The sequence below is a fragment of the Pseudomonas sp. C8002 genome (assembly GCF_013385765.1).
In the GTDB taxonomy this organism is placed as follows: Bacteria; Pseudomonadota; Gammaproteobacteria; order Pseudomonadales; family Pseudomonadaceae; genus Aquipseudomonas.
The window spans coordinates 57,672-288,357 of sequence record NZ_JACAPJ010000008.1; the positions used below are offsets into that span (position 1 = coordinate 57,672).

184 protein-coding genes, 2 tRNA genes and 1 riboswitch (1 of these 187 running past the window's edge) are annotated in these 230,686 nt (G+C 61.8%); of the genes, 100 read left to right on the forward strand and 86 right to left on the reverse strand.

Annotated elements, in window-relative coordinates; translation table 11 throughout:
* From aroK to hemE, 6 genes are all read left to right on the forward strand, one after another.
* Positions 1-442: the 3' portion of a shikimate kinase AroK gene (aroK, locus tag HX814_RS14080; RefSeq protein ID WP_003209345.1), read on the forward strand. It extends 77 nt beyond the left edge of the window; 442 of the gene's 519 nt are visible here — the last part of the coding sequence; the start codon falls outside the window, past its left edge; its stop codon occupies positions 440-442.
* Positions 443-589: 147 nt separating this feature from the next.
* Entirely contained in the window at positions 590-1,690 is a 1,101-nt protein-coding gene (gene aroB, locus HX814_RS14085) for a 3-dehydroquinate synthase (protein WP_003209346.1), read from the forward strand.
* 10 nt (positions 1,691-1,700) lie between these two features.
* A complete protein-coding gene (locus HX814_RS14090) occupies positions 1,701-3,260 on the forward strand; it encodes an SPOR domain-containing protein (RefSeq protein WP_003209350.1) in 1,560 nt (519 codons plus the stop codon).
* A 350-nt stretch (positions 3,261-3,610) separates the two neighbouring features.
* Positions 3,611-8,056 (forward strand): glutamate synthase large subunit, encoded by a 4,446-nt coding sequence (gltB, locus tag HX814_RS14095; RefSeq protein ID WP_003209351.1) that lies wholly within the window; start codon positions 3,611-3,613, stop codon positions 8,054-8,056.
* A 32-nt stretch (positions 8,057-8,088) separates the two neighbouring features.
* Positions 8,089-9,507 carry an FAD-dependent oxidoreductase gene (locus HX814_RS14100; RefSeq protein WP_003209353.1) on the forward strand — a complete coding sequence of 473 codons (1,419 nt, stop codon included), beginning with the start codon at positions 8,089-8,091 and terminating at the stop codon, positions 9,505-9,507.
* Between the two features lie 242 nt (positions 9,508-9,749).
* Entirely contained in the window at positions 9,750-10,817 is a 1,068-nt protein-coding gene (gene hemE, locus HX814_RS14105) for a uroporphyrinogen decarboxylase (RefSeq protein WP_087692524.1), read from the forward strand.
* 53 nt (positions 10,818-10,870) lie between these two features.
* On the opposite strand, the gene HX814_RS14110 is transcribed toward hemE, so the two are convergent.
* On the reverse strand, positions 10,871-12,088 hold the full coding sequence (locus HX814_RS14110; RefSeq protein ID WP_371132458.1) for an MFS transporter: 1,218 nt from the start codon (positions 12,086-12,088) through the stop codon (positions 10,871-10,873).
* 181 nt (positions 12,089-12,269) lie between these two features.
* On the opposite strand from HX814_RS14110, the gene HX814_RS14115 reads away from it, so the two are divergent.
* Positions 12,270-13,163 carry a LysR family transcriptional regulator gene (locus HX814_RS14115; RefSeq protein ID WP_003209358.1) on the forward strand — a complete coding sequence of 298 codons (894 nt, stop codon included), beginning with the start codon at positions 12,270-12,272 and terminating at the stop codon, positions 13,161-13,163.
* 161 nt (positions 13,164-13,324) lie between these two features.
* On the opposite strand, the gene HX814_RS14120 is transcribed toward HX814_RS14115, so the two are convergent.
* From HX814_RS14120 to HX814_RS14210, 19 genes are all read right to left on the reverse strand, one after another.
* Positions 13,325-13,765 carry a hypothetical protein gene (locus HX814_RS14120; RefSeq protein ID WP_003209360.1) on the reverse strand — a complete coding sequence of 147 codons (441 nt, stop codon included), beginning with the start codon at positions 13,763-13,765 and terminating at the stop codon, positions 13,325-13,327.
* 26 nt (positions 13,766-13,791) lie between these two features.
* Positions 13,792-15,018: a beta-ketoacyl-ACP synthase gene (locus HX814_RS14125; RefSeq protein ID WP_008439241.1), complete on the reverse strand. Its 1,227-nt coding sequence runs from the start codon at positions 15,016-15,018 to the stop codon at positions 13,792-13,794.
* Entirely contained in the window at positions 15,018-15,746 is a 729-nt protein-coding gene (gene fabG, locus HX814_RS14130; RefSeq protein WP_087692521.1) for a 3-oxoacyl-ACP reductase FabG, read from the reverse strand. Before fabG ends, HX814_RS14125 begins: the two co-directional genes overlap by 1 nt.
* Positions 15,743-16,204, reverse strand: coding sequence for a hotdog family protein (locus HX814_RS14135; RefSeq protein WP_177008291.1), 462 nt, complete (start codon positions 16,202-16,204; stop codon positions 15,743-15,745). The genes fabG and HX814_RS14135 overlap by 4 nt, the downstream gene beginning before the upstream one ends.
* Positions 16,201-17,367 carry a beta-ketoacyl-[acyl-carrier-protein] synthase family protein gene (locus HX814_RS14140; protein WP_134325613.1) on the reverse strand — a complete coding sequence of 389 codons (1,167 nt, stop codon included), beginning with the start codon at positions 17,365-17,367 and terminating at the stop codon, positions 16,201-16,203. Before HX814_RS14140 ends, HX814_RS14135 begins: the two co-directional genes overlap by 4 nt.
* The gene (locus tag HX814_RS14145; RefSeq protein WP_023659350.1) at positions 17,364-17,846 is read right to left on the reverse strand and encodes a hypothetical protein; all 483 of its coding nucleotides are present in this window, start codon (positions 17,844-17,846) and stop codon (positions 17,364-17,366) included. Before HX814_RS14145 ends, HX814_RS14140 begins: the two co-directional genes overlap by 4 nt.
* Positions 17,843-18,577, reverse strand: coding sequence for a class I SAM-dependent methyltransferase (locus HX814_RS14150; RefSeq protein ID WP_003209370.1), 735 nt, complete (start codon positions 18,575-18,577; stop codon positions 17,843-17,845). Before HX814_RS14150 ends, HX814_RS14145 begins: the two co-directional genes overlap by 4 nt.
* Positions 18,574-20,892, reverse strand: a complete 2,319-nt coding sequence (locus HX814_RS14155) for an MMPL family transporter (RefSeq protein ID WP_177008292.1) — start codon at positions 20,890-20,892, stop codon at positions 18,574-18,576. The genes HX814_RS14150 and HX814_RS14155 overlap by 4 nt, the downstream gene beginning before the upstream one ends.
* Entirely contained in the window at positions 20,882-21,607 is a 726-nt protein-coding gene (locus HX814_RS14160) for an outer membrane lipoprotein carrier protein LolA (RefSeq protein WP_177008293.1), read from the reverse strand. Before HX814_RS14160 ends, HX814_RS14155 begins: the two co-directional genes overlap by 11 nt.
* Positions 21,604-22,029, reverse strand: coding sequence for a thioesterase family protein (locus tag HX814_RS14165; protein WP_134325616.1), 426 nt, complete (start codon positions 22,027-22,029; stop codon positions 21,604-21,606). The genes HX814_RS14160 and HX814_RS14165 overlap by 4 nt, the downstream gene beginning before the upstream one ends.
* Positions 22,022-23,563 (reverse strand): histidine ammonia-lyase, encoded by a 1,542-nt coding sequence (hutH, locus tag HX814_RS14170; protein ID WP_177008294.1) that lies wholly within the window; start codon positions 23,561-23,563, stop codon positions 22,022-22,024. Before hutH ends, HX814_RS14165 begins: the two co-directional genes overlap by 8 nt.
* A complete protein-coding gene (locus HX814_RS14175) occupies positions 23,547-24,482 on the reverse strand; it encodes a glycosyl transferase (protein ID WP_003209381.1) in 936 nt (311 codons plus the stop codon). Before HX814_RS14175 ends, hutH begins: the two co-directional genes overlap by 17 nt.
* Positions 24,479-25,213: a glycosyltransferase family 2 protein gene (locus HX814_RS14180; RefSeq protein WP_177008295.1), complete on the reverse strand. Its 735-nt coding sequence runs from the start codon at positions 25,211-25,213 to the stop codon at positions 24,479-24,481. The genes HX814_RS14175 and HX814_RS14180 overlap by 4 nt, the downstream gene beginning before the upstream one ends.
* A 167-nt stretch (positions 25,214-25,380) precedes the next feature.
* Positions 25,381-27,051: an acyl-CoA synthetase family protein gene (locus HX814_RS14185; RefSeq protein ID WP_177008296.1), complete on the reverse strand. Its 1,671-nt coding sequence runs from the start codon at positions 27,049-27,051 to the stop codon at positions 25,381-25,383.
* Complete coding sequence (locus tag HX814_RS14190; protein ID WP_008439202.1) at positions 27,048-27,593, reverse strand: membrane protein; 546 nt, start codon at positions 27,591-27,593, stop codon at positions 27,048-27,050. The genes HX814_RS14185 and HX814_RS14190 overlap by 4 nt, the downstream gene beginning before the upstream one ends.
* A complete protein-coding gene (locus HX814_RS14195) occupies positions 27,590-27,844 on the reverse strand; it encodes an acyl carrier protein (protein ID WP_003209389.1) in 255 nt (84 codons plus the stop codon). The genes HX814_RS14190 and HX814_RS14195 overlap by 4 nt, the downstream gene beginning before the upstream one ends.
* 9 nt (positions 27,845-27,853) lie before the next feature.
* Positions 27,854-28,123: a phosphopantetheine-binding protein gene (locus tag HX814_RS14200; RefSeq protein WP_008439197.1), complete on the reverse strand. Its 270-nt coding sequence runs from the start codon at positions 28,121-28,123 to the stop codon at positions 27,854-27,856.
* The gene (locus HX814_RS14205; RefSeq protein WP_102367952.1) at positions 28,101-28,913 is read right to left on the reverse strand and encodes a 1-acyl-sn-glycerol-3-phosphate acyltransferase; all 813 of its coding nucleotides are present in this window, start codon (positions 28,911-28,913) and stop codon (positions 28,101-28,103) included. Before HX814_RS14205 ends, HX814_RS14200 begins: the two co-directional genes overlap by 23 nt.
* The gene (locus tag HX814_RS14210) at positions 28,889-29,611 is read right to left on the reverse strand and encodes a beta-ketoacyl synthase chain length factor (protein ID WP_087692510.1); all 723 of its coding nucleotides are present in this window, start codon (positions 29,609-29,611) and stop codon (positions 28,889-28,891) included. The genes HX814_RS14205 and HX814_RS14210 overlap by 25 nt, the downstream gene beginning before the upstream one ends.
* A 348-nt stretch (positions 29,612-29,959) precedes the next feature.
* On the opposite strand from HX814_RS14210, the gene HX814_RS14215 reads away from it, so the two are divergent.
* On the forward strand, positions 29,960-30,730 hold the full coding sequence (locus tag HX814_RS14215) for a ParA family protein (protein ID WP_003209397.1): 771 nt from the start codon (positions 29,960-29,962) through the stop codon (positions 30,728-30,730).
* A 441-nt stretch (positions 30,731-31,171) separates the two neighbouring features.
* Entirely contained in the window at positions 31,172-31,420 is a 249-nt protein-coding gene (locus HX814_RS14220; protein ID WP_177008297.1) for a DUF6124 family protein, read from the forward strand.
* On the opposite strand, the gene trxC is transcribed toward HX814_RS14220, so the two are convergent.
* Complete coding sequence (gene trxC, locus HX814_RS14225) at positions 31,408-31,842, reverse strand: thioredoxin TrxC (RefSeq protein ID WP_003209402.1); 435 nt, start codon at positions 31,840-31,842, stop codon at positions 31,408-31,410. The two genes, HX814_RS14220 and trxC, sit on opposite strands and share 13 nt — an antisense overlap.
* A gap of 235 nt (positions 31,843-32,077) precedes the next feature.
* Here trxC and HX814_RS14230 point away from each other — a divergent pair, with 235 nt between their 5' ends.
* Positions 32,078-32,374, forward strand: a complete 297-nt coding sequence (locus tag HX814_RS14230) for a type II toxin-antitoxin system HigB family toxin (RefSeq protein WP_093202502.1) — start codon at positions 32,078-32,080, stop codon at positions 32,372-32,374.
* A complete protein-coding gene (locus HX814_RS14235; protein ID WP_134325620.1) occupies positions 32,371-32,772 on the forward strand; it encodes a type II toxin-antitoxin system HigA family antitoxin in 402 nt (133 codons plus the stop codon). The genes HX814_RS14230 and HX814_RS14235 overlap by 4 nt, the downstream gene beginning before the upstream one ends.
* Positions 32,773-32,778: 6 nt before the next feature.
* Here the strand turns inward: HX814_RS14235 and selO are convergent, their stop codons facing one another.
* The 4 genes from selO to HX814_RS14255 form a co-directional block, all read right to left on the reverse strand.
* On the reverse strand, positions 32,779-34,242 hold the full coding sequence (gene selO, locus HX814_RS14240; RefSeq protein ID WP_177008298.1) for a protein adenylyltransferase SelO: 1,464 nt from the start codon (positions 34,240-34,242) through the stop codon (positions 32,779-32,781).
* A gap of 50 nt (positions 34,243-34,292) precedes the next feature.
* Positions 34,293-37,643, reverse strand: coding sequence for a mechanosensitive channel MscK (gene mscK / locus HX814_RS14245; RefSeq protein ID WP_008439184.1), 3,351 nt, complete (start codon positions 37,641-37,643; stop codon positions 34,293-34,295).
* A 70-nt stretch (positions 37,644-37,713) separates the two neighbouring features.
* A complete protein-coding gene (locus tag HX814_RS14250) occupies positions 37,714-39,456 on the reverse strand; it encodes a potassium/proton antiporter (RefSeq protein WP_008439183.1) in 1,743 nt (580 codons plus the stop codon).
* A 234-nt stretch (positions 39,457-39,690) separates the two neighbouring features.
* Positions 39,691-41,316 carry a methyl-accepting chemotaxis protein gene (locus HX814_RS14255; RefSeq protein ID WP_023659353.1) on the reverse strand — a complete coding sequence of 542 codons (1,626 nt, stop codon included), beginning with the start codon at positions 41,314-41,316 and terminating at the stop codon, positions 39,691-39,693.
* 276 nt (positions 41,317-41,592) lie between these two features.
* On the opposite strand from HX814_RS14255, the gene HX814_RS14260 reads away from it, so the two are divergent.
* Entirely contained in the window at positions 41,593-41,823 is a 231-nt protein-coding gene (locus HX814_RS14260) for a hypothetical protein (RefSeq protein WP_003209413.1), read from the forward strand.
* A complete protein-coding gene (locus tag HX814_RS14265; protein ID WP_177008299.1) occupies positions 41,820-42,113 on the forward strand; it encodes a cell division protein ZapA in 294 nt (97 codons plus the stop codon). Before HX814_RS14260 ends, HX814_RS14265 begins: the two co-directional genes overlap by 4 nt.
* On the opposite strand, the gene HX814_RS14270 is transcribed toward HX814_RS14265, so the two are convergent.
* Positions 42,110-43,912: an acyl-CoA dehydrogenase gene (locus HX814_RS14270; protein ID WP_177008300.1), complete on the reverse strand. Its 1,803-nt coding sequence runs from the start codon at positions 43,910-43,912 to the stop codon at positions 42,110-42,112. The two genes, HX814_RS14265 and HX814_RS14270, sit on opposite strands and share 4 nt — an antisense overlap.
* Positions 43,913-44,165: 253 nt before the next feature.
* Positions 44,166-48,119: a trifunctional transcriptional regulator/proline dehydrogenase/L-glutamate gamma-semialdehyde dehydrogenase gene (gene putA, locus HX814_RS14275; protein WP_177008301.1), complete on the reverse strand. Its 3,954-nt coding sequence runs from the start codon at positions 48,117-48,119 to the stop codon at positions 44,166-44,168.
* Positions 48,120-48,148: 29 nt separating this feature from the next.
* On the opposite strand from putA, the gene HX814_RS14280 reads away from it, so the two are divergent.
* Entirely contained in the window at positions 48,149-48,439 is a 291-nt protein-coding gene (locus HX814_RS14280) for a hypothetical protein (protein ID WP_157222894.1), read from the forward strand.
* Between the two features lie 138 nt (positions 48,440-48,577).
* On the forward strand, positions 48,578-50,062 hold the full coding sequence (putP, locus tag HX814_RS14285; protein ID WP_003209422.1) for a sodium/proline symporter PutP: 1,485 nt from the start codon (positions 48,578-48,580) through the stop codon (positions 50,060-50,062).
* A gap of 268 nt (positions 50,063-50,330) precedes the next feature.
* On the opposite strand, the gene HX814_RS14290 is transcribed toward putP, so the two are convergent.
* Positions 50,331-50,825: a DUF2165 family protein gene (locus HX814_RS14290; protein WP_008439179.1), complete on the reverse strand. Its 495-nt coding sequence runs from the start codon at positions 50,823-50,825 to the stop codon at positions 50,331-50,333.
* Between the two features lie 188 nt (positions 50,826-51,013).
* Between HX814_RS14290 and HX814_RS14295 the strand changes: the two genes are divergently transcribed.
* Positions 51,014-53,047 (forward strand): type VI secretion system tip protein VgrG, encoded by a 2,034-nt coding sequence (locus HX814_RS14295; RefSeq protein ID WP_177008302.1) that lies wholly within the window; start codon positions 51,014-51,016, stop codon positions 53,045-53,047.
* The gene (locus HX814_RS14300; RefSeq protein WP_177008303.1) at positions 53,044-53,757 is read left to right on the forward strand and encodes a DUF4123 domain-containing protein; all 714 of its coding nucleotides are present in this window, start codon (positions 53,044-53,046) and stop codon (positions 53,755-53,757) included. The genes HX814_RS14295 and HX814_RS14300 overlap by 4 nt, the downstream gene beginning before the upstream one ends.
* Here HX814_RS14300 and HX814_RS14305 read toward each other — a convergent pair.
* A complete protein-coding gene (locus HX814_RS14305; protein WP_008439168.1) occupies positions 53,743-55,020 on the reverse strand; it encodes an O-acetylhomoserine aminocarboxypropyltransferase/cysteine synthase family protein in 1,278 nt (425 codons plus the stop codon). The two genes, HX814_RS14300 and HX814_RS14305, sit on opposite strands and share 15 nt — an antisense overlap.
* Before the next feature lie 174 nt (positions 55,021-55,194).
* Between HX814_RS14305 and HX814_RS14310 the strand changes: the two genes are divergently transcribed.
* Entirely contained in the window at positions 55,195-56,031 is an 837-nt protein-coding gene (locus tag HX814_RS14310; protein WP_003209435.1) for a 23S rRNA (adenine(2030)-N(6))-methyltransferase RlmJ, read from the forward strand.
* 134 nt (positions 56,032-56,165) lie between these two features.
* On the opposite strand, the gene msrA is transcribed toward HX814_RS14310, so the two are convergent.
* The 4 genes from msrA to aceE all read right to left on the reverse strand — a co-directional run bounded on the left by msrA (position 56,166) and on the right by aceE (position 64,203).
* Entirely contained in the window at positions 56,166-56,813 is a 648-nt protein-coding gene (gene msrA / locus HX814_RS14315) for a peptide-methionine (S)-S-oxide reductase MsrA (protein ID WP_003209436.1), read from the reverse strand.
* A 74-nt stretch (positions 56,814-56,887) separates the two neighbouring features.
* Positions 56,888-59,578, reverse strand: a complete 2,691-nt coding sequence (locus HX814_RS14320; RefSeq protein ID WP_003209437.1) for a bifunctional diguanylate cyclase/phosphodiesterase — start codon at positions 59,576-59,578, stop codon at positions 56,888-56,890.
* A gap of 315 nt (positions 59,579-59,893) precedes the next feature.
* On the reverse strand, positions 59,894-61,546 hold the full coding sequence (gene aceF, locus HX814_RS14325) for a dihydrolipoyllysine-residue acetyltransferase (RefSeq protein ID WP_003209438.1): 1,653 nt from the start codon (positions 61,544-61,546) through the stop codon (positions 59,894-59,896).
* Between the two features lie 11 nt (positions 61,547-61,557).
* Positions 61,558-64,203: a pyruvate dehydrogenase (acetyl-transferring), homodimeric type gene (gene aceE / locus HX814_RS14330; protein WP_003209439.1), complete on the reverse strand. Its 2,646-nt coding sequence runs from the start codon at positions 64,201-64,203 to the stop codon at positions 61,558-61,560.
* A gap of 383 nt (positions 64,204-64,586) precedes the next feature.
* On the opposite strand from aceE, the gene glnE reads away from it, so the two are divergent.
* Genes glnE through HX814_RS14370 form a run of 8 tightly spaced genes read left to right on the forward strand, consistent with a single transcriptional unit; the run spans position 64,587 to position 74,528 of the window.
* A complete protein-coding gene (gene glnE, locus HX814_RS14335) occupies positions 64,587-67,526 on the forward strand; it encodes a bifunctional [glutamate--ammonia ligase]-adenylyl-L-tyrosine phosphorylase/[glutamate--ammonia-ligase] adenylyltransferase (RefSeq protein ID WP_177008304.1) in 2,940 nt (979 codons plus the stop codon).
* 55 nt (positions 67,527-67,581) lie between these two features.
* On the forward strand, positions 67,582-68,616 hold the full coding sequence (gene waaF / locus HX814_RS14340) for a lipopolysaccharide heptosyltransferase II (RefSeq protein ID WP_177008305.1): 1,035 nt from the start codon (positions 67,582-67,584) through the stop codon (positions 68,614-68,616).
* A 1-nt stretch (position 68,617) separates the two neighbouring features.
* Positions 68,618-69,676: a lipopolysaccharide heptosyltransferase I gene (gene waaC / locus HX814_RS14345; RefSeq protein WP_003209442.1), complete on the forward strand. Its 1,059-nt coding sequence runs from the start codon at positions 68,618-68,620 to the stop codon at positions 69,674-69,676.
* A complete protein-coding gene (locus tag HX814_RS14350) occupies positions 69,676-70,800 on the forward strand; it encodes a glycosyltransferase family 4 protein (RefSeq protein WP_008439159.1) in 1,125 nt (374 codons plus the stop codon). Before waaC ends, HX814_RS14350 begins: the two co-directional genes overlap by 1 nt.
* On the forward strand, positions 70,797-71,603 hold the full coding sequence (gene rfaP, locus HX814_RS14355) for a lipopolysaccharide core heptose(I) kinase RfaP (RefSeq protein WP_003209450.1): 807 nt from the start codon (positions 70,797-70,799) through the stop codon (positions 71,601-71,603). Before HX814_RS14350 ends, rfaP begins: the two co-directional genes overlap by 4 nt.
* Complete coding sequence (locus HX814_RS14360) at positions 71,603-72,337, forward strand: lipopolysaccharide kinase InaA family protein (RefSeq protein WP_003209451.1); 735 nt, start codon at positions 71,603-71,605, stop codon at positions 72,335-72,337. Before rfaP ends, HX814_RS14360 begins: the two co-directional genes overlap by 1 nt.
* Positions 72,334-73,086 (forward strand): lipopolysaccharide kinase InaA family protein, encoded by a 753-nt coding sequence (locus HX814_RS14365; protein ID WP_003209452.1) that lies wholly within the window; start codon positions 72,334-72,336, stop codon positions 73,084-73,086. Before HX814_RS14360 ends, HX814_RS14365 begins: the two co-directional genes overlap by 4 nt.
* Positions 73,086-74,528: a lipopolysaccharide kinase InaA family protein gene (locus tag HX814_RS14370; RefSeq protein ID WP_177008306.1), complete on the forward strand. Its 1,443-nt coding sequence runs from the start codon at positions 73,086-73,088 to the stop codon at positions 74,526-74,528. The genes HX814_RS14365 and HX814_RS14370 overlap by 1 nt, the downstream gene beginning before the upstream one ends.
* A gap of 66 nt (positions 74,529-74,594) precedes the next feature.
* On the opposite strand, the gene HX814_RS14375 is transcribed toward HX814_RS14370, so the two are convergent.
* Positions 74,595-76,685 (reverse strand): TonB-dependent receptor, encoded by a 2,091-nt coding sequence (locus HX814_RS14375; RefSeq protein WP_177008307.1) that lies wholly within the window; start codon positions 76,683-76,685, stop codon positions 74,595-74,597.
* Positions 76,686-76,842: 157 nt separating this feature from the next.
* Here HX814_RS14375 and HX814_RS14380 point away from each other — a divergent pair, with 157 nt between their 5' ends.
* The 7 genes from HX814_RS14380 (at position 76,843) to HX814_RS14410 (ending at position 83,909) form a co-directional block, all read left to right on the forward strand.
* Positions 76,843-77,175 carry a YceK/YidQ family lipoprotein gene (locus HX814_RS14380; RefSeq protein ID WP_010169294.1) on the forward strand — a complete coding sequence of 111 codons (333 nt, stop codon included), beginning with the start codon at positions 76,843-76,845 and terminating at the stop codon, positions 77,173-77,175.
* A 53-nt stretch (positions 77,176-77,228) separates the two neighbouring features.
* Positions 77,229-77,582: a YceK/YidQ family lipoprotein gene (locus tag HX814_RS14385; protein ID WP_008439144.1), complete on the forward strand. Its 354-nt coding sequence runs from the start codon at positions 77,229-77,231 to the stop codon at positions 77,580-77,582.
* A gap of 154 nt (positions 77,583-77,736) precedes the next feature.
* Positions 77,737-79,494, forward strand: a complete 1,758-nt coding sequence (locus HX814_RS14390) for a carbamoyltransferase (protein ID WP_008439143.1) — start codon at positions 77,737-77,739, stop codon at positions 79,492-79,494.
* On the forward strand, positions 79,495-80,391 hold the full coding sequence (locus HX814_RS14395; protein ID WP_008439141.1) for a GNAT family N-acetyltransferase: 897 nt from the start codon (positions 79,495-79,497) through the stop codon (positions 80,389-80,391).
* Positions 80,388-81,794: a PIG-L deacetylase family protein gene (locus tag HX814_RS14400; protein ID WP_177008308.1), complete on the forward strand. Its 1,407-nt coding sequence runs from the start codon at positions 80,388-80,390 to the stop codon at positions 81,792-81,794. The genes HX814_RS14395 and HX814_RS14400 overlap by 4 nt, the downstream gene beginning before the upstream one ends.
* An 85-nt stretch (positions 81,795-81,879) precedes the next feature.
* On the forward strand, positions 81,880-83,028 hold the full coding sequence (locus HX814_RS14405) for a glycosyltransferase family 4 protein (protein WP_177008309.1): 1,149 nt from the start codon (positions 81,880-81,882) through the stop codon (positions 83,026-83,028).
* Positions 83,025-83,909, forward strand: a complete 885-nt coding sequence (locus HX814_RS14410; protein WP_177008310.1) for a glycosyltransferase — start codon at positions 83,025-83,027, stop codon at positions 83,907-83,909. The genes HX814_RS14405 and HX814_RS14410 overlap by 4 nt, the downstream gene beginning before the upstream one ends.
* A 66-nt stretch (positions 83,910-83,975) precedes the next feature.
* On the opposite strand, the gene HX814_RS14415 is transcribed toward HX814_RS14410, so the two are convergent.
* Positions 83,976-85,853 carry an O-antigen ligase family protein gene (locus tag HX814_RS14415; protein ID WP_008439137.1) on the reverse strand — a complete coding sequence of 626 codons (1,878 nt, stop codon included), beginning with the start codon at positions 85,851-85,853 and terminating at the stop codon, positions 83,976-83,978.
* A gap of 159 nt (positions 85,854-86,012) precedes the next feature.
* On the opposite strand from HX814_RS14415, the gene msbA reads away from it, so the two are divergent.
* Together msbA and hldE are read left to right on the forward strand one after the other, a co-directional pair.
* On the forward strand, positions 86,013-87,818 hold the full coding sequence (gene msbA, locus HX814_RS14420) for a lipid A export permease/ATP-binding protein MsbA (protein ID WP_003209481.1): 1,806 nt from the start codon (positions 86,013-86,015) through the stop codon (positions 87,816-87,818).
* A 154-nt stretch (positions 87,819-87,972) separates the two neighbouring features.
* Positions 87,973-89,394, forward strand: a complete 1,422-nt coding sequence (gene hldE, locus HX814_RS14425) for a bifunctional D-glycero-beta-D-manno-heptose-7-phosphate kinase/D-glycero-beta-D-manno-heptose 1-phosphate adenylyltransferase HldE (protein ID WP_003209486.1) — start codon at positions 87,973-87,975, stop codon at positions 89,392-89,394.
* A gap of 149 nt (positions 89,395-89,543) precedes the next feature.
* Here the strand turns inward: hldE and HX814_RS14430 are convergent, their stop codons facing one another.
* The 4 genes from HX814_RS14430 to HX814_RS14445 all read right to left on the reverse strand — a co-directional run bounded on the left by HX814_RS14430 (position 89,544) and on the right by HX814_RS14445 (position 93,027).
* Positions 89,544-90,512 carry a hypothetical protein gene (locus HX814_RS14430; RefSeq protein ID WP_003209488.1) on the reverse strand — a complete coding sequence of 323 codons (969 nt, stop codon included), beginning with the start codon at positions 90,510-90,512 and terminating at the stop codon, positions 89,544-89,546.
* A 41-nt stretch (positions 90,513-90,553) separates the two neighbouring features.
* Positions 90,554-91,366 carry an aldo/keto reductase gene (locus HX814_RS14435; RefSeq protein ID WP_177008311.1) on the reverse strand — a complete coding sequence of 271 codons (813 nt, stop codon included), beginning with the start codon at positions 91,364-91,366 and terminating at the stop codon, positions 90,554-90,556.
* Positions 91,363-92,538: an FAD-binding oxidoreductase gene (locus tag HX814_RS14440; RefSeq protein ID WP_003209491.1), complete on the reverse strand. Its 1,176-nt coding sequence runs from the start codon at positions 92,536-92,538 to the stop codon at positions 91,363-91,365. Before HX814_RS14440 ends, HX814_RS14435 begins: the two co-directional genes overlap by 4 nt.
* 153 nt (positions 92,539-92,691) lie before the next feature.
* Complete coding sequence (locus HX814_RS14445) at positions 92,692-93,027, reverse strand: multidrug efflux SMR transporter (protein ID WP_003209492.1); 336 nt, start codon at positions 93,025-93,027, stop codon at positions 92,692-92,694.
* Between the two features lie 103 nt (positions 93,028-93,130).
* On the opposite strand from HX814_RS14445, the gene HX814_RS14450 reads away from it, so the two are divergent.
* Both HX814_RS14450 and waaA read left to right on the forward strand, forming a co-directional pair.
* Positions 93,131-94,021, forward strand: coding sequence for a LysR family transcriptional regulator (locus HX814_RS14450; protein WP_008439125.1), 891 nt, complete (start codon positions 93,131-93,133; stop codon positions 94,019-94,021).
* 23 nt (positions 94,022-94,044) lie between these two features.
* A complete protein-coding gene (gene waaA / locus HX814_RS14455) occupies positions 94,045-95,322 on the forward strand; it encodes a lipid IV(A) 3-deoxy-D-manno-octulosonic acid transferase (RefSeq protein ID WP_102367970.1) in 1,278 nt (425 codons plus the stop codon).
* Between the two features lie 122 nt (positions 95,323-95,444).
* Here the strand turns inward: waaA and HX814_RS14460 are convergent, their stop codons facing one another.
* Positions 95,445-96,884 carry a TolC family outer membrane protein gene (locus HX814_RS14460; protein WP_102604279.1) on the reverse strand — a complete coding sequence of 480 codons (1,440 nt, stop codon included), beginning with the start codon at positions 96,882-96,884 and terminating at the stop codon, positions 95,445-95,447.
* A 196-nt stretch (positions 96,885-97,080) separates the two neighbouring features.
* Positions 97,081-97,186, forward strand: a riboswitch (TPP riboswitch).
* 145 nt (positions 97,187-97,331) lie between these two features.
* Between HX814_RS14460 and thiC the strand changes: the two genes are divergently transcribed.
* Complete coding sequence (thiC, locus tag HX814_RS14465) at positions 97,332-99,236, forward strand: phosphomethylpyrimidine synthase ThiC (RefSeq protein ID WP_008439122.1); 1,905 nt, start codon at positions 97,332-97,334, stop codon at positions 99,234-99,236.
* Between the two features lie 189 nt (positions 99,237-99,425).
* A complete protein-coding gene (cytX, locus tag HX814_RS14470) occupies positions 99,426-100,715 on the forward strand; it encodes a putative hydroxymethylpyrimidine transporter CytX (RefSeq protein WP_177008312.1) in 1,290 nt (429 codons plus the stop codon).
* Here the strand turns inward: cytX and HX814_RS14475 are convergent.
* Positions 100,684-101,430 (reverse strand): RsiV family protein, encoded by a 747-nt coding sequence (locus HX814_RS14475; RefSeq protein ID WP_003209503.1) that lies wholly within the window; start codon positions 101,428-101,430, stop codon positions 100,684-100,686. The two genes, cytX and HX814_RS14475, sit on opposite strands and share 32 nt — an antisense overlap.
* 211 nt (positions 101,431-101,641) lie before the next feature.
* Here HX814_RS14475 and HX814_RS14480 point away from each other — a divergent pair, with 211 nt between their 5' ends.
* From HX814_RS14480 to HX814_RS14520, 9 genes are all read left to right on the forward strand, one after another.
* A complete protein-coding gene (locus HX814_RS14480; RefSeq protein WP_003209505.1) occupies positions 101,642-102,259 on the forward strand; it encodes an NUDIX domain-containing protein in 618 nt (205 codons plus the stop codon).
* Entirely contained in the window at positions 102,250-102,699 is a 450-nt protein-coding gene (locus tag HX814_RS14485; protein WP_003209507.1) for a DUF1249 domain-containing protein, read from the forward strand. The genes HX814_RS14480 and HX814_RS14485 overlap by 10 nt, the downstream gene beginning before the upstream one ends.
* A 99-nt stretch (positions 102,700-102,798) precedes the next feature.
* Positions 102,799-103,614, forward strand: coding sequence for a 3',5'-cyclic-AMP phosphodiesterase (gene cpdA, locus HX814_RS14490; RefSeq protein WP_008439120.1), 816 nt, complete (start codon positions 102,799-102,801; stop codon positions 103,612-103,614).
* A gap of 49 nt (positions 103,615-103,663) precedes the next feature.
* Entirely contained in the window at positions 103,664-104,272 is a 609-nt protein-coding gene (locus HX814_RS14495) for a YqiA/YcfP family alpha/beta fold hydrolase (protein ID WP_003209516.1), read from the forward strand.
* A gap of 44 nt (positions 104,273-104,316) precedes the next feature.
* Positions 104,317-106,221, forward strand: coding sequence for a DNA topoisomerase IV subunit B (parE, locus tag HX814_RS14500; protein ID WP_003209518.1), 1,905 nt, complete (start codon positions 104,317-104,319; stop codon positions 106,219-106,221).
* Entirely contained in the window at positions 106,221-107,225 is a 1,005-nt protein-coding gene (locus HX814_RS14505; protein ID WP_177008313.1) for an esterase-like activity of phytase family protein, read from the forward strand. The genes parE and HX814_RS14505 overlap by 1 nt, the downstream gene beginning before the upstream one ends.
* Positions 107,222-107,743 (forward strand): TIGR02281 family clan AA aspartic protease, encoded by a 522-nt coding sequence (locus HX814_RS14510; protein WP_008439113.1) that lies wholly within the window; start codon positions 107,222-107,224, stop codon positions 107,741-107,743. The genes HX814_RS14505 and HX814_RS14510 overlap by 4 nt, the downstream gene beginning before the upstream one ends.
* A gap of 10 nt (positions 107,744-107,753) precedes the next feature.
* Positions 107,754-110,018 carry a DNA topoisomerase IV subunit A gene (gene parC / locus HX814_RS14515; protein WP_003217539.1) on the forward strand — a complete coding sequence of 755 codons (2,265 nt, stop codon included), beginning with the start codon at positions 107,754-107,756 and terminating at the stop codon, positions 110,016-110,018.
* A 177-nt stretch (positions 110,019-110,195) separates the two neighbouring features.
* Positions 110,196-110,903, forward strand: coding sequence for a membrane integrity-associated transporter subunit PqiC (locus HX814_RS14520; protein ID WP_003217538.1), 708 nt, complete (start codon positions 110,196-110,198; stop codon positions 110,901-110,903).
* Positions 110,904-111,090: 187 nt separating this feature from the next.
* On the opposite strand, the gene HX814_RS14525 is transcribed toward HX814_RS14520, so the two are convergent.
* Complete coding sequence (locus tag HX814_RS14525) at positions 111,091-112,623, reverse strand: AhpA/YtjB family protein (RefSeq protein ID WP_008439111.1); 1,533 nt, start codon at positions 112,621-112,623, stop codon at positions 111,091-111,093.
* A 134-nt stretch (positions 112,624-112,757) separates the two neighbouring features.
* Here HX814_RS14525 and serB point away from each other — a divergent pair, with 134 nt between their 5' ends.
* Positions 112,758-113,972, forward strand: a complete 1,215-nt coding sequence (gene serB, locus HX814_RS14530) for a phosphoserine phosphatase SerB (RefSeq protein ID WP_003217536.1) — start codon at positions 112,758-112,760, stop codon at positions 113,970-113,972.
* 120 nt (positions 113,973-114,092) lie between these two features.
* Here the strand turns inward: serB and asd are convergent, their stop codons facing one another.
* Genes asd through HX814_RS14545 form a run of 3 tightly spaced genes read right to left on the reverse strand, consistent with a single transcriptional unit; the run spans position 114,093 to position 117,379 of the window.
* Complete coding sequence (asd, locus tag HX814_RS14535) at positions 114,093-114,953, reverse strand: archaetidylserine decarboxylase (protein ID WP_003217535.1); 861 nt, start codon at positions 114,951-114,953, stop codon at positions 114,093-114,095.
* 16 nt (positions 114,954-114,969) lie between these two features.
* Complete coding sequence (locus HX814_RS14540) at positions 114,970-115,785, reverse strand: rhodanese-like domain-containing protein (RefSeq protein WP_177008314.1); 816 nt, start codon at positions 115,783-115,785, stop codon at positions 114,970-114,972.
* Between the two features lie 58 nt (positions 115,786-115,843).
* Complete coding sequence (locus tag HX814_RS14545) at positions 115,844-117,379, reverse strand: HDOD domain-containing protein (protein ID WP_003217533.1); 1,536 nt, start codon at positions 117,377-117,379, stop codon at positions 115,844-115,846.
* Between the two features lie 166 nt (positions 117,380-117,545).
* On the opposite strand from HX814_RS14545, the gene motA reads away from it, so the two are divergent.
* Positions 117,546-118,397: a flagellar motor stator protein MotA gene (gene motA / locus HX814_RS14550; RefSeq protein WP_003217532.1), complete on the forward strand. Its 852-nt coding sequence runs from the start codon at positions 117,546-117,548 to the stop codon at positions 118,395-118,397.
* 3 nt (positions 118,398-118,400) lie between these two features.
* Positions 118,401-119,423 (forward strand): flagellar motor protein MotB, encoded by a 1,023-nt coding sequence (gene motB / locus HX814_RS14555; RefSeq protein ID WP_102367976.1) that lies wholly within the window; start codon positions 118,401-118,403, stop codon positions 119,421-119,423.
* Positions 119,424-119,498: 75 nt separating this feature from the next.
* Here motB and HX814_RS14560 read toward each other — a convergent pair whose 3' ends face one another.
* Positions 119,499-119,894 (reverse strand): type II toxin-antitoxin system PemK/MazF family toxin, encoded by a 396-nt coding sequence (locus tag HX814_RS14560; protein WP_102370214.1) that lies wholly within the window; start codon positions 119,892-119,894, stop codon positions 119,499-119,501.
* Positions 119,895-120,194: 300 nt separating this feature from the next.
* Positions 120,195-121,226, reverse strand: a complete 1,032-nt coding sequence (gene rsgA / locus HX814_RS14565; protein WP_003217530.1) for a small ribosomal subunit biogenesis GTPase RsgA — start codon at positions 121,224-121,226, stop codon at positions 120,195-120,197.
* Positions 121,227-121,332: 106 nt separating this feature from the next.
* Between rsgA and orn the strand changes: the two genes are divergently transcribed.
* Both orn and HX814_RS14575 read left to right on the forward strand, forming a co-directional pair.
* Positions 121,333-121,875 (forward strand): oligoribonuclease, encoded by a 543-nt coding sequence (gene orn, locus HX814_RS14570; RefSeq protein ID WP_003217529.1) that lies wholly within the window; start codon positions 121,333-121,335, stop codon positions 121,873-121,875.
* A 198-nt stretch (positions 121,876-122,073) separates the two neighbouring features.
* Complete coding sequence (locus HX814_RS14575; protein ID WP_172834585.1) at positions 122,074-122,691, forward strand: trimeric intracellular cation channel family protein; 618 nt, start codon at positions 122,074-122,076, stop codon at positions 122,689-122,691.
* Here the strand turns inward: HX814_RS14575 and queG are convergent.
* Complete coding sequence (gene queG / locus HX814_RS14580; RefSeq protein ID WP_003217527.1) at positions 122,670-123,752, reverse strand: tRNA epoxyqueuosine(34) reductase QueG; 1,083 nt, start codon at positions 123,750-123,752, stop codon at positions 122,670-122,672. The genes HX814_RS14575 and queG overlap by 22 nt on opposite strands.
* A 62-nt stretch (positions 123,753-123,814) precedes the next feature.
* Between queG and HX814_RS14585 the strand changes: the two genes are divergently transcribed.
* From HX814_RS14585 to HX814_RS14640, 12 genes are all read left to right on the forward strand, one after another.
* The gene (locus tag HX814_RS14585) at positions 123,815-124,675 is read left to right on the forward strand and encodes an NAD(P)H-hydrate dehydratase (protein ID WP_177008315.1); all 861 of its coding nucleotides are present in this window, start codon (positions 123,815-123,817) and stop codon (positions 124,673-124,675) included.
* Complete coding sequence (gene tsaE / locus HX814_RS14590) at positions 124,663-125,133, forward strand: tRNA (adenosine(37)-N6)-threonylcarbamoyltransferase complex ATPase subunit type 1 TsaE (RefSeq protein WP_003217524.1); 471 nt, start codon at positions 124,663-124,665, stop codon at positions 125,131-125,133. Before HX814_RS14585 ends, tsaE begins: the two co-directional genes overlap by 13 nt.
* A gap of 3 nt (positions 125,134-125,136) precedes the next feature.
* Positions 125,137-126,570 (forward strand): N-acetylmuramoyl-L-alanine amidase, encoded by a 1,434-nt coding sequence (locus HX814_RS14595; RefSeq protein ID WP_202948682.1) that lies wholly within the window; start codon positions 125,137-125,139, stop codon positions 126,568-126,570.
* A gap of 14 nt (positions 126,571-126,584) precedes the next feature.
* Positions 126,585-128,483 (forward strand): DNA mismatch repair endonuclease MutL, encoded by a 1,899-nt coding sequence (mutL, locus tag HX814_RS14600; RefSeq protein WP_177008354.1) that lies wholly within the window; start codon positions 126,585-126,587, stop codon positions 128,481-128,483.
* Positions 128,483-129,454 carry a tRNA (adenosine(37)-N6)-dimethylallyltransferase MiaA gene (gene miaA, locus HX814_RS14605; protein ID WP_003217518.1) on the forward strand — a complete coding sequence of 324 codons (972 nt, stop codon included), beginning with the start codon at positions 128,483-128,485 and terminating at the stop codon, positions 129,452-129,454. The genes mutL and miaA overlap by 1 nt, the downstream gene beginning before the upstream one ends.
* A 93-nt stretch (positions 129,455-129,547) precedes the next feature.
* The gene (gene hfq, locus HX814_RS14610) at positions 129,548-129,811 is read left to right on the forward strand and encodes an RNA chaperone Hfq (protein ID WP_003217515.1); all 264 of its coding nucleotides are present in this window, start codon (positions 129,548-129,550) and stop codon (positions 129,809-129,811) included.
* 12 nt (positions 129,812-129,823) lie between these two features.
* On the forward strand, positions 129,824-131,125 hold the full coding sequence (hflX, locus tag HX814_RS14615; protein WP_003217514.1) for a ribosome rescue GTPase HflX: 1,302 nt from the start codon (positions 129,824-129,826) through the stop codon (positions 131,123-131,125).
* 96 nt (positions 131,126-131,221) lie between these two features.
* Complete coding sequence (hflK, locus tag HX814_RS14620; protein WP_087692480.1) at positions 131,222-132,397, forward strand: FtsH protease activity modulator HflK; 1,176 nt, start codon at positions 131,222-131,224, stop codon at positions 132,395-132,397.
* Complete coding sequence (gene hflC / locus HX814_RS14625; RefSeq protein ID WP_003217510.1) at positions 132,397-133,263, forward strand: protease modulator HflC; 867 nt, start codon at positions 132,397-132,399, stop codon at positions 133,261-133,263. The genes hflK and hflC overlap by 1 nt, the downstream gene beginning before the upstream one ends.
* Before the next feature lie 301 nt (positions 133,264-133,564).
* Positions 133,565-134,752, forward strand: coding sequence for an ATP phosphoribosyltransferase regulatory subunit (locus HX814_RS14630; protein WP_177008316.1), 1,188 nt, complete (start codon positions 133,565-133,567; stop codon positions 134,750-134,752).
* A 54-nt stretch (positions 134,753-134,806) separates the two neighbouring features.
* Positions 134,807-136,096: an adenylosuccinate synthase gene (locus HX814_RS14635; RefSeq protein ID WP_010213605.1), complete on the forward strand. Its 1,290-nt coding sequence runs from the start codon at positions 134,807-134,809 to the stop codon at positions 136,094-136,096.
* A 139-nt stretch (positions 136,097-136,235) separates the two neighbouring features.
* Positions 136,236-138,170, forward strand: a complete 1,935-nt coding sequence (locus HX814_RS14640) for a methyl-accepting chemotaxis protein (protein ID WP_008439098.1) — start codon at positions 136,236-136,238, stop codon at positions 138,168-138,170.
* A 108-nt stretch (positions 138,171-138,278) separates the two neighbouring features.
* On the opposite strand, the gene HX814_RS14645 is transcribed toward HX814_RS14640, so the two are convergent.
* The 4 genes from HX814_RS14645 to HX814_RS14660 all read right to left on the reverse strand — a co-directional run bounded on the left by HX814_RS14645 (position 138,279) and on the right by HX814_RS14660 (position 141,361).
* Positions 138,279-139,844 carry an iron ABC transporter permease gene (locus HX814_RS14645; RefSeq protein ID WP_008439096.1) on the reverse strand — a complete coding sequence of 522 codons (1,566 nt, stop codon included), beginning with the start codon at positions 139,842-139,844 and terminating at the stop codon, positions 138,279-138,281.
* A complete protein-coding gene (locus HX814_RS14650; protein ID WP_008439094.1) occupies positions 139,844-140,869 on the reverse strand; it encodes an extracellular solute-binding protein in 1,026 nt (341 codons plus the stop codon). The genes HX814_RS14645 and HX814_RS14650 overlap by 1 nt, the downstream gene beginning before the upstream one ends.
* Positions 140,870-141,014: 145 nt before the next feature.
* Positions 141,015-141,101, reverse strand: a tRNA-Leu gene (locus tag HX814_RS14655).
* Between the two features lie 173 nt (positions 141,102-141,274).
* Positions 141,275-141,361: transfer RNA gene (locus HX814_RS14660), tRNA-Leu, on the reverse strand.
* A 224-nt stretch (positions 141,362-141,585) separates the two neighbouring features.
* Between HX814_RS14660 and rnr the strand changes: the two genes are divergently transcribed.
* The 14 genes from rnr (at position 141,586) to HX814_RS14730 (ending at position 160,384) form a co-directional block, all read left to right on the forward strand.
* On the forward strand, positions 141,586-144,219 hold the full coding sequence (rnr, locus tag HX814_RS14665; RefSeq protein WP_008439093.1) for a ribonuclease R: 2,634 nt from the start codon (positions 141,586-141,588) through the stop codon (positions 144,217-144,219).
* A complete protein-coding gene (rlmB, locus tag HX814_RS14670) occupies positions 144,216-144,971 on the forward strand; it encodes a 23S rRNA (guanosine(2251)-2'-O)-methyltransferase RlmB (RefSeq protein WP_003217493.1) in 756 nt (251 codons plus the stop codon). Before rnr ends, rlmB begins: the two co-directional genes overlap by 4 nt.
* Before the next feature lie 307 nt (positions 144,972-145,278).
* Positions 145,279-145,701, forward strand: a complete 423-nt coding sequence (gene rpsF, locus HX814_RS14675; protein ID WP_003217491.1) for a 30S ribosomal protein S6 — start codon at positions 145,279-145,281, stop codon at positions 145,699-145,701.
* Between the two features lie 28 nt (positions 145,702-145,729).
* Positions 145,730-145,960: a 30S ribosomal protein S18 gene (gene rpsR, locus HX814_RS14680; RefSeq protein ID WP_002551829.1), complete on the forward strand. Its 231-nt coding sequence runs from the start codon at positions 145,730-145,732 to the stop codon at positions 145,958-145,960.
* A 36-nt stretch (positions 145,961-145,996) separates the two neighbouring features.
* Complete coding sequence (locus HX814_RS14685) at positions 145,997-146,884, forward strand: hypothetical protein (RefSeq protein WP_003217488.1); 888 nt, start codon at positions 145,997-145,999, stop codon at positions 146,882-146,884.
* An 18-nt stretch (positions 146,885-146,902) separates the two neighbouring features.
* Positions 146,903-147,349: a 50S ribosomal protein L9 gene (gene rplI / locus HX814_RS14690; RefSeq protein ID WP_003171376.1), complete on the forward strand. Its 447-nt coding sequence runs from the start codon at positions 146,903-146,905 to the stop codon at positions 147,347-147,349.
* Between the two features lie 120 nt (positions 147,350-147,469).
* Positions 147,470-148,864 carry a replicative DNA helicase gene (gene dnaB / locus HX814_RS14695; protein WP_003217484.1) on the forward strand — a complete coding sequence of 465 codons (1,395 nt, stop codon included), beginning with the start codon at positions 147,470-147,472 and terminating at the stop codon, positions 148,862-148,864.
* Between the two features lie 99 nt (positions 148,865-148,963).
* Positions 148,964-151,267: a YgiQ family radical SAM protein gene (locus HX814_RS14700; protein WP_008439091.1), complete on the forward strand. Its 2,304-nt coding sequence runs from the start codon at positions 148,964-148,966 to the stop codon at positions 151,265-151,267.
* Positions 151,268-151,489: 222 nt separating this feature from the next.
* A complete protein-coding gene (locus HX814_RS14705; RefSeq protein ID WP_008439090.1) occupies positions 151,490-152,410 on the forward strand; it encodes a hypothetical protein in 921 nt (306 codons plus the stop codon).
* Positions 152,407-152,859 carry a hypothetical protein gene (locus HX814_RS14710; RefSeq protein WP_177008317.1) on the forward strand — a complete coding sequence of 151 codons (453 nt, stop codon included), beginning with the start codon at positions 152,407-152,409 and terminating at the stop codon, positions 152,857-152,859. The genes HX814_RS14705 and HX814_RS14710 overlap by 4 nt, the downstream gene beginning before the upstream one ends.
* Positions 152,860-152,904: 45 nt before the next feature.
* Positions 152,905-153,354, forward strand: coding sequence for a hypothetical protein (locus tag HX814_RS14715; protein WP_102367983.1), 450 nt, complete (start codon positions 152,905-152,907; stop codon positions 153,352-153,354).
* Positions 153,355-153,541: 187 nt separating this feature from the next.
* A complete protein-coding gene (locus HX814_RS14720; protein ID WP_177015422.1) occupies positions 153,542-156,832 on the forward strand; it encodes a transglutaminase family protein in 3,291 nt (1,096 codons plus the stop codon).
* A 175-nt stretch (positions 156,833-157,007) separates the two neighbouring features.
* Positions 157,008-159,494: a circularly permuted type 2 ATP-grasp protein gene (locus HX814_RS14725; protein ID WP_102604264.1), complete on the forward strand. Its 2,487-nt coding sequence runs from the start codon at positions 157,008-157,010 to the stop codon at positions 159,492-159,494.
* Positions 159,494-160,384 carry a transglutaminase family protein gene (locus HX814_RS14730; protein WP_003217471.1) on the forward strand — a complete coding sequence of 297 codons (891 nt, stop codon included), beginning with the start codon at positions 159,494-159,496 and terminating at the stop codon, positions 160,382-160,384. Before HX814_RS14725 ends, HX814_RS14730 begins: the two co-directional genes overlap by 1 nt.
* 130 nt (positions 160,385-160,514) lie before the next feature.
* On the opposite strand, the gene HX814_RS14735 is transcribed toward HX814_RS14730, so the two are convergent.
* Complete coding sequence (locus HX814_RS14735) at positions 160,515-160,694, reverse strand: hypothetical protein (protein WP_003217470.1); 180 nt, start codon at positions 160,692-160,694, stop codon at positions 160,515-160,517.
* A gap of 68 nt (positions 160,695-160,762) precedes the next feature.
* Entirely contained in the window at positions 160,763-161,350 is a 588-nt protein-coding gene (locus HX814_RS14740) for a TIGR00730 family Rossman fold protein (protein WP_003217468.1), read from the reverse strand.
* A gap of 337 nt (positions 161,351-161,687) precedes the next feature.
* Here HX814_RS14740 and azu point away from each other — a divergent pair, with 337 nt between their 5' ends.
* Positions 161,688-162,134, forward strand: coding sequence for an azurin (gene azu, locus HX814_RS14745; protein WP_008439083.1), 447 nt, complete (start codon positions 161,688-161,690; stop codon positions 162,132-162,134).
* A 288-nt stretch (positions 162,135-162,422) separates the two neighbouring features.
* Here the strand turns inward: azu and nadE are convergent, their stop codons facing one another.
* The 3 genes from nadE to HX814_RS14760 all read right to left on the reverse strand — a co-directional run bounded on the left by nadE (position 162,423) and on the right by HX814_RS14760 (position 165,590).
* Entirely contained in the window at positions 162,423-163,250 is an 828-nt protein-coding gene (gene nadE / locus HX814_RS14750) for an ammonia-dependent NAD(+) synthetase (protein ID WP_003217462.1), read from the reverse strand.
* A gap of 3 nt (positions 163,251-163,253) precedes the next feature.
* Positions 163,254-164,468 carry a nicotinate phosphoribosyltransferase gene (gene pncB / locus HX814_RS14755; protein ID WP_003217456.1) on the reverse strand — a complete coding sequence of 405 codons (1,215 nt, stop codon included), beginning with the start codon at positions 164,466-164,468 and terminating at the stop codon, positions 163,254-163,256.
* A 225-nt stretch (positions 164,469-164,693) separates the two neighbouring features.
* On the reverse strand, positions 164,694-165,590 hold the full coding sequence (locus HX814_RS14760) for a LysR family transcriptional regulator (protein ID WP_003217454.1): 897 nt from the start codon (positions 165,588-165,590) through the stop codon (positions 164,694-164,696).
* 154 nt (positions 165,591-165,744) lie between these two features.
* Between HX814_RS14760 and HX814_RS14765 the strand changes: the two genes are divergently transcribed.
* The 9 genes from HX814_RS14765 to HX814_RS14805 all read left to right on the forward strand — a co-directional run bounded on the left by HX814_RS14765 (position 165,745) and on the right by HX814_RS14805 (position 176,916).
* On the forward strand, positions 165,745-167,235 hold the full coding sequence (locus HX814_RS14765; protein ID WP_177008319.1) for an aldehyde dehydrogenase family protein: 1,491 nt from the start codon (positions 165,745-165,747) through the stop codon (positions 167,233-167,235).
* 170 nt (positions 167,236-167,405) lie between these two features.
* The gene (locus HX814_RS14770) at positions 167,406-168,689 is read left to right on the forward strand and encodes an FAD-binding oxidoreductase (RefSeq protein ID WP_177008320.1); all 1,284 of its coding nucleotides are present in this window, start codon (positions 167,406-167,408) and stop codon (positions 168,687-168,689) included.
* A 376-nt stretch (positions 168,690-169,065) separates the two neighbouring features.
* The gene (locus HX814_RS14775) at positions 169,066-170,202 is read left to right on the forward strand and encodes an ABC transporter substrate-binding protein (RefSeq protein ID WP_017478363.1); all 1,137 of its coding nucleotides are present in this window, start codon (positions 169,066-169,068) and stop codon (positions 170,200-170,202) included.
* Between the two features lie 213 nt (positions 170,203-170,415).
* Positions 170,416-171,330, forward strand: coding sequence for a branched-chain amino acid ABC transporter permease (locus HX814_RS14780; protein WP_003217447.1), 915 nt, complete (start codon positions 170,416-170,418; stop codon positions 171,328-171,330).
* Between the two features lie 2 nt (positions 171,331-171,332).
* Positions 171,333-172,610, forward strand: coding sequence for a high-affinity branched-chain amino acid ABC transporter permease LivM (gene livM / locus HX814_RS14785; RefSeq protein WP_003217445.1), 1,278 nt, complete (start codon positions 171,333-171,335; stop codon positions 172,608-172,610).
* A complete protein-coding gene (locus HX814_RS14790; protein ID WP_003217442.1) occupies positions 172,607-173,482 on the forward strand; it encodes an ABC transporter ATP-binding protein in 876 nt (291 codons plus the stop codon). Before livM ends, HX814_RS14790 begins: the two co-directional genes overlap by 4 nt.
* Positions 173,479-174,195 (forward strand): ABC transporter ATP-binding protein, encoded by a 717-nt coding sequence (locus tag HX814_RS14795; protein ID WP_003217439.1) that lies wholly within the window; start codon positions 173,479-173,481, stop codon positions 174,193-174,195. The genes HX814_RS14790 and HX814_RS14795 overlap by 4 nt, the downstream gene beginning before the upstream one ends.
* An 823-nt stretch (positions 174,196-175,018) precedes the next feature.
* Complete coding sequence (locus HX814_RS14800; protein WP_008439080.1) at positions 175,019-175,786, forward strand: SDR family oxidoreductase; 768 nt, start codon at positions 175,019-175,021, stop codon at positions 175,784-175,786.
* Positions 175,787-176,010: 224 nt separating this feature from the next.
* Positions 176,011-176,916 (forward strand): cation diffusion facilitator family transporter, encoded by a 906-nt coding sequence (locus tag HX814_RS14805; protein ID WP_008439079.1) that lies wholly within the window; start codon positions 176,011-176,013, stop codon positions 176,914-176,916.
* On the opposite strand, the gene HX814_RS14810 is transcribed toward HX814_RS14805, so the two are convergent.
* The 5 genes from HX814_RS14810 to ureE all read right to left on the reverse strand — a co-directional run bounded on the left by HX814_RS14810 (position 176,888) and on the right by ureE (position 180,607).
* Complete coding sequence (locus HX814_RS14810) at positions 176,888-178,018, reverse strand: AGE family epimerase/isomerase (protein ID WP_102367989.1); 1,131 nt, start codon at positions 178,016-178,018, stop codon at positions 176,888-176,890. The two genes, HX814_RS14805 and HX814_RS14810, sit on opposite strands and share 29 nt — an antisense overlap.
* A gap of 182 nt (positions 178,019-178,200) precedes the next feature.
* Positions 178,201-178,773 carry a HupE/UreJ family protein gene (locus HX814_RS14815; RefSeq protein WP_087692463.1) on the reverse strand — a complete coding sequence of 191 codons (573 nt, stop codon included), beginning with the start codon at positions 178,771-178,773 and terminating at the stop codon, positions 178,201-178,203.
* Between the two features lie 24 nt (positions 178,774-178,797).
* Positions 178,798-179,412, reverse strand: coding sequence for an urease accessory protein UreG (gene ureG, locus HX814_RS14820; protein WP_003217431.1), 615 nt, complete (start codon positions 179,410-179,412; stop codon positions 178,798-178,800).
* 23 nt (positions 179,413-179,435) lie between these two features.
* Positions 179,436-180,110 carry an urease accessory protein UreF gene (locus tag HX814_RS14825; protein WP_177008321.1) on the reverse strand — a complete coding sequence of 225 codons (675 nt, stop codon included), beginning with the start codon at positions 180,108-180,110 and terminating at the stop codon, positions 179,436-179,438.
* Positions 180,107-180,607, reverse strand: coding sequence for an urease accessory protein UreE (ureE, locus tag HX814_RS14830; protein WP_003217426.1), 501 nt, complete (start codon positions 180,605-180,607; stop codon positions 180,107-180,109). Before ureE ends, HX814_RS14825 begins: the two co-directional genes overlap by 4 nt.
* A 337-nt stretch (positions 180,608-180,944) precedes the next feature.
* Between ureE and HX814_RS14835 the strand changes: the two genes are divergently transcribed.
* Positions 180,945-181,433 (forward strand): C40 family peptidase, encoded by a 489-nt coding sequence (locus HX814_RS14835; protein ID WP_003217425.1) that lies wholly within the window; start codon positions 180,945-180,947, stop codon positions 181,431-181,433.
* Position 181,434: 1 nt separating this feature from the next.
* On the opposite strand, the gene HX814_RS14840 is transcribed toward HX814_RS14835, so the two are convergent.
* Both HX814_RS14840 and HX814_RS14845 read right to left on the reverse strand, forming a co-directional pair.
* The gene (locus HX814_RS14840; RefSeq protein WP_003217423.1) at positions 181,435-182,067 is read right to left on the reverse strand and encodes a TetR family transcriptional regulator; all 633 of its coding nucleotides are present in this window, start codon (positions 182,065-182,067) and stop codon (positions 181,435-181,437) included.
* Between the two features lie 151 nt (positions 182,068-182,218).
* Positions 182,219-182,668 (reverse strand): hypothetical protein, encoded by a 450-nt coding sequence (locus HX814_RS14845; protein WP_177008322.1) that lies wholly within the window; start codon positions 182,666-182,668, stop codon positions 182,219-182,221.
* A gap of 368 nt (positions 182,669-183,036) precedes the next feature.
* Here HX814_RS14845 and HX814_RS14850 point away from each other — a divergent pair, with 368 nt between their 5' ends.
* A complete protein-coding gene (locus HX814_RS14850; RefSeq protein ID WP_003217419.1) occupies positions 183,037-185,106 on the forward strand; it encodes an AsmA family protein in 2,070 nt (689 codons plus the stop codon).
* Positions 185,107-185,243: 137 nt separating this feature from the next.
* On the opposite strand, the gene HX814_RS14855 is transcribed toward HX814_RS14850, so the two are convergent.
* Entirely contained in the window at positions 185,244-185,774 is a 531-nt protein-coding gene (locus HX814_RS14855) for a bacterioferritin (protein ID WP_003217418.1), read from the reverse strand.
* Between the two features lie 98 nt (positions 185,775-185,872).
* Entirely contained in the window at positions 185,873-186,784 is a 912-nt protein-coding gene (locus HX814_RS14860) for a LysR substrate-binding domain-containing protein (protein ID WP_085984661.1), read from the reverse strand.
* Positions 186,785-186,908: 124 nt separating this feature from the next.
* Here HX814_RS14860 and HX814_RS14865 point away from each other — a divergent pair, with 124 nt between their 5' ends.
* Entirely contained in the window at positions 186,909-187,550 is a 642-nt protein-coding gene (locus HX814_RS14865; RefSeq protein ID WP_177008323.1) for an FMN-dependent NADH-azoreductase, read from the forward strand.
* 1 nt (position 187,551) lies between these two features.
* Positions 187,552-187,857 carry a multidrug efflux SMR transporter gene (locus HX814_RS14870; protein ID WP_003217412.1) on the forward strand — a complete coding sequence of 102 codons (306 nt, stop codon included), beginning with the start codon at positions 187,552-187,554 and terminating at the stop codon, positions 187,855-187,857.
* On the opposite strand, the gene HX814_RS14875 is transcribed toward HX814_RS14870, so the two are convergent.
* The gene (locus tag HX814_RS14875; RefSeq protein ID WP_134325654.1) at positions 187,850-188,746 is read right to left on the reverse strand and encodes a DMT family transporter; all 897 of its coding nucleotides are present in this window, start codon (positions 188,744-188,746) and stop codon (positions 187,850-187,852) included. The genes HX814_RS14870 and HX814_RS14875 overlap by 8 nt on opposite strands.
* 97 nt (positions 188,747-188,843) lie before the next feature.
* Between HX814_RS14875 and HX814_RS14880 the strand changes: the two genes are divergently transcribed.
* The 3 genes from HX814_RS14880 to HX814_RS14890 all read left to right on the forward strand — a co-directional run bounded on the left by HX814_RS14880 (position 188,844) and on the right by HX814_RS14890 (position 191,216).
* Entirely contained in the window at positions 188,844-189,638 is a 795-nt protein-coding gene (locus tag HX814_RS14880; RefSeq protein ID WP_003217407.1) for a helix-turn-helix transcriptional regulator, read from the forward strand.
* Between the two features lie 63 nt (positions 189,639-189,701).
* Positions 189,702-190,016, forward strand: coding sequence for a PsiF family protein (locus HX814_RS14885; protein WP_003217404.1), 315 nt, complete (start codon positions 189,702-189,704; stop codon positions 190,014-190,016).
* A 186-nt stretch (positions 190,017-190,202) separates the two neighbouring features.
* A complete protein-coding gene (locus HX814_RS14890; RefSeq protein WP_003217402.1) occupies positions 190,203-191,216 on the forward strand; it encodes an AI-2E family transporter in 1,014 nt (337 codons plus the stop codon).
* Positions 191,217-191,350: 134 nt separating this feature from the next.
* Here HX814_RS14890 and HX814_RS14895 read toward each other — a convergent pair whose 3' ends face one another.
* Complete coding sequence (locus tag HX814_RS14895; protein ID WP_003217400.1) at positions 191,351-192,619, reverse strand: Hsp70 family protein; 1,269 nt, start codon at positions 192,617-192,619, stop codon at positions 191,351-191,353.
* Positions 192,620-192,907: 288 nt separating this feature from the next.
* On the opposite strand from HX814_RS14895, the gene HX814_RS14900 reads away from it, so the two are divergent.
* Entirely contained in the window at positions 192,908-193,855 is a 948-nt protein-coding gene (locus HX814_RS14900) for a DnaJ C-terminal domain-containing protein (protein WP_008439071.1), read from the forward strand.
* A 2-nt stretch (positions 193,856-193,857) separates the two neighbouring features.
* Positions 193,858-194,166 (forward strand): chaperone modulator CbpM, encoded by a 309-nt coding sequence (locus HX814_RS14905; RefSeq protein ID WP_003217397.1) that lies wholly within the window; start codon positions 193,858-193,860, stop codon positions 194,164-194,166.
* Between the two features lie 5 nt (positions 194,167-194,171).
* Here the strand turns inward: HX814_RS14905 and HX814_RS14910 are convergent, their stop codons facing one another.
* Positions 194,172-200,087 carry an NEL-type E3 ubiquitin ligase domain-containing protein gene (locus HX814_RS14910; RefSeq protein WP_177008324.1) on the reverse strand — a complete coding sequence of 1,972 codons (5,916 nt, stop codon included), beginning with the start codon at positions 200,085-200,087 and terminating at the stop codon, positions 194,172-194,174.
* Between the two features lie 284 nt (positions 200,088-200,371).
* Between HX814_RS14910 and HX814_RS14915 the strand changes: the two genes are divergently transcribed.
* On the forward strand, positions 200,372-205,516 hold the full coding sequence (locus tag HX814_RS14915) for a dermonecrotic toxin domain-containing protein (protein ID WP_177008325.1): 5,145 nt from the start codon (positions 200,372-200,374) through the stop codon (positions 205,514-205,516).
* Here HX814_RS14915 and ureC read toward each other — a convergent pair.
* The 11 genes from ureC to urtA all read right to left on the reverse strand — a co-directional run bounded on the left by ureC (position 205,501) and on the right by urtA (position 215,720).
* The gene (gene ureC / locus HX814_RS14920; RefSeq protein WP_087693127.1) at positions 205,501-207,201 is read right to left on the reverse strand and encodes an urease subunit alpha; all 1,701 of its coding nucleotides are present in this window, start codon (positions 207,199-207,201) and stop codon (positions 205,501-205,503) included. The genes HX814_RS14915 and ureC overlap by 16 nt on opposite strands.
* 163 nt (positions 207,202-207,364) lie before the next feature.
* A complete protein-coding gene (locus tag HX814_RS14925; RefSeq protein WP_003217389.1) occupies positions 207,365-207,673 on the reverse strand; it encodes an urease subunit beta in 309 nt (102 codons plus the stop codon).
* Positions 207,670-208,200, reverse strand: coding sequence for an N-acetyltransferase (locus tag HX814_RS14930; RefSeq protein WP_063033356.1), 531 nt, complete (start codon positions 208,198-208,200; stop codon positions 207,670-207,672). Before HX814_RS14930 ends, HX814_RS14925 begins: the two co-directional genes overlap by 4 nt.
* A 5-nt stretch (positions 208,201-208,205) precedes the next feature.
* Complete coding sequence (locus tag HX814_RS14935; RefSeq protein ID WP_177008326.1) at positions 208,206-208,727, reverse strand: GNAT family N-acetyltransferase; 522 nt, start codon at positions 208,725-208,727, stop codon at positions 208,206-208,208.
* A 9-nt stretch (positions 208,728-208,736) separates the two neighbouring features.
* Complete coding sequence (gene ureA, locus HX814_RS14940; protein ID WP_003217383.1) at positions 208,737-209,039, reverse strand: urease subunit gamma; 303 nt, start codon at positions 209,037-209,039, stop codon at positions 208,737-208,739.
* Positions 209,040-209,187: 148 nt separating this feature from the next.
* Positions 209,188-210,027 (reverse strand): urease accessory protein UreD, encoded by an 840-nt coding sequence (locus HX814_RS14945; RefSeq protein WP_003217381.1) that lies wholly within the window; start codon positions 210,025-210,027, stop codon positions 209,188-209,190.
* A gap of 30 nt (positions 210,028-210,057) precedes the next feature.
* A complete protein-coding gene (gene urtE, locus HX814_RS14950) occupies positions 210,058-210,756 on the reverse strand; it encodes an urea ABC transporter ATP-binding subunit UrtE (protein ID WP_003217380.1) in 699 nt (232 codons plus the stop codon).
* Between the two features lie 127 nt (positions 210,757-210,883).
* Complete coding sequence (gene urtD, locus HX814_RS14955) at positions 210,884-211,744, reverse strand: urea ABC transporter ATP-binding protein UrtD (protein WP_003217378.1); 861 nt, start codon at positions 211,742-211,744, stop codon at positions 210,884-210,886.
* Positions 211,741-212,820, reverse strand: a complete 1,080-nt coding sequence (gene urtC, locus HX814_RS14960; protein ID WP_008439056.1) for an urea ABC transporter permease subunit UrtC — start codon at positions 212,818-212,820, stop codon at positions 211,741-211,743. Before urtC ends, urtD begins: the two co-directional genes overlap by 4 nt.
* Positions 212,820-214,322 carry an urea ABC transporter permease subunit UrtB gene (gene urtB, locus HX814_RS14965; protein WP_003217374.1) on the reverse strand — a complete coding sequence of 501 codons (1,503 nt, stop codon included), beginning with the start codon at positions 214,320-214,322 and terminating at the stop codon, positions 212,820-212,822. The genes urtC and urtB overlap by 1 nt, the downstream gene beginning before the upstream one ends.
* A 132-nt stretch (positions 214,323-214,454) precedes the next feature.
* Positions 214,455-215,720 carry an urea ABC transporter substrate-binding protein gene (gene urtA / locus HX814_RS14970; RefSeq protein WP_003217372.1) on the reverse strand — a complete coding sequence of 422 codons (1,266 nt, stop codon included), beginning with the start codon at positions 215,718-215,720 and terminating at the stop codon, positions 214,455-214,457.
* Positions 215,721-216,017: 297 nt separating this feature from the next.
* Between urtA and HX814_RS14975 the strand changes: the two genes are divergently transcribed.
* On the forward strand, positions 216,018-221,939 hold the full coding sequence (locus HX814_RS14975; protein WP_177008327.1) for a hypothetical protein: 5,922 nt from the start codon (positions 216,018-216,020) through the stop codon (positions 221,937-221,939).
* On the opposite strand, the gene HX814_RS14980 is transcribed toward HX814_RS14975, so the two are convergent.
* From HX814_RS14980 to HX814_RS15005, 6 genes are all read right to left on the reverse strand, one after another.
* Positions 221,936-222,946, reverse strand: a complete 1,011-nt coding sequence (locus tag HX814_RS14980) for an iron ABC transporter permease (protein WP_003217368.1) — start codon at positions 222,944-222,946, stop codon at positions 221,936-221,938. The two genes, HX814_RS14975 and HX814_RS14980, sit on opposite strands and share 4 nt — an antisense overlap.
* A complete protein-coding gene (locus tag HX814_RS14985; RefSeq protein WP_008439045.1) occupies positions 222,943-223,890 on the reverse strand; it encodes an ABC transporter substrate-binding protein in 948 nt (315 codons plus the stop codon). Before HX814_RS14985 ends, HX814_RS14980 begins: the two co-directional genes overlap by 4 nt.
* Positions 223,887-224,675 carry an ABC transporter ATP-binding protein gene (locus HX814_RS14990; protein WP_003217364.1) on the reverse strand — a complete coding sequence of 263 codons (789 nt, stop codon included), beginning with the start codon at positions 224,673-224,675 and terminating at the stop codon, positions 223,887-223,889. Before HX814_RS14990 ends, HX814_RS14985 begins: the two co-directional genes overlap by 4 nt.
* Positions 224,676-224,814: 139 nt before the next feature.
* The gene (locus HX814_RS14995) at positions 224,815-226,920 is read right to left on the reverse strand and encodes a TonB-dependent siderophore receptor (RefSeq protein ID WP_177008328.1); all 2,106 of its coding nucleotides are present in this window, start codon (positions 226,918-226,920) and stop codon (positions 224,815-224,817) included.
* Positions 226,921-227,072: 152 nt separating this feature from the next.
* On the reverse strand, positions 227,073-228,455 hold the full coding sequence (locus HX814_RS15000) for a PepSY domain-containing protein (RefSeq protein ID WP_177008329.1): 1,383 nt from the start codon (positions 228,453-228,455) through the stop codon (positions 227,073-227,075).
* Positions 228,456-228,571: 116 nt separating this feature from the next.
* Positions 228,572-230,644 carry a TonB-dependent copper receptor gene (locus HX814_RS15005; RefSeq protein ID WP_177008330.1) on the reverse strand — a complete coding sequence of 691 codons (2,073 nt, stop codon included), beginning with the start codon at positions 230,642-230,644 and terminating at the stop codon, positions 228,572-228,574.
* Positions 230,645-230,686 lie beyond the last annotated feature (42 nt).

The window sequence follows — 230,686 nt, forward strand, 5'->3', positions numbered from 1 at the left end:
CCTGCCATTCAAAGACTCCGATAAGGAAATTGAATTGCGCACGGGCGCCAATATCCCGTGGATCTTCGATAAGGAAGGCGAACTGGGCTTTCGCGACCGCGAGCAGGCGATGATTGCCGAACTGTGCGGCTGCGATGGCGTGGTATTGGCCACCGGCGGTGGCGCAGTGATGCGCGACGAGAACCGCCGGGCGCTGCACGCCGGCGGTCGCGTGGTTTATCTGCACGCGTCTGTCGAGCAGCAGGTGGGCCGCACCGCTCGCGACCGCAATCGCCCATTGCTGCGCACCGCCGACCCGGCAAAAACCCTGCGGGACCTGCTGACGCTGCGCGACCCGCTTTATCGGGAAATCGCCGATCTGGTGGTGGAAACCGATGAGCGGCCGCCACGAATGGTGGTTCTCGACATTCTCGAGCGCCTGGCACAGTTGCCACCCCGTTAAAGCCAGGGCCGAAATGCGCTATCCTCGGCGGCGCGTCATGACCGTCCGAGTTGTGGCGTAGAGCCATCAGGCAGCGTCAGATCCCGACGTTGCCGACAACGTTAATGTAGGGCAGGACGCCTGCTTTCATCTTCAACGCGGGGACACATGCAGACACTTAAGGTCGATCTTGGCGAGCGCAGCTACCCGATCCATATTGGCGAAGGTTTGTTGGACCAGCCCGAGTTGCTCGCACCGCATATTGCCGGGCGGCAAGTGGCGATCATCTCCAATGAAACGGTCGCGCCGCTGTATCTTGAGCGTCTGAGCCGCAGCCTGGCGGCGTACTCGGTGATCTCGGTGGTGCTGCCGGACGGCGAGGCCTTCAAGACCTGGGAAACCCTGCAACTGATCTTTGATGGCCTGCTGACGGCCCGTCATGACCGGCGCACCACGGTGGTGGCGCTGGGTGGCGGTGTGATCGGCGACATGGCTGGCTTTGCAGCCGCCTGCTATCAGCGCGGCGTGGACTTTATCCAGGTGCCGACCACCTTGCTGTCCCAGGTCGATTCGTCGGTGGGCGGCAAGACCGGCATCAACCACCCGCTGGGCAAGAACATGGTCGGCGCGTTCTATCAGCCGAATGTGGTGCTGATCGACACTGCCACCCTCAATACCCTGCCACCCCGCGAGCTGTCGGCGGGCCTGGCGGAAGTCATCAAGTACGGGCTGATCTGCGACGAGCCGTTCCTGACCTGGCTGGAAGAACACGTCGACGCCCTGCGCGCCCTCGACCAGGTGGCACTCACCGAAGCGATTTCCCGCTCCTGCGCCGCCAAGGCGCTGGTGGTGAATGCCGACGAGCGTGAGTCCGGCGTGCGCGCCACCTTGAACCTCGGCCACACCTTCGGCCATGCGATCGAGACCCACATGGGCTATGGTGTGTGGTTGCATGGAGAGGCCGTAGCGGCTGGCACAGTGATGGCATTGGAGATGTCGCAACGCCTGGGCTGGATCAGCGCCCAGGAGCGTGATCGCGGGATCCGCCTGTTCCAGCGCGCCGGGTTGCCGGTCATTCCTCCCGAGGAGATGACCGAGGCAGATTTTCTCGAACATATGGCAATAGACAAGAAAGTGATCGACGGTCGACTGCGACTGGTGCTGTTGCGCCGAATGGGCGAAGCGGTAGTGACCGACGATTATCCGAAAGAGATTTTACAGGCCACGCTGGGAGCGGATTACCGCGCCCTGGCCCAGCTTAAAGGTTAATAAGATCCCGATGACTAGTTTGCATGCCGACGAGGCGTTCCTCGGCCATTACCAGTTAAGCCACGACCCTTTTGCTCCTCGGGTGCCTGGTTTCAAGTTTTTCCCTGCGCAACGCAAGCCGGTGCTGGGACAACTGCACCACCTGGCGCGCTACAGCCAGTTGCTGCTGGTGGTCACCGGCCCATTGGGCAGCGGCAAGACCTTGCTGCGCCAGGCACTGGTGGCCAGCACCAACAAGCAATCGGTACAGAGCGTGGTGGTTTCCGCCCGTGGTGCCGGTGATGCGGCAGGCGTGTTGCGTCAAGTGGCCCAGGCCCTCGACGTGTCCACTGCCGAGCCGAATGCGATCCTCAAGCAAGTGGTGCAACTGGGCCTGACCGGCCAGGAAGTCTACCTGCTGGTGGATGACGCCGAGCAGCTCGACGAATCTGCCCTGGAAGCGTTGCTGGCCCTGGCGGCCGGTACGCCTGAAGGGCGCCCGCATGTGTTCCTGTTTGGCGAGTCTTCGCTGATTGCCGAGCTTGAACAGATCAGCGGCGAGCAGGAGCTGTTCCACGTCATCGAACTGCAGCCTTACGAAGAAGAAGAAACCCGCGAATACCTGGCCCAGCGGCTGGAAGGCGCAGGGCAGGGCATCGAACTTTTCTCCGCTTCGCAGATCTCTGATATTCACGAAAGCTCCGACGGCTGGCCTGGCACCATCAACCAGGTTGCCCGGGATGCCATGATCGAAGCCATGATTGCCAGCCGCTCAGCGGTAAAGCGTCCAAAGATGGGGTTTACTATGCCGAAGAAGCACGTATTGGCAATTTCTGCCGTTGTCGTGGTTGCCGTCGCTGCCGCCTGGTTGATTCCAGGTCGCAACAAGGCACCGACCACCGCTGGCGCGCCAACCGAACAGGCGCAGTTGCCACTGGGCAAGCCAACACCGAACGTTGAGTTTGCCAACTCCGGCCAACCCACCAACCTGCCAATGGTCGGCCAACCGGTGATGCGCGGCCCGCTCGCCGAAGAAGCTGGCGGCATCTCCGAAGGCGACGATGGGGTGCCCGTGGAAGGCTCCAGCGCCACGCCGCCGACCGTGACCACCACCGCGCCACCTGCGGGCGTGCCAGCCGGTCAGCCAGCGGCCAAGCCGACGCCAGCGCCAGCCCAGGTCGCCACTGCCAAGCCTGCGCCTGTTGCCAAGCCAGTCGCCCCGGCGCCTGCGGCCAAGCCGGCTCCAGCCGCCAAGCCTGCCGAAAAACCGGCCGTTGTGGCCAAGGCCGCGACTGGCGCTGCCGGCAGCAGCTGGTATGCCAGCCAGCCTACCGGTAACTTCGTGGTGCAGATCCTCGGCACCAGCTCCGAAGCCAACGCCCAGGCGTTCGTGAAAGAGCAGGGCGGCGAGTACCGTTATTTCAAGAAAGTGCTCAACGGCAAGCCTCTCTACGTGATCACTTACGGCAACTTCTCCAGCCGTACAGCAGCGGAATCCGCTATCAAGGCCTTGCCAGCGAAGGTTCAGGCTGGTAAACCTTGGCCTCGCACTGTCGCCAGCGTTCAACAAGAACTGGCAACAACTCGCTGAAGATCCGGCGGCCTTACCCAGGCCGCCCTCTCGGCACCTCAAAAAAAACAACACAGCGTGCAGCCCTGAAGGCCGCGCGCTTTGTGGTGTCTGCGTCACAGTGGCTTTTGAGTCGTAGCGGTCAAAATTAAAAAAGTTTTGACTAGCACAGCATATCGCTTTAAACCTTTCATAAATGCGACATAGATTTGCGACATTTCGTCGCTAAATTTGTGAGCGTCTGTGTCGGTGTGTACAATGACCTCCCTTTTGCCCCCGCTAAGCCGGCGTACGTTCGGCGTGGAAGGTAACCGGTTGAATTGAAAAGAAATTTGCCTCGGAATAAGAGGCAGCCTGGTGAGAAAGTGTCTATGAAAGCAGGTCTGTACCAACCCGATGAATTCAAGGATAACTGCGGTTTCGGCCTGATAGCCCACATGCAGGGCGAGCCCAGTCATACCCTTTTGCAAACGGCCATCGAGGCCCTGACCTGCATGACCCACCGCGGTGGGATCAACGCCGACGGCAAGACCGGTGACGGTTGCGGCTTGCTGATTCAAAAGCCCGACCAGTTCCTGCGCGCAGTCGCCAAGGAACATTTCGGCGCCGATTTGCCCAAGCAGTACGCTGTGGGCATGGTGTTCTTCAACCAGGACCCGGTAAAAGCCGAAGCTGCTCGCGAGAACATGAACCGCGAGATCCTGGCCGCTGGCCTGCAGCTCGTCGGCTGGCGCAAAGTGCCGATCGACACCAGCGTACTCGGCCGCCTGGCCCTGGAGCGCCTGCCGCAGATCGAACAAGTGTTCATCGCAGGCGACGGCCTGAGCGACCAGGACATGGCGATCAAGCTGTTCACCTCTCGTCGTCGCTCGTCCGTGGCCAATGCCGCCGACACCGACCACTACATCTGCAGCTTTTCCCACAAGACCATCATTTATAAAGGCCTGATGATGCCGGCGGACTTGACCGCCTTCTATCCAGACCTGAGCGATGAGCGCCTGCAAACCGCAATCTGCGTGTTCCACCAGCGCTTCTCCACCAACACCCTGCCGAAATGGCCGCTGGCCCAGCCATTCCGCTTCCTCGCCCACAACGGCGAGATCAACACCATCACCGGCAACCGCAACTGGGCCGTGGCCCGTCGCACCAAGTTCGCCAACGACCTGATGGACCTGGAAGAGCTCGGCCCGCTGGTCAACCGCGTGGGTTCCGACTCCTCCAGCATGGACAACATGCTCGAACTGATGGTCACCGGCGGCATCGACCTGTTCCGTGGCGTGCGCATGATCATTCCGCCAGCGTGGCAGAACGTCGAGACCATGGACCCCGACCTGCGGGCGTTCTATGAGTACAACTCGATGCACATGGAACCGTGGGACGGCCCGGCCGGCGTGGTAATGACCGACGGTCGCTACGCCGTGTGCCTGCTCGACCGTAACGGCCTGCGCCCGGCGCGCTGGGTGACCACCACCAACGGCTTTATCACCCTGGCGTCGGAAATCGGCGTGTGGAACTACAAGCCGGAAGACGTGATCGCCAAGGGCCGTGTTGGCCCGGGCCAGATCCTCGCCGTGGACACCGAGACCGGTCAGATTCTCGACACCGATGCCATCGACAACCGCTTGAAGTCCCGTCATCCGTACAAGCAATGGCTGCGCAAGAATGCCCTGCGCATCCAGGCAACCATGGAAGACAACGACCACGGTTCTGCCTTCTACGACGTCGACCAGCTCAAGCAGTACATGAAGATGTACCAGGTCACTTTCGAAGAACGTGACCAGGTGCTGCGCCCACTGGGCGAGCAGGGCTACGAAGCCGTCGGCTCCATGGGCGATGACACGCCAATGGCCGTGCTGTCCCAGCGCGTGCGCACGCCGTACGACTATTTCCGCCAGCAGTTCGCCCAGGTGACCAACCCGCCGATCGACCCGCTGCGCGAAGCCATCGTGATGTCCCTGGAAGTGTGCCTCGGTGCCGAGCGCAACATCTTCCAGGAATCGCCTGAGCACGCTTCCCGCGTGATCCTCAGCTCGCCGGTCATTTCCCCGGCCAAGTGGCGCTCGTTGATGACCCTGGATCGCCCGGGCTTCGACCGGCAGATCATCGACCTGAACTACGACGAGAGCCTCGGCCTGGAAGCCGCTGTGCGCAACGTCGCCGATCAGGCGGAAGAAGCCGTTCGCGCCGGCCGTACCCAAATCGTGCTGACCGACCGCCATATCGCCCCGGGCAAGCTGCCGATCCACGCTTCCCTGGCCACCGGCGCGGTACACCACCGCCTGACCGAAAAGGGCCTGCGTTGCGATTCCAACATCCTGGTTGAAACCGCCACCGCCCGCGACCCGCATCACTTTGCGGTGTTGATCGGCTTCGGCGCTTCGGCGGTGTATCCGTTCCTGGCTTACGAAGTACTCGGCGACCTGATCCGTACCGGCGAAGTGCTGGGCGACCTCTACGAGGTGTTCAAGAACTACCGTAAAGGCATCACCAAGGGCCTGCTGAAGATCCTGTCGAAGATGGGCATCTCCACCGTCACGTCCTACCGCGGCGCGCAATTGTTCGAAGCCATCGGCCTGTCGGAAGAAGTTTGCGAGATGAGCTTCCGTGGTGTGCCGAGCCGCATAAAGGGTGCGCGTTTCGTCGACATCGAAGCCGAGCAGAAAGCCCTGGCCGCCGAAGCCTGGAGCGCGCGCAAGCCGATCCAGCAAGGCGGCCTGCTGAAGTTCGTGCACGGTGGCGAATACCACGCCTACAACCCGGACGTGGTCAACACCCTGCAAGCCGCCGTGCAGCAAGGCGACTACGCCAAGTTCAAGGAATACACCGCGCTGGTGGATAACCGCCCGGTGTCGATGATCCGCGACCTGTTCAAGGTGAAAACCCTGGACACGCCGCTGGCCATCAGCGAGATCGAGCCACTGGAATCGATCCTCAAGCGTTTCGACTCCGCCGGTATTTCCCTGGGCGCCTTGTCGCCTGAGGCTCACGAAGCCCTGGCCGAAGCCATGAACCGCCTGGGTGCGCGTTCCAACTCCGGCGAAGGCGGTGAAGACCCGGCGCGCTACGGCACCATCAAGAGCTCGAAAATCAAGCAGGTCGCCACTGGCCGTTTTGGTGTAACCCCGGAATACCTGGTCAACGCCGAAGTGCTGCAGATCAAGGTTGCCCAGGGCGCCAAGCCGGGCGAAGGCGGGCAACTGCCAGGCGGCAAGGTCAACGGCCTGATCGCCAAGCTGCGTTATGCAGTGCCGGGCGTGACATTGATTTCGCCGCCGCCGCACCACGACATCTACTCGATCGAGGATTTGTCGCAGCTGATTTTCGACCTGAAACAAGTCAACCCGCAGGCCCTGGTCTCGGTGAAACTGGTCGCGGAAGCCGGCGTGGGCACCATCGCCGCCGGTGTGGCCAAGGCCTATGCCGACCTGATCACCATCTCCGGCTACGACGGCGGCACCGGCGCTTCGCCGCTGACCTCCATCAAGTACGCCGGTGCGCCGTGGGAACTGGGCCTGGCCGAGACTCACCAGACCCTGCGCGGCAACGACCTGCGCGGCAAGGTCCGGGTGCAGACCGACGGTGGCCTGAAAACCGGCCTCGACGTGATCAAGGCTGCAATCCTCGGCGCCGAAAGCTTCGGCTTCGGCACCGCGCCAATGATCGCCCTGGGCTGCAAATACCTGCGCATCTGCCACCTGAACAACTGCGCCACCGGCGTGGCCACTCAGAACGAGAAGCTGCGCAAGGACCACTACATCGGGACCGTCGACATGGTGGTGAATTTCTTCACCTACGTCGCCGAAGAAACCCGTGAGTGGCTGGCCAAGCTGGGCGTGCGTTCCCTGGAAGAGCTGATCGGCCGTACCGACCTGCTGGACATCCTCGAAGGCCAGACCGCCAAGCAACAGCACCTGGACCTGACGCCGCTGTTGGGCAGCGATCACATCCCGGCCGACAAGCCACAGTTCTGCCAGGTTGACCGCAACCCGCCGTTCGACAAGGGCCTGCTGGCCGAGAAGATGGTCGAGATGGCCACTTCGTCGATCAACGACGCAAGCGGCGGCGAATTCGCCCTGGATATCTGCAACTGCGACCGTTCCATCGGCGCACGCATCTCCGGCGAAATCGCGCGCAAGCACGGCAACCAGGGCATGGCCAAGGCGCCGATCACCTTCCGCTTCAAGGGCACCGCTGGCCAGAGCTTCGGCGTATGGAACGCCGGTGGCTTGAACATGTACCTCGAAGGCGACGCCAACGACTACGTGGGCAAGGGCATGACCGGCGGCAAGCTGGTGATCGTCCCGCCAGTGGGCAGCGTCTACAAGACTCAAGACAGTGCCATCATCGGCAACACCTGCCTGTACGGCGCAACCGGCGGCAAGCTGTTTGCCGCGGGCACGGCCGGTGAGCGTTTCGCAGTGCGTAACTCCGGTGCCCACACCGTGGTTGAAGGCACGGGCGATCACTGCTGCGAGTACATGACCGGTGGTTTTGTCGCGGTGCTGGGCAAGACCGGCTACAACTTCGGTTCGGGCATGACCGGCGGTTTCGCCTACGTGCTCGACCAGGACAACACCTTCGTCGACAAGGTGAACCACGAGTTGGTGGAGATCCAGCGGATCAGCGGCGAAGCGATGGAATCCTATCGCAACCACTTGCAGCATGTGCTGGACGAATATGTCGAGGAAACCAACAGCGAATGGGGTCGCAACCTCGCTGAAAACCTCGATGACTACCTGCGTCGTTTCTGGCTGGTCAAGCCCAAGGCTGCCAACCTGAAATCGTTGCTTTCCAGCATCCGTGCCAACCCGCAGTGATATGCGCCTGAAGAGTTTGATGAGGTTTTAACATGGCTGAACGTCTGAATAACGACTTCCAGTTCATCGATGTCGGGCGCAAAGATCCGAAGAAGAAACTGTTGCGTCAACGCAAGAAAGAGTTCGTGGAAATCTACGAGCCCTTCAAACCCCAGCACTCGGCCGACCAGGCCCACCGCTGCCTGGGTTGCGGTAACCCGTATTGCGAATGGAAGTGCCCGGTGCACAACTTCATTCCGAACTGGCTGAAGCTGGTGGCCGAGGGCAACATCCTCGCCGCCGCCGAGCTGTCTCACCAGACCAACACCCTGCCGGAAGTGTGCGGCCGGGTGTGCCCGCAGGACCGTCTGTGCGAGGGTGCGTGCACCCTCAACGACGGCTTCGGCGCGGTGACCATCGGTTCGGTGGAGAAGTACATCACCGACACCGCGTTCGCCATGGGCTGGCGCCCGGACATGTCCAAGGTCAAGCCGACCGGCAAGCGCGTCGCGATCATCGGCGCGGGCCCGGCGGGCCTGGGCTGTGCCGACGTGCTGGTACGTGGCGGCGTGACCCCGGTGGTGTTCGACAAGAACCCGGAAATCGGTGGCCTGCTGACCTTCGGCATCCCCGAGTTCAAGCTGGAAAAAACCGTTCTGAGCCATCGTCGCGAAGTCTTCACCGGCATGGGTATCGAGTTCCGCCTCAATACCGAAATCGGCAAGGACGTGACCATGGAGCAACTGCTCGAAGAATACGATGCCGTGTTCATGGGCATGGGCACCTACACCTACATGAAGGGCGGCTTTGCCGGTGAGGACCTGCCGGGCGTGTACGACGCTCTGGACTTCCTGATCGCCAACGTCAACCGCAACCTGGGCTTTGAAAAGTCGCCGGAAGATTTCGTCGACATGAAAGGCAAGAAGGTCGTGGTGCTGGGCGGTGGTGATACCGCGATGGACTGCAACCGCACTTCGATTCGCCAGGGCGCCAAGTCGGTGACCTGTGCCTACCGTCGTGACGAAGCCAACATGCCGGGTTCGCGCAAAGAGGTGAAGAACGCCAAGGAAGAAGGCGTGAAATTCCTCTACAACCGCCAGCCGATCGCTATCGTCGGTGAAGACCGTGTCGAAGGCGTGAAAGTGGTCGAGACCCGTCTCGGCGAACCGGATGCCCGTGGCCGTCGCAGCCCCGAGCCGATCCCGGGTTCCGAAGAGATCATCCCGGCAGACGCCGTGGTCATCGCCTTCGGTTTCCGCCCAAGCCCGGCGCCTTGGTTCGAGCAGTTCGAAATCCAGACCGATAGCCAGGGCCGCGTTGTAGCCCCGGAACAAGGCCAGTACAAACACCAGACCAGCAACCCGAAAATCTTCGCCGGTGGCGACATGGTTCGCGGGTCTGACCTGGTAGTGACGGCCATCTTCGAAGGCCGCAACGCCGCCGAAGGGATCCTGGATTACCTGCAGGTCTGACCCCGATCCCGGATTGAAATGGGATCAAAATGTGGGAGCGGGCTTGCTCGCGAATGCGGTATATCAGTCACCAAATGTGTTGGCTGACCCACCGCTTTCGCGAGCAAGCCCGCTCCCACATTTGTTTTGTGGCGCTTTCATATCCGCGACAAATTGACCCGATAGACAAAAGGCACGGCTCTTGCCGTGCCTTTTGCGTCGCGCTCTGAGAAAATGCCCGCACTTTTTTTGCGGATGCCGACATGACTGCCCTCAAGAACGACCGTTTCCTTCGTGCCCTGCTCAAGCAACCCGTGGACGTCACCCCTGTGTGGATGATGCGCCAGGCCGGTCGCTACCTGCCGGAATACCGCGCCAGTCGCGCCCACGCCGGCGACTTCATGAGCCTGTGCATGAACCCGGAGTTCGCCTGCGAAGTCACCATGCAACCGCTGGACCGCTATCCACAGCTGGATGCGGCCATCCTGTTCTCCGATATCCTGACCATCCCTGATGCCATGGGCCAGGGCCTGTACTTCGAAACCGGCGAAGGCCCGCGTTTCAAGAAAGTCGTCAGCACCCTGGCCGACATCGAAGCCCTGCCGATCCCCGATCCCCACAAGGACCTGGGCTACGTCATGGATGCGGTCAGCACCATCCGCCGCGAGCTGAACGGCCGCGTGCCGCTGATCGGCTTCTCCGGCAGCCCGTGGACCCTGGCCACCTACATGGTCGAAGGCGGCTCGTCGAAAGACTTCCGCAAGACCAAGGCCATGCTGTACGACAACCCGCAAGCCATGCACCTGCTGCTGGACAAGCTGGCGCAGTCGGTCACCTCCTACCTCAACGGCCAGATCATGGCCGGCGCTCAGGCGGTGCAGATCTTCGACACCTGGGGTGGCAACCTGTCGGCGGCGGCGTACCAGGAGTTCTCCCTGGCCTACATGCGCAAGATCGTCAGCGGCCTGATCCGCGAACACGAAGGCCGCAAGGTGCCGGTGATCATGTTCACCAAGGGCGGCGGCCTGTGGCTGGAAAGCATCGCCGACGCCGGCGCCGACGCGCTGGGCCTGGACTGGACCTGCGACCTCGGCGAAGCCCGTCGCCGCGTGGGCAACAAGGTTGCGCTGCAAGGCAACATGGACCCGACCGTGCTGTACGCCAAGCCGGAAGCCATCCGTACTGAAGTGGGCCGCATCCTCGCCAGCTACGGCAAAGGCAGTGGTCACGTGTTCAACCTTGGCCACGGCATTACTCCGGAAGTTGATCCGGAGCACGCAGGCGCGTTCCTGCGGGCGGTGCACGAGTTGTCGGCGCAGTATCACGAGTGATCGCGCGGCAATGAAAAAGCCCGGCAGATGCCGGGCTTTTTTGTAAGCGCTGGTTAAGCCTTGGCTTCCTGCAACGGCGGTAACTTCGCCAGCTTCAACGCCACCAGCAACGCGACGATCAACAGCGCGACGATAAACCCGCCAATCCCGTTCCACCCGGCGTAGTGCCAGAAGAAACCGCCCGCCGTCCCCGCAATACTCGACCCCACGTAGTAACTGAACAGGTACAGCGAAGACGCCTGGCCCTTGGCTTTCAGTGCGCGGCGGCCGATCCAGCTGCTGGCCACCGAGTGGGCGCCGAAGAAGCCGAAGGTGAAGATCAGCATGCCGGGCACTACCAGCCACAGCGGGGTAAACAGCGTCAGGGCGATGCCGCCGAGCATCAGCACGATGGTGCCCCACAGCACTCGGCGACGGCCCAGGCGGTCGGCCAGGGAGCCGATTTTCGCCGAGCTGTAGATACCCGAGAGGTAGACCAGCGACAGCAGGCCTACCACGGCCTGGCTCAAATCGTACGGGTCCGCCAGCAAGCGGTAGCCGATGTAGTTGAACATCGTCACAAAGGCGCCCATCAGCACGAAGGCTTCGAGGAACAGCCACGGCAGGCCGGCGTCCTTGAAGTGCATGGTGAAGCCGTCCACCAGGCTGCGCGGGTGCAGGGTGCTGGCGCGGAAGTTGCGCGATTCGGGGAGGATCTTCCAGAACACCGTGGCTGCGATCAGCGCCAGGGCGCCGATGATCAGCATCGCCGTGTGCCAACTGACGAAGTCGATCAGCACACCGATGATCAAGCGCCCGCTCATGCCGCCAATGGCGTTACCACCGATGTACAAACCCATGGCCAGCCCGATGTGTTGCGGGTGGATCTCTTCACTCAGGTAGGTCATGGCCACCGCTGCCAGGCCGCTGAGGGACAGGCCCACCAGTGCGCGCATCAGCAGGATGCCTTCCCAGCTTGGCATCAAGCCGCTGGCGATGGTGCACAGTGCGGCGCAGAACAGCGCGGCAACCATCACCGGCTTGCGCCCCAGGGTGTCGGAAATCGGCCCGGTGATCAGCAGGCCAATGGCAAGCATGCCGGTGGCCACCGAGAGAATCAGGCTGCTTTGCGCGGCATTGATGGAAAACTCGTGGGACAGCGCCGGCATCATCGGCTGTACGCAGTAGAGCAGGGCGAAAGTGGCGAAACCGCCGGAGAACAGCGCCAGCACCGTGCGCATGAACATCGGGGTGCCTTTTTCGATGTACTGCTCGTTGAGCTGTGCCACCACTTCATCGAGGGCGGTGGGCGGTACTTCTTGAGCAAGCGGAGCGACAGCAGATTTCACGCGGGACCTCGGGGAGGAAAGGCTGCCAGGGCTGGCAATGCAAAAAAGAATATAGCTCCCTATTGATTCTTTCCAATATATTGTTCGACCTGTTTAAGAGCTTTTACGACCTAATGAGGTTTTCATGGAACTGCGCCACCTGCGTTACTTCATCGCCGTGGCTGAAGAGCTGCATTTTGGCCGCGCCGCGCAGGTGCTGGGGATCTCCCAGCCGCCCCTGAGCCAGCAGATCCAGGCGCTGGAGCAGGAGATAGGTGCGCGGTTGTTTGAGCGTACCAATCGTCGGGTCGAGCTGAGCGAGGCCGGCAGGTTGTTCCTGCAAGAGGCGCGGTTGGTGCTGGCGCAGGTGGATAAAGCGGCGGACGTGGCGCGTCGGGCGCAGCTGGGGGAATTGGGGGAGTTGAAGATTGGCTTCACCTCTTCTGCGCCGTTCAACTCCAGCATCCCACAGGCGATCTTCGCGTTTCGCCAGGCATTCCCGGCGGTGCATTTGAATCTGCAGGAGATGAGCAGCACGGAGGTGGCCGAGTCGCTGGTGGATGAGTCGATTCAGGTGGGGTTGATGCGACCGTTGCCGTTGCCCGATTCCTTGAGCGTCGTGGAACTGATGCGCGAGCCCTTGGTGGCCGTGCTGAACGCCGGGCATCCGCTGGTGGAGGGCAGTGAGCGTGGTTTGCACCTGGCGCAATTGGCCGAAGAGCCGTTTGTGTTTTTCCCGCGGACTTACGGCAGCGGCCTGTATGCCCAATTGATGAGCCTGGCGCGTGATGCCGGCTTCAGCCCGCATTTCGCCCAGGAGGCCGGGGAGGCAATGACCATCATTGGCCTGGTGGCGGCGGGGTTGGGTGTCTCGGTGTTACCGGCGTCGTATCAGCGGATCCGCATTGATGGCGTGGTGTATCGCACGTTACTGGATCAGGAGGCGGTGACGGCGGTGTGGCTGGTGCAGCGCAAGGGCCAGCAGACGCCGATGGCCAAGGCGTTTGTCGAGTTGCTGACCCGTAAGGCATTGGTATGACCGACGCATAACCTGTGGCGAGGGAGCTTGCTCCCGCTGGGCTGCGCAGCAGCCCCGAAACCCGACGACTGAGTTTTACCAGGCAACCTTCAATCGCAGGTTTCAGGGGCGCTTCGCGCCCCAACGGGAGCAAGCTCCCTAGCCACAGGGAAGCGGGTGTTTCAGTTCTGCTTCGACGTCCCGGTCTGCTGGAGCAACTGCGCCGTGTCACTCACACCATTGGTGCGCAACGCCGCCAGGATGTCACGGTCCAGCATGCTCACCCAGCGGTTGTAGTTGCGGTGAATCTTGCCGTCCTTGTAGCCCAGGTCGCGGCTGTCGCGGTAGGTGATGGCGTAGCTGGTGGCGGTGTAGCGAATGTCGATTTCAGCGTGGAACTGGTTGCGCACGTTGATCTCGGCCTGCACCAGTTGCGGGCTCAGGCGCTGCACCACCCATTGGCGTTTGTTCAAGGCCGCGATAATGGTCTGCTTCATTTTTTCTTCGTTGACCTGCGGGTTCGCCGGCAAGTCATGCTGGGTGTTGAGCACCGGTTTGTTGGTGCAGCCAGCGGTGGTGAGCAGGGCCAAAGCGACCAGTGTTGCGCGTAGCAGGGAAGACATTCCATTTCTCCAGTCAGTAAAAAAACTTACACCCAGCGGCGGAAAATCAGCGAAGTGTTGACGCCGCCAAAGGCAAAATTGTTGTTCATCACGTAGTCGCTGTGCAGCTCGCGGAACTCACCTTGCAGGTAGTCCAGCTCGCCGCAGCGCGGGTCGACCTCGTCGAGGTTGAAGGTGTGCACGTATTGGTTGCGGTTCATCATCTCGATGCTGAACCACGACTCCAGCGCGCCGCATGCGCCCAGGGTGTGGCCGAGGAAACTCTTCTGCGAGCTGATGGGCATGCGGCTGCCGAACAGGCTGCTGGTGGCCAGGGTTTCGGCGATGTCGCCCTGGTCGGTGGCGGTGCCATGGCCGTTCACATAGCCGATCGCGTCGGGCGCAAGCCCCGCATCTTCCAATGCCAGTTCCATGGCGCGGCGCATGGTGGCCTGTTCCGGGCGGGTGGTGTGCTGGCCGTCGGCGTTGCTGCCGAAGCCGACGATTTCGGCGTGGATATGCGCGCCACGGGCCAGTGCATGTTCCAGTTCTTCGAGTACCAGGATGCCGCCGCCTTCGCCGATCACCAGGCCGTCGCGGCCACTGTCGTAGGGACGCGGGCTGGTTTGTGGTGCATCGTTTTTCAGGCTGGTGGCGTACAGCGCATCGAACACCATGGCTTCGGTAGGGCACAGCTCTTCGGCGCCACCTGCCAACATCAGCGGCAGGCGGCCGAACTTGATGGCTTCATAGGCGTAGCCGATGCCCTGGCTGCCGCTGGTGCACGCGCTGGACGTGGGGATCAGCCGGCCGGTGAGGCCGAAGAAGATGCTGATATTCGCCGCCGTGGTGTGGGGCATCATCCGCACGTAGGAGTTGGCGTTCAGCCCCTCGGCCACCGAGTTCAGCAGCATATTGCCGAAGGCCTTGATCTCGTCGGTGCTGCCGGTGGACGAGCCACAGGCCACGCCCATGCGCCCGTCCTTGATCGACTCGTCGCCCAGCAAGCCGGCGTCTTTGAGCGCCTGCTCCGCCGCCCATACCGCTAGCCGGGAAACCCGGCCCATGCTGCGCAGTTGCTTGCGGGTCCAGTGGGCGGGCACCACGAAATCATCGATCGGCCCGGCCAGCCGGGTGTTCAGTTCGGTGAAACGGTCCCACTCGTCCATGCGCCGGATGCCGCTGCGGTTGGCGCGGAAGTTGGCGGCGATGGTTGCCCAATCGCTGCCCAGGGACGTAACGCCGGCCATGCCGGTGACCACCACACGTTTCATCAGCACAGGCCTCCATTCACGGCCAGCACTTGGCGGGTGATGTAGCCGGCTTCTGCCGACATCAGGAAATTCACCGCCCCGGCGACTTCTTCCGGCGTGCCCATGCGCTGGGCGGGGATCATTTTCATCAGCTCTTCCACCGGTACGTTCTCATCGAGCATCGCGGTGTCGATCAGCCCGGGGGCCACGCAATTGACGGTGATCTTGCGCTTGCCCAGCTCGATGGCCAGGGCCTTGGCGGCGCCGATCAGGCCGGCCTTGGACGCGCTGTAGTTGACCTGGCCGCGGTTGCCGATCAGCCCGGATACCGAGGTGATGCACACGATCCGCCCGGCGGCGCGACGACGAATCATCGGCATCATCACCGGGTGCAGCACGTTGTAGAAACCGTCGAGGTTGGTGCGCATCACCACGTCCCAATCGTCTTCCGACAGCGCTGGAAACGCGCCGTCGCGCGTCAGGCCCGCATTGAGCACCACGCCGTAATACGCGCCATGGGCTTCCACGTCGGCTTCAAGGATCTCCTTGCAGCTGGCGCGGTCCGCCACATCGAATTGCAACACCCGGGCCTTGCGCCCCAGCGCTTCGATTTCGACCTGCACCGCATCCGCCTCGGCACGCCCGCTGCGGCAGTGCAGCACGATGTCGTGCCCGGCCTGGGCCAGGCGCACAGCGATAGCGCGGCCGATGCCACGGCTGGAGCCGGTCACCAATACGGATTCAGTCATGGCGTGGTGTCCTTCGATTCATCTAAATAGTTGGCCGCCTGGGGCGGTCGAAATACGTTCAAGCGCGCGCTGGCCTGGATGCCGTGACCGGTGAGGTGGCATTCGAACACACCCATGCCGTTGTCGTCTTCCAGGGAGCACAGGCCGTGGATGGTCAGCTCGGTGCCGGCGGGAAAGTGCTCGACGTTGCACTCGAACTTGCGCGTGCCCAGCAGGAAGCCCAACTCCACGGCTTCACCTTTCTGGCGCGCGCGGCAACCGGCGTAGGCCGCGACGCTTTGCGCCATCAACTCAATGCCGACCCACGCGGGCAGGCTGCCGTCAGCGCGGTTGAAAAGCCCGCCGGGCTTGACCGTCAGGCGGGTCTGGATCTGTTCTTCATCAAAGCTCAGGACCTGATCGATCAGGATCATGTCACCGGCGTGGGGCAGCAGTTCGGCGAGCGGCCAATCAGTCATGGGGCGTCTCCGATAATCAGGCTGACGTTGTTGCCGCCGAAGGCAAACGAGTTGCTCATCAGGCAGCGTTTTTCCAGGGCGTCGCCGGGCGACGCCCACTTCAGTACGGGCAGGTCGGGGTCCGCCTGGCCATCCCAGACATGCGGCGGCACTACGCCTTCTGCCAGGCTCAGCCAGCAGAACGCCGCTTCCAGCGCGCCGGCGGCGCCCAGGGTGTGGCCGGTCATGGGTTTGGTCGAGGAGCAGGCTACGCCGTCCGGGAACAGGGCCGCGACCGCCAGGCTTTCCATGGCATCGTTATGTTGGGTAGCGGTGCCGTGCAGGTTCAGGTAACCGATTTGTCCGGGCGCCAGTTGTGCGCTGGCCAGGGCCTTGCGCATCGCTTGCAACGCACCCTTGCCGGTAGGCTCGGGGGCGGAAATATGGTGGGCGTCGCAACTGGCACCACTGCCCAGCAGTGCGACCGGCGCCGGGGTTTTGCTCATCAGGAACAACACGGCGGCTTCGCCGATATTGATGCCGTTGCGGTTCAGCGAAAACGGATTGCAGCGCTCTGCCGAAACCGCCTCCAGCGACGAAAAACCATTGAGGGTCAGCTTGCACAGCGTGTCGACACCACCGCAGATCACCGCATCGCACACGCCCAGGTCCAACAGGCGTTGGGCACTCATCAGCGCTCGTGCGCTGGAGGTGCAGGCGGTGGAAATCACGTAGGCCGGGCCGCTCAGTTGCAGCCAGTCGGCGAGGAAATCGGCCGGGGCGCCAAGCGCCTGTTGCTGATAGTCGTAGTCGGCGGGGAACTGGTTTTCCCGCAGATAGTGGGCGATGCCACGGCTGGCTTCATCGATGCCCGAGGTGCTGGTGCCGAGCACGATGCCAATGCGCGACGCGCCGAACGTCTGGATCGCTTGCCGGATCTCGTCGTCAATCTGCAACGCGGCTTCCAGCAGCAACTGGTTATTGCGGCTGCGATGGGATTCCAGCCCGGGCGGTATCGCCGCCAGTTCACCGTGCACAGCGGCCACCGGCAACACACGCTCCGGCACCCAGCCGCTTTCGGCGCGCATGCCGGAGCAGTCGCCGGCAAACAGGCTGCGGCTGACTTCGCGCTTGTCGCGGCCCAGGGCGCAGATCACGCCGAGGGCATTGAGGTAGGCGCTCATCGGGCAGCCCCTAGCGGCGAGATGTGGTAGGTCAGGTGTTGCCCGATCACGTCCACGCGAAACACCAGGGAGGAGTGATAGGTGATCTTCCAGTGGGACGGCAGGGTGCGGATCAGGTCCATTTCCTGGGTGCCGGGGTACAGCCTGGAAACTTCATCCGCCGAGGTCAGGGCGAACAACAGCGCGGCAAACAGTTCACGCGCCTGGGGATTGGGCGGCAGCAGACCGTCGGCCTGCCAGGCGCCATTGATCAGCATCTGCCGAGCCTGGGGAATGCCCAGCGGGTCCATCATCGACCAGCGAATCCCGCCGCCTTCGCGCTGCATCACCAGCAACCAGTCCTGGCGTTGGCCATCCTGTTCGCGCTGCACATGCAGTTGCAACGGCAGGCTCAGCACCGGGTTTTTCGACGGCAACGGCGGCTGGCTGGCGCACGCGCCCAGCAGCAACAGGCAGCCGATCAACAGCATTCGGATCATGTTTCAGCGCTCGCCAGAGGTTTGCGGGCAACCACGTTGACCAGGGTTTCTTCGCGCTGGCCGGCCGGTTTTGGCTGGCGCAGGCCCCAGCGCTCAAGCAGGCCGAAGTCGGTGGCGCGGCTCCACCACAGGTACGGGTACGAGACGTTCTGCGGGCCGAACTCAAAGCCCTGCTCGCGAATCATCTCAAGGTACTCCTCGGCGCTTTTCTGCACATGCATCGGGTGACGAAACAGCCAGCGAATGACCCAGGTGTCGATATAGGCCTCGGTGGATTCGGCAAACAGCAGGTAGCCGCCCGGCTTGAGCACGCGATAGAACTCTTTCAGGGCGCGATGTTGTTCTACCAGATGATGGAAAGTCTGGTGACAGAACAGCACATCGACACTGGCGTCGGCCACGTCGAGGGTCGCGCAATCGCTGCCGATCAACTCGATGGCGATGCCCTGGCGCGCGGCTTCGGCGCGGCTCAGGTCGAGGCTGTGTGGGTCAGCATCCAGGCCGATCAGGCGCTCGGGGGCGAACACTTGCTGCAAATACTGGAACGACTTGCCCTGGCCGCAACCAGCGTCCAGCAGCACCGGGGCAACCGGCAGCGGGTCGCTGAACAGGCTGCGCAGGTCGTTGATGGCCACGCGCAGCACATGGTGCTGCCAGGTGTGGCTGCGCAGGAACCAGAAGCCGAATTTGGTTTCTTCGACGTAGTTTTTACTCAGGTATTGGCTGCTCATCTCATCTTCCTTGTCCCGGACGGGCTGGCCCACGGCGCCAGCATGAAGCTGAACGCCAGCCCCAGGCTCACCGACAGCCCAAAATTACTCACCGCCGGTGTGCTGGAAATAGCCAGCAGGCCGAACGATAGCCAAGTAGTCACGGCCGCCAACAGTGTTCCCAACAGGCTCACGGCGGCGCCGCCAATTTGTTCACGCATCAGGATCGCGTAGTCGACGCTGATGGCGGTCACCAGCAGCAGGCCGAACAGGCTGAACAACGTCAGCGGCTGCCCCAGCCAACCCAGGCTGGCCAGGCTGCACAGCGCCGCCAGCAACGGCAGGGCGACGATGCGCAAGGCGCCGCCGAAGCCGAACGGCAGGATCAGCAGCAGTACGATCAACACGCAGGACATCAATTTCAATTCCGCCGCGCTGATCTGTGTGGCGGCGAACACCTGGTTCAAGTCGCCGAGGCGATCCACCAACTGCACGCCGGGCAGATCCAGGGCCTGCACCCGCAGCAAGGCTGGGTTGTTCAAGCCTTGCAGGCTCACCATCGCCGCCACGCCACCGTCGACATTCCCCAGCCACAGCGTGCGCCACGGCTCGGCCAGCGGGCCGACCAGTGCTGCGTCGATGTCCTCGGTGGGCAAGGCCTGCAACTGGGTCAGCTCGGCTTGCAGCGCGCTGGCGGGTACGCCGAGGTCCAGCAATGGCTGCCAGTACTGCGGCAGCTGTTTCAGGGCCTCGCGCAGTTGCTGTTGCTCCGCCGGCGCGCTGACCAACTGGTTGAGCGCCAGGTAACCCTGGAGCTTGTCCATGTTCACCAACTGATCCAGGCGCTGGCTCAGCGCGGCCTGGCGTTCCAGCAACTGCTGCTGGTTGTCCGCCCGCACGAGGAAGAACTGGCTGGTGGGCTGGAACCCGGTAATCCGCGCAACGGCCTGGGCTTCCTGCAGCAACTGCGGTGGCGCACCGATCCACTGGCGGATATCGTTTTTGCTGTTCAGGTGCCACAGCCCACCGGCGCAAAACACCAACACCAGTATCAACAACACCGGGCTTGGCAGGCGCTTGAGCAGCGACTCGCGCACGCTCAGCAGGAACTCGGCAATGCGCAGCGGCCATTGCGCCGGGCGCAGCTCGACGCCTTTGAGCAAGGCCGGCAACAGGCACACGGCCGACAGGTAAGCGCCCACCAGACCGGCAGCGGAGAACACCGCGATTTGCGTCAGCGCCGGGAACGGCGTCCACGCCAGGGCCAGGTAACCGATGCAACTGGTGGCCAGGCTCAGGCTCAGGCCCGGCAAGGTCACGCGCAACGCTGGCCAACTGCGCCAAGGGCTCATGCTCCAGCTCTTGGACAGGTAATGCAGCGGGTAATCCACCGCCACGCCGATCAGGCTCGAGCCCAGCACCAGCGTGATCACATGCATATGCCCGAACAGCGCCACGCAGGCCACCGCACCAAACAGCATGCCCACCAGCACCGGCACGAACGCCAGCAACACCCGCCAGCGGCGGAACGCAAGCAGCAGCAATAACAGGATGCCTACCGTCGCGCCGCCGCCGACCCAAGTGATTTCCCGGGTGGCCTGCTGCTGACCATTGGCTGCATACAGCAGGCCGCTGGCGGCGAGCAATTGCGCGCCTTGCTGGTCGGCCTGCTCGCGGCTGGCCTTGAGCAGGTCAGCCACTTGCAGCGGCAGTTTCATGTCGAAGGCATTGCCGGTGGTGCGGGCCCGCAGCAGTACCCAGCTTTTGCCGTCGGCATCGGCGATCAGCGCGCCGCTGCCGATATCCAGCTGCACCGAACCGTGTTGCGGCTGGCTGTTCTGGATGCGCCCGGTGAGGCCCAGCCAATCGTCCTGGCTCGGCACCAGGCTGAAGCCGGTGAACGGGTCGAACAGCGCCTGAACCCGCTGCTGAATAAACGCCTGGGGCTCGTCGATCAGTTGCTCGCGATCCTTGGCCGAGAGCATCGCCAGCCGGCCTTGCAGCAACTGCTGACGCAGGGCCGGCAGGTCGGCTTGGAGGTTCCACTGGACCTTTTCAAACAGGCCGCTGGCTTGCCAGGCTTCGCCCAATTGCGTCGCCATGGCCACGGCTTTTTGTCGATCGGCATGCCCCACCAGCACCAGCATTTCGCGGTTCAGCGGTTCCTGCATGCGCTGTTCGGCCCGCAGCTCCAGCGCATCCGGCGCGGTGCCGGGCACCAGTTCCATCAGGTTCGCCGACAGCGGTGCGCCATGGCGCCATTGCCAGCCCGCCAGGGCCAACACGGCCACCAGCAGGATCAGGAACAGGCGCGGCAACCAGCGTTCACTCGGCAAAGTCGTGTTGCTCCGCGTCGCTCAAGGGCTGGCTGCTGGTGCTGTCCTGCATGCGCAGTACGGTGCTGTCGCCCTGGGTTTCCAGCAGCTCGATCTTCTGCACCAGTTCGCCGCCGTCGATATTGATTTGGGTGAACACCTGCTTGAGCAGCAGCGAGCGCGGGATCAACGTGAGTTTCCACTGCTGGGCTTCGCCTTGCAGTTGCAGCTCGAAGTCACGCTGCAAGCCACTGCTGTCGCCCTGCAACACTGCGAGGAACAAACGGTTCTGCTCGGCGCCGGCGCTCTTGTTCGGCAGCAATTGCCAGCCGTTGGCGTCACGCCGGGCGATGCCGTTGGCGCTGATGCGGTAGTCCTGTTGCAGCGGGGTTTTCAGCAGCCACAGCAGGCCGTGGTCCTTGGCCAGGACGAAGGTGCCTTTGCTGGTCAGCGGCTGCGGCAGCGCGCGCAGGTGTTTTTCCTGGATGAAGTTTCCGTGGATCACCGTTGGCTTTGCAAGCTGATCACTGAGTTGTTGCAGGTCGAAAGCATGGGCCAGGCCTGGAATGCTTAACAACAGAATGAAGGCGATTCCTGTGGGAGCGGCGGTGCGACGATTCGACTTGCTCGCGAAGAACCTGAGGGCGCCACGGGGTGTCAGGCGGCCTGCGTTATCGTTGACGATTTTCGCGAGCAAGTCGAATCGTCGCACCGCCGCTCCCACAGGGAATCTCATTTCAAGGCTCTCTCTATGGCGTCAGTGAATATTTTTGGCGACGCCAACTGCATTTCGCGGCTGGCAATTTCCACCGCCACTTGCACGGTGCTGGCGCGGGTCAGACGCTCACCGGTGGCCTTGTCGCTGATCAGGTAATTGACCTTCAAGCGGTTCTCCCACTCCACCAGGCTGGCGCGCACGTTGATGGTCTGGCCGAAGGTTGCACCGCGCACATAGCGCAGTTGCATATCGATCACCGGCCAGGCGTAACCCGCTTGCAGCATCGCTGTGTAGTTGTGGCCGAGCTTGTCCAGCAAGGCGCAGCGGGCGACTTCCAGGTACTTTACGTAGTGCCCGTGCCACACCACGTTCATGGTGTCGATGTCGAAAAACGGCACGAGGATTTCAGTGTCGCAGTGCAACACGCCGGGGCTACGCATGCAGCCTCCAGTGTTGCTCGGCAATGCGTTTCAGGCACAGGCGCAGTTCGCCTTCCAGGGCGCGGTCTTCGATGACCGGCGGGAAGTCTTTGGCCAGTTCGATGTGCATGGCAGCCAGCGCCGGGGGCAGCGGGCGCGCGTCTTCTGCCTGAGCCCGCAGCCATACGCCCTGATTAGCGGCGAGCAAGGTGGCGGCGGCGACTTGTTCGGTCAGTTCCAGCACACGAATCGCATCGCGGGCGGCGATGGTGCCCATGCTCACCTTGTCCTGGTTGTGGCACTCGGTGGAGCGCGAGAACACGCTGGCCGGCATGGTGTTTTTCAGCGCTTCGGCGGTCCAGGCGCTGGTGCCGATCTGCACAGCCTTGAAGCCGTGGTTGATCATCGCCCGCTCGGCTGGCGCACCCGACAAATTGCTCGGCAAGCCGTGGTTGTAACGCACGTCCACCAGCAGCGCGAGCTGGCGGTCCAGCAGGTCGGCGACGTTGGCCACCAGGGTCTTGAGGCTGTCCATGGCGAACGCGATGTGGCCGCCGTAGAAGTGGCCGCCGTGCAGCACGCGTTCTTCTTCGGCGTCGATGATCGGGTTGTCGTTGGCGCTGTTGAGTTCGATCTCGATGAACGAGCGCAACCAGTTCAGGCTGTCGGCCAGCACGCCCAGGACGTGGGGCGCGCAGCGCAGGGAGTAACGGTCTTGCAGGCGATGCAGCGGCGCGGTCGGCGCGTCAATCGCCAGATCCTTGCGCAGCCAGGCGGCGACTTGCATCTGCCCCGGGTGCGGCTTGGCGGCGAACAGGCGCTCGTCGAAATGCTCCGGATTGCCTTGCAGCGCCACCACGTTCAGCGCGGTGATGCGCGTGGCCAGTTGCAGCAGGTAGTCGGCGCGGGCGAAGGCCAGGCAGGCGAGGCCGGTCATCACGGCGGTGCCGTTCATCAGTGCCAGGGCCTCTTTCGGGCGCAGTACCAGCGGGTCCCAGCCCAGCTCGCGGTGCACCTCCGCCGCCTGGCGGCGTTCGCCACGGAACAGCACTTCGCGCTCGCCTGACAAGGTTGCGGCCACGTAGGACAGCGGCGTCAAGTCACCGCTGGCGCCTACCGAGCCTTCTTCCGGAATCAGCGGCAGCACGTCAAATTCCAGGAACGCGTGCAGGCGCTCCAGCAACTCCACGCGCACGCCCGACACGCCATGGCACAGCGACTGCAACCGCGCCGCCAGCACCGCGCGGGTGGCTTGCGCATCCAGCAACTTGCCCAGGCCGCAGCCGTGGAACGTGTAGAGGTGGCGGGGCAGTGCTTCGACGTGCTCCAGCGGCACGGCCACCACGCACGAGTCGCCGTAGCCGGTGGTCACGCCGTAGATCACGCCTTCCTTGTCCAGCAACGAATCCAGGAACTGCGCGCCCTTGGCGATGCGCTGGCGGTACTTGGCATCAGCTTGCAGTTGAGTCGGCGCCTGACGGTTGGCCAGGGCCAGCACGTCTTCGATGCGCAGGGGAATTTCGCCGAAGGTTACCGGCTCAAGATGCGTCGTCATCGGTCTTCCAGAAAGGGTAAAAGTTGAACCATTGTTGGGGCGCTTCCAGGCAGAACTGGCCCAGGCGCTCGGCGTAGCGGGCGGTCCATTGTGCGATCACCTGCTGGCGGTCGCTGCGTTTCCATTCGATCAACCGGGCAAACGGCTCGATGATCAGGCGATAACGGCCTTGATGCTTCAAGCACATCAGCAGGTTGACCGGGCATTTCAGCAAACCGGCCAACAGCCACGGGCCTTGGGGGAAGGCGGCGTCATGGCCGAGGAAATCCACGCGTACCGTGCGCCCGCCATGCAGCGGTACGCGGTCGCCGGCAATCGCCAGCCACTCGCCGTCGTCGAGGCGCTGGCTGAGCAGCATCATCACTGCCGGGTCAAGTTCGCTGACCTGGATCAGGCGCAGATTGGTCGCCCCGGCTTCGCCCAGAATCCGGTTGAAACGTTCAGCGTGCTTGGTGTGCACCAGCACGTTCATGGTGACCTTTTCGCCAAGCTCGGCGAGGGCGCGGCACACCTCAAGATTGCCCAGGTGCGCGCCCACCAGCATCTGCCCGCGTTCGCTACGCAGTTGGCCGCGCAGTTGGGCCGGGTCGATGATTTCGATCTGCTCCAGGCGCAGCTTGCCGTTCCATACGTCGAGCTTGTCCAGCAGGGCGTCGGCGAACGCCATGAACTGGCCGAAGACGCTTCTGTGGGTAGGGCGCAGGTCGTCGCGCCGGCTCCAGTCGGCCAGGCGCTGCTGGTATTGCCAGGCGCTTTGGCGGGCCGTGCGGCCGAACAGAAAGAAGTAGAAAACGATGCCGTAGAGCAGCGGGCTCAGCAGCCGGCGCCCGAGGACCTTGGCGGCGAAGGCGGTGAATTTCATCAGCCAGAAGCTGCCGCGCTCCTCGCGGTCGGCCCAGTGCTTGGTGTCCTGGCTCATGCCTGCCACCGGCGCCAGAGGATCATCGGCGCGCGCACCAACATGCCGAAGAACAGCCGGGTGTGCATCGAGGAAATCAGCGCGTTGTCGTGGAACAGGCGAAAGTGCGACAGGCCGTCGGCGGGGTAGTGCACCTTGGTCGGCAGCCAGCGCATCGGCTGGTTGCGCCAGGCGAGGCGCACCAGGATGTCGGAGTCGAAATCCATGCGTTTGCCGATGTTGGCCGAGTCCATCAAGGCCAGGGTCGGTGGCAGTGGGTACACGCGAAAGCCGCACATGGAATCGCGGATCTGCAGCGACAAGGTGTTGATCCACACCCAAACGTGGGTCAGGTAGCGCGCGTAAAGGCGGCCCTTGGGCACGCTGTCGTCGTATTCCGGGTAGCCGCAGATCACCGCATTCGGGTGGGCGCGGGAGGCGTCGAGGAAGGTACCGACTTCCCGCAGGTCGTGCTGGCCGTCGGCGTCCACTTGCAGGGCGTGGGTGAAACCCAGGCGTGCGGCTTCGCGAAAGCCGGCCATGACGGCGGCGCCTTTGCCCTGGTTGGCGGGCAGGGTCAGCAGTGACACGTTGTCGAGGGTTGCCAGTTGCGCCAGCACGGCGGCGCAGGCGGCGCTGCTGCCGTCGTCTACCAGCAGGCATGGCAGGCCGCTGTCCAGCACGGTGCGCACCACGGCGGGCACGGCGGCTTCGTGGTTATAGACCGGGATCAAGGCGCAGGGCTTATGCATAACAGGTACCCCATTGGCACAAGCGCTGTGCGTGGCGAGGGAGCTTGCTCCCGCTGGGCTGCGAAGCGGCCCCAACACAGGCGACACCGATTTGCCTGATAAACCACAGTGCCTGGGTTGGGAGTGCTGCGCACTCCATCGGGAGCAAGCTCCCTCGCCACAAAAGCTTAATCACTGACCCTCCCCAGCACGATCCGCCCACTGGAGCAGGCGGCCGCCTCATTGCGGTAGGCGAAGTACAACTTGCCGCGCTCCTGGTCGAACCGCAGGTGCAGTTCGATCCGGTCATCCGGGCGTACCAGTTGCTGGAACTTGAGCACCTCCATCCCGGCGAACGGCCCCGGCAGCTTGAGCAGTTGCTGGCCCAGGCTCAGCGCCCAATCCACTTGCACCACACCCGGCAGCACCGGGGTTTGCGGGAAGTGGCCGCTGAAGTAGGCGAGGTCCGGCGGGATCGCCAGTTGCAGGGTCCATTCACCGTTGGCTTCGACTTGTTCCAGTACTTCCGGGGCTTTCGGGCGCGGTGCCAGCAGCAGGGCTTCGACGTCGGCCTGGGGCAGCTTGCCTTGGGTGTTCAGCGGCAATTGGCGCAACAGGCGCCAGCGGCGGGGCAGCGCCAGGGCTTCGCAGTGTTGGCTCAAGTGCTGGCGCAGGGTTTGGGTGACGGTGCGCCGGCCCTGGTTACGCAGGGCATGCAAGCCGTCTGCGCTGAGCACCACGAGGGCGCCGAGGGAGGCGCGGTTTTCCTGCACCACGCCCAGGCGCGTTTCAGCGACCCAGGCATGGTCCATCAGCGCCTGTTCCAGCATCGGCAGGGAGATGCGTTTTTCTTCCAGCTTGACGATGCGGTCCAGGCGGCCGAGCAATTCGAAGCGGCCGTCGGCGTGGATGGTGGCGGCGTCGGCGGTCTGTTCGACATGGCCGGCGGGCAAGTATGGCGAGGCGATGCGCAAGGCGCCGTCGGCGTCCTGGCTCAGCTGCACGTCGGCAAACGGCTGCCACGGTTGTTCGCCCTGGCGCCAGGCGATGCCGCCGGTTTCCGAGCTGCCGAGGATTTCCGTCGGCCATTGCTGCAAACGCTGATGCAGGCTGCCGGCGGCTTCAAGGGGCAAGGCGCCGCCGGAGGAAAACACCCGTTTGACCGGTGTAAGCGCTGGCCAGTCGAGGTTGTCACCCATGCGCTTGAGGAGCGCCGGGCTGGCGACCCAGGCAAATTGCGCATGCTCCCGGCTGGCGCGCTGCAAGTCCTCGGGAAATGCCAACTGTTGGCGCACAAAGGTGCGCCCGGCACACAACGGCCACAGCACCCGGAACAGCAAGCCATAGATATGCTGGGTGGCGACGCTGCCGATGATGCAGGCCTCGCCGAGGTCGGCGCCCCACAGGGTTTCCAGCGCCTGGACTTCATTGGCCATCTGCCGCAGGGTTTTGTCGATGCGCTTGGGCTCGCCGCTGGAGCCGGAGGTGCACAGGCTCAGACAGCAGGCGTCCAGGTCCAGGGCCGCGGCGCTTGATGGCGCTTGATACAGCGCGTCCAGGTCGCCGGCCTCGGTCAGCCAGGCGTCGACGGCATCGTCCCAGCGCTGGCGCGTCTGTGGTTGCAGGTCGGCGGGCAACAACACGCTGACGCCTGCGCGCCACGCACCCAGCAGGGCGATCGCCAGCAAGCCGGCATCTTCCAGGTACACCGCCAGGCGCTGGATGCCCCGGGCTTGCAACCCGGCGGCCAGGCTCAGGGACTTCTCCCACAGGTGTGGGTGATCCAGGGCAGGTTCGGTGGTCACCAAACGCTGCTCCACAGGCTCAAGCAGCAAGTGCTCAAGATTCAACCAATTCATACGCGGCCTCGAACCCTTTGTCGTACCAGCCATTCCACTGCAAACAACAGCCCCATCAGCCCGTAGGCGATCATGCCGTTGTACAACGTCCACCAGCTCAGCGGCGCCCACAGGGTGAGCGCGGCGGCGAGCAGGCCGTTACACAGGAAAAATACACTCCACACCACGGTGACCTGGCGGGTATACACAATCGCTTCTTCGGGCAGTTGCGGCTCGCTCATGCGCGCCAGGCGCTCGACCATCGGCGGCCCGTATTTCAGGCTCAGGCCGAACAGTGCCAGCATGAAGGCGCTGACCAGGCTCGGGTACCAGCGCAGCATCTGCGGGTTGTCGAACCAGGCGAGCAGCAGGCAAAAGACAATGATCGCCGCCGCCATCCAGCGGCTGCCCGGGCGCCTGGCGCCGGTCAGGGCGCGCAACAGCCACAGGCTGCCCAGCAGCAGGCCAAATTGCCACGGGGCAAAATGCTCAGTGCCGTAATACACCGCAAAAGGGTACAGCAGCCCCGCCAGCAACAGGCCAAGGCCGATCAGCCGGCTCATGCGGCCGGTTGAACCAGACGGTAGACCGCCTCGACCACGTCATTCACGGTACGCACGGCCTTGAACTCTTCGGCGGCGATTTTCTTGCCGGTCTGGCGCTTGATGTGGTCGATCAGGTCCACTGCATCAATGCTGTCGATTTCCAGGTCCTGGTACAGGTTGGCGTCGAGCGTGACGCGTTCCGGTTCCAGTTCAAACAGTTCCACCAGGGCGTCGCGCAAGGTGTTGAAAATATCGTCACGAGTTTGCATGGTACGGTCTCAAGCTGCCTGTCGGGCCGTGACGAACGCCGCGAGGCTGGCCACGTTGGTGAAGTGATTGCGGGTGTCCTTGGCGTCGGCATCGATCTTGATGCCGTACTTTTTCTGGATCGCCAGGCCCAATTCCAGGGCGTCGACTGAATCCAGGCCAAGGCCTTCGCCGAACAGGGTTTGCTCGTTGCCGATGTCGCTCTCGCTGATGTCTTCCAGGCCCAGGGCCTCGATGATCAGCGTTTTTATGTCGTGCTCAAGGCGGTGTTGGTCGCTCATCTTCGGCGAGCTCCTTAATAAAATACTGGTGCAGGTAATCGTTGAGCTTGCGTGATGCCTGGGGCGCGGGCCCTTGTGCGGCAAACGCCTGTGGTTCTATATCGGCACCCACGCGCAAACTGAAGTGAAAGCGGCGATTCGGGATGCGATACCAGGGTTCGGCCTTGGTCAGTGTGGTGGGGCTGACCTTGATCACTACCGGAGTGATGATGCTTGCACCGCGCAGGGCAATGGCGGCGGCGCCGCGATGAAAGGTCGGTGCCTGGCCCGGTGAGGTGCGGGTGCCTTCCGGGAAAATGATCAGGGTCTGGCCGTCCCGCAGGGCATCGGCGGCGGCGTCGAGCATGTCGGCGCTGCCGTCGTTGCTGATGTAGCCGGCGTCGCGCACCGGGCCCCGGGTGAAGGGGTTCTGCCACAGGCTCTGCTTGACCACGCAGTTGGTCTGGCGCATCTGGGCGATCAGGAACACCACGTCCACCAGCGATGGGTGGTTGGCAATGATCATCTGGCCCGGGCGGCCGAGCTTTTCCGCGCCTTCGACGCTGTAGGTCAGGATGCCCAGGCGCGTCATCATGCGGATAAACAACCAGAACAGGCAGCTGATGGTGTGGCGGGCGCGTCGCTGATGCTGTTTGGCATCACCCGGCAGGCAACTGAGCAGCGGAAACACCAGGACACGCAGGCACAGGCCGCCGAGGCCAAACAGGGCGAAGGCGGTGGCAGTGGCGAACAGGCGCCAGTAGTAGGCCTTCCGGGGCTTTTCGGTCAGGACTTGCGTTGCCAGTTCCATACTCGGTTCTTCCAGGCATGTTGGCAGGCGCCCTGTTCGTTCAGCAGGGTGCGCAGCAGGTTCAGGGCGTGGGGCCACTGGGCTTTGGTGGTGGGTTGGACAGCGGCTGTATTCAGTTCCAGCTGCCACTCGTCGCCCGGTGTCAGCAGCAGGCCGAGGGCGTAGGGGAAGGGCACGTCCTCGATCCAGCGCGCATAGGCTTCGGGGGGCTGTTCCTCGGTAATGATCAGCAATACAGCCGGTGCGCCTTCATTGAGCAGGGCAGCGGCTTCGAGCATGCCGTGCTCCAGGCCATCGCCGGCGGCGGCGAGGGCGGTCATTTCACTGGTTTCATTGCGCAGGATCGACCACAGGCCAATCACCGCGTTATGCACCGACAGGCTGAACTGGGTCGGCGACAGGGGCTCGTCGTTGGCCAGGTCGCTGAGAATATCGAGGGTGCGTGGGGTTTCGCCGTGACGGGAAACAAACACCAATGGCAACTGTTGCAAGCCTTCGGCCAGGGGCCAGCCCACACTGAAGGCCATGCGCGCCAGGCGGCTCAGGCGCCGGCGCTGCATGGCCGGCAGGAAGGACACGTCGGGTGCCGCGTCGCTGCGGGCGAGCAACATCGGCTGCCGGCACCAGGTACGCCAGTCGTCCGCGCTTTCGAGCCCGGGAGCCCAGGCGCGCCATTGGGCGATGTTGAAATTGATCACTGAGAAGTTATCCCGCCCCTGCGGGCTTCCTTGTGCGGCCATTGGCCCCGAATACCGGGACAGGGTGCAATCGCCGAATGGCGCGCATTATCCCGGTGCTGCGGGGTTCTAGCAAACTTTGGTAAAGAATTGTTCACGGATGATTACAAATTCGCTGGAAAGAATTACCGATTGTCCATCATGCAGGTAGGGCAGCAGGTGTCAGGCAATTCCTGCTTTGTCGGACAGACGGGAAATTGTTATGCGAGATAGAGCCTCTGATGCTGTAGTACAGGAACAAACGAGGTAGCTAACGGGCGCTTTTGCCCTCTACACTCGGGTCATTCATTGATACACGGAGGTTTTTCCATGCGGCGCGTGGTGTTCAACCAAAAAGGCGGTGTTGGCAAGTCCAGCATTGCCTGCAACCTGGCGGCGGTCAGCGCCAGCGAAGGCTATCGAACCCTGTTGGTGGACCTCGATGCCCAGGCTAACTCTACCCAGTACCTCACCGGGCTGACCGGCGACGATATCCCCATGGGAATCGCCGACTTCTTCAAGCAAACCCTGTCTTCCGGGCCGTTTTCGAAGAAGAACCAGGTGGATATCTACGAAACCCCGTTCGACAACCTGCACGTCATCACCGCCACCGCGGAACTGGCAGACCTGCAGCCCAAGCTCGAGGCCAAGCACAAGATCAACAAGCTGCGAAAGCTGCTGGATGAATTGAGCGAGGACTACGACCGGATCTACCTGGATACGCCGCCGGCGCTGAACTTCTATGCCGTTTCAGCGCTGATTGCCGCTGATCGTGTGTTGATCCCCTTCGATTGCGACAGCTTCTCCCGCCAGGCGCTGTATGGCCTGTTGGCCGAGATCGAAGAATTGAAGGAAGACCACAACGAAGGGCTGGAAGTAGAAGGGATCGTGGTCAACCAGTTCCAGGCCCGGGCGAGCCTGCCGCAGCAGATGCTGGATGAATTGATTGCCGAAGGTTTGCCGGTACTGCCGGTGTACCTCACCAGTTCGGTGCGCATGCGTGAATCGCACCAGGCGAACATGCCGCTGATCCACCTGGACCCACGGCACAAGCTGACACAGCAGTTTGTGGAATTGCATAACTTGCTGGAAAACGCGTGATCCAGCAGGCAATACATCACCCATGTGGGAGCGGGCTTGCTCGCGAATGCGGTGGATCAGTCGAATTCTCTATTGACTGACTCACCGCATTCGCGAGCAAGCCCGCTCCCACATTTGGTCTTTGTTCCTACAGGGAAATCGTCGTCTTGCGCCGTTGCCTACAGTTACGCCAGAATCCGCCGGCTTGTGCGTCTGGATGGGCGTCTCTAAGGTTGCTCGGTCGCTGAATTCTCAGTGATCGGGTTTAGTAGCCCGAGTGTTTGTCGTTAAGTGCATAAGCTTCATCTTTCAGGCGCTGAGTCTGTGCTTGATGGTAGCTGTGCGTAGGGCGTCTTCGGGCGCGCCGGCTTCGACATTTCCCGGTCTACTAACCTGCGTACAGCTGCCACCCTAATTCGTTTAGTAGCGATCAGATGGCGGCTCCAATCAGGAATGTCGACCATGTTTAAAGCTACTCCAAATCACCCGTCGTACCTTTTTACAGTCAGCCCCGGCCAAGCCACCGAAACCCTGATCCTCAATACCTACGAAACCTTCTCCTCAGTCACCACCCTCTTGCTCGACCTTTCCGACGACCTCACCGGCAAGCAGCGCGATGTCGCGTTGGCCATTCATCAATTGAGCGAATTGGGCGTATTGCTGATGGGGCATGTGATGGACCGGGGCGTCCCGCTACCTCAAACGCCCTGACTGCGCAGCCAGCTCATCAACTGCGGTAACGGAAACGCACCGCTCTGACGCGCCACTTCCCGGCCATTCTTGAACAGGATCAGGCTGGGAATCGAGCGAATCCCCAACTGAGCGGATAACTGCTGATTGGCCTCGCTATCGAGCTTGGCCAATCGGCACTTCCCGGCCAACTGCCCGGCGGCCTGCTCAAACACCGGTGCAAACGACTTGCACGGCCCGCACCATTCGGCCCACACGTCCACCAGCAACGGCAGGTCGCCCTTGATCTGGCTGGCGTAATCGCCCTGTTTCAGCTCAAAGGGTTTGCTCAGCAGCACCGGTTGCTTGCAGCGCCCGCATTTAGGCGCATCGCCCAGGCGTTCATTGGGGATGCGGTTAAGACCGTTGCAGTGGGGGCAGGGGATTACTAGAGAGTCGGACATGCTGGGCTCCGTGAAAGTGGCCAATGGGTTCTATTTGGAGCCGGGAAGGGTGTTTATCAAGGTTCGACGCTAGTGACGTACGCGTTCACATTTTTGGTGGTGACTTCTATCGCGGCGTATCTAGGCTGTTGAAGGGTGCTTGGAATTGCGCCACTGGTCCGCCAAGGAATATCGCAGATTGCGATATTTTTTCGGCAAGACTAACCTTCATAGCAAGATGCGATAAGGATGTTGCATGCGAGTGATCAGCGAAAAAAGGATATGGGAAGCGAAAGAAAGATGGCCGCATTCAGCCACGGCACTGGATGAGTGGTATCGCAGAATGAAACGCAACAGTCCCGCCGACTTTGCGTCGATGAAAGGAATGTTCCCTGCAACAGACAAAGTCGGGCAGTTCCATGTGTTTGACATCGGGGGCAATAAGCTGAGGTTGATTGCCTTCGTGCATTACCAAGTACAACGAATTTATATCAAGTACCTGTTCGATCACCGTGAATATGAGCAAGGTAAATGGAAGGAGAAAATCAGATGAGCGCACTCATCAGGCAGGCTGCCGAACACTGGCAATTTGTTTCGTCATTGCTGCGCAAGCCAAGAAACGAGGCGGACTACGATACCTTGGTCAGCGCCCTCGACGAATTGCTGGACCTGATAGGCGAAGATGAATCCAGCCCGCTCATGAGCCTGGTGGATATCCTCAGTGACTGGATCGAGGCCTACGATCTCGAGCACCGGCCGATGCCCGTTGCCAGTGGCGTTGAAGTGCTACGTTCAATGATGCGAGAGCATGGCTTGACCCAAAGTGATCTCCCGGGCGTTGGTGCGCAGTCGGTTGTCTCTGAAGTACTTAGTGGCAAACGCCAGCTCAACCTGCGGCAGATTCGTTGGCTGGCGGAGCGCTTTGGGGTTTCAGTGGAGACCTTTATCTAGGTCGCGCTATGAAGAACAACTAATCTCCAAATGCTTCCCCCAATCCGGCGGCCGCTGAGCGTATTGCTCCATCCCCGGCTGCTCTTCAAACGGTTTGGTCAGCACTTCATGCAGCCGGCGCACTTCGCTGTAATCCCCAAGCTCCGCCGCCTGGATGGCGTTCTGCGCCAAATAGTTGCGCAGGATATAAAGCGGATTCACCCCATGCATCCGCTCACGTCGCTGTTCTTCTGTGCCGCTGGCGTCGCGCTCCACGCGCGCCTTGTACAGATCCGCCCACCCGTCAAACCCCTTGAGGTCGACAAAGTCGTCGCGCAACCGCGCCACGGCCAATGCGGCGGATTCATCCCCCAGCCGGCGGAAGAACAGGGTGTAGTCGACGCCGCTGTTCTGCATCAGTTGCAGCAGGCGCTCCACCAGTTTCTGATCGTCATCTTCGGCGGTGGTGAGGCCCAGTCGGCGGCGCATCAGGTCCAGGTAGTGGGCCTGGAACAACGGCAGATACAGCCCCAGCGTTTCCCGCAGCGCCTCGACGCTGATAAACGGCGTCAACGCCTGGGCCAGTGCGCTCAGGTTCCACTGCCCGATCGGCACCTGGTTGCTGAAGGAATAACGCCCTTCATGGTCGGAGTGGTTGCAGACGAACTGCGCGTCGAAATCGTCCAAAAATGCAAACGGCCCGAAGTCGAAGGTGATGCCGAGGATCGACATGTTGTCGGTGTTCATCACTCCATGGCAGAACCCATAGGCCTGCCACTTGGCGATCATCTCGGCATTACGCTCGACGATTTCGCGGAACATCGCCAGGTACGGCTCGGGCTGTTCCATGCATTCCGGGAAGTGCAGGGACAGCACGTGCTCCGCCAATTGCTTCTGCAATTCAGGCTTCTTGGTGTAGTAGAAATATTCGAAATGCCCAAAGCGCACATGGCTGTGGGCCAGGCGCAGCACCATGGCGGCGCGCTCCTGTTTCTCGCGCCACACCGGCGTGGTGGAACCGATCACACACAGCGCACGACTGCTGGGAATGCCCAGCGCATGCAGTGCTTCCGACGCCAGAAACTCCCGGATCGACGAGCGCAACACCGCACGACCATCGCCCATGCGCGAGTACGGGGTTTGCCCGGCACCCTTGAGGTGCAGGTCCCAATGCTCGCCGGCCTGGTTGTACACCTCGCCCAGCAACAATCCGCGGCCATCCCCCAGTTGCGGGTTGTACGAGCCAAACTGATGCCCGGAATAGATCATCGCCCGCGGCTCGGCCTCGGCCCACAGCTTGTGCCCGCCGAACAGCTCGGCAAATACCGGTGTTTCGGCCACGGCGGGGTCGAGATCCAGCAGCGCCATGGCTGCCTCGCTCGCCACCACTAAACGCGGTTCGTCGATGGGCTCGGGCAGCACATGGGTTGAGAAGCCGTCGCCCAGGCGGGCGAAGCGGTTGTCGAAGGTCAGTTCGTCGAGGGCTTTCAACGGCCATCTCCTGAGCAGAATGTCCGACCATTCTGCTGGGGAGAGCGCGTTTAGTCGAGTTTGGCGGGCGGCGGCTCGGGCAGGTCCTGGTCCTGGGCGGGCGGCAGGATGGTCCGGTTTTCTTCTTCCACCGGCACCAGCTTGTATTCCTGGCCATGCAGGTTCTTCAGGTAAACCTCCATCTGCCGGAACGAGATGTTGATGTGGTGGTTCTTGAACTCGCGGTTGATGAAGCGGTTGACCTCATCGATCACCGGGTTGCGGTCGCCCAGGTCCCGTACATGCATGCGCAGTTCGTGATCGAGGGTGCTTTCACCGAAGTTGAGGAAGTACACGTGGGGCGCCGGGTCCTTCAACACGCGTGGGTTTTCGGCGGCGGCCTTGAGCAGCAATTCCTTCACCAGGTCCAGGTCCGAGCCGTAGTCCACGCCCAGCTTCAGGGTGACCCGGGTGATGGTGTCGGTCAGCGACCAGTTGATCAGTTGCCCGGTGATGAACGTCTTGTTCGGGACAATGATGTCCTTGCGGTCGAAGTCGGTGATGGTGGTGGCACGGATGCGGATCTTGCTCACCGTGCCCGACAGGTTGCCGATGGTGATGGTGTCGCCGATCCGTACCGGCCGCTCGAACAGGATCATGATGCCGGAGATGAAGTTGGCGAAGATTTCCTGCATCCCGAAACCCAACCCCACCGACAGCGCGGCCACCAGCCATTGCAACTTGTCCCAGCTCACGCCGAGGGTCGACAGGGTGGAGACAAACCCTACGCCGGCAATCACATAGGACAGCAAGGTGGTGGTGGCGTAGGCGCTGCCCTGGGCCAGGTCGAGCTTGGACAGCACCAACACTTCCAGGAGGCCGGGCAGGTTGCGCGCCAGGGCGAAGGTGATGCCGATGATGATCAGGGCGCCGAGCAAGTCGCCGATGCTGATGGGCACCATGCTGATATTGGCGCCGGTGCCGCTGGTGTATTCGTAGAGGGTGACGTTGTCCAGGTAGGAAAACACCGAGATCAAGTCGGACCATACCCAGTACAACGCAGCGATAAAGCCGCCCAGCAGCGCCAGGCGAATCAGGCGCATCGACTGTTCGTTGACCTGTTCGATGTCCAGGGTCGGCTCTTCGATCACTGCTTCACCCTCACCGGCTTCCTTGGCGGCCTGGCGTTTGGCCAGGGCCCGCGCATAGGCCAGGCGCCGTGCCGCAACGCCCAGGCCACGTACGAAGGTGGCTTCGATCACCAGCCAGAACATCAGCAGGTACAAGGTGTTGATCAGCCGGTCGCTGAGCTTGAGGGCGGTGTAGTAGTAGCCAAAACATACGGCGATAAACAGCGCCACCGGCAGTGCCGTAAAAACCAGGCCCACGGCCTTGCGAAACAGCGAGGCTTTTTCATGAGTCGGGCTGTTGAGCAGCAGGCGCCCGAGCAGCCACGCCATCAGTGCGTAGCAGGTCAGTACCACGCCGATGCCCAGCACATCGTCGGCCAGCGCTGCCGGCTGATGCTCGGCGATGGCCACCACGGCCACCAACGCCAGTACCACGAGCCCGAGCTTGCGTACCCAGCCCTGGAGGAATTCGACCTGGGGTTTTTCCCAGCGGAAGTGCAATTCGGCGACGCCGCCGGGCGCGAGGATCCGATACGCGGTGTAGAACACCAGCCACGCCTGGGCGATCTGCAGCAGGGCGGCGCCGAGGTTGGCGTTTTGCCCGCGGGCGTCGATCTGCAACGCATAGCCGCAGAGTGCCAGGCCCAGGGCCACCGGCATCGCCAGCGCGATATTCACCAGGATCGCCACCGGCGTGTGCCACTGGCTGTCGCGTTTGAAGTGGCCGATGTCCATATGGATTTTTTTCAGCCGGGCATACAGGTAGCTGCGACGCCACAGCAGCGCGCCGATCAACAACAGCAGGGGCAGGAACAGCAGCGGGCGCTGGGTCAGGCCGTCATACAGCTCGCTGACGCTGGAGGCCCACGGCAGGGTATTGACCTGTTTGCTCAGGTGCGCCGGTACGGTTTCCAGCCATTCGGTATCCAGCGGCTTGTTGCTGGGAATCCAGAACATCTGTTCGTCGAGGGTCGCCCGCAAGGTGGTGGCGGTGCTCAGCAGTTGTTTCTGGTTCAGTTGCAGGGTGATGGATTCGTTGAGCAGTGCGCTCAGTTCCCGGCTCAAACGTTCCAGCAGGTCGCTGCGGGTGATCGCCAGTTCCAGCAGGGTGCGCCGCAGTTGTGGCGTCACCTGGTCGGCCGGCTGGTTGGCCAGCAAGCTGTCGACGTAGGTGCTCGGGGTGCTGATCAGTTCGCGCTGTTGATTGACCTCGAACTGGTACAGGCGAATGTTGGCGATGTCATCCGCCAGGTCGCGGTCCACGGTCAGGCGCGGGAGGGCCTGCTTCTGTTTGTAGAGGATCTTGGACAGTAGCAGGCTGCCCTTGAGCACGTTGATCTGCTCGTCCAGCGCCGAGTCGCTTTGGGTCACGCTGTCCAGTTGCTGCTTGGTTTGCAGGTTTTTCTGGGTCAGCTCGTTGAGCCGGTCAGTGCTTTTGAGCAGGTAGTCGGACAGTTTCAGGTTGGCCGCGCTTTCCGTGGCGAGCAGGCTGCTGCCACCGGCCTTCTGGGCTTCGATGGACTGCTGGGTCACGGTTTCCTGGGACTGGGCCAGGCGTTTCTGGTTGATCAGGGTTTGCAGGTCCTGGATTTCCTGCTCCAGGCGCGCGGTCTTTTCCAGCACCAGGTCGTGCTGGCTGTTGCCCAGGTCTTGCAGTTGGCTGTTGCCGGCCAGTTCCTGGCGGCGCAGGGGAATCAGGGCGTTGAGGGCGGCCAACTCGGCATTCAGCTGGTTGCGCTGGTCGCCGCTGAGGGTCTTGCCGTTGTCCTTGCCTGCCTTGAGAGTCGCGTTGATCTGCTGGATACGTGTCTGGCTGCTGCTGATTTCGGTCTGGGCGCGCTCGGGACGGGTTTGGGCCGCGATGGTCAGGCTGTTGGCGTCGGCCAGTTCCTTTTGCAGGTCGCCTTGCTGGGTGGTGCGCTGCACCAGCAGTTGTTCAAGTTGCGGCACCGGCAAGGTGGCGTAGCGCTGGGCGACCGGAATCACCTTGGTGGCCTTGAGGCGGGTCAGTTCGCGCTGGTTGTCGACGGTCTGGCGCGGCGCGTCTTCGAGCTGGCGCTTGAGGTCCACCAGGCGCTGCTGGTAGTCCTGCTGGTTGCCCAGGAAGGTGAGCGTTTGCTGCAGGATGCTTTGCAGCGCCTTCATGTCGGCGTCGGGCAGTTTGCGGTCCGGCAGCTTGTCCAGGGTTTGCTGGACGGAATCGATGCTGGGCGGGTCGGCCGCGTGTACGGTGCCGACGCAGAGAGTCAGGCCCAGCAGGGCAGTGGCGAGAAAAGTGCGCAGGGTTGTCATAGAGACCGGTCGAGCAAGGTGAAAAATAGGGGGCGTCCCGACATCGACTGGCGCGCCGTCGCCCCGCAGTTTAGAGGAAGAGTCCGGGGCCCGGGCGACTTCCTTCGGGGAATCTGACGCCGACTTTGCCGATCTTGTTCCCGTCCATGACCGCGACGGTCCAAATGGTGTTGTTCCATTCCACCTGGTCGCCGACCACGGGCGCACCGCCGACTTTCTGGGTGATGAAACGACTCAGTGGCATGTCCGGGTCGATGCCCTCGAGCTTGAGCCCGTACAGGGCCGAAACCGCGCCCAGCTGAGCGTCGCCTTCCAGGACGAAGTCACCGAAGAAGCGCAGGTCGAGGCCCCGTTGTGGTGCCTGGCTGAACAGTTTGCCGAGGGCCGGCAAGTTGTGTTCATGGCCGATTACGCATAGCAGATCGTCGACTTCGAGCACCGTACTACCCGACGGATGGAGCAGTTGCTGGCCACGAAACAGCGCGGCGATCCGCGTGCCTTCGGGCATTTTCAGCTCCCGCAGGGCGGCGCCGATGCACCATTTTTCGGCGCCCAGGCGGTAGACGAACAGCTCCCACTCGCTGGTGACGTGCACTTCCAGGGCCGCCCGGGAAATCGGCGCCGGCTCTGGCGGTACCGTCACTTTCAACAGTTTGGCGACCCACGGCAGGCTCGTACCCTGCACCAGCAACGACACCAGCACGATAAAGAACGCCAGGTTGAAGTACAGCTGCGCGTGGGGCAGGCCGGCCATCAGCGGGAACACCGCCAGAATGATCGGTACCGCACCGCGCAGGCCGACCCAGGCGATAAAGGCTTTCTCTCGGCCATGGAAGGCCTTGAACGGCAGCAGGCCGACAATCACCGACAGCGGCCGTGCGAAGAGAATCATCCACAGCGCCAGGCCCAGGGCCGGCAGCGCGATGGGCAGCAAATCATGGGGCGTGACCAGCAGGCCCAGCACCAGGAACATGCCGATCTGTGCCAGCCAGGCCATGCCGTCGAGCATATGCAAAATGCCGTGCCGGCTGCGCACCGGGCGGTTGCCGATCACCAGGCCGCACAGGTAAACGGCGAGGAAACCGCTGCCGTGCAAGGCGTTGGTCAGGGCGAACACCACCAGGCCGCCGGAAATCACCAGGATCGGGTACAGGCCGTTGGCCAGGTTGATCCGGTTGACCATCTGCAGCATCAACCAGCCGCCGCCCAGGCCGATGATGCCGCCGATGCCGAACTCGCGGATCAGGTGGCCCAACAGGCTCCAGTGCAGGCCGGTCTGGCCGCTGGCGAGCATGTCGATCAGGGTGACGGTGAGGAACACCGCCATCGGGTCGTTGCTGCCGGATTCGATTTCCAGGCTGGCGGTGACCCGTTCGTTCAGGCCTTTGCCGCCCAGCAGCGAGAACACCGCTGCGGCGTCCGTGGAGCCGACGATGGCGCCGATCAGCAGGCCTTGAATGATGTTGAGGTTGAACAGCCAGGCGGCTGCCATGCCGGTGAGGCCGGTGGTGATCAGCACCCCGACCGTCGCCAGGGACAACGCAGGCCAGAGGGCTACACGGAAACTGGCTACCCGCGTTCGCAGTCCGCCGTCGAGCAGGATCACGGCCAGGGCGAGGTTGCCCACGAGGTAGGCAGTCGGGTAGTTATCGAAGATGATGCCGCCGCCGTCGACGCCGGCGATCATGCCCACGGCCAGGATGATTACCAGGATCGGAATCCCCAGGCGGGACGAAAGAGAACTCACCAGAATGCTCGCACCTACCAGCAACGCGCCGATCAAGAACAGGCTGTTGATGGTCGTCGCATTCAAAGGCAGTACTCCATGAGCAGGAAAGACGAGGCGCAAACTGACCATGCAGTCTGCGTGCCAGCGATTCTAACCTGTTGAATTGCTGTGCTGTCAAAAAGGTTTTGAATGGCTGGCGCATATTCAATGTGGGAGCGGGCTTGCTCGCGAAAGCGGTGTGTCAGTCGCGTTATGCGTAGCTGATCCACCGCATTCGCGAGCAAGCCCGCTCCCACATTTTTAGCCCTGCGGTATCCGTTAAAGCCTGAACCGCCCCACCATCCCGTTCAAATCCACCGCCAACCGCGACAGCTCACTGCTCGCCGCACTGGTCTGGCTGGCGCCGGTTGCCGACTGCACCGACAAGTCACGAATATTCACCAGGTTACGATCCACTTCCCGCGCCACCTGCGCCTGCTCTTCGGCGGCACTGGCGATCACCAGGTTGCGCTCGTTGATTTCAACGATGGCAGTGTTGATGGTGTCCAGCGACATCCCCGCACCCTTGGCGATGTTCAACGTCGATTCCGCCCGCTCGGTGCTGTTGCGCATCGAATCCACTGCATGCTCGGTACCGGCCTGAATGCTGCCGATCATCCGCTCGATTTCGCTGGTGGACTGCTGGGTGCGATGGGCCAGGGCCCGCACCTCATCCGCCACCACCGCAAAACCACGCCCGGCTTCACCGGCACGCGCCGCTTCAATCGCGGCGTTCAGGGCCAGCAGGTTGGTCTGGTCAGCCAAGCCACGAATCACGTCCAGCACCTTGCCGATGTCCCGGGACTCTTCCGCCAGGTTGCCGATCAAGGTGGCAGTGGCTTGCACGTCGCTGCTCATGCGTTCAATGGCGCTGACGGTTTCCTGCACCAAATCACGTCCATCGCCCGCAGACGACGTGGCGTTCTTCGAGGCTTCGGAAGTGCTGACCGCGTTGCGGGCCACTTCTTCAACCGCGCTGGTCATCTCGTTCACCGCCGTGGCGGCCTGTTCGATTTCGTTGTTTTGCTGGGTCAGGCCACGGGCGCTTTCGTCGGTCACGGCATTCAGCTCTTCCGCGGCGGAGGCCAATTGGGTGGCCGAGCCGGAAATGCGCTGCAAGGTGTCCTTCAATTTGTCCTGCATCTTGGCCATTGCCAACAGTAGTCGGCCGGCTTCGTCGTTGCCTTCCACCTTGATCGGGCGCGTCAGGTTGCCTTCGGCGATTTCCTCGGCGGCATCCAGGGCCTGGGCGATCGGCAGGGTGATGCTGCGGGTCAGCAACCAGGCGAACAGCATGGTCAGCGCCGTGGCGAGGATCAGCAGGATCACCACTAGCTCAAACGCCATGTCGTACTGGTCGGCAGCTTGCTGGTTGGTGGCCAGCGCCATCTTGTTGTTGATGTCCAGCAGGCGGTTCAGTACGGCGTTCACCTGATCCGAGTTGTTCAGCAGCTCGGTATTCAGCAGCGTGCGCAGCTCTTCCACCTGATTGGCCCGTGACAGGCTCTTCATGCGCTCTTCAATCTGATGGTACTGGGCCAGCAGACGCACGTATTCATCGTAGGCAGCACGTTCTTCGCTGCTGTCGATCAACTTCTCGTAGACCGCCTGGGCCGTACGAATCTGCTGATTGCGCACGTCAAAAGACTCAAGGGTCTTTTGCTGGACGTCAGGCTCGCGGTTGGTCAGCAGGCGATACGACAGCACCCGCAGGCGCAGGGTCAGTTGAGTGAACTCGTCCAGGGCGCGAATGCTCGGCACGCTGCTAAGGGTGATGTCTTCCGTCGCCGCACGGATCTTGCTCATCTGGTTCAGGGCGAACACACCGAGAAACAACATCAGCGCGCCAATCAACGCGAAGCCGAGAAAGGCCCGCGGCGCGATATTCATATTACGAAGAGACATGTTGTGATCCTGGGGAGAAGCGCGATCCATGCGGGGTTTGAGCGGGGTGTCCATGACCTATCGGTCATACGACTAAAGTCTTGAGGGGGTGCGCGCTTTTGTCGCAGATCGGGGCGGGCCGACGGGATTCAGGAACCAGATGCCATAAATGCAGTCACTAAGGCTCGAAAGCGTGGCCTGCCCTGTAAAATCAAGGCCCCGCGCCAGGGATAACCCTGGCATCCGAGGTGAATTTTCTTTATCGTCACCGCCCTTTGAAAAGCCCGAGAAATCAAAATGTTAGAAGCATCCCTCAGCCAATTGGAACAACTGGTCAGCGACCTGGTACAGCAGAACCAGGATCTACTGGGCACCAACGAATCCCTCAAGGCCGAACTGGCTCGCGCCAAGGATGAAAACGACAGCTTGCAGCTGAACCTGATGGAACAGGAAGAAAAGCAGGGCGCCACCGCTGCCCGTATCCAGGCGTTGGTTGAGCGTGTGAGCGCAGGTCCTGTCAGCGCATGAATGAAGGGATAAAGGTCGTTTCGATTCTCGGTGAGGATTACTCGATCAAGGCACCGGAGGGGGAAGACAACACCCTGATGAGCGCCGTGACGATACTCAAGGCATCCCTGGCCACCACCAAGAAAAAGTACCCGACGTTGATCGGTGACAAGCTATTGGTGCTGGCGGCGCTGAACCTGTGCGCCGAGCAGATCGAAATGCAAAAGCACCATCAGCAGGAACTCGACCGTTACCAAGAGCAAGTCAGCGCCACGGTCGAGGTGATTTCCAAGGCAATCGGAACGCCTTAGAACCACTCATCCTGCATCCCCAGGCACGTGTCATCGCGTGCCTCGAGAATCGCCAGTTCATGATGGCAGCCCGGTATTTCCCACGTCAGGAAGTACCGGGCGGCCTGGAGCTTGCCCTTATAGAAGGCGACATCGGCAGCATTGCCCCTGGCCAGCCCTTCCTCGGCGCGAATTGCCTGTTCCAGCCAGCGCCAGCCAATCACCGTATGCCCGAACACCTTCAGGTACAGCGCCGAATTCGCCAGGCTGCTGTTGACCTTGCCCTGGGCGAGATCCGTCAGCAGGCCGAGGGTGACCTCTTGCAGGCGCGCCACCAGTTGTTCCAGCGGTTCCCGCAAGGCATTCAGCGACGGATACTCCTGTGCCCGTGCGCCGGTCTCGGCGATCAGGCGGATCAGTTGCTTCAAGCCCGCACCGCCGTTCTGCGCCAGTTTGCGCCCGAGCAAGTCCAGCGACTGAATGCCGTGGGTGCCTTCATGGATCGGGTTCAGGCGGTTGTCGCGGTAGTACTGCTCCACCGGGTATTCGCGGGTGTAGCCGTGGCCGCCGAGGATCTGGATCGCCAGTTCGTTGGCTTTAAGGCAAAACTCCGACGGCCAGGATTTGACGATCGGCGTCAGCAGGTCCAGCAGTTCGTGGGCCTGTTTGCGCTCGGCTTCGTTGGGCAGAGTAGTGGTGTCATCGAACAACCGTGCGGCGTACAAGCCAAGGTCGAAGGCACCTTCCACGTAGGCTTTTTGGGTCAACAGCATGCGTTTGATATCGGCGTGCTGGATGATCGACACCGGCGCGGTGTTGGGGTCCTTGCTGTCGGGCAAGCGGCCTTGCGGACGTTCACGGGCATATTCCAGGGAGTACAGGTAGCCGGCGTAACCCAGCATCACCGCGCCCATGCCCACGCCGATCCGCGCTTCGTTCATCATCTGGAACATGCAACTCAGGCCCTGGTGCGGCTGGCCCACCAGGTAGCCGACGCACTCGCCGTTATCGCCGAAATTCAACGCGGTCGAGGTGGTGCCACGCCAGCCCATCTTGTGAAACAGCCCGGCCAGCAGCACATCGTTGCGCTTGCCCAGGCTGCCGTCGTCGTTGACCAGGAACTTGGGCACGATAAACAGCGAAATGCCCTTCACCCCGGCAGGTGCGTCCGGCAGCTTGGCCAGCACCATGTGCACGATGTTCTCCGACAGCGGGTGATCGCCGCCGGAGATGAAGATCTTGTTGCCCTTGAGGCGATAGCTGCCGTCAGCCGCCGGCTCTGCGCGGGTACGAATATCCGACAGCGATGAGCCCGCATGGGGCTCGGTCAAGGCCATGGTGCCGAAGAAGCGGCCTTCGATCATTGGTTGCAGGAAGCGTTGTTTCTGCTCCTCGGTGCCGAAGCTCTCGATCAGGTTGGCGGCGCCCATGGTCAGGAACGGGTAGGACGTGGATGCGGCGTTGGCCGACTGGAAGTGGGCGAAACACGCCTGGGAGAGCAGGGTGGGCAGTTGCATGCCACCGGCTTCGAAGCTGCGGGCGGCGTTGAGAAAACCGGCTTCGAGGAAGGCATCTACCGCCGGTTTCACCTCGGGAATCAGAATCGCCTGACCGTTTTCGTAGCGGGGCTCGTTCTCGTCGCCCTTGCGGTTATGCGGGGCGAAGAACTTCTCGGCAATGCTGCGGGCGGTGCCGATGGCGGCGTCGAAGGTTTCACGGTTGTGTTCGGCAAACCGCTCGCGCTGGGTCAGGCCCTCGGCATCGAGGACTTCGTACAGCTCGAAAGCCAGATTGCGGGAACTGAGCAGCGTCTCGGACATGGCGGCTTACCTGTGTGGGAATGGGCCTGAGTCTAAGTGCGCAAATAGAGGCTGGATAGCAAGATTGATCTGGGTGATGGAGGGGCAAAACGCGGCTCGAAGGTGGAACGCGGTCAATGTGGGGGCTTTTGTGGGAGCCGGGCTTGCCCGCGATGCAGGCACCTCGATGTGTCAGATACACCGAGGTGATGCCATCGCAGGCAAGCCAGCTCCCACATAAGCCTGCTCCCACATTTTGACCGCGTTTCGTCAGTTAGCCGATAGTCATCAGGCTGGCGTTACCACCCGCAGCAGCAGTGTTGACGCTCAACGCCCGTTCGATCACCAGGCGCTCCAGGGCGATCCCGGTTTCGCCCGAAGACAAACCGTGAACCCCGACAATCGCCCCGCCACGCTTGGCCACTTGCTGGCAAACCCCGCGCAGTTGGTCGGAATCACCGTGATGCAGCACGGCATCAAACACGGTTTCATCCTTGGTCCAGTCAGCCACCAACTTGATCTTCGCCTGAAGCTCCTTCGGCAAACGTGCGAACACGGCCTTGGTCAATTCAGTTTCCGGCCATACCGCCGAGCCGCCGACTGCCAGCACGGCCGCCAGTTGCGTCAGCAGGTCGCCTTCCACTTCCGCCAGGCACAACACGTGCTCGCGGGGCAGGATGGCATAGCTGTTGCGCTCGCCGGTCGGGCCGGCCAGTTGGCGGGTGATACCGCTTTGGGATTGCGCGGCGAACTGCACGCACAGGGCGCTAAAGTCGCTGAGCTTGCTGCTGTCGGCCCAGGCTTTCAGGGCGGTCAGCGGCTTGCTCATGGCATCCCGCAGGCGAACATCCGGTGCGGCCAGTGCATCACCACGGACGAAGGATTGCTCGATGGCGTCCGTAGGACGGGTCGACAGCAAACGGTACAGATACAGCGGGCCGCCAGCTTTCGGGCCAGTGCCCGACAAGCCTTCGCCACCGAACGGCTGCACACCGACCACGGCGCCCACGATGTTGCGGTTAACGTAGACGTTACCGGCATGGACGTTGTCGATCACCTTGGCGATGGTCTCGTCGATGCGGGTGTGCACGCCCAGGGTCAGGCCATAGCCGGAGGCATTGATCTGGCCGATAAGCTGGTCGATCTCTTTGCGCTTGTAGCGCACCACGTGCAGCACCGGGCCGAAGATCTCCCGTTGCAGTTCGTCGAAGCTTTCCAGTTCGATCAGGGTTGGCATCACGAAGGTACCGCGCTTGATCTCTTCGCTATCGGCAATCGCGACCTGGTAAACGTTGCGGCCTTTGTCGCGCATGGCCTGGATATGTTTCTCGATGCCAGCCTTGGCTTCGGCGTCGATCACCGGGCCAATATCCACCGACAGGCGCTCCGGGTTGCCGAGGCGGCATTCAGCCATGGCACCTTTAAGCATTTCGATGACGCGGTCAGCGGAATCTTCCTGCAAGCACAGCACGCGCAGGGCCGAGCAACGTTGGCCGGCACTGTCGAAGGCCGAGGACACCACGTCGATCACCACTTGTTCGGTGAGCGCCGAGGAGTCGACGATCATTGCGTTCTGGCCACCGGTTTCGGCGATCAGCGGAATCGGACGACCCTGTGCATCCAGACGGCCGGCGACACTGCGTTGCAGCAAGCGCGCAACCTCGGTGGAACCGGTGAACATCACGCCCTTGACGCGATCATCACCCACCAGGCGCGCACCGACGGTTTCGCCCTGGCCCGGCAGCAGTTGCAGCACGCCTTCCGGAATCCCGGCTTCCAGCAGCAGGCGCACGGCTTGTGCGGCCACCAGCGGTGTTTGCTCGGCAGGCTTGGCCAGTACCGGGTTGCCGGCGGCCAGTGCAGCGGCGACCTGGCCACTGAAGATCGCCAGCGGGAAGTTCCACGGGCTGATGCACACCACCGGGCCCAGCGGGCGGTGAGCGTCGTTGGTGAAATCGTTGCGAGCCTGCACCGCGTAGTAACGCAGGAAGTCCACGGCTTCACGCACTTCGGCGATGGCGTTGGCGAAGGTCTTGCCGGCTTCGCGGGCCAGCAGGCCCATCAGCGGCTGGATCTCGCCTTCCATCAGGTCGGCGGCACGTTCCAGGATCGCGGCGCGTTCGGCGGGCGGGGTGGCCTGCCAGATTGGCGCAGCGTTCAGGGCGCACTGGATGGCGTTGTCGACGTCTTCGACAGTTGCTTCCTGTACGTGGCCGACGACGTCACGCAGATCCGACGGGTTCAACACCGGTGCAGCCGCTTCATTGCTGGAAGCGCAACCGAGCATCGGCGCGGCTTTCCAGTTGTTATGCGCGGTAGCCAGCAAGGCGCAGGACAGCGACGCCAGGCGGTGTTCGTTGGCCAGGTCGATACCGGCGGAGTTGGCGCGCTCGGCACCATACAGGTCACGCGGCAGCGGGATACGCGGGTGCGGCAGGCCGAAGCCGCCTTCCAGCGTCGCCATCTGCTCGATGCTGGCCACTGGATCGGCCACCAGCTCCTGGATCGAGATGGATTGGTCGGCAATACGGTTGACGAATGAGGTGTTGGCGCCGTTTTCCAGCAGGCGACGCACCAGGTAAGCCAGCAGTGTTTCGTGGGTGCCGACGGGTGCGTACACGCGGCACGGACGGTTCAGCTTGCCTTCGGAGACCTTGCCTACAACCTGCTCGTACAGCGGTTCGCCCATGCCGTGCAGGCATTGGAACTCGTACTGGCCGGGGTAATAGTTCTGACCGGCGATGTGGTAGATCGCCGACAGGGTGTGGGCGTTGTGGGTAGCGAACTGCGGGTAGATAACTTCCGGTACCGAAAGCAGTTTGCGTGCGCAGGCAATGTAGGAAACGTCGGTGTACACCTTGCGGGTGTACACCGGATAGCCTTCCAGGCCTTCGACCTGGGCGCGCTTGATTTCGCTGTCCCAGTACGCGCCTTTTACCAGGCGGATCATCAGGCGGTGGCGGCTGCGGCGTGCCAGGTCGATCACGTAGTCGATCACATACGGGCAACGCTTCTGGTAAGCCTGGATCACGAAACCGATGCCGTTCCAGCCGGTCAGTTGCGGCTCGAAGCACAGGCGTTCCAGCAGGTCGAGGGACAGCTCCAGGCGATCGGCTTCTTCGGCGTCGATGTTCAGGCCGATGTCGTACTGCTTGGCCAGCAGGGTCAGCGACAGCAGGCGCGGGTACAACTCGTCCATCACCCGCTCGTACTGCGCACGGCTGTAACGCGGGTGCAGCGCCGAGAGCTTGATGGAAATGCCCGGGCCTTCATAAATCCCGCGACCGTGGGACGCCTTGCCGATCGAGTGGATGGCTTGTTCGTACGAGGCCAGGTACTTCTGGGCGTCATGTTCGGTGAGTGCGGCTTCACCGAGCATGTCGTAGGAATAGCGGAAGCCCTTGGCTTCGAACTTGCTCGCATTGGCCAGGGCTTCGGCGATGGTTTCGCCGGTGACGAACTGCTCGCCCATCAGGCGCATGGCCATGTCGACGCCCTTGCGGATCATCGGCTCGCCGCTCTTGCCGATGATGCGGCTCAGGGATGAGGTCAGGCCGGCTTCGTTGTGGGTCGCGACCAGTTTGCCGGTCAGCAACAGGCCCCAGGTGGCGGCGTTGACGAACAGCGACGGGCTGTTGCCCAGGTGCGGGTGCCAGTTGCCGGTGCTGATCTTGTCGCGGATCAGTGCGTCGCGGGTGCCCTTGTCCGGGATGCGCAGCAGCGCTTCGGCGAGGCACATCAGCGCTACGCCTTCCTGGGACGACAGGGAGAATTCCTGCAGCAGGCCCTGGACGATGCCTGCACGGCCGCCGGCGCTTTTCTGATTGCGCAGTTTCTCGGCGATCGAAGAGGCGAGCTTGTTGGTGGCCTCGGCCATTGCCGCGGGCAGGCGAGCCTGCTCGATCAGCATCGGCACCACTTCCGGCTCCGGGCGACGGTAGGCGGCGGTGATCGAGGCGCGCAGTACGGATTGCGGCAGGATGCTTTCGGCAAATTCCAGGAAGCACTGGTGGGCGTGGTCGGTCTGGACCTCGCCGGCTTCTTCCGCGTCCTTGCTGCCCAGGCCGTTGAGCTCGGCCAGGGTTGCACCACCCTCGAGTTTCTCCAGGTAATTGAAAATCGCCTGCTTGATCAGCCAGTGCGGCGTGCGATCAATGGAGGTCGCGGCCGCCTTCAGGCGCTCGCGGGTCGGGTCGTCAAGTTTGACCCCAAGGGTGGTCGTAGCCATCTTTTTATCCTCATGGGTGCCACTACTGCGTGGCATCAGCTGGCGGCAAGATTAGCTTTGCGCCGAGAGAGGTGCAACCGGGTGCAACCCTTTTTATCCATGAATTTTTTGATGCTGATCGGGAAAAATTATCGCCGCAGCCGAATCGGCTGCGCCTTGGTGCATTTGCTTATGACTTTGGCTGCTCTTGCTCCGAAAAGGAGCAAAAACACGGTGTTTTCCACAAAAAACATCGAGGTGCAACTTATTCTCAAGAAACTGGTTGCACCTTATTTGCTTTGTTGAATAGCATTCGCGCCCAAGGTGCAACCTCTTACTGACGGTTCATCGGCTGATGGCTTTCCTGGGGAAACGTCAGTCATAAATGCGCGGCGCCAGGCTTCGTCTATCCACTAGCAAAGTGGATGGCCGTCCGGACAGACCGCCGCTACATAAAAACAAAGCCAGGGCGTAACTCAATGAGCGTAAGTAATCCTACCCTGATCACATTTGTGATCTATATCGCTGCCATGGTGCTGATCGGCTTTATGGCCTATCGCTCCACCAATAACCTTTCCGACTACATCCTCGGCGGTCGCAGCCTCGGCAGCGTGGTTACCGCGCTCTCGGCCGGTGCCTCGGACATGAGCGGCTGGTTGCTGATGGGCTTGCCCGGCGCGATCTACATGTCTGGCCTGTCGGAAAGCTGGATCGCCATCGGCCTGATCGTCGGTGCCTACCTGAACTGGCTGTTTGTAGCCGGCCGCCTGCGGGTGCAGACCGAGCACAACGGCGACGCCCTGACCCTGCCGGATTACTTCTCCAGCCGTTTCGAAGATAAAAGCGGCCTGCTGCGAATCATCTCTGCGGTGGTGATCCTGGTGTTCTTCACCATCTACTGCGCTTCCGGCATCGTGGCTGGCGCCCGTCTGTTTGAAAGCACCTTCGGCATGTCCTACGAGACCGCGCTGTGGGCCGGTGCTGCCGCAACCATTGCCTACACCTTCGTCGGTGGTTTCCTGGCCGTGAGCTGGACCGACACCGTGCAGGCCACGCTGATGATCTTCGCCTTGTTGCTGACCCCGATCATCGTGCTGCTGGCCACCGGTGGCGTCGACACCACCTTCCTGGCGATCGAAGCGCAGAACCCTGACAACTTCAACATGCTGAAAAACACCACCTTCATCGGCATCATTTCGCTGATGGGCTGGGGCCTGGGTTACTTCGGCCAGCCGCACATCCTCGCGCGTTTCATGGCGGCGGATTCGGTGAAATCGATTGCCAACGCACGTCGCATCTCCATGACCTGGATGATCCTGTGCCTGGGCGGCACCGTGGCGGTGGGCTTCTTCGGTATCGCCTACTTCTCGGCGCACCCGGAAGTCGCCGGTCCCGTGACCGAGAACCACGAGCGTGTGTTCATCGAACTGGCCAAGCTGCTATTCAACCCATGGATTGCCGGTGTGCTGCTGTCGGCCATCCTGGCTGCCGTGATGAGTACCCTGAGCTGCCAGTTGCTGGTGTGCTCCAGCGCCCTGACCGAAGACTTCTACAAAACCTTCCTGCGTAAAAACGCCTCCCAGGTTGAGCTGGTATGGGTCGGTCGTGCCATGGTGCTGTTGGTGGCGCTGATTGCCATCGCCATGGCCGCCAACCCGGAAAACCGCGTACTGGGCCTGGTGAGCTACGCCTGGGCCGGTTTCGGTGCTGCGTTCGGTCCTGTGGTACTGATCTCCGTACTGTGGAAAGGCATGACGCGTAATGGCGCATTGGCCGGCATCCTGGTGGGGGCGATCACCGTGATCGTGTGGAAGCACTTCAGCCTGTTTGGCCTGTACGAAATCATTCCGGGCTTCATCTTCGCCAGCCTGGCGATCTACTTTGTGAGCAAGCTGGGTGCTCCGACGGCTGGCATGCTTCAGCGGTTTGACGCAGCCGAGGCGGATTACAACCTCAACAAGTAATCGGCGGGGGCTTGAATGCCCGCTGAAGTGAAAACGGCCCGCATCTTTTGGATGACGGGCCGTTTTTTTGCCTTCCAGATCTCGCAGTGTTGTTTTCACAGATTCAGATGATCACTGAAGTAAACGGCCAATTTAAGGGCTCGCCTGGTGGCTGTGAGCGTTGAATGTGAGGCGGTTTTTATACTTTGGGAAAAGGGCTACAAACTACCGTCAGCTATCTGACAGTAGTTTGCGAAAGGGCATCCACCGATTTTGAATTCGTGGTTTTTCAGTCGTGGTCAGTGTCCGGCTGGTTGAGAAAAATCAGCACACCCAGGATCGCCATATAAAACTTGAACGCCGCTTCCTGGCCGTTCCACTGATGGGATTGCCACATCAGGAACCACTCGCCGCCGATCACCATAAAGCCGAAGAACCACACCACGAAACCCAGGGTCAGCCCGACGATTGCGCTTTTCTTGGCGCGATTGAAGTCGATACCTGTGGCACGACGAGCCCGCCACAAGGCCAGTGCTCCACGCGCCAGCAGCACGGCCGTCAGTGCTTCACCGGCGATGATCAGCCAATATGCACCGTGCCATAGCCATGGGGTGGTGATGGCGCGATACATCGCGGCGTTGCCGGGGAAGGTGGTGTCCATGCTCAGCACATGTTTGACGAAGGCAAAGTTGGAGCCGTAGTCGGTGATGTTGCTGAAGGCCACGAGTGTGGCGAAGGCTGCCAGGGCAAGGGTCAGGACGATTTTTGCGTAGCGGGTGGCCATGTTTTTTCCATTGTCATGGGGCGACGGGGGACGAATACGCTAGCACGCTGGTGGTAGGGCTTCGATGCCTGATACATGAAGATTAAAGCGCCTGCGATGTAGGGATTTACTGATTTGCCTGCAGCGCACTCAGCTCGGCAAACAGCTGGTGCAGAATCGGCCACCCACTACTCGCAGAGAAACACCGGATGTTCGCTCCTGCCAATCAAAGTGCCTTTAGCCTGACCCTCGACGGTGTGCCCAGTGATCTCAAGGTACGTGAGTTCACGGGCGATGAATTCATCAGCCTGCCCTATCGTTTTGACCTTGAACTGGTCAGCGAGCAACCCGACCTTGACCTGGAAAGCTTGATGCATCGCCAGGCGTTCCTGGGGTTTGATGCGCATGGCCATGGTATTCATGGCCAAGTTTATCGGGTGGCACAAGGCGACTCGGGCAAGCGCCTGACGCGTTATCAGATCACGCTGGTTCCGCGGTTGGCTTATCTTGAGCACAGCGCTCACCAGCGGATTTTCCAGAACCGGACGGTGCCGCAGATCATTGCACTGGTGCTGGAAGGGCAGGGTATCCAGGCGGATGCCTTCTCGTTTCAACTGAGCGGGGTGTACCCCGAGCGTGAGTACTGCGTTCAGTTTGGCGAAACCGATCTGGCGTTCATCCAGCGCTTGTGCGCCGAGTCGGGCATTCACTACCACTTCCAGCATCACCCCGAGCGCCACCTTTTGGTGTTCGGCGATGACCAGAGCGTGTTCGCCCAGCCTGAGCAAGCCACTCAATACGCGGCGGGTTCGGGGATGGTTGCCGACACGCCGGTGATCAAGCGTTTTACCCTGCGGTTGCAGACCCGTACCACCGATGTGAATCTGCGGGACTACGACTTCAGAAAGCCACGCCTGAGCTTGGAAAGCACGGTGTCCGGCGGCCAGCGTCCCATGCTGGAGGAACAGTGTTATCCCGGGAATTTTACGGATCGCGCTCATGGTAAATACCTGGCGCAACGTAGGTTGGAGCGCCATCGCGGTGACTTTCGCCAGGCCAGTGGCCATAGCGACCAGCCGTCCCTGGTCAGCGGGCAGTTCCTGAGGATGGAAGGGCATCCTCGCCAGGAATGGAATGATTTGTGGCTGGTCACCCAGGTGACGCATGCAGGGCGCCAGCCTCAGGTGCTGGAGGAGTCGGCCATCGACGCCTCAGGTGATGAATCGGCTCAGGGCTACAGTAATCACTTTGTCGTAACGCCATGGGAGGTGCCGTTTCGAACACCGCTGCTGGTATCGCGACCGCCGGTGTCTGGCTATCAAAACGCCGTGGTTACAGGGCCGGCAGGCAGCGAGATCCATTGTGACGAGTATGGCCGGGTCAAGGTGCAGATGGCCTGGGATCGCGCCGGGGAGCACGACGAACATTCCAGTTGCTGGCTGCGGGTGGCCAGTGGCTGGGCCCATGAGCACTACGGCTCGGTGTTGATCCCGCGGGTAGGCATGGAGGTGCTGGTGGGTTTCGTCGACGGCGACGCCGACACGCCGCTGGTGGTCGGTTGCCTGGCCAATGCCGCCACGCCGGTGCCGCTGGACCTGCCAGCCGACAAGACCCGCAGCATCTTCCGTAGCCAGACCAGCCCCGGCGGCGGTGGCTACAACGAGCTGCGCATCGAGGACCGCAAGGGTGCCGAGGAAATCTACCTGCGCGCCCAGCGCAACTGGACCCAGCATGTACTGCACGACCAGCACGTGCAGGTCGACAACCAGCGCGACGTGATCGTCAAAGGCCTTGATCGTCACGAGCTTCAGGGCGAAGAACAGCGCACCACCCACGGCAACCGCCTGACCGAACTCAAGCAGGACGATCACCTGATGGTCGCGGGCTCCCAGCAGGTACGTGCCGGGTTGACCATTCACATCGGTGCCGGGCAAAACGTCGTTATTGATGCGGGTGCCAGCGTGACCCTCCAGGCCGGTGGGCAGTGGATCAACGTTTCGGCGGGCGGGATTTTCAGCAGCACGCAAATTCAGCTTGGCGGCGCCCCGGCACCGGCGGGAGCGCCGCTGACGCCGGGGCTGCAGGAAAAGTTGCTGGCGGTAATGCCTGCACCGTTGAGTGCCGTCCAGGTGTTAAGCCTGAAGCGCAGCGCACCCTTTTGCGAAGAGTGCGAGCGCTGCAGGAATGGCGTGTGCAATACGCCCCTGCATCGCAATACATCACTGCCCGGTGGTGCGCCATGATTTCTCCCGGGCAGTGGCTTGAGGCTGCGCCGTTGCAGGCGGGCGAGCAGTTGTTTGCGGTGATGGGCAATGCCAGCGACTGCAAGCCGCTCGATGCGTGGCGGCGTACCGACGGACGTGCACTTAGCCCCATCTGGGCGGGCAGCGAGTATGCTGCGTGGGATGAGGTCATGCCCTACGTCGCGGTGGTCGCCGCGGACAGCGCTTTTCTGAAATGGGCCGCCGAATGCGAAGGTATCGACTGGGGTTGGCTGGCGGTGTCGTCCTGTTCCTTGCACACCGTCGTCGAGCATCTGCGCAGCCTGACCAAGGTACTGTTGCCGGAAGGGCCGGCGGTGTTCTTTCGCTTCTGGGACGGTGCTTATGTCCTGCCTGTGTTGCAGGCGCTGGGGCCACAGGCAAAGGAGTTGCTCCCGGTGTTCAGTCGCTACTGGATCAATGGTCGCCAGCATGAGGTAGCGGTTACGGCAGCGGGAGCGGCAAAGCCCGGCCCATGGTGGCAAGTGCCGCCGCATGTTCTCCAGCGCCTGGGTGAGCAATCGAGCGTTACGCAGGTGGACAACCTGTTGCAATGGCTGGAAGAACAGCGCCCGGACCTATACAGCGCCTTTGTGCCGGCGACCTTGAAGCACAAGGTCGCCTACTTCGTGCGCCGGCCGGATGTCAGCCATCAGGCGCTGGCCGCCTGGCTGGCCTCAGAGCTGGGTTGAGGCCAGCGACTGCTGCAAGTCTTCGATCAGGTCCTCAATCGCCTCAATGCCGACAGACAGGCGAATCATCTCCGGCTTCACCCCGGCCTTCGCCTGCTCCTGTTCATTCATCTGGCGATGGGTGGTGGACGCCGGGTGGCAGGCCAGGGACTTGGCATCGCCAATGTTCACCAGGCGCTTGAAGATCTGCAGCGAATCGTAGAAACGCACGCCCGCCTCATAACCACCCTTCAGGCCGAAGGACAGAATCGCCGACGGTTTGCCCTGCATGTATTTCTGCGCCAGGTGATGGTGGGGGTGATCCGGCAGGCCGGCGTAGCTGACCCACTCCACCAGTGCGTGGTCTTGCAGGAAGTGGGCAATCTTCAAGGCGTTTTCGGTGTGGCGCTCCATGCGCAGGGCCAGGGTTTCCAGGCCTTGCAGCAGCAGGAATGCATTCATCGGCGCCAGGGCCGCGCCGGTGTTGCGCAGCGGCACGGTACGGGCGCGGGCAATGAACGCCGCCGGGCCGAATTTTTCGGTGTAGACCACACCGTGATAGGCCGGCTCCGGCTGGTTGAGGCCGGGGAATTTCTCCGGGTACTGGGTCCAGGGAAAGGTGCCGCTGTCGACGATCACGCCACCCAGCGAGTTGCCGTGGCCGCCCACGTATTTGGTCACCGAATGCACGACGATGTCCGCGCCGAACTGGATCGGCTTGCACAGGATTGGCGTGGCCACGGTGTTGTCCACCATCAGCGGCACGCCACGGGCGTGGGCGACGTTGGCCAGGGCTTCGATATCGATGATATTGCCTGCCGGGTTGCCGATGCTCTCGCAGTACACCAGTTTGGTGTTGTCATCGATCAGCTCGGCGATGGCTTCGGCGCAGTCGTCACGGGCGAAGCGCACGTCAACGCCGAAGCTCGGCAGCAAGTGGGCGAACAGGGTGTAGGTGCCACCGTACAGCTGCGGGGTGGTGACGATGTTGTCACCGGCACGGGTCAGGGTCTGGATCGCGTAGTGGATCGCCGCGCTGCCGGCCGACACCGCCAGGGCCGCGATGCCGCCTTCCAGCGCCGCGATGCGTTGCTCCAGCACGTCGTTGGTGGGGTTCATGATGCGCGTGTAGATATTGCCGGGCACGTCGAGGTTGAACAGGTCGGCGCCGTGCTGGGCGTTATCGAATTCGAAAGCGACGTTCTGGTAGATCGGCACGGCGACGGCCTTGGTAGTCGGGTCCGACTTGAAGCCATGGTGCAAAGCGATGGTGGCGTCTTTCATGAGTTGTTATGACCTCCATGGATAATTGCTCGCCACAATAAATCCGCTTTCGCACCGCCAATTAGACTATTTTCGGCAGCGCCCCTGTGTTTGCGGCATAAGCGCCACCTGACGCGCAGCCCTGCACCTTTGCCTGCGTAAAAGGTAAACTTCGCCCCCTGCGCAGGAGCAACCATGAATTATCGTCACGCCTATCACGCCGGCAACCACGCCGATGTCTTCAAACACCTGACCTTGACCCGCCTCATCGCCCTGATGTCGCGCAAGGAGCAGCCGTTTGCCTATCTCGACACCCACGCCGGCATTGGTCTGTACGACCTGCAGGGCGACCAGGCGAACCGTACCGGTGAATACCTGGAAGGCATCGCCCGCCTGTGGGGCCAGGCCGACCTGCCGCCGCTGACCGCCGATTACATGCGTGTGCTGCACGAGATGAACCCGGATGGCGAATTGCGCTACTACCCGGGTTCGCCGGAGCTGGCGCGACGCCTGACTCGTCCTCAGGACCGCGTATTGCTCAACGAAAAGCACCCGGAAGACGGCCTGCTGCTCAAGGACAACATGAAGGGTGATCGTCGGGTGAAAGTCCACCTTGGCGAAGGTTGGCACGTGCCACGGGCATTGCTGCCGGTGCCGGAAAAGCGTGCGTTGATGTTGATAGACCCGCCGTTCGAGAAGCTCGACGAGATGCAGCGCTGCGCCGCGTCCCTCAAGGAAGCCGTGAGCCGGATGCGCCAGACAGTGGCTGCGATCTGGTACCCGGTGAAGGACCAGCGCATGCTGCGCCGCTTCTACCAGGACCTGGCCGGTACCGGTGCGCCGAAGTTGCTGCGGGTGGAATTGCTGGTGCATCCGCTGGACACGCCCAACACCCTGACCGGTTCGGGTCTGGCGATTGCCAATCCGCCGTGGGGGCTGGAGGAGGAGTTGCGTGAGCTGCTGCCGTGGTTGTCCAAGCAGCTTGGGCAAACCCAGGGTGGCTGGCAGATGGATTGGCTTATCGCCGAGTAAGCCAATCGCAAGGTATTGAAGACCCAATGTGGGAGCGGGCTTGCTCGCGAATGCGGTGTATCAGAAACACATTCAGTGACTGACACTCCGCTTTCGCGAGCAAGCCCGCTCCCACATTTTTATCGGTGTCGCTCTTAGATCGGGCAGGTCACGCCGGTGCCGCCGATTCCGCAGTAACCCTGCGGATTCTTCGCCAGGTACTGCTGGTGGTACGCCTCGGCGAAATACACCGTCGGCGCTTCTTCGATTTCGGTGGTGATGGTGCCCAGGCCGGCCTTGGTCAATTCCGCCTGATAAGCCTCTGCGCTGGCCTTCGCCGCCTCCAGGTGCTCCGGCTTGACCGCGTAGATCACCGAACGATACTGGCTGCCGATGTCATTGCCCTGGCGCATGCCCTGGGTCGGGTTGTGCAGTTCCCAGAACATTTTCAGCAGCTCTTCGTAGCTGATCTTGTCCTGGTCAAACACCACCAACACCACTTCGCTGTGGCCGGTCAGGCCCGAGCAGACTTCTTCATACGTCGGGTTCGGCGTGTAGCCGCCGGCATAGCCCACCACCGTGCTGACCACACCGTCGCGCTGCCAGAAACGACGCTCTGCACCCCAGAAGCAACCCAGGCCGAAGATCGCAAACTCTACGTTGTCGACAAAGGGGCCCAGCAGGGGGTTGCCGTTGACGAAGTGCGTCTCGGGCAGCGACATCGGGGTTTCACGGCCAGGCAAAGCTTGTTCTTGAGTGGGAAGCACGTTTTTATTCACCAGGATTTCCGAGCGCAAGACCATGATCAGTCCTCTCAGTCAGATTGAGTTACAAGTAAGAGTTCAGACTGCCAGTGTGCCCGAGTGTTACCGCGCTGTCAGGCGATTGGCCCGCGAGGGTAGCGTTTAAGCATCGTCATCAGCTCGGCCCCCGGGATTGGCCGGTCGAACAGGTAGCCCTGGCCGACGTCGCAACGGTGGCGGCGCAGGAACGCCAGCTGCTCGGCAGTCTCGATGCCTTCGGCCACCACCTTGAGCTTGAGGTTGTGGGCCATGGCGATCACCGCCGAGGTGATTTCCATGTCGTCCTGGTTGTCCGGGATTTCATGGATGAAGCTGCGATCAATCTTGATGATGTCGATCGGGAATTTTTTCAGGTAGCTCAGCGACGAGTAACCGGTACCGAAGTCATCCATCGCCAGGGTCAAGCCGAAGCTCTTCAGTTGGTCCAGTTGCAGGCGCGTGTCTTCGGTGGCTTCCAGCAGCAGGCCTTCGGTCAACTCCAGTTCCAGCAGGTTGGCCGGCAACTGTTCTTCCTTGAGGATCGTGGCAATCGAGGCCACCAGGTCCGGGTCGGAAAACTGCTTGGGCGACAGGTTGATCGCCACTTGCAGGTTGCCCATGCCGGCGGCTGTCAGTTGTCGGCTCATGCGGCAGGCCTGGCGGGCGATCCATTTGCCGATGGGGATGATCAACCCGGTCTCTTCAGCCACGCTGATGAACTGATCGGGGCGGATCATGCCCTTTTCCGGATGGTTCCAGCGTAACAACGCTTCCATCCCCAGCAGACGACCGCTGCGCAGGCACAGCTTGGGCTGGTAGAACACGTCCAGTTCGTTCTGGGTCAGGGCGCGGCGCAGATTGTTTTCCACGAACAGCTTGTAGCTGGCTTCGGCATTCAGCGCTTCGGTAAATACCTGCACCTGGTGTTTGCCGTTGGCCTTGGCCTTGTGCAGCGCCAGGCCGGCGTTGCGCATCAGGGTCTGCGGGTCGCGGCCATGCAGCGGCGCGCAGGCGAGGCCCACGGAGCCGGTGACGCTGATCAGCTGGTTGTCGACGAACATCGGCTTGTCGAGGGTGGCCAGCAACTGGCTGGCGACCTGCTGGCCGGTTTCAAGGTCGGTATCGTCCAGCAGCACGGCAAATTCGTTACTGGCAAACCGCGCCAGGCTGCCACTGGCGGTCAGGCTGTTGCGCAGGCGCCGGGCCAGGCTGATCAGCAGCTTGTCGCCGGTCTGGTGGCCGAGGCTGTCGTTGATCCGCTTGAAGTTGTCGATGTCCACCAGCAGCAGGCTGATGGGGCTGTCGCTGTCCCGGGCAAAGCGTTCGTCCAGGTTGCGGATGAACGCCGGGCGGTTGCCCAGGTTGGTCAGGTTGTCGGTGTAGGCCAGCCGCTCGATGCGCTGCTGGGCCAGCTTGGTCTGGGTGATGTCTTCGTAGATGCCGATGTAATGGGTCAACTCACGGTTGTCGCCATAAACCTTGGAGATCGACAACTGGCCCCAGTAGGGTTCGAGGTTCTTGCGCCGGCTCTTGAACTCGCCTTGCCAACTGTTGCTCTTGGCCAGGCTTGAAGGCGCGTCGAACAGTAGCTCGCTGAGGTTCTCCAGTGCCGGCAGTTCCGACAGCTGGTGGCCGTGGACTTCTTCGGTGCTGTACTGGGTGATCGCGGTAAAGCTGGGGTTGACGTATTCCACCACGCCGTCGCAATTGACCAGCAGGAACGCATTGGCGCTTTGCTCCACGGCTCGCTGGAACAAGTGCAGGGCACTGGTGGCGGTGCGGCGGTTGTGGTTGTTGATCACCTGGGCGAACTGGTCGGCCAGCTCGCCGGCAAAGGCGATCTCGTCGGACTGCCAGACGCGGGTGCTGCCACTTTGCTCCAGGCACAACACGCCGACCACGTTGCCATCGACGCGGATGCTGGCGTCGAGCATGGCGTGGATGTCCCGCGGGCGCAGGCTCTCGGCCATTTCACGCGTGCGTGGGTCGCGCATGGCGTTGGTGGCGTCGATCGCACGGCTGGTTTGCAGGGCTTCCAGGTAATCCGGGAAGCCACTGGCATCGATAGACTCTGGCAGGTGGTGCTGCTGATCGGCGCGGTGATAAGCGGAAATCGGCACCAGATGCTGGTTTTCGAGGTTCCAGATGCTCGCGCAGTCGATCTGGTAGATATCGCAGGCACTGCGGGTAATCAGCTCGGCGGCTTCCTGCAGCGAGTTGTTGGTGCTGTAGCGCTGGCGGGCCAGCAGCAGGATCAATTCCTGCTGGGCGCGTACCCGCTCAAGGTGTTGCAGTTGTTCCTGCTGGGCGCGCTGGTTGAGTTCCAGGGCAATCTGCAAGCGGCTGTTCTGGCTCTCCAGGTCTGCCGCAGGGGCCGGTGGGAGATCACTGAACAGGCCGTCGACCACCATCAGGTAGCCGCGCAGCAGGTGACGATTGTGTTGTTTGTAGGCTTCACCCAGTTCCAGCAGGCTCAACGGGCCGTCGTTGGTGTGCAGGGTGTAGCGCACCAGGTAATGCGGGCTGATGGTCAGCTGTTCCTGGATCGCATCATGCAGCTGATAGCGCGCCTGGGGCTCCATCAGGCTGGCGTAGGGCGAGCCGATCAGGGCGCACAGTTCCATCGCGGGCAGGCCGAACTGGCGTTCGCAATTGGGGTCGAGGTACAGCAGGGCCCAGCTAGCCTCATTAAGCCGCTCGAAACGCAGCATACCGAGGCGCGAAGGCACCGGTAATTGCGTCACTACCTCGGCCGCCGTACGGGCGACATCGGGTTGGCTTTTCATGGGGAAACTCGCTTGGAAAAATGCGCATCGCGCCGGGCTCACGCCCTCTTTACTGTTGCCTGCGGCAAGGTTGCATCATGCAGCACAGGCTGACAAGAGAGGATGAAGGCTAAGTGCTATAAGTGGGTTATCGGCCAGCGAGCGGTTTTCTGCAACCGGGGTGATGGGCGGTGTACAACCTCGATTTCCGTGTCCAGGTTTTCCCTGGAAAGCAGGCAAAAAAAGCCCCGCCAATTGGCGGGGTTGAGGTACGAGCGTGGCGCTCGGAAATCGTTGAAGCCAGGTCTTCTGCATGGGCAGAAGACCTGTTGTGGCTTAAAGCAGGATGGTGCGGATGTCGTTCAGCAACTGGCTCAGGCGCTGGGTGAAGCGTGCGGCAGCCGCGCCGTTGATCACACGGTGATCGTAGGACAGCGACAGTGGCAGCATCAGCTTCGGCTGGAACGCTTTACCGTCCCACACAGGCTGGATAGTGGCCTTGGAAACACCCAGGATCGCCACTTCCGGCGCGTTGACGATTGGCGTGAAGCCAGTGCCGCCAATGTGCCCGAGGCTGGAGATGGTGAAGCACGCGCCCTGCATGTCGTCCGGGGTGAGCTTCTTGTCGCGGGCCTTGGCAGCCAGTGCAGCAGCCTCAGCGGCAAGCTGCAGCAGGCTCTTCTGGTCGACGTTCTTGATGACCGGTACCAGCAGGCCATCCGGAGTGTCAACGGCAAAGCCGATGTGCACGTACTTCTTGCGAATGATCGCCTTGCCGCTTGGCGCCAGCGAACTGTTGAAGTCCGGCAGTTCCTTGAGCAAATGTGCGCAAGCCTTGAGCAGCAGGGGCAGCACGGTCAGCTTCACGCCGGCCTTCTCGGCCACGGCTTTCTGCGCAACGCGGAATGCTTCCAGGTCGGTGATGTCGGCCTGGTCGAACTGGGTCACGTGCGGGATGTTCAGCCAGCTGGCGTGCAGGCCGGCCGCGCCGATTTGCATCAGGCGGGTCATCGGCACTTCTTCGATTTCGCCGAAGCGGCTGAAGTCGACGGTGCGGATCGGCGGAATGCCCGAGCCACCGGTAGCAGCGCCGGCAGCCGGAGCTTCCTTGGCCTTCTGCATCATGGATTTGACGTAAACCTGCACGTCTTCCTTGAGCACGCGACCGTGAGGACCGCTGGCGGTTACCGCGCTCAACTCGACGCCGAATTCACGGGCCAGTTGGCGCACGGCAGGGCCGGCATGAACCTTGGCACCGCTTGGCGCAGGTGCAGCCGCCGGAGCCGGTGCGGCCTCGGCTTTTGCAGCAGGCGCAGGTGCAGGCGCGGCGGCAGCCGGTGCGGCTTCAGCCTTGGCGGCCGGAGCAGCGGCGGCCGGAGCGGCAGCAGCAGGAGCCGAAGCGCCCGCTACTTTCAGCTTGAGGATGAAGTCACCAGTGCCGACTTCGTCTTCCAGCTTCACGGCAATGCTTTCCACCACACCGGCAGCCGGCGAAGGGATTTCCATGGAGGCCTTGTCGGACTCCAGGGTGATCAGCGATTGATCGGCTTCGACGGTGTCGCCGACTTTAACCAGCAGCTCGATGATCTTGGCCTTGCCCGACGAACCGATGTCCGGAACATGAATGTCCTGGACTGTTTCGGCGGCAGGTGCAGCCGCCGGAGCCGCAGGGGCCTCGGCAGCAGCGGCAGGCTTCTCGGCGGCAGGAGCCGGGGCAGCAGCAGGAGCGGCCGCCGCAGGGGCCGCATCAGCGGCACCTTCGATTTCCAGCTCAAGCAGTTCGTCGCCTTCTTTCAGGCGGTCGCCCAGCTTCACTTTCAGGCTTTTGACCACGCCGGCCTTGGGAGCAGGGATTTCCATGCTCGCCTTGTCCGATTCCAGGGTCAGGATGCTCTGGTCGGCTTCGACGGTGTCGCCGACCTTCACAAACAGTTCAATTACTTCACCTTCACCGCTGCCGATGTCAGGTACGCGAATGAGTTCGCTCACAGAAAGTCTCCTCAGCAGTCCAGTGGGTTGCGTTTTTCCGGGTTGATCCCGAACTTGACGATAGCGTCTGCTACCACCTTGGGTTCGATTTCACCACGGTCAGCCAAGGCTTCCAGGGCTGCCAACACCACGAAGTGACGGTCGACTTCGAAGAAGTGACGCAGCTTCTTGCGGCTGTCACTACGGCCGAAACCGTCGGTGCCCAGGACTTTGAATTCCTTGGACGGTACCCACTGACGAATTTGTTCAGCAAACAGCTTCATGTAGTCGGTAGAGGCGATAACCGGACCCTTACGGCCAGCCAGGCACTCTTCGACGTAGGTGCGCGCAGGCTTCTGGCCCGGGTGCAGGCGGTTGCTGCGCTCTACGGCCAGGCCGTCGCGACGCAGTTCGTTGAAGCTGGTAACGCTCCATACGTCAGCACCGACGTTGAACTCTTCACGCAGGATTTTTGCAGCTTCACGCACTTCGCGCAGGATGGTGCCGGAGCCCATCAGTTGCACGTGGTGAGCGGCTTCCTTGGTGTCTTCTTCGAGCAGGTACATGCCCTTGATGATGCCTTCCTCGACACCGGCCGGCATGGCTGGCTGCTGGTAGGACTCGTTCATCACGGTGATGTAGTAGAAAACGTCCTGCTGCTCTTCGGTCATCTTCTTCATGCCGTCCTGGATGATCACCGCCAGCTCATAGCCGTAGGTTGGATCAAAGGTGCGGCAGTTCGGGATGGTGCCCGCCAGGATGTGGCTGTGACCGTCTTCGTGTTGCAGGCCTTCGCCGTTCAGCGTGGTCCGCCCGGCAGTACCGCCGATCAGGAAGCCACGGGTACGGCTGTCGCCTGCTGCCCAAGCCAGGTCGCCAATACGCTGGAAACCGAACATCGAGTAGAAGATGTAGAACGGCAGCATCGGCTGGTTGTGGCTGGAGTACGAAGTACCGGCAGCGATGAAGGAGCTCATGGCGCCCGCTTCGTTGATGCCTTCTTCGAGGATCTGGCCCTTCTTGTCTTCCTTGTAGAACATCACCTGGTCTTTATCGACTGGCTCGTAGAGCTGGCCGACGGAGGAGTAGATGCCCAACTGACGGAACATGCCTTCCATACCGAAGGTACGGGCTTCGTCCGGGATAATCGGCACGATACGCGAGCCGATTTCCTTGTCCTTGACCAACTGCGCGAGGATCCGCACGAAGGCCATGGTGGTGGAGATTTCACGGTCGCCCGAGCCGTCCAGGATCGCCTTGAGGGTATCCAGTGGCGGAGTCGGGATGTTGAAGCTCTTGGCGCGGCGCTGTGGCACGAAACCGCCCAGTGCAGTGCGACGCTCGCTGAGGTAGCGGGCTTCGGCGCTGTTTGGCTCCGGCTTGAAGAACGGCAGGTTCTCCAGCTCTTCGTCCTTGACCGGGATGTCGAAGCGGTCGCGGAACAACTTCAGGCTGTCGACATCGACTTTCTTGGTGTTGTGCGCAGTGTTCTTCGCTTCGCCGGCACCGGTGCCATAACCCTTGATGGTCTTGGCCAGGATGACGGTCGGTTGTTCTTTGTGGTTGACCGCTTCGTGGTACGCCGCGTAGACCTTGTACGGGTCGTGGCCGCCACGGTTGAGTTTCCAGATCTCGTCGTCGGACAGGTCTGCAACCATTGCCTTGAGTTCAGGCGTGTTGAAGAAGTGTTCACGTACGAACGCGCCGTCTTTGGCTTTGTAGTTCTGGTACTCGCCGTCGATGACTTCGTCCATGCGGCGTTGCAGGATGCCGTCGACGTCCTTGGCCAGCAGTGGGTCCCAGAAACGGCCCCAGATGACTTTGGTCACGTTCCACTGAGCACCACGGAACACGCCTTCGAGTTCCTGGATGATCTTGCCGTTGCCGCGAACCGGGCCGTCGAGGCGCTGCAGGTTGCAGTTGATGACGAAGATCAGGTTGTCCAGCTTCTCGCGGCCGGCCAGGGAGATGGCGCCCAGGGATTCCGGCTCGTCACACTCGCCGTCGCCCAGGAAGCACCAGACTTTCTGCTTGCCTTCAGGGATGAAGCCACGGGCTTCCAGGTACTTCATGAAGCGTGCCTGGTAGATCGCCTGGATCGGGCCCAGGCCCATGGATACCGTCGGGAACTGCCAGAAATCAGGCATCAGCCAAGGGTGCGGATAGGACGAGAGGCCCTGGCCGTCGACTTCCTGGCGGAAGTTGTTCATTTGTTCTTCGGTGATGCGGCCTTCCATGAACGCACGGGCGTAGACGCCTGGCGAGGTGTGGCCCTGGAAGTAGATCAGGTCGCCGCCATGTTCTTCGGTCGGGGCCTGGAAGAAGTAGTTGAAGCCGATGTCATACAGGGTTGCGCTGGAAGCGAAGCTGGAGATGTGACCGCCCAGGTCAGAATCTTTCAAGTTCGTGCGCATTACCATCGCCATGGCGTTCCAGCGTACCAGCGAGCGAATGCGGCGTTCCATGAACAGGTCGCCAGGCATGCGTGCTTCGTGGGTTACCGGGATGGTGTTGCGATACGGCGTGGTGATGGCGTAGGGCAGTTGCGAGCCGCTGCGGGTCGCGAGTTCGCCCATACGGGTCATCAGGTAGTGAGCACGGTCTTCGCCTTCTTTGTCGAGAACCGATTCCAGGGCGTCCAGCCATTCCTGGGTTTCGACGGGATCGAGGTCTTGCATGGCTTGCTCCAGGGCGGAAAGGCTACCAGAATCGGTTGCCTGAAGTTTGCGACTGGCCTTGTGGGCAGACGACATAAATTCTTGGATGGCCGAAGGTTGCTTCGGCGTCCTGTAGTTTTACTACAAATCGTCGGCCATTTCAGCCTTTCGAATGTATATACGAGTAGTAAAACTACACAAGACTGAGCGGATTGCTCGGTCTAGCTGGCGAGCATAATCGTTATTGTTGATCTTTTGCGAACAAGAAAGGGTAGAGATTTGATGTTGACTGCCAAAAAAGAAAAATTTTCAGCTATTTCTAACCTTTGTTCGACAGTCCTTCACCGAGCGTGGTTCTTGCGTTCACAGCTACAAGCCCTTTACGCGCCGATCAAGGATAGACCATGAGCCTTCCAATGCAGGCCGAACTCCCGGCCATCCTGCTTCCATTTGCCAAGCGGGCCGAGCAGTCATTTCGTGACGCCGTGGCCGGATTGGACGGCGATAATGGCCTTTCTGAGTGGACGCCGCAACGTTGGGCTGACTTCGCCCGTGTGTGCGCCGCCAGTGATTTCGTCATTGAACAGAGTGTTCGTGACCCTTTGATGTTGCTCGAGCTGGTGGCCTGGGGCGAACTGGACCGCAGCTTTGCCCCCGGCGAGCTGTGCGGACAGATTGCGACGGCCGTGCAACAAGCCGAGACAGAAGACGAACTGGGCCGGGTTCTGCGCCGCCAGCGCACCCGCCAGCAGGTGCGGATCATCTGGCGCGACCTGACCCGACAGGCGGACCTGGTGCAAACCTGCCGTGATCTATCGGACATGGCCGACGCCAGCATCGACCAGGCCTATCAGTGGTTGTACCAGCGCCACTGCGTATTGTTCGGCACACCCACGGGCCGTCGCAGCGGCGAACCGCAGCACATGGTCATCCTCGGCATGGGCAAGCTCGGCGCAGTGGAGCTGAACCTGTCGTCCGACATCGACCTGATCTTCGCCTACCCCGAAGGCGGCGACACGGTTGGCGTGAAGCGCTCGCTGGACAACCAGGAGTTCTTCATCCGCCTTGGTCAAAAACTGATCAAGGCCCTGGACCCGATGACCGTCGACGGCTTTGTGTTCCGGGTCGACATGCGCCTGCGACCTTACGGCTCAGCCGGGGCGCTGGTGCTCAGTTTCAACGCGCTGGAGCAGTACTACCAGGACCAGGGCCGCGACTGGGAACGCTACGCCATGATCAAGGCGCGGGTAGTGGCCGGTGACCAGGTGGCCGGTGCGCAACTGCTCGACATGTTGCGACCGTTTGTCTACCGGCGTTACCTGGACTTTTCCGCCATCGAAGCGCTGCGCACCATGAAGCAGCTGATCCAGCAGGAAGTGCGGCGCAAGGGCATGGCCGAGAACATCAAGCTCGGCTCGGGCGGCATCCGTGAAGTCGAATTTATCGCCCAGGCGTTCCAGCTGATCCACGGTGGCCGTGACCTGAGCCTGCAGCAGCGCCCACTGTTAAAAGTGCTGGGTACCCTGGAAGGCCAGGGTTACCTGCCGCCGGCGGTGGTCGCCGAGCTGCGCGATGGCTATGAATTCCTGCGCTACACCGAGCACGCGATTCAGGCGATCGCCGATCGCCAGACGCAGATGCTCCCGGATGGCACCGAAGACCAGGCGCGGATTGCCTTCATGCTGGGCTTTCCGGACTGGACCGCGTTTCATGAGCGCCTGATGTACTGGCGTGGCCGGGTGGACTGGCATTTCCGCCAGGTGATTGCCGATCCGGATGAAGAAGAGGGCGAAGAGAGCGAGTTGATGGTGGGCGGTGAGTGGTTGCCGTTGTGGGAAGAGTCCCAGGACGAGGAAGCCGCCTGCCGTCAGTTGCAGGAAGGCGGTTTTACCGACGCGCCCAAAGCCTTGAAAACCCTGGCCGGCCTGCGCAGCAGTCCGCAATTGCGTGCCATGCAGCGCCTGGGTCGCGAGCGTCTGGATGCATTTATCCCGCGCTTGCTGGCCCAGGCCGTCGAACATGCCAACCCGGACCTGGTACTGGAGCGCGTCCTGCCCTTGGTCGAAGCCGTCGCCCGGCGTTCCGCTTATCTGGTGTTGCTGACGGAAAACCCCGACGCCCTGCGTCGCCTTCTGACCCTGTGCGCCGCCAGCCCGTGGATTGCCGAGCAGATCACTCGCTTCCCGCTGCTGCTGGACGAACTACTCAACGAAGGCCGCCTGTTCAAGCCGCCGCTGGCGCCGGAACTGGCCGCCGAATTGCGCGAGCGCCTGACGCGCATCCCCGAAGATGACCTTGAGCAGCAGATGGAGGCCCTACGGCACTTCAAGCTGGCCCACCGCCTGCGGGTGGCCGCCTCGGAAATCGCCGGCAGCCTGCCGCTGATGAAAGTCAGCGACTACCTGACCTGGCTCGCCGAAGCCATCCTCGAACAAGTGCTGGCCCTGGCCTGGCGCCAGACGGTTGCCCGCTACGGCTCGCCGCAACGGGTGGACGGCACCTTGTGCGATCCTGGCTTCATCATTGTCGGTTATGGGAAAGTCGGCGGCATCGAATTGGGGCATGGTTCGGACCTGGACCTGGTGTTTATCCATGACGGTGACCCCCAGGCCGAAACCGACGGTGCCAAGCCGATCGACGGCGCGCAGTTCTTTACCCGGCTGGGGCAGCGAATCATTCACCTGCTGACCACCCAGACCAACTCGGGCCAGTTGTATGAAGTGGACATGCGCCTGCGGCCTTCGGGCGCATCCGGTTTGCTGGTGAGTTCCCTGGGCGCATTTGCGCGTTATCAGGAAAACGAAGCCTGGACCTGGGAGCACCAGGCGCTGGTGCGGGCGCGAGTGCTGGTAGGCAGTCAGGATGTGGGCCGTGCTTTCGAGCAGGTACGGGCGCAAGTGCTGGGCCGCGCGCAGGACCTGGACAAGCTGCGCCAGGAGGTCAGCGAGATGCGCGCCAAGATGCGCGACAACCTCGGCACCAAGTCCACGGCGGCGGGAACGGCGGCGAATGCCTTCGAACCCACGGTGGCGTTCGACCTCAAGCAGGACGCCGGAGGTATCGTCGATATTGAATTTATGGTGCAATACGCGGCTTTGGCGTGGTCTGCGCAACATCCAACGTTGCTGCGCTACACCGACAATATCCGCATTCTGGAAGGCCTGGAGCAGGTCGGGCTGATGCCCGCCGCCGATGCCCATTTGCTGCGCGAGGTGTATAAAGCCTACCGTTCCGCCGCTCACCGCCAGGCCCTGCAGAACGAGGCCGGTACGGTGGCCGGGGACCAGTTCGCTGACGAACGGCGCCAGGTGCAGCGAATCTGGCATGAACTGGGGTTAAGCTGAAACACTATATAAGGCGGGGAGGCATGAGCCTCCCCGTATCGTTTGTGGAAACTACATGAATATTCTGATCGTTGGGCCCAGTTGGGTCGGTGACATGGTGATGGCGCAGACACTGTTCCAGTGCCTCAAGCAACGTCATCCCGACTGCCAAATCGACGTGCTCGCCCCCGAGTGGAGCCGGCCGATCCTTGAGCGCATGCCCGAGGTGCGTCAGGCCTTGAGCTTCCCGCTCGGCCACGGCGCGCTGGAGCTGGCGACCCGTCGACGCATCGGCAAGTCCCTGGCTGGCCAGTACGATCAGGCGATCCTGTTGCCCAACTCGATGAAGTCGGCACTGGTGCCGTTCTTCGCCGGTATTCCCAAGCGCACCGGCTGGCGTGGCGAGTTTCGCTATGGCCTGCTCAACGACGTACGCAAGCTCGACAAGGCCCGTTACTCGCTGATGATCGAGCGCTTCATGGCCCTGGCCTACGCGCCGGGAGCCGAGTTGCCGACGCCTTATCCGCGCCCGAGCCTGCAAATCGACCCGGTCACCCGCGACGCCGCCCTGGCCAAGTTCGGCCTGGAGCTGGACCGTCCGGTGCTGGCGCTGTGCCCTGGCGCCGAGTTTGGCGAGTCCAAGCGCTGGCCTTCGGAGCATTACGCCAAGGTTGCGGAGATGAAGATTCGCGAGGGCTGGCAGGTCTGGTTGTTCGGCTCGAAAAACGATCATTCGGTGGGCGAGGATATTCGCCAGCGCTTGATCCCGGGGCTGCGCGAAGAGGCGGTCAACCTGAGCGGCGACACGTCCCTGGCCGAGGCCATCGACCTGCTGTCCTGTGCCGACTCGGTGGTGTCCAACGACTCCGGCCTGATGCACGTGGCCGCGGCGCTGAACCGCCCGCTGGTGGCAGTGTATGGCTCGACGTCTCCCGGCTTTACCCCACCGCTGGCCGACAAGGTCGAAGTGGTGCGCCTGGGCCTGGATTGCAGCCCGTGTTTTGATCGCACCTGCCGCTTCGGCCACTACAACTGCCTGCGCCAGTTGCTGCCGCAACCTGTCAGCGACGCGTTGCAGCGGTTGCAGGGCACTGTGGTCGAGGTTCGTTAAGTTGCGGGTTCTGGTAATCAAGACCTCATCCCTGGGCGATGTGATTCATGCCTTGCCGGCGTTGACCGACGCGGCGCGGGCGATCCCGGGCATCCGGTTTGACTGGGTGGTGGAAGAAGGCTTCGCCGAGATTCCCACCTGGCACCCGGCGGTGGACAAGGTGATCCCGGTGGCGATCCGCCGCTGGCGCAAGAACCTCTGGCAGACCTTCAAGAGTGGCGAATGGCGGCGCTTCAAGAAGAGCGTGCAGTCGACCAAATACGACCTGGTGATCGACGCCCAGGGCCTGCTGAAAAGTGCCTGGCTGACCCGCTACGTACGTGCCCCGGTGGCCGGTTTCGACAAACAGTCGGCTCGCGAGCCATTGGCGGCGCACTTCTATTCCCGGCGCCTGGCCGTGGCCCGTGGGCAGCACGCGGTGGAGCGCTTGCGCCAGCTGTTTGCCGTCGCCCTCGGTTATGACCTGCCAAAAGGCCTGGGCGACTACGGCCTCAGTGTCGACAAGCTGCTGGGCCTGCCGCCGAAAAAACCGTTTGTACTGCTGCTGCACGGCACCACCTGGGACACCAAGCACTGGCCGGAAGCCTACTGGCGCGACCTGGCCGAGCGCATGGACCGCTTTGGCGTGGACGTGAAGTTGCCGTGGGGCAATGCCGCCGAAAAAGCCCGGGCTGAGCGCCTGGCCCAGGGCCTGAAAAACGCCGAAGTGCTGCCCAGGCTGAACCTCGCGGGCGTGGCCCGGGTGCTGGCGGGTGCGAAGGCGTGTGTCGCGGTCGACACCGGCCTTGGCCACTTGGCCGCAGCGCTGGATGTGCCAACGATTTCCCTGTTCGGCCCTACCAATCCTGGCCTGACCGGGGCTTATGGCAAGGCGCAGATTCACCTGGCCAGCGACTTCCCGTGTGCGCCTTGCCTGCAAAAGAAATGCACTTATCAACCGACCGCCGAAGACCAGCGTCGGTTCGATCTCAAGCGCGAGTGGCCCCTGTGCTTCACTCGCCTGAACCCTGAGCGTGTCGCAACTCGTTTAAGCACGTTGTTACTGGCTGAGGAACACTGATGCAACTGGCTTTTGTCCTCTACAAATACTTCCCCTTTGGTGGCCTGCAGCGCGACTTCATGCGCATTGCCCTGGAGTGCCAGCAGCGCGGGCATCAGATTCGCGTCTATACGCTGATCTGGGAGGGTGACGTGCCGCCGGGCTTTGAAGTACTGGTGGCGCCGGTCAAGGCGCTGGTCAACCATCGGCGCAATGAAAAGCTCTACGCCTGGATCCAGGCCGACCTGGCCAAGCGCCCGGTCGACCGCGTGGTGGGCTTCAACAAGATGCCGGGGCTGGACCTGTACTTCGCCGCCGACGGCGTGTTCGAAGACAAGGCGCAGAACCTGCGCAACCCGATGTATCGCTGGTTCGGCCGGTACAAGCACTTTGCCGAATACGAGCGTGCAGTGTTCGACAAAGACGCCAAGACGCAGATCATGGTGCTGTCCGAACACCAGCAGCAGCTGTTCACCCAGTATTACGGGACCCAGGCCGAGCGTTTTCACTTGTTGCCGCCGGGCATCGCCCGCGACCGCCGCGCGCCGCCCAATGCTGCCGAGATCCGCGCCGAGTTTCGTCGCGAATTCGGCCTGGCCGACGATGATTTGCTGCTGGTGCAGATCGGCTCGGGCTTCAAGACCAAGGGCGTCGATCGCAGCCTCAAGGCCGTGGCCGCGCTGCCGTCGAGCCTGAAGAAACGCACCCGGCTATTTGTAATCGGCCAGGACGACCCCAAAGTATTCCAATTGCAGAGTGCTGCGCTGGGCCTGGGCGACCAGGTGCAGTTCTTCAAGGGCCGCAGCGATATCCCGCGCTTTCTGCTGGGCGCGGACCTGTTGATCCACCCCGCGTACAACGAGGCGGCCGGCATGGTGCTGATCGAAGCGGTGGTCGCCGGCCTCCCGGTACTGGTGAGCAAGGTCTGCGGTTACGCGTTCTACATCGACAAGGCCCAGAATGGCCGGGTGTTGGACGAACCGTTCGAGCAGGCCCAACTCAACCAGTACCTGGTCGACATGCTCGACGATCCACAAGCGCGCGCGGCCTGGAGCCGCAATGGTCTGGCCTTCGCTGAGACGGCCGACCTCTATAGCATGCCGCAGTACGCTGCGGACCTGATTCTGGCGGAGCCAAACCGATGAAGTTGATTCTTGCCGAACCGTTCAAGACCCTGTGGGCCGGACGCGATGCGTTCGCCGAAGTCGAGAAGCTGGACGGCCAGGTGTTTCGTGAGCTGGCCGCGCGCCGTACCCTGCGTACGGAAGTGGAAGGCCGCCATTATTTTGTAAAGATCCACCGGGGAATTGGCTGGGGTGAAATCCTCAAGAACCTGATCACGGCCAAGTTGCCTGTCTTGGGCGCGGGCCAGGAGTGGGACGCGATCCAGCGTCTGCGGGAACTCGGCGTGCCCACCATGACCGGCGTGGCCTTTGGTGAAAAGGGCAGCAACCCGGCCGACCAGCACTCGTTCATCGTCACTGAAGAGCTGGCGCCTATCGTCAGCCTTGAAGACCTGACCATGGACTGGGTCAAACAGCCGCCCGTGCCGGCGATTCGGCATGCCTTGACCGTTGAGCTTGCGCGCACCCTGGGCACGATGCACCGGGGGGGCGTGAACCATCGTGATTGCTACCTGTGCCACTTCCTGTTGCACACCGACCAGCCGGTTACCGTGCACAACATCAAGCTCTCGGTGATCGACCTGCACCGTGCCCAGGTGCGTTCGAAGATTCCCCGGCGCTGGCGTGACAAGGATCTGGCGGGGCTTTACTACTCCGCCCTGGAGATCGGTTTGACCCGGCGCGACAAACTGCGGTTTCTCAAGGCGTACTTCCAGCAACCTTTGCGCCAGATCCTGGGCGAGCAAAGCGCGCTGCTGTCGGCGTTGGAACGCATGGCCGCCAAGCTTTACGCACGCAAGCAACGATACGGGGATGCGCTCTGATGGCGGGTTGGAACCTGGAACCCGCTTACGCCGCCCTGGCGGATGACTTTGGTAGCCTGGAAGCCGTGTTCGCCCTGCAAGGCGAGCGGCTGACCCGCGATCCGTTGTCCGAAGTGATTCGCGTGGAGCGCGGCGGGGTCAACTATTACGTCAAGCGCTACGTCGGTGCAGGCAAGGGGTTGCGCCGCTATCTGGGCAAGCCACGAGTCAAGTCCGAATGGCAGAACCTCAAGCGCTTCGCCAAGTGGGGCATACCCACCGCCGATGTGATCGCCTGGGGTCTGGAGCGTAAAGGCCTGGCGTATCACCGCGGGGCGATGATCACGCGCGAGCTGCCGAAGACTGAAGACTTGTCGGCATTGGCCGAGCGCAATGACCCGCAACTGTCAGACCCGGTGTGGGTCAACAAGATCAGTCGCCAGCTCGCTGAATACACGCGGACCATGCACGACCACCGGTTTACCCACAACGATTTGAAGTGGCGCAACTTGTTGGTGGACGACCAGCAAACCCTGTACCTGATTGATTGCCCCAATGGCGATTTCTGGCGCGGGTTCTGGCTCAAGTACCGCATCACCAAGGACCTGGCCTGCCTGGACAAGGTCGCCAAGTATCACTTGTCGGCTACCCAGCGCCTGCGCTTCTACATGCAATACCGTCAGCGCAAACACTTGAGTGCGGCGGACAAACAGCGAATTCGCCACGTGGTGAAGTTTTTCGAGGGGCGAGAATGAGTGATTTCCTGGCGGCCGAAGATCGAGCATTGCTTGAGCGCAACGGCCTCGGCACTTTCGACGCGCTGTGGGCCAAGCAACTGGATGCGGTGGACGAGCCCAATACCAGCCGCGGCGGCTGGAGCAGCGTGTTTCGCCTCGAACTCGAAGGCCAGGGCTACTACCTCAAGCGCCAGAGCAACTACCTGACGCGCACCTTGCACCGCCCGTTTGGCGAGCCGAGTTTTGCCCGCGAGTTTCGTAACATCAGCCGCTATCGGCAGTTGGGTATTCCGGCATTGCAGGCGGCGTTTTTCGGTGAGCGCAAAGTGGCTGGAGAGCATCGGGCGATGTTGCTGACCCGGGCGCTGGATGGTTGGAATGACCTGGATTCATTGCTGGAGCAATGGGCTGAGTTGAGCGACGTGCAGCAGCGGGCAATCCTGCTGGCCTGCGGTCAGCTTGCTCGTCAGTTGCACAGCGTGGGCCAGGTGCATGGCTGTTTTTATCCCAAGCATATTTTCCTGCAGGCCACCGGCGACGGGTACGCGGCGCAGTTGATCGACCTGGAGAAAACCCGCCCGCTGCTGTTCGGCTGGCGTGACCGGGTCAAGGACCTGGAACCGCTGTTGCGCCGTGCGCCGCAGTGGTCGGACGATCAGGTTCGCCAGCTGTTGGCGGCCTACCTGGACCAGCCGCAGGACAGCGCATTGGTTGCCACCTGGCACCAGCGCCTGGCGGCCCGGCGCAGTCACAAGGAGAACCGCTGATGCGTTTGTCCGAACTGAAAAATGCCGGCCGCACGCCAAGCTTGCCCCTGAGCATCGAACTGGCAGACGCTGCCGGGCCTGGGCAGTTGCAACTGCTGAGCCTGCTGCGAGTATTGCCGGGCCAGCGTTATGTCGGCGCAGCTGTGTGGCGCGGGCGCCCGGTGCTGGCCAAATTGTTGGTGGGCAGCAAGGCGGCGCGGCATTTTCAGCGTGAACTCAAGGGCGTGCGGCTGTTGGCCGAGCAAGGCCTGACCACGCCGCTGTTGCTGGCCGATGGTCTGCAAGAGGGTGAGGGCGGTTGGCTGCTGTTCGAGTTTCTTGAAGGCGCCGACAGCCTGGCTGATGCGTGGCAGGCTGTTGAACACCTGCCGCCGCTGGCTGACCAGCAGCAAGCGGTGCTCGCCGAAGCGCTGGGTGCGATTGCGCAGATGCACGCCAAGGGCCTGTGGCAGGAAGACCTGCACCTGGACAACCTGCTGCGTCAGGACGGCAAACTGTATTTGATCGACGGCGCCGGGATCTGTGTCGAAGAAGCGGGCAAACCGCTGTCGCGCAACCGGGTCCTGGAAAACCTTGGGGTGTTTTTCGCGCAGTTGCCGAAAAACCTCGAGCCGTTTACCGAAGAGTTGCTGGTGTATTACCTGCTGAGCAATGGCGAACACGCGTTGCCGCTCGAAGCGTTGCAGAAGCAGGTACGCAAGGTCAGCGTCTGGCGCTTGAAGGACTTCCTGAGCAAGGTTGGCCGGGAGTGCACGCTGTTCAGCGTCGTGCGCGGGCCGTTCGCCCTGCGCGCGACTCGTCGTGAGGAAGAAGCGGCGATGCTGCCGGTGCTGGCGCAGGCCGATGCGCTGCTGGATCAGGGCCACCTGTATAAAACCGGCGGGGCGGCCAGTGTCGCCAAGGTCGAGGTGGCCGGTCGACCACTCGTGATCAAGCGCTACAACATCAAGGGTTTTGCCCATTGGCTCAAGCGCTTCTGGCGCCCGAGCCGGGCCTGGCATTCGTGGCGCGAAGGCAATCGCCTGGCGTTCCTCGGCATCGCCACGCCCAAGCCGCTGGCGTTGCTGGAAAAGCGCTTCCTGTGGCTGCGCAGCCGCGCGTATCTGGTGACCGAGTACCTGCCGGGGCCGGACATTATCGAGCGGTTCGCGCCGTATGTTGAGAGTGGCGAGGCACCCGAGGCCGAATTGCAGGCCCTGGATAATTTGTTCGCAGAGTTGATCCGCGAGCGCATCAGCCATGGGGATTTCAAGGGGCATAACCTGTTCTGGCACACGGATCGCTGGGCGCTGATCGACCTGGATTCGATGTGTCAGCACACGTCCTTGAGCAGCTTCGCTCCGGCATATGCCAGGGATCGGGCAAGGTTTATGCGTAACTGGCCTGAGAGCAGTGCGTTGTATCGGGTGATTGATCAGCGGTTGCCAAAGGCAGTGGGCTAGGGGTTTAGGGCCGCTGCGCGGCCCAACGGGAGCAAGCTCCCTCGCCACAAGTTCGATGGTCAGTTTCTAAAATGTGTACTCGGCGCCGGCGCCTGCATACCACGAGCGTCCCGGCGCTGCTTCGTAATAGCGGCCGTTGCCGTCTCCGACAATCACCGACCCCACATATTGGCGATCCAGCAAGTTATCCAGGCGCAGGGTCTGGTGGAACGTCCAGTGCTCCACCTTCTGCTCAAAGCGTGCACGCCAGTTGAACACGCTGTAGCCCGGTGCCGCGTGTTGCTGGTTGGTGTCTTCGACGTAGACCTTGCTGCGGTACATGCCTTCCACGGCGGTGCTGACCCAGTCCCGGGGTTTCCAGTTGAGCTCTGCGAATAGTGTGGTTTGTGGCACACCGGGGAGGTAGTTGCCTTTGTCCACCGGTTTGCCGCCGCCAATGAAGTCGCTGTCGTAGGTGGCTTGCAGGCGGGTGTAGGCGATGTTGGTGCTCCACTGCTCGCTGAGCTGGCTTTCGATGCCCAGTTCGAAGCCGCGGCGCAGGGTGCGGCCGGCGTTCTGGTAGCTGGTGCGGCCGCCGATCGATTGGTCCACCACCAGCTCGTCCTCGGTGGTGATCTGGAAAACAGCGGCGTTGACCCGGGTGTCGTTCAACTGTGCCTTCAAGCCCACTTCATACTGCGTGCTTTCCGACGGCTTCAGGCCGAAGTTGAACCCTTCGATGTTGCCCGGCGCGTACGCCAGTTCCGCCTGGGTTGGCGTCTCGAACCCCTTGCCGGCACTGACGTAGCCGTGCAGGTCGGGCGTGAAGGCATACATCACGCTCACGGACGGTGTGTTCTTCTGATAGGTCTTGTTGCCGCTGGAGTCGCCGTTGCTCAGGAACTGGTCGTCGACATCCAGTTCCATGGTGCTGTGGCGTACCCCGGCTTGCAGGGTCCAGCGATTGATGGCCCAGTTGGCCTGGATGTAGGGGTCGAGGCTGCGGGCGGTGTCGATTTCATCCCGGCGCAACTGGCCTTTTACGCCAAGGGTGTTGCCGCTGTAATTCTGGTAGCCGTGGCGGCTGTCTTCGCTCTGGTCGAAATCCAGGCCGGTGATGATCATCAGCTCGCCCGGCACGCTGTCGACCGGTTGCATCCAGCGCACGGAGCCGCCGTAGAACTTGCGGTCGAACTGCACCACGCCGCCGCCGCGTTCGTTGGCGGGCGTTCCCTTGGGAATCGACAGGTACTGAATCACGCTCCGTCGCCCGGTATAGGCATTCACCTGCAGTGTGGCGTCACCGAAATACCGCTCGTAATTCATCCCCAGTTGCTGGTGGTCGATGCTTTTGCGGGTGTTGTACAGCTCGGCGGCGCTGCTGACCGAGCGCGGGTCGGCCTTGTACGCATCCCACGCCTGCCCCAGCGGATCCTGCGTGCCGTTCTGTTCCAGGCTGCTGTAGATCAGCGCCAGTTTGCTGTCTTCATCGGGCTCGAAATTGAGCTTGGCAAAGGTCTGGTCGCGGCGGGCGCTGCTGTGGTCGCGATAACCGTCGGTGTCCATGCGCGAGGCGTCCAGCACGAAGCCTGCGCCGTCTGCCGCGCCTTCGGCGGTGAGGTGGTTCTTGCTCAGGCCGTCACTGCCCACCAGCGTCTCGGCACCGATGCGCGGCGGGCCTTCGCCGTTGCGGGAGAACATCTGGATCACGCCGCCGGCATTGCTGCCATACAGCGTGGCGGCCGGGCCGCGCAGGACTTCGATGCGCTCGGCGGTGTCGAGGTTGAACGTCGCCGCCTGGCCCTGACCGTCCGGGGTGCTGGCGGGTATGCCGTCGGCGATCAGCTTGATACCGCGCGCACCAAATGCCGAGCGGGCACCGAAGCCACGGGAGGAAATCTGCAAGTCCTGGGCGTAGTTCTGGCGATTTTGAACCACCAGGCCGGGCACGCGGGACAGTGCCTCTGAAGCATTGATGCCCAGTTGGCCATCGCTGATTTGCTCGCGGCTGATGCTGTCCACCGAATACGGCAGGTCAAACGACGGGCTGGCACTGCGCGAACCGGTGACCACGCTGGGGTCGAGGACCAGCGGAGCCTCGTCGGCCTGGGCGCCGTTACACAGGCCCAGAAGGCCGGGAAGCAACAGGGCGAAGCGTTTGGGGGCAACAACTTTCATGAGTAAACCAGCATCCATGACGCACAAAAGTGCGCGAGTTTAACGATTCAGCCAGCTTTTACCATTTCGGAATCCTCCTACATGGCGCGGCGGTGCACGGGGTCTGGGGCACGAACAGGGCCGATGTTAGCGTTGCTGACCATTCAGAGGGCTGGCCATGACGCTAAAAATGACTGCTGCGCTAAGCATTGGAATCCTTGTGTTGAGCGGCTGCGGAACGGCCAATACGCTGTTGCGCGAAGACGCGGCGGCGGCACGTGAACTCAGGAAGCAAAAAACCTACTGCCAGTCGATTCCCCGTGTCTACAGCGGGGTTGCCTTTGATTTCTGCCTGCTGCACGCCGCGCCGGACCTCACTGGCGTGCTGATGCCATTCGTTCTATTGGATATAACGGTTTCGGGCATTGTTGATACAGTGGTCCTGCCCTATACGGTCTACAAGCAAGGTACCGATGGCAACATCAGTATCTATTGGCGCCCGGGTTCATAAACGGATCCGGCAAGGTTGTATGGGGCAGGGATGAATGCCCACACTTATGCCAAATGGAGTTGTCCGTGAGTCTTGCAACCAGAGTCCTTCTCGCCGCTGTACTGGTATCCACCACCGGTTGCGGCACCATCAACACGGTGTTTCGCCCGGACGCCGTTGCCAGCCAGAACCTCAAGGAATCGCGCAGTTATTGTGAAAACGTGCCGCGTATCTACAGTGGGGTGATCTACGGTTTCTGCACCTTGAACGGCGCGCCCGACACCACCAAAGAGCACACGCGCGATGCCTCCGGCTCCCTGCCGATCTTCGCCGCCGAGCTCGTGGCCTCCGGCTTGCTCGACACCCTCGTGCTGCCCTACACGGTCTACCGCCAGAACAGGGACGGCAGCATCGAGATTTTCCGCTAGGCCTGCAGTGACAACCGGTCGCCACAATCCCTAGATCATCCCGCGCCGTGTTTACGCTATAATCCCGCCCTTTAGCTGTTTCTCGCCCAGGCGGGGAGCACACTTTTTTCAGGCGTGACGCGCCTGCATGCAGACTAAAAGAGGCTAGACCCCTGTGGCATTGACGATTCTTGGCCTGTCCGGCGCCCTTAGCCATGATCCTTCCGCAGCCTTGTACATCGACGGCAAGCTGATCGCGGCCGCCGAAGAAGAGCGCTTCGTGCGCGACAAACATGCAAAGAACCGCATGCCCTACGAATCGGCGAAGTTCTGCCTGGAACAAGCCGGTATCAAGCCTTCCGACGTTGATGTGGTGGCGATTCCGTTCGCCCCCATCAGCCTGTTCGGCGAGGCCCGCTGGCACTATGCCAAGCGTTACTGGTACGCCCCGGACCGCGCCCTCGACGCGATCCTGATGGGCAACCGTCGCTACAAGCGCTATCGCAACAAGATCGTCTGGTGCCTGGAGCAACTGGGCTTCGATCCGAAGAAAATCAAGATCGAACCGGTTGAACACCACCTGGCCCACGCCTCCAGTGCCTACCATTGCTCGGGCTTCCAGGAGAAGACCGCGATCCTCGGGATCGACGGCAAGGGCGAGTACGCCACCACCTTCTTCGGCTACGGCGAAAACGGCAAGATCCACAAGATCAAGGAATTCTACGATCCGGACTCCCTCGGCGGCCTGTATGGCGCGATCACCGAGTTCCTCGGTTTCGAGATGCTCGACGGTGAGTTCAAGGTCATGGGCATGGCGCCGTATGGCGATGCCAGCAAGTACGATTTCTCGCGCCTGGCCTCCTTTGAAAACGGCGAGCTGGTGATCAACACCGACTACGCCAACGTCATCGGCCTGCGCCGCTACAAAGAGAAGGGCAAGGGTTTCTACTTCTCGCCAAAACTGATCGAGTGGCTGGGTCCGAAGCGCGAAGGCGATATCGCCGACGAGCCGTACATCCACTACGCGGCCAGCATGCAGGCGCTGTTCGAGAAGCTGGCGTTGCAGATGATCGACCATTACCTGGGCGACATCCTCAAAGACACCGGCAAGCTGGCGTTCGCCGGCGGCTGTGCGCTGAACGTCAAGCTGAACCAGAAGATCATTGCCCGTGACGACGTCAAGGAGCTGTTCGTGCAGCCGGCGTCCGGCGATGCCGGTACTGCGGTGGGTGCGGCGGCCTACGTGTCTCACGCCCGTGGCGTACCGGTTGAGAAGATGGAACACGTCTATCTCGGCCCGTCCTACAGCAACGAAGACGTGATCGCGGCGTGCGCCAAGCACGAGAGCAAGCCGGTTTGGCGCAAGATTGAAAACATGCCCAAGCGCATCGCCAGGATCATGGTCGACGGCAACCCGGTGGCCTGGTTCCAGGGCCGCATGGAGTTTGGCCCGCGTGCCCTGGGCGGTCGTTCGATCATCGGTTGCCCAAGCGCCACCGGCGTGGCTGACCGGATCAACCACCAGATCAAGTTCCGCGAACGCTGGAGGCCTTTCTGCCCGTCGATGCTCGACACCGTTGCGCCACAGATGATCAAGGTCGATCACCCGGCGCCGTTCATGACCTTCACCTTTGAAGTGTCGGAAGAGTGGAAAACCCGCGTGCCGGAAGTGGTCCATGAAGATGGTACCTCCCGTGCCCAGGTGCTCAAGCGCGAATACAACCCGCGCTACTACGACATGATGAAAGAACTGGAAGTACTGACCGGCAATGGTGTGTCGCTGAACACCTCGCTCAACCGTCGTGGCGAAGCGATGATCTGCTCGCCGACCGACGCGCTGAACATGTTCTTCGGTTCCGACCTGCAGTACCTGATCATGGAAGACATCCTCGTGGTCAAGGACGGCGTGGACCCTTATGACGCCGTGGTCTAAATGCTGAACCGCTTCCAGGGCTGGCGTGAACGTGGCTGGACGCCTGTCGAGGCTGAGGTTTACGCCCAGGCCTGGCAGCGTTTTGGCGGCAGCGTGGCGACTCATCCGCAGATCGTCGAGCGGCTGGCGCACCTGGCGCAGATTCCGGTGCGCTACCTGGGCTGGGAGCAGGACGGTGAGCTGAAGGGCGCAATTGCTACCTGGGGGCGCGACCTGGCCCTGTCCAAGGACGTGCTCAAGCGCAAAGGCAAAAAAGGCCTGTTTGATCTGGGTAATGCCGAGATCATTCTGCCGATTGCCGCCGATGCGCAGGTGCCATTGCGCCATCGCGCGCGTTATCTCTCTGCACTGAATGAGGGGCGCGTAAGCACCCTCAAGCCCCAGGCCGAGCAGTTGGCCATGGCGCGCACACCGGAAGAGTTGTCGAAGAAGTTTCGCTACAACCAGCGCCGTGAATTGCGTTTGCTGGAAGAGGCCGGCGGCGTGGTGCGGGCGGTCGGCGAGTTTTCCAGCAGCGAACTGGCGGCGATTTACTGCGACCTGTTCCAGCGGCGCTGGGGTTTCCCGGCGGCGGGTGCCGAGCGCTTGGCCGAGGTGCTGGAGTTGCTCAAGGAATTCCTGTTCGGCTCGGTGCTGTTTCTCAATGACGCTGCGATTGCCGTGCAACTGGTGTATCAGGTGCAGGCGCCGCAGTGGGTCAGCGCCGAATACGTCAACGGCGGTGTCGACCCTGAAACCAAGGCGTTCAGCCCCGGCAGCGTGCTGAGTTTCCTCAATACCCAAAGTGCCTGGGAGCAAGCGCGGGCGAGCGACAAGCCGCTGCGTTTCTCCTTCGGGCGTTCCGACCGTGAATACAAGGAGCGCTGGTGCAACCCGGTGCCGGTGTTCAGCGTATGAGTCGCAAACAGCAATTGCTCAAGCAGCACCGGCGCAACAAGCGTATTGCGCTGTTGGTGGGCCTGTTGCTATTGGTGGCTGTCGGTGTGCTGGTGGCCTGGTGGTTGCCGCTGCTGCTGGCGGTGGTGCTGTGGGCCGCGCATGAAGCCTGGTTTGCCGACCATCTGTTCTACTCGCCTAAAGACGACTATGAGTACGCGTTTCCTGAAGGGAGCGAGTGCGCGGGTCTGCGTCTTGAAGCAGGGCGCCTGCTGTTGGACACGCCCTTGGTGGGCGATGAAACCCTGATCGTAGGGGTTGAGCTCAAAAGCTCGTGGCTGGGGCGTTTTCTCGACCCGGCGGTGGAAGTGTTGGGCCTGGATGCGCCAGACCGGCAAGTCTTCGAGCGTGGTCTTTCAGGCCGGCGTTACCTCAACCTGACGGGCATGGGCGAAGCACTCGCCGGCGGTAAGCTGCGCTTGCGCGGGCGCTTCTGCCGGATCAAGGGGCAGCCGACGCTCTGGTTGTTCCGCCAACCGGACTACCGTCGCCAACGGGTGATGGTCATCGCGCCCCATGCCGACGATGCCGAATTGGCCGCTTTCAGCCTGTACAGCCAAGCCGACGAGAGCTGGATCGTCACCCTGACGGCGGGCGAAATCGAAGCCGATCACTATCAGCAGATGGGCATGCCCAAGGCCGATGCCGCACGACTCAAAGGCCGCCTGCGTGCCTGGGACAGCGTCACCGTGCCGCGTTGGGCGGGCGTTCCCGAAGCGCAGTGCGTGCAGTTGGGGTACTTCTGCATGCAGCTTGCAGCGATGCAGGCCGCACCGGATCGGCCCCAGGTTTCCCGGGAAGCCCAGTTGGACGATACGCGGCTGTTTCGCCAGTTCAATGCCCTGGCCTTGCCCGGGGATGTGGACGGCGCCCCGACCTGGAATAACCTGATTGCCGACCTGCGGGCATTGCTGCTCAAGGCGCGCCCGCAGGTGATCGTGTTGCCGACGCCGCTGCTGGATCCGCACCCGGATCACATCTGCGCCCACGCTGCGATTCTCGAAGCCTTGCAAGGCCTGGAGTGGCAACCGGGCACGTTGCTCGGCTACGCCAACCACCTGCATGATAACGATCGTTGGCCCATGGGGGATTCGGGCGCTGGCGTGGCCTTGCCGCCGCGTTTTGATGCCTCCCGTGAACTTGTGCCTTGCAGTTTGCCGCTGACGCTGAGCCAGCAGCAGGACAAGGCCATGGCCCTGGGCATGATGCACGACTTGCAGCCGCGGGCGCCGTTCAAGCGCCGCGTGCGCAGGTGGTTGCAGCAATTACTGGCGGGCCGTAGTCCATCGCCTTACGGAGAGAATGAGTTCTTCCGCAAGGCGGTGCGCCGTCATGAGTTGCTCTGGGTGTTGAAGCAGGATTGAGACCTTATTGAAGGCAGGCTTGCAGCGCCTGCCGCCCCTTTTCGCCGGGCTGCGCGCCCGCAGCCAGATTGCAGCATGGAGAGTTATGAAACCTCGTTTCAAGGTTTTGCAGTTACAGCCGGACTACAACGTCAAGACCCACGACTTCGCCGACCTCGGCGAGCAGATCGTCAAGGCCTTGCCGGCTGAACGTTTCGAGGTCACATCCGGGTTCCTCAGCGGCCGCCCGCTGCCCGGCCAGCCCCTGAGCGTGGCTGAGCACTCCCATTATTTCGAGTTGCCGGAAAAGTCCCTCAAGGGCATTCGTTTCGGCGCGATGTGGCAGATCTACAAATATTGCCGCGAGCAGAAATTCGACGTGGTCATCTGTAACCGCTTCAAGTCGGTGAACATGATGCTGTCGCTCAACCGCTGGTTGAAGATCCCCCTGTGCATCGGCATCTCCCACGGTTTTGGCGAGTACGCCCGGGGCTACCGTCGGCGCCAGACGCAGAAGTGGGTCAGCCCGGCGTGGCGATTCGTCGGGGTGTCGGCAGCGGTCAGGGATTACCTGGTGGACCTCAACTGCGGGTTCACCCGCGAAAACACCACCTTTGTCACCAATGCCATCGACATCCCCCAGGCCGAAGCCTTGCAGTTGCCACGGGATGAAGCGCGCAAGGCCCTGGACCTGCCGCTGGATGCACGGATGATTGGCGCCCTGGGCCGCCTGGTGCCGATCAAGGGTCACACCCATTTGTTGCAAGCGTTCGCCACCCTCAAGGACAAATACCCTGAGGCCCAGGTGGGGATCATCGGCTCCGGCCGCGCCGAAGCAGACCTGCGCGCCGATATCGAGCGCCTGGGCCTGACCGGCCGTGCGCACCTGCTGGGCTTTCGCGAAGATGGCATGAAGTATGTGCGCGGTTTCGACATCTGGACCATGCCGTCGTTGTTCGAAGGCCTGGGCCTGGCGCTGCTGGAAGGCATGAGCGGCCATCTGCCGGTCATCGCCTCCAATGGCCCGGCGATGCTGCCGTTGGTGCAAGGTGCCGGCGGCCTCTCCCATGATCCGGGCAATGTCGAGCAGTTGGCGGCAGCACTGGACACTTACCTGGCGCTGAGCGACGAAGAGCTGCGTGCCAAGGGTGAGCAAGTGTTCCGCTACCTGGAAGAAAACCACACCTTGGACGAGTTCCGGCACAAGTATTTGAACCTGATCGAAACCGGTCTGCGTGAAGTAGGTAAAGCATGAGTCTGCAGCAACCCCTGGTCACTGTGATCATCGCCTCCTACAACCACGGGCCGTACATCGAGCAGAGCATTCTCAGTGTGCTCGGCCAGACCTACCCCAACATCGAGTTGCTGGTGGTAGACGATGGCTCCAGGGATGACAGCGTGGAGCGCATCCAGCGCTTGCAGGCCGAACACGGGTTTGATTTCCAAGTGCAGCAGAACCAGGGCCTGACCAATACCCTGAACGGTGCCATCGCTCGCACCAAAGGCAGCCTGATCGCGCCATTCGGCTCCGATGACATCATGCTGCCCGAGCGCATCGCCACCCAGGTTGCCTACATGGAAGGCAAGCCGAAGGTGGGTATTTGCGCCGGCAATATCGAGTTGATTGATGGGGACGGCAAGCCATACCCGGAGAAGAAGCAGCGCCGCGACTTGCCGTTTCGCAGCCTGGATTTCGATGACCTGTTCCTCGATCGCAAGCCCTTTCCGCCGGCACCGACGCTGATGATCCGTCGGCAGGCGCTGGAAGAGGTCGGAGGGTTCGATCCGCTGATTCCGCTGGAAGACTTGCTGATCGAATTGAAGATCACCCACGCCGGGTACACCATCGACGTGTTGAACGTGGTGATGGCGCGCTATCGCCAGCACGCGACCAACACCTACAAGAATCACCGCTACATGATCCAGAACATCCTCAAGACCTACGGGTTGTTCAGCGATCATCCAGCCTACGATCAGGTTCGCTACAACTTCCTGAACTCGATGTTCCTCAAGACCGCCGACCGTGACCGCCCACTGGCGCGGGAGATCCTCAAGCAGATTCCGTTGAAGTTCTGGGGTCGCAAGACCTTGCGTGGGTTGGTGCGGCTGTACCTGGCGCCGCAGCGCAGCTCATAGGGCTTCGGCCGGGCCATTGCGTTCACCGCAATGGCCCGAGGCCTGCAACCCCGGCGCTTCAAGCCATCACTTGGCCGGGTTCGCTACCTGCGCAACCGGACGATTGAGCCTGGACACCTGGTCACGGATCTTCGCCGTGGCGCTTGGCGATGCAGCCGAAGCGTAGCCAGCGGCGAGTTGTTCAAAGTGGGTTTCGAACAACCAGTTGCGGTCCTGGGGATAACGCTGCATGTGCCGCAGGTTGCGCTGGCGCAGGGCGTTACGCAGCGGCGATGGGTAGATGCGCATGTCTGCCACGTCAATCAGGCCGAACTCGCCATCATCCATCAAAAGTACGTTGCCCAGGTGCAGGGAGCGGAAGTACACGCCGCGCTCGTGGAGCTGGGCCATGAACCGGCCGAAACGTTCGATCAGCGATTCCCGCAGGCTGCTGTCCAGGCTTTGAAGGGCCTGGCGCAGGGTCAGGCCGGGCAGCGGCTGATAACGTACGGCGCTGCTCGCATCCTTTAACTGATAGAGATTGAGGATGACCGGTGATGGAATCCCCAATGCACGCAGTTGCTCGCTGTTGCTGGCAAAGCGCTCTGAATAGGGATTGAAGCTGCCTGAGGTGTACCAGCGACGAGGGCGGAACAGCTTGAGGAAGCTGCCATCCTCCAGGCGCAGGACCTTGGGCCCCAGGCCATCGGCTTCGATCACGTGGGCGTTGGCGCACAGCTGTTCGAAGTCTTGCGATTTCAGGCGTTGAACCGGCATGCGCAGCAGGCTGCGGCGACGCTGGGCGATGCTCAGGCCGGCGATCAGTGCCAGCGGGATCCACAGCAGGAACCAGTGCTCTTTTGGTCGCGAGAGAATGCCGCCGCCTTCGGTCAGGCCGGCACCGATGCCATAGGCCAGCAGGGAGGAGGCCAGGATGAACAATGGCTGCGCACGTTCCTTGAGGCTTTTGTACAGGCCCCAGCCGAGCATGAATATCCACGGGATGAAGCCGATGATGCCGACGTAATAGAGCACGCCGAGGGCAAAGCTGTGGGGTTCGCGCAGTTGATTGCCGTCGGCGAGTGTCAGGTACAACTCTGAGTCGTAGCTGTGGCCGATCCAGGGGTGTTCGGCAATACGCTCAAGCGACATGCTCCAGAGTTCGAAGCGGGACGAGCTGCCACGATTGGTGATCAGTTCGGGATAGAGCAGCAGCAGCGCCGCGGCCCCCAGCGCCATACAGGCGATCAGCAGGGCCGAGCGCCGATTGCGAGTGATGAAACTTAGCCAGAGCACGGCAAGGAGCAGGGCAACCAGCGGCGTTCTCGAGCCGGTGGCCATCACTGCAGCGCCCATGATTGCCAGTGCCGGAACGCTGAACCAGAGTACGTGCGCACGCTTGGTGGTCATGCATACGTACAGCCAGTAAATGCAGAAGAATCCGAATACGTGAGAGCTCAGCAGCGGATTATCAAGAGCGCCACGCCCGCCGATCATTCGCGAGCCATCCGATAGGTGGGGAGCAAAAGCCACCAGGCTGCAGGCGCTCGATATCAGCGCAATCAGCGCGGCACAGAAGAAGATCGGCTTGAACAGTTCGCTGCGGTAATGCAGCAACAGTCCTAAGCCGACAAACAACGTGAAGGTATTCGGTGGCCGCTTGAACAGGTCGGAGTCTGTCGTGGCCTCAGGGCTCCAGAGCAGGCTGGTGAGCGCCCAGCCCGAGAAAACCAGGAAGGCAATCGCCAGCGGCTCGCGCAATACCTGCTTGAATTCCGTCGGGCGCAGGCACAGCAGCAACAGTGTCGGCGCTGCGAACAGCAGGTAGTAGAACCTGTGCAGCACGTTTCGATTGGTGACGAAGAACAGCGAACTCAGGAGCAACAACAAGCCGATGGGCAGAATCCACAAACAGAGGAAGTCGAAAACGCGATTTGAGCCATAGGTAAGGCGCTTGGAGTGCATACAGAAAAGCCGTTCCAGAATAAAGAAAGCCGACCATACTAAAGTAGTGGCTATATAATGTCGTCCGTTGGATCCAACGGGGCTGCGGTTGTGCCGCGTGCAAGTACAACAGAGAAGCTGTGCTAAAGTCAGCCTCCTTTTTCAAAACCGCCGCGTGATATGACCGACTCCAGTCCGAGCGCAAGCCCTTCGAGCTTGAAAATATACTTCCGCCTGCTCAGCTACGTTAAGCCCTATGCCGGCTTGTTCGCGCTGAGTATCGTCGGCTTTCTGATTTTCGCTTCGACCCAGCCGATGCTGGGCTACATCCTCAAGTACTTTGTCGATGGCCTGTCCAACCCTGAAGCGGTGTTGTTCCCCACGGTGCCTTTCCTGCGTGACCTGCAACTGCTGCAGGCCGTGCCGTTGCTGATCATCCTGATCGCCGCGTGGCAGGGCCTCGGTTCGTTCCTGGGCAACTACCTGCTGGCCAAGGTTTCCCTGGGCCTGGTCCACGACCTGCGGGTGCAGTTGTTCAACAACCTGCTGACCCTGCCGAACCGCTATTTCGACAATCACAACTCCGGGCACCTGATCTCCCGCATCACCTTCAACGTGACCATGGTCACCGGTGCTGCGACCGATGCCATCAAGGTGGTGATTCGCGAAGGCATGACGGTGATCTTCCTGTTCGCCTCGCTGCTGTTCATGAACTGGCGGCTGACCCTGGTGATGATCGCCATCCTGCCGTTGATTGCCGTGATGGTCAGCACCGCAAGCAAGAAATTCCGCAAGCAGAGCAAGAAGATCCAGGTTGCGATGGGCGATGTGACCCACGTTGCCTCGGAAACCATCCAGGGCTACCGCGTGGTGCGCAGCTTCGGCGGTGAGGTGTATGAGCAGAAGCGCTTCCTCAAGGCCAGCCTGAGCAACACCAACAAGCAACTGCGCATGACCCGCACCGGCGCGATCTATACGCCGGCGCTGCAACTGGTGATCTACAGCGCCATGGCAGTGTTGATGTTCCTGGTCCTGTACCTTCGCGGTGATGCGTCGGCGGGTGACATGGTCGCCTACATCACGTTGGCCGGCCTGTTGCCCAAGCCAATCCGCCAGCTGTCCGAAGTCAGCTCGACCATCCAGAAAGGCGTGGCCGGTGCCGAAAGTATTTTCGAGCAGTTGGACGAAGACGTGGAAATCGATCGCGGCACCATCGAGCGCGACAAGGTCAGCGGCCGCCTGGAAGTGCGCAACCTGAACTTCACCTACCCGGGCACCGAGCGCCATGTGCTCAAGGACATCACCTTTACCGCAGAGCCCGGGCAGATGGTTGCCCTGGTGGGGCGTTCGGGTAGCGGCAAGTCGACACTGGCCAGCCTGATCCCGCGTTTCTACCACCATGAGAGCGGTGAGATCCTGCTCGACGGCGTGGAAATCGAAGACTATCGCCTGCTCAACCTGCGTCGGCACATCGCCCAGGTGACCCAGCACGTGACCCTGTTCAGCGACACGGTGACCAACAACATCGCCTACGGTGACCTGGCCGGCGCACCGCGGGCCGATGTCGAGGCGGCAGCGGCCGATGCCTATGCCAAGGACTTCATCGACCAGTTGCCCAAGGGCTTCGACACCCAGGTCGGCGAAAACGGCGTGCTGCTGTCCGGCGGCCAGCGCCAGCGCCTGGCAATCGCCCGGGCCTTGCTCAAGAACGCGCCATTGCTGATCCTCGACGAGGCCACCTCGGCGCTGGACACCGAATCGGAGCGCCATATCCAGGCCGCCCTGGACAAGGTCATGCAAGGCCGCACGACCCTGGTGATCGCTCACCGCCTGTCGACCATCGAGAAAGCCGACCTGATCCTGGTGATGGACGATGGCCGGATAGTCGAGCGCGGTACCCACGGCGAATTGCTGGCGCAAAACGGTTACTACGCCCGACTGCATGCCATGGGCCTGGACGCGCCGATCCCGGCCGACATCACCTGATCTGCAGGAGCCGGCTTGTCGGCGATGGCCACCGCGGTTGCACTGAAAAACCGCGGTGGCCGCATCGCCGGCAAGCCGGCTCCTACATTGCACAAGCCTTTGACAACCCTGTGGTAATATCGCGCCCCTGTTCATTTTGTATGTGGGTTGCTCCATGAAGTTGTCCATGCCGCGATTCGATCAAGCCCCTGTCTTGGTGGTCGGCGATGTCATGCTCGACCGTTACTGGCATGGCGGTACCTCACGGATTTCCCCTGAGGCACCGGTACCGGTAGTCAAGGTCGAGCAAATCGAAGACCGTCCAGGTGGCGCTGCCAACGTTGCCCTCAATATTGCCGCCCTCGGCGCCCCGGCATCCCTCGTGGGTGTGACCGGCGACGACGAGGCTGCCGACAGCCTGGCCAACAGCCTGAAGGGTGCGGGTGTGCGTGCGCTGTTCCAGCGCATTCCCCACCAGCCGACCATCGTCAAGCTGCGGGTGATGAGCCGGCACCAGCAATTGCTGCGTATCGATTTTGAAGAACCCTTCGCCACCGACGCCCTGGTGCTCAGCGCCCAGGTCGACGAGATGCTCGAAGGCATCAAGGTGCTGGTGCTGTCCGACTACGGGAAAGGCGCCTTGAAAAACCATCAGGTACTGATCCAGGCCGCCAAGGCCCGGGGCATTCCGGTGCTGGCAGATCCCAAGGGCAAGGACTTCTCGATTTATCGGGGCGCCAGCCTGATCACGCCGAACCTCAGCGAATTTGAAACCATCGTCGGCGGTTGCGTCGATGAGCACGAGCTGGTGACCAAGGGCGCCCAACTCATGGCCGACCTCGACCTGGGTGCCTTGCTGGTGACCCGTGGCGAACACGGCATGACCTTGCTGCGTCCTGATCACCCGGCCATGCACCTGCCGGCGCGGGCCCGTGAAGTGTTCGACGTGACCGGTGCCGGTGATACCGTGATTTCCACCCTGGCCGCGGCAATTGCGGCGGGCGAGGAACTTCCCCATGCGGTGGCCCTGGCCAACCTGGCAGCAGGTATCGTGGTCGGCAAGCTCGGTACGGCGGCCATCAGTGCCCCTGAGCTGCGCCGCGCCATCCAGCGATCCGAAGGCTCGGAGCGCGGCGTGTTGAGCCTTGAGCAACTGTTGCTGGCGATTGACGATGCCCGTGCCCATAACGAGAGCATTGTCTTCACCAACGGTTGCTTCGACATCCTCCACGCCGGTCACGTGACCTACCTGGAGCAGGCGCGGGCCCAGGGCGATCGCTTGATCGTGGCAGTCAACGATGATGCGTCGGTCAGCCGCCTCAAGGGGCCAGGCCGGCCGATCAACAGTGTCGACCGTCGCATGGCGGTGCTGGCAGGTTTGGGTGCGGTGGACTGGGTGATCAGCTTTGCCGAGGCGACCCCGGAAAACCTGCTGGCCCAGGTCAAGCCGGACGTGCTGGTCAAGGGCGGTGATTATTCCGTCGACCAGGTGGTGGGTGCCGATATCGTCAGTGCCTACGGTGGCAAGGTCAAAGTGCTGGGGTTGGTGGAAAACAGCTCGACCACGGCGATTGTCGAGAAGATCCGCAATAACTGATGGTGGGAGCGGGCTCGTGTGGGAGCGGGCTTGCTCGCGAAAGCGGTGGATCAGCTGGCAGATGCGGTGACTGACACACCGCCTTCGCGAGCAAGCCCGCTCCCACACAAGCCCGCTCCCACATTTGGCCGCCGCGACCTGATGTCCGGTTACGGGTTGGCTTTTTTCTTCGGCACGATCTTGCGCAAGATCTGCCGCGCCTTACCCGTCAAGCGCTTCAATTTCGATTCTTTCTCCGGTGCACTCAGCCCTTGCTGGCGCAGCCAGTCCTTCCAGCGGATCCGCTCATCCCGCACGATCCAGCCTTCCTGCTGGGCAAAGCTTTCAGCCAGATACAACCCTCGCGTACTCGCCGGATACAGCTGATCCTTCTTCAAGGTATACAGCTCCGCACACGGCTGCCCGTCCTTCAGCGGCATCAGGTACAGGTCCGGGCGCTGGCGGTCCAGGCGGGCCACCAATTGGTCGCCCTCCAGGCGCTCGTCCACATGAAACAGGCTCAGGGACTTCGCCTCCTTGGGCACTTCCAGGCGCAAGTCATAAATCAACTGCAACGAAGCCGTGGGCAGGTGCACGTAGGCGCGTGGTCGTTCAATCAATTGCATGGTGGCGCAGCGCACCGGGCGCGCGGCCCCGGACAGCGGTGAGAGGCGGAACGGCAACGCTTCGCGGTAGTGCAGGGCCGACGAGTAGGGCGCCGGCAGCCAGGTGTCATTGAAACGACCGCCCAGCCAGCCTTCCGGGGTTTCCAGCAGGCATTCCTCGGCGATTTCCTGGATGGCGGTGTGCAGTGGCAGGTTCAGTTCGTGGGCGGGCACATAGCCGGAGATCAGCTTGAGCACGACGTCGCCACGGTCTTGTCGGCGCTGGCGCACCAGCACCCAGTAATCGCGGTTCTGCCAGTGCAGCGTCAGGCGCACCGAGACCCCAAGGTTGGCCAGCTCCAGCACGAAACGCTCGGTGTCTTTCACCTCCACCGGCTTGCGCCGTTGCAGGGTCTGGGCGAAGTTGAGCGGCATGCCGACGCTCTGGTAGCTCAAGCCTTCGGGGGTTGCTTCGACGTGCAGCGGCAGTGTCTTGAAGTTGCTGGGGTTCTTTCTTATGAGCGTTCGCGGCATGTCGGCTCCTTCTTGCGTCGGGGTCGGCCGCGTCGGCGGCATCAGAGTTGGCGAATGACCTTGGCAGCGGTCGCCACGTTGTGGGCGAGGTGCAGCGGATTAATGGTCCCGACAATAGCACTGGCAACGCCAGTTTGCGCAAACAACAGCATGAAACTGGCGTGAATTGGATCCATTCCGGATTCCAGGCAGACATGGCCACTGGCTAGTGCCTTTTTCACCAGGATGCCCTTGCCGTGTGCGGCGGCATAATCAATGACGGCTTTCTCGGCCTGTTCGTTCAAATTGTAGGTGACCATGGCGCAATCACCTTGTTCCAGAGCCTTTACACCGCCCTCGACGGTTTTGCCGGAGAAGCCGAAACCACGGATCTTGCCCTCGCGCTTGAGGTCTTCCAGGGTCTGGTAAACCTCGCAATCATTGAGAATATGCAGGTCGTTGCCGTCGGAGTGCACCAGCACCAGGTCGATAAAATCCGTTTCCAGTCGTTTCAGGCTGCGCTCCACCGAAAGCCGGGTGTGGGCTGCGCTGAAGTCGTGATGGGATACGCCTTCGGCAAATTCTTCGCCCACCTTGCTGACAATTACCCATTCCTGGCGCTGGCCGCGCAATAGCGGGCCCAGGCGTTCTTCGCTGCGGCCATAGGCGGGCGCAGTGTCGATCAGGTTGATGCCCAATTGCCGGGCCTGGCGTAACAGCATCCGCGCCGCATCGTCATCGGGAATCTGGAAGCCACTGGGGTATTTCACGCCTTGGTCGCGGCCCAGCTTGACGGTGCCCAGGCCCAGCGGCGAGACCAGCAGGCCGGTGCTGCCCAGCGGGCGGTGGAGGTCGTGCAGAGTCGGCAGGGTCATGGCAGCAGTTGCTCCCAGGCAGGTTGGGCGATGGCGGGTTTCGGCAGCTCGGGCAGTTTTTCGGTAGTTCCGGGCTTGATGCCGTCACGTTCCAGTGCGTTGATCACTCGATCGGCGAAATCCGGTGCCAATGCCAGCTTGGTCGGCCAGCCCACCAACAGGCGATCCTGTTCGGCGAGGAACGCGTTGTCCGGGCGGGTCAGGCCTGACTGCAATGGTTCGGCGCGGTCGACGCGCAAGGTGGCCCATTGGGTCTGGCTCATGTCGATCCAGGGCAGCAACTGCCCCAGCTCTTTTTGGGCGGTGGCGATCTGTTGCTCCGGGGTACGGGCCACACCTTCGGCTTCGGCGATATCGCCGCCCAGGTACCACACCCAATTGCCGTCGGCGGCGGGATGCGTGGTCACGGTGATGCGCGGCTTGGTTCCGCCCCCCAGGCAGTGGGCGTACAGCGGCTTCAGGCCGGGGCCCTTGGCGATGATCATGTGCAGAGGTCGGCGTTGCATGGCGGGCTGGCTCAGGCCCAGGGCGCCGAGAAGGTCAGCGGTGCCGCCGCCGGCGCTGATGACGATACGCTGGGCGCGGATCTCACGGCCATCGACCTTCAGGCCGACCAGTGTGCCTTGTTCCAGCAAGGGTTCGATCTGTTTGCCCGCGAGCAAGCCGTCACCGGCCAATTGCGCCAGGCGTTCGATAAGGCTTGGGACGTCGATCACCAGTTCGGCCAGGCGATAGACCTTGCCCTTGAAGCGGCGATCTTGCAGGGCCGGTGGCAGGTCATCGCCCTTCACTTGATCCACGCGGCCACGCACGGCCTTGCTCGCGAAGAAACTGGTGAGGTTGCCGGCGATGGTGCCCGGCGACCACAAGTAGTGGGCTTCGGACAGCAGGCGCACACCGGAGAGATCCAGTTCACCGTTGCCCGCCAGGGCTTCGCGCCAGCGGCGGGGCATGTCGGCGATGGCTTCGGAGGCACCGGTCAGGGCGCCGTGCAGTGCATATTTGGCGCCGCCGTGGATGATCCCCTGGGACTTCACGCTTTGCCCGCCACCGAGGGTGGCGCTTTCCACCAATACCGTGGAAAAGCCCTGGCGGCGCAGGCGCGCATTGAGCCAGAGGCCGGCAACCCCGGCGCCGACAATCAGAACGTCGGTGGAAATAACGGATGGCATGCAGCGACCTCAGTGTTCAAGACAGGCTGCGCAGTATACAGGCTCATGAAGTGAATCTTCGCCCCAACGCTCCCTGATGACAGACGCACCGCAGGAGCTGTCGAGTGGAACGAGGCTGCGAGTTTCGGCCTCAATTGAATCTCACGTGAACGCTCAGTGCCCGGCCGTTTTCGAGAACAACTGAATCACCACCACGCCCAGCACAATCAGGCCCATGCCCAGCATCGCCGGGATATCCAGTTTCTGCCCGTAGATAAACAGCGCGGCGATGCTGACCATCACGATGCCCATCCCGGCCCACACTGCATACGCGACACCCACCGGCACGGTGCGCACCACCAGCGTGAGCATCCAGAAGGCCACGCCGTAGCCGACGATCACCAGCAACAACGGGATTGGCGTGCTGAAACCCTTGATCGCTTTCATGGAAACGGTGGCGATCACTTCCGAGCAGATGGCAATGGCCAGGTAATAGTAGGCGGCGTTCATGGGGTAAATCCTCGGTACAGGGTCGCTTGATAAGGTTGGCATTTTAGAGACTTGTCAGATGCGGTAAAGTCATTACCTATCCGAATTGAAGATGGGTTGAGCCATGAGCGTGCAGTGGAGTCTTGAGCAAATGCGCCTGTTTGTCAGCGTCGCCGAGCAGCGTTCATTTTCGGCGGTGGCGCGGGACCAGCGTCGGGCACAATCGGCAGTCAGCAATGGGATTGCCCTGTTGGAGGCGGACCTGGGCGTATCCCTGTTTGATCGCAGCAGCGGCCGCCAGCCCCGCTTGACCGAGGCGGGCACGGCACTGCTCGAGGAGGCGCGGGAAGTCTTGCGCCAGTGCGAGCGCCTGAATGGCCGTGCCTTGTCATTGATGCGCGGTGAAGAGGCGCGCCTGCGCCTGGCCCAGGATGAAGCCATGCTCTATCAGCCGGTGCTCGATAGCCTCGAAGCGCTGGCGGGAAAATTTCCCAGCCTGGAAGTGCAGTTGTCCAGCGCCGCCCAAGGCGATGTCGCGCGCAAGCTGGTGGAGCGCAAGGCGGATCTGGGCCTGCTGTTCTATCACGATCAGATCCCCGAAGCGTTGGAGCGCCGCGTGCTGGGCAGTGTGGAGATGGTGACCGTGTGCGGTATCGGGCATCCCATGGCCAAGGAACAGTTCGTGGATTGCCAGCGCCTGGCGCAGTTTCGCCAATTGCTGATGGCGACCCAGACCAGCGTGTATCCCGGCAGCGAGGCCGCCAGCCCGCAAGTGTGGCGGGCTGACAGTTTCTACGTGCTGGCCGAATGGCTTGCGCGCGGCCTGGGTTGGGCCTGGTTGCCGCGGCATGTGGTGCAGTATCCGGCCTATCAGAACCAGATGGTCGAACTGAACAGCGAATGGACCCCGCCGGCGCTGGTGGTGGAGCTGGTCTGGCGCCGCGACGAGCCCCTCGGCCCGGCCGCGCGTTTCCTCGCCGAACGTTTTGCCGAGTGCTTGCAGGCGATCGACTGAAAAAGCCGATAAACTCCGCCGCCATGAATAGAACTCTCTACAGCTGTCTGTTTTACCTGGCGCTGCCGTTGGTAGCTTTACGTCTGTGGCTGCGAGCCCGCAAAGCGCCTGCTTACGCGAAGCGCGTGGGAGAACGCTTCTCCTGGGGCTTGCCGGTGATGCAACCCGGCGGGATTTGGGTGCATGCGGTGTCGGTGGGCGAAAGCATCGCCGCTGCGCCGATGATTCGCGGGCTACTGGAACGTTATCCACAGCTGCCGATCACCGTCACCTGCATGACGCCCACCGGTTCCGAGCGCATCCAGGCGTTGTTCGCCAACGAGCCGCGCATCCAGCACTGCTACCTGCCGTACGATTTGCCCTGTGCGGCCAAGCGTTTTCTCGATCGCGTGCAGCCGAAACTGGCGGTGATCATGGAGACCGAACTGTGGCCCAACCATATTCACCAGTGCGCCAAACGCGGGATTCCCGTGGCATTGGCCAACGCGCGGCTGTCGGCTCGCTCGGCCAAGGGCTACGGGCGTTTCGCCAGGCTGACCGCGCCGATGCTGGCGGAAATGAGCCTGTTCGCCGTCCAGACCGAAACCGAGGCCGAGCGTTTTCGCAGCCTGGGTGCACGGCCCGAGACTGTCGAAGTCACCGGCTCGATCAAGTTCGACCTGGCCATCGACCCGCAACTGCTGGCGCTCGCCGCCGCGTTGCGTGAACAGTGGCACGCCAGTGAACGCCCGGTGTGGATCGCCGCCAGCACCCACGAAGGCGAAGACGAAGTGGTGCTCGCCGCCCATCGCCAGTTGCTTGCCAGTTATCCCAATGCGTTGCTGATCCTGGTGCCGCGCCATCAGGAGCGCTTCAACCCGATGTTCGAGCTGTGCCAGCAGCAGGGTTTCGCCACGGTGCGTCGCTCCAGCGGCGAGGCGGTGACGGCGCAAACCTCGGTGTTGCTGGGCGACACCATGGGCGAGTTGCTGTTTCTGTATGCCCTGGCCGACAGCGCTTTTGTCGGCGGTAGCCTGGTTGCCACGGGCGGGCATAACCCGTTGGAGCCGGCGGCCTTGGCCAAGCCGGTGATCTGCGGGCCCCACGTGTTCAACTTCCTGGAAATCAGCGCAATGATGCGCGACGCCGGCGCGTTGCAGGAAGTGGACGATGCCGAGGGTTTGGCGGTGGCGGTGCAGCGTTTGTTCGAACTGCCGCAGGACGCGCAGAAGATGGGGCAGGCGGGGCTGGCGGTGATGCGCGCCAATCAGGGGGCGTTGAAGCGTTTGCTGGACGGGTTGGGCAGACTGCTTAACGTCTAACAACACAAATCAAATGTGGGAGCGGGCTTGCTCGCGAATGCGCAGTGTCAGTCAGCGAATAAGTCGACTGATACACCGCTTTCGCGAGCAAGCCCGCTCCCACATTGGGTTAACGGGCGGTCTTAGTAACCCGGGTTAGCCTTCAGCTGCGCCGCGGCGGCCTTGGCCAGGTCCGGCGGCAGGAAGTCCTTGTCCGGGTTGTAGTCGGCCTTCAGGTAACGCGCCAGATCCTGCAAGTCCCCCGGGTTCAACGTGCCCGCCGCCTGCTTCAAGCGCAGGTTGTCGAGGATGTAGTCGTAGCGGCTGTTGTTGTAGTTGCGCACCGAGGTGTACAGCTGGCGCTGGGCGTCCAGCACATCGACGATATTGCGCGTGCCCACCTGGTAACCGATTTCCGTGGCTTCCACCGCGCTCTGGTTGGAGATGATCGACTGGCGGCGCGCCTGTACCTGCTCCACATCGGTGTTCACCGCGCGGTGCAGGTTGCGGGTGTTTTCCACCACCTGGCGACGCAGGCCTTCGCGCTGCTGCTCGGTCTGCCCCAGGCGGGAATAGGATTCGCGCACTTGCGAGCTGGTCAGGCCGCCGCTGTACAGCGGGATGCTCAACTGCAAGCCTACGGTGCGTTGCGAAACGTCACCGTGATACGGCTGGCCAAAGGCGCTCGGGTTGCTGAAGCCCAGGGCGTCGTTGTCACCTTTTTCATATTGCGCCACGGCATCCAGCGTCGGCGCGTGGCCGGCCTTGCGTTGCTTGAGGGTTTCTTCGGCGGCGGTGACGGCATAGTTGCTGGCCAGCAGGTTCAGGTTCTGGCGGCCGGCGGTTTCGACCCAGGCCTTGGCGTCGTTCGGCGCCGGCGGCAGCACCGGCAGCGTGTGGACGATGCCCTGGATCGAGTTGTACTGGCGGTTGGTCAGGGTGATCAGCGCTTCGAAGGCGTCGTCCACCTGACGCTGGGCCAGGATGCGGTTGGCCCGTGCGGTGTCGTAGCTGGCCTGGGATTGCAGCACGTCGGTCTTGTCCGACAGGCCGACGTCAAAGCGTTCGTTGGACTGGTCCAGCTGGCGCTTGAACGCGGCTTCTTCGGCCTTGGTGGACGCCAGGTTGTCCTGGGCCCGCAGCACGGCAAAGTAGTTTTCGGCGCTTTGCAGGATCAGGTTCTGTTCGGTGGCCGAGAGTTGCAGCGCGGCCTGCTCGTTGACGGCTTCAGCGGCTTGCAGCTGGAACCAGCGATCAGCGCGGAACAGCGGCTGGCTCAAGGTCGCGCGCCAGGAATGGGCGTCGCGGTTGACCGTGGCGGCGGGCTGGTCCAGCTGGGTGCGCACATTATTGATGTCGGCACCGGCCGACAGGTTCGGCAGCAACCCGGCGCGGGCCTGGGGCACCACTTCTTTCTGCGCGCCGTATTGGGCTCTGGCGGCGGCCAGGTCGGCGTTGTTGTCCACCGCTTCCTGGTAGACGCTGACCAGGTCGGTTTTGGTCGTCAGGGGCGCTTCAGCTGCCCAGACCAGTCCGTTGGTCGCACAAGACACGGCAAGAGCCAGTGAAAGTTTGCGCAGCATGAGGCGATCCCTAGAATAAATATTACAGCGATAATTTGGAGCCCAAGGCTAAGGCGGCCCATTCCTGGCGTCAAGACCTCAGGCAGTCACCGAGTGTAGTGGCGCTATCACGGCACAACAATCCTGTAATTACGCCATTCATCACGATGAATGCACCGCCGTTGGCAATTTGCCTGCTCCATGGTCTAGACTGGCCGCGTTCTTGTCGGGGTGCCTTGTTGGAAGGCTGAGATCGGTAAATACCGGATCCCGTTGAACCTGATCAGGTTAGCGCCTGCGTAGGGAACAAGATTTCTCGTCACCCGGCGAGTCCTCTTGTGCTTCGTCCGGGATGTTGTTCGACAATCGAACAGCCCGTGCGCCAAGCACAGCACTGTCACAGTGCGTCCATCCGTCACAGGTTCACTCCGACAAAAATCCACCGCCTGGATAGTTGGAGAGCCCGTGATGAGCATCGAATTAAAAAGCCAAAAATCAAAAAACACCGTGCACTTGAGTGAATCGGCCAAGGTCGACTCCGGTTCCGTGCAGCCGTTTACCCGCTCGCAAAAAATCTACGTTCAGGGCACCCGTCCGGATATCCGCGTGCCGATGCGCGAAGTCAGTCTCGACGTGACCCCCACCGACTTCGGCGGCGAAATCAATGCGCCCGTAGTGGTCTACGACACCTCAGGCCCCTACACCGACCCGAACGTGATCATCGACGTGCGCAAAGGCCTGGGCGATGTGCGCTCGCCGTGGATCGAATCCCGCGGCGACACTGAGCGCCTGTCGGGCTTGAGCTCGCACTTCGGCCAACAGCGCCTGAGCGATGCCGAGCTGACCGCGCTGCGTTTTGCCCACGTGAAAAACCCGCGCCGTGCCAAGGCCGGGGCCAACGTCACCCAGATGCACTACGCCCGCAAAGGCATCATCACCGCCGAGATGGAATACGTCGCCATCCGCGAAAACATGAAGCTGGAAGAGGCCCGCGCCGCCGGCCTGCTGGACCAGCAACACGCCGGCCACAGCTTCGGCGCCAGCGTGCCGAAAATCATCACCCCGGAATTTGTCCGCGAAGAAATCGCCCGTGGCCGCGCGATCATCCCGGCCAACATCAACCACACCGAACTGGAACCGATGATCATCGGCCGTAACTTCCTGGTGAAGATCAACGGCAACATCGGCAACAGCGCCCTGGGTTCGTCCATCGAAGAAGAAGTGGCGAAACTGACGTGGGGCATTCGCTGGGGGTCGGACACGGTGATGGACCTGTCCACCGGCAAGCACATCCATGAAACCCGCGAGTGGATCATCCGCAACTCGCCGGTGCCGATCGGTACCGTGCCAATCTACCAGGCCCTGGAAAAAGTCGGCGGCGCCGCTGAAGACCTGACCTGGGAGCTGTTCCGCGACACCCTGATCGAACAGGCCGAGCAGGGCGTCGACTACTTCACCATCCACGCCGGCGTATTGCTGCGCTATGTACCGCTGACCGCCAAGCGCGTCACCGGCATCGTGTCCCGTGGTGGTTCGATCATGGCCAAGTGGTGCCTGGCGCACCACAAAGAGAACTTCACCTACACCCATTTCGACGAAATCTGCGAAATCATGAAGGCCTACGACGTCAGCTTCTCCCTGGGAGACGGCCTGCGCCCGGGCTCGATTGCCGACGCCAACGACGCCGCGCAATTCGGCGAGCTGGAAACCCTCGGCGAGTTGACCAAGATTGCCTGGAAGCACGACGTGCAAACCATGATCGAAGGCCCGGGCCACGTGCCGATGCAGTTGATCAAGGAGAACATGGACAAGCAGCTGGAGTGCTGCGACGAAGCGCCGTTCTACACCCTCGGTCCGCTGACCACCGACATCGCCCCGGGTTATGACCACATCACCTCGGGCATCGGGGCGGCGATGATCGGCTGGTTCGGTTGCGCGATGCTCTGCTACGTCACGCCGAAGGAGCATTTGGGCCTGCCGAACAAGGACGATGTGAAGACCGGGATCATCACCTACAAGATCGCGGCCCATGCGGCGGACTTGGCCAAGGGGCATCCGGGGGCGCAGATTCGTGACAACGCGTTGAGCAAGGCGCGCTTTGAATTCCGTTGGGAGGACCAGTTCAACCTGGGCCTGGACCCGGACACGGCGCGTTCTTACCACGATGAAACCTTGCCGAAGGACTCGGCCAAGGTCGCGCATTTCTGCTCGATGTGCGGGCCGAAATTCTGCTCGATGAAGATCACCCAGGAAGTGCGTGAGTACGCGGCCAACCAGCGCATTGAAGCGGTGGATGTGGACGTGGCCAAGGGACTGGCGGAGCAGGCGGAGCGGTTCAAGCAGGAAGGTAGCCAGCTGTACAAAAAGGTCTGAATCAGAACCTGTGGCGAGGGAGCTTGCTCCCGCTGGAGTGCGCAGCGCTCCCGGAATCTGGATCGGTGTCTTGACTGACACTCATCGGTTGCAGGTTTTGGGGCGGCTTCGCCGCCCAGCGGGAGCAAGCTCCCTCGCCACAGGGGACTTTGCTGATTCAAATAATAGTGTCCCTCTGAGATAGCACCCTTGAGCATTCAACCCAGCACCTATTCCCCAGACATCGCAGTCCCCTTGGACAAACGCGTCTTCGGCGCCCGCGATCTCTTTTCCCTGTGGTTCTCCCTGGGCATCGGCCTGATGGTCCTGCAAACCGGTGCACTGTTGGCGCCGGGCCTGGGCCTCTCCGGTTCCTTACTGGCAATTTTCCTCGGCACGTTGGTCGGTGTGCTGTTGCTGGCCGCCGTCGGCGTGATCGGCAGCGATACCGGCCTGTCATCCATGGCCGCCCTGAAACTCAGCCTCGGCACCAAAGGCGCAAGCCTGCCGGCGCTGCTGAACCTGCTGCAGCTGATCGGCTGGGGCTCATTCGAAATCATCGTGATGCGCGACGCCGCCAGCCTGTTGGGCGCCCGCGCGTTCAGCGAAGGCAGCCTGCTGACCAGCCCATTGTTCTGGACCCTGGTATTCGGCGCCCTCGCGACCTTGCTTGCCGTCAGCGGTCCGCTGACCTTCGTGCGGCAGATCCTGCGCAAGTGGGGCATCTGGCTGCTGCTGGCCGCCTGCCTGTGGCTGACCTGGAACCTGTTTGCCAAGGCCGACCTGGCCACTCTCTGGGCCCAGGCTGGTGACGGTTCGATGCCGTTTGCCGTTGGCTTCGATATCGCGATTGCCATGCCGCTGTCCTGGCTGCCACTGATTGCCGACTACTCACGTTTCGGCAAACGCGCGAAAAACGTGTTCGGCGGCACGGCACTGGGTTTCTTCATCGGTAACTTCTGGCTGATGAGCCTTGGCGTGGCCTACACCCTGGCGTTTGCGCCGAGCGGTGAAGTGAATGCGTTGCTGCTGGCATTGGCCGGAGCCGGCCTGGGGATTCCTCTGCTGCTGATCCTGTTGGATGAATCAGAAAACGCGTTCGCCGATATTCACTCGGCGGCGGTGTCCAGCGGGATTCTGTTGCGCTTGAAAGTCGAGCACCTGGCATTGGCCATTGGCGTTATCTGCACGCTGATCGCCTGCTTTGCACCGTTGGCGCAGTACCAGAACTTCCTGCTGCTGATCGGCTCGGTGTTCGCGCCGCTGTTCGGCGTGGTGCTGGTGGATCACTTCATCCTGCGCCGTCGTGGCCATGGTGTTGCCGCCAACCTGCGCTGGCCGGCACTGCTGGCGTGGCTTGGAGGGATCAGCACCTATCACCTGTTGGCGAATCTGTACCCGGATGTCGGCGCGACCCTGCCGGCGCTGGTGCTGGCAGGGCTGTTGCACTTTATCCTGGGCCGGGCCTTCAGTGGCGTGCGGGCACCAGCTCAGGCTTGATCACGCCGGTGAGGCGCGCATAGGGGATGGTCATTTCGATCAGCCCCAATGCGTACGGCGCGATGGTGGTCACGTTGTACTTGAGCACCACGCCATTGCTGGTCAGCGCCACATTCGGGGTTTTCTGGAACGGCCAGTTCTTCACGAACTCCGGGTCACGGTCCATCTGCGAGTTGATCAGCCAGTTGTTGTGGGCGACTTTCGCGGTCTTCCAGAATGCATCTTCCTGGCCCGGCAACAGCATGTCGGTCAGGCTCAGCTCTTTGTGCAGCAGGCGTGAATAGTTGATGAAGCCGCGGCCCGGCTCGCCGTGGGCGGTGCCGGTGTCCAGGTAGCTGGACACTTCGATGATCACCAGTCCGTCATGCTGCTCACGTACCTTGGCCTGCAAGTACATGCTGTTGCGGTCCGGGGACTCACGCAAGAACTTGTCGCGGTAGGCGTTCAGGGTGGCGGGCATGGCCTGGCCAGGTGAAGTGCGGGCCATCTGCAGCAGGCGCTGTTCGATGATCTGGTCCAGTTGCGGCTCGGACGGGAAGTGCACGGTGTCGATGTTTACCAGCGGGCAATCCGGACTGCTGCAGCCGGGTTTGATCTGCTCGGAGGCGTCGGCGGTGGTGTCCAGCGGCTTCAGGTAGCTCGGCTGGAACAGGCTCTGGCAAGCACCCAGGGTCAAGGCGATACAGGCCACGGAGGCGATTTTTAAAAGCGACATGTGTGTCCTTCATAAATCGAGGAAAGGTGAAAATGTGGAGCTTCGACTCCCGACAAGGCAGTCAGTTCGCCACTAAGCTGATTAGAGTGAGTTTGACGCCCGCCGTCTATCCCGGCAACCGGAAAGGGGCTGCATCAAGGGGCGCGAGCGCGTTAGGATGGCGCGATGTCGAGGCCGCCTCGATACCGCAAGGCAATAAACGAGGGTTGATATGACGGACACAGCGAAATCGACGCCGAGCAAGGTCGAGATTGTTCAGCGCGACAATGCCTACAAGGGCTTCTACAAACTGGATCGGCTGAAACTGCGGCACGAGAAGTTTGATGGCGGCATGAGCCGTGAGCTCAATCGCGAAGTCTTTGTGCGTCATGACGCCGTGTGTGTACTGCCCTACGACCCGCAGCGCGATGAAGTGGTGCTGATCGAGCAGTTTCGCGTCGGCGCCATGGGCCGTACCGACAACCCGTGGCTGATCGAAATGGTCGCTGGCCTGATCGACAAGGATGAGCAACCGGAGGAGGTTGCACACCGCGAAGCCGAGGAGGAAGCTGGCCTTACCTTCTCCGCACTCTGGCCGATCACCAAGTACTTTCCGTCGCCGGGTGGCAGCACCGAATTTGTCCACTTGTTCCTGGGCCGTTGCGAAAGCGCCGGGGCCGGTGGCGTCCATGGACTGGAAGAGGAAGCCGAAGATATCCGCGTCACTGTCTGGGCCTTTGAAGACGCCCTGCAGGCGGTACGTGACGGTAAAATTTCCAACGCAGCGAGCATTATTGCCCTGCAATGGCTTGCGCTTAATCGCGCGGAAGTGAGGGGGTTATGGCAGTAAAGGCACGGGAGCGATATCGGGTTGACCTGATCGGGCTGCAAGCAGCCTGCGAGGCCAACTATGCACGGCTGATGCGGCTGCTGCCGGACATGCGCCACACCCCCGAGGCGCGGCGCATTGCCGTGACCCACGGCGACCAGATGCTCGGCGTGCTGACCCTGGAAGTGATCGTGAACTGCCCGTACACCACCACTTTGCGGGTGCGTCAGGAGCACAGCCTGCCGTGGCTGCCGGTGCCGCAGCTGGAAGTGCAGGTGTACCACGACGCACGCATGGCCGAAGTGATCAGCGCCGAACATGCACGACGCTTTCGCAGCATCTATCCTTACCCCAACGTGTTCATGCACCAACCCGATGAGAAAGCACAGCTCAATGTGTTCCTCGGTGAATGGTTGAGTCACTGCCTGGCCCTGGGCCACGAGTTCGAAGTCGTTCGATAGATGTGAACTGCGTCCGCTTCACGGGTTTCCTCTTTGTGTCCTGCCCCAGCATAATCGCCTCAAATGTCCATTCCTGTGATCACGCCCTGGGAGAACGCCTTGCCGAGCGTATCCGCCATGAACCCTGACGCTTCGGCGTTGCTGGTGCAGTTGTCCGACAGTCACCTGTTTGCCGAGGCGGACGGCGGCCTGCTGGGCATGAATACCCGCGAGAGCCTGCAACGGGTGATCGACACGGTGTTGGTGCAGCAGCCGCAGATTGATCTGGTGCTGGCCACCGGGGATTTGTCCCAGGACGGTACGCTGGAGTCGTATCAGGCGTTTCGTGACATGACGCGGCAGATTCAGGCGCCGGCGCGCTGGATCCCGGGGAATCACGATGAGCCGCAGGTGATGCTGCAAGCGGCGATCAACAGTGCGTTGCTGGAACCGGTGGTGGATGTGGGTAACTGGCGGATTACCCTGCTGGACTCGGCGGTGCCGGGCTCGGTGCCGGGGTATTTGCAGGACCAGCAACTGCAACTGTTGGCGCAATCGTTGAGTGAGGCGCCGACTCGGCATCATCTGGTGTGTTTTCACCATCATCCGGTGTCGATTGGGTGCGCTTGGATGGAGCCCATCGGTTTGCGCAATCCTGAGGCGTTGTTTGCGGTGCTGGATCGGTTTCCGCAGGTGCGGGCGGTGCTTTGGGGGCATGTGCATCAGGAAATTGACCGGGAGCGCAATGGGGTGCGTTTGTTGGCTTCGCCTTCTACCTGTATTCAGTTCGCTCCCGGGAGTGAGGATTTCAGCGTGAGTGAGCAGGCACCCGGGTATCGCTGGCTGCGGTTGCATGCCGACGGGCGGTTGGAAACCGGTGTGGAGCGGGTGCAGGGCTTCGCGTTTCAGGTGGATTACGGTAGCAACGGCTACTGAGATTTCCCTGTAAACTGCGCCTCTTTGGCAGACCCACAGAGGACCCGGAATGTCCGCATCGATCTTGTATATCCACGGTTTCAACAGCGCACCAGCCTCCAACAAGGCGAGCCAGTTGATCACCGTGATGGACAGCCTCGGTCTGGCCGACCAGCTGCGCGTGCCGGCCCTGCATCACCACCCCCGCCAGGCGATCCCCCAGTTGGAGGCGGCTATCCGTGACCTCGGAAGGCCACTGCTGGTAGGCAGCTCACTCGGCGGCTACTATGCAACCCATCTTGCCGAACGCCATGGCCTCAACGCCTTGCTGGTCAACCCGGCAGTCAGCCCTCATCGGATGTTCGACGGTTACCTGGGCACCCAGAAGAACCTCTACACCGATGAGACCTGGGAGCTGACCCACGACCACGTCGCGGCCCTGGCCGAGCTGGAAGTGCCGGCGCCCCAGGACGCCCAGCGTTATCAGGTGTGGTTGCAGACCGGCGATGAAACACTGGATTATCGCCTCGCCCAGCAGTATTACCGGGCCTGTGCCTTGCGCATCCAGGCCGGTGGCGATCACGGTTACCAGGGCTTCGCCCAACAGTTACCGGCGCTGTTGAGTTTTGCCGGCATAGGCTCCGATCAGTACCAATCCTTCGATTTCACCGCATTGTGAAACCGCAGGTTACTTTTTAATCGAACGACTCACGACGAGACCCCATGGCCACTCCCAGCGCTAGCTCTTATAACGCCGACGCCATCGAAGTCCTCTCGGGCCTCGACCCGGTGCGCAAACGCCCCGGCATGTACACCGACACCAGTCGGCCGAACCACCTTGCCCAGGAAGTCATCGACAACAGCGTCGACGAAGCCTTGGCCGGGCACGCCAAGTCGGTACAAGTCATCCTTCACGCCGACCATTCCCTGGAAGTGTCCGACGACGGTCGTGGCATGCCGGTGGACATTCACCCGGAAGAGGGTGTGTCGGGCGTCGAGCTGATCCTCACCAAGCTGCACGCCGGCGGCAAGTTCTCCAACAAGAACTACCAGTTCTCCGGTGGCTTGCACGGTGTGGGTATTTCCGTGGTCAACGCCCTGTCGAACCACGTACGGGTCAAGGTCAAGCGCGACGGCAACGAGTATCAGATGACTTTCGCCGATGGCTACAAGGCCACCGACCTGGAAGTGATCGGCACCGTCGGCAAGCGCAACACCGGCACCAGCGTGTACTTCGCGCCGGACCCGAAATACTTCGATTCACCCAAATTCTCCATCAGCCGCCTCAAGCATGTGCTCAAGGCCAAGGCTGTGCTGTGCCCGGGCCTGCTGGTCAGCTTTGAAGACAAAGGCACCGGCGAAAAGGTCGAGTGGCATTACGAAGACGGCCTGCGTTCCTACCTGGAAGACTCTGTCAGCGAATTCGAGCGCCTGCCGAACGAGCCGTTCTGCGGCAGCCTGGCGGGTAATAAAGAAGCCGTGGACTGGGCCTTGTTGTGGCTGCCGGAAGGTGGCGACAGCGTCCAGGAAAGCTACGTCAACCTGATCCCGACGGCCCAGGGCGGTACCCACGTCAACGGTTTGCGCCAGGGCTTGCTGGATGCCATGCGCGAATTCTGCGAATACCGCAGCCTGCTGCCGCGCGGCGTGAAGCTGGCGCCGGAAGACGTCTGGGAGCGGATCGCGTTCGTCCTGTCGATGAAAATGCAGGAGCCGCAATTCTCCGGCCAGACCAAGGAGCGCCTGTCGTCCCGTGAGGCAGCGGCGTTCGTCTCCGGGGTGGTCAAGGATGCCTTCAGCCTGTGGCTCAACGAACACCCTGAATTGGGCCTGGCCCTGGCGGAGCTGGCGATCAACAACGCCGGCCGTCGCCTGAAGGCCAGCAAGAAAGTCGAACGCAAGCGCATTACCCAGGGGCCGGCACTGCCTGGCAAGCTGGCGGACTGCGCCGGGCAAGACCCGATGCGCTCCGAGCTGTTCCTGGTGGAAGGTGATTCTGCCGGCGGTTCCGCCAAGCAAGCGCGGGACAAGGAATTCCAGGCGATCCTGCCCCTGCGCGGCAAGATTCTAAACACCTGGGAAGTCGATGGCAGCGAAGTACTGGCCAGCCAGGAAGTGCACAACATTGCCGTGGCCATCGGTGTCGACCCGGGCGCGGCGGACATGAGTCAGCTGCGCTACGGCAAGATCTGCATCCTCGCCGACGCCGACTCCGACGGCTTGCACATTGCGACCTTGCTCTGTGCACTGTTCGTCCAGCACTTCCGCCCATTGGTGGATGCCGGTCACGTCTATGTCGCCATGCCGCCGCTGTACCGCATCGACCTGGGCAAAGAGATTTTCTACGCCCTGGACGAAGCCGAGCGCGATGGCATTCTCGACCGCCTGGTGGCCGAGAAGAAACGCGGCAAGCCGCAGGTCACCCGATTCAAGGGCCTGGGTGAGATGAACCCGCCGCAGCTGCGGGAAACCACCATGGACCCGAACACTCGGCGCCTGGTGCAGTTGACCCTGGAAGATTTCGCCGCCACCTCGGAAATGATGGACATGTTGCTGGCGAAGAAACGCGCGCCGGATCGCAAGAACTGGCTGGAGTCCAAGGGCAACCTGGCCGAGGTTCTGGGCTGATGCGCAGCGGTTTCGCCCTGGCGATTCTGTTGTTGAGCGGGTTGGCGACCACCTCGGTGGTCGCGGCGCCCGTGGCTGAGCTGAAGCTGTTGGCGGAACACCCGGTGGAAGGCATGCGCGGCGGTAACCTGTCGGGCCTGGCCTTATGCGGTAGCGAATTGTGGACAGTCTCCGATCGCGATGACGACCAGATCTACCGGCTCGATACCGCCGGTGACGTCTGGAAAGCAGAGACATACGGGATTGATGTGCCGCCGGTGCCGGCGTCGGGTTTGCCCTTTGGCCTGCGCTCACGCACCAAGGCGGCTTCGTTGATTCGCGGTGGTGATCTGGATTTTGAAGGCATCAGCTGCGATGCGGCGGGTAACCGTTACATTGTCAGCGAAGCCCACGCGGCGGTTCTCAGGGTGCCTTTCTCCTCAGAACACGGTGAAACGGAGTGGCTGAAGATCGCCCCGGGCATGGTTCGCGAAGCTCGGGCCAGTGGCATGTTGCTGCACTTCAACGCGCTGTTTGAAGGCATCGTGGTGAACCCGGAAGGCAATCAAATCTGGCTCGCAGCAGAGCGTGAGCGGCGCGGGTTGATCTCCATCAAGCGCCCGCAAACCCTCTGGGATTGTGACGGCCCTTGTGTATTGCTGAGCGAGGCCGGCCAGGAGATGCAGCCGGCGCAGTTTCCGGGCGCCAAGGCGGTGTCCAAGGACTTTGCCGACCTGGCGCTGTTCAATGGCAAGCTGTTTACCCTGGAGCGCAATGCGTTTCAGGTGTGTCGCCGGGATGCGGTCACGGCCCAGGTGGAGTTGTGCTGGTCGTTTGCCGATGAAGCGCTGACGCCGAATCGGCGTTATGCCCAGGCCTATGGATTGGCCGAAGCCTTGGTGGTGGACGCTGACGGTGCCTGGATCGGCATCGACAACAACTTCGGTGCCCGCGCCGATGGCGAAAAGCGGCCGGTGGTCTATCGTTTCGCCGCCCCTGCGGGTGGCTGGAGCGCCAAGCCATGAGTGCGCAACCACCCGGCAAGCGCGCCGGGCGTGTGTTGATGTTCGTCGCGTGGGGCGCCGGCCTGTTTTTGGCGACACGATTTTTTGGGCAGTGGGAGGCGCGACAGGAAAACCCCAATGCCGTGGTGACCTCGGAGCAGCACGAGGGTTATATCGAAGTAAAACTGCTGGGCAACGGCCAAGGGCATTTTGTCGCCACTGGCCAGATCAACGGCAAGCCGGTGCAGTTCATGCTCGACACCGGGGCCACCGACGTGGCGGTTCCGGCTGAATTGGCCGACCGTCTCGGGCTTGAACGCGGCATGCCGGTTGGCGTGAGTACGGCCAACGGACGAACCCAGGGCTTTCGGACCGAGTTGGGCCGTCTGCAACTGGGCGATATCGTCCTTCGGGACGTGCGCGCCATCGTGGTACCGGGTTTGGGCGATGAACAGGTATTGCTGGGCATGAGTGCATTGAAACAACTTGAATTTACCCAGCGCAGCGGCACTTTGCTGCTGCGCCAGACCAAACAATGATGAGGCCCGCATGAGTGACATCCTTGCAGACAGCTTAGATGGCGTTGAACGCCGGTCGCTGGCTGACTTCACCGAAAATGCCTACCTCAACTACTCCATGTACGTGATCATGGACCGTGCCTTGCCGCATATCGGCGACGGCCTGAAGCCCGTACAGCGGCGCATTATCTATGCGATGAGTGAGTTGGGCCTGGACGCTGACTCCAAGCACAAGAAGTCGGCGCGTACCGTCGGTGACGTGCTCGGTAAATTCCACCCTCACGGCGACTCGGCGTGCTACGAAGCCATGGTGCTGATGGCCCAGCCGTTCAGCTACCGCTACACGCTGGTGGACGGCCAGGGTAACTGGGGTGCGCCGGATGATCCGAAGTCCTTCGCCGCCATGCGTTACACCGAAGCGCGTCTGTCGCGGTATTCGGAAGTGCTGCTCAGCGAACTGGGCCAGGGCACGGCCAACTGGGGCCCGAACTTTGACGGCACCCTCGACGAGCCGCTGGTGTTGCCGGCACGTTTGCCGAATATCCTGCTCAATGGCACCACGGGCATCGCCGTGGGCATGGCCACTGACGTACCGCCCCACAACCTGCGGGAAGTGGCCAGCGCCTGCGTGCGCCTGCTGGATGAGCCGAAGGCTACCGTCGAACAGCTCTGCGAGCATATCCAGGGCCCGGATTACCCGACCGAAGCAGAAATCATCACGCCTCGCGCCGACCTGCTGAAAATCTACCAGACCGGTAAAGGTTCGGTGCGCATGCGCGCCGTGTACCACATCGAAGACGGCGACATCATCGTCACCGCGCTGCCGCATCAGGTATCCGGGGCCAAGGTGCTGGAGCAGATTGCCGCGCTGATGCAGGCCAAGCCGTCGAAGCTGCCGCAAGTCGCCGACCTACGTGACGAGTCCGACCACGAAAACCCGTGCCGCATCGTGATCATCCCGACCAACAGCCGGGTCGACCATGAAGTGCTGATGCAGCATCTGTTCGCCAGCACCGAGCTGGAGTCCAGCTATCGGGTCAACATCAACATCATTGGCCTGGACGGCAAGCCGCAGTTGAAGAACCTGCGGGCTTTGCTGGTGGAATGGCTGGAATTCCGGGTGCAGACCGTGCGTCGCCGCCTGCAATTCCGCCTGGACAAGGTCGAACGCCGCCTGCACCTGTTGGACGGCTTGCTGATCGCTTACCTCAACCTGGATGAAGTGATCCATATCATCCGTACCGCCGAGCACCCGAAGGCCGAGCTGATCGCGCGCTTCGAACTCAGCGAAATCCAGGCCGACTACATCCTCGACACCCGTCTGCGTCAGTTGGCGCGACTGGAAGAGATGAAGCTGCGGGACGAACAGGACGCGCTGCTCAAGGAACAAGCCAAGCTCCAGGCCCTGCTGGGCAGCGAGGCCAAGCTGAAGAAGCTGGTGCGCACCGAGCTGATCAAGGACGCCGAAACCTATGGCGACGACCGCCGCTCGCCGATTGTCGAGCGCGCCGAAGCCAAGGCCCTGACCGAAACCGAGCTGCTGCCCAACGAGAAAATTACCGTCGTTCTGTCGGAAAAGGGTTGGGTTCGCTCAGCCAAAGGGCATGATATTGACGCCACCGGCCTGTCTTACAAGGCTGGCGACGGTTTCAAAACCGCGGCGGCGGGGCGTTCCAACCAGTTTGCGGTGTTTATCGACTCCACCGGTCGCAGTTACTCGGTGCCGGCGCACACCTTGCCATCGGCGCGGGGGCAGGGCGAGCCATTGACCGGACGCCTGACACCGCCGCCGGGTGCGAATTTTGAGTGCGTGCTGCTGCCGGACGATGACTCGTTGTACGTCATCGCTTCCGATGCGGGCTATGGGTTCGTGGTCAAGGGTGAAGACCTGCAGGCCAAGAACAAGGCGGGCAAGGCGTTGTTGAGCCTGCCGAACAACGCCAAGGTGATCCTGCCGCGTCCGGTGGAAGACCGTGAAGGCAACTGGCTGGCGTCGGTGACGACCGAAGGGCGCCTGCTGGTGTTCAAGATCAGCGATTTGCCGCAGTTGGGCAAAGGCAAGGGCAACAAGATCATTGGTATTCCCGGGGAGCGGGTGGCCAGTCGCGAAGAGTACGTGACCGACATCGCCGTGATCCCGGAAGGCTCGACCCTGGTGTTGCAGGCCGGCAAGCGCACGTTGTCACTGCGCCCTGACGACCTCGAGCACTACAAGGGTGAGCGGGGTCGTCGTGGCAATAAACTGCCGCGCGGCTTCCAGCGAGTGGACGCTTTACTGGTGGAAACGCCCGTTTAAGGCGATATAGAGCGCCCGATCTACGATTTAACCCGTAGATCGACGCTTTCGCGCTGGAGTCATGGCGCATATTCACGGATGATATGGCCTTTCCAGCGCCGGCGTGGCTGAGCGCGTACAGGTTATTTTTGAGTATTACATTGTGGTTCGCCTTGTGGCAGCCACCTGGATGGGATGATGACTGCTCCGCGCCTTCCTTTATTTTTGTTGCTCGCTGGCCTTTTGGGCCTGGCGGGTTGCAGCACACACCAACCGGTGTCGCTGTATCAGCTGGACAGTGGAAGTCCGGCTCAGCCTGCACAAAGTGCCGGCATGGCTGTATTGCTTGGCCCTGTTGTAGTGGCCGACTATCTGCAACGTGAAACCCTGCTGCAACGTCAGAACGACGGCAGCCTGCAAGGTTCCACCGATGGCCGCTGGGCCGGTAGCCTTTCGTCCGACATCAATCAGTTGATGTTGCGCCAGGTGGCTGGCCACCTGGACAGCCAGCGTGTGGTATTGGCGCCGGCGCCGTTGGGTTTTGCCCCGGACGTACAGGTGTTGCTGACCATTACGCGACTGGACTCGGGTGTTTCGCAGCCCGCTATCCTCGACGCGCAATGGCGCCTGATTGACCGTCGTGGCCAGGTGCGGGATAACCGCATCGTGCACTTGCAGGAAGAGCACAGCGGCAGCACCGCGTCCCAGGTCCAGGCCCAGGGTGTGTTGCTGCAACGTTTGGCTGACCAGCTGTCGGTGGCCCTCAAACCATTGGCCAATCAGCCAGCGGTGGCAGAAGCGCCACGCAAACAAGCCCCGGCGCAGCCCAAGGCTGCGGCACCGGAGAAGCCGAAGATGCCGATGGCCGTGCCGATTCGCACCGATATGGAAGTGTTCAGGTTCTGACCTGAATACAGACCAACAAAAAGGCCCGCTGATGAGCGGGCCTTTTGTTTGTGCGGGATTTGAGCGGTACGCAGATCTAATGTGGGAGCGGGCTTGCTCGCGAAGGCGGCGGATCAGTCGATACATAGGCTGACTGACAGGCCGCTTTCGCGAGCAAGCCCGCTCCCACATTGATTTGCGTTGTTCTTTAGTTCTTCGCCCGCGTCTCATGCATCCGCGCCAGCTGGCGCTCAAGCATCGACGGGTAAGGCTCCATCAACCGCTCCACACAGCACGCACCTTCAGGGCTGGCAATCGGGCGGATCCGCGCACGCTGGCGAATCAGCACGTCGTCACTGATCTTGCGTTCCACCAGCAGCAGGTTGCGGCTGTGTTGCGACAAGGCCAGCGCATCCTGGGCAATCTCGGTCAGGAGCAGATCGATCTGGCTCATGCCATACAGATCGTCGCCCACCGTCAGGCCCAATTGCAGTTGCAGGGTGATGCCGCTGTCGGCCACTTCGATTTGCAGCGCATGGCCCAGGGCCCGCAGCAGTTCACCGCAGCAGATGGCGTTGGTCAGGTAGTCTTCGCCGCTGTCTTCGCTGTGGAACAGCATCAAGGTGCTGCCGTCGTTCAGGGTGTGCAGTTCGCTCTGATACAGCGAGGCCGCCTGGTCGAGGCAGTCACGATAACGTTCCAGCAGCTCGGTCAGGCGTGCCCGCGGCAAGCGACGCAGTTGATCCTGTGCGCCCAGTTGCACGGCCAATACGGCGCTGTGCTGGGGCTGGGTGCTGCGCACCGGAGCAGGCTGCACAGCAGGAGCGGTTGGCACTGAAGTATCGCGAAGATCGGCGAACGGGTCTTCTTCGTCCAGTTCGTCTTCTTCTGCCTTGATCACATGACGGGTCGCCGGCTTTTGGGCCGCCACCGGCGCAGACTCGTCGAAGCTCGGGTCCCGCAGGTTGCGCACTTCAAACTCGGGCTCGTCGTCTTCGTAGTCGGTGTCGTCGAACTCGGGCTCGGGTTCAACCTCGGGCACTACGGGCTCCGGCGCGAAGCTGGTGTGCAGTTGGCGGGCGAGGTCGCCGATTTCGTCCTGGCGGTCGGTGGCCGGGGTGTGTTCATCGATATCCCGCAGCCAGATGCGCAGTTGCATCAGTGGCGTGGAGATATGCCGGCCCAGGCGCAGGCTCAAGGCCAGGGACAGTGCCAGCAGGATCGCACTCAAGATACCCATGCTTTGCAGGCTGATGGTCATCGGCTGCTGGAACTGTTGCATGTCCAGGCTGATGCGCAGTTGGCCGGCCTTCACGTCCTGAAACGTGATATTGCTCTGGTACAGGCCTTCGGCTTCACCCAGCAGGCCGTTTTTCGGGCGTTGCCCGGCTTCGGCCATGATCCGGTTGTCCACGCTATAGATAGCGGCGTGGGCCACCAGCGGGTTCTTGGTCAGGTTGTTGAGCAGCACGTTGAGGCTGAGGATGTCGTTGGACACCAACAACTCAGTCGCCGAGGTGGCGGTCTGGGTGGTCAGGCTCTCGCCCAAAGCGTCGGCTTGCTCGTGCATGGCCTGCTTGAACTGCAAACCCATCACGCAGGCGTAGATGACCAGGGCCAGGGCGACCAGGATCACGTTATGGCTGGCGATGCGTAATGCGATCGGTACACGGCGGTGGCGCAGTGCCCGGAAGATCAGCAGGAAGAAGTTATCGGTTTTTACTGGCGTGGGCCGGTTCACTTAAGCTCGGCTCTTTAGTCCGTGAAGTTGACGCGCAGTATAGCGACAGGCCCAAGACCGGCAAAGCGCTGGCTGTGCCCGATGGTCACTGAAAGTGGGTAGAATGCGGTTTTTTTCCAGCTCGGGGGTGCGCTTTGCGCGAAATTGTCCTGATTAACATCACAGGTGAGGACCGTCCGGGTCTCACTGCAGCCATTACCGGTGTTCTGGCCCAGGGTGGTGTGAACATTCTCGACATCGGCCAGGCGGTGATTCACGACACGCTGTCGTTCGGCATCCTGGTGGAAATTCCCAGCACCGAGCAGGCCTCGTCCGTGCTCAAGGACATACTGTTTACGGCGTATAAGCTCGATCAGCAGGTGCGTTTCACCCCGGTGTCCGAAGAGGATTACCAGAGCTGGGTGGCCGGCCAGGGCAAAAAACGCCACATCGTGACGCTGTTGACTCGCAAGGTGACGGCCGAGCAATTGCAGCGTGTCAGTTCGATCACGGCTCAGTACGGTTTGAATATCGACCATATTGACCGTCTGTCGGGTCGTATGCCGTTGGACACGCCAGCAGACAAGGGCAAGGGCTGCATCGAGTTCTCCGTACGCGGTGAGCCGGCAGATCCTCAGGCCCTGCGTGCCGAATTCCTGAGCGTTGCCCAGGAGCTGAATGTCGATATCGCCTTCCAGGAAGACTCGCTGTTCCGCCGCAATCGCCGCCTGGCGGTGTTCGACATGGACTCGACGCTGATCGAAGCCGAAGTCATCGACGAATTGGCCAAGGCTGCCGGTGTAGGCGAGCAGGTTTCGGAAATTACCGAGCGTGCGATGGCTGGTGAGCTGGATTTCCGAGCCAGCTTCAAGGAGCGCCTGGCGCTGCTCAAAGGCCTCGACGTCAGCGTGCTGGACTCCATCGGCGCCTCGCTGCGCCTGACCGAAGGCGCCGAAACCCTGTTCGCCGAACTCAAGCGCCTGGGCTACAAGACCGCGATCCTGTCGGGCGGTTTCACCTACTTCGCCAAGCAATTGCAGGCCAAGCTGGGTATCGACTATGTGTTCGCCAACGAGCTGGAAGTGGTGGACGGCAAGGTGACGGGTGTGGCCGTGGAGCCGATTGTCGACGCACAGCGTAAGGCTGACCTGTTGCGGGAATTGGCACACAAGGAAGGGTTGCGTCTGGAGCAGACCATTGCGGTCGGCGACGGGGCAAATGACTTGCCGATGCTGGCGATTGCCGGGTTGGGTGTGGCGTTCCGGGCCAAGCCGCTGGTCAAGCAATCGGCCAAGCAGGCGATTTCGACTTTAGGGCTGGATGGCGTGTTGTACCTGTTGGGCTTTCGCGATCGCGACGGTCAGCTCTGAAGATCGTTCCCACGCTCTGCGTGGGAACGCCGCCCTGGACGCTCCGCGTCCGATTTTGAGGTTGGGACGCGGAGCGTCCCGGGATGCATTCCCACGCGGAGTGTGGGAATGATCGCTAGGTCAGGCTTTCGGCAAACCCATGCCCTGGCCCATCTGCACCGGCGTCCCCGCCTGCAGTGCTTCCGACCATTGAACCTGGTCCGGCCCAAACAGCACGATTGCCGTCGAACCCAGTTTGAAGCGCCCCAGTTCCGCACCTTTTTCCAGGTGGATCGGCCCACGGGCAGCTTCGTCATAACGGAAGGTTTTCAGCTCGCGTTTTGGCGGCGTTACCAAGCCTGCCCAAACCGTTTCAATCGACGCCACGATCATCGCGCCAACCAGCACCACGGCCATCGGGCCGCGTTCGGTGTCGAAGATGCAGGCAACACGCTCGTTACGCGCAAACAGTTCCGGCACATTTTCGGCCGTGGTCTGGTTCACCGAGAAGATTCGGCCAGGGATATAAACCATTTCCCGCAGGGTGCCGGCCAATGGCATATGCACCCGGTGGTAGTCCTTCGGCGACAGGTAAACAGTGGCGAAATCGCCGCCCATGAACGGCGCAGCCACCGCCGCATCGCCGCCCAGCAATTCCAGCACGCTGAAGCTGTGGCCCTTGGCCTGGAACACCCGGCCATGTTCAATCGGGCCCAACTGGCTGACCGCGCCATCGGCCGGGCTCAACACCGCGCCTGGGGTCTGATCCAGCGGGCGTGCACCGTCTTTCAGTGCGCGGGTGAAGAAGGCGTTGAAGTGCTCGTAAGCGGTCACGTCTTCAACCAGGGCCTGGGACATGTCCACTTGATAACGCTTGGCAAACCAGCTGGTGAACGCATTCTTGAACCAGCGCACGCGGCATTCGGCAATGCAACCGGCCAGACGCGACAGCAGGTGGTGGGGCAGCAAGTACTGGCTGAGGATGAACAACTGCTTTTTCATTAACTGTCCTTAAACCTTAAATCTCAACGGGGGTGTCGGGGTGGTTGCCCCATTCGCCCCAGGAACCGGCATAACCTTTGACTCGCGGATAACCGAGCGCCTTGGCCACCAGGTAGGTGAAGCCAGAACGGTGGTGAGTCTGGCAGTGGGTGATGATTTCTTTGTCGCGGGTCAGCCCGAGGTCTTCGAGGATCTGCGGCATGTCGCGGCGGATGCGCAGTTGGCGTGCCTTGTCCATGCCGGCGGTCCATTCGAAGTTCACCGCGCCCGGGATGTGTCCACCCTTGGCCGCGAGGACTTTCTCGCCGGAGTATTCCAGCGGGCCACGGGCGTCCCAGATGCCGAGGTCGGCAGCGCCGAGACGGCTTTGCAGGTATTCGCGGGTGGCGGTGGGTTCTTCATGCAACGTCAGGTTGACCGGGCCGCCGGCGCTGGCCGGTACCTCGGTGGACACTGGGTGTTTCTCTTCCAGCCACGCCAGCAGGCCGCCGTCGAGGTAGTGGTATTTCTTGTGGCCGATGACGTCGAGCATCCAGATGAATCGCCCGGCCCAGCCACCGCCTTCGTCGTCATACACCACGTAGGTGGCATCAGGGGTGTGGCCCAGTTCGCCGAACAGCTTTTCAAGATCGGCCTTGCCCGGCAGCAGGCCCGGCGCTGGTGGCTGGCCCAGTTGAGTGCGTTTTGGATCAACGAAGCGTGCGCCGGGGATATGCCCTTCGGCGTAACGCGCAGCGCTGGTGAGGTCCACCAGGATCAGGTGTTCGGCATCGAGGCGACCGAGCAGGTCACTGGCCTCGATGACCAGCGGCAAGCCAGAGAAGTCAGGCATGTGAGGTCTCCTGGGCATAAAAATTGGGCGCTAAGGGAGGGCGATTGTAGCGCAAGCGTCAGGCACTGCGGTTGGTAAAGCTGTGCAGGGCCTTTTCGATGCATTGGGCGGTTTTGCCGAAGGCCTGCACGGTGGTTTCCGAGAACGGCCCGCCGCCCTGGTCGGCCACCATCAGCATCACCACCCGGCCATTGCAGCTCAGGGAGCGCAGCAGCAGGTGTTCGCCCTTGAACAGGCGGCGCAGCTCCGGCGGCAGCAGTGCCGAGAACTGGGCGTGGTTGTCGGGGTTGAGGCGCACCTGGGCGGACTTGGCCAGCAGGCGTTGCAGCAGGGTGCTTTGCGCCACGTCGAGGCTCATGTGGTCGGCGTCCTTCGGCAGGCCGTCGACTTGATGCACACGTAGCGTGCTCAAGGTTTTGTCCGCCATCAGCAGCATCACCCGTTGCATGCCGCAGGCCACGAGGGCTTCCTTGGCGCAGGTGGTCAGGTGCATGGCGTTGGCAAAGCGGCTCGGCTCTACGAGCAATTCGGTGCAGCGCTTGCGCCAGATCGCCAGGGACTCGGCGGTGGGCGGGGGGGCCGGCAGCAAGCCGTGGTGAACGCGCTGCACATCCCATGGCCAGATCAACGACAGCGCCGGGTGCCACAGGTCGCGCATCAGGGTGCTGCGGGCGCTGATCGCCGCGTGTTGGTGGGACTGTTGCTGCACTTCGGCCAACGGTTGCTGCAGGTAAAGCGCAGTGAGGTATTGCCAGCGCTGGGTGTGCGGGCAGGTCCAGGACTCCTGCGCCGCCAGCGCCAGGCCGTTGGCCAACAGCACAGTGTTGGCCGGCTGGTTCAGCCAGCGGCGCAGGTTCGGGTCGGCATCCAGCAACTGCTGTTGGCGCAACGGCTCGTCTTCACGGGCAATGCTCAGCGCCTTGACCAGCAAGCGTTGTTCCGTCAGCAGTAACGTATAACCCTGGGATACCCAGATCGGCAGGCGCCAGGTGTTGGTCAACCCGAGGCACAGGTCCAGCAGGCGTACGCCGAACAGCTCCTGTTCGACTGTGCGTGCCGATTCGCCCTTGTGAATCACCCGCAGCTCCCATTCTTCCAGCAGCTTGGGATAGGCAATCGCCATCGGCCACAGCGGCGAAAGGAACAGCAGGCTGCCCCAGTGAATGTCTTGCCACAACCGCGCCAGGCGGCTGGCGAACAGGCCGCTGGCTTGTTGCGAAGCGTGCTGGCTGATCATCTGCAGCTGGCGCAGGGCCACGGGGATCTCATTCAGCGGCACGGAAGGCAGGCGCCGCAGCAACTCCTCGGTGCGCTTGAGGCCGAGGCGATTGATCGCCACTTCGAGGTTTTCTGCCGGCTCCGCGAGGCTGCCGTGGGCCTGGTTGTTGGCCTCGCGCATCACGCTCAGCACCAGCGCCGGGCTGTTCTGCATCAGCTCTGCAATATCCCGCAACGAACTGCGGTTGTCGCCGATGGCCTTGCAAACCCGGTCGTGGCTCGCCTGTGGAACAGGCAACAGCACATCGTCCAGGCGCTTTATCCAAGCGGCGAGGGTGGCGGGTTTTTGAGTTGGGACTGTCGTTTCATTTGCCATGATTGGGGCGCGATCATCACTTGCGGTCAACACGCCCGGGACGGGCCGAACTGGTTTTTCGCCATAACGGGCTATAGTCTGGCGCAGATTTGCCGATAAGTAGAACAAGAGTTTTCAACTCTTGCGAATATGACCCTGAACCCGACGGCGCAAGTACTCATCCCCTATGGCTAAAATTATCGGCATCATCGTCGTCATCGCGAGCGTGCTCGGCGGATACGTCCTTTCCCACGGCAAGATTGCGGCGCTGATCCAGCCTTTCGAAGTGCTGATTATCGGCGGTGCGGCGTTCGGCGCATTCCTGCAGGCCAACCCCGGCTACATGACGATGCACGTGATCAAGAAGTCGCTGGGCATGTTCAGCTCGCGCTTCTCCCACACCTTCTACCTGGAAGTGCTGGGGCTGATCTACGAGATCCTCAACAAGAGCCGCCGCGAAGGCATGATGGCCATCGAAGGCGACATTGAGGACGCCGCGGCGAGCCCGATTTTCGCCAAGTACCCGGCCGTGCTCAAAGACGAGCGCATGACCGCCTACATCTGTGATTACCTGCGCATCATGTCGTCCGGCAACATGGCGCCCCATGAGCTGGAAGGCCTGTTCGACATGGAACTGTTCAGCCTCAAGGAAGAGCTGGAGCACCCATCCCACGCCGTGACCGGCATCGCCGACGGCATGCCCGGTTTCGGTATTGTTGCCGCGGTGCTTGGGATCGTGGTGACCATGGCCTCCCTCGGTGAAGGCGACCAGAAAGCCATCGGCATGCACGTAGGTGCGGCACTGGTAGGTACCTTCTTCGGTATTCTCGCGGCCTACGGTTTCTTCGGCCCGCTGGCCACGTCCCTGGCCCACGATGCCAAGGAAGAAGTGAATCTGTACGAAGCCATCAAGGCCTGCCTGGTGGCTTCGGCTTCCGGCATGCCGCCATCGTTGGCAGTGGAGTTCGGGCGCAAGGTTCTGTATCCGAAGCACCGTCCAAGCTTCGCTGAGCTGGAACAAGCGGTTCGCGGTCGCTAAGCCATGGAAAACAACCAGCCGATCATCATCAAGCGCGTCAAGCGCTTCGCTGCGGGGCACCATGGCGGCGCCTGGAAAATCGCCTTCGCCGACTTTGCGACGGCGATGATGGCGTTCTTCCTGGTGCTGTGGCTGATGTCCACTGCCACGCCGGAACAGAAGATCGCCATCGCCGGTTACTTCAAGGACCCCATCGGTTTCTCCGAGAGCGGTACGCCTTTTGTGATCGACCTCGGTGGTTCGCCGCAACTGGCGCCCGAGCGCACCATCAACCCGGAAATCAAGACCGACTCGCCCCAGGAAAAGATCCCGATCGAGCGCGACACCGTCGAGAGCATGGCCGAACAGGTCGAGCAGGAACGCCTGGAATTGCTGCTGCAGGAACTGCAAACCAAGGTTGAGGAAAACCCGCAACTGCTGAAGTTCAAGGACCAGATTTCCTTCGAGATCACCCCGGATGGCTTGCGCATCCAGATCACGGACGCCGCCAACCGGCCGATGTTCGATTCCGGCAGTGCACGCTTGAAGCCGTACTTTGAAGACATCCTGCTGGCCATGGCCGACACCATCAAGGCGGTGCCGAACAAGATCAGCATCAGCGGCCACACCGACGCCAAGCCGTATGCAGGCCAGGGCGACTTCGGCAACTGGGAGCTCTCGGCCAACCGGGCCAATGCCGCGCGTCGTGCACTGGTGGCCGGCAGCTATCCGGATCCGCAAGTGGCACGGGTGGTGGGGTTTGCTTCCTCGCAGCTGTTTGATCCCAAGGATCCGTTCAATCCGATCAACCGACGCATCGATATCGTCGTGCTGACCAAAAAGGCCCAGCGTGCAATTGAAGGTGACCCGCCTGCGACGCCACCGGTACCGACCCAGGGTGAAGGCGCGCCGGGCGAGGTGCCGGCAGACCCGAACGCACTGCCGCCGGAGCAGGAGCCGTTGCCGGCCCATGAGCTGCGGCAGAAGCTGAACCTGTTTGACGATGGCGGGATGAAAGACCCGACTCTGCCCGCCACGGGTTCATGAGGCCGTCAGACTCAATCGATTGCTTCGACGATTAAAAAAGCCCCGGGTTCTCGGGGCTTTTTTCTGTCGGTTGTATCAGAGCGGGAGGTAGGCCTTCACACCGTCAATCACGCCTCGCATATCTTCCGCGCCCAAGCGCGGCACGAAATACTCTCGCCCAGTGGTCCTGGTCTTTCTGTGCAGTTTGTCCAGTCGTTCGAAACTGACCGTGTAGATCATGTCGCATTTCACCCACAGCGCTTTATAGCCATCGGTATGCAGTGGATTGGTTCGCAATAAATGGTGCCAGTCGTGCTGGATGTCAGGCGCTGTGGAGGAAATCGGGACCACTGTGCACAGTTTTCGGCTGTGGGTGACAGTCGGCGAGATCACAACGACTTTGCGGATCTTCAGCATTTCGGGCGCTACAAAGCCCCGAGTGAAGTCGCACAGAAGAACATCGCCTTGTTTGGGATGGTAGTAGAGAGGCAATCGTTGATTCCCCGGAAAAAGCAAAGCCGCCCGAAGGCGGCTTCATTCGACACGCAGTGGAGCTTGCTTCGCCCCTTCTGCGCCGCTGGATCAACCCCGAAAAGGATCCAGACTCCTGCCAGCTTGCGCTGGTGACGGAGCGAGTATGAGCATTGGGAAAATCGAATTCAAGCTGGCTTGCGTCATGGGCCGCCCAGTTGCAGCGGATTCTTGATGGCTGACTCGATTTAATCAATGGGGTCGGGGGTTCCGTGCCGTGCCTTATGTGTATCAAGGCATGGCACGGCACCGGTTTGCTGCTTAGTAACTGGTCTCGGGCAAGCTGGCGATGATCGAGCGATAGCTGTTCATTCGCTGCTGCTGCACGCGGCCGTCTTCCAGTGCCTTGAGCAGGGCGCAACCCGGCTCGCGGTCATGTTTGCAGTCGCGGAAGCGGCAGGTGCCGATCAAGTCGTTGAACTCGATAAAGCCCGCTTCAACATCGGCACGGCTCACATGGCCCAGGCCGAATTCACGAATGCCTGGGGAGTCGATCAGTTCACCGCCGCCCGGGAAGTGGAACAATCGCGCGGTGGTGGTGGTGTGGGTGCCCTGGCCGGACAGCTCCGACAGCGGGCCAACACGGGTTTCGACTTCCGGCAACAGGCTGTTGACCAGGGACGACTTGCCCACGCCCGACTGGCCGACGAACACGCTGATGCGCCCGTCCAGTTCAGTCTGTAACTGTTCCATGCCATTGCCGTGATGCGCCGAGACTTCCAGCACCGGGTAGCCGAGGGTGCGGTACACCGCCAGCAACGCGTTGAGCGCCGGGGCGTTCTGTTCGTCGATCAGGTCGAATTTGTTCAGCAGCAACAGCGGGCGAATGCCGGCGTGTTCGGCGGCTACCAGGTAGCGGTCGATCAGGTTGGCATGGGGTTCGGGCAGTGGCGCGAAGACAATGACGATCATGTCGACGTTGGCCGCTACCGGCTTGAGCTGGCCACGGCTGTCGGGGCGACGCAGTTCGGTGGTGCGCGGCAACTGGGCGACGATCACGCCGATGCCCTGGTTGCCGGCACGCCATACCACCTTGTCGCCGGTCACCAGCGCAGGCAGGTTGGCGCGCAGATGGCAACGGAACACCTGGCCGGCGTGATCGCCTTCGGTGGCCTCGACTTCGACCTGCACACCGAAGTGCGCGATCACCAGGCCCGTTTGCTCGGGGCCCAGGTCGCCGCCCTCAAGCGCTTCCACGGCGGAGGATTCACGTTTGGCGGCGCGGGCAGCGCGTTCGCCCTGAATCTTTTCGATGCGCCAGTTTTGGCGACGGTTGAGCTGGCGTTTGGCCATTGGTGTTCCGTGTCGATAATGCAAAGGTTAGGTGAAACGGTCGCGAGTCTAGCACGCCCTGCCTGCTAAACTGCGCAGCTACGCCAAGGTGCCAAGGAACCACGACATGCAAAACCCACAGAACCTGATTTGGATCGATCTGGAAATGACCGGTCTGAACCCTGACACCGACGTCATCATCGAGATGGCGACCATTGTCACCGACAGCAACCTCAACACCTTGGCCGAAGGTCCGGTGATCGCCATTCACCACAGCGACGCGGTGCTGGCCACCATGGACGAGTGGAACACCCGCACCCACGGCAACTCGGGCCTGACCCAGCGTGTGCGCGACAGCCGCGTGAGCATGGCCGAGGCTGAAGCCGAAACCATCGCCTTCCTGGAAAAGTGGGTGCCCAAGGGCAAGTCGCCAATCTGCGGCAACAGCATTTGCCAGGACCGCCGCTTTCTCTATACCCACATGAAGGCGCTGGAAAGCTACTTCCACTACCGCAACCTGGACGTGTCGACCTTGAAGGAGCTGGCCGCGCGCTGGGCGCCGGAAGTCAAAGACAGCTTCCACAAGGGCAGCACCCACCTGGCGCTGGACGATATTCGCGAGTCGATTGCCGAGCTGCAGCATTACCGCAAGCATTTCATCAAGTTCTAAAGCGGTAATACCTGAGCCCAGCGGGCTTTTGTGGCGAGGGGCTTGTCTGTGGCGAGGGGGCTTGTCCCCCGTTGGGCTGCGAAGCGGCCCTAAAATCTGACATCCCGATCTACCTGAAAACTCTATTGCCTTTAAAAGGGGCTGCTTCGCACCCCAACGGGGGACAAGCCCCCTCGCCACAACTTTGCAAGGATCGCCATCATGCTGCTGATGCTCTACCTCATCGCCATCACCGCCGAAGCCATGACGGGTGCCTTGTCCGCCGGGCGGCGCGGGATGGACTGGTTCGGTGTGGTGCTGATCGCCTGCGTGACGGCGCTGGGCGGCGGTTCGGTGCGTGACGTGTTGCTCGGCCACTACCCGCTGACCTGGGTCAAACACCCGGAGTACCTGGTGCTGACCTCCGTCGCGGCCCTGGTGACCATCTTCATCGCTCCATTGATGCGCCACCTGCGGTCGCTGTTCCTCGCGTTGGACGCCGTGGGCCTGGTGGCCTTCACCCTGATCGGCAGCATGACCGCCCTGGAAATGGGCCACGGCATGCTGGTGGCGTCAGTCAGCGGTGTGATCACCGGGGTATTCGGCGGCATCCTGCGGGATATCTTCTGCAACGACATTCCGTTGATCTTCCGCCGCGAGCTGTACGCCAGCGTGTCGTTCCTGGCCGCCTGGTTCTACATGCTGTGCATCTACCTTGAGCTGCCAAGTGAGCAATCGATCCTGCTGACGCTGTTCAGCGGCTTTCTATTGCGCCTGCTGGCGATCCGTTTTCACTGGGAAATGCCCAAGTTCGTCTACAACGACGACGTGCACTGACGTTCGGCGTGCTGGTTCAGCGCCCATTCCACATGTTCGCGCACCAGTTCCGAGGGGTATTCCCGACGCGCCTTCAGCGCTTCCAGCACCGGAATGCTTGATGGCGCATTGCCCAGGCCCACCGCCAGGTTGCGCAGCCAGCGCTCATAGCCGGCGCGGCGCAGGGGAGAACCTTCGGTGCTACTGAGGAATTTGTCCTCGTCCCACATAAACAACTCGGCGAGCTCTGCGTTATCCAGGTTGTGCCGTGGCTTGAAATCGCCTTCGTCGGTAGGCCGCGCGAAACGATTCCACGGGCAAACGATCTGACAGTCATCGCAGCCGAATACCCGATTGCCGATCAGTGGGCGCAGTTCTTCGGGGATCGCGCTTTTCAGCTCGATGGTCAGGTAGGAAATGCAGCGCCGGGCGTCCAGCACGTAGGGCCCGACGAAGGCATTGGTAGGGCAGATATCCAGGCAGGCGGTGCAGCGGCCACAATGTTCGGTGGCGTGGGGTGGGTCGACCGGCAACGGCAGGTCGACAAACAGCTCGCTCAGGAAGAAGTAACTGCCCGCCTTGCGATTGAGTACCAGGGTGTTCTTGCCGATCCAGCCCAGCCCGGCCTGCTCGGCGATGGCTTTTTCCAGCACGGGGGCGCTGTCGACAAAGGCGCGGAAGCCGAACGGGCCGATTTGCGCCTGGATGCGGTCGGCCAGTTGCTGCACGCGCTTGCGGATCAGCTTGTGGTAGTCGCGGCCCAGGGCGTAGCGGGAGATGTAGGCTTTTTCGGGTTTGGCCAGCAGTTGGGCCATTTGGGTGTCGCCCGGCAAGTAGTCCATGCGCAGTGAGACCACGCGCAAGGTGCCGGGTACCAGCTCCTCCGGGTGTGAGCGCTTGCTGCCGTGGGCGCCCATGTAGTCCATTTCGCCGTGGTAGCCGGCGTCGAGCCAGCGTTGCAGGTGCTGTTCATGCTCGGCGAGGTCGAGGCCGCTGATGCCCACTTGTTGAAAGCCCAGCTCGCGGCCCCAGTCTTTGATCGATTGGGCGAGGGCGGGCAGGTCGTAGGTAATAGCAGGCATGAACAAGAGAAACCGCAGGTTAGATGCGTATAATTCTGCCAGACATCGGAGCTTGAAGACGCATGCCGCAGACAAAACACGAAATACCCGACGTTCAGCACCTGTTGCCCGGCCAATTGCCGCAACTCGCTGCGCGTTCCCCGGACGCCCATAAAGGCCAGTTCGGCCATGTATTGCTGATCGGCGGCGACCGGGGTTTTGGCGGCGCCGCCTTGCTCAGTGCTGAAAGTGCCCTGCGCAGTGGTGCCGGCATGGTTTCCCTGGCGACCCGTAGCGAACACGTCGGTGCGGCGCTGGCGCGGTTGCCGGAAGTGATGACGGTGGGCGTGCACTCGGCCAATCAATTGATGGGCCTGCTGGAAAAGATTTCCGTGATCGTCATCGGCCCGGGCCTGGGCGAGGCCTCCTGGGGCAAAAGCCTGCTGTCGGTAGCGGCCAATGCCAGGCAGCCGCAAGTCTGGGACGCCGATGCCTTGAACCTGCTGGCGGCGGGCAGCGTCAGCCTGCCGGCCAATTGCGTGATCACTCCGCATCCTGGCGAAGCGGCCCGCTTGATGGGTATTTCGACAGCCGAGGTTCAGGCCGACCGCCTTAACGTGGCGCGCGCCTTGAGTCAGAAATTCAATGCGGTGGCCATCCTCAAGGGCGCCGGCAGCTTGATCGCCAGCCCGGACGGTCGGGTTGCCCGCTGCGATCAGGGCCATCCTGCAATGGCAACCGCTGGCCTTGGCGATGTGTTGGCCGGCCTGGTCGGTGCTTTACTGGCGCAAGGCATGCCGGCATTTGATGCCGCCTGCCTGGCGGTCTGGCTGCATGCCACTGCCGGAGATCGCCAGGGTACCTACGGTCGCGGGCTGGCCGCCAGTGACCTGATTCCAGCCATTCGTCAGTTGCTGGAGGAGCAATCGCCGTGTCTGAAGTAGTTCTTTTCCTGCCTGATGAAGACGCCATGGTCGCCTTGGGCAACCGTATTGCCCGGGTCACTCAAGGCTCAGGGCTGATCTTTCTGGAAGGCGATCTCGGCGCCGGAAAAACCACCTTGTCCCGGGGCATCATTCGCGGGTTGGGGCACGCGGGTGCTGTGAAAAGCCCTACGTTCACCTTGGTAGAACCCTACGAAATCGGTGACGTACGAGCGTTCCACTTCGACCTGTATCGCCTGGTGGACCCGGAAGAACTGGAATACATGGGCATTCGTGATTACTTCGATGAGGACGCCTTGTGCCTGATCGAGTGGCCAGATAAAGGCACAGGCTTTTTGCCAAAGCCGGACCTGACCATTACCATTACCCCGCATAAGCAAGGACGTCAGCTGAAGTTGTTGTCCCAGAGCGCGCGCGGCGAGTCGTGGTGCGCCGCTTTGGCATTGGAATTCAAATAATTGATGGGGTTAGGTATGCGCTTTCGCGCGTTGGTTACTGTCGTAGGGGTGTTGCTTGCGGCAATGACTTTCAATGCACTGGCGGCCTCACAGGTGAAAAGTGTTCGCCTGTGGCGGGCACCGGATAACACGCGACTGGTATTCGACCTGTCTGGCCCGGTTCAGCACAGCGTCTTCACCCTCACGGCGCCTGATCGCCTGGTGATTGATATCAACGGTGCGACCCTGGCCGCGCCGTTGAAAGTCGCCATGGCCAATACCCCGATTACCGCGATGCGCTCGGCCCAGCGTACGCCGACCGACCTGCGGGTGGTTATCGACCTGAAAAAGGCCGTGACCCCGAAAAGCTTCGTGCTGGCGCCCAACGCGCAGTATGGCAACCGGCTGGTGGTCGACCTGTTCGACAACGCCGCCGATGCCGCGCCGCCGCCTGCGCCAACTCCAAGCGTCGCGACGATACCTGCGGTGCCGGTCAACCAGTCGCAACCCCAGGTCAAATTGCCGCCGCTGCCACCGGCTCCGGCGGGCAAACGTGACATTATCGTGGTCATCGATGCCGGTCACGGCGGCGAAGACCCGGGTGCCTCGGGCTCGCGCGGCCAGCATGAAAAAGACGTAGTACTGGCCATCGCCCGCGAACTGCAGCGCCAGATCAATGGCATGAAAGGCTACCGCGCCGAGCTGACCCGGACCGGCGACTACTTTATTCCGCTGCGTGGCCGTACCGAAATCGCCCGCAAGAAGGGCGCCGACCTGTTCGTCTCGATCCACGCCGACGCCGCACCTTCGGCCGCGGCGTTTGGTGCCTCGGTGTTTGCCCTGTCTGATCGCGGCGCTACGTCCGAGACCGCCCGCTGGCTGGCGGACAGTGAAAACCGTTCCGACTTGATCGGCGGGGCTGGCAACGTATCCCTCGACGACAAGGACAAGATGCTCGCTGGCGTATTGCTCGATCTGTCGATGACTGCCTCGCTGACCTCCAGCCTGAACGTGGGGCAGAAAGTCCTGAGCAACATTGGTCGCGTCACCTCGCTGCACAAACAGCGCGTGGAACAGGCCGGGTTCATGGTGCTCAAGTCGCCGGATATTCCGTCGATCCTGGTGGAAACCGGGTTTATCTCCAACTCAAACGAAGCCTCGAAACTGGCCTCGGCCAGCCACCAGCAGGCGTTGGCGCGCTCCATCAGCGCCGGTGTTCGCCAGTTCTTCCAGCAGAACCCGCCGCCGGGCACTTATATAGCCTGGCTGCGTGACTCCGGGAAAATCGCCCAGGGCCCGCGTGACCATCGCGTGCAGCCGGGCGACACCCTGGCGATGCTGGCGGTGCGCTTCCAGGTGTCAGCGGCAACCTTGCGCAGTGCCAACAACCTCAAGACCGATGAATTGAAGGTCGGCCAGGTGTTGACCATCCCGGGCACTGAACTGGCGGCGCAATAATGAGCGAAACAGTCTTGAGCAATACCTCGCGCATCGAGCTGCTAAGCCCGCGTCTCGCCAACCAGATCGCGGCGGGTGAGGTGGTCGAGCGGCCAGCGTCGGTGATCAAGGAGTTGCTGGAAAACAGTATCGACTCCGGCGCCAGGCGCATTGATGTCGATGTTGAGCAAGGCGGCGTCAAGCTGCTGCGAGTGCGCGACGACGGCAGCGGGATTTCCTCCGATGACCTGCCGCTGGCCCTGGCCCGTCACGCCACCAGCAAGATTCGTGACCTGGAAGACCTGGAGCGGGTGATGAGCCTCGGGTTTCGTGGTGAGGCCCTGGCCTCCATCAGCTCCGTGGCTCGCCTGACCCTGACTTCCCGCACCCGCGACGCCGACCAGGCCTGGCAGGTTGAAACCGAAGGCCGCGACATGGCGCCCCGGGTCCAGCCGGCGGCACATCCGGTGGGCACCTCGGTGGAAGTACGCGACCTGTTCTTCAATACCCCGGCCCGGCGTAAATTCCTCAAGGCCGAAAAAACCGAATTCGATCACCTGCAGGAAGTCATCAAGCGCCTGGCCCTGGCGCGGTTTGATGTGGCTTTCCACCTGCGCCACAACGGCAAGACCATCCTCAGCCTGCACGAGGCCCATGATGATGCGGCCCGTGCGCGGCGCGTCTCGGCCATCTGCGGCGCGGGGTTCCTGGAGCAGGCGCTGCCGATCGAGATCGAGCGCAATGGCCTGCGGCTGTGGGGTTGGGTGGGTTTGCCGACTTTCTCCCGTAGCCAGGCGGACATGCAGTATTTCTTCGTGAATGGCCGGGCGGTGCGCGACAAGCTGGTGGCCCACGCGGTGCGCCAGGCGTATCGCGACGTGCTGTTCAACGGGCGGCATCCGACGTTTGTGCTGTTTTTCGAGGTCGACCCGTCGGTGGTCGACGTCAACGTGCACCCGACCAAGCACGAAGTGCGCTTCCGTGACGGTCGCATGGTCCACGACTTTCTTTACGGCACCCTGCACCGCGCCTTGGGCGATGTGCGGCCGGATGATCACCTGGCGGCGCCGATTGTCACGGCTGTTGTCCGTCCTTCAGGGCCGGAAGCCGGCGAGTTCGGGCCCCAGGGCGAAATGAGCCTGGCGGCCAACCTGCTGCAATCGCCGCAAGCTCAGCCGAGCTATACCGCACCAGGCTCAGGCGCCGGCGCCGGTTATCAATACCAGTACACCCCGCGTCCGCAATCGGCGGTGCCGGTGGCCGAGGCCCAGGCGGCCTATCGCGAGTTTTTCGCGCCGCTGCCCGGCGCCGAGCCAGGTGCTGCCGCGTTGCCGGAAGGCCAGGGCGACGTGCCGCCGTTGGGTTACGCGCTGGCACAGCTCAAGGGTATTTATATTCTTGCGGAAAACGCCCATGGCCTGGTGTTGGTGGACATGCACGCCGCCCACGAGCGGATCATGTACGAGCGCCTGAAGATCGCCATGGCCAGCGAAGGCCTGAGCGGCCAGCCGCTGCTGGTGCCGGAATCCCTGGCGGTCAGCCAGCGGGAAGCGGATTGCGCCGAAGAGCACATCAGCGTGTTCCAGAAGCTGGGCTTTGAGCTGCAACGCCTGGGGCCGGAAACCCTGGCTATCCGCCAGATTCCGGCTTTGCTCAAGCAGGCAGAGGCCAACCGGCTGGTGGCCGACGTACTGGCAGACCTGATGGAATACGGCACCAGTGACCGGATCCAGGCCCACATCAATGAACTGCTCGGCACCATGGCCTGTCACGGCGCCATCCGCGCCAACCGCCGGCTGGCCTTGCCGGAAATGAACGGCCTGCTGCGGGACATGGAAAACACCGAGCGCAGCGGCCAGTGCAACCATGGCCGCCCGACCTGGACCCAGATGGGCCTGGACGACCTGGACAAACTGTTCTTGCGCGGCCGTTGATGAGTGCCTTGCCCCCCGCCATCTTCCTGATGGGCCCGACGGCCGCCGGCAAGACCGACCTGGCCATCGAGCTGACCAAGGTCTTGCCGTGCGAGTTGATCAGTGTCGACTCTGCACTGGTTTACCGGGACATGGACATCGGCACTGCCAAACCTTCAAAAGAGCTGCTGGCCCAGTATCCGCACCGGTTGATCGACATTATTGATCCCAGCGAGAGCTATTCGGCGGCGGATTTTCGCATCGATGCGCTGGCCGCCATGGCCGATATCACCGCGCGGGGCAAGATTCCGCTGCTGGTCGGCGGCACGATGCTCTACTACAAGGCCTTGCAGGAAGGTCTGGCTGATATGCCGCCAGCTGATCCACAGGTGCGCGCCGAACTTGAAGAAGAGGCTGCGCGCCTTGGCTGGCAGGCCTTGCACGATCAGTTGGCCATTGTGGATCCGGTTTCCGCCGCGCGAATTCATCCCAATGACCCCCAGCGCCTGACGCGAGCGTTGGAAGTCTGGCGGGTCAGTGGCCAGACCATGACTGAACACAGGCTGAAACAAACTGCGCAAAGTGCTGAAGCAGGCGCCTCGGGACACTCACAATTGCCCTATACTGTGGCGAATCTGGCCATCGCTCCGACGGATCGCCAGGTGCTGCATGAACGAATTGCACAAAGATTCACAATTATGTTGGAACAGGGGTTTGTGGAGGAGGTCGTAGCACTGCGTTCAAGAGGTGACCTGCATCCAGGGCTGCCTTCGATACGTGCTGTAGGCTACCGCCAAGTCTGGGATCATCTGGATGGCAAGCTGACGTCAGCCGAAATGCAGGAGCGCGGCATCATTGCCACGCGCCAATTGGCGAAGCGTCAGTTCACCTGGTTGCGCAGTTGGAGCGATTTGCACTGGCTGGACAGCCTGGACAGCGACAATCTGTCACGCGCCTTGAAATACTTGGGAACGGTCTCCATATTGAGCTGAGTCCTTGCAATTGCCGTCTATCCTTGGGGGTGTGACGGCCATGAGCTATCTATTTTCCGATTTTTATTATTGATCCTTAAAGGAGTGCGGCACATGTCAAAAGGGCATTCGCTACAAGACCCTTACTTGAATACTTTACGTAAAGAGAAAGTTGGGGTTTCCATCTATCTGGTCAACGGTATCAAGCTGCAAGGTACGATCGAGTCGTTCGACCAGTTCGTGATCCTGCTGAAAAACACCGTAAGCCAAATGGTTTACAAGCACGCTATCTCGACCGTAGTGCCGGTTCGTCCAATTCGTCTGCCTAGCGCAACCGAAGAACAGGGTGACGCCGAGCCTGCACCAGGTAACGCCTGATAGGAGTCTCCTTTGTTCTTTGAGCGCCACGGTGGTGGTGAGCGAGTAATCCTCGTTCACTTGGATGGACAGGACCCTGAGGCGCGCGAAGATCCGCAGGAGTTTCAGGAGTTGGCAAATTCGGCCGGCGCCGAGACCGTCGCGTTTTTTAACGTGCCGCGTCATCGGCCAACCGCCAAATTCCTGATCGGCAGCGGCAAGGTCGAGGAACTGCGCGACCTGGTCCACGCCGAAAAGGCCGATCTGGTGATTTTCAATCACATCCTCACGCCCAGTCAGGAACGTAACCTCGAACGAGTTTTCGAGTGTCGCGTGATCGACCGCACGGGTCTGATTCTCGATATTTTCGCTCAACGCGCCCGTACCCATGAAGGCAAGCTCCAGGTAGAACTGGCCCAGCTTGACCACATGAGCACCCGGCTGGTTCGTGGCTGGACTCACCTTGAGCGCCAGGGTGGCGGCATCGGCATGCGCGGCCCGGGTGAAACCCAGCTGGAAACCGACCGGCGTCTGCTGCGGGTGCGCCTGCGGCAGATCAAGGGCCGCCTGGAGAAGGTGCGCAGCCAGCGCGAACAATCGCGACGTGGCCGTATGCGTGCGGATATCCCGACCGTTTCCCTGGTGGGCTATACCAACGCCGGCAAATCCACACTCTTCAACAACGTGACGAAATCGGACGTGTACGCGGCCGACCAACTGTTCGCGACCCTCGACCCGACCTTGCGCCGTCTGGAACTGGACGACCTGGGGCCGATTGTCCTGGCCGATACCGTGGGTTTCATTCGTCACTTGCCCCACAAGCTGGTCGAGGCATTTCGGTCTACGCTCGAAGAGTCGAGCAATTCCGACCTGCTGTTGCACGTGATCGATGCGGCCGAACCGGATCGCATGTTGCAGATTGAACAGGTCATGGTGGTGCTGGGCGAGATTGGTGCCCAGGACTTGCCGATCCTCGAGGTCTATAACAAACTCGATTTGCTTGAAGGCGTTGAGCCACAAATCCAGCGCGACGAAAACGGCAAGCCCCAGCGGGTCTGGCTGTCGGCGCGTGATGGCAGTGGCCTGGAATTGCTTGAACAAGCCATTGCCGAGCTGTTGGGCAGCGATTTGTTCGTCGGCACCTTGCGCTTGCCGCAGCGTTTTGCTCGACTGCGTGCACAGTTTTTCGAGCTGGGCGCGGTACAGAAAGAAGAACACGACGAAGAAGGTGTCAGCTTGCTGGCCGTTCGATTGCCGCGCTCGGAGCTGAATCGGCTGGTCAGCCGTGAAGGCGTTGTGCCGACAGAGTTCATCGAACAACACACTTTGCAATAAAAGCCTGAGAAAGCGGTTGTGCCGCTGTGACAGGCATTCTGTAGCATTGGTCGGCGCGCCGTGGGTGCGTCTTTGCTTTATCAGATGGAGAGCGCTATGGCTTGGAATGAGCCGGGTGGCAACTCGAATAATCAGGATCCTTGGGGTGGTAAACGCCGCAATAATGGCGACCGCAAGGGGCCACCAGATCTCGACGAGGCCTTCCGAAAGCTGCAGGAAAGCCTGAATGGGTTGTTCGGTGGTGGAAAAAAACGTGGTGGTGACGAAGGCGGTCGTACGAGCAAGGGCGGTGGTTACGGCCTGCTCGGCATCGGCCTCGTCGTGCTGGCGGCCGTCTGGCTGTACAGCGCCGTCTATGTGGTGGACGAGCAGGAGCAAGCCGTGGTGCTGCGCTTCGGCAAGTACTACGAGACTGTCGGCCCTGGCCTGAACATCTACTTCCCGCCGATCGACAAGAAGTACATGGAAAACGTCACGCGTGAGCGTGCCTACACCAAGCAGGGCCAGATGCTGACCGAAGACGAGAACATCGTCGAAGTGCCGCTGACCGTGCAGTACAAGATCAGCAACCTGCAGGACTTCGTGCTGAACGTCGACCAGCCGGAGATCAGCCTGCAACATGCGACCGAAAGCGCCCTGCGCCACGTGGTGGGTTCCACCGCAATGGACCAGGTGCTGACTGAAGGCCGTGAATTGATGGCCAGCGAAATCAAGGAGCGCCTGCAACGGTTCCTCGACACGTACCGCACCGGTATCACCGTGACCCAGGTCAACGTACAGAGCGCAGCGGCACCGCGTGAAGTGCAGGAAGCCTTCGATGACGTGATCCGTGCCCGTGAAGACGAGCAGCGTTCGCGCAACCAGGCTGAAACCTACGCCAACGGCGTTGTGCCGGAAGCCCGTGGCCAGGCCCAGCGCATCCTTGAGGATGCCAACGGTTACCGCGACGAAGTGGTCTCCCGCGCCAAGGGTGAGGCAGATCGTTTCACCAAGCTGGTGGCCGAGTACCGCAAGGCACCGGAAGTCACCCGTGAGCGTCTGTACCTGGACACCATGCAGGAAGTCTTCAGCAACACCAGCAAGGTTCTCGTGACCGGCAGCAAGGGCGGGCAGAACAATCTGCTGTACCTGCCGCTGGACAAGATGATCGAAGGTGGTCGTAGCAGCACCAGCGCACCGGCTACCGGTTCCAATGCTGCTGCCAACGAAGCGAGCGCCCGTGCGGCCGCTGACTTGCTGCAACAGCAAACACGTACCAGGGAGAGTCGTTGATGAGCAATAAATCGCTGACCGCCCTGATTGTGGGCGTCGTCGTGGTCATCGCTGCCTGGAACTGCTTCTATATCGTGTCTCAGACCGAGCGCGCGGTGTTGCTGCAATTCGGTCGCGTGGTCCAGGCGGATGTCCAGCCGGGCCTGCATGTGAAAGTCCCCTACGTCAACCAGGTGCGCAAGTTCGACGGCCGCCTGATGACCCTGGATGCACCGACACAACGCTTCCTGACCCTGGAAAAGAAAGCTGTGATGGTTGACGCCTACGCCAAGTGGCGCGTCAAGGATGCCGAGCGCTTCTACACCGCGACCTCCGGCCTCAAGCAGATTGCCGACGAGCGTTTGTCGCGCCGTCTGGAATCGGGCCTGCGTGACCAGTTTGGTAAGCGCACCCTGCACGAGGTGGTATCCGGTGAACGTGACGCGCTGATGGCGGACATCACGCGTTCGTTGAATGCGATGGCGGAAAAAGAGCTGGGCATCGAGGTGATCGATGTTCGGGTCAAGGCCATCGACCTTCCGAAGGAAGTGAACCGCAGCGTGTTCGAACGTATGAGCACCGAGCGTGAGCGCGAGGCTCGTGAGCACCGCGCCAAGGGTAACGAACTGGCAGAAGGGATCCGCGCGGATGCCGACCGTCAGCGTCGCGTACTGTTGGCTGAAGCCTATCGCGAGTCTGAAGAGGCCCGTGGTGATGGTGATGCTCAAGCCGCTTCGATCTACGCCAAGGCCTATGGCCAGGACCAGGAGTTCTACGCGTTCTACCGTAGCCTGCGCGCCTACCGTGAAAGCTTTGCGAACAAAACCGACGTCATGGTGCTGGACCCAAGTAGCGATTTCTTCCGCTACCTGGAAAAGTCCAAGTAACCCGCATGTAGTCTGAGAATCGCTCCGTCGGGCGGCTAAAATGCCGGGCGGGGTGATCCTTTCAGAAAACGGGTGTATGATGCGGCAGCCGGGAAATTCCCGGCTTTTTTGCGTCTGCATGTTTGATTGTGGTTTTGCTCCGCAGGCGCCACAGGTTTTTCGAGGAAAGTGCCCGACGAGGCCGATTGTTGGTCGTTCGTCACGTCGCTCTTGCGCGTGGTTTATGCAGGGGCCGGGTATTTTCTGCTTCACTCAAGGCTCGCCCGAGGGCTGGCCGCCCGGATCATAGGGGAATGGCGTAATGGCAACGGTAGACCGCTGGCTGCTGCCAGATGGCATCGAAGAAGTACTGCCACCAGAAGCTGCGCGCATTGAAATCGCGCGCCGCCAGGTGTTGGATCTGTTCCAGAGCTGGGGTTACGAGTTTGTCGTGACTCCGCATATCGAGTACCTGGAATCCCTGCTGACCGGCGCGGGCCAGGACCTGGATCTGCGCACCTTCAAGGTCATCGACCCGCAATCGGGCCGGCAAATGGGCTTTCGTGCCGACATCACGCCGCAAGTAGCGCGCATTGATGCGCACACCCTGCGTCGCGAAGGGCCAAGCCGCCTGTGCTACGCCGGCAGCGTGCTGCATGCGCAACCGCGTGCGTTGTCGTCGTCCCGCAGCCCGATCCAGTTGGGCGCCGAGTTGTACGGTGATGCCAGCCCGAGCAGCGACGTGGAAGTCATCAGCCTGATGCTGGCCATGTTGCAGCTGGCCGATGTGCCGGATGTGCACATGGACCTTGGGCATGTCGGTATCTACCGCGGCCTGGCCCGTGCGGCCGGCTTGTCGGGTGAAGTGGAACAACAGTTGTTCGATGCCTTGCAGCGCAAGGCCATCGATGAAGTGATTGCCCTGACGGCGGGCGTGCCTGCCGACCTGGCCGGCATGCTGCGTGCGCTGGTGGATCTGTGTGGCGGCCGTGAAGTACTGACCGCCGCCCGTGATCGCCTGGCGAATGCGCCGGCTGATGTATTGGCGGCCCTGGACGATGTGCTGGCGATTGCCGAGCAGTTGTCTGCGCGCTTCCCGCAGTTGCCGCTGTATTTTGATTTGGGTGAGTTGCGCGGCTACCACTACCACACCGGTGTGGTGTTCGCGGTGTTTGTCCCGGGTGTTGGCCAGGCCATCGCCCAGGGCGGTCGTTACGACGATATCGGCGCCGACTTCGGTCGCGCTCGTCCGGCGACCGGTTTTTCCACCGATTTGAAAACCCTGGTGACCCTGGGGCGTGCTGAGGTCGTGCTGCCGTCTGGCGGTATCTGGATGCCCGACAGTACGGACGCAGCACTCTGGCAGCAGGTTTGCCAGTTGCGCAGTGAGGGTCAGCGTGTGGTCCAGGCCCTGCCTGGGCAGCCATTGGCCGCCGCCCGTGAAGCGGACTGCGACCGGCAATTGATTCAGCAGAACGGGCTTTGGCAAGTATCGCCACTGGCTTCTTGAGTTTTCCTGCCGGCCACTGCCGGCACCAAGTTTGCGCGAATGAGGACAAGTGTTATGGGTAAGAATGTCGTAGTCCTGGGCACCCAATGGGGTGATGAGGGCAAAGGCAAGATCGTTGATCTGCTGACCGAACATGCTGCCGCCGTAGTGCGCTACCAAGGTGGCCACAACGCTGGCCACACCCTGGTCATCGATGGCGAAAAAACCGTCTTGCACCTGATCCCGTCGGGTGTACTGCGCGAAGGCGTGCAGTGCCTGATCGGCAACGGCGTGGTGGTTGCACCTGACGCCCTGCTGCGCGAGATCACCAAGCTGGAAGAGAAAGGCGTGCCAGTGCGCGAGCGCCTGCGTATCAGCCCTTCCTGCCCGCTGATCCTGTCCTTTCACGTTGCGCTGGACCAGGCCCGTGAAAAGGCCCGTGGCGAGCTGAAGATCGGCACGACCGGTCGCGGCATCGGCCCGGCCTACGAAGACAAGGTTGCACGTCGTGGCCTGCGTGTGGGCGACCTGCTCAACATGCCGCGCTTTGAAGACAAGCTGCGTGAACTGGTGGATTACCACAACTTCATGCTGGTGGGTTACTACAAAGAGCCGGCCATCGAGTTTGAAAAGACCCTGGCCGAGTGCAAGGAATACGCCGAGCTGCTCAAGCCGCTGATGCTGGACGTGACTGCCGAGCTGCACGACCTGCGTCGCGCCGGCAAAGACATCATGTTCGAAGGCGCCCAGGGCTCGTTGCTGGACATCGACCACGGCACCTACCCGTACGTCACCAGTTCCAACACCACCGCTGGCGGCGTTGCGACGGGTTCGGGCGTTGGCCCGATGTTCCTGGACTACATCCTCGGCATCACCAAGGCATACACCACGCGTGTAGGTTCGGGTCCATTCCCGACTGAACTGTTCGACGAAGTCGGCGCGCACCTGGCCAAACAAGGCCACGAGTTCGGCGCGACGACCGGCCGTGCCCGCCGTTGTGGCTGGTTCGACGCCGTTATCCTGCGTCGCGCTATCGATGTGAACAGCATCTCGGGCATCTGCCTGACCAAGCTGGACGTACTCGACGGCCTGGAAACCATCAACATCTGCATCGGCTACAAGGATGCGGAAGGCAAGGACGTTGCCCCGACTGACGCGGACAGCTACGTAGGCCTGCAGCCTGTGTACGAAGAAGTGCCAGGCTGGACCGAATCGACCGTGGGCGCCAAGACCCTGGAAGAACTGCCAGCCAACGCCCGCGCTTACATCAAGCGCGTCGAAGAGCTGATCGGTGCGCCGATCGACATTATTTCGACGGGCCCGGACCGCAACGAGACCATCGTTCTGCGTCACCCGTTCGCTTAATAAGCTGTTGATGTAAAAAGCAAAGGGCTCCTTCGGGAGCCCTTTGTCGTTTCCGCCTGGTAAACGGCACGACCCTTGCTATGGTTCTTTCTTTCGCGGTGCTATCAAATTAATGGCACCCGTGGTGGAGGGATTCCCAGTGTCTGCCGTTCTCTCATTGTTACAAAGCCGGCTGTTGCGGCCGGTGTTCGTTACCCTAGGTATCGCTCTTTTGGTGCAGGTACTGGTGGCCGTCGCCCTGACGCGAAGCACCGTCACTGCATTGGAAGCTGATTTGGGCAATCGCCTGGGCGTCGACAGCCAGAAACTGTCCGGCGAGTTGGCGCAAGCCGGCAAGGAAGTGACATCCAGCCTGGACAGTCTGTCTTCCAGCACGCGCCAGCGTCTGACGGCGGGGCTTTCCACGCGCCTGCAGGAAGAGCAGAAGCAACTGCGTGCGACCCTAGAAAAAGACCTGCAGGACTCTGCCAATGACATGGCGCAACTGCTCGCCTCGGTGGCGCCGCGCGCCATGTGGGACAGCGACGTGCCGACGCTGTCTGAGTTTGCCCGCAGAGCCCAGCGCAATCCCAACGTGTTGTTTGTGGTGTATGACGACGCGGCTGGTGAGCACCTGACCCGTTACCTCAATCGTGAAAACCCGATCAACCAGGCGCTGCTGGAAAAGGGCAAGGGCGAACGTGCCCTGGATAAAGTGCTGGATGCGGCGAAGAATGATCCCTCGGTGTTCTACGTCGAAGCGTCCATCAGCCCCAATGGCGTAGAGATCGGCAAGGTCCGCATGGGGGTTTCGACTGCCTCGGTCGAGGCTGACCTGGCCGCGCTGGACAAGCGTTTTGCTGCACTGATTGCCAGCGGTGACCAGTTGGTGGGCGACAGCCTCAAGGGTGCCGCGGCTGACAGCGCGGCGGCCATGGGCGCGCGTTTGCAGTCGGCGCAAGCCACCGCCACCCAGATGACCGCCAATACCACCAGCGCCGTGCAAGAGGCGGCGGGCACCTTGCGCTGGCGCATCGGCATGGGCCTGGCGGTGGTAGGTTTTGGTGTATTGCTGTTGATTGCTGTAGTGCTCGGCCGTCGGGTGGTCAATCGCCTGAAGCTGCTGATTGCAGCGATGGACGATCTGGCGGCAGGCGAGGGCGACCTGACCAAGCGTGTGCAGATCAACAGCCGGGACGAAATCGGCGACATGGCCTCGGCGGTCAATCGCTTTGTGGATAAGTTGCAGCCGATCGTGCGTGAAGCCGGTGATGTGGCCCAGCGTACCGGTGTGGAAATCGGCGCGATGACCCTGCGCAATGCGGGTGCCGATGCGGCCGCCGGCTTGCAGCGTGATGAGGTTGCCGAAAGCCTGCGGGCGCTGTCGCAAATGGCGGATGAGGCCCAGGCGGAAAGCCATGCGATGCAGGCGGCCTTGCAGCAGGTGGTGGATATTCGCCAGGCGACTGATGAAAATTCCCGCACTTCAGCCGAAGTCGGCAGCTTGATCGAGGCGTTGGCGGGGCAGGTGCAGGCCGGTTCCAAGGTGATCGAGCGGCTGGCGCAGCAGAGCGAGCAGATCGAGGTGGTGTTGACGGTGATCCACGGGATTGCCGAGCAAACCAACCTGCTGGCGCTCAACGCGGCTATTGAGGCGGCGCGAGCCGGTGAGACCGGGCGCGGCTTTGCGGTGGTGGCGGACGAGGTTCGCGCCCTGGCCAGTAAAACCCAGAGTTCTACCGGCGACATCCAGGCCCACATCGTGGCCTTGCAGCAAGGCGCCCGTGAGGCCGTGGAAACCATCGGCAAGGCCGGGCGCCAGGCCAGCGAAGGTTTGTTGGTATTACGCGACAGTGTACGCCTGCAGCAGTCGGTACAGGCCTCGGTGGAGCAGGTGCATGCAGCGATTGGCCTGGCGACGCGGGCGGCTGAGCATCAGGCGCAGGGTGCGCATGCGGTGCGTGGGCGGGTGGAAATCATCCATGCCCAGGCAGAGCGGGCCGCTCAGGCGGTGGTAGAGACTACAGCCAGTGGCAAAGTGCTGGATGGGTTGGCGGCGCAGTTGAAGGCGAGCCTGGGGCAGTTCCGGGCTTGATATCGCCTGGTGCGGCCCTTTCGCGAGCAAGCCCGCTCCCACATTCGACCGAGTTCCACTTCTGGAATGCGAGCAAATGTGGGAGCGGGCTTGCTCGCGAAAGCTATTTCAGCGGCTCAGATACATCCGCGTCGTAAGCAGATACACCGGCAGCCCCGACACTAGAATCAACAATGCCGCATAGGGCGCCGCTGCCGCGAATTCCACATTCGAGGTGTGCGCCCACACGGCAGTTGCCAAGGTGTTCAGCCCGGTCGGACTAAGCAGCAACGTCGCCGTCAATTCCTTCATCGCATCCAGGAATACCAGCGCAAACGCCGCCCCCAATGCCGGGAAAATAATCGGCAGCGTCACCCGGCAAAACGCACTGAACGACGACGCGCCCAGCGTTCTCGCCGCCTCTTCCAGCTGGGGTGCTGCCTTGTTCAGCGCCGTGCGGATCGGCGCCTGGGCCAGGGGCAAAAACAGCAGCGCATAAGCGATCAGCAGCAATGCCGACGTTTGATACAGCGCCGGTACGTAATGCAGGGCGAAATACACCAGTGTCAGCGCAATCACCAGGCCGGGCAGGGCGTGCAGCAGGTACGGCAGGCGTTCGGCCCACAGTGCGAGCTGGCCCTTGTAGCGCACCACCAGCAAGCCCACCGGCACGGCAAACAACAGGCAAAGCGCGGCGCCACCCAGGGACAGCGCCAGCGAAGAAAGCAGCGCCTCGCTGATCTCGGCTATCGGAAATGCCGCCGAACTGCCCACTGCCAGCCAATAACCGAGCATGCCCAGTGGAATGCCGCTGCCGATGATCGCCAGGAGCAGGCAATACAGCTGCCCCAGCGCCGCCCATTTGCCGAGTCGAACCTGTTCGGCATGCCGCGCCGCGCCCTGGCCGGTACGCACGTGCCGGCCCTTGCCGCGCACCCGCAGCTCCAGCCAGAGCAGCGTCAGGCACATCACCAGCAGCACCGCCGAAAGCATCGCCGCATTGGCGTTGCTGAACTCCAGCTCGAATTGCTGGTAGATCGCGGTGGTAAACGTCTGCAAGCCAATGATCGACAAGGCGCCGAACTCCACCAGCATATGCAGGGCAATCAACAGTGCCCCGGCCAGCAGTGACGGCCACAGTAAAGGCAAGGTGATGCGAAAGAACACGCCCCAGCGATTCAGGCCAAGGGTGCGGGCCGATTCTTCCAGGGATGGATCAAGATTGCGCAGGGTTGCCGCCACCGGCAGAAACACCAGTGGGTATTTGGACAGGGTCATCACCAGGATCGCTCCGCCCAACCCTTCAAAGTTGGCGCTTAACGAAACCCAGGTAAAGCTGCTGACAAACGCCGGCACCGCGAACGGCAGGCACAGGATCACTCCCCAGATCCGCCGTCCCGGCAGGTTGCTGCGTTCCAGCAGCCAGGCCAGGGACAAGCCGATCACGCCGCAGGCCACGGTGACGCCGACCATCAGCGCCAGGGTGTTGCGCAGCAACCCGAATACATAGGGCCGCCACAGCAAATGCACCGCCTCGGCCCATCCTGCCTGCCAGGCCTTGAGGCCGACATACGCCAGCGGCAACAGGCTCAGGCCTACCAGCAGCAGGACTGGTAGCAGCAACCAGATCGAAGGGCGTTTGCGTCTCGGCGTAAAACCCCCGCGCAAGGCGAGGGCGGGGAGCGATGGGTTCATCAGTTCAAGCCAACGTCACGTTCCAGTTCCAGGGCTTCTTCGGCGTTGCCCAGGTCGGCAGGGGTGACTTTCGGCGGTTGCAGCTCGCTGAAAGGCTTGAGGCCGCGGTTGGATTCCATGCCCTTGCGCAGCGGGTATTCGGCGGAAGTGTTGGTGATCACCCGCTGGCCTTCTTCGCTGGCCATGAATGCCAGCAGTTGCTGGGCTTCCTTTGGATGCTTGCTGGATTTCAGTGCAGCCGCGGCAGACACGGTGATCAGGCCACCGGCATCGCCGTTGGTGAAGTAGTGCAGCTGCGAATCCAGGTTGGTTTTTTCTTTCTTCAGGGCGAACCAGTAGTAGTTGTTCACCAAGACAGTGGCGACTTCGCCATTTTCCACGGCCTTGAGCGCAACCATGTTGTTGCTGTAGACCTTGCCGAAAGCGCGCAGGCCGGTCAGCCACTCTTCAGCCGCTTCGCGACCGTGCAGCTTGATGATCGCTACGGCTTGTTCCTGGAACGCGCCGCTGGTGGGCACGAAACCGACCTTGCCTTGCCACTCGGGCCCGGCGAAATCCAGTACCGACTTGGGCAGGTCTTTCTCGGCGATCAGCTTCGGGTTGAAGGCCACGACGCGGGTGCGTGCGGTTACGCCCATCCAGGCGCCGTTGGCGGCCACGTATTCCTTCGGCAGGACGTCGAGGGTGCTGGCGTCGATGGTTGCCAGCAGGCCTTGCTCGCCGAGTTTATTCAGCGGCGGCGATTCTTCGGTGTAGATCACGTCGGCAGGGGAGCGGTCACCTTCTTCGACGACCTGGCTGGCCAGCTGGTTGCTGCTGCCCTTGCGCACATTGACGTGGATGCCGGTCTTGGCTTCGAAGGCCTTGGCAAGTTCATCGCCGACCTCCTTGTGTTGGCCGTTGTACAAGGTCAGTGCAACCTTGTCGGCAGAATAGGCAGCGGGCGAGAGCAGGGTCAGGCCGAGCAGAGTGATGGTCAGGCCACGCAGAAGGGATGTCTTGAGACGGGTATCGCGGATCATCATCCGGGGTTTTCCTCACTTGAGTGCAACAAATCCTTACAAGGATAAACGATAAAACTTCTCAAGTGCGGACGAGGGGGGGAATCACCGGTCAGTTTTTCAAACCCCGGAAACGAAAAAACCCGCTTTCGCGGGTTTGATCTGAATTTGGTGCCCAGGAGAAGACTCGAACTTCCACGACCTTGCGATCACCAGCACCTGAAGCTGGCGTGTCTACCAATTTCACCACCTGGGCATTATCAACGCTTGCGCTGTTGATGGAGCGAACTATACGGAGGGCTTTTTGATCTGTAAACCCCTGATTCAAAAATATAAATCAAGATTCTTGTTAAAAATCAAAGGCCTGAAACGCAAAAACCCGCTTTCGCGGGTTTTTGGAGACTCAAGGCATAACCTTGAGTTTGAAATTGGTGCCCAGGAGAAGACTCGAACTTCCACGACCTTGCGATCACCAGCACCTGAAGCTGGCGTGTCTACCAATTTCACCACCTGGGCAGCATCAACAACGTTGCCGTCGTCGATGGCGCGCACTATACGGAGGCTATTTTGAGCTGTAAAGCCCTGCCATGAAAAAAGTCTGGAATATTTCGCCGACGGTCGCGCAAGGTGCATTCCAAGGGCTACAAAGTGCTTTTACGGGCTTGTCGACACCTGAAATTTCCCGTTTCAATACGCGTATGCCAAACTAACCCGCATATAGACAAGGTGAAAACTCTCTAATGGCCGATTGGCAGTCCCTCGATCCCGAGGCCGCTCGTGAAGCGGAAAAATATGAAAACCCTATTCCTAGCCGCGAACTGATCCTGGCGCATCTCGCCGATCGGGGTTCGCCTGCTAGCCGCGAGCAGCTGGTTGAAGAGTTCGGTCTGACCACCGAAGACCAACTCGAGGCCCTGCGTCGCCGCCTGCGCGCCATGGAGCGCGATGCCCAGTTGATCTACACCCGCCGAGGCACCTATGCGCCGGTGGATAAGCTCGACCTGATCCTCGGTCGCATTGCCGGCCACCGTGACGGTTTCGGCTTCCTGATCCCGGACGACGGCAGCGATGACCTGTTCATGAGCCCGGCGCAAATGCGCCTGGTGTTCGATGGCGACCGTGCCCTGGCGCGCGTTTCCGGCCTCGACCGTCGCGGTCGCCGCGAAGGCGTGATCGTCGAAGTGGTGTCCCGTGCCCACGAGTCCATTGTTGGTCGCTACTTCGAAGAAGGCGGCATCGGTTTTGTCGTGCCGGATAACCCGAAGGTCCAGCAGGAAGTGCTGATCACCCCGGGCCGCAATGGCGCTGCCAAGGTCGGCCAGTTCGTCGAGGTGAAAATCACCCACTGGCCAACTGCGCGCTTCCAGCCACAGGGCGATATCGTTGAAGTGGTCGGCAACTACATGGCGCCGGGCATGGAAATCGATGTTGCGCTGCGCACCTACGATATCCCTCACGTCTGGCCTGAGGCTGTGCTCAAAGAAGCTGCCAAGCTCAAGCCGGAAGTCGAAGAAAAAGACAAAGAGAAGCGCATCGACCTGCGTCATCTGCCGTTCGTCACCATTGACGGCGAAGATGCCCGCGACTTCGACGATGCGGTCTACTGCGAAGCCAAGCCTGGCAAACTGCGCCTGTTCTCCGGCGGCTGGAAGTTGTTCGTCGCGATTGCCGACGTGTCCAGCTACGTGAAGATCGGTTCGGCCCTGGACAACGAAGCCCAGGTGCGCGGCAACTCGGTGTACTTCCCCGAGCGCGTCATCCCGATGCTGCCTGAGCAGCTGTCCAACGGCCTGTGCTCCCTGAACCCGAAAGTCGACCGTTTGGCCATGGTGTGCGAGATGACCATCTCGAAAACCGGCGAAATGACCGACTACCAGTTCTACGAAGCGGTGATTCACTCCCAGGCGCGCCTGACCTACAACAAGGTCAGCACCATCCTGGAACAGCCGAAAACCAGCGAGGCCAAGGCCCTGCGCGGTGAGTACGGGCATGTCGTGCCGCACCTCAAGCAGCTCTACGCGCTGTACAAGGTGCTGTTGGGCGCTCGTCACGTGCGTGGCGCGATCGACTTTGAAACTCAGGAAACCCGGATTGTCTTCGGTTCCGAGCGCAAGATCGCCGCAATCACCCCGACCACGCGCAACGATGCTCACAAGCTGATCGAGGAATGCATGCTGGCGGCCAACGTGGCCACCGCAGAGTTCCTCAAAAAGCACGAGATTCCTGCGTTGTACCGGGTGCACGACGGCCCGCCGCCGGAGCGTCTGGAGAAGCTGCGCGCGTTCCTCGGTGAGCTCGGCCTGTCCCTGCACAAAGGCAAGGACGGACCGACGCCGAAGGACTACCAGGCTCTGCTCGCGAGCATCAAGGACCGTCCGGATTACCACGTGATCCAGACCGTCATGCTGCGCTCCCTGAGCCAGGCGGTGTACAGCGCCGATAACCAGGGCCACTTCGGCCTGAATTACGAAGCGTACACCCACTTCACCTCGCCGATTCGTCGTTACCCGGACTTGCTCACGCACCGGGCGATCCGCAGCGTGATCCATTCCAAGCAGAACACCCCGCACGTCAAGCGTGCTGGTGCCATGACCATTCCGAAGGCACGGATCTATCCGTACGACGAAGCGGCCCTGGAACAGTTGGGCGAGCAGTGCTCCATGAGCGAGCGCCGTGCCGACGAAGCCACCCGCGACGTAGTGAACTGGCTCAAGTGCGAGTTCATGAAAGACCGCGTGGGCGAGTCGTTCCCGGGCGTGATCACTGCCGTGACCGGTTTTGGTTTGTTCGTCGAGCTGACCGACATCTACGTCGAGGGCCTGGTGCATGTCACCGCCTTGCCGGGCGACTACTACCACTTCGACCCTGTGCATCACCGCCTGGCGGGCGAGCGCACCGGTCGCAGCTTCCGTCTGGGCGATACCGTGGAAGTGCAGGTCATGCGCGTCGACCTCGACGAGCGCAAGATCGATTTCGGTATGCCTGACAAGCCGGCTGAACCGACTGGCCGTAAAAAACGTGGCGGCGAAACTGCAGCCCCGGCTAGCAAAGGCAAAGGCGCTCCTGCGAAAGCAGCGGTCGCCGAGCCTGCGCCAGCCAAGCCTGCGCGTCGTTCGTCTGCCAAGGACAAGGCCCCCGAAGCCTACCGCCCTAGCGATGCCGCGGCGAAAAACGCCGAGCTGCGCAAGAGCCGCGAGTTGAAGCAGCAGTTGCTCAACGAAGCCAAAAGCGGTGGTAAAGCGGCGTCTGGGGGAAAGTCCCGCGAGGCGGAAAAGCCGTCGAGCAAGCCGAGTAAACACCGTAAAGGCCCGCCAAAAGCGGGTTCGGCCCCCGCGAAAAGCGGCGGGTCGCGCAAACCTAAGGCCAAGTCATGAGTCTGGAAAAAATCTACGGCGTACACGCCGTAGAAGCATTGCTGCGTCACCACCCGAAACGCGTCAAGCAGGTGTGGTTGGCAGAAGGCCGCAGTGAGCCGCGTGTTCAAGCGCTGGTCGAACTGGCCAATCAGAACAAAGTTGCCATCGGCCAGGCCGAGCGGCGCGAGATGGACGTCTGGGTCGAAGGCGTTCACCAGGGCGTGGTAGCCGACGTCAGTCCAAGCCAGGTCTGGGGCGAAGCGATGCTCGACGAGCTGCTCGACCGCACCGAAGGCGCACCGCTGTTGCTGGTGCTCGACGGCGTGACCGATCCGCACAACCTCGGCGCCTGCCTGCGTTCGGCGGATGCTGCCGGTGCGTTGGCGGTGATCGTGCCTAAAGACAAGTCGGCAACCTTGACGCCTGTAGTGCGTAAAGTCGCCTGCGGTGCGGCGGAAGTGATTCCGCTGGTGGCCGTGACCAACCTGGCGCGCACCCTCGAGAAACTCCAGCAGCGCGGCCTGTGGGTCGTGGGTACGGCGGGGGAGGCTGAGGTCAGCATTTATGACCAGGACCTCACCGGCCCGACCATCCTGATCATGGGGGCCGAAGGCAAGGGCATGCGCCGCCTGACCCGCGAGCATTGCGATTACCTGGTGCACCTGCCTATGGCCGGTAGCGTCAGCAGCCTCAACGTTTCAGTCGCAACGGGCGTCTGCCTGTTCGAAGCCCAGCGCCAGCGCGGCGCCAAGGCTAAAGCCAAGAAATAACCAAGTCTGGCGCAGGTCAAAATGTGGGAGGGGGCTTGCTCCCGAATACGGTGTATCAGTCAGTGCATTTGGTGACTGGCACATCGCTTTCGGGAGCAAGCCCCCTCCCACATTTGTTTTTGTGGTGTATGGGGGCTGTTCAAATAATCACCAATCACCTTGCACCCTTTCTCCCCCTTCTCTACAATTGCGCCCCTTGCCTTCATGGCAGGCACGCATGTGCCTCCCTTCGGCAAGATCCATAAGTGTCATTCACTCCTTGTCTGACCGTTTTTGAGCGGCAGGCTACAACCCGTAAGGAGCATTCATGCGTCATTACGAAATCATCTTTTTGGTCCACCCGGATCAAAGCGAGCAAGTCGGCGGCATGGTAGAGCGTTACACCAAGCTGATCGAAGAAGACGGCGGCAAAATCCACCGTCTGGAAGATTGGGGCCGTCGTCAACTGGCCTACGCAATCAACAATGTTCACAAGGCTCACTACGTGATGCTGAACGTTGAGTGCACTGGCAAGGCCCTGGCCGAGCTGGAAGACAACTTCCGCTACAACGATGCAGTGATCCGTAACCTGGTCATCCGTCGCGAAGAAGCCGTTACCGGCCAATCCGAGATGCTCAAGGCTGAAGAAAACCGCAGTGAGCGCCGTGAGCGTCGCGACCGTCCTGAGCACGAAGGCGCTGAAAGCGCTGATAGTGATGACAGCGACAACAGCGATAACGCTGACGAGTAATCCACGGACCTTTTAAGGAGCCTATCAAATGGCACGTTTCTTCCGTCGTCGTAAATTCTGCCGCTTCACCGCTGAAGACGTGAAGGAGATCGATTACAAAGATCTCAACACTCTGAAAGCCTACGTATCCGAGACCGGCAAAATTGTTCCAAGCCGCATCACCGGTACCAAAGCTCGTTATCAGCGTCAGCTGGCCACCGCTATCAAGCGCGCCCGCTTCCTGGCCCTGCTGGCCTACACCGACAGCCACGGCCGCTGAGACCGGGCAGTCGACAAGTAGTAAGGGATTGAATGCATGCGCGCCTTAGCTGAGTTCATCATGCGCGGTCGTGTGCAGGCCACTCTGGTAGTGGCTGGATGTGCAGCATTGCCGTTGTTGTATTGGTTGGGTGCTGCCGCGGGTTGCCTTGTGCTTCTGCGGCGCGGTTTGAAGGACGCCCTTGGCGTTCTTGCCCTGGGAATACTGCCGGCCTTGGTCTGGTGGTTGAAATTCGATGATCCACGGGTACTTCTGGTACTGCTCGGTTCATCGACCCTTGCGTTGGTTTTGCGCGCAAGTGAGTCCTGGGTCCGTACGCTGCTGGTCAGCGTGGCATTGGGGTTGGTGTATTCACTGGCGCTTGGCGCGGCTTTCCGCCCGCAAATCGAGGCGCTGGCGCAGGAGATCATCAAGATCCTGCCGCTGGCCCTCGGGGATCTCTACCAGCAGTTATCGGTAGAGGAGCGAGCGCGCTTTGCGTCAGTGGTTGCACCGATGCTTACCGGCCTGATAGCGGCACTGTTGCAGATTGTCAGCTTGCTGAGCCTGATTCTTGGGCGTTACTGGCAGGCGTTGTTGTATAACCCGGGTGGTTTTGGTCGCGAGTTTCGCAGTATCAGAATCCCCGCTGGACCGGCGATGTTGCTGCTGGCGTTCATGGTGGTCGGGCCGACTTTTGGCCTGGCGCTGTTGGTGCCGTTGTGCAGCGTACCGCTGGTATTCGCCGGCCTGTCCCTGATTCATGGGCTGGTGGCGCAAAAGCGACTGGGCAGATTCTGGCTGGTGGGGTTGTACGTGACGCTGTTGCTGTTCATGCAGCTGATCTATCCGTTACTCGTGGTCTTGGCCATTGTCGACGGCCTGATTGATTTTCGCGGTCGTCTGGCGCCGAAAGACGCCGATAACGCGAACGGTGAAGGTTAAAAGTTAGAGGATTTTCACATGCAACTGATCCTTCTGGAAAAAGTCGCCAACCTGGGCAACCTGGGCGACAAAGTGAACGTTAAGGCCGGCTACGGTCGTAACTACCTGCTGCCATACGGCAAAGCCACCGCTGCAACCGCTGCCAACCTGGCTGCGTTTGAAGAGCGTCGTGCCGAGCTGGAAAAAGCAGCAGCAGACAAAAAAGCTTCGGCCGAAACTCGCGCTGCCCAACTGGCTGAGCTGGAAGTGACTATCACTGCCACCGCCGGTGACGAAGGCAAGCTGTTCGGTTCGATCGGCACCCACGACATCGCTGATGCACTGACCGCCTCCGGCGTTGAAGTGCAGAAGAGCGAAGTTCGTCTGCCGAACGGCACCATCCGCAACGTTGGCGAATTCGATGTAGCCGTGCACCTGCACGCTGAAGTCGAAGCAACCGTACGCGTTGTTGTGGTAGCAGCTTAAGCAACACCTAACTGACTGGCACCTCGCGTGCCAGGCAGTTAACATCGGGCACGATCCTGTTCACAGGTCGTGCCTTTTGTTTTTCTGTAGCCCCAGATTCTCCAACTATTCCAAGTGGCCATGAACGATATCTCCGCTCCTGAGCAATATGACCTGCAAACCGCTGCCCTGAAGGTGCCGCCGCATTCCATCGAGGCCGAACAGGCCGTGCTCGGTGGCTTGATGCTGGACAACAACGCCTGGGAACGCGTGCTGGATCAAGTCTCGGACGGCGATTTCTACCGTCATGACCACCGCCTGATCTTCCGCGCCATTGCCAAGCTGGCCGACCAGAACTCACCGATCGACGTGGTGACCCTGGCCGAGCAATTGGACAAGGAAGGCCAGACGTCCCAGGTGGGCGGCCTGGGTTACCTGGGCGAGCTGGCGAAAAACACGCCATCGGTCGCCAACATCAAGGCGTATGCGCAGATCGTCCGTGCGCGGGCCACGTTGCGCCAGTTGATCGGCATCGCCACCGAGATCGCCGACAGCGCGTTCAACCCGGAAGGCCGCACTGCCGAAGAGATTCTCGACGAAGCCGAACGGCAGATCTTCCAGATCGCCGAGGCCCGGCCGAAAACCGGCGGCCCGGTCAGCGTCAACGACTTGCTGACCAAGGCCATCGACCGTATCGACACCTTGTTCAACACCGACAACGCCATCACCGGCCTGTCCACCGGCTACACCGACCTCGACGGCATGACCAGCGGCCTGCAGCCAGCCGACTTGATCATCGTCGCCGGCCGTCCGTCCATGGGTAAAACCACCTTCGCCATGAACCTGGTGGAAAACGCCGTGTTGCGCAGCGACAAGGCCGTACTGGTTTACTCCCTGGAGATGCCAGGCGAATCGCTGATCATGCGTATGTTGTCGTCCCTGGGCCGCATCGACCAGACCAAGGTGCGTGCCGGCCGCCTGGAAGACGACGACTGGCCGCGGCTGACCTCGGCGGTCAACCTGCTCAACGATCGCAAGCTGTTTATCGATGACACCGCGGGCATCAGCCCGTCGGAAATGCGCGCGCGTACCCGACGCCTGGTGCGTGAGCACGGCGACATCGCCCTGATCATGATCGACTACCTGCAGTTGATGCAGATCCCGGGCTCCAGCGGTGACAGCCGGACCAACGAGATTTCCGAGATTTCCCGCTCGTTGAAAGCCCTGGCCAAGGAATTCAACTGCCCGGTGGTTGCCCTGTCGCAGCTCAACCGGTCCCTGGAGCAACGCCCGAACAAACGCCCGATCAACTCCGACTTGCGGGAATCCGGAGCGATCGAGCAGGATGCTGACGTGATCATGTTCGTATACCGGGACGAGGTGTATCACCCGGAGACCGAGCATAAAGGCATCGCTGAAATCATTATCGGTAAACAGCGTAACGGGCCAATCGGCACCACGCGCCTGGCCTTCATCGGTAAATACACCCGCTTCGAGAACCTGGCGCCGGGCAGCTATAACTTCGAAGACGAGTAAAAGCGCTGCCCGCCAATTCCGACTGCAAAGGTCGGAATTGGTCAAATTTTGTGCTATATTCCGCGCCCGCGATTTTTCATCTCAACACCGGTCACCGTCATGCAAACAGCCAAGCCGTTATTTGACTATCCCAAGTACTGGGCCGAATGTTTCGGTCCTGCGCCATTCCTGCCGATGAGCAGGGAGGAGATGGATCAGCTTGGCTGGGATTCATGCGACATCATCATCGTCACCGGTGACGCGTACGTGGACCATCCGTCGTTCGGCATGGCAATCATCGGCCGGCTGCTGGAGTCCCAGGGCTTTCGCGTCGGGATCATTGCCCAGCCCAACTGGCAGTCCAAAGACGACTTCATGAAGCTCGGCGAGCCGAACCTGTTCTTCGGCGTCGCGGCCGGCAACATGGACTCGATGATCAACCGCTACACCGCCGACAAGAAAATCCGCTCCGATGACGCCTACACCCCAGGCGGCATGGCCGGCAAACGTCCGGACCGCGCGAGCCTGGTCTACAGCCAGCGCTGCAAGGAAGCCTACAAGCACGTGCCGATCGTGCTCGGCGGCATCGAAGCCTCCCTGCGCCGCATCGCCCACTACGACTACTGGCAGGACCGTGTACGCAACTCGATCCTGATCGACGCCTGCGCCGATATCCTGCTGTACGGCAACGCCGAGCGGGCCATCGTCGAAGTCGCCCAGCGCCTGTCGTGGGGCCACAAGATCGAAGACATCACCGACGTGCGCGGCACTGCGTTCATTCGCCGTGACACGCCTGAAGGCTGGTACGAGGTGGACTCCACCCGTATCGACCGTCCGGGCAAGATCGACAAGATCATCAACCCGTACGTGAACACCCAGGACACCCAGGCCTGCGCCATCGAGCAGGAAAAGGGCCCGGTGGAAGACCCGGAAGAGGCCAAGGTGGTACAGATCCTGGCCAGCCCGCGCATGACCCGTGACAAGACCGTGATCCGTCTGCCGTCCGTGGAGAAAGTCCGTGGCGACTCGGTGCTGTATGCCCACGCCAACCGCGTGCTCCACCTGGAAACCAACCCGGGCAACGCCCGCGCGCTGGTACAGAAGCACGGCGAAGTGGACGTGTGGTTCAACCCGCCGCCGATTCCCATGACTACCGAAGAAATGGACTACGTGTTCGGCATGCCTTACGCCCGTGTTCCACACCCGGCGTACGGCAAGGAAAAGATCCCGGCCTACGACATGATCCGCTTCTCGGTGAACATCATGCGTGGCTGCTTCGGCGGCTGCACCTTCTGCTCGATCACCGAGCACGAAGGCCGGATCATCCAGAACCGTTCCGAAGAGTCGATCATTCGCGAAATCGAAGAGATCCGCGACAAGGTGCCAGGCTTCACCGGCGTCATTTCCGACCTCGGCGGCCCGACCGCTAACATGTACCGCATTGCCTGCAAGAGCCCGGAAATCGAATCCGCGTGCCGCAAGCCATCCTGCGTGTTCCCGGGCATCTGCCCGAACCTGAACACCGACCACTCGTCGTTGATCCAGCTGTACCGCAGCGCCCGTGCGTTGCCGGGTGTGAAGAAGATCCTGATCGCTTCCGGCCTGCGCTACGACCTCGCGGTCGAGTCGCCGGAGTATGTGAAGGAGCTGGTGACCCACCACGTCGGTGGTTACCTGAAGATCGCCCCGGAACACACCGAGGAAGGTCCGCTCAACCAGATGATGAAACCGGGCATCGGCAGCTATGACAAGTTCAAGCGCATGTTCGAGAAGTACACCAAGGAAGCGGGCAAGGAGCAGTACCTGATTCCTTACTTCATCGCCGCCCACCCGGGCACCACCGATGAAGACATGATGAACCTGGCCCTGTGGCTCAAGGGCAACGGCTTCCGCGCCGACCAGGTGCAGGCGTTCTACCCGTCGCCAATGGCCACCGCCACGGCGATGTACCACTCGGGCAAGAACCCGCTGCGCAAGGTCACCTACAAGAGCGACGCGGTGACCATCGTCAAGAGCGAAGAACAGCGCCGCCTGCACAAGGCCTTCCTGCGCTACCACGACCCGAAGGGCTGGCCGATGCTGCGTGAAGCATTGACTCGCATGGGCCGTGCCGACCTGATCGGGCCGGGCAAGGAGCAACTGATCCCGTTGCACCAACCGTCCACCGACAGCTACCAGAGCGCCCGTCGCAAAAACTCGACGCCGGCTGGCAGCCACAAGGTTGCGAAGGAAACCACCACCAGGATCCTCACCCAGCACACCGGCCTGCCGCCGCGAGGCAGTGATGGCAGCAACCCGTGGGACAAGCGCGAGCAAGCCAAGGCCGCAGCCATGGCGCGCAACAAGCAGGCCGCCAAGGAGCGCACCGACGCCGCCAAGGGCAAAGGCAAGAAGCCAGCCCGCAAGCCGGTGGTGCCGCGTTGATCGCCGCCTGAAACGCAAAAACGCCAGCCTCGTGCTGGCGTTTTGCTTTCTAGCGGGTGGGTAGCCTGTTTGTTAAGGTGGCGCCCATTCGAGCGCCATCGCAGGCAAGCCAGCTCCCACATGTGACCGGGTTTCAGCATGAGAATGCGGTCGAATGTGGGAGCTGGCTTGCTCGCGAAAGCGCCAGTTCAGACACCACCCATTTCAAGGAAGAACACCCCCATGAGCAGCCCCCTGCTTGGCATCGGCATGGACTCCAACCGCTCCCAGTTCATGGCCCGCCAGCGCATCGAAAGCCAGATCAACCTGCCACGCCTGTTTGCCGCCATCGACGCCGACCCCGGCATTGTGGGGGCGGGTGTGGTGTATATCGATGCCGACTTCAACATCGTGACCCTGCGTGAATTCAAACCCCTCTGCAGCATTAAGCCCAAGCGCGTGATTCTGCGGGAGGCGCAGAAGTACATTGCCCCCACGCAATTTGCTGAACATGTTGTGAGTAATCCGCGCGAATCCCGCCTGATTGGTGAGGCCGTGAATACCGGCATTTCTTGTTTTGGCGCCGTCATCAGTTGGGCGGCTATTGCCAGCGGAACCATTTTGGTTCCATTCAGCGCCGGCGCGAGTTCGGTCATCGTCGTGGTCGGATACGCGGCTGCTGGTGCAAGCGCACTCCAGTGTTTCAATGGCATTACTCGAACGGTACTCGAGGTGGCAAGGCCAGAGGGAAATGATTGGCTCGACAGCGAGGCGTGGTATCAGAACACCTCAACGGTTTTGGACGCAGTATCGTTAGCTGGAGTGGGTGCCTCCGCCCTGACGACAATAAAACTTGTCAATGTCGCGAAGGCGGCCACAGGCAAGACGTTGCGCGAAGTGCTTCGTGGCTTGAATCGACAAGAAAGAGCGAAGCTCACAAAAGAACTGCTGACCATCAATGACCCTCGCCTCACATCGAAGATGCTCAAGCTCAAGCAGTTGTCGGGCGAACTGCCCAAGCGTTTTACCCCGACCCAACTTAAACACAGTACCAAAACCCAGATTAAAGACGCCTTAGGCGCAACGGCGGGCCTTATAGGGAGTGCTTACACGGGCAACGTAAAAACCATCGCATTGGGGTTGTATGAGGAGGTCGGAGAATGAGCGAGCTGATGACGCTTCGTGATTTTTTCAGGCATTACTTCCTTACTTTTATCGGTGGTGTATTTGCGGCCTATTTTTCTTTGGGCTTCGCTACAGCGCTTTCCTTTGCGACCTATTTTCGTGATTCGCCTCTCGCTGGCGGCTTGGGCTTTTCGATCATGCTCATAGGAGCATTGCTGATCCTGTTAACGGTCCATAGCAATTTCATGATTTTGCGCGGGCGCCCGTCGTGGGTGTGGGTAATGGTGGGTATTTACTTCGCCTGCTTTCTGTTTGTGCTTCCCATGATTCAGTACGCGCCGCACGCCGTTCTTTATGGCCTGGCGTTGGTTTTTCCGCTGTTTGGCCTCTTGATACTCAACAGCTCTGTTCAGCGAGATATGCGCATTAAACTCGTGGGAATTCGCCACATTCGGCAGTCTTTGAAGACCAAGAGCCGAGCCCGATAGGTATCAGGACATCACTCCTGTCGATTTTTATCAGGGAATCGAGCAATGAACCAAGCACCGAGCATTCGCGGTTTTCTATCTCGGTATTTTCCTGTTTTCATGGGGGCGATATTGGCATCGGTATTTTCCCTGGCCTTTGCGGTGCCATTGTTTTTTGAAAGCTATTTCCGGGATCTTTCTGTGGCCGATACCGCTAAGTACTCCTTTATCGGCGGAATCGCTTTAACGATGGTCATCGTGCACTGCAACTTCATGATTGCGCGCGGGCACCCGCAATGGGTCTGGCCACTGGTGGTGTTACTGGGGCTTTGTTTCGCGTGTGTGCTGCCCACTATCGTGTATCAGCCGCATGCGTTCATTTATGGCGTGAGCGTGCTTTTACCCTTGCTTGCACTGCTATTGCTTAACAGCAAGCGCCACCGCGAAATGCGCCAGAAACTGGTCGAAGTTCGCCACCTGCGTGAAGCCGTGATCGCCAGGCACAAAGCCCGTTGACTGGGTAGATTCACCACCCACCCTCACACTCCCGCCACAAATATGTGCAACCCTCGCACCACGACGGCAGCCATCGCGCCGTTTTGGTGCTGTACTGCACCGGGTCCCACGATAAAGCGCAATGACCACTGCTCTGGCATAAGTCTTGCGCGCTTTGTTTCCATGCCCTGGCTCGCAGGAGGCCGCCGTGTCGATTCATGTCGCGTTGCACCACGTTACGCATTACCGCTACGACCGCGCGGTCGAACTCGGCCCACAGATTGTTCGTCTGCGTCCGGCGGCCCATAGCCGCACGCGGATTCTTTCCTACGCGCTGAAGGTGCTGCCGGAACGGCACTTCATCAATTGGCAACAAGATCCCCAGGGCAATTACCTGGCGCGTCTGGTGTTCCCGGAAAAAACTGACGAGCTGCGCATCGAAGTCGACCTGGTCGCGGAGATGGCGGTATTCAATCCGTTCGATTTCTTCCTGGAACCCTACGCCGAAAAAATCCCGTTCAGCTACGCCGCCGATGAGCAGCGCGAGCTGGCGCCGTACCTCGAAACATTGCCGCTGACCCCGAGATTCGCCGCGTATCTGGCGGGTATCGACCGCACGCCGTTGCCGGCGGTGGATTTCCTGGTGGGCCTGAATCAGCGTCTGGCCGCCGACATCGGCTACCTGATCCGCATGGAGCCGGGCGTACAAACACCGGAATTCACCCTGGAAAACGCCTCCGGTTCCTGCCGGGATTCGGCGTGGTTGCTGGTGCAACTGCTGCGCAACCTAGGGTTGGCGGCACGGTTTGTGTCGGGCTACCTGATCCAGCTGACCGCCGACGTCAAAGCCCTCGACGGCCCGTCCGGCACCGAGGTGGATTTCACCGACCTGCACGCCTGGTGCGAAGTGTATTTGCCCGGCGCCGGCTGGATCGGCCTCGATGCCACCTCCGGTTTGTTCGCCGGTGAAGGTCATATCCCGTTGGCCTGTAGTCCTGATCCTTCTTCCGCAGCGCCCATCAGTGGCCTGGTGGAACCCTGCGAGTGCGAATTTACCCACGAGATGTCCGTGGAGCGGATTTGGGAAGCCCCCAGGGTTACCAAGCCCTACACCGAAGAGCAGTGGCTGGCGATCCAGGCCCTGGGCCGGCAGATCGACGGTGACCTGCACAAGGACGACGTACGCCTGACCATGGGCGGCGAACCCACCTTCGTTTCCATCGACGACCCCGACGGCGCCGAATGGAACACCGCCGCCCTGGGCCCGGACAAACGCCGGCTGTCCGCCGAGCTGTTCCAGCGCATGCGCAAGCACTACGCGCCCAAGGGCCTGGTGCACTTTGGCCAGGGCAAGTGGTACCCCGGCGAGCAACTGCCGCGCTGGTCCCTCAACTGCTACTGGCGCCGCGACGGCGTGCCGATCTGGCACAACAGCGCGCTGATCGCCGATGAGCAGGAAAGCTATGGCGCCGACGGCGTGATGGCCGGGCGTTTTCTGGCCAGCGTTGCCGAGCGCCTGAAACTGCCCGCGCAGTTTGTATTCCCGGCCTACGAAGACAATTTCTATTACCTGTGGCGCGAAGGCGCCTTGCCGCAAAACGTCAGCGCCGAAGATCCGCGCCTGGAGGACAAGCTTGAGCGCGAGCGCCTGCGCAAGGTCTTCAGCCAGGGCCTGGATAAAGTCATCGGCCAGGTGCTGCCGCTGGCGCGCACGGCGGCCAATGACTGCTGGCAGAGCGGGCGCTGGTACCTGCGGGACAACCATTGCCGCCTGGTGCCGGGCGATTCACCGTTGGGTTATCGCCTGCCACTGGCCTCGCAACCGTGGGTAACGGCGGCGGACTATCCGTTCGTGCACCCCACCGATCCCAATCAGGACCTGGCAGACCTGCCGACCACCTCACAACTGCAAAGCCATGGCGAGGCAGCTGCCAGCCAAGACCGTATCCCGAAGATCGACGAGTCTGCCGACTGGCTGACCCGCACCGCCCTGTGCGCCGAGGCACGGGACGGCCGCTTGTACCTGTTCATGCCGCCGCTGGAACGGGTCGAGGATTACCTGGAACTGGTGGCCGCCATCGAAGCCACCGCCGAAGAACTGCATTGCCCGGTGTTGCTGGAAGGTTATGAGCCGCCGAGCGACCCACGCCTGAGCAACTTCCGGGTGACGCCGGATCCGGGTGTGATCGAGGTCAACGTGCAGCCGTCCGCCACCTGGGACGAGTTGGTGGAACGCACCGAGTTTCTCTACGAAGAAGCCCGGCAAACCCGCCTCACCACAGAAAAATTCATGATCGACGGGCGCCACACCGGCACCGGCGGCGGTAACCACTTTGTGCTCGGTGGCGCTACGCCCAAGGATTCGCCGTTCCTGCGGCGTCCCGATCTGCTGCGCAGCCTGATCAGCTATTGGCATAACCATCCGTCATTGTCCTACCTGTTTTCCGGCCTGTTCATCGGCCCGACTTCCCAGGCACCACGGGTCGACGAAGCGCGCAACGATGCGCTGTATGAGCTGGAAATCGCCTTCGCGCAGATGCCCGAAGCGGGCGAAGAATGCCCGCCATGGTTGGTGGACCGCCTGCTGCGCAACCTGCTGATCGACGTCACTGGCAATACCCACCGCGCCGAGTTCTGCATCGACAAGCTCTACTCGCCGGACGGTGCCACCGGCCGCCTGGGCCTGCTGGAATTGCGTGCCTTTGAAATGCCGCCCCACGCCCGCATGAGCCTGACCCAACAGTTGTTGCTGCGGGCACTGGTCGCGCGGTTCTGGCGTGAACCCTATGCGCCGCCGAAGCTGGCGCGCTGGGGCACAGAGCTGCATGACCGCTTCCTGCTGCCGCACTTTATCGAGCAGGATTTTGCCGACGTGATCGTCGAGCTGAACGCTGCCGGTTATCCGCTGCGGGCCGAATGGTTTGCCGCGCACCTGGAGTTCCGTTTTCCCAAGGTCGGTGACTACGCCGTCAGCGGCATCGAACTGGAATTGCGCCAGGCCCTTGAGCCCTGGCATGTGCTGGGCGAAGAGGGTGCGGTGGGCGGTACGGTGCGTTACGTGGATTCGTCCCTGGAGCGCCTGCAGGTCAAGTTGAGTGGCCTGCCGCCCCAGCGTTACCTGCTGACCTGCAATGGCATCCCGGTGCCGCTGCAACCCACCGGGCGCGTCGGCGAGTTTGTGGCTGGCGTGCGTTATCGCGCCTGGCAACCGGCCAACTGCCTGCAGCCAACGATCCCGGTGCATGCGCCACTGGTGTTCGATCTTTTGGATACGTGGATGCAGCGCTCGCTGGGCGGTTGCCAGTACCATGTCGCCCACCCGGGCGGGCGCAATTACGACAGCCTGCCGGTGAATGCCAATGAAGCTGAAAGCCGGCGGATGGCGCGGTTTTTCCGCTTGGGACACAGCCCCGGGAAATTGCCGGTGCCGAGTGTGGTGATCAATGATGAATTGCCGATGACCCTGGATTTGCGGCGCTTCTCCAATAAGAATGACTAAACGCGATTCAAAATGTGGGAGCGGGCTTGCTCGCGAATACGGTGTCTCAGAAACACATTAAGTGACTGACACTCCGCTTTCGCGAGCAAGCCCGCTCCCACACAAGCCCGCTCCCACAGTTGGATCGCGTGGTTTGTGAGTTAATTCGACTTCCCTTGCCTCTGCCGAGCGTTCCATGCCCGACTTGCTCGACCGTTACCCGCTGACCGCGGGCACTTATCACGAACTGCTGGACGACAGCGGCGCGGTTCGCGCCCATTGGCAGCGGCTGCTCGATCACTTGCAACGCAGCACCCCGGCGCAACTGGCCCAGCGCCAAGCCTTGCTGACTCGGCAGATCCAGGAAAACGGCGTGACCTACAACGTCTACGCCGACCCCAAGGGCGCCGATCGCCCCTGGGAGCTGGACCTGCTGCCCCACGTGCTGGCCGCCGATGAATGGAAGCAACTCTCCGCCGGCATCGCCCAGCGTGCGCGCCTGCTGAATGCAGTACTGGCCGACCTCTACGGCCCGCAACGCCTGATCGCCGAAGGCTTGCTGCCGGCAGAACTGGTGTTCGGCCATAACAATTTCCTGTGGCCGTGCCAGGGCATCCAGCCGCCCGACGGCGCGTTCCTGCACCTGTACGCCGTGGACCTGGCGCGTACGCCGGATGGCCGCTGGTGGGTCACCGCCGACCGGACCCAGGCCCCGTCCGGCGCCGGTTATGCTTTGGAAAACCGCACCATCGTGTCCCGCGCCTTCCCGGACCTGTACCGCGACTTGCAGGTGCAGCACCTCACCGGGTTCTTCCGCACCCTGCAGGAAACCCTGGCCCGCCAGGCGCCGAGCGACGACCAGCCACCGCTGATCGTGCTGCTGACCCCGGGCCGTTTCAACGAAAGCTATTTCGAGCATCTGTACCTCGCCCGCCAGCTTGGCTACCCGCTGGTGGAAGGCGGCGACCTGACCGTGCGCGACGCCACGGTGTACCTCAAGACCCTCAGCGGCCTGCGCCGGGTGCACGCGATCATGCGCCGCCTGGACGACGATTTCTGCGACCCGCTGGAACTGCGCACCGACTCGGCCCTCGGCGTGCCCGGCCTGCTGGATGCCGTGCGCCAGGGCAATGTGCTGGTGGCCAACGCCCTGGGCAGTGGCGTGCTGGAATCCCCTGGCCTGTTGGGATTTCTGCCGAAGATCAATCAATTCCTGTTTGGCGAAGAGCTGATCCTGCCGTCCATCGCGACCTGGTGGTGCGGTGAGCCGCCGGTGCTGGCCGAAGCCCTGGAGAAACTGCCGGAGCTGCTGATCAAGCCGGCGTTTCCGTCGCAAAGCTTTACCCCGGTATTTGGCCGCGACTTGAACGACGAACAACGCGAGGCCCTGGCTGAGCGCATGCGCGCGCGGCCTTACGCCTATGTCGCTCAGGAACTTGCGCAGTTGTCCCAGGCGCCGGTCTGGCACACCGTTGACGATCACCTTCAGCACCGCGCCATCGGCATGCGTGTGTACGCCGTAGCCAGCGCCGACGGTTATCGGGTACTGCCCGGTGGCCTGACCCGTGTGGCCGCCGATGCCGATGCCGAAGTGGTGTCGATGCAGCGCGGCGGTGCGAGCAAGGACACCTGGGTGCTCGGCGAACGTGCCCATGGCACCGAGCAATGGCGCGCCCAACGGGCCATCGGCGCCCATGACCTGGTGCGGCGTGATCCGTACCTGCCGTCGCGGGTGGTGGAAAACCTGTTCTGGTTTGGCCGTTATTGCGAGCGCTGTGATGACAGTGCGCGCTGGTTGCGGATCGTCCTCGCCCGCTATGTCGACGGAGACGACCCGCTGGCGCTGCAGGCGGCGGTTGAACTGGGTGAGAACCTGCGACTGTTGCCGGAGGAGGGCGAGTTGCCTGAGCGGCTTCAGGCGGCGTTGCTCGGTGACGACTGGCCGTCGAGCCTGCGGGCCAACTTGCAGCGCTTGCAGTGGGCGGCGTCCCAGGTGCGCGGCAAGCTGTCCCGGGAAAACTGGCAGGCGCTGGTGGAGTTGCAGCGCGAAGCCCTGGAACTGGAAAGCGAAGAGCCGGACTTCGGCGAACTGCTGGATTTCCTCAACCGCCTGGTGATGTCCCTGGCCGCGCTGTCGGGCTTTGCCCTTGACGACATGACCCGCGACGAGGGCTGGCGCTTCCTGATGATGGGCCGGCGCATCGAGCGCCTGCAGTTTCTCAGCAGCAGCCTGGCGGCGTTCCTGCGCGGCGTGGCGGTGTTCGATCAGGCCGGGCTGGAGTGGTTGCTGGAACTGGGCAACAGCAGCATCACCTATCGTTCGCGCTACCTCGCGGTACCGCAGCTGATTCCGGTGCTGGACCTGTTGCTGCTGGATGAGCAAAACCCCCACGCAGTGCTGTTCCAGCTGAAACTGGTGAGCCGCACCTTGCGCCGCTTGAATGACGATTTCGGCGTGCCCCGGGAAACCGGGTTGGCGCCATTGGTGGAGCGCCTGGCGCGCTTTGACCTGGGCTGCCTGGAGAACCCGCTGTTCGGCGAGTCCAGTGTGCGTGCCGCGCTGGATGGCCTGGCCGACCTGCTGCAAGCGGTGGCCGATGAAAGTGGGCAAGTCTCCGACCGCCTGGCCTTGCGCCATTTTGCCCATGTGGACGATGTCAGCCAGCAAACGGTGTCTGTGTGATGAGTGCCCGCTACCAGATTTTCCACGATACCCACTACCACTACGACAGCCCGGTGTCCCTGGCCCAGCAGCTGGCGCACCTGTGGCCGCGGCCTTGCGCCTGGCAGCGCTGCAGCTCGCAGCAACTGGAGATCAGCCCAGAACCGACCTCGCGCCGGGATGAACTGGATGTGTTCGGCAACCCGATCACTCGGCTGGCATTCGAGCGGCCCCATGATGAACTGCTGGTGAACGCCGGGCTGACAGTGGAGGTGTTGGCGCGGCCGCTGCTGGATTTCAGCCTGTCGCCGGCCTGGGACCAGACCCGCAACGGCCTGACCTACAGCAGCCAGCCGCTGTCGGCCGAAGTGATCGAGGCGTGCCGCTATCGGTTCGAATCGCCCTATGTGCATTTGAAGAAAAGCTTCGTCGAGTTCTCCGAAGACTGTTTCCCGGCCGGTCGTCCGTTGCTGTTGGGTGTGCAGGCGCTGATGCAGAAGATCTTCAGCGAATTTACTTTCGATGCCGAAGCCACTCAGGTCGCCACGCCGTTGGTGGAAGTGCTGGAGCGCCGGCGCGGCGTGTGCCAGGACTTCGCCCACCTGATGCTCGCGTGCCTGCGTTCCCGGGGCCTGGCGGCGCGGTATATCAGTGGTTACCTGCTGACCCAGCCACCGCCCGGCCAACCACGGTTGATCGGCGCGGATGCGTCCCACGCGTGGGTGTCGGTGTTTTGCCCGGTGTCGGGTTGGGTGGATTTTGACCCGACCAACAATGTGCAGCCGGCACTGGAACACATCACCCTGGCCTGGGGCCGGGACTTTTCCGATGTTTCGCCGTTGCGGGGGGTGATTCTGGGGGGAGGGAGCCATGACCCGGAAGTGCGGGTGACGGTGATGCCGCTGGAGTAATGCACAAGATCGTTCCCACGCTCCGCGTGGGAATGCCTGTTGTGACGCTCTGCGTCACCCTGCACATATCTCAAATCGGGACGCGGAGCGCCCCAGGATGCATTCCCACGCGGAGCGTGGGAACGATCACCTATTCAGCGTCTTTCGGTGCTTCGGTTTCGTCTGTAGCCACTGTACCTTCAGCATCCGGGTTCAGTGCACCGGCTTCTTCGTCGGCTGCAATTTTCTTGCGCTGCAGCTTTTCCTCTTTCTTCTGCTCTTTGGCCAAGTCTCTCTGACGTTTGGCGAAGGAGTAATTAGGTTTTGCCATGGGCGATCCTCTGGGGTCGAAGGTGAGGTTGAGCGGCGCGTATTCTGCCTTTAATCGCGTCCCAAGGGTTAATCGGGTTTTTGGTCCACCCATTTGGGCAGGACCAGCGGTTGCCAGGCATCCAGTACGTCAAGCAGCTCAGCCGGCGATTCGCTCATTTGCAGCATGGCACGATGCGGTGCCCGGACGAAGCCTTCGCCGACGATATGATCAAGAAAATCGGTCAACTTGCGGTAAAAACCGTTCACTTCGAGCAAACCCAGCGGTTTGCCGTGGTAGCCGAGCTGGCCCCAGGTCCAGACTTCGAACAGTTCTTCCAGGGTGCCCAGGCCGCCCGGCAGCGCAATAAAGGCGTCGCTCAGTTCGGCCATGCGCGCCTTGCGGGCGTGCATGCCGTCGACCACCTCCAGGCGGGTCAGGCCTTTGTGGCCGATTTCGAGGTTTTTCAGGCTTTCGGGAATAATTCCGATCACCTCGCCGCCGGCTTCCAGCGCCGCATCGGCGACGATACCCATCAGGCCCACGGCGCCGCCGCCGTACACCAGGGTCAGCTTGCGCTCGGCCAGCGCGCGCCCGAGGGCCACGGCTGCTTCACGGTAGGCCGGGTTGGTGCCGCTGCTGGCACCGCAAAACACACAGACAGACTTCAAGGACATACCTGACTCCACTCAGTTGTGGCTAAAGAGTAAAGGCTGGCTTGCGTCTCTCAAAGGATTAAACCTCGCGTTGAGGTGTTTCGCAGGTGCCGCTGGCACCACAGGCATAGGCGGCAAGCAGGCTGCGGAACAGACTATTGAGGTGCATGGCTGGGACTCCGGATGGGTGATGGACCGATCATAGGCCGGCACTCGCACTTTGGCCGGTAGATTGTGTCGATGAGTCTGATAGCCTAAAGTTGTATACAATCTGTTGATACAGATCATATGAAGTCCTGCCTGACTCAGGCACCCTTGTCGCAATATGCGTTTTTTAAACCCTGCCCTGGAGATTCACATGTTTGCCAAACTCGTTGCTGTTTCCCTGCTGACTCTGGCTAGCGGCCAGTTGCTTGCTGCAGAGTGCAAGGTCACTGTCGACTCCACTGACCAGATGTCCTTCAACACCAAGGCCATCGAAATCGACAAGAGCTGCAAGACGTTCACCGTTGAGTTGACCCACTCCGGCAGCTTGCCGAAAAACGTCATGGGCCATAACTGGGTGCTGAGTTCCGCCGCCGACATGCCTGGCATCGCCAGCGACGGCATGGCTGCCGGCATCGACAAGAACTACCTGAAAGACGGCGACACCCGCATCATCGCCCACACCAAGATCATCGGTGCCGGCGAGAAAGACTCCGTGACCTTCGATGTGTCGAAGCTGGCGGCAGGCACTGACTACGCGTTCTTCTGCTCGTTCCCAGGCCACATCTCGATGATGAAAGGCACTGTGACCCTGAAGTAAGCAATCTTCAGGCAAAAAAAAGCGCCCTTCGGGGCGCTTTTTTTGCCTGTAGGCAGGCTGCTCTTGTGGCGAGGGAGCTTGCTCCCGCTGGGCTGCGGAGCAGCCCCAATAAGCTCACCGCGTAGCATCAGAAAAAGCAGTAAGCAGGTTTCAGGGGCCGCTTCGCGCCCCAGCGGGAGCAAGCTCCCTCGCCACAGCAAGCTCTTTCACCACAGCAAGCTCTGTTTCACCACAGCAAGCTCCTTCACCACAACAAGCCCTTTTGCCAGAATGAGCCGCTACGTCAGATCAGGGTGCAAACGGCATCACCCGCTTGTGCTCGGTCTTGCGATAGGTGTCGCAGATGATCTTGAAGGCCTCCTCGCGCACCGGCTCGCCGTGCAGGAACGCGTCGATCTCGGCATAGGTCACGCCATGGGACGCTTCGTCCGGCTTGCCCGGCGACAGGTCTTCCAGGTCGGCCGTCGGGATCTTCTCTACCAGCGATTCCGGAGCACCAAAGTGCCGGGCAATCGCGCGCACCTGGTTCTTCACCAGCCCGCTCAGCGGTGCCAGGTCGCAGGCGCCGTCACCGAACTTGGTGAAAAAGCCCATCACGGCTTCCGCCGCATGGTCGGTACCGATCACCAAACCACCGGCCGCGCCGGCGATGGTGTACTGCGCCACCATGCGCATGCGCGCCTTGGTGTTGCCCAGCACGAAGTCCCGGGAGACTGCGGCCTTGCCTTCAAACGCCGCCACTTCATTGGCCAGGGATTTCACCGCCGGGCCGATGTTCACTGTGTGGCGCTCGTCGGGCTCGATAAAGTCCACGGACGCCTGGGCATCGTGTTCGTCGAACTGGGTTTCGTACGGCAGGCGCACCGCGATAAAGCGGTACGCATCGTCACCCTTGGCAGCCCGCAACTCTTGCATTGCACGCTGGGCCAGCAGGCCGGCGGTCAGGGAGTCGACGCCGCCGCTGATGCCCAGCACCAACGTCTTGAGGCCTGAATTGAGCAGGCAATCCTGGATAAAGGTAACGCGCCGGGCGACCTCCGCCTCAAGGGCGGCCTGGTCCTTGAACGGTGGTTGGACCTTGAGCTGTTCAGCAATCTCGCGCTGTACGGCTTGCATGATTCACTCCTTGCTGGGTAGGGCAGGTACTTTGAAAACGTGGCGCAAATAGGCGACAAAGTTCGGATCGGTGCAGTGGGTCTTGCCCGCTTCATCGGAAATCTTCGCGACGGGCTGGCCATTACAGGCAGTCATTTTAAGCACGATGCTCATCGGTTCCACACCTGGAATATCACAGGTCAGGTTGGTGCCGATGCCGAAGCTCACATTGATCCGACCACGCAGCGCGCGGAAAATCTCCAGCGCCTTGGGCAGCGACAGGCTGTCGGAGAACACCAGGGTCTTGCTCATCGGCTCGATCCCCAGCTTGTGGTAGTGGGCGATCGCCTTTTCGGCCCATTGCACCGGGTCACCGGAGTCGTGGCGCAGGCCGTCGAAGAGCTTGGCGAAGTACAGGTCGAAATCGCTGAGAAACGCATCGGTGGTGATGCAATCGGTCAGGGCGATGCCCAGCAGGCCACGGTACTCGCGCACCCAGCAGTCGAGGGCGGCGATCTGGCTGTCGATCAGGCGCGGGCCGAGTTGCTGGTGGGCCATGATCCATTCGTGGGCCATGGTGCCCAGCGGCTTCATGTTCAGCTCGCGGGCCAGGTGCACGTTGCTGGTGCCGACAAAACGCCCGGGGAAGTCGTGCTTGAGCACGTTCACCACTTCTTCCTGCACGCGGTAGGAGAAGCGTCGACGCGTGCCGAAATCCGCGACCTGCAGTTCGGACAGTTCTTCGACGCTGGCGTTGGCCGTCAGCCAGTCGAACTTGCGATACAGCTGCTCGCGGGCCTGTTCGAGGATCACGCTCTGGTAGCGATAGCGGTTACGCACTTCACTGACGATGGCCAGCATCGGCACTTCAAACAGGATCACGTGCAGCCATGGCCCGCGCAGGCGGATAAACAGCTCACCGTTTTCGATACCGGTGTGCACGTAGCGCAGGTTGAAGCGAAACAGCCCGAGGAAACGCAGGAAATCCGGCTTCATGAAGCTGATGCGTTCCAGGAAGCCCAGTTGGTCGGGGCTCAGGCTCAGCTCGGCGAGGCGCTCGATCTGGTAGCGGATCTCCGCCAGGTACGGGCGCAGGTCTTCACTGTTGCGGCAACGAAACTCCCATTCAACTTCCACGTTCGGGTAGTTGTGCAGCACCGCCTGCATCATGGTCAGCTTGTAGAAGTCGGTGTCGAGCAGGTTCTGCACGATGCGATCGGCAAACACACTCTCGCTCATAACGGGAATCTCCAGACGGGTCGACGATGGGCGCCGACCTTTACGCACAATTAAGGAATGGCGCTAGTGGCGCATAGACCTGTGCTGTTTTGCCAGTGTTTTTTCAGCTGGGCATTGTTGTGTGGCCCCTGACGCCTTCGCGAGCAAGCCCGCTCCCACATTTGAAATGCGTTCCAAATGTGGGAGCGGGCTTGCTCGCGAAGGCGGTATTGCAGGCAACGCGCCTCAATCAGACTCAACCTGCTCCATCATCCACTTCACAAAATCTCGCACCTTGGGCACTTCCGCCGAGTGCTCGGGGTAGGCCAGGTAGTACGCATCCTGGCTCGGCATCGCGTGCTGCCAGGGGATCACCAGCTTGCCTTCGGCGAGCTCTTCTTCCACCAGAAACCTGGGCAGCAGCGCCACACCGCAGCCAACCTGTGCGGCGCGAATGCACATATAAAAGGTCTCGAAGCGCGGCCCATGGTAGCTGTGCTCGGTGTGATGACCCTGGGCGGCGAACCAGTCATGCCAGCCTTGCGGGCGCGAGGCGTTTTGCAGCAACACCAGTTCGCTCAGTTGCGTGGGGTCGGTAAATGCTTGGGCGGGCAGGCTGTCGGGTGAGCACACGGGCACCAGTTCTTCGCTGAACAGCTTGAGGCTTTCGGTGCCGGGCCGTGAGCCCTGGCCAAAGTAGAAGGCCAGGTCGGCCTTGCCTTGCAGCAGCTCGTCGGGCTCCTGTTCGTTGCACAGGTCCAGGTGAATCTGCGGATGGCGCAGTCGCCAGCCCTTGAGGCGCGGCACCAGCCAGCGGGCGCCGAAGGTGTAGGGCGTGGACACCCGCAGCACTTCAGTCTCGCCGCCGTAGGAGCGCAGGTAATGGGTGGACATCTCCACCTGGGTGAGGATCTTGCGCACTTCCACCAGGTACAGATCGCCCGCCGGGGTCATCTGCAAGCGGCGGCGCACCCGGCGAAACAGCAGGTGCTGCAACAGTTCTTCCAGCTGCGCGACCTGTTTGCTGACAGCGCTCTGGGTGAGGTTCAGCTCTTCGGCGGCGCGGGTAAAACTCAGGTGGCGGGTGACCGCTTCGAAGCACTGCAGGGCGGTGATCGAGGGCAAATGTCTTTTATTCAGCACGGCACGCCTCTTTTTATTCTTAGCATGAATAAACGGAATGATATCTCGCCTAATCGTCGTTTGTTGGCAAGTCTTGGGCCAGCTACAAATAAGGTCTGGATCGCCGCGACCGCTGGCGGCGCAAATTTCTGTTTGTAGATTGAAGGAGTGACCCATGGTTGCCGCATTGCTTGATCGTCTCGGGGTAAACCCGGCGCTGTACCAGTCGGGTAAACAACCCGTGCATTCGCCCATTGATGGCAGCCGGATTGCCAGTGTGCACTGGGAAGGCGCCGCCGACGTGGAGCAGCAGGTCAGTCGCGCCGAGCATGCATTCGAGGCCTGGCGCAAGGTGCCGGCCCCGCGTCGTGGTGAGCTGGTGCGCCAGTTCGGTGACGTGTTGCGCGAGTACAAGGCCGACCTCGGCGAGCTGGTGTCGTGGGAAGCCGGCAAGATCACCCAGGAAGGTTTGGGTGAAGTGCAGGAAATGATCGACATCTGCGACTTCGCCGTCGGCCTGTCGCGCCAGCTGTACGGCTTGACCATCGCCTCCGAGCGTCCGGGCCACCACATGCGTGAAACCTGGCACCCGCTGGGCGTGGTTGGCGTGATCAGCGCCTTCAACTTCCCGGTCGCCGTATGGGCGTGGAACACCGCGCTGGCGCTGGTGTGCGGCAACGCAGTGATCTGGAAACCGTCGGAAAAAACCCCGCTTACCGCCCTGGCCTGCCAGGCACTGTTCGAGCGCGTACTGAAGAACTTCAGCGATGCGCCGCCGTACCTCAGCCAGGTGATCATCGGTGGCCGCGATGCCGGCGCCGCACTGGTGGATGACCCGCGTGTTGCGCTGATCAGCGCCACCGGCAGCACCCGCATGGGCCGCGAAGTAGCGCCGAAAGTCGCTGCACGTTTTGCCCGCAGCATTCTCGAACTGGGCGGCAACAACGCGATGATCCTCGGCCCAAGCGCCGACCTGGACATGGCCGTGCGCGCCATCCTGTTCAGCGCCGTCGGCACCGCCGGGCAGCGCTGCACCAGCCTGCGCCGCTTGATCGCCCATGAGTCGGTGAAGGAGGAAATCGTCACCCGCCTCAAGGCTGCGTATTCCAAAGTGCGCATCGGCCATCCGCTGGAAGGCAACCTGATCGGCCCGCTGATCGACAAGCACAGCTTCGAAAACATGCAGGATGCCCTGGAGCAGGCCTTGAGCGAAGGCGGCCGGGTGTTTGGCGGCAAGCGCCAGTTGGAAGACACGTTCCCCAACGCTTACTACGTGTCGCCGGCCATCGTGGAAATGCCGGAGCAGAGTGATGTGGTGTGCACCGAGACGTTCGCGCCGATTCTGTATGTGGTCGGCTATACCGATTTCGCTGAAGCGCTGCGCCTGAACAATGCGGTGCCACAAGGCCTGTCTTCGTGCATCTTTACCACTGACGTGCGCGAGGCCGAGCAGTTCATGTCGGCGGTGGGCAGTGACTGCGGGATCGCCAACGTCAACATCGGCCCGAGCGGCGCGGAGATTGGTGGCGCGTTTGGCGGTGAGAAAGAGACCGGTGGCGGGCGTGAGTCGGGCTCGGATGCATGGCGCGGGTACATGCGTCGCCAGACCAACACCGTGAACTACTCGCTGGAACTGCCGCTGGCCCAGGGCATTACCTTCGACTGATACCTCAAGTCGGAGTGAGGTCAATGTGGGAGCGGGCTTGCTCGCGAAAGCGGTGTGTCAGTCAACGAATGCTTATCTGATCCACCGCTTTCGCGAGCAAGCCCGCTCCCACATTTGACCGTATTTACAATTCGGAAAAGTGGTTTGTTAGGTCTCATCGGAGTCTGGCAATGGCATTACGCGAAGCATGCTTGTGGGAACAACTCACTCCTGGCCGGCCGGATCGTGCCGCGCTCAAGGGCGAGGCAAAAGTGGATGTGTGCGTGATCGGCGCCGGCATCACCGGTTTGTCGGCAGCCATACACTTGCTGGAACAAGGAAAAAGTGTCGCCGTACTCGAGGCCCATCGCACCGGCCACGGTGGTTCGGGGCGCAACGTAGGGCTGGTCAATGCAGGGATGTGGATTCCCCCGGACGAGATCGAAGCCGGTTTTGGTACCGCGGTGGGCAGCCAGCTCAACCGCATGCTCGGCGCGGCACCGTCCCTGGTGTTCAGCCTGATCGACAAATACAACATCGACTGCCAACTGCGTCGCGAGGGCACCTTGCACATGGCGCACAACGCCCGTGGCGAGGCGGATTTGCGCAGTCGTGAGGAACAGTGGAAGCGTCGCGGTGCACCGGTGGAGCTGTTGACCGGCGCTGCATGCGAACAAGCCACCGGTACCAAAAAGATTGCTGCCGCCTTGCTCGACCGGCGGGCCGGCACCTTGAACCCGATGGCCTACACCAGTGGTTTGGCCAATGCCGCCGTCGGGCTCGGCGGACAGTTGTTCGATCACTCCCCAGTCACCCAACTGGAACGCCAGGGCCAGCACTGGTCTGTGCAGACTGCCCAGGGCTCCGTACACGCCGAACAAGTGGTAATCGCCTCCAACGCCTACACCGAAGGCGAGTGGACCGAGCTGCGCCGCAACTTTTTCCCCGGTTATTACTATCAGGTGGCGTCGGCCCCTCTGACCGACGACGCCGCCCAACAAATCCTGCCCGGCGGGCAAGGCTCCTGGGACACTCGCCAGGTACTCAGCAGCATCCGCCGCGACGCCGAAGGCCGCCTGCTGCTCGGCAGCCTGGGCAACGGCAACCAGAAACCTGCGTGGTTCCTCAAGGCCTGGGCCGATCGGGTGCAACAGCACTACTTCCCGTACCTCAAACCGGTGCAGTGGGAGTGCACCTGGACCGGCTGCATCGCGTTCACCCCGGACCACTTGATGCGCCTGTTCGAGCCGGCGCCCGGGCTGGTGGCGGTCACCGGTTACAACGGGCGCGGGGTGACGACCGGCAGTGTCGTGGGCAAAGCCTTCGCGGATTATCTGTGTCACCAGGATCCACAGGCACTGCCGATCCCCTTTGCGCCGATGCAGCCGTTGGCCGGTGTGGGCCTGCGCAGCTGTTTGTACGAGGCGGGATTCTCGCTGTATCACGCGGGCCAATGCCTGCGGATCGTGATCTGATCAACGAAATACCCCTCAGAAGCCTGCATTTTCTTAGCCGGCTACTAATCTGTATTGGTGCGAGTCGTAGCAGTAACGCACTGTAAATGTGCACTTCCGTTACGCACGCTGTTACATGTTTAAGGGTGGCCGTTTAGTGGCCGGGTTGCAGTGCTTGATTGGTCGGGTTGCACTTTATAGGTCCAATGGTTGCACCTGGTTGAGATAGACGGTTGCACGTCCAATCAAAAGGCGCCCAAAAACCTGCAATAACAATGACACCGTGTCTTTTTGAATAATAAAAACGTAATGGCACGACGCTTGCTCTGGGCTTTCTCCGAAAGTTTTTGAAGTGAAGCTGCAGTGCCAATTCAACAAAAACCTCGGAGCACCACTCATGTCCCAGACGTTTTACAAGAAAGGTTTTCTAGCCCTCGCCGTTACTGCGGCGCTGGGTGTTTCTGCGTTTGCTCAAGCTGATGTGAAGATTGGCGTAGCGGGGCCGATGACCGGTGCCAACGCGGCATTTGGCAAGCAGTACATGACAGGTGCCCAGGCGGCAGCCGACGTTATCAACAAGGCCGGCGGCATCAATGGCGAGAAAGTCGTGCTGGTTGCCGGCGACGATGCCTGCGAACCCAAGCAGGCCGTGGCCGTGGCCAACCGTCTGGTTGACCAGGACAAAGTGATCGGTGTGGTCGGGCACTTCTGCTCCTCGAACACCATTCCGGCCTCCGAGGTTTATAACGACGCGGGTGTAATCGCGATCACTCCAGGCTCCACCAACCCGCAAGTGACCGAGCGCGGCATGACCGCCATGTTCCGTATGTGCGGCCGTGACGACCAGCAAGGCATCGTGGCCGGTGACTACATTGTCGACGTGCTCAAGGGCAAGAAAGTCGCGGTTATCAACGACAAGGACACCTACGGCAAAGGGTTGGCTGACGCCACCGCGGCGCAGTTGACCAAGCGTGGCGTGAAGCCGGTGCTGGAAGAAGGCCTGACCCGTGGCGAGAAAGACTTCAGCGCCCTGGTCACCAAGATCCGCTCCACCGGTGCTGATGTCGTGTACTTCGGCGGCCTGCACCCGGAAGCCGGTCCACTGGTTCGCCAGATTCGTGAAGCCGGCCTGAAAGACGTCAAGTTCATGTCCGATGACGGTGTGGTCACCGACGAACTGGTAGCGACCGCCGGCGGCGCACAGTATGTGGACGGCGTGTACATGACCTTTGGCGCCGACCCGCGTCTGCTGCCAGACAGCAAGGCGGTGGTGGAAGAGTTCCGCAAAAGTGGCACCGAGCCTGAAGGCTACACCCTGTATGCCTATGCTTCACTCCAGGCCCTGGCCGCTGGCTTCAATGGCGCCAAGTCCAACAAGGGCGAAGACGCGGCCAAGTGGCTGAAAGCCCACCCGGTCAAAACCGTCATGGGCGAGAAGACCTGGGACGCCAAGGGCGACCTGAAAGTCTCCGACTATGTGGTTTACCAGTGGGACAAGGATGGCAAGTATCACCAGCTGGAAAAGCAGAAGTAATCCGAACTGACTGCATGACCTCTCTGTAGGAGCGAGCTTGCTCGCGAAGAACGTCAACGATGACGCGGGCATCCTGGATGCATGCGTCGCTCTCGGGTTTTTCGCGAGCAAGCTCGCTCCTGCAGTGGGCGAGTGCTGAGCCTCTGTTTTCCTCCTAGAAGATCCGCACACACACGCACCCGTGTGCAGGCTCTCACTGCGTGAGATTGCGTTATGGATGGTATTTTCCTGCAGCAACTGGTCAATGGGCTGACCCTCGGGTCGGTCTATGGCTTGATCGCCATCGGCTACACAATGGTCTATGGCATCATTGGCATGATCAACTTCGCCCATGGCGAGGTTTATATGATTTCCGCTTACCTCGCGGCGATCAGTCTGGCACTGCTGGCTTACTTCGGCATCGAATCCTTCCCGCTGCTCATCCTTGGCACCCTGATCTTCACCGTCGTCGTCACCGGCGTCTACGGCTGGGTCATCGAGCGTGTCGCCTACAAACCGCTGCGCAACTCCACCCGACTGGCACCGCTGATCAGCGCCATCGGTATTTCGCTGATCCTGCAGAACTACGCGCAGATCGCCCAGGGCGCCAAGCAACAAGGCATCCCGACGCTGCTGGCCGGCGCCTGGAGAGTCGATATCGGCACCGGCTTCGTGCAATTGACCTACACCAAGGTGTTCATCCTGGTGGCCGCGTTCGTCGGCATGGGCCTGCTGACCTACATCATCAAGTACACCAAGCTCGGCCGCATGTGCCGCGCTACCCAGCAAGACCGCAAGATGGCGTCGATCCTCGGTATCAACACCGACCGGGTCATCTCCTACGTATTCGTGATTGGTGCCGCCATGGCCGCGCTGGCCGGTGTGCTGATCACCCTGAACTACGGCACGTTCGACTTCTATGCCGGCTTCATCATCGGCATCAAGGCATTTACCGCAGCGGTACTCGGCGGCATCGGCTCCCTGCCTGGGGCCATGCTGGGCGGGATCATCCTGGGTATTTCCGAGTCGCTGTTCTCGGGGTTGATCAACTCTGACTACAAAGACGTGTTCAGTTTCTCCCTGCTGGTGGTGATCCTGATTTTCCGTCCCCAGGGCCTGCTCGGTCGCCCACTCGTGGCGAAGGTATAACTATGTCTGCTGCCTACTCTATCGATATCAAGAAAAGTGTCGTCGATGCGGTACTCGCCGGGCTGATTTCGCTGATCGTGTTCGGTCCGATCGTCGGCGTGGTCCTCGACGGCTACAGCTTCAACCTGCAACCGGCGCGTGTCGGCATCCTGGTGGCCATCGTGATGGTCGGCCGGTTCGCCATGAGCCTGTTCCTGCAAACCCCAAGGGGCCTGCGGATTCTGCAAGGGTTTGAAAGCACCGGCTCCGGTGTGCATGTACTCAAGCCGGACTACAAGTCGCGCCTGCGCTGGATCATCCCGGCGTTGATCGTGATTGCCATCGTGTTCCCGTTCTTTGCCAACAAATACCTGCTGACCGTGGTGATCCTCGGGTTGATCTACGTGTTGCTGGGCCTTGGCCTGAACATCGTGGTCGGCCTGGCCGGGCTGCTCGACCTGGGTTACGTGGCGTTCTACGCCATCGGCGCCTATGGCCTGGCGCTGGGTTACCAGTACCTCGGCCTGGGCTTCTGGTCGGTGCTGCCGCTGGCGGCGATTTGTGCGGCGCTGGCGGGGTGCATACTCGGGTTTCCGGTGCTGCGAATGCACGGCGATTACCTGGCGATCGTGACCCTGGGCTTCGGTGAAATCATCCGCCTGGTGCTGAATAACTGGCTGTCGTTTACCGGTGGCCCGAACGGCATGCCGGTGCCGTCGCCAACGTTTTTCGGCCTGGAGTTCGTGCGCAAGGCGAAGGATGGCGGGGTGCCGTTCCACGAGTTCTTCGGCATCGACTACAACCCCAACATCAAATTCCTGTTCATCTACATCGTGCTGTTCCTGGTAGTGCTGCTGGTGCTGTACATCAAGCACCGCCTGACCCGCATGCCGGTGGGCCGCGCGTGGGAAGCCTTGCGCGAAGACGAAATCGCCTGCCGTTCCATGGGCCTCAACCACGTGCTGGTGAAGCTCTCGGCGTTCACCATCGGCGCGTCCACTGCCGGTCTGGCCGGGGTGTTTTTCGCCAGCTACCAGGGCTTCGTCAACCCGTCGTCGTTCACCTTCTTCGAGTCGGCGCTGATCCTCGCCATCGTGGTATTGGGCGGCATGGGCTCGACCGTCGGCGTGGTGATTGCCGCGTTCGTGCTGACGGTGGCGCCGGAGCTGCTGCGCAGCTTCTCCGAGTACCGCGTGCTGCTCTTCGGCGTGTTGATGGTGGTGATGATGATCTGGCGACCACGAGGCCTGATTCGTATCAGCCGTACCGGTGTCGTCCCGCGTAAAGGAGTGGCGCCATGAGCAAGGAAGTCGTTCTTTCCGTGGAACACCTGATGATGCACTTTGGTGGCATCAAGGCCTTGAGCGACGTAAGTCTCAAGGTCAAGCGCAACTCGATCTTCGCCCTGATCGGTCCCAACGGTGCCGGCAAGACCACCGTGTTCAACTGCCTGACCGGTTTCTACAAAGCCTCCGGCGGCAAGATCGAACTCAATGTGCGCGGCAAGCAGACCAACGTGATCCAACTGCTGGGCGAGCGTTTCAAGGCCACCGACTTTGTCTCGCCGAAAAGCTTCGTCAGCCGGGTGTTCTACAAGATGTTCGGCGGCACTCACCTGGTGAACCGGGCGGGTTTGGCGCGCACCTTCCAGAACATTCGCCTGTTCAAGGAAATGTCGGTGGTGGAGAACCTGCTGGTGGCCCAGCACATGTGGGTCAACCGCAACATGCTCGCGGGCATCCTCAATACCAAGGGCTACCGTAAGGCTGAAAGCGATGCCCTCGACCATGCGTTCTACTGGCTGGAAGTGGTGGACCTGGTGGACTGCGCCAACCGCCTGGCCGGCGAGCTGTCCTACGGCCAGCAGCGCCGCCTGGAAATCGCCCGTGCCATGTGCACCCGGCCGCAGATTATTTGCCTCGACGAACCGGCCGCCGGCCTCAACCCCCAGGAAACCGAAGCCCTCAGCGCGATGATTCGCCTGCTGCGGGACGAGCACGACCTGACGGTGGTGCTGATCGAACACGACATGGGCATGGTGATGAGTATTTCCGACCACATCGTGGTGCTGGACCACGGCAACGTGATTGCCGAGGGCGGGCCGGAAGCGATCCGCAATGATCCGAAGGTGATCGCGGCTTATCTGGGCGCTGACGAAGAGGAACTGGTATGAGTGAGCCAATCCTCGAACTGAAAGACCTGGACGTGTTCTACGGCCCGATCCAGGCCCTGAAGAAAGTTTCGCTGCACATCAACGAAGGCGAAACCGTGAGCCTGATCGGCTCCAACGGTGCGGGTAAATCCACGCTGCTGATGTCGATCTTTGGCCAGCCACGGGCCGAGTCCGGGCAGATCATCTACCGCGGCGTCGACATTACCCACAAGTCGTCCCACTACATCGCCTCCAACGGCATTGCGCAGTCGCCGGAAGGGCGGCGGGTGTTCCCCGACATGACCGTCGAGGAAAACCTGCTGATGGGCACCATCCCGATTGGCGACAAGTTCGCCACCGAAGACATGCAGCGCATGTTCGAGCTGTTCCCGCGGCTCAAGGAGCGGCGCAACCAGCGGGCGATGACCATGTCCGGTGGTGAACAGCAGATGCTTGCCATCGCCCGCGCACTGATGAGCCGGCCCAAGCTGTTGCTGCTGGACGAGCCGAGCCTGGGGCTGGCGCCGATCGTGGTGAAGCAGATCTTTTCCACGCTGCGGGAGCTGGCGTCTACCGGCATGACCATCTTCCTGGTGGAGCAGAACGCCAACCATGCGTTGCGCTTGTCGGACCGGGCGTACGTGATGGTCAACGGCGAGATTCGCCTTACCGGCACCGGCAAGGAGCTGCTGGTGAATGAGGAGGTGCGTAACGCCTACCTCGGCGGGCATTAAGTCGTTCGCAGGTCCAATGTGGGAGCGGGCTTGTGTGGGAGCGGGCTTGCTCGCGAAGACGGTGGGTCAGTCACATGTGCATTGACAGATACGCCGCTTTCGCGAGCAAGCCCGCTCCCACACAAGCCCGCTCCCACATTTTTTTGCGTCGCCTGCAGGCTTTCCTGAAATTGTGGACAACAAATCCGGGCACCTGCCAAAGCGCGACATATAGCCGCCGCAAATCCCTGTTTTGTCACAGTTTTGACTTGTCCCCAAGCACTGTGGAACCGGCTGTGGGTAACGTGGGAGTAGCTGGCTGGAGGCCTTTGTTTTCGCGGCTTGCAGCGTGGTGGTTGTTTATTGATCAGTGAGTTTTTCGTGACCACCCGAGGGGTTTGTCAACCTGTTTAAAGACACAGGTATATGACCGGAATATGTCACTCCGGCCTGTGGATAAGTCTGTGACTAAACTCTGGAAAGAGTGCCGCAGAGGCCGGAATGACTGGCCTGGAGCCATCGTCCTGGTTGCACCGTTTTGAACCGGCCTACATACGGGCTGCGCAAGGTCAAGCAAAAAACTTTTTGAATCGCGCTGAAAGCCTTGTGTAGCGCGGCTTTCAGCTTTTGTACTTGCCCCCAAAGACTGTGGACGGGGCTGTGGATAAGGTGCGCGCACATGGCTGCACGCCACGGCCTGTATGGCTTTCGGGCGATTGGTTGAATTTCGTACAGCATGAGCGGCATTCACCTGTGTCCACAGCGTGTATCAGTTGCCGCCAGCCCGGCAGCCGGGCATTCTGCTGGCTGATTTTTTACCTCGTAGCCCCGCAAGGAGAACACCATGTCCGATACGCTGTTTATTACTGGCGCGACCTCCGGTTTTGGCGAAGCCTGTGCCCGCCGTTTTGCCGAAGCCGGCTGGAAACTGGTGCTCACCGGCCGCCGCGCAGAGCGCTTGAACGCCCTGTGCGCCGAGCTTTCCAAGCAGACCGAAGTGCTCGGCCTGGTGGTGGACGTGCGTGACCGCAAGGCCATGGAAGAGGCGATCGCCAACCTGCCGCCGTCCTTTGCCACGCTGCGCGGGCTGATCAACAACGCCGGCCTGGCGGTGGGCACCGACCCTGCGCCGAAGTGCAGCCTCGACGATTGGGAAACCATGGTCGACACCAACATCAAGGGCCTGCTGACCACCACCAGCCTGCTGTTGCCGCGCTTGATCGCCCACGGCCGTGGCGCCGGCATCATCAACCTCGGTTCCATTGCCGGCAGCTACCCGTACCCGGGCAGCCACGTGTATGGCGGCACCAAGGCCTTCGTCAAACAGTTCTCGCTGAACCTGCGTTGCGACCTGCAGGGCACCGGCGTGCGCGTGACCAACATCGAGCCGGGCCTGTGTGAGAGTGAGTTCTCGCTGGTGCGCTTTGCCGGTGACCAGGCGCGTTATGACGCGACTTATGCCGGTGCCGAGCCGATCCAGCCGCAGGACATTGCGGATACGATCTTCTGGGTGCTTAACACCCCGGCACACGTGAACATCAACCGCCTGGAGCTGATGCCAGTGAGCCAGACCTGGGCCGGGTTTGCGATTGAGCGTGGCGCCAAGGCCTAAGTTCGTCGAGCTGTTGTGGCGAGGGAGCTTGCTCCCGCTGGGCTGCGAAGCGGCCCCAAAAAAGCCAGGGCCGCTCCGCGCCCCAGCGGGAGCAAGCTCCCTCGCCACAGGGTTTTTGTCAGCCTGGAAAATGCGGCAAATCGGCCAAAACAGGACATAAGGTACACTCCACCCCTGAAAACCCCGCCGCGCTGTGCGGTTCAAAGGTTTTGACAGGAGGATATGTGAGTAACCGAGGTGAGCAGTCGCTGCTCAAACAATCGACCATCCTGATGTTCGCCGTGGCGATCGCCGGGATTGTCACAGGGGTGGTGTCGGGCGCCCAATCGATTTTATTCGACGGCTTTTTCTCGCTGATCGCCACCGCCATCAAGGTGCTGATGCTGATCACGGCCAAGCTGATCGCCAAGAAAAGCAACGAACGTTTCCAGTTCGGCTACTGGCACCTGGAGCCCATGGTGCTGCTGATCGAGGGCAGTTTCCTGCTGTTGATCGCCATCTACGCGTTTCTCAACGGCGTGTTCGGCATTATCAATGGCGGGCGCGATATCGAGTTGGGCCTGGTGATCATCTATGCGGCGGTGTTTACCGTCGTCGAGTTCGCCTATTTCTTCTACGTGCGTTACCGCAATCGCACGCTCAAGTCGTCGCTGATCCAGTTCGACAACATCAGTTGGTTGGTGGACGCGATGCTGTCGGTGGGGCTGCTGGTGAGCTTCCTGGCGGCGCTGTTGCTCAAGTCCCAGGGCTATGGGCAGTGGGCGGTGTATGTCGACCCGTTGATCCTGATCCTGCTGGCGTTGAGCATGCTGGCGCCGGCCTTCAAGATCCTGCGCCCGGCGCTACGCGACGTGTTGGGGATTGTGCCGGACCAACTGGACGGCAAAGTGCGCGAAGTGATGGAGGCGGTGGTGGCCAGGCATGGTTTCGATGATTACGTGTCCTACGTGCAGAAGCACGGGCGGGCGCGGTTTATCGAGATTCATGTGGTGCTGCCGGCGGATTACCCGGTGGATAACGTCGCCACCCTGGACGGGCTGCGCGAAGAAATATCCACAGGGTTGGGCAAGCCCGACGCGGCCCGCTGGCTGACGATCAGTTTTACCGGGGACCGCAAATGGATTGCGTAAGGCCCAGGTAGCACGTCGCCAAGTGGTAAGGCGTGGTCGACGGCATGTCCCGCCGGCTCACGTGCCCCTTGGCATCCAGGCACTCATTCCAGCCTTTGTCGTGCAGGAAGCGTTGTTGCAGCGCCAGCAATTGGCGTTGCAGCACGGCTTCACTGTCGGGCCGCAAGGTCAGCGCCCGCAGGTATTCGGCCTGGGCCCAGATGCGCTGGGTGCCGTCGCGCACGCTGCCGTCCAGGGCGAGCATGCCGCTGACCGCACCGGTCAGGTTATCCACACCCTTTTGCTCGGCATAGGTGAACGCTTTGCTCAGTGATGTGTGCAACGGTGTGCCCCGCAGCAAATCCGAAGATTCCAGCAGGAAGAACCATTCGAACTGATGCCCCGGTTCAAACCAGTTATCCACAGCGCCCAGCGGTTTTTCCATCATCACGCCGTGTTGGCGGTCGATGAAGCGCTTCTGCATGGCGTTGGCCAGGTCCAGCAACGCGTCTTGGGTGACGGCGTCCTCCCGCACGGCCAGCGTGGCGAGGAAACCTTCGGCAAGGTGCATCAGCGGGTTTTGCAGAGGGCCAGACTTGAGGGATGACCAGTTACGTTCCAGCACCGCTTCGTACAGGCCGTCGCCGGTGGCGAAGCGTTCGGCGACCACTTCCAGGGCGGCGTCGAGTACCGATTCCACCAGCGATTCACGTACCTTGGCCCAATAGTGGGCGCAGGCGAAGATGATGAAGGCGTGGGTGTAGAGGTCCTTGCGCTTATCCAGCGGCTTGCCGTGGGCGTCGATGCTGTAGAACCAGCCGCCGTGCTCGGCGTCGTGGAAGTGCCGTTGCAGGGAGCGGAACAACGCGGCGGCGCGCTCCTCGGCAAAGGCTGCGCCGGGTTCACCGATCAGGCTGGCAAACAGGTACAACTGCCGTGCGCAGGCCATCGCGCGATAGCGTTGCGGGGGCAAAGGCCGATGATCGGCGTCCAGGGCCTCATAGGGCAGCGCCAGGTCGGCATTCCAGCCCGGGCCTTGCCAGAGCGGCACGATCAGGTCGTGGAAGTGCGTCAACACGGCGGTCAATTGAGGCTTGAGGGCGGAGCTTGGAGCGATGGGCATCGGCTGGCGTCGTCACGGCAGGGGTGTTTGCGCGACATGGTATCAGGCTTGGGATCGGTGTTGTCTTTACTGCCGCCTTCGCGAGCAAGCCCGCTCCCACATTCGATCGAGTTCCATTGTTGGAATGCAGTCGACTGTGGGAGCGGGCTTGCTCGCGAAGAGGCCCTCAGGAGCACCGAAAATCAGGCAGCGAGCAACCAAACCCCGGTCGCCGCCGAAGCCGCACCCGCCACCCGCACCAACGGCGCAGCCGCCGCCGGCAGGAAACGCACCACGGCATAACCGGCAGCATGCAAAACCGCCGTCGCACCCACAAACCCTATGGCATACGCCCAAGGGCTGGACATGTCCGGCAGCTCCAAACCATGGGCCACGCCATGGAACAGTGCAAACAGCGCCGTCGCCGCCACCGCCACGAACAACGGCGGCCGCACCGCCAGCGCTACCGCCAGGCCCAGCGCCAGCACCGACGCGGCAATCCCGCTTTCCAGCGCCGGCAGTTCCAGCCCTTCAAAGCCCAGCATCCCGCCGATCAGCATGGTGCCGACAAACGTGCACGGCAGCGCCCAGCGCGCCGAGCCTTTTTGTTGAGCGGCCCACAGGCCCACGGCGACCATTGCCAACAAGTGGTCGATGCCGCCCAGCGGGTGGCTGATACCGGCCACCAGGCCGTTGTCGCCATGGCCGGGGTGGGCGAAGGCGAGGGCGGGAGTGAGCAGCAAGGCTGCGGCAGCGAGAAGTGTATTGAGGCGCATGGACAGGCTCCTTGTGGGGGTTGATCAGGCTGCGGTCAGCAAGCCCTGGCGTTCGATGAAGGCGACGATTTCTTCCAGGCCGACGCCGGTTTTCTGATTGCTGAAGACGAAAGGTTTACCGCCGCGCATGCGCTGGGTATCGCTGTTCATCAGCTCCAGGGATGCGCCTACCAGCGGCGCCAGGTCGATCTTGTTGATCACCAGCAGGTCGGATTTGCAGATTCCCGGCCCGCCTTTGCGCGGCAGCTTGTCGCCGGCCGACACATCGATCACGTAGATGGTCAGGTCCGACAGTTCCGGGCTGAAGGTGGCCGACAGGTTGTCGCCGCCGGATTCCACCAGGATCAGGTCCAGGCCGGGAAAGCGACGGTTGAGTTGGTCTACTGCTTCGAGGTTGATGGAGGCGTCTTCGCGAATCGCGGTGTGGGGGCAGCCGCCGGTTTCCACACCGATGATGCGCTCGGGCGCCAGGGCCTGGTTGCGCACCAGGAAGTCGGCGTCTTCGCGGGTGTAGATATCGTTGGTGACCACCGCCAGGTTGTAGCGATCACGCAGGGCCAGGCACAGGGCCAGGGTCAGGGCGGTCTTGCCGGAGCCGACCGGGCCGCCGATGCCGACGCGCAGGGGTTGGGTGTTCATGTGATTCTCCAAGATAAAGTGCCCTAGGAACGGAACAGGCGGCTGTACTGGCGCTCATGGGCCATGCACGCCAGGGACAGGCCAAACGCGGCGCTGCCGTAGTGATTGGGGTCAAGCTGGCTGGCGTCCTGCTGGGCTCGTTGCAGCAGCGGCAGCAGTTCGCTGGTCAGGCGCTGGGCGGCTTGTTGGCCCAGAGGCAGCGTCTTCATCAGCACCGCCAATTGGTTTTCCAGCCAACTCCACAGCCAGGCGGCCAGGGCGTCATCCGGGCTGATCTGCCAGGCGCGGGCGGCCAGGGCCCAGCCCAGGGCCAGGTGCGGTTCGGAACGCTGTGCCAGGAACTCTCGGGCGGCGTCATCCAGCTCCGGTAAACCGTTCAATAGCTGGTGCAGGGAATAGCCCATCTGCCGGCTTTCCTGATAAAGCTCGCGGGTTTCACGGCTGGCGCGGTGTTCCTCGCACAACTGCGCGAGGCGTGGCCAGTCCTGTTCGGCGGCGGCCTGGCAGTGGGCGAGCAGCAGCGGCGCTTCGAAGCGCGCCAGGTTGAGCAACAGTTGATCGCTGATCCAGCGCCCGGCACTTGCCGGGTCGGTCACGCGGGCTTGCTCCACGGCCATTTCCAGGCCCTGGGAATAGCTGTAGCCACCAATCGGCAGCTGCGGACTGGCCAGACGCAACAGCGCCCAGGCTCGGTTCATAGGCGTACGCCGAACTGGTGCAGCTTGGGCGGGTAGTTGAAGTCTTCGTCGCCATGGCGGGAGTGGTGGTGGCCGCCGCCATAGGCGCCGTGTTCCGGCTGGAAGGGGGCCTCGATGGTCTCGGTCGTCGCGCCCAACTGATCGAGCATGGCCTTGAGCACGTAGTCATCGAGCAGGCGCAGCCAACCGTCACCCACTTGCAGCGCCACGTGGCGGTTGCCCAGGTGATAGGCGGCGCGGGTCAGTTCAAAGGCACTGCCGCAAGTGACGTGCAGCAGTTGTTCAGGCCGGGCGCACACGCGTACGACACGTCCGTCTTCAGCCTGTAGGAATTCGCCATCGTGCAGCGGCGGTTGGCCGCGCTCCAGAAACAGGCCGACGTCTTCTCCGTCGGCACTGAAACAGCGCAGGCGGCTTTTGCTGCGGGCTTCGAAATTCAGCAGCAACTCTGCGGCCCAGACGGGTTGGGGGGCGATTCGGCGGTGGATCACCAGCATCAGAAAGCTTCCAGCTATGAGCGATAAGCAAGCTAGAGCAAGGGTCTTGCCAACCACGCGGGGAGTAGGAACTCCCTGTAGGCAGGCGACTTGTGCCACCTGATGGCGCAGGAAATTATTCCAAAATGTTTCATTTTGGTGCGTGGTTGGATTTATAGCACCGGATCCGGGCGCTCGGCGTTGAATTCCATTGCTTGGTGCATGAAATTTCTTTCATCTTTTATGAGTTTTGATTGCTTGGGACTTTTCCTACGCACTTGCAGGATTTGCCGTGCGTTGCGTTACGCGCTGTTTCATTAGGATTCCGCTCCGTATTTAATCTTCAGCGGTTTCCACCATGTACAAGTCATTTTTCTGTTTACTCATTGTCAGTTTGTCGCTCGCCATTTCATCTGCTTCGGCCAATCTTCAGCGTGCCCCGGCATTCGCGCCGCCACCTACTATCGACAACGTGATCGACCGCGCCCACGAGCTGTTGGGCACGCCCTATAAATTGGGCGGCGCTTCGGTGAAGCAGGGCTTCGATTGCAGCAGCTTCCTGGTGTACCTGTTCAAGACCGAAGCCAACATTCATCTGCCTCGCACCACCTCGGCGATGCACCGCTCAACCGCGGCCACGGTCAAGCGCAATGCGTTGCAACCGGGTGATGCGGTGTTTTTCAGGGGCAATGGGCGCGGCCAGGTCAGCCACGTTGGTCTCTATATAGGAGAGGGCAAGTTCATCCACTCGCCACGCACGGGTAAAAGCGTGCGCATCGACTCACTGGCCAACAGCTATTGGAACCGGAACTACACCACCGCCAAGCGTTTTCACACCGTGCGCTGAGTTATTCGGTGCTGCCCAGGCCTTGCCAATGCTTGAGGCCGATAAAGATGAAACGCAGCTGCTGGGTGATCTTGGCTTGTGGCGTGAGGTGCGCAGGCAGCGCTTCGGCGGGCGGGTCGATAATGTCGGGCAGGGTGGCGAACACGCTCTTGACGATCAGGTCGGCCATCACGTGCAGGCCGTCGGCATCCAGGTGCTGGAGCTTGGGCATCAGGGTCAGGTCGGCGGCGAGGTCGCTGGCGATGTCTTCACGCAGGGCACCAATGGCTTGGCGAACGGCGAGGCTGCCACCGTATTGCTCGCGGGCCAGGAACAGGAATTGCGAACGGTTGGCGGCGACCACATCAAGGAAAATCCGCACCGAGGCATCGATGATGCCGCCCATCACGAATTCGTTGTGGCGCACCAGGCGAATCGTCGCGCGAAAGGTCTGGCCGACTTCGCTGACCAATACCAGGCCCAACTGATCCATATCGGCAAAGTGACGGTAGAAACCGGTGGGCACGATGCCGGCGGTCTTGGCCACTTCACGCAGGCTGAGGCTGCCGAACCCACGGCCACACTCCATCAGATGGCGGGCTGCGTCCATCAGGGCGAGTCGGGTCTGTTGCTTCTGTTCGGCGCGGGGCAGCATTGGCAGGCGGGCTTTGTGGACAAGGACAGCGACGCACTCTAGCAAATCAGCTTTGCCAGCGTCGAACTTCAAAAGGGAGAAGGGCGTTGCGGTTCACACAAAGTCAAAGCCCGATCGGCTGATCGGGCTTTTTTCCAGGGCCAGCACGGGCTTAGCTCTGTGCTTGATGCAGTTCTGCCAGACGGTCAGCACCGCCTTCCACTACGCCGTCAGCATAAGCGCGTTTGTTGGCGCGGCTCGAACCATCTTCAACCAGGCCTTTCTGTTCCAGGCGATCACGGCCACCTTCGGCAACAGCGTTGCGTTCCAACAGGCGATCAGCGCCACCTTCAACCAGGCCTTTCTGTTCCAGACGGTCACGGCCACCTTCAGCAACGCCTTCGGTGTAAGCACGTTTGTTGGCTTGTTCCGAACCGTTTTCAGTGATGCTGCCGTTGTAGTCGGTGTTGTTCTTGTCCGAAGCGCCGCTGCGAGCCAGGGTTTGGCTGAAGTGGGAAGCGTCGGCTTTCACTTGTGGGGTTGCCTGTTCAGCAGCTGGCAGGGCAAATGCGCTGGTGGCCAGGAGGGAAAGTGCAAAGCTTGCGAGTATTTGGCGTTTCATGATGGGTTGCTCCTTGGGAGGGCGATAAATTGGGTACAGGGCTAATGCTACTCTTGATAAGTCGATATAAAAGTTCATAAACACAATGGTAATAATCAACAGAATTGATTGTTCCCTGCGAAGGCTCTATCTCGCAGGTCTCAAGCCCGCGCTTTTGCACCGAGGTGGGTATTTTCGACACGAACGTGGGTAACAACGGTGCGTCGTTGATGATTGAAACTGTCTGGTTGGTCAGGAAAGGCGGTTTTTATGAGGAATTCATCAATGGGGTTAAACCCCCGCGCCGTTTGTCAGTCGTAGCCATATAAGCTGTAGTCAAAACGCGCGCCGCAAAGCGCCCGCTCAGTCGTAACCTGGAGTCCTGTGCAATGACGCGCACTCGTAAAATTCTCGCCTGGAGCTGCGCCAGCTTCGTTTTGTTAATCGCCATTGTGGTGTTGGTCCTGGTGTTCTTTGACTGGAACCGGATCAAGCCGCCCCTCAACGCCAAGGTCTCCGAAGAGCTGCATCGACCGTTTGCCATCAATGGCAACCTGGCAGTGGTGTGGCAGCGCGAGCCCGATGAAGGTGGCTGGCGCGCCTGGATTCCGTGGCCCCATGTGATTGCCGAAGACCTGACCCTGGGCAATCCCGACTGGTCGAAAGCCCCGCAGATGGTCACCCTCAAGCGCGTGGAGTTGCGTATCTCGCCCCTGGCGTTGCTGGCCCAGCGCGTGGTGATCCCGCGTATCGACCTCACCGAACCGAGTGCGCAGTTGCAGCGCCTGGCCGATGGCCGCGCCAACTGGACCTTCAAGTTCGACCCCAAGGACCCGAATGCCGAACCGTCCAACTGGGTGGTGGACATCGGCGCCATCGGCTTCGACAAAGGCCATGTGACCCTCGACGACCAGACTCTCAAGACCCAGCTCGACGTCGTGATCGACCTGCTCGGCAAGCCGATCCCCTTCGGCGAGATCGTCGGCGATGCCGACGCCAGGAAAGCCCTGGAAAAAGGCTCGGCGCCGCAGGATTACGCGTTCGGCCTCAAGGTCAAGGGCCAATACCACGGCCAGAAACTCGATGGCACCGGCAAGATCGGTGGCCTGCTGGCCTTGCAGGACGCGGCCAAGCCGTTCCCGCTGCAAGCCCAGGCCAGGATCGGCGACACCAGCATCGCGCTGGCCGGCACCCTGACCGACCCGATGAACCTCGGCGCCCTCGACCTGCGCCTCAAGCTCTCCGGCAGCAGCCTGGGCAATCTCTACCCTCTCACCGGCGTGACCCTGCCGGATTCGCCGGCCTATTCCACCGACGGCCACCTGATCGCCAAGTTGCACGAGGCCAGTGGCGCGTCGTTCCAGTATGAAAACTTCAACGGCAAGATCGGCAACAGCGACATCCACGGCAACCTCGGCTACGTCGCCAGCCAGCCGCGGCCCAAGCTCACCGGGGCGCTGGTCTCCAACCAGCTGTTGATGACCGACCTGGCGCCGCTGATCGGCGCCGACTCCAACGCCAAGCAAAAAGCCCGTGGCGGCGAAAGCAAGCAGCCGGCGACCAAGGTGCTGCCAGTGGAAGAGTTCCGCACCGAGCGCTGGCGCGACATGGATGCCGACGTCGAATTCACCGGCAAACGCATCGTCCACAGTGCCGAATTGCCGTTCACCGATCTCTACACTCACCTGGTGCTGAACGACGGGCAGTTGAGCCTGGAGCCCCTGCGTTTCGGTGTGGCCGGTGGCAAGCTCGACGCGCAGATTCGTCTCAACGGGCGCACCACGCCGATGGAAGGCCAGGCCAGACTCACCGCGCGCAACTTCAAGCTCAAGCAGCTGTTCCCGACCTTCGAGCCGATGAAAACCAGCTTCGGTGAGCTCAACGGCGACGCGGACATTTCCGGGCGCGGCAACTCCGTCGCGGCATTGCTTGGCACGTCGAATGGCGATCTGAAGATGTTGATCAACGACGGCGCCATCAGCCGCGGACTGATGGAAATCGCCGGGCTCAACGTTGGCAACTACGTGGTCGGCCGCCTGTTTGGCGACAAGGAAGTGAAGATCAACTGTGCGGCCGCAGACTTCGGCATCAAGTCGGGCCTGGCGACGACTCGCCTGTTTGTGTTCGATACCGAGAACGCGATCATCTACATCGATGGCACCGCGAACATGGCCAGCGAGCAGCTTGACCTGACCATTACCCCGGAGTCCAAAGGCTTCCGCCTGTTTTCCCTGCGCTCGCCGTTGTACGTCAACGGGCCGTTTATCAAACCGAATGCTGGCGTGAAGGCGGTGCCGCTGATGCTGCGTGGTGCGGGCATGGTTGCCTTGGGTGTGATTGCCGGCCCGGCGGCGGGCTTGCTGGCGCTGGTGGCACCGAGCGGCGATGAGCCGAACCAGTGTGCGCCGCTGCTGCAACAGATGAAGGAAGGCAAGGCACCGAAGACGGTGAAAGGCTAGCTGACAAAACCGTGAACCAAATGTGGGAGCGGGCTTGCTCGCGAAGGCGGTGGATCAGTCAAGAATGTTCCGACTGACCCACCGCCTTCGCGAGCAAGCCCGCTCCCACATGGGTTTTGCGGTGTTAGCTGTGTTAGTTACAGGTCCTTCAGAATATCCGCCATGTCGTCGGCGTGTTCTTCTTCCTGGGCCAGGATGTCTTCGAAGATCCGGCGAGTGGTCGGGTCTTTGTCACCGATGTACTGGATGATTTCGCGATAGCTGTCTACCGCGATGCGCTCGGCCACCAGGTCTTCGTAGACCATCTCCTTCAGCGTATTGCCGGCCACGTACTGCGCGTGGGAATTCTTCGACAGCAAGTCGGGGTTGAACTCCGGCTCGCCACCCAACTGCACGATACGCTCGGCCAACTTGTCGGCGTGTTCGGCTTCCTGGGTGGCGTGCTCGAGGAACTCCTCGGCGGCGACATGCGCCTTGACGCCATTGGCCATGAAGTAGTGGCGCTTGTAGCGCAGCACGCACACCAGCTCGGTGGCCAGCGATTCGTTGAGCAGACGCAGGATTTCCTGGCGGTCGGCGTCATAACCTTCGGTCACGGCACCGTTTTCGACGTTCTTGCGGGCGCGGTCACGTAAAGTGGCTACGTCAGACAAATGTGAGTCAGTCATCTCATTCTCCTGGTACTAATCCGGTTTTGCGCCACGCTCTGCCGGCGTGATCGCTCCAAGTTGTGAGTCCCAGGCAACGCAAAAAGTTTTATCGGATTTTACAGAGCGTGCCCCGACAGCCGCGCTTCCTCCTGCAACCACTCAAAAAACGCCCGGACCGGCGGGTGCCGTTCCCGTCCCGGTACGCACAGGGCGCTGTAGCCGGCGCCGTTGACGCGGACCTGTGGCCGGTAAGGCACCAGCAACCCGCTGGCGACGCTTTCCGAGACCAGGATATTGCTCGCCAGCACCAGGCCCTGGCCGGCGATGGCCGCTTGCAGGGCGTAGTGTTCTTCGTCGTATTCGCGCAGCGGCGAAGCGGATTGCAACCAGTCTTCCCCGGCCTTTTCGCACCAGGCCTGCCAGCCCAGGGCGTACAGCCTGGAGTTGTGCCAGCGCACGCTGATCAGGGTCGGGGTGCGCTCGCGCGCCAAGGCGACTTGTTCGGGGGAGCCATACACGGCGAAACATTCGTCGAACAGGCACAAACCGTAGAGGTTCGTGTAGTCGTCGATGCTGTAGCGGATCACCAGGTCGACGCTGGCATCCTGCTGTAAATCGACCACGGCGCAGTTGGTGTCCAGGCGCAGGCTGATATCCGGATGGGCGGCATAGAAGCGCCCGAGTCGCGGCACCAGCCACAGAGCGGCAAACGCCGGCGTAGTGGAGAGCGTGAGATTGCCGGCGCTGCGTTGCGGGCGCAGAGTGTCGACGCTTTGCGCGACGTCCAGCAAGGCGCCGTGCAAGCTGTGGAACAGGCGCTCGCCGCGTTCCGTCAGGCGCACCTGGCGCGGCAGGCGCTCGAACAGCGGTACGCCGAGCCAGGTTTCCAGCGAGCGAATCTGATGGGACACCGCCGTCGGCGTGACCGACAACTCCTGGGCGGCGGCCTTGAAGCTCAACAGGCGCGAGGCCGATTCAAAGGCGCGCAGGGCGGTCAGGGGCAGCGAAGCAAACATGTGAGGCTCCATGGATGAATTCAGTTCATCCAAAACAACTATTGCTCATTTGTGAGGGTGGCCGCTCGGCTCTAGATTTATGCGCAACAGAGGCAGCCATTCAGGTTGCCTGAGTCTAGCGTGTGAAGGCCTACAGATGAAAAAAATGCTTGCGATCCATTCCAGCCCCCGCGGCGAACGTTCCCACTCCCGGCGCCTTGCCGAGGTGTTCCTGGCCGCCTGGCACACCGCCAATCCCGACGCGCAGCTGACCCGCCGCGAAGTGGGCCGGGCGTCTATCCCCCACGTCAGCGAAGCGTTCATTGCCGCCAGCTTCCACCCGGAGCCGCAGGCGATGCCGTTGTCCATGCACGCCGATTTGCAACTGAGCAATGAGCTGGTAGCCGAGCTCGTCGAGCACGAACTGCTGGTGATTTCCGTACCGATGTACAACTTCGGGATTCCCAGCGGCCTCAAGGCCTGGATCGACCAGATCGTGCGCATGGGCCATACCGTGGACATCACCCAGGACAGCCAGGGCATCGCCCAGTACCAGCCGTTATTGTTGGGCAAAAAGGCCTTGATCATCACTAGTCGCGGCGGCAGCGGCTTTGGCCCGGGCGGGGAAAACGAGGCGATGAACCACGCCGATCCGCACCTGCGGACCGCGTTGGGGTTCATCGGCATTGAAGACGTCACGGTGATCGCCGCAGAAGGCGAGGAGTCCGACCCGAGCGTTTTCCGCCGTTCCTGCGATACAGTCGAGGGGCAACTGCGCGACCTGGCCGGGAGCTTCTGAAGTGTCGTGGCTTTTCCTGCTGATCGCCGCCGGCTTTGAGGTGACCTTCGCCATGGGCATGAAGTACGCCGACGGCTTCACCCGGCTGTGGCCGTCGCTGGTCACCGTCGTCGCGGCCGTGGGCGGGATCTACTTCCTGACCCTGGCCATGCGTGAGTTGCCGGTGAGCGTGGCCTACCCGATCTGGACCGCCATTGGCTCACTGGGCACGGTGTTTCTCGGGTTCGCGTTGCTGGGGGAGAGCCTGACGCTGATCAAGCTGGTGTCAGTGGGCTTGATCGTCGCCGGAGTGGTGGGGCTCAAGTAGCTTCCTGCGCGCTGACATTGCTGCGAACCGGCGTCGTCCAGCGCTCCGACAAAATCACCCCGCCCAGGGTCAGCAAGCCGCCCACCAGGTGATACATCGCCAGTTGCTCCTTCAACACCACTGCGGCAATCAACGCGGTGATCAGCGGCAGCAGGTTGAAAAACAGCGTGGTGCGGCTTGGGCCGAGGGTCTTCACCGAATGCATCCAGGCCAGCGGCGCGAGCATCGAGGCCAGCAGGCAGGCGTACAGCACCAGCGGGATATTCGACCAGCCAAGGCCGGCCTTGTCGGAGAGCAGGAACAGCGGAAACAACACCACCACCGCCACCAGCACCTGCAGGTACAGCAACACCAGTGGCGGCAAGCGCAGCTGCCATTTTTTCAGCAGGGTGCTGTAGACCGCGTAGGCGAGGGTGGCCACCAGCATCATCGCGTCACCCATATTCAGCCCGTGTTGCAGCAGGGCGCTGAGACTACCGGCGGAAACCACCACTACCACGCCGGCAAACGACAGCACGGCACCGGTCAGGGCGCCGAAGGTCAGGCGCTGGCCAAGGCTGATGATTGCGGCGGTAAGAGCCATCAGTGGCATTAGCGAGAGGATGATGCCCATGTTGGTGGCCGAGGTCAGGTTCGCGGCGTAATACGCCAGGCTCTGGTACACCGCCATGCCCAGCACGCCGAGGATGAAGACCTTGCCCAGGTTGGGACGAATCAGCGGCCAGTTGGCGATGACGGGTTTGAGCATGAACGGGGTAAACAGCAGGCCGGCCAGCAGCCAGCGGTAAAAACCGATCTCGGCAGGGAAAATCGTCCCCACCGCGAGTTTGTTGACCACGGTATTGCCGGCCCAGATAAAAATGGCCAGTAACGGATAAGCGTATTGCATCGAAAAGAACCAATTGCGTCTATGAGCGGTGATTATCCTTTGTCTGGATCGAAGCCTATACTTCGATCCAGCCATCCGACCTTTGTATCCAGACAACATGCTCAAGAAGTACATCAACCTTCCCGATTTTGACCAGTTGCCGGCCCCGGTGTATTTCCGTTATTCGGAATTCGAGGCTGACACCCATGCCAGTGCGCACCAGCATGCCTGGGGTTCCCTGGACTACTCGGCCCGTGGCGTGATGCGCTTTGAAGTGGCCGGCAGTCGCTTTATGTCGCCGCCGCAATATGCGGTATGGATCCCACCCAACACCCAGCACAGTTCCTACAACGCCCAGGCGATCGTCTACCGCTCCGTATATCTGGCGCCCGCCTTGTGCGAGCAATTGCCGGCGCAGCCGTGCACCCTGACCATCAGCGATATCCTCAAGGCGATCCTCAGTGATTTCGCCGAGCGTGACGTCAACATTCCCGAGAACGAAGCCGACGTGCGCCTGGCCCAGGTGCTGGTAGACCAGCTCAGGCAGGCGCCGGTGCACGATTGTTTCCTGCCGTATGCCAGCCATCCCGGGTTGCTCAGTGTGCTGGAGGGCATGCAGGCCGACCCTGGCGATAACCGCGCGCTGGCCCAGTGGGCGCAGCAGGTGCATGTCAGTGAGCGCACCCTGGCGCGGCAATTTGTGCGTGAGCTGGGGATGAGCTTCGGCGAATGGCGCCAACGCCTGCGGTTCCTGGCGTCGATCGAAGCGCTGGACAGCGCGCGCAGCGTCCAGGAAGTTGCGTTTGACCTGGGATACAGCACGGCCTCGGCGTTTATCGCGATGTTCCAGCGCCAGGCCGGCTGCACGCCGGAGCAGTATCGCCGGACCCATATACGCGGCAGGAAGGTGTAACAGGGTTTGACTACACTGCTGGGGAGGCCGTGCCCCTCGGCACGGTAACAGGGAGAAAACTCCATGAAGATGCTGCGTATTCCGCTGTTGATGATGGGCCTGCTGCTGTGTTCCCAAGGCTTTGCCGCGACTGCCGCACAGACGGCTCAGCAACAAAAAATGACTACTTGCAACGCCGAAGCCAAGACCAGTGGCAAGACCGGTGATGATCGCAAGGCGTTCATGAGCAACTGCCTCAAGGCGGCCCCGGCGGCCAACGACGCCAAGACCCTGACCCCCCAGCAACAGAAGATGAAAGATTGCAACGCCACCGCGAAAACCCAGGCGCTGACCGGCGATGCGCGTAAAACCTTTATGAGCACCTGCCTGAAGAAATAATGATGCAGAACTCTGTGGGCGCTGGCTTGCCTAAGATTGCGACCTGACAGTCGATGCCTTTGTTGGCTGACCCACCGCCATCGCAGGCAAGCCAGCTCCCACATTGGACCGCGTTTAGACTTCTCGCTTGATTCACCCAACGCTGGCAGACTGCCCATCCTTTAACGCCGTTCGTTTTGAGGCTGTATGCCAACGTTTTCTCAGCGTCACGTGTTGTTGTTGGTCAGTTGCGTGCTGATTTTTGGCGGGCTGCTGCTGGTTTTGCCATTGAAGTTGCTGCCGAGCCTGCTGGCCGGGCTGCTGGTGTATGAGCTGGTCAACATGCTCACCCCGCAGTTGCAGCGGTTGATCGAAGGCCGGCGTGCGCGCTGGTTGGCGGTAGCCTTGCTGGGAACCTTGATCGTCAGCATCCTGACCCTGATCTTCGCCGGGGCCATCAGTTTCCTGCTGCACGAAGCGGAAAACCCGGGGGCCTCCCTCGATAAGTTCATGGGCGTGGTCGACCGTGCCCGCGGCCAGTTGCCGCCGTTCCTCGACGCCTACCTGCCGGCCAGCGCCGCCGAGTTCCGCGTGGCCATCGGCGAATGGCTGAGCAAACACCTCAGCGAACTGCAACTGGTGGGCAAAGACGCCGCGCACATGTTCGTGACCTTGTTGATCGGCATGGTGCTGGGGGCGATCATCGCCCTGCAACGGGTGCCGGACCTGACCAAGCGCAAACCCCTGGCGGCCGCGCTGTTTGATCGCCTGCACCTGCTGGTCCAGGCCTTTCGCAACATCGTTTTCGCGCAGATCAAGATCGCCGCGCTGAACACCGCGTTCACCGCGATCTTCCTCGCGGTGGTGCTGCCGTTGTGCGGGATCCACCTGCCGCTGACCAAGACCCTGATCGTGCTGACGTTCCTGCTGGGCCTGCTGCCGGTGATCGGCAACCTGATGTCCAACACCCTGATCACCATCGTGGCCTTGTCGCTGTCGATCTGGGTGGCGGTGGCGGCGTTGGGCTACCTGATCGTGATCCACAAGGTCGAGTACTTCCTCAACGCGCGGATTGTCGGTGGGCAGATCAGTGCCAAGTCGTGGGAATTGTTGTTGGCGATGCTGGTGTTCGAAGCCGCGTTCGGCCTGCCGGGGGTGGTGGCGGGGCCGATTTATTATGCGTACTTGAAGAGTGAGTTGAAGCTGGCGGGGATGGTTTAGGCATTGATGTTGCCTGGACTGGCCCCTTCGCGAGCAAGCCCGCTCCCACATTTGACCGAGTTCCAACTTTGGAATGCAGCCGAATGTGGGAGCGGGCTTGCTCGCGAAGGGCGCGCCATGGTTTCAGCTAAAACTCAGTAGCCGTAGCGCTTGCTGGCCTCAATCGCCAGACCACTGCCAATACTGCCAAAGATGTTCCCTTCCACGTGCTGCGCATTCGGCAGCATCGCCGAGATGCTGTGGCGCAGCGCCGGAATCCCGCTGGAACCCCCGGTAAAGAACACCGTGTCCACCTGGGCCACGTCCACCGAGGCGTCGTTGAGCAGTTGCGTCACCGCATTGCGCACCCGCTCCAGCAAGCCATCGATGGCCGACTCGAACAGCGCCCGGCTCAATTCCACGCTCAACCCCGGCTCGACCCGGTCCAGCAACACATGGCGGCTGTCCTGCCGGGTCAGCTGGATCTTGGTTTCTTCCACTTCCATCGCCAACCAGTGCCCGGCGCGCTGCTCGATCAGGTTGAACAGGCGGTCGATGCCACCCGTGTCCTCGATGTCGTAGCGCATGCTGCCCAGCGCCAGCTTGGATTTCTGCGAGTACACCGAGTTGATGGTGTGCCAGGTCGCCAGGTTCATGTGGTGGCTGGTGGGCATATAAGCGCCGCTCTTCATGCGGCTGCCGTAGCCGAACAGCGGCATCATGCCGGCCAGCGAGAGCTGCTTGTCGAAGTCGGTACCGCCGATGTGCACACCGCCGGTGGCGAGGATGTCGTCGTGGCGGTTGTCGATCTGGCGGCGCTCGGGCGACAGGCGCACCAGGGAGAAGTCGGAGGTACCCCCGCCGATGTCGACAATCAGCACCAGCTCTTCTTTCTCGATGGTGGACTCGTAGTCGAAGGCCGCGGCAATCGGTTCGTACTGGAACGAGATGTCCTTGAAGCCGATCTTGCGGGCCACGTCCACCAGGGTGTTCTCGGCTTCCTGGTCGGCCATCGGGTCGTCGTCGACGAAAAATACCGGACGGCCCAGCACCACTTCGTCGAACTCACGCCCGGCGGTGGTCTCGGCGCGGCTCTTGAGTTGGCCGATAAACAGCGCCAGCAGGTCGGTGAACGGCATGGCCGTGCCCAATACACTGGTGTCGTGCTTGATCAGCTTGGAACCCAGCAGGCTCTTGAGCGAGCGCATCAGCCGGCCTTCGTAGTTTTCCAGGTACTCGTGCAGGGCCAGGCGACCGTACACGGGGCGGCGCTCTTCGAAGTTGAAGAACACCACCGACGGCAGCGTGATCTTGTCGTCCTCCAGCGCGATAAGCGTTTCCATGCCGGGACGAATCCAGCCGACGGTGGAGTTGGACGTGCCGAAGTCGATACCGCAGGCACGGGCTGGGGATGGGTTTTTCATGTCAATCGGGTTCCGGTTGAAAAACGGCCGCGCAGTGTATGCCACCCGCGTGCAGATGCGTAGGCCGACTATCCGCTAAATACAACGCACTTGTTACCTTGAAAGCCCGGCCTTTGCCCCCAAATCCTCCCCATACGGTTGGTGGCTGCAGGATTCTGCCCGCAGCGCCGATAAACTTCTGACGCACCCTTCGGTCACAAGATTGAGATCGGTCAATCCAGACGCCGCAAACAGGCGCATGCTGTGACGCTGGCAGTGCGATATCGATAATGGATGGTGATGCCCCCGATGGACTTCAAAGACTATTACAAGATTCTCGGTGTAGAACCCACCGCTGACGACAAGGCGATCAAGGCCGCCTATCGCAAGCTGGCGCGCAAATATCACCCGGACGTGAGCAAGGAAAAGGACGCTGAAGCCAAGTTCAAGGACGCGTCCGAAGCCTATGAAGCGCTGAAAAGTGCCGACAAGCGCGCCGAATACGACGATCTGCGCAAGTACGGCCAGCATGGCCAGCCGTTCCAGGGCCCGCCAGGCTGGCAGAGCCGTGGTGGCTATGGCGGCGGTGGCCAGGACACCGGCGACTTCTCGGACTTCTTCAGCTCGATCTTCGGTTCGCGCGGCAATGGTTTTGGTGGTGCCCAGGGCCGCAGTGCCGGGCGCCGGGGGCAAGATGTGGAAATGGAACTGCCGGTCTTCCTCGAAGAGACCCTGTCCAACGAGTCCAAGCAGGTCAACTTCCAGGTGCCGCAATACAACGCGGCCGGCCAGCACGTCAGCAACACCACCAAGAGCCTGAACGTGAAGATCCCGGCCGGTGTGGCCGACGGCGAGCGCATCCGCCTCAAGGGCCAGGGCGCGCCGGGGATTGGCGGTGGTGCCAATGGTGATCTGTACTTGATCATCAAGTTCGCGCCACACCCTAAATTCGATGTGGAAGGTGAGAACCTGATCATCACCCTGCCACTGGCCCCGTGGGAGCTGGCGCTGGGCACGGAAGTGGCGGTGCCGACCCTCACCGGCAAAATCAACCTCAAGGTGCCGGCCGGCAGCCAGAACGGCCAGCGCATGCGCGCCAAGGGCCATGGCTTGTTGAACAAGGCCGGGCAGCGCGGTTATCTGTTTGTGCAACTCAAGGCGGTGATGCCGAAAAACACCGACGACGAGGTCAAGGCGTTGTGGCAGGAACTGGCACAAAAAGCCGCCTTCGATCCAAGAGAATCATGGAGTAGCTAACGATGAGCAGTCCCCGTTTGGTTCAAGTGAACATGGCAGAATTCTGTGAGGCCACCGACCTGTCGGTGGCCTACGTGATCGAAATCGTCGAGCACGGCATCGTTGAACCGGTGGGGACCAGTCCCGAGTCCTGGCGCTTCACCGATTACGAACTGGCCTTGGCCAAGCGCGCCTCGGCGCTGCAAAAGGACCTGGAGCTGGAATGGGAAGGCGTCGCCCTGGCGCTCGACCTGCTGGAGGAAGTCCAGCAACTGCGGGCCGAGAACCAGATGCTCAAGCAACGGCTGGGGCGGTTGGTGCAAACGCCCTGAATCCATCAGGTGATGCTGCAGCGCGCCTTGCACGGCACCCAGTCGCGCAGGGTCAGCGAGCGAATCAGTTGCGCCTCGTCCACGGCCAGTTGCAGTTGCACATTTTCAGCCTGGGTTGCGTAGGCCTCATCACTGAGGGCGCCCGCATCGTGTTCCTCGGATAACGCATTCAAGCGCACGTCATGGGGCTCCCTCAGGACTCTGAACTCATCGTCATAATGGTTGCGAATAAAGGCCTGCCAGAATTCGCGGCCTAACAGCGACTGTACGAGCTTTTTGGAGTTGTCCAGTTTTTCTATTGTGATGGCGGCATTATTCAGGATCTGCGGCGCTACCTGTCCCGTTGCGAGGTAGCGGGCATCGTTGGGCTGACCGGGCAGGCCGAGGCGGCGGGCCAGGCCCATGCGATAGGCCAGGCGAATTTCAACATCTTCCAGTTTTTCCAGGGCGGCGACTTTTTGTTCAGGGGTCATGGTCGACGTGCGAATCATGCCTTCTCGAACCCGAATGTCTGCGCTGGCTAATTTTTCCACCTCGTCCAGGCGAAAAAGACCTTTGGCCAACGTGTAGAGTGCCGGTCCCGCCTCGCCATCGGCGGCATAGCGCGTGGCTTGCCACGTCAGCACCTTGGTCTCCATGTCACTGAACACCAGGGCCGACCGATCGCCGCAGCGCGGGTCACCCGCCAGGTTGAACAGCTCTTCACGCAAGCCATCGTCCCGGGCCGCATAGAGCAATTGCCACAGGCGCGATTGCAGGTCGGTATAGCGGCTGCGGTACTCCGCCGATTCTTTGAGGTTGTCGAGGATGTCGAGGAAGATCTGCGAACCGGGTTTCTCGGCAATCGACTCCCACAGGCTGCGTCGTGCGTCGATTTCCTCGGGTGACAGACCATCCATCCAGTGCTGGTATGCCGGCTCCGGTGTGTCGTCCACGATCTGTTCTTGAGGCGCGTGAACCTCGACTGTAGCGGGCTGTGGCGCCCGATAACGCATCGCGCCGGGCTGCCGGCCCGCTGCTGCCTCGCGGTGGAGCAAGGTTGCATTGCTCCAATACTCGACCAACTGCCTGCGGGCTTCGGTGCTCAGCGGGTTGCCGTCGATAAAGGTGACGTTGTTGACGTAGATGAATGCCTCGGCCTCCTCGGGCAGCGGGTTGACCAGGGACTCGGGCAACTGCGTGATGCGGTTCTGCGCCAGGTTAACGATGTCCAACGCCTGATGTGGCCCCAAGCCCTGCGGCCACTCGGTGATCCCGGTGTTTTTCAAATTCACCCTACGCAGGTTCGGCAGGGTTGCGAAGTTGGGGGTACGCGCCAGGGCGTTGCGGCTCAGATTGATGATCTTGAGTGAAGTGAGCCCCTCCAGCAGATCCACGTCGGCCTCGCTCAGGGAAAGTTGGTTGCTCCTGAGGTCCAGGCGGGTAAGCCGAGTCATCCGGGCAACGCTGGGCGGGATTGAACGCAACTCTCCGTACGACAGGTCGAGCCAACGGGTGTGACTGAAGTGGCCGAGAAACTCATCCAGGCCGTATACGGATTGCATGTCCTGAAGCTTGATTGACCCAACGTGGCTGAAATCTGCTTCCAGCGCAGGCAAGTCGCCGACTCTCAAGCCGAGTGCTTCAAGGGTGTAGCCGGCGGGAGAACCATCTTGGGCCAGCACTTTGGGAGTCATGCGCCGCCAGCACGCCTTGAGGTCTCGAGCGAATTGCTGGCGATGGTTGGCATCCCCTGCACGCAGGTTTTCGCTGTCGGCAGCCACCAGGAACCGTTGTGTGGCCCAGGCGTTCAGTTGGGTGCTCAAGGTTTGCCACTCGCCTTCCAGGCGCGTCAGTTCAGCCGGCGCCCCGTCGCCTGCGTGCAATACGAATTGCTCGTTTTCCTCCTCGCTGTAGCCGGGAAACAGGTCCCTTATCCGCCGCATTTCGTCGGTGTGGCTCAAGGGTACTTCGAAGGCGCCAGGCTGGCCGCCGTTGCGCCAGCCCGGGCGAGTTTGTGCCAGGCGAGCGATGTACGCCCGCATCTGCTGATTGGCTTGCGGGGTGAATGGGTTGTCACGCAGGCGGGTCATGCGGTTGAGACGGATGCTGGCTTCCACGTTTTCGGGGGCTGGGTTGAGCAGGCTGTCGGGCACCGCGCTCAGGTGATTGCCGGACAGGTCGACTTCTCTCAGCTCCGGCAGTTCCAGCAGGCCTGTGGGCCACTGATTGATCCGGGTGTCACGCAGCTCCAGCTTTCGCAGTCGTAGCAGCGGGCTGAAATCCGGCAGGGTGCCCAAGGGGTTGTCGTTCAGGCACAGTTCTTCCAGGCGGCTCAGGCCGGCCAGTTGGCCGGCGCTGATTTCGCTCAGGCGGATGGCATTTTTCGACAGGTCCAGGTGCGTCAGCGCCTTCATGGCCGTAATAGCTTCGGGCAGTTCGGTCAGTGTGTGGCGTCCGATACCGCCGACTTGTTTGAGGGTCAAACGTTTCAGATTGGGGAAGTTGCCAAGGAACTGCCCGGGGCCGTCGGTGAAGCTCATGTAGTCGAGAACCAACTCCTCGACATGGCCAAAATCGGCGTTGAGTTTGGGCAGGTTCACCTGGGCGCTGATTTCCAGTCGGCGCCCGGTGTAGGCCCCGGCACGGTCCACGGTCTGTCGGCGCCAGCAATCTCTCAACGCATCGGCCACTGACTGCTCCCGGCGTCCCGGGTTTACCTCAAATGGACGCCTGCTCGTATCTTCTCGGGCACTGCGATTCACCCAGTCCTTGAGTGCGCGTTTGAGGGCGGCGTATTGGTCTTCCCGGCGCGTCAACTCAGTGCGCGCATCGCTCCCGAGGGTCTCGATGAAGGCTGTGGCCTGCTCGTCGCTGAACCCCGGATACAGCTTGCGCACCCGCGTATGGGTGCTGCGCAATTGAGTGAGTTTGTGCAGCGGGGAGCCGCCCCGCAGGCGCAGGTCTCCTGCCAAGGGTTTGCGCAGCACCGGGTATTCCAGCAGCACCGAGCGCAGCTCGTCCCGGGCCAATGGCGTTTGCCGCACCCGTTGCTTCAAGGTGCCGGCGTCCCGTGCGGCTTCGCCAAGTGCTCGACGCTGGCCCTGTTCAAGACGTGCCAGAACGGCGCCATACAGGTCGGTGGCGCCGAACGCTCCGTCTTCACCCATCGCCAGCACCAACGGCAGTGCGTCGGCCTCTGGGCCGACGGCGTCGATCAGGGGGCCCTGTTCGCTGCCCAAGCGGATTTCCACTCGCAGGCTCGGGTCCCAACCCGGCAAGCTGGGCAGGGTATGCAGGGCCAAGCGCAGGCTGTCCTGGCTCTGCAGGGTGTCGAGGAACAAGCCTTCATAGGCCCGCGCAATGCGCACTTGCTGCTGGCTTTCGCGCGCCAGGGCGGTGAGCCTTGGTGACAACTGCTGATGGCCACTCAGCGCAGTTAAATCCGCGTCCGTGGCGGTTTCCAGCAACTGCCTGGCAACCTCCGCCGGCAGGCCGGAAAACCTGTCAATGAGCTGCTGTACCGGGGGCGAGCGGGTCAGGTTATGGGCGCGATAATCCGCGTCGAACAGCGAGGTCCGACTGTCCCGGGCAGCCTGGGCAACTTCGCGGCGCCACAGCATCGTCTGTTCGTCCAGCACCCGGGGAGTCGGGTCGAGGACCGCCGGATAGGTCAAGCCTCGGTGCGCCACCACGCGCTCGGTGATCGCCGGGTCGGCCAGCACATAATCCAGCGGGTCGTCACTGCCCATCTTCTCGATAAACGTCTCGATCCGCTGATGGATGCCAAAGCGCGCCAGGCTGTCACTCAACAGGGCGGGCGGCGGTTGCAGGTCCACATGCAGTTGGCGCAGTTGATCGGCGCGAGTGCCACTGGCCAGGCGTGCCTGTTCCAGTTGTGCGTCGCTCAAGCCCCGGGTGCGACAACCCAGGCGGCGCATCAGCGCCGGGCCGTCCCAGGTCAGCGGTTCTTCGCCTTCATGCAGCCAGGCGCCCGCGCCGTTATGCGCCACCTGCGGGGCATAAGCGTCGGAGCGGGTGGGGTGTTGTATGCGATAGGTGTCGCCGTCGGGCTCGGGTTTGACGGCATACAGTTGATCGTCGAGGGGCAGCAGCGGCTGCTGGTCGTGGCTGTGCAAGCCCAGGTCATCAAACGTGGCGTCCTTGGACAATACGACGGGGCTGCGATAAGGCGTAAGGTCCGGCTTCCACAGCCGCTGCTCGCCACCTGGCAAACGAACCGGCTTGAGCCCCTGTACCAACGCGGGTGTAGGCGGTGCCGCGAGCTTTTGCAGGCTTTTCCCCGCGCCGGCCAGCAGCGCCATGGCGGCCAGGTTTTGGGCGACGTCGAACCAGTGCGCCTTGGCCGTATCACGGTCGCCTTCGCCCCAGTCGATCACACCTTCGAAGGTTTCGTAGAGCAATTGGCCCGCCATGGCGGCCAGCATGATTTCGCCGAGCACCGGGACGAACGCCAGTCCCAGGCCGAGCACGGTAGCGCCGGCCTCCAGCCAACGGGCGATTTTTTGCCCGCGCACCCGAGCGTCGACATCGGCGGTGGGCACTGCCTGGTCGCGCGCATCGCCGAGGGCCTTGTCGCGGCCATGCTCAAACAGGTTGGCCCACAGGTCGACGTTGTCAGCCCACAGGCCCTGTCTTGAGACCACCATCAGGTACAGGTCGGGAGCGCCCGTCTTCACCACCCTGCAGCCGGCTTTCGGGGGCGGAAGCGACTGGGGCATGACCGTCGTAGTCAATACCGGGAAGGCCAGTTGCAGCATTGTCTGGGTCACCGGCGAACGCGCTACTGCGTCGACGGCGGCGGTGGAGTCCGCAGCGGGTTCGGTAAACCGGTTGAAGAACGCCGGCTTGTCATGCTCATTGAGAAACTGGCTGAAAAAATGCTGGTAGCTCGTGGGCGTCGGGCGGTTGTTATTGCCGGATTCGCTTGGCGCTTTGTCGCGCGCCACCCACTGGCGGTTCAGTTCGGTTTTCAGCGCATCAAGGCTGTTGTAGCGCTTGAGCGGGTGCTCCGGATCGTGGGGCAGGTAGACGATGAAGTCGGTGGCATAGCGATATTTTTCCACCGGTGTAAACACCACGCTCCCCATGAGCGCGCGGTCCATCACGCTCAGGCAACTGAACCACACCGGCTTGCCGCCGAGCGTCGGGTTGCGTTCGCCGTCGACCACCTTGAGCACCATGGTGAAGTCATCCGGGAGAATGTCCTGCTTGAGCAGCGCCAGGTACGCCGCAGCCCTGAGGGCATCCTTCTGGCTGGTGATCACGGCGTCGCGCAACCGGGTGGCGGCCGTCTCGTCGGTGGGCAGTAATGTTTCCTTGAGGTGCGCCTGGTAGCGGGCACCCACGTCCAGCGTACGGCACAGCCTGATAAAGGCGGGTACGGTCAGCGCCGGGCTGATCCTGGGAGAGGCGCCTTCCCGGTCCGGGTATTGGGTGAACCCGGAGGCAGGATCGAATGCGCCGTCTTCACCTTCACTGGCTTCAACGTTATGCAGGGCAGCCTGCACCAGCGACACCTCCAGTACTTTGTATTCGCCGGCCTTGATCCCCAGGGTGCCGAGCCTCAGCGGCTCATACAAACGAAGAGAGGTGCCTTCGACATCCACGGTGAGGTTGAATTGTTCTTTCAGCGCGCCGTTGAGCAGGCCTATGGCGAAGGGCTTGAGTGCCTGGACGTTGGCCAGGTGTTTATCCACCGCGTGTTGGGATTTGAAACTGGTTTCATTGAACCCCTTCAAGGTTCTTCGCTGCAGCGGCGACAAGCTGTCCATCCACTGCGCCTGTTCGAGCCTGGCCTGTTTCAACGCTTCTATGCGGTGGGCCGGCGCCTGTACCAGCCAGTCCGGAATGGCCTGGCGAATGAACGCACTGTTGTCGTCGGAAGATGAGAGGGGAGTAACGGAGGGGGCATCCTGCATGGGGGCATTCCTTTGGGTAAGCAAAGGAAAAAGGCTACTGAAAACCGCTGTGGATTAATAAGTCGAAAAGCCGCTGGATAGCACGCAATAGTTAACGCATCGGCCCCGGATTACCTATGGATCGACGACTTAATTACCCCATGGAAATCCCCCCGTGTGCATCAAGCCTGCCAGCGCTTTTTGAGTGTTCGTCCATGGGGGGCAATCCGTTCAAATAGCTACCGCCGAGTGCCGGGGGCGACTGATTAAGGTCATTGCCTTAATTTCCCTATCGGTACTCGTTTATGCCAGCACCTCAAGCCTCCTCCTCGCTCCTGCCGGGCGGCGAAGGGCGTCACTATGCACAGATCAAAGCCGCCATCCCCGAAAGCCTGGTCAGCGCATCTCCTGCCCTGCGTGCAGCCATCACGCAGGCCAAGCCAGAGATCCCCGCCTGGTATGCGGCCACCACCCCGGCACAGAAGGCTGCGCTGCAAAACCTGTTGGAGGCGAGCATCAAGTCTCACACTGCACTGGAGCAAGCGACCGGCAAGGTGCAAGAGGTCAACGCCTTCGCCCGGCCATTGCTTGAAGCCGCGTTGAAGGCTGCCGGGTTTGAGCTGGACGTCAACCAGGTGCATCTGCGCCTCTATGTACCGGTCGAAGGTCTAGCGACAGGCTACCGGACCAAGACTTTGTCCCTGTTGCAAGCGGCCTTGAACAATTTTGAAGCGCGCGAGACCCGCGCCGGGTTCTTCGACAGTGCTTCAGGCTTTGTCACCGCTCCCGGCGCCGATGGCCGTTTCGAGCGCCATACCACGACCCTGACGATCGAGACCTTCGCCCGGTTATGCCGCGACCTGGACCTGGGCAGGCTGTACCAGGAACACCTCACCACCTACCTGCTGCCCGTGCAAACCGTGTCCAGGAACCTGCTGCGTGAACGCTTTATCACCCGGCAAAAGGACGCCTTCAGAGCCGCCGCCTACGTGGCGTTGCTCAAAGGTGATATTCGCAGCGACGACTACGCGCTACTGCTGCGCATCGCCAATGGCGAGCGACGCATCAAGCACGAAGGCAAGCAGGTCTGGCACCGCTGGCCCAGTATCATGGAACTGCAAATGCACGGCTGCCTCATGATCGACCCGAGCGTGGAGCATGGGTATGGCACCTGGCTTATCGTCTACATCCCCGACCACCCCGAGCACCCCATCAAGCGCTACAAAACCTTTGCCGACTATGCAGAGGAAACGACCCGTGAGCTGACCGCTTACAGACCCGAGGACTATTGGGACAGCAGGGGTGTTCAGGTCACGGCCCACCAACAGTTTTTCTCACGGTTCATCGGGAAAAAATACCTGGCTTACTACTACGGGCGGTTCACCGAGAAACGCGTCGATGAACCGCAAAGGCGCGTGGCCCTGGGCCCTGATCCAGCGTGGCGACAGTACTACGCTAGAAAATCCCTTACCGAACTCCAGGCGATCAACGCCGTCATAAAGTCCCCGCGACATATCAGCCGCACGCCGCAGGACCAGCCAAACCTGAACCTCAACGCCCACCCGATCAAGGGGCTGTGGATCGACGTCGACCCTTGGGACGAGCTGTACGCCGACATGCGCAAGCGCGCACTCGACGATGGGTTGAGCATGGCGATACCCACCGCTCACACCGACGCGGCTGGCCACGACCGGCGGATGGCGCATCTGATGAACATCGGCCTGTTCACCTTGAACCTGGTGTCGATGTTCATTCCGCCCTTGGGTGCACTGATGGCGGTGGTCACGGCCGGGCAACTGCTGTACGAAGTGCTGGAGGGCGTGGTTGAACTCGGCCAGGGTGACCGCGAGGCTGGCTGGGCGCATATCGCTGACGTGCTGGAAAATCTCGCGCAACTGGCGGTGGGCGGCGCTGCGTTGCATATCAGCGTGTCGCCGTTTATCGAAGGACTCAAGGCCGTCAGGCTGCCGTCGGGCAAGGCCCGCTTGTGGAAGCCGGACCTTGCGCCCTATGCGCAGGACATCCGACTGCCGGCAGGCTCGGTTCCCGACCAGGCGGGACTACATACCGTCAATGGGCGCCAGGTGGTGTCGGTGGACGGCAATCGCTACGCCGTGACCGCGCAAGACGAACCGGGCGTGTACCGGGTCCAGCACCCCAGCAGGCCCGAGGCGTATGAGCCTCAGATCGTCAACAACGGTTCTGGCGCCTGGACCCATGAGGCCGATGAGCCCCTGACGTGGCAAGGTGTTCCGCTGATGCGGCGACTGAGCCATGTAATGGAAGGCCTGAGCGATACGCAGTTGGAGCAGGTGCGCAAGATCAGTGACACCGACGAAAGCGTGCTGCGCCGGCTGTACGTGGAAAGCGAGCCCACTCCGGCCATCACACTCGATACGGCGGTGCGCATGCGGGCTTACGGGCGTGCCGAAAGCTTGAGTGGGCAGATCCTTGCGGGGTCGATGTCGATGGACCTGGGTAGCTACGCCGCGTCGTTGATGGTGGAAATGACCGGCTGGCCGCCCGGCAGGACCATCGAAGTATTTGACGGCCAGGGCACCAGCAGGACAGCTGCGTTGTATGGCCAACCTCATGCGCCCGGGACGGAACTGATCAGCATCAGCCGCATCGACCTGTTCGGCGGCAAGCTGCCGGCGTTGATCGTCGAGAGTTTGCCCGAGGAGCAGCTTAAAAACCTGCTCGGCCAGCATATGCCCTACGGGGCCGCGCTGCGTAGCCAGGCGTTGCAGGCTCGCCTGGGAATCTATGCAAAACAGTCCCTGCGGCGGGTGTTCGACAGCCTTTACCTCGGGCGGTCATCGCCTGGCAGCGCCGAACTGCAACTGTTCGCGCGCGACTTCAAAAGCCTGCCACCGGTCATGGTCGAGGAACTGCTGGAAGGTGCCAGCCCCTCGCAGAGGGCGAGCCTGGTCAACAATCGCAAGATTCCCCTGGAGCTGGCGCAGCAAGCGCGCCAGAAACTTGGGGAATTGCGCCTGGCCCGGGCGTATGAAGGGCTGTACCTGGATGCGTTGGCCAATGCTGACACTGAAGCCCTGGTGCTCAATACCCTTGAGCACCTTCCCGGTTGGCGGGACAGCCTGCGCATTGAAGTGCACGAAGGCTCGGTGAGCGGGCGCCTGCGTGCCAGCTATGGCCTACCTGGGTCCAGCAACCTCAAACTGCTGGTGCGAGTGGGCGATGGTCAGTATCAGGTGTTTGACACCCAGGGCAACGAGTTACATGGGGTCGATAGCTTGTACGATTCCTTGCAGCACGCACTGCCGGAGGCTCATCGCCAGTCCGTGGGGTTGCCCGAGGTCGGGCAGGGGCCGCAACTTGGAAGGTTGATTCAACAGCACGCCCTGTCCCGTGCCGGCCTGCGCAAGGTGCTGGGCATGCAACCGTTGGGCTCACCCTTTTTCATTTCGCCGCAGCGCTCTTCTCGCGGGCGGATCGGTTATGCCTGGAGTGGTCGTGGTGCGGGCTCCTGGGAGCACAACGTTCGCCAGCGTATCAAAGCCCTCTACCCCACTTTTGACGAAGTGCAGATTGCCCAACTGCGTGCACCTTACACGCCGGCCGACGACACCTGGCTCATCTCTCTGGAGCAGGAGTACGAAATGCTCCGTTCCACCTTGGAGACCTGGGAAGCATCACCGATCCAGGGCTTTGGTGAGGCCAATAGCGCTGAATACCGAGAGCAGCGTGCCATCCGTAAAGAACTGCGCAAGGTGTTGATTCGCGCCTGGAGGCGTAACGGTGAGGTTGATGTGGATAGTTCCGGCAATCCCCTGGGCCAGAAGATCGAAGTGAGCGAGATTGACATACAACCTCAGTTGGCGTCGCTTCCGGCGCTGAGCGCCAACTTTGATCATGTCACTTACCTGGAAATATCCAGTGCGGAACTGACCAATGCCGTCGAGCCTTTCCTGGCTCCCTTTCGCGGCTTGCGCACCCTCAACCTGGAAGACAACCAGCTCACTCGCCTGCCCCTGTTGCTTGAGCATCTGCCCAGGCTTGAGACGTTGATACTGGCGGATAACGAGATTGTGCTGGACGTCGCGGCCGTCAACCGATTGAAGAACCTCACCCGGCTCCAGACACTCGAGCTGGAGTCCAATCCGCTGGGCATGGCGCCGGACATCAGCCGGATGCGCCGGCTGTATCACGTTTCATTGGGCGATACCGGGCAGCGTGGTTGGCCCATTGGGATCTTCGCCAGGCCTCGGCCTCGCGAGTTCAACCTGGACCTGGAAGGTAATGCGCTCGAGGTGCCGATAGTCGAGCCAGGTTCAGCGCAGGCTGCGATTCTTGCGCGCACCCGTGTTACTCGCTCCTTGCTGACGCCCGAAGGCCTTCGCCAGCTCAAGCAGTACATTGCATCTGTAGGTATGGACCCGGAGCGGCAGTTTCCACCCCGAGGGATGCAGGACAGCATCCAATGGAAGTCCGGCCTCACCGACATGCAGTGGAGGGACTTGCAGCCCCTATGGAATGCCTTGGAAGAGTCCAGGGGCGCCGAACCGTTTTTTAACGAAATCCGCAAGTTGAGCGAGTCTGCCGATGCAATGTCGGAAGACTTCGCGCAAGACCTTACGGCCAAGGTCTGGCGAATGTTGCGCGCCATGTACGACGACACCCGGCTGCGTGAGAAGCTTTTCGACATGGCGAGGGCGCCTACCAGCTGCGTTGATGCGGGTGCCCAATTGTTCAATGCCATGGGGATCGAAGTGATGGTGTATGAGGCTTGGACCAACCCTCACCCCGACGTGGTCGAGCAACTGATGTTGACGGTGGCCAAAGGCAGGACCCGGCTCAACAAGCTGGGAGAAATTGCTCGCGCCCGGGTGGCGGCATTGAGTGAGCAAGGCCGCAAGTTCCCCAATGATCGGGACCGGGGAACCGACTCTGCTGGAAACCCCGAACGGGCTATCGACGAAGTGGGGGTCCATCTGGCGTTTTCCACCGGGTTGGCCCAACGGCTTGAGCTGCCCTGGCAATCAGCGGATGTGATGTACCCGGAACCCGACGTCACCCCGCAGATGCTGGACGATGCTTTTGATCGGGTCATGGCATTGGAGGAGGGCGACCTGCTCAGGGATGCGCTCGTCGAGCTGGACTTCTGGGGTGAGTACCTTGAGCGTTCGACGCCCGCGGCCTTTGTCTGGCTGACGCGCAAAAGGGCGGCGCTGGAAGACTTGACGAGTGCCCTGAATGATCTGGCGGCCAATGGTCGATTGCTTGAATCGCAGAAGATGGCCCTGCGCAATACCCTGCGCAATTCGGCCCTGATGCTGGACAAGTCGGTTGAGGATTTTCCTCCCGGCACGCCCATGCACCAGGACGTCTACGATGCGCTTGCGGTGAAACTGCACGAGGAGCGCAAGGCGATTCTCCAGAGGCTCACTGACGAGGCTCTGGAAATCGCGCTTCAGAACAGAAAGTAACGCTGCGCCATCGGCAGCACATCCGCCGGTTCACACCACAGCAACACACCGTCGGCCTTGACCTGGTAGGTCTGCGGGTCAACCTCGATATCCGGCAGGTAATCGTTGTGGATCAAGTCGGTTTTCTGCACCGCGCGGCAACCCTTGACCACGGCGATCTGCTTCTTCAACCCCAACTGCTCCGGCAGGCCTGCCGCCAACGCCGCCTGGCTGATAAAGGTCAGGCTGGTGGCGTGCAGCGAGCTGCCGAAGCTGGCGAACATCGGGCGGTAGTGCACCGGTTGCGGCGTCGGGATCGAGGCGTTGGCGTCGCCCATGAGGCTTGAGGCAATCGCGCCGCCCTTGAGGATCAGGGTTGGCTTGATCCCGAAAAACGCCGGGCGCCACAGCACCAGGTCGGCCCATTTACCGACTTCGATGGAACCCACTTCGTGGCTGATGCCATGGGTGATCGCCGGGTTGATGGTGTACTTGGCGATGTATCGTTTGGCGCGGAAGTTGTCGTTGCCTTCTCCGTCGCCAGGCAATGGCCCGCGCTGTTTCTTCATCTTGTCGGCGGTCTGCCAGGTGCGCGTGATCACTTCGCCGACGCGGCCCATGGCCTGGCTGTCGGAGCTGATCATCGAGAACGCGCCGAGGTCGTGAAGGATGTCTTCGGCGGCAATCGTTTCGCGGCGGATGCGGCTTTCGGCAAAGGCCACGTCTTCGGCAATGCTCGGGTCCAGGTGATGGCACACCATCAACATGTCCAGGTGTTCGTCGATGGTGTTGCGGGTGAACGGCCGGGTTGGGTTGGTGGAGCTGGGCAGCACGTTGGGGAAGCCACAGGCCTTGATGATGTCTGGCGCGTGACCGCCACCGGCACCTTCGGTGTGATAGGTGTGGATGGTGCGGCCCTTGAAGGCGGCGAGGGTGGTTTCGACAAAGCCGGATTCGTTGAGGGTGTCGCTGTGGATCGCCACCTGCACGTCGTACTCGTCGGCGACGCTCAGGCAGTTGTCGATGCTCGCCGGCGTGGTGCCCCAGTCCTCGTGCAGCTTCAAGCCAATGGCACCGGCCTTCACTTGTTCGATCAACGGCTCCGGCAGGCTGGCGTTGCCCTTGCCGGTGAAGCCGATGTTCATCGGGAACGAGTCGGAGGCCTGGAGCATGCGCGCCAAGTGCCATGGGCCGGAGGTGCAGGTGGTGGCGTTGGTGCCGGTGGCCGGCCCGGTGCCGCCGCCGATCATGGTGGTGACGCCGCTGGTCAGTGCTTCTTCGATTTGCTGCGGGCAAATGAAGTGGATGTGGGTATCGATGCCGCCGGCGGTGAGGATCATGCCTTCACCGGCAATCACTTCGGTGCTGGCGCCGACACAGATGGTCACGCCGGGCTGGATGTCCGGGTTGCCGGCCTTGCCGATGGCGGCGATGCGGCCGTTTTTCAGGCCGACGTCAGCCTTGACGATGCCCCAGTGGTCGATGATCAGCGCGTTGGTGATCAGGGTGTCGACCACCTCATGGGCGAGCAGTTGGCTCTGGCCCTGGCCATCACGGATCACCTTGCCGCCGCCGAACTTCACTTCTTCGCCGTAGACGGTGAAGTCCTGTTCGACTTCGACGAACAGCTCGGTGTCGGCCAAGCGGACCTTGTCACCAACGGTGGGGCCGTACATGTCGGCGTAGGCTTGTCTGGAAATCTTCATGTGTTTAGTTCCTTGATCGTTCCCGATAGGTGGCGAGGGAGCTTGCTCCCGCTGGGCTGCGCAGCAGCCCCAAAAGCCAGGCACCGGGGTGAGTCAGAAAGATTGAGTCAGCTCTTTTGCGGCCGCTGCGCGCCCGAGCGGGAGCAAGCTCCCTCGCCACAGGTCAGTCCAGGTCGCCCATGATGCGCCCGGCAAACCCGAACACCCGGCGTTTGCCACTCAGCTCAACCAGTTCCACTTCACGACTCTGCCCTGGCTCAAAGCGCACGGCGGTGCCGGCCGGGATGTTCAGGCGCATGCCACGGCTGGCAGCACGGTCGAACGTCAGTGCGTCGTTGGTCTCGAAAAAGTGATAGTGGGAACCAACCTGGATCGGCCGGTCGCCGCTGTTGGCTACGCTCAGGGTGGCGGTGCGCCGGCCCACGTTGAGTTCGATGTCGCCAGGCTGGATCTGAAATTCGCCAGGAATCATGCAGGTTGCCCCAGGGTCTTGAAGTAGATGGCGGTCGGGGTGTAGCGCCCGTCCGGGCTTTGGCAGTAGTCGGGCAATTCACCGATCTTGGTATAACGCAGCGACTGGTAGAAGGCTTCGGCGCCGGAGCCGGCTTCGGTGTCCAGGTACAGCAGCCCGCGTTTGTACTGGCGGGCGCTCAGTTCCAGGGCGCTCATCAGTTGCTGGCCAAGGCCACGGCGCCGGGCCTCGCTGTGCACCAGCAGCTTCTGCACTTCGGCGCGGTTCAGGCCGTTGGCTTTCATGCACAGCGCCAATTGCACGCTGGCGATGACGTGTTCATCACGCACCACCACCCACAGCAGCAGGCTGCCATCGTTAAGACTGGCCTGCACGCCGTTGAGATAAGTGCCGGCCTGGGCTTCATCGAAGTCGGCCATGAAGCCCACCGATGCGCCGTGCTTCACGGCGTCCAGCAACAGCTCAATCAAACCCGGGCGGTAATGGGCAAAACTTTCGGCATTGACTCGACGCAGTTGGGCGTTCATCAGTGTCACTCCTTGGGCGGCACAGCGCCTGGGTTGAGCGTCAGTTGCATGAAGGTCAGGTCCAGCCAGCGGCCGAACTTGGTGCCGACCTGGGGCATCTGCCCGGTGGTGATGAAACCCAGGCGCTCATGCAGGCGGATCGAGGCCTGGTTGCCGCTTTCGATGGCGGCGACCATCACGTGTTTGTCGCAGGTATTCGCCCGCTCGATCAGCACCTGCATCAACTGTGGGCCGAGGCCTTTGCCGCGCTGGTCGTTGCGCACGTACACCGAGTGTTCGACGGTGTGGCGAAAGCCCTCAAAGGGCCGCCAGTCACCGAACGAGGCATAGCCGATGACCTGCTCGTCTTCGACGGCCACCAGGACCGGATAAAACTGCGACTGACGAGCGCTGAACCAGGCCTGGCGGTTGCCCAGGTCTACCGGTTGTTCGTTCCAGATCGCCGTGGTGTTGAGCACCGCGTCGTTGTAGATATCGCGAATCCCTGGCAAATCGGCGTGCACCGCATCACGAATCAAAAAGGACATGGTCGGGCCTCAGGCGATGGGTTGGTGGACGGTGACCAGCTTGGTGCCGTCGGGGAAGGTGGCTTCCACCTGGATGTCCGGGATCATTTCCGGGATGCCTTCCATCACCTGTTCGCGGGTGAGCAGGGTGGTGCCGAAGTGCATCAGCTCGGCCACGGTGCGGCCATCGCGGGCGCCTTCCATCAACGCGGCGGAGATGTAGGCGATGGTTTCCGGGTAGTTGAGCTTCACACCGCGCGCCAACCGTCGCTCGGCTACCAGGCCGGCGGTGAAGATCAGCAGTTTGTCTTTTTCCCGTGGGGTCAGGTCCATCGTTCAAGGTCCACTATGAAATACATTCGTAAAAACACCGGAGATCCAATGTGGGAGCGGGCTTGCTCGCGAATGCGGTGTGTCAGTGAATGCATCTTTGCCTGACCCACTGCATTCGCGAGCAAGCCCGCTCCCACATTTTTAATCTTCATGTGCTCCAGATTCTCGGTGATACAGCCTCGCGGCCCAGCACGGCCGGGCGCAGCAGGCGCCACAGTGCGATCAGCCAGGCTCGCGCCAGCAGCGCTTCACTGGCCAGGCAGCGGGCCACCAGCAGGCCGGGCAATTGGGTCAGGTCGCCGCGTACCGGGTGGGGCAGGGAGCGACATTGTTCGAGCAGTTCAGGGTCGATTTCGCCGGTCACCAGCAAGGTCGCAAACACCGGTTGCCCGTCCAGCCCGATGGGTGAGTCGAGCAAACCGTCGGCGCCCACAATGCGCTGGCGCTCATGCCAAATCAACTGGCCGTCGCGGCGGATATCCAGGTGCGACTGGAAGTGCCCGAGGTCGAAACGCTCGCCGCTGGCGGGGCGCCCGAGGGCGACCACGTCCCAGTAAAACAGCCGGGCATCGCCTTGCAGGTCGATGCGGGTGGTGAGTTCGGCCTGGGCGGCGCTGAACACGATGGTCTCCTGCGGCAGCCATTCCAGCGTCGCGCCCGCCTCAACCGTCAGCTCCAGTTTCTGATACGCCGGCCCGCCGGCGCGGTACCACTTGGCCGCGCCGGGGCTGGTCAGTTGCGCCCACGCACCTTCGGCGACATGGGCGCTGATATCGAGACGATCACCGCCGGCAATCCCGCCCGGCGGGTGCACGATGATGTGCTGGCACACCTCGGGGCCTTCGGCGTACAGATGCTTTTGCACCCGCAGTGGGCCGAGGTGGCGGCGCATCACTGGGCGCGTGGTGTCGCCGAAACGCGCGTAGCCGAGTTCCAGCTCGGCGTGCCAGCTTGGGGTGAACAGCGCGGTGGGGGCAGGTAGGGTCATGGTCAGTGCTTATCGTTAGGACGCTACAGATTAGATCGTAACGAGTCCGCGCACACCCTCGCTTTCCATATTTTCTCCACGCCCCTGCTGGACGATTTCGCCCCGGGACATCACCAGGTACTGGTCGGCCAGTTCCGCGGCAAAATCATAGAACTGCTCCACCAGCAGAATCGCCATGTCGCCGCGTGCCGCGAGCTTCTTGATCACCGCGCCGATCTCCTTGATCACCGACGGCTGGATGCCTTCGGTGGGTTCATCGAGGATCAACAGGCGCGGGCGGCTGGCCAGGGCCCGGCCGATAGCCAGCTGCTGTTGCTGGCCGCCGGACAAGTCACCACCCCGGCGTTGCTTCATTTGCAGCAGCACCGGGAACAGCTCGTAGATGAAGGCGGGCACTTCCTTGGCTTCGGAGCCGGGGAAGCGTGACAGGCCCATCAGCAGGTTTTCTTCCACTGTCAGGCGGCCAAAAATCTCCCGGCCCTGGGGCACGTAAGCGATACCGGCGTGCACCCGCTGGTGCGGCTTGAAGCCGGTAATGGCGCGGCCTTCCCAGTTCACCGCACCTTCCTTGGCCGGCAGCAAACCCATCAGGCACTTGAGCAAGGTGGTCTTGCCCACGCCGTTGCGGCCCAGCAGGCAGGTGACTTCGCCGACTTTTACCTCAAAGGAAAGCCCGCGCAGGATGTGGCTACCGCCGTAGTACTGGTGCAGCTTGTCGACTTGCAGCATGTTCAGTTCCCCTTAATGATCGTTCCCACGCTCTGCGTGGGAACGCCGCGATGGACGCTCCGCGTCCGCCGTGTGACGCAGAGCGTCACCGGATGCATTCCCACGCGGAGCGTGGGAACGATCAGGTTCAGCGGCCGAGGTAAACCTCGATCACCCGCTCATTTTCCTGCACCTGTTCCAGCGACCCTTCGGCCAGCACGCTGCCCTGGTGCAACACCGTCACGTGGTCGGCAATCGAGCCGACAAAGCCCATGTCGTGTTCCACCACCATCAGCGAATGCTTGCCCGCCAGGCGCTTGAACAGCTCGGCGGTGAACTCGGTTTCGGCATCGGTCATGCCCGCCACCGGTTCATCCAGCAGCAACAGTTGCGGGTCCTGCATCAGCAACATGCCGATTTCCAGGAACTGTTTCTGGCCGTGGGACAGCAAGCCGGCCGGGCGATTGACTGAAGCGGTGAGTCGGATGGTGTCGAGTACTTCGCTGATGCGGTCTTTCTGCTCACCACTCAAGCGCGCCCGCAGGCTGGCCCACACCGATTTGTCGGTCTTCTGCGCCAGCTCCAGGTTTTCAAACACGCTGAGGGCTTCGAATACCGTGGGCTTCTGGAACTTGCGACCGATGCCGGCCTGGGCGATCTGCACTTCGCTCATGCTCGTCAGGTCGAGGGTTTCGCCGAACCAGGCCTTGCCGTGGCTGGGCCGGGTCTTGCCGGTGATCACGTCCATCAGCGTGGTCTTGCCCGCGCCGTTGGGGCCGATGATGCAGCGCAATTCGCCGACGCCGATGTACAGGTTCAAGTCGTTCAACGCCTTGAAGCCGTCGAAGCTGACGCTGATGTCTTCCAGGGTCAGGATCGTGCCGTGGCGGGTGTTCAGGCCTTTGCCGGCGGCCTGACCGAGGCCGATGGCATCGCGGGCGCTGCCCTGGTCTTTATTGGGTTCAAGGATAGGTTCGAGCATAAATTCGGCCGTCGCTGTGATCCTCATTGGTCGCCCCTCTTCTTCAGCAGGCCAATCACACCCTTGGGCAAATACAGGGTGACGATAATGAACAGCGCACCGAGGAAGAACAGCCAATACTCAGGAAACGCCACGGTGAACCAGCTCTTCATGCCGTTGACCACACCGGCGCCCAGCAGCGGGCCGATCAAGGTTCCACGCCCGCCGAGGGCCACCCACACAGCGGCCTCGATGGAGTTGGTCGGCGACATTTCGCTGGGGTTGATGATGCCCACTTGCGGCACATACAACGCGCCCGCCAAACCACACAGCACCGCGCTCAACACCCACACGAACAGCTTGAAGCCACGCGGGTCGTAGCCGCAGAACATCAGGCGATTTTCCGCATCCCGCAGCGCTGTCAGTACCCGGCCGAACTTGCTCTGGGCCAGGCGCCAGCCGATGAACAGGCTCGCCACCAACAACACCACGGTGGCCACAAACAGCGCCGCTCGCGTGCCCGGCTCGGTGATGCCAAACCCGAGGATGCTGCGGAAATTGGTAAAGCCGTTATTGCCGCCGAACCCGGTCTCGTTGCGGAAGAACAACAGCATCCCGGCGAAGGTCAGGGCCTGGGTCATGATCGAGAAGTACACGCCCTTGATCCGTGAGCGGAAGGCGAAGAACCCGAACACCAGCGCCAGCAATCCCGGCGCCAACACCACCAGGCACATTGCCCAGAGGAAGTGGCTGGTGCCGGTCCAGTACCACGGCAACTCGGTCCACGACAAAAAGGTCATGAACGCCGGCAGCTCATCGCCGGACGCCTGGCGCATCAGGTACATGCCCATGGCATAACCGCCCAGCGCAAAGAACAGGCCGTGGCCGAGGGACAACATCCCGGCATAACCCCACACCAGGTCCAGCGCCAGGGCGACGATGGCATAGCACAGAATCTTGCCCACCAACGTCAGGGTATAGGCGGAAACGTGCAGCGGATTTTCCGGTGACAACAGCGAGAACAACGGCAGCGCCAGCAGCAGGATCAGCACCACTGCACCGACCGCGACAGTCACCTTGGGGCCGGCCTTTTGCGCGGCCGTAAGCATCAATGGCTGGTTCATCAGTCGATCACCCGTCCTTTCAGTGCGAAGAGTCCTTGCGGGCGTTTCTGGATGAACAGAATGATCAGCGCGAGGATCAGGATCTTGCCGAGCACGGCACCGATCTGCGGTTCAAGAATCTTGTTGGCTATCCCCAGGCCGAAGGCGGCCATGACGCTACCGGCCAACTGGCCGACACCGCCGAGTACCACCACCAGGAACGAGTCGATGATGTAGCTCTGGCCGAGGTCCGGGCCGACGTTGCCGATCTGGCTCAGGGCCACGCCACCGAGGCCCGCTATGCCGGAGCCGAGGCCAAAGGCGAGCATGTCCACGCGTCCGGTGGGCACGCCGCAGCAGGCGGCCATGTTGCGGTTCTGGGTGACGGCCCGCACGTTGAGGCCCAGGCGCGTCTTGTTCAGCAGCAGCCAAGTCAGCACCACCACGAACAGCGCGAAGGCGATGATCACGATGCGGTTGTACGGCAGCACCAGGTTGGGCAGCACCTGGATTCCCCCGGACAGCCACTCGGGGTTGGCCACTTCAACGTTCTGCGCACCGAACACCAGGCGCACCAGTTGGATCAGCATCAGGCTGATGCCCCAGGTGGCGAGCAGGGTTTCCAGCGGGCGGCCGTAGAGGTGACGAATCACCGTGCGCTCAAGGGCCATGCCGATGGCGGCGGTGACAAAAAACGCCACCGGCAGCGCGATCAGCGGGTAGAACTCGATGGCCTGGGGCACGTAGCGCTGCATCAGCAACTGCACCACATAGGTGGAGTAGGCGCCGAGCATCAGCATCTCGCCGTGGGCCATGTTGATCACCCCGAGCAGGCCGAAGGTGATCGCCAGGCCGAGCGCCGCCAGCAGCAGGATCGAGCCCAGGGACATGCCGCTGAAGGCCTGGCCGAGAATCTCGCCCACCATCAGTTTGCGTTTGACCTGGGCCAGGCTGGTCTCGGCGGCGGTGTGCACCGTGGCGTCGGCTTCGACGCCGGGAGCGAGCAGGGCTTCCAGGCGAGTGCGGGCCAGCGGGTCGCCGGTGCCGCCGAGCAAGCGCACGGCGGCCAGGCGCACGGCCGGGTCGGGATCTACCAGTTGCAGGTTGGCCAGGGCGAGACTGAGGGCTGTGTGTACGTCATCATTGGTTTCGCCGGCGAGTTGCTGGTCGAGGAATTTCAGCTGCGCAGGTTGTGCACTTTTTTGCAGAGTCTGGGCGGCGGCAAGGCGCACCTTGGGGTCGGCAGCGAGCAATTCCTGGCTGGCTTGCACGTTGTCGATCAGGCCGCGCAGGCGGTTGTTCAGGCGTACGGTCTTGGTTTCGCCGTTGACGCTGATCTGGCCTTGTTGCAGGGCGTCCACCAGCTCGATGCGCGCCGGGTCGGGCTGGGCGGCCCAGTCCTGGAGCAGCTTGGCTTGTTGCATCGGGTTGGCGTTGATGAAGTCTTCGGCGTCGCTGGCGTGTGCGGCGAGGGGCAGCAACAGCAGGGCGGCGAGGATGAAGCGGTATAGGGCAGTGGGCATGGCAGTTTCCTATAGATCGTTCCCACGCTCTGCGTGGGAATGCCGCCTTGGACGCTCTGCGTCCGCTGTGTGACGCAGAGCGTCACGGGATGCATTCCCACGCGGAGCGTGGGAACGATCAGTGCGGCGGTCTTAGTTGCTCTTGACGGCGTAATCCGGCTTCTTGTCATTCCCCGGAATGTACGGGCTCCACGGCTGCGCCCGAATCGGCTCCTGGGTCTGCCACACCACCGAGAACTGCCCGTCAGACTGGATCTCGCCGATCATCACCGGCTTGTGCAGGTGGTGGTTGGTCTTGTCCATGGTCAGGGTGAAGCCGGACGGCGCGGCAAAGGTCTGCCCGGCCATGGCTTCACGCACTTTGTCGACGTCGGTGGACTTGGCTTTCTCCACCGCCTGCGCCCACATGTGGATGCCCACGTAGGTGGCTTCCATCGGGTCGTTGGTCACGGCTTTGTCCGCGCCCGGCAGGTTGTGGGCCTTGGCGTAGGCTTTCCAGTCAGCGACGAATTTCTTGTTCACCGGGTTCTCCACCGACTGGAAGTAGTTCCAGGCGGCGAGGTTGCCCACCAGCGGCTTGGTGTCGATGCCGCGCAGTTCTTCTTCACCCACGGAGAAGGCGACGACCGGTACGTCGGTAGCCTTCAGGCCCTGGTTGGCCAGCTCTTTGTAGAACGGCACGTTGGAGTCGCCGTTCACGGTGGAGATCACTGCGGTCTTGCCACCGGCGGAGAATTTTTTGATGTTGGCCACGATGGTCTGGTAATCGCTGTGGCCGAACGGGGTGTAGACCTCTTCGATGTCTTTATCCGCTACGCCTTTGGAGTGCAGGAACGAACGCAGAATCTTGTTGGTGGTGCGCGGGTACACGTAGTCGGTGCCCAGCAGGAAGAAGCGCTTGGCGCCGCCGCCTTCTTCGCTCATCAGGTATTCCACCGCCGGGATCGCCTGCTGGTTCGGCGCCGCACCGGTATAGAACACGTTCGGCGACATCTCTTCGCCTTCGTATTGCACCGGGTAGAACAGCAGGCCATTGAGTTCTTCGAACACCGGCAATACCGATTTGCGCGACACCGAGGTCCAGCAACCGAACACCACGGCGACCTTGTCCTGGGTCAGCAACTGGCGGCCCTTTTCAGCGAACAGCGGCCAGTTGGAAGCCGGGTCCACCACTACCGGTTCGAGCATCTTGCCGTTCACGCCGCCCTTGGCGTTGATCTCGTCGATGGTCATCAGCGCCATGTCTTTGAGCGAGGTCTCGGAGATCGCCATGGTCCCGGACAGCGAGTGCAGGATGCCGACCTTGATGGTCTCGGCGGCCTGTACCGTCCAGGTCATGCCCATCGCGGCGATGGATGCCGACAGTGTGAAAGCCTTGATCAAGCTGCGACGCTTCATTGTGCAATCTCCATGACTCAATGATGTGATGAGGGAGTGATTGCAAAGGCTGTGCCGGGGCGCGCAATCGTGGTGCGCGCGAGCCGTGACCGGGCTGTGGGGGTGGGCGATGCACCAATGCGGCGCCAATCAACGTGGGCTGTGCGTGCAGGCGCACCCTGATGGTGCCTGGCGCCCCGAGCCTTAACTATCTAATGCCTGCGTCCAGCCAAACCCTTGAAAGTGAAGCCTGCCTGGTGCCCCCGGCAACCCAGGGGCAGCGCCAGTTTTCTTAACTTCATTCAAGTGACGATGGACATGGACAGTACTCACATTCAAGACGATCAAGCGGCGAGCACACGCAGGCCGGTTCCCCATCTGGGGCCGGCATTCGTCACCGACCATGATGCCGCCCATTGGGCGCATCAACAGATCGGCAACCGGCGCGAGACGGTATTTGGCGGGCTGGTTTTCAAGCGTGATGACGGGATGTACCTGCCAAGCGTGCCGGTGGCCGGCACCGCCACTGCATTCGATTTCCAGAGCGACCTGCTCAAGGTCGATGCCAACAGGAATTTCCTGGCGTACGAGGGCCACAGCGTTCACGCCCTGTACAGTTCGCGCGGCGAGGATGGCACCCGACGCTCCGCGCAGATACAGCACTGGACAGGCGCGCAGCGCCGCCTGGATCGCAGCTTTTTCCCCATCAATATCCTGCGCATCATCATCCAGGTGCGCATGCTGTGCACCCGTTACTACCTGTCCGGGTTCTATGGCTCGCTCATCCAGTATGAAAGCAGCGGCTCTGCGACTGAGGCCAGCTTCTTGAACCAGTTGATGGCGGCCAAGCCTGCGGCCGATTTCGACGACTACATCGCCTTTATCAATGAGACGGCCAGGGCCGGCTACCTGCGGGTCATCGTTGCCAACGCCGAGCTGGGTGGAAAGCCTGGCCAACTGCTGGCGCCGTGGACCCTCAATCAAACCCTGTCGCAAATCGGGCAGGACGCACTGGCGCCTCTCGCCAGCCAAGTCAGCCGCCGGTGGCAGGACGCGGTGCGATCAGTCTTGCCGCCGCTGGGGTTTGCACGGCAGGAGAGTCTCTTTGGCTACCTGTACAAAAGCGCGTCGAACCAGTACGTGGCCGAATTTCCGTCGGATGAACTCAAGGCGGCGTTTGCGCTGACCAGTGGCAAGTTGTCACTGCCAAAAGTGCACAAGGCGGACAGTGAGTTTTTGACCTTCGGTATTTACTGCTCCCTATCACCGCAAGCGAAACCGACCGTGGCGAAAGAGTCGTGGCTGGCGGAAAACTTCTTCACGGCTTCCGCGTTGGCTGCCGTGGTGATGATGGCGGGGACCGACGACCTGGGCTTGCACTTTTACTTGCGCGCCAACGACGGCGCGCTGCTGATGTACCACTGCACCGGCTCGCAGGCGCAGTCCCAGCTGTTCGCCAATCGCGGCGCGGATCTCGACGGACGCTTGAAGGACGCTACCTTGAGCCCTTCCGAGTTTGTCCGGCAAGTGGCTGCCGTGGGCACGCTGACGGTGGTTGAGCCCGGACGGATATGGGACAAGGCCGGAGTGGTAGGAGCGCAATGGAGGGCCTTCGCGAAAGTCCATGCGTCGCTGAGCCCTGCCTTCGTCACTGCCGATGATGTCGCACGCTACCTGCATTACAAGGTGGGTTCACCCCACGGCTCTTTTCTCCAGGCTTACATCTTCAAGCGCAGCGATGGGCTGTTTGTGGCCTCCAGGCTGTCAGACCCTGACAGGTGGCTGTCGTTGTGGGGCGGGGCATTGCCCACCGACAACGCTCTGACGCGGGTCGAGCTTGAAGGGCACCAAATGGTTGGCGAGTTCAATCGACCTGTCTACGACCTGGCCGAGGTGCGTGCCAACTATCCTCAAAAAACCTCGCGACAGCTGGCGTTCCTGATCAGTACACCGTCGACTCAAGCAATCGACATGACGCTGGTTTTTTCCGATCAGATCAAGGTGCTTTACACCAGCGGAACAAACGGTACGTTGATCAAATACGCTGTCAGCGGCTCTCGGGCCGAGCGTGAATTCGGCGAGTACCTGGCACAAGTTGAACGCGATGGCCAGGGAGTGGCCCGCGTACAAGGTTTTGACGGCACGCGTGAAGGGTTGATCAAAGAGCTGGTAAAACTCGGTGAGTTGACGGTGCTGCTGGCGGATGAGACCTGGTACAACGTCCAGGGCCGGGTCCCGGCCACCTGGGAACCCGAAACGCCTTTCGCCGCAGCAGCCCCCATTGATACGCCGCTGAGCTGGGTTTTCACTGACCTGGCAACCGCCGCCCGTTATGCCCATGACCGCATGCAGGCAACGGCGGATGGCCGGCGAGTCGGTTGCATCCTCAAGCACTCGAGTGCAGAGCAGTATGTGGTCAGCGAGCCTTGCGCACCGATACCCGCCGGCGAAACCCTTTTCGTGTTGGCGAATGTTTTTGGCAATGCCAGCCTGCCGCCAGGCTTCGCCCTGCGTGGCTGGTACTGCCGCAGCGCACCGGACGCCACCGGCATCGGCGCCGAACCCTGGTTGTACGAGGGCTTTATCGACACCACGGATTTTGCCCAGGGGATTGCCGCGCTGCGCATCCACCCCGAGAGCAATCTGGCCTTCTACCTCAGCACGGCGGACGGCGCTCAACTGGCCTATGACGCTTCCGGCTCGGCCGAGGAAAGCCAGCTCTACCAGGTGCTGCCCGATGGCCGGGTGACGGACAACGGGCTGGGGGATGAACTGCGGGCCGCCACCGTGACGCCCCACGAGATGATCCAAAAGGTCGCCGCCGCCGGGGCGCTGTCGGTGTTGCAACCGGGCACGTTGTGGGATGTGGCGGGGCTGGTCGCCGACACCTGGCGACCTTACGCACTGGCACCCCGCCCGCAACTGAGCCGCGGGTTTCTCCAGGTAGAAGACGCGGCACGCTACGCCCACGGGCAAATCGGCAGCTGGCGTGAGGGCGAATACTGCGGCTATATCCTGCAGCGCCCGGACGGTCTCTACGTGGCCACTGAGCCATTGTCGGCCAGCGACGCCGGGCGCTTTGCCCTGGGCGTTGTCTACCCCCAGGACGTCAAGGGCCGCTCACTGCTCCCGCCCGGTCACATGCTGAAGGCCGTGTACGGTTCCAGCCGCGGGGTTTCGTTGCTGGAACCCGAGCGCCTGCAGCGCCCGGGCTGGTCGCGGGACGATGCCTGCCTGGAGGCGCAGATGTTCAGCGCCCTGGACGTGCACACGCTGATCCGCAATCGCCAACAGGTGTCCGTGGCCTACCTGTCGGGCGCCGAAGATTGTTTGCTGGCGTATGACCTGATCGACTCTGCCGCCCAGGCGAACCTGTTCAAGGCGCTCGACCCCTTGCCCCATCGCAGCCCAACGGCCCTCAACCTGGCCAGCGGCACGCTGACGGCGCGGGAGTGGATCAGCCAGGTGGCGGCGGCCGGCAGCGTGCGGGTGGTGCAGGCCAACCCGTTGTGGGGCGCGCCGGGGCTAATCGCCGAACACTGGCGGCCACGCCTGCCGATACCCCGGCGCGAACGTCCGGAGCAGATTGCCTATGGCCCGGTCTGCGCCAGTGCCGCTGACGCGGCTCGGGCACTGCACACGCGCCTGGACCATGAAGCACCGACGCAAACCGGTTTCGGTTTCATGCTCAAGCATCGCGATCAGGACGTCTTTGTCTGCTCCGAGCTTGTACCCGCCTGGGATAGGGCCGGGCTGTTCGCCTTGAGCGCCGTGTTTGCCGTGGATGACGAAGGCGAGTTCATTTACCCCGCGGGTTATCAACTGCACGCCTTGGTTTACCGGCGCAACTGGATGCCACAGGGGCTGACCACCGCCGAACACTGGCTGGCGCAGCATTTTATTTCGGCCGGGGATCTGGCCAGTGCCACCGTCGAGGCCAAGCGCCAACGGGAGACAGGCGCACTGACGGGCTTGCCGGTGTTTATCTCGACACTGGACCAGGCGCTGCTGCAGGTACAAACGCCGGTGGCATCGACGCTGTTCAACCCGGTCCGCCAGCCGTCGGGGGTCTATGAAGACGTGCAGACCTTGATGGCCAGCGGGCAGCTCTCGGCGGTCGGGTTTGTCAACGAAGTGGCGAAGTTGAGCTGGTTGAGCGTTTTGGTGCCGAGCGAATGCTGGGCGTTGGCGGGTAAACTGGATGTCAGCCAGGCCCCATGGACCGCCTTCGCCAACTTTATGCGTCGCCCATTGAGCCCGCTGTTCAGCAACCAGGCCGATGCGGTGCGTTACGCCCACCAACAGCTGGGCACACAGCGCGACACGCTGCAAGGCGGGCTGGTGTTGCAGCGCAACGGCAAGTTTGTCGCGACCCTGGCGGTGCCGGTGTTGAGTGAAGACTTCGACCCGAACGTCATCCTGCCGGGCCTGGACGTCAGCCAGGCGCTGCTGGCCCCTGGTTGGAAAATGGTCGCGCGCTACCGGTCACGTGTCGCCCGGGTGCTGGAGTTCTGGTTACCCTCTGAAGAAAACGCGGTGTATCAAAACCTGTTCTCGACCAAAGTACTGGAGACCGCCCTGAAGTCGGGTCACCTGTGGACCCACGAATACCTGCTGACGCCCGACGGCTCACTCATCGGCTTCAGTACCCAGGATGCCGAGCGCAGCTTGCTGGACTCAGGCCAGCGCAACGAAACGACGCAGTTGCTCAGCCACCTGGAAACCTCCCTGGCCCCCAACAGCCTGGCGTTGCACGACCCTTACAGCAATGCCATCGAGCAGCAGATGCGCAGTGGCCGCAAGAGCCCCACCGAGCTGGTCAATCAGCTGGCGCGGGTGGGGACTTTGCAAGTACTGGAGGGCGGCCCGTTGTGGGGCTCTGCCCAGCGTGTGCTGGCGGGCTGGATGCCCGGCCTGGCCTACGTTGCGCCGCAGGCGGCGGTCCATGCCGTGGCGGATCGGCAGCTGGGCCCGGTGTTCAAGCATGCCGACGACGCGGCACGCTATGGTCATCAATACGCCCAGGGGCGCGCCGATTTGAGCTTTGGCGTGATTCTCAAGTCCTCCGACAATGGGCATTTTGTCGCCTGCGCACCGGTCAAGGGCGACGACCTGGGCTTTGCCCTCGACCGGGCGTTCCTGCGCGGGCAGTTGCCGAGCGGGTACAGCCTGCAAGGCCTGTATCTGAGACTGCCGCAGCGTGCTGCGCCCGAGTTGCCCCAGGCCGAAGGCTACGCGCAACTGATGGCTCCGGCCGTGGTGCTGGCGGCGCTGAGCTTTTTGCGGGTGGCACAGAGTGAGCGGTTCCTGGCGTTGCATGTGTCGTGTGCCGACGGCTCACTGTTTCGGTACCAGGCGGTGAGGATCGACCCGGACTGGGATTCCAGCCGCCGGCAGGCGGCGTATCTGAAACACCTCAACAGTCGTGGCAGCATCGACAGCCATGTGTTGAAACTGGTGGAGTCCGGCGAGCTGCGGGTACTCGACAGCAGCCCGTTCTGGGATGCCTTGTTGCCCCGGATAAAGCGCCTGGCCACGACACTGGCAGTGCGCGATACCCGCATGGCCCTGGGCCCGTTGTGCGCCCACCCGGACGATGCCGCGCGCCAGGTATGGCAACAGGTTGTGCCGCTGGAGCACCAGGCGCGGCTGGGAGCGGTGCTGGGCAACGGCGACAGCGACACGTTCATCGCCGTGCAACCGGTGGCAGACCCGGGCCCCTCGGTGGCCGTGGGACTGCGGCCGGACACACCGGCCTACAAGGCATTGTTCGAAGGCATCATGAACCTCGGCTACCCCAGCACATCGACCCGCTACCCGGCGGGCTACAAGGTGATGGGCGTCCAGCAGTTGTTCAAGCTCGACACCGAGCGCCAGCATCTGGCGGATCGCTACGAAGAAGGCCTGGCCCACAACTTCATTGCCCAGAAGGAAATCCGCGGGTTCATCGAGATGCTGCGCCAGGACAAGATCGCGGGGGCGCGTTACTACTTCACCCCGGTGCACGGCGCGTTGATTGTGTATGAGCCCAGCTATCACGCGGACGAAAGCCAGTTGCTGCGCGATGACTGGATCGACGAAGACACGGGTGTGGTGAAGGTCAAGCCCAGCGAGGTGATCCGCCGGTTGGCGACCTCGGGCAAGCTGACCATCCTGGAAACCGATCGCTTCTGGCAACCCCGCAGCCAGGTGGCGCGGCGCTTGTTGCATGCATTCAAGCAGGCCGACCAGGGGGTTTAACGCCGCCGCATCAGCCCGATAAAAAACAACCCGCCAATGGCCGCCGTGGCCACGCCGATGGGCAGGTCTTCGGGGGCAATCATCGTGCGGGCCGCCACATCCACCCACACCAGGAACACACTGCCCAACAGCACGCACACCGGCAGCAAACGCCGGTGTTCGGCACCTACAAGGCGCCGGGCAATGTGCGGCACCATCAGCCCGACAAAGCCGATGGAGCCGCTGATGGACACCAGCACGCCGGTCATCAGCGAGGCGATCAGGAACACCTTGAGCCGCACATTGCGCGCGTTCAGGCCCAGGGTCACGGCGGTCTGTTCGCCGGCCATCAGCGCGTTCAACGGGCGAGCCATCCCCAGCAGCAACACCAGCCCCAGCAACACGGTGGCGAAGGGAATGGCCAGCAGTTCCCAGCGCGCCAACCCGAGGCCGCCGAGCATCCAGAACATCACCGCCGAGGCGGCGCGATGGTCGCCCATGAACAGCAGCAAATTCGCCACCGCCATCATCACGAACGACACCGCCACCCCGCACAGCAGCAGGCGGTCGCTCTCCAGCCGACCGTTGCGACTGGCCACCGCCAGCACCACGATCATGCTCAGCAACGCACCGATGAACGCCGCGATGGGCAGGGTCAGCAAGCCGATCACTTCACCCACATGCAGCACCACGATCACCGCACCGAGGGTGGCGCCGGAAGTCACGCCCAGCAGGTGCGGATCCGCCAGCGGGTTGCGCGTTACCGCCTGCAACACCGCGCCGATCAACGCCAGCCCGGCGCCCACCAGGGCACCGAGCAACATGCGCGGCACGCGGATCAGCCACACGATATGTTCCTGCCCCGCGCTCCAGTCCACCTCGCCAACGCCGAAGGCTTTATGCAGCAGGATCCGCCACACCACGTCCACCGGTACCCGCGCCGAGCCGAACCCCAGCGAGACCACACATGAGATCAGCAACAACGCGCCGAGGGCACTCAGCAGCAGGGCATAGCGACGGGTGATCATTCGCCGTGAAACCCCTTGGCCAGGGTTTCAACCGCCAGCACGTTGTCGATGCCCGGCGTGGCTTGCACGTAGGGGATCACGATAAAGCGCTGGTTCTTGATCGCGTCCACCGATTGCAGCGCCGGGTTGTTCAGCAGGAACTGCTCTTTTTGCTCGGCGGTGATTTCGCTGTAGTCGACGATCACGATGACCTGCGGGTTGCGCTCCACCACGGTTTCCCAGTTGACCCGGGTCCAGCTGGCGTCCACGTCATCGAGAATGTTGCGCCCACCGGCGGCGTCGATCAGCGCCTGGGGCATGCCCAGGCGGCCGGAGGTCATGGCGCGGTCTTCGCCGCTGTCGTAGAGGAACACGCGGGGCTTGTCGGCCGGCAGGTTTTCCTGCACTTGGGCGACCTGTGCCTGCATCTGTGCGATCAAGGCATTCGCGCGGTCCTGCACATCGAAGATCTTGCCCAGGTTGCGCAGGTCGTTATAGGTGTCTTCCAGGGTGGCCGCCGGGCGCTTCATCACGAAGGCGCAGGACTCGGTCAGCTCGTAGACGTTGATGCCCAACGGTTGCAGGGTTTGCGGGGTGAGGTCGCCACCGACGCGCATGCCGTAGTCCCAGCCGGCGAAGAAAAAGTCGACGTTGGCATTGAGCAGGGTTTCCACCGACGGGTATTTGCTCGCCAGTTCCGGCAGGCCGTCGAGAATCTGCGCCATTTCCGGGGTGACCGACTTCCAGCCGGTCACGCCGCTGTAGCCGGCCATGTGCGACTTGAGGCCCAGGGCAAGCATCATCTGGGTCATGTTGATGTCGTGGCTGACCGCGTGTTTTGGTGCCTCGGCGAAGGTCACTTCGCGGTTGCAGCTCTGGATTTTCAGCGGGTAATGGGTCGCTTCGGCGAACGCCTGGGAAGTGCCGAGCAGCAACGCGAGAGACAGCAGGGAGCGCAGGATCATGGTTGGGTTATCCAGGTGATTCGGGGGTAGCCGGACAAGGGGTGAGTGTCGATCAATGCTTCAACGCCGAACACTTCGCGCAGCAATTCGGCGGTCAGCACTTCGTGAGGTGTGCCGCTGGCGACGATGCGCCCGTGGTTGATCACGTACAGCCGATCACAGAACGCGGCGGCCAGGTTCAGGTCGTGAATGCTGGCCAGGGTGCCGATGTTCAGGCGCTTGACCAGTTGCAGCAATTGCAGCTGGTAGCGCGGGTCGAGGTGGTTGGTCGGTTCGTCGAGGATCAGCAGTTGCGGTTGCTGGGCCAGGGCGCGGGCGAGGATCACCCGCTGTTTTTCTCCGCCCGAGAGGGTGGCGAAGGCGTGGTCTTCAAAGCCCAGCAGGCCGACGTTATCGAGGGCCTGGCGGATCAGGTTCTGGTCTTCAAGCGTATCGCTGTCGAACAGGCCCTTGTGCGGTGTGCGGCCCATGGCGACCACTTCATCCACCCGCAGGCCGAAGGCGTCGGGAAACTCCTGGAGCACCACGGCAATGCGTTGCGCGCACCACTTCGAGGATTGCTTCCAGACGTTCTGGTGTTCCAGCAGCACCTCACCGTCAGCCGGTTTGCTGAACCGATAGGCGCAGCGCAGCAGGCTGGTCTTGCCGCTGCCGTTGGGCCCGATCAGCCCGACGAACTCACCGGCGTTCACGTGCAGGCTGGCGTCACGCAGTTGGAACTGGTGATGACAGTGCTCGTGGCCTGGTGGGGTCCAGGCGAGGGCGGTGAGGTTGAGTGAGGTCATCTTTACTCTCAGGTCCAACACAGGACAAATGTGGGAGCGGGCTTGCTCGCGAAAGCGGTGGATCAGTAACAGATACAGTGCCTGACACACCGCATTCGCGAGCAAGCCCGCTCCCACATTTGGACAGTGTTGCGTTCAGTTAGAAGGTGTAGTCCGCCGTCACGAAGAACGAGCGCGGCTCGCCCAGGATCCATTGCTGGCCGTCGTTGTATTGGCTGACGGCGTAAGTGCGGTCGAACAGGTTATTCAATTGCAGGCCCAATGTCGTGTTGCGCATGGCTTTCCATGAAACGCTGGCGTCGACCACGGTGTAGCTCGGCACTTCGCTGGTGTTGGCGGTGTTGGCGAAACGCGAGTCTACATAACGCACACCCGCACCGGCACGCACGTCGTCAGTGATGGCCTTGCTCAGCCACAGGTTGGCGGTGCGGCGCGGCACGTCGGTGGGGCGGTTGCCGTCGCGGGACACGGTCTGGCCGTTGACCACTTCGGAGAAGTCGTCGTACTGCGCCCGCACGATCGCAGCGTTGGCTTGCAGTTGCCAGGCATTGGGCAGTTGCAGGTCGAGGCTGGCTTCCAGGCCGTTGGAGGATTGCTGGCCGACTTGTTCCTTGAGGGTGGTGCCTGGAACGCTCACCAACAGTTTCTTTTTGACGATGTGGTAGGCCGCCAGGGTCCATTCACCACGGGAATCCCAGAACGCCTGCTTGAGGCCGATCTCGGTTTGCTTGGCGGTGGACAGGCCGAACTGCTGCTGGCTCGGGCTCAGGGTGATCAGGCTGCCAACGCCGTCAGTGCTGGTGGCGTATTGGCCGTAGACCGAGGTGTCCGGGGTGATCGCGTAGACCAGGCCGGCTTTCCAGTTGTTGCCGGTAAAGGTCTTGTTGGAGTCGCTGCCATCCACCAGGGAGTCACTGTCGATGTGCAGGTAATCGCGGCGCACGCCGGTGATCAGCGACAGTTTATCGGTCAGTTGCAGGCGGTTTTCGGCGAACGCAGCCAGCTGTTTGGTGGTGCTGACGGACTGCGGAATGAAGGGGCTGGCGCTTTCAAACGGCTGCGGTACCGGGTGGTTGATGTCCACCGGTTGGCCGGCGTTCGTCAGGTCATCGAACGGCGAGTTGCTGGCCAGGCGGAAGCGAATGCGGTTGTACTCCACCCCCGTCACCGTCTGGCTGTCGAGGCCGAACAGCGTGTGTTTGAAGGTGAAGGTCTGGCGGTCACCCACCTGTTCCTGGTTGTGCTTGATGCCCAGGTAGCTCTGGCGCACCAGGCCGCCGTCGACGTAGTTGTAGCTCTCGGCGTTCTGCCAGCGCCGCTGGTTTTTCAGGTAGGACAGTTCATTGGTGGCGGTGACGTTGTCGTTGATCTGCCACTCGCTGGTCAGGCGCGTCCACTGGTCGTTGTAGTGCTGGATATCGTTGCTGACGTTGTAGTTCTTGTCCCGCAGGCCCTTGTGCAACTGGCCGTTGATCAGCGGTGTGCCGTAGTCGTTTTGCGGGGTCTGGTCGCCGTAGTCGGAGGCCAGGGTGAAGCTCAGGTTATCCGCCGCCTGCCAGCGCAGGGCACCGCTGACGAAGTCGCTGCCGGACTCGCCGCGGTCGATGAAACCGTTGCTGCGCAGGCGGTTGATGTTCAGGCGATAGCTCAGGGTGTCGGTCAGCGAGCCGCCGCTGTCGAGGGCTTGCTGCTGGCGGTCATAAGAACCGTAGCCCAGGCGGATATGGTTTTCGATCTCGCCCTCGAAGGGTTTCTTCGCGATGGTGTTGATCACCGCGCCGGTGGCGCCCTGGCCGTACATCACCGAGGCCGGGCCGCGCAGTACGTCCACCCGCTCAACGGACCAGGTGTCCACCGGGAAGGTGGAAGTGCCCGCGCCATCGAACATGCGCGCGCCGTCGTACAACTGCAGCACCGAGCTCTGGCCGGTGAACCCGCGTGCCGACAACGAGGTGCCGCCGTCGCCCGGCGTGCCGGTGCGGCTGATGCCGGTGGCGCGGGAAATCGCGTCCTGCACCGTGGCATCGCCCCGGGCGCGAATCTGCTCGCCGGTCTGGCTTTCAACGCTGCCCGGCGTTTGCAGGGCCGTGAGGTTCAGGCGTGAACCTGCCGTGGTCGGGGTGTTCAGGTCGACGCGCTCGTCGTCGACGGCGGGGGCTGAGACGGCACTGGCGGGAAGCGTCAGGGCCTGGGCAGTGTTTTGCAGGGCAAGCAGGCACAGGCCGGACGCAAGGTACTTGTTCATCGGACGATAAATCGCTTCTTCGAGACGGTACTCGCCGCAGGGCGCGGCGAGTGGGAGAACACATTAAGTGTTACAACATAACACTTTGTGCGGCGTGGGCGAAAGCCCGCGTAAGACTACATAACGCCTCTAGGTAGGGCATCTCGTCTGTTTCACGCTGAACCTGAGGCAGATTCACGTTGGCCAAACCACCGTGAAAGCACCAGGCGATCCAGTGCCCAGACCACGATCAGCGAGGCGCCCACCAGCGGAAAGACAATCGCCAGCCCGAGCATGATCACCATCGCGGTTTTCCATTTCGGCAGGTCATGGCGCAACGGTGGAACCCCCAGGCTGCCCTGCGGCCGACGCTTCCACCAGATCACCACACCGCTGACGGCGCTGAGCAGGATCATCAGGCAAATCAGCAGCACGATGATCTGATTGACCACGCCAAACATCTTGCCTTCGTGCAGCATCACGCCCGATTCGGTAACCCGCGCCACGCTGTTGTAGTGCTCCCAGCGCACATCGGCCAGGACCTTGCCGGTGTATTGGTCCACATGCAGGGTGGCGTCATTGCGCGGGTCGTTGGCGAACACCGCGAGGGTGAACACGCCTTCGGCAGTGGTGGGGAAGGTGATGCTGTAGCCGGGCTCGACCTTGCGTGAGTTGGCGAGGTCGACCACCTGCTGCAGGCGGATGACCGGGGCGGCGGGGCCATGGCTCATGCCGGCGTGGTTCATGTGCTCGGCATGCTCGCCAGACATCGGCATCGGCGTGTTTTCCATGGCCCACGGCACGGTCTGTTGGCTCGCGGTGTTGAGGCTGCGGGCCTGCTGGTCGGACTGCGGCACGTTGTTCCACATGGCCGCCGGGAATTTATTCCACAGCTCGGCGTATTGCTTGCCCCAGAAGCCGGTCCAGGTCATGCCGCTGAGCAGCATCACCAGCAGGAACGCCGCGCCCCAGAAACCGGCAACCGCGTGCAGATCGCGCCAGAACAAGCGGCCGCGACTGCCCAGCCGCGGCCACAGAATGCCCGCCGCCGACTTGCCTCGCGGCCACCACAGATACACGCCCGAAATCACCAGCATCACGCCCCAGCCGGCGGCCAGTTCCACCAGGCGATCACCGACGGTGCCGATCATCAACTCGCCATGCAGCGCGCGGGCGATGGCTTGCAGGTTGTACTTGGCGTCCTGTTCGCCGAGCACGGTGCCGCGATACGGGTCGACGAATACCGTCACTTCGCGCCCGTCGTTGTGCATCACGAATTGCGCGCTGCTGGTGGCGTCGGCAGGTGGCAGGTACTTGCTGATCTTGCCTTGTGGATAGGCAGCCTGGGCACGTTGCAGTTGCTCGTCGGCACTCAGCGCGTGTTCGGCGCTTTGCACGGTCAGCAGGTTGCCGTACATCAGCGGGTCGAGTTGGGGTTTGAACAGGTAGATGATACCGGTCAGGGCCAGCAGCACCATGAACGGCGCGACAAACAGCCCGGCGTAGAAATGCCAGCGCCAGGCCAGGTTGTAGAAGGAAATCTTCGGTGGGTTCATCAGGGTGCTCCGCAAAGGCTTGGATTTTTTGTGTTATCGAGGACGCCATCGCGGGCAAGCCCGCTCCCACAAGGGAATGCATTGCAACTGTGGGAGCTGGCTTGCCTGCGATGCGCTTAGAAGCTCATGTCCACCTTGGTCCAGAGCGTGCGCCCCGGTTCCTTGATGGCTTGCGGGTCATTGGCCGGGTAGCCGAACCCGGCGTTGCCGGCCAGGTTCAGGTGCTCGGCGTACGCCTTGCCGAACAGGTTGTCGACGCCGGTGCTGACCTTGAAATTCTTGTTGATGCGATACGCCGCGTTCAGCGAGAACACGCCAAACCCCGAGCTTTTGTCGAAGTCCTTGCCCACCACGTTGCCCTTGTTCTGGTCGATGCGGTTTTGCGCCGCGACCACCCGCCACAAGGCGCCGGCGCTCCAGTCGTCCTGGCTGTAGGTGAGCCCGAAGCGCGCATCCAGCGGTGGGATCTGCGGCAGCGGTTTGCCGTCGCTGGTGTTCTTGCCCCAGGCGTAGGCGAAGGTGGTATCGGCCTTCCAGTTGGCGGTCAGCTTGTAGGCTGCGCCCAATTCACCGCCCATGATTCGCGCGTCCACATTGCGCGCCTGGGAGGTGGTGCCCATCATTCCCGGCTGGTAGTCGAACAGGATGAAATCACGCACCTGGCCGACGTAGCCCGAGGCCCAGGCGTCGAGATCGGCGGATTTGTATTGCAGGCCAAAATCCAGCTGGGTGGTTTTTTCAGGCTTCACACCGTCGAAGGCATTCACGGAACCGACCGACCCGGTGTCGGGAGAAAACAGCTCCCAGTAATCAGGGAAACGCTCCGAATGCCCAAGCCCTGCGTACAGGGTGGCAGGGCTGTCCGCCAGATCGTGCTCGTAGCGCACAAAGCCCGACGGCAGCGTATCGGCGCGGGTTTTACCGGCGGTGGGGTTGGGGCTGCTCATCATCCCGGAGCTGATGGTTTGCCGGAAATCCTTGGCCGAGGCGCGGTCGACGCGGGCGCCGGTGATCAGGCGGTCGCGGTCGGCGGCATACCAGGTCAGTTCGCCGAACACCCCGTAGTTGTGGAAGTTGGCGTCCTTGCTGCGGGGCAGGTCCTTGTAGGTGTCGACGCCCATGGCGCTGCGTTCGCGGTGTTCGTTGGTTTGTGCATCAATGCCGCTGATCAACTGCACATCGGCCCAGCGCCAGGTGGCCTTGATACGGGCGCCGAGGGTGCGGCGGTCGACGTTGGCCGCCATGGGACCGGCCATCATCCCGGTGCCCGACGGGACGCGCAGGGTGTAGTTGTCCATCACGTGGTCGGCGTAGTTGTAGTAGACCTGCGCTTCGACCTTATCCAGCACCTCGCCGATGTTCGACTTCTCGAAGCGCAATCCGAGGCTCTCGCGCAAAAACTGCGAACCGTCCATGCCACGCCCGGCGTAGCGGGCTTCGCCATCGCCACGGCCGGCGGTGAGTTCCAGCAGGGTGTCGGCGTCCGGGGTCCAGCCCACGGCCACGTCGCCGTTCCACTTGTCGTAGCGCGAGGCGACGGTGTCGTTGTTGCCGTCCTTGTAGTCATCGGCGTGGGCCTGGTTGCCGATCACCCGCACATAACCCAGCGGCCCGCCGGCTGCTGCGTCGACGACTTTGTCGAAACGCCCGTTGGAGCCCGCCAGGATGCTGGCGTTGACCCGCGTGCCCAGCTCGCCGAATTGCTCGGGCTCGCGCTCGAACAGGACCGTGCCGGCTGAAGCGCCCGGGCCCCAGAGCACGGTTTGCGGGCCTTTGATCACGGTGAGCTTGTCGTAGGTTTCCGGTGAGATATAGGAGGTGGGCGCGTCCATGCGACCGGGGCAGGCGCCGAGCATCATGCTGCCGTTGGTGAGGATGTTCAGGCGTGAGCCGAACATGCCCCGCAGCACCGGGTCGCCGTTGGTGCCGCCGTTGCGCACCAGGGCGAAGCCGGGGATGGTCTTGAGGTAGTCGCCGCCATCGCTGGCGGGCACTGGTTGGCGCGGGTCTTTCGGGTTGGTGACGACGGTCAGTGGTGAGCTGGGGGCAATGGCGGTGATCACCGTCGGGCTCAGTTCGTTCTGGTCGACAGGCTCGTCGGCGTGGACCTGAGGAACCAGCAGCGCGCCACACAGAACGGCGAAAACGGGAGTACATCCCAAACGGGTGTCAGCAGAAAACCTGGACATGAAAAATTCCATCATTCATTCGTAAACAACACGGCCAGCAGC

Excerpts from the sequence above, each read along its gene's own strand:
- HX814_RS15005 (WP_177008330.1), bottom strand. The coding sequence starts at position 230,644 with ATGTCCAGGTTTTCTGCTGACACCCGTTTGGGATGTACTCCCGTTTTC.
- livM (WP_003217445.1), top strand. The coding sequence starts at position 171,333 with ATGTCTGCTGCCTACTCTATCGATATCAAGAAAAGTGTCGTCGATGCG.
- HX814_RS14925 (WP_003217389.1), bottom strand. The coding sequence starts at position 207,673 with ATGATTCCTGGCGAATTTCAGATCCAGCCTGGCGACATCGAACTCAAC.
- HX814_RS14180 (WP_177008295.1), bottom strand. The coding sequence starts at position 25,213 with ATGCATAAGCCCTGCGCCTTGATCCCGGTCTATAACCACGAAGCCGCC.
- HX814_RS14885 (WP_003217404.1), top strand. The coding sequence starts at position 189,702 with ATGAAGATGCTGCGTATTCCGCTGTTGATGATGGGCCTGCTGCTGTGT.
- HX814_RS14735 (WP_003217470.1), bottom strand. The coding sequence starts at position 160,694 with ATGGCAAAACCTAATTACTCCTTCGCCAAACGTCAGAGAGACTTGGCC.
- HX814_RS14290 (WP_008439179.1), bottom strand. The coding sequence starts at position 50,825 with ATGGCCACCCGCTACGCAAAAATCGTCCTGACCCTTGCCCTGGCAGCC.
- hfq (WP_003217515.1), top strand. The coding sequence starts at position 129,548 with ATGTCAAAAGGGCATTCGCTACAAGACCCTTACTTGAATACTTTACGT.
- HX814_RS14450 (WP_008439125.1), top strand. The coding sequence starts at position 93,131 with ATGAGCGTGCAGTGGAGTCTTGAGCAAATGCGCCTGTTTGTCAGCGTC.
- HX814_RS14980 (WP_003217368.1), bottom strand. The coding sequence starts at position 222,946 with ATGATCACCCGTCGCTATGCCCTGCTGCTGAGTGCCCTCGGCGCGTTG.
- HX814_RS14200 (WP_008439197.1), bottom strand. The coding sequence starts at position 28,123 with ATGAGCGACCAACACCGCCTTGAGCACGACATAAAAACGCTGATCATC.
- HX814_RS14630 (WP_177008316.1), top strand. The coding sequence starts at position 133,565 with ATGGCAACGGTAGACCGCTGGCTGCTGCCAGATGGCATCGAAGAAGTA.
- urtA (WP_003217372.1), bottom strand. The coding sequence starts at position 215,720 with ATGAAGCGTCGCAGCTTGATCAAGGCTTTCACACTGTCGGCATCCATC.
- hemE (WP_087692524.1), top strand. The coding sequence starts at position 9,750 with ATGACTGCCCTCAAGAACGACCGTTTCCTTCGTGCCCTGCTCAAGCAA.
- HX814_RS14430 (WP_003209488.1), bottom strand. The coding sequence starts at position 90,512 with ATGCCGCGAACGCTCATAAGAAAGAACCCCAGCAACTTCAAGACACTG.
- urtB (WP_003217374.1), bottom strand. The coding sequence starts at position 214,322 with ATGCCCACTGCCCTATACCGCTTCATCCTCGCCGCCCTGCTGTTGCTG.
- HX814_RS14140 (WP_134325613.1), bottom strand. The coding sequence starts at position 17,367 with ATGAGCGCCTACCTCAATGCCCTCGGCGTGATCTGCGCCCTGGGCCGC.
- HX814_RS14585 (WP_177008315.1), top strand. The coding sequence starts at position 123,815 with ATGCCGCAGACAAAACACGAAATACCCGACGTTCAGCACCTGTTGCCC.
- ureA (WP_003217383.1), bottom strand. The coding sequence starts at position 209,039 with ATGGACCTGACCCCACGGGAAAAAGACAAACTGCTGATCTTCACCGCC.
- putA (WP_177008301.1), bottom strand. The coding sequence starts at position 48,119 with ATGGCTACGACCACCCTTGGGGTCAAACTTGACGACCCGACCCGCGAG.
- HX814_RS14975 (WP_177008327.1), top strand. The coding sequence starts at position 216,018 with ATGGACAGTACTCACATTCAAGACGATCAAGCGGCGAGCACACGCAGG.
- HX814_RS14710 (WP_177008317.1), top strand. The coding sequence starts at position 152,407 with ATGAGCGAGCTGATGACGCTTCGTGATTTTTTCAGGCATTACTTCCTT.
- HX814_RS14700 (WP_008439091.1), top strand. The coding sequence starts at position 148,964 with ATGCAAACAGCCAAGCCGTTATTTGACTATCCCAAGTACTGGGCCGAA.
- HX814_RS14350 (WP_008439159.1), top strand. The coding sequence starts at position 69,676 with ATGCAACTGGCTTTTGTCCTCTACAAATACTTCCCCTTTGGTGGCCTG.
- HX814_RS14230 (WP_093202502.1), top strand. The coding sequence starts at position 32,078 with ATGCGAGTGATCAGCGAAAAAAGGATATGGGAAGCGAAAGAAAGATGG.
- HX814_RS14800 (WP_008439080.1), top strand. The coding sequence starts at position 175,019 with ATGTCCGATACGCTGTTTATTACTGGCGCGACCTCCGGTTTTGGCGAA.
- motB (WP_102367976.1), top strand. The coding sequence starts at position 118,401 with ATGGAAAACAACCAGCCGATCATCATCAAGCGCGTCAAGCGCTTCGCT.
- HX814_RS14360 (WP_003209451.1), top strand. The coding sequence starts at position 71,603 with ATGGCGGGTTGGAACCTGGAACCCGCTTACGCCGCCCTGGCGGATGAC.
- HX814_RS14435 (WP_177008311.1), bottom strand. The coding sequence starts at position 91,366 with ATGACCCTGCCGACTCTGCACGACCTCCACCGCCCGCTGGGCAGCACC.
- HX814_RS14480 (WP_003209505.1), top strand. The coding sequence starts at position 101,642 with ATGACGGACACAGCGAAATCGACGCCGAGCAAGGTCGAGATTGTTCAG.
- HX814_RS14545 (WP_003217533.1), bottom strand. The coding sequence starts at position 117,379 with ATGGCAAATGAAACGACAGTCCCAACTCAAAAACCCGCCACCCTCGCC.
- HX814_RS14900 (WP_008439071.1), top strand. The coding sequence starts at position 192,908 with ATGGACTTCAAAGACTATTACAAGATTCTCGGTGTAGAACCCACCGCT.
- HX814_RS14300 (WP_177008303.1), top strand. The coding sequence starts at position 53,044 with ATGATTTCTCCCGGGCAGTGGCTTGAGGCTGCGCCGTTGCAGGCGGGC.
- urtC (WP_008439056.1), bottom strand. The coding sequence starts at position 212,820 with ATGAACCAGCCATTGATGCTTACGGCCGCGCAAAAGGCCGGCCCCAAG.
- mscK (WP_008439184.1), bottom strand. The coding sequence starts at position 37,643 with ATGACAACCCTGCGCACTTTTCTCGCCACTGCCCTGCTGGGCCTGACT.
- HX814_RS14380 (WP_010169294.1), top strand. The coding sequence starts at position 76,843 with ATGACGCTAAAAATGACTGCTGCGCTAAGCATTGGAATCCTTGTGTTG.
- HX814_RS14650 (WP_008439094.1), bottom strand. The coding sequence starts at position 140,869 with ATGATGATCCGCGATACCCGTCTCAAGACATCCCTTCTGCGTGGCCTG.
- hutH (WP_177008294.1), bottom strand. The coding sequence starts at position 23,563 with ATGACGACGCATCTTGAGCCGGTAACCTTCGGCGAAATTCCCCTGCGC.
- HX814_RS14475 (WP_003209503.1), bottom strand. The coding sequence starts at position 101,430 with ATGTCGCTTTTAAAAATCGCCTCCGTGGCCTGTATCGCCTTGACCCTG.
- parE (WP_003209518.1), top strand. The coding sequence starts at position 104,317 with ATGGCCACTCCCAGCGCTAGCTCTTATAACGCCGACGCCATCGAAGTC.
- asd (WP_003217535.1), bottom strand. The coding sequence starts at position 114,953 with ATGAAAAAGCAGTTGTTCATCCTCAGCCAGTACTTGCTGCCCCACCAC.
- HX814_RS14270 (WP_177008300.1), bottom strand. The coding sequence starts at position 43,912 with ATGTCCGAGACGCTGCTCAGTTCCCGCAATCTGGCTTTCGAGCTGTAC.
- aroB (WP_003209346.1), top strand. The coding sequence starts at position 590 with ATGCAGACACTTAAGGTCGATCTTGGCGAGCGCAGCTACCCGATCCAT.
- HX814_RS14775 (WP_017478363.1), top strand. The coding sequence starts at position 169,066 with ATGTCCCAGACGTTTTACAAGAAAGGTTTTCTAGCCCTCGCCGTTACT.
- waaA (WP_102367970.1), top strand. The coding sequence starts at position 94,045 with ATGAATAGAACTCTCTACAGCTGTCTGTTTTACCTGGCGCTGCCGTTG.
- glnE (WP_177008304.1), top strand. The coding sequence starts at position 64,587 with ATGAGCCTTCCAATGCAGGCCGAACTCCCGGCCATCCTGCTTCCATTT.
- msrA (WP_003209436.1), bottom strand. The coding sequence starts at position 56,813 with ATGGTCTTGCGCTCGGAAATCCTGGTGAATAAAAACGTGCTTCCCACT.
- trxC (WP_003209402.1), bottom strand. The coding sequence starts at position 31,842 with ATGTCCGACTCTCTAGTAATCCCCTGCCCCCACTGCAACGGTCTTAAC.
- HX814_RS14125 (WP_008439241.1), bottom strand. The coding sequence starts at position 15,018 with ATGAAACGTGTGGTGGTCACCGGCATGGCCGGCGTTACGTCCCTGGGC.
- HX814_RS14875 (WP_134325654.1), bottom strand. The coding sequence starts at position 188,746 with ATGCAATACGCTTATCCGTTACTGGCCATTTTTATCTGGGCCGGCAAT.
- HX814_RS14520 (WP_003217538.1), top strand. The coding sequence starts at position 110,196 with ATGACTGCTCCGCGCCTTCCTTTATTTTTGTTGCTCGCTGGCCTTTTG.
- HX814_RS14855 (WP_003217418.1), bottom strand. The coding sequence starts at position 185,774 with ATGACTGACTCACATTTGTCTGACGTAGCCACTTTACGTGACCGCGCC.
- fabG (WP_087692521.1), bottom strand. The coding sequence starts at position 15,746 with ATGACTGAATCCGTATTGGTGACCGGCTCCAGCCGTGGCATCGGCCGC.
- ureE (WP_003217426.1), bottom strand. The coding sequence starts at position 180,607 with ATGCTGGTGATCCACCGCCGAATCGCCCCCCAACCCGTCTGGGCCGCA.
- HX814_RS14810 (WP_102367989.1), bottom strand. The coding sequence starts at position 178,018 with ATGCCCATCGCTCCAAGCTCCGCCCTCAAGCCTCAATTGACCGCCGTG.
- miaA (WP_003217518.1), top strand. The coding sequence starts at position 128,483 with ATGAGTGCCTTGCCCCCCGCCATCTTCCTGATGGGCCCGACGGCCGCC.
- HX814_RS14880 (WP_003217407.1), top strand. The coding sequence starts at position 188,844 with ATGCTCAAGAAGTACATCAACCTTCCCGATTTTGACCAGTTGCCGGCC.
- HX814_RS14840 (WP_003217423.1), bottom strand. The coding sequence starts at position 182,067 with ATGCTGCCCCGCGCCGAACAGAAGCAACAGACCCGACTCGCCCTGATG.
- hflK (WP_087692480.1), top strand. The coding sequence starts at position 131,222 with ATGGCTTGGAATGAGCCGGGTGGCAACTCGAATAATCAGGATCCTTGG.
- HX814_RS14930 (WP_063033356.1), bottom strand. The coding sequence starts at position 208,200 with ATGAACGCCCAACTGCGTCGAGTCAATGCCGAAAGTTTTGCCCATTAC.
- HX814_RS14320 (WP_003209437.1), bottom strand. The coding sequence starts at position 59,578 with ATGAAAAGCCAACCCGATGTCGCCCGTACGGCGGCCGAGGTAGTGACG.
- HX814_RS14265 (WP_177008299.1), top strand. The coding sequence starts at position 41,820 with ATGAATGAAGGGATAAAGGTCGTTTCGATTCTCGGTGAGGATTACTCG.
- HX814_RS14215 (WP_003209397.1), top strand. The coding sequence starts at position 29,960 with ATGCGGCGCGTGGTGTTCAACCAAAAAGGCGGTGTTGGCAAGTCCAGC.
- HX814_RS14395 (WP_008439141.1), top strand. The coding sequence starts at position 79,495 with ATGCTGAACCGCTTCCAGGGCTGGCGTGAACGTGGCTGGACGCCTGTC.
- rplI (WP_003171376.1), top strand. The coding sequence starts at position 146,903 with ATGCAACTGATCCTTCTGGAAAAAGTCGCCAACCTGGGCAACCTGGGC.
- pncB (WP_003217456.1), bottom strand. The coding sequence starts at position 164,468 with ATGAGCGAGAGTGTGTTTGCCGATCGCATCGTGCAGAACCTGCTCGAC.
- hflC (WP_003217510.1), top strand. The coding sequence starts at position 132,397 with ATGAGCAATAAATCGCTGACCGCCCTGATTGTGGGCGTCGTCGTGGTC.
- HX814_RS14715 (WP_102367983.1), top strand. The coding sequence starts at position 152,905 with ATGAACCAAGCACCGAGCATTCGCGGTTTTCTATCTCGGTATTTTCCT.
- HX814_RS14935 (WP_177008326.1), bottom strand. The coding sequence starts at position 208,727 with ATGTCCTTTTTGATTCGTGATGCGGTGCACGCCGATTTGCCAGGGATT.
- HX814_RS14985 (WP_008439045.1), bottom strand. The coding sequence starts at position 223,890 with ATGATCCTGCGCTCCCTGCTGTCTCTCGCGTTGCTGCTCGGCACTTCC.
- HX814_RS14780 (WP_003217447.1), top strand. The coding sequence starts at position 170,416 with ATGGATGGTATTTTCCTGCAGCAACTGGTCAATGGGCTGACCCTCGGG.
- HX814_RS14310 (WP_003209435.1), top strand. The coding sequence starts at position 55,195 with ATGAATTATCGTCACGCCTATCACGCCGGCAACCACGCCGATGTCTTC.
- rnr (WP_008439093.1), top strand. The coding sequence starts at position 141,586 with ATGGCCGATTGGCAGTCCCTCGATCCCGAGGCCGCTCGTGAAGCGGAA.
- HX814_RS14945 (WP_003217381.1), bottom strand. The coding sequence starts at position 210,027 with ATGACCCTACCTGCCCCCACCGCGCTGTTCACCCCAAGCTGGCACGCC.
- HX814_RS14405 (WP_177008309.1), top strand. The coding sequence starts at position 81,880 with ATGAAACCTCGTTTCAAGGTTTTGCAGTTACAGCCGGACTACAACGTC.
- queG (WP_003217527.1), bottom strand. The coding sequence starts at position 123,752 with ATGCCTGCTATTACCTACGACCTGCCCGCCCTCGCCCAATCGATCAAA.
- HX814_RS14510 (WP_008439113.1), top strand. The coding sequence starts at position 107,222 with ATGAGTGCGCAACCACCCGGCAAGCGCGCCGGGCGTGTGTTGATGTTC.
- motA (WP_003217532.1), top strand. The coding sequence starts at position 117,546 with ATGGCTAAAATTATCGGCATCATCGTCGTCATCGCGAGCGTGCTCGGC.
- HX814_RS14120 (WP_003209360.1), bottom strand. The coding sequence starts at position 13,765 with ATGTCTTCCCTGCTACGCGCAACACTGGTCGCTTTGGCCCTGCTCACC.
- rsgA (WP_003217530.1), bottom strand. The coding sequence starts at position 121,226 with ATGGCCAAACGCCAGCTCAACCGTCGCCAAAACTGGCGCATCGAAAAG.
- HX814_RS14905 (WP_003217397.1), top strand. The coding sequence starts at position 193,858 with ATGAGCAGTCCCCGTTTGGTTCAAGTGAACATGGCAGAATTCTGTGAG.
- waaF (WP_177008305.1), top strand. The coding sequence starts at position 67,582 with ATGAATATTCTGATCGTTGGGCCCAGTTGGGTCGGTGACATGGTGATG.
- HX814_RS14255 (WP_023659353.1), bottom strand. The coding sequence starts at position 41,316 with ATGTCTCTTCGTAATATGAATATCGCGCCGCGGGCCTTTCTCGGCTTC.
- HX814_RS14305 (WP_008439168.1), bottom strand. The coding sequence starts at position 55,020 with ATGAAAGACGCCACCATCGCTTTGCACCATGGCTTCAAGTCGGACCCG.
- HX814_RS14895 (WP_003217400.1), bottom strand. The coding sequence starts at position 192,619 with ATGAAAAACCCATCCCCAGCCCGTGCCTGCGGTATCGACTTCGGCACG.
- HX814_RS14485 (WP_003209507.1), top strand. The coding sequence starts at position 102,250 with ATGGCAGTAAAGGCACGGGAGCGATATCGGGTTGACCTGATCGGGCTG.
- HX814_RS14795 (WP_003217439.1), top strand. The coding sequence starts at position 173,479 with ATGAGTGAGCCAATCCTCGAACTGAAAGACCTGGACGTGTTCTACGGC.
- HX814_RS14815 (WP_087692463.1), bottom strand. The coding sequence starts at position 178,773 with ATGCGCCTCAATACACTTCTCGCTGCCGCAGCCTTGCTGCTCACTCCC.
- HX814_RS14375 (WP_177008307.1), bottom strand. The coding sequence starts at position 76,685 with ATGAAAGTTGTTGCCCCCAAACGCTTCGCCCTGTTGCTTCCCGGCCTT.
- HX814_RS14730 (WP_003217471.1), top strand. The coding sequence starts at position 159,494 with ATGAGTGCCCGCTACCAGATTTTCCACGATACCCACTACCACTACGAC.
- thiC (WP_008439122.1), top strand. The coding sequence starts at position 97,332 with ATGAGCATCGAATTAAAAAGCCAAAAATCAAAAAACACCGTGCACTTG.
- urtE (WP_003217380.1), bottom strand. The coding sequence starts at position 210,756 with ATGCTGCAAGTCGACAAGCTGCACCAGTACTACGGCGGTAGCCACATC.
- rfaP (WP_003209450.1), top strand. The coding sequence starts at position 70,797 with ATGAAGTTGATTCTTGCCGAACCGTTCAAGACCCTGTGGGCCGGACGC.
- HX814_RS14725 (WP_102604264.1), top strand. The coding sequence starts at position 157,008 with ATGCCCGACTTGCTCGACCGTTACCCGCTGACCGCGGGCACTTATCAC.
- HX814_RS14740 (WP_003217468.1), bottom strand. The coding sequence starts at position 161,350 with ATGTCCTTGAAGTCTGTCTGTGTGTTTTGCGGTGCCAGCAGCGGCACC.
- HX814_RS14220 (WP_177008297.1), top strand. The coding sequence starts at position 31,172 with ATGTTTAAAGCTACTCCAAATCACCCGTCGTACCTTTTTACAGTCAGC.
- HX814_RS14145 (WP_023659350.1), bottom strand. The coding sequence starts at position 17,846 with ATGATCCGAATGCTGTTGATCGGCTGCCTGTTGCTGCTGGGCGCGTGC.
- HX814_RS14635 (WP_010213605.1), top strand. The coding sequence starts at position 134,807 with ATGGGTAAGAATGTCGTAGTCCTGGGCACCCAATGGGGTGATGAGGGC.
- ureG (WP_003217431.1), bottom strand. The coding sequence starts at position 179,412 with ATGAACACCCAACCCCTGCGCGTCGGCATCGGCGGCCCGGTCGGCTCC.
- HX814_RS14115 (WP_003209358.1), top strand. The coding sequence starts at position 12,270 with ATGGAACTGCGCCACCTGCGTTACTTCATCGCCGTGGCTGAAGAGCTG.
- HX814_RS14825 (WP_177008321.1), bottom strand. The coding sequence starts at position 180,110 with ATGAACCGAGCCTGGGCGCTGTTGCGTCTGGCCAGTCCGCAGCTGCCG.
- HX814_RS14995 (WP_177008328.1), bottom strand. The coding sequence starts at position 226,920 with ATGAACAAGTACCTTGCGTCCGGCCTGTGCCTGCTTGCCCTGCAAAAC.
- HX814_RS14865 (WP_177008323.1), top strand. The coding sequence starts at position 186,909 with ATGAAAAAAATGCTTGCGATCCATTCCAGCCCCCGCGGCGAACGTTCC.
- HX814_RS14890 (WP_003217402.1), top strand. The coding sequence starts at position 190,203 with ATGCCAACGTTTTCTCAGCGTCACGTGTTGTTGTTGGTCAGTTGCGTG.
- azu (WP_008439083.1), top strand. The coding sequence starts at position 161,688 with ATGTTTGCCAAACTCGTTGCTGTTTCCCTGCTGACTCTGGCTAGCGGC.
- HX814_RS14505 (WP_177008313.1), top strand. The coding sequence starts at position 106,221 with ATGCGCAGCGGTTTCGCCCTGGCGATTCTGTTGTTGAGCGGGTTGGCG.
- HX814_RS14770 (WP_177008320.1), top strand. The coding sequence starts at position 167,406 with ATGGCATTACGCGAAGCATGCTTGTGGGAACAACTCACTCCTGGCCGG.
- HX814_RS14150 (WP_003209370.1), bottom strand. The coding sequence starts at position 18,577 with ATGAGCAGCCAATACCTGAGTAAAAACTACGTCGAAGAAACCAAATTC.
- HX814_RS14185 (WP_177008296.1), bottom strand. The coding sequence starts at position 27,051 with ATGAATTGGTTGAATCTTGAGCACTTGCTGCTTGAGCCTGTGGAGCAG.
- HX814_RS14235 (WP_134325620.1), top strand. The coding sequence starts at position 32,371 with ATGAGCGCACTCATCAGGCAGGCTGCCGAACACTGGCAATTTGTTTCG.
- HX814_RS14385 (WP_008439144.1), top strand. The coding sequence starts at position 77,229 with ATGGAGTTGTCCGTGAGTCTTGCAACCAGAGTCCTTCTCGCCGCTGTA.
- rpsR (WP_002551829.1), top strand. The coding sequence starts at position 145,730 with ATGGCACGTTTCTTCCGTCGTCGTAAATTCTGCCGCTTCACCGCTGAA.
- HX814_RS14365 (WP_003209452.1), top strand. The coding sequence starts at position 72,334 with ATGAGTGATTTCCTGGCGGCCGAAGATCGAGCATTGCTTGAGCGCAAC.
- HX814_RS14175 (WP_003209381.1), bottom strand. The coding sequence starts at position 24,482 with ATGAGCCAGGACACCAAGCACTGGGCCGACCGCGAGGAGCGCGGCAGC.
- HX814_RS14165 (WP_134325616.1), bottom strand. The coding sequence starts at position 22,029 with ATGCGTAGCCCCGGCGTGTTGCACTGCGACACTGAAATCCTCGTGCCG.
- HX814_RS14295 (WP_177008302.1), top strand. The coding sequence starts at position 51,014 with ATGTTCGCTCCTGCCAATCAAAGTGCCTTTAGCCTGACCCTCGACGGT.
- HX814_RS14860 (WP_085984661.1), bottom strand. The coding sequence starts at position 186,784 with ATGGAGCCTCACATGTTTGCTTCGCTGCCCCTGACCGCCCTGCGCGCC.
- putP (WP_003209422.1), top strand. The coding sequence starts at position 48,578 with ATGAGCGTAAGTAATCCTACCCTGATCACATTTGTGATCTATATCGCT.
- HX814_RS14160 (WP_177008293.1), bottom strand. The coding sequence starts at position 21,607 with ATGAGATTCCCTGTGGGAGCGGCGGTGCGACGATTCGACTTGCTCGCG.
- HX814_RS14445 (WP_003209492.1), bottom strand. The coding sequence starts at position 93,027 with ATGAACGCCGCCTACTATTACCTGGCCATTGCCATCTGCTCGGAAGTG.
- HX814_RS14835 (WP_003217425.1), top strand. The coding sequence starts at position 180,945 with ATGTACAAGTCATTTTTCTGTTTACTCATTGTCAGTTTGTCGCTCGCC.
- HX814_RS14790 (WP_003217442.1), top strand. The coding sequence starts at position 172,607 with ATGAGCAAGGAAGTCGTTCTTTCCGTGGAACACCTGATGATGCACTTT.
- aceE (WP_003209439.1), bottom strand. The coding sequence starts at position 64,203 with ATGCAAGACCTCGATCCCGTCGAAACCCAGGAATGGCTGGACGCCCTG.
- HX814_RS14260 (WP_003209413.1), top strand. The coding sequence starts at position 41,593 with ATGTTAGAAGCATCCCTCAGCCAATTGGAACAACTGGTCAGCGACCTG.
- msbA (WP_003209481.1), top strand. The coding sequence starts at position 86,013 with ATGACCGACTCCAGTCCGAGCGCAAGCCCTTCGAGCTTGAAAATATAC.
- HX814_RS14990 (WP_003217364.1), bottom strand. The coding sequence starts at position 224,675 with ATGACCTCACTCAACCTCACCGCCCTCGCCTGGACCCCACCAGGCCAC.
- HX814_RS14135 (WP_177008291.1), bottom strand. The coding sequence starts at position 16,204 with ATGACTGATTGGCCGCTCGCCGAACTGCTGCCCCACGCCGGTGACATG.
- HX814_RS14370 (WP_177008306.1), top strand. The coding sequence starts at position 73,086 with ATGCGTTTGTCCGAACTGAAAAATGCCGGCCGCACGCCAAGCTTGCCC.
- rpsF (WP_003217491.1), top strand. The coding sequence starts at position 145,279 with ATGCGTCATTACGAAATCATCTTTTTGGTCCACCCGGATCAAAGCGAG.
- HX814_RS14845 (WP_177008322.1), bottom strand. The coding sequence starts at position 182,668 with ATGAAACGCCAAATACTCGCAAGCTTTGCACTTTCCCTCCTGGCCACC.
- HX814_RS14190 (WP_008439202.1), bottom strand. The coding sequence starts at position 27,593 with ATGAGCCGGCTGATCGGCCTTGGCCTGTTGCTGGCGGGGCTGCTGTAC.
- orn (WP_003217529.1), top strand. The coding sequence starts at position 121,333 with ATGCAAAACCCACAGAACCTGATTTGGATCGATCTGGAAATGACCGGT.
- HX814_RS14910 (WP_177008324.1), bottom strand. The coding sequence starts at position 200,087 with ATGCAGGATGCCCCCTCCGTTACTCCCCTCTCATCTTCCGACGACAAC.
- HX814_RS14415 (WP_008439137.1), bottom strand. The coding sequence starts at position 85,853 with ATGCACTCCAAGCGCCTTACCTATGGCTCAAATCGCGTTTTCGACTTC.
- HX814_RS14705 (WP_008439090.1), top strand. The coding sequence starts at position 151,490 with ATGAGCAGCCCCCTGCTTGGCATCGGCATGGACTCCAACCGCTCCCAG.
- nadE (WP_003217462.1), bottom strand. The coding sequence starts at position 163,250 with ATGCAAGCCGTACAGCGCGAGATTGCTGAACAGCTCAAGGTCCAACCA.
- HX814_RS15000 (WP_177008329.1), bottom strand. The coding sequence starts at position 228,455 with ATGAACCCACCGAAGATTTCCTTCTACAACCTGGCCTGGCGCTGGCAT.
- HX814_RS14460 (WP_102604279.1), bottom strand. The coding sequence starts at position 96,884 with ATGCTGCGCAAACTTTCACTGGCTCTTGCCGTGTCTTGTGCGACCAAC.
- ureC (WP_087693127.1), bottom strand. The coding sequence starts at position 207,201 with ATGAAGATTTCCAGACAAGCCTACGCCGACATGTACGGCCCCACCGTT.
- HX814_RS14765 (WP_177008319.1), top strand. The coding sequence starts at position 165,745 with ATGGTTGCCGCATTGCTTGATCGTCTCGGGGTAAACCCGGCGCTGTAC.
- gltB (WP_003209351.1), top strand. The coding sequence starts at position 3,611 with ATGAAAGCAGGTCTGTACCAACCCGATGAATTCAAGGATAACTGCGGT.
- HX814_RS14400 (WP_177008308.1), top strand. The coding sequence starts at position 80,388 with ATGAGTCGCAAACAGCAATTGCTCAAGCAGCACCGGCGCAACAAGCGT.
- HX814_RS14410 (WP_177008310.1), top strand. The coding sequence starts at position 83,025 with ATGAGTCTGCAGCAACCCCTGGTCACTGTGATCATCGCCTCCTACAAC.
- rlmB (WP_003217493.1), top strand. The coding sequence starts at position 144,216 with ATGAGTCTGGAAAAAATCTACGGCGTACACGCCGTAGAAGCATTGCTG.
- HX814_RS14205 (WP_102367952.1), bottom strand. The coding sequence starts at position 28,913 with ATGGAACTGGCAACGCAAGTCCTGACCGAAAAGCCCCGGAAGGCCTAC.
- HX814_RS14540 (WP_177008314.1), bottom strand. The coding sequence starts at position 115,785 with ATGCCTGACTTCTCTGGCTTGCCGCTGGTCATCGAGGCCAGTGACCTG.
- HX814_RS14645 (WP_008439096.1), bottom strand. The coding sequence starts at position 139,844 with ATGAACCCATCGCTCCCCGCCCTCGCCTTGCGCGGGGGTTTTACGCCG.
- HX814_RS14595 (WP_202948682.1), top strand. The coding sequence starts at position 125,137 with ATGGGGTTAGGTATGCGCTTTCGCGCGTTGGTTACTGTCGTAGGGGTG.
- HX814_RS14090 (WP_003209350.1), top strand. The coding sequence starts at position 1,701 with ATGACTAGTTTGCATGCCGACGAGGCGTTCCTCGGCCATTACCAGTTA.
- HX814_RS14850 (WP_003217419.1), top strand. The coding sequence starts at position 183,037 with ATGACGCGCACTCGTAAAATTCTCGCCTGGAGCTGCGCCAGCTTCGTT.
- hldE (WP_003209486.1), top strand. The coding sequence starts at position 87,973 with ATGAAGTTGTCCATGCCGCGATTCGATCAAGCCCCTGTCTTGGTGGTC.
- urtD (WP_003217378.1), bottom strand. The coding sequence starts at position 211,744 with ATGAGGATCACAGCGACGGCCGAATTTATGCTCGAACCTATCCTTGAA.
- HX814_RS14915 (WP_177008325.1), top strand. The coding sequence starts at position 200,372 with ATGCCAGCACCTCAAGCCTCCTCCTCGCTCCTGCCGGGCGGCGAAGGG.
- parC (WP_003217539.1), top strand. The coding sequence starts at position 107,754 with ATGAGTGACATCCTTGCAGACAGCTTAGATGGCGTTGAACGCCGGTCG.
- HX814_RS14685 (WP_003217488.1), top strand. The coding sequence starts at position 145,997 with ATGCGCGCCTTAGCTGAGTTCATCATGCGCGGTCGTGTGCAGGCCACT.
- HX814_RS14440 (WP_003209491.1), bottom strand. The coding sequence starts at position 92,538 with ATGCCATCCGTTATTTCCACCGACGTTCTGATTGTCGGCGCCGGGGTT.
- dnaB (WP_003217484.1), top strand. The coding sequence starts at position 147,470 with ATGAACGATATCTCCGCTCCTGAGCAATATGACCTGCAAACCGCTGCC.
- HX814_RS14495 (WP_003209516.1), top strand. The coding sequence starts at position 103,664 with ATGTCCGCATCGATCTTGTATATCCACGGTTTCAACAGCGCACCAGCC.
- HX814_RS14100 (WP_003209353.1), top strand. The coding sequence starts at position 8,089 with ATGGCTGAACGTCTGAATAACGACTTCCAGTTCATCGATGTCGGGCGC.
- HX814_RS14195 (WP_003209389.1), bottom strand. The coding sequence starts at position 27,844 with ATGCAAACTCGTGACGATATTTTCAACACCTTGCGCGACGCCCTGGTG.